The organism is Polaromonas jejuensis NBRC 106434, assembly GCF_001598235.1.
In the GTDB taxonomy this organism is placed as follows: Bacteria; Pseudomonadota; Gammaproteobacteria; order Burkholderiales; family Burkholderiaceae_C; genus Polaromonas; species Polaromonas jejuensis.
In genome coordinates this window covers 111984-277432 of the sequence record NZ_BCYO01000006.1, presented here as the reverse complement: position 1 = coordinate 277432, position 165449 = coordinate 111984, and the positions used below count along the sequence as shown (strand labels likewise).

Genomic DNA, 165449 nt, shown 5'->3' with positions numbered 1-165449 from the left:
GGGCTACGCGCCCAACGACTGGCAGGTCGGCCAGACCGGCAAGATCGTCGCGCCCCAGCTCTACATTGCCTGCGGCATCTCGGGCGCCATCCAGCACCTGGCCGGCATGAAGGATTCCAAGGTCATCGTGGCGATCAACAAGGACCCGGAGGCGCCTATCTTCTCGGTGGCCGACTATGGCCTGGAGGCGGACCTGTTTACCGCCGTGCCGGAACTGGTGGCGGCGCTGTAGTTCGTCGGACACAGGCGTCTGCAGGAGGAAATCCATGGCCCTGCTTCGTCAATGCCAGCAGGAGATCCGAGCCCGGCAAGGCGACCGCGACACATTCCTTGTCGAATACCCTGCCTGGAACATCAACAACGGTGGAGTACGAGCGAGGGCTGATAAGTACATTCCTGCCGTATTGCTTGCGTGCTGATTCAAAAATCCATATCGATAGATCAAAAAATACGATTGGATGTGGATAGCTGCCCTTCGTATGCTTCGTCACCGTTCAACCATAGGAATCGGAGACAAGCATGGCAGTTGAGAAGGCTCGTATCGGGTTCATAGGCCTGGGCATCATGGGCACGGCGATGACCTTGCGCCTGCTCGAACAGGGCTGGCCGGTCACGGTCTGGAACCTGGAGCCTGAGCGGGTGCCGCCCCTTGTCGCGGCAGGCGCCGTGAGCGCGCCTTCACCGGCGGCCGTCGCGGCGGCCAGCGACATCGTGATCCTGTGCGTGTTGCATACCGAAGCGGTGCGCAGCTGCGTCTTTGGGGCGCAGGGCGTTGCCGAGGAGGCGGCGGCCGGCAAGATACTGATCGACCATTCCACCATAGCCCCTGAGGCCACGCGCGCCATGGCGCAGCAACTGCAGGGCGAGACCGGCATGCACTGGGTCGATGCCCCGGTGAGCGGCGGCCCGCTGCAATCGCGTGCCGGCACGCTGACGGTGATGGCCGGCGGCGAGGCGGCGGACATCGCGTCCATCCGTCCCCTGATGGCCGACCTGGCCTCCAACTTCACCCACATCGGCCCGAGCGGCGCGGGCCAGACCGCCAAGATGATCAACCAGCTCATCGTCGGCAGCGGCTATGTGGTGCTGGCCGAGGCCCTGACCCTGGCCGAGGCGGCCGGCATCAACGCGCAGGCGCTGCCGCAGTGCCTGGCCGGCGGCCATGCCGACAGCAGCCTGTTAAAGCAGCTGTATCCGCAGATGCAGGCGCGCGCGTTTGAGCCGCCGCGCAGCTATGCCCGGCAACTGCTGAAGGACCTGAAGGCCGTGAAAGCGTATGCGCACGCGCTCCAGCTCAGCCTGCCCATGCTCGAGGCCGCGACCCGGCGCTACACCGACTATGTCGAGCAGGGCAACGGCATGAAGGACACGGCCTCCATCGTCAACTCGTACCGGTCCTCTCCTGAGTCTGCAGCATGACTTACAAATTCGACTTTAGCGCCGTGCTGGCCCAGTGGCCGCTGTTTCTGCACGGTGCCTGGCTCACGATCCAGCTCGCGGTGATCGCCACGCTGCTGGGTTTCCTGATCGGAACGCTGTGCGCCATCGGCCGCCGCAGCCGCAACACCTGGATCGAGCAGGCCTGCGGCATCTACGTGGAGACCATCCGCAACACGCCCTTGCTGGTGCAGATCTTCATCGTCTACTTCGGGCTGTCCAGCCTGGGGCTCAAGGTGCCGGCCTACGTGGCGGCGATTGCGGCGCTGGTCATCAACATCGGCGCCTACACCACCGAGATCATGCGGGCCGGCATCGACTCCATCCACAAGGGGCAGCTCGAGGCCGCCGAATGCCTGGCGCTGTCGAAGCTTCAGGTCTATTGGCATGTGATCCTGCGTCCCGCCATGGAGCGGGTCTACCCGGCGCTGACCAGCCAGTTCGTGCTGCTGATGCTGGCCTCGTCCATCACCTCGCAGATCTCCGCGGAGGAACTGACGGCGATTGCCAACCGCGTGCAGTCCGACACCTACCGCTCCTTCGAGACCTACATCGTGGTGGCCGTGTTCTACCTGATGCTGTCACTGCTCATGCGTCTGGGCTTCTGGGCCATCGGCCAGGCCGTTTTCACGCGCCGCCGCAGGCTAGGCACCCCCCTGTAAGCGCGGGATGACGCCATGAACAACGAATTCAACCTCCATCATCTTTACTTCCTGGCGCAGGGCGCGGGCTGGACCGTCATGCTGTCGCTGATGGCCTTCGTCGGCGGCGGCCTCGTCGGCTTTGGCGTCGCGCTGGCACGCATTTCGCGCAGCCGGATGCTGCGCTGGCTGGCGCTCGGCTTTGTGCAGCTGGTGCAGGGAACGCCGCTGCTGATCCTGATGTTTCTGTCCTATTTCGGCCTGAGCATCATGGGCCTGAGCCTGCCCGCCATCGTGGCGGCCGGGCTGTCGATGACGATTTATGTCAGTGCTTACATCGGCGAGATCTGGCGCGGCTGCATTGAAGCGGTTCCAAAAACCCAGTGGGAAGCCGCCGAATGCCTGGCGCTGACGCGCCCCCAGCGGCTGTTCATGGTGATCCTGCCGCAGGCGCTGCGCATCGCCACGCCGCCCACGGTGGGCTTCATGGTGCAGATCGTCAAAAACACCTCGCTCGCTTCGGTCGTCGGCTTTGTCGAGCTGGCGCGCGCCGGCCAGGTCATCAACAACTCGCTGTTCGAGCCCTTCCTTGTCTACATGCTGGTCGCCGGCCTGTACTTCCTGCTGTGTTTCCCGCTGTCGTGGTGGGCCAGGAAACTCGAAAACAGATTGCTTGTCGGCCGCAAGCCCGCGCCGGAAACAAAGAAAGGAATCGGCAATGTCCAATATTGTGAATCTTGAAGACGTGCACAAGAGTTTCGGCAGCCTGAGCGTGCTCAAGGGGGTGTCGTTCCAGGTGAAAAAAGGCCAGGTGGTGGCCATTATCGGCCGCAGCGGCTCCGGCAAAAGCACGGCGCTGCGCTGCATCAATCGGCTGGAAGCCATAGACAGCGGACTCATCGAGGTCTGTGGCCGGCGCGTCAGCGACCCGGCCATCGACCTGCGCGGCCTGCGCCGTGATGTCGGCATCGTGTTCCAGAGCTACAACCTGTTTCCGCATCTCACGGTGGAAGAGAACATCACGCTCGCGCCCCGCGCCGCCAAGGGCAAGAGCCGGGCCGAGGCGCTGGAACTCGCCCGCATCGTGCTGCGCCAGGTCGGCCTGGCGGACAAGGCACAGGCCTACCCCGAGCAGCTCTCGGGCGGCCAGCAGCAGCGGGTGGCGATTGCCCGCTCGCTGGCGATGGAGCCGCAGGTCATGCTGTTTGACGAGGTCACCTCGGCGCTGGATCCACAGCTGACGGGCGAAGTGCTCAAGGTCATCGAGGAGCTGGCCGCCGGCGGCATGACCATGGTGCTGGTGACCCACGAAATGGCGTTTGCCCGCAAGGTGGCCGACGTCGTGATCTTCATGCATGAAGGCCGGATCTGGGAAACCGGAGGCGGCGACATGCTGCTGAACCCGCAGACCGCCGAACTGCAGCAATTTGTCGACAACGGCTTGTAACCCCAAAACCCAAAGGAGACATCACCATGAAATTGATCCAGTCCATCGCTCGAAGCGCTTTCGTGGCCGCATTGGCTGTAGCCAGTCTGGCCATCCATGCCGATACGCTTGACAGTATCCGCGCGGCCAAGAAGGTGCGCATCTCGATCGACCTGGCCAATCCGCCGTCGGGCATGACCGACAGCAGCATGCGCCCAACCGGCTCGGACTACGACGTGGCGGCCCTGCTGGCCAAGGACCTGGGCGTCGCGCTGGAAATCGTTCCGACGACCGGGGCCACCCGCATTCCCAACCTGCAGACCAACAAGGCCGACCTGGTGATCTCGACGCTGGCCTTCACGCCGGAGCGGGCCAAGGTGATTGACTATTCGATTCCCTACGCCGGCCAGGTGTCACTAGTGGGCGGCATCAAGGGCGTCAACGCCAAGAGCATGGCCGACCTGGCCGGCAAGTCGATCGCGGTCAACCGCAGCACCACGCAGGACGCCGACCTCACGGCCAACGCCAAGGGCGCGACCATCGTACGCTACGACGACGATGCGGCCGTGATCACCGCCGCGGTGACCGGCCAGGCCGACCTGGTGGCCACCTCGGGCGCGCTGTTCCAGACCATGGTCAACAAGGCGCCGGCACGCCAGCTCGAGCCCAAGTTTGTGCTGCGCACCTTTGACCTGGGCGTGGGCATGCGCAAGGAGGAGCCCAAGCTGATGGCCTGGGTCAATGACTGGGTGCGCACCAACATGAAAAACGGCAAGCTCAACGAGATCTTCAAGAAATACCACGGCGCCGATATTCCCGAGAGCGTCGTCAGTCAGGCCAAATAAGCCGGCACAGCTCAAACCACGCCAAGCCAGCCATGCGCCTGCTCCAGTTCCTGCGCCCCGACGGCCAGCGCGCCGTCGGCCTGGTCGAAGCGCCCGACACGGTGCGGGTGCTGGCCGGCTGCGACAGCAGCTACGCGCTGGTATCGCAGGCACTGGCAGAAAAGACGCCGCTGGCGCGGCTGGCCAAAAAACGGGTTTCTGCCGAGCGGGTTGACTACGACGAGTTGGTCGAGCGCCAGGCCGTGCTGGTGCCGTTCGACCACCCGGACCCGGCCCATATGCTGGTCAGCAGCTCGGGCCTGACGCACCTGGGCAGCGAGCGTACGCGTGACCACCTGCGGCGCGCGCTGCGAGCTGGCGAGACCACGCTCAGCGATTCATTGCGGCTGTTCAAGCTGGGCCTGGAAGGCGGGCGCCCCAATGGCAGCGGCCTGCCGGGCGTCGCCCCCGAATGGCACTTCAAGGGCAGCGGCCATTCGGTGGTCCATCCCTACCAGGATTTTCCGGTCGCGGCCTTCGCCGCAGACGCCAGCGAAGAGCCTGAACTGGCCGGCCTGTACCTGATAGGGCCCGACCGCACGCCGCGCCGCGTGGGTTTTGCCCTTGCCAACGAGCTGTCGGACCATGTCACCGAGCGCAGCAACAGCGGCCTGGTGTCGCATGCCAAGCTGGGCGGCAGCTCCTTTGGCCCCGAGCTGTTGCTGGACGAATTGCCGCCCAGCATCACCGGCCTGTCGCGCATTGTTCGCAAGGGCCGCCTGCGCTGGGAGAAACCCTTCCTGACCGGGGAGGAGAACATGTCGCACTCCATAGCCAACATCGAGTTCCACCATTTCAAGTACGACCAGTTCTTGGTGCCGGGCGACGTGCATGTGCATTATTTCGGCACCGCCACGCTGTCGTTTGCCGAGGGCGTCAAGGTTGACAGTGCCTGCCGCTTCGAAATCTCGGCACCGCCGTTCGGCCGGGCGCTGGTCAATGGCATCAGTCGCGTCAACAACGCTTTTCGCTATGGCAGCGTAAAAGCTGCCTGACCTTCAGGACCAGCCATGACCGAAGCGCTCAGTTTCCCCATCATCGATGCCCACCATCACTTCTGGGACCCCGTCCTGAACTACTACCCGTGGCTGTGCGACAAAGACCGTCCGCCGCACCGCTATGGCGATCACCAGTCGATCGCCCAGCCCTATCTGCCGGCTGACTACCTGAGGGACACGGCGGCGTTCAAGCTGGCCGGCAGTGTCTACATCGAGGCCGACTGGGACCCGCGCGACCCCATCGGCGAGATGCGCTACATCGCGGGCCTGCGCCAGCAAAGCGGTTTGCCCACGGTGGCGGTCGGCAAAGCCTGGCTGGACCAGCCCGATGCGCAGCACACGCTGGAGCAACTGGCCGGCTTCGGCTTTGTGCGCGGCATTCGCCACAAGCCGCGCGCCAACGACGCGCCCGCCGACACGGCAGCGGGCGGCATGGCCGACCCCGCGTGGCGGCGCAACTATGGCTTGCTGGCGCGGCATGGCCTGCATTTCGAGCTGCAAACACCGTTCTGGCATTTGCACGAGGCCGCAGCCCTGGCGCGGGACTTTCCGGACACGCCCCTCATCATCAACCACACCGGCATGCCCTCCGATCGCAGTGCCGAAGGGCTTGCCGCCTGGCGAGAAGCCATGCGGCGGGTGGCGCAATGCCCGAACGTCTTCGTCAAGCTCAGCGGCATCGGGCTCGCCGGGCGGCGCTGGAGCGTGGAGGAAAACCGCCCCGTGGTATGGCAGTGCATAGAGCTGTTCGGCGTCGACCGCTGCATGTTTGGCAGCAACTACCCGGTCGACAGCCTTTGCGCCTCGTTCGAAGATATTTTCAGCGGCTTCGCGCGCATGGTCGTGGATCTGTCGGCTTCCGAGCAGCGCCAGCTGTTTCACGACAACGCGCAGCGCCTGTACCGAATGGACTGTTGATCAGCGTGCGATCTGGCGCTCCAGCATGCTGTCGCGCAGCGCGTGCAGAAAGCCCTTGACCGCGGGCGACAGGTCTTTCTTCTTGCGCGTGATGATGCCCAGGTTGGCCATGGAAATCGGCAGCTCCACCGGCACGATGGCCACCAGGCCATAGTTGGCATAGTGCTGCGCCACGTCCCGCGGCACCACCGAGATCATGTCGCTGGCTTCGAGCAGCGAGGTGGTCGCCAGGATGGACGAGGTTTCGACGATGTCGGGCGGCGCCGCCAGGCTGGCGTGCTGCAGCGCCTGCTTGACCCGCCTGCGCATCGGGCTGCCCAGCGGATGCAGGATCCAGGTCTGCGCGACCAGGTCGGCCAGCGTGACCTCGGCCAAGTCGAACAGCGGATGGTCGGGCCGCGCCACCACGCTCATCGGCTCGCCCTCGAGCTGCTCGATTTCCAGGTCTTCGTCATAGAACTGGTCGGGCAGGCGCCCGAGCACCACGTCCAGATCGCCGCGCAGCAGGGCCGGCATCAAGAGGTCGCTGGTGTCGACCTGCAGCGAAATGCGCACCCGCGGGTTGCCGGCCTTGAAGCGCGCCAGGCCCTGGGTCAGCAGGACAGGCGTGGCGCCCATGACGCTGCCGATGCGCACCAGCCCGGCTGCGCCCGCGGCCAGGGCTGCCATCTCGTCGCCGGCGTAGGCGAAGTCGTGCAGCACACCGCGCGCGTAGCGGATCATCACCTCGCCGTAGACCGTGGGCTCCATGCCGCGCGCATGGCGCTCGAACAGCACCACGCCCAGCCCTTCTTCAAGCTGCTGCAGCAGCGCCGTGGCGGCAGGCTGGGTGGTGTGGATGGCCGCCGCCGCCCGCCGCAGGTTACGGTGTTCATCGAGTGCGTCCAGCAGCATGACCTGCCGGCTCTTGATGCGCAGCCGGCGAAAGAGGTTGGCGGGCGGGGCGGCTGTGTCTACGGCATCGTCCATGAGTGATCCAAAAATGAGAATCGAAATATATCAAATGACGATTGGATTGGTATCGCCAATCCGCATAAGCTTCGCTATCTTTTCACCCCTCTGAAAGACCAAAGTGCCGACCACCATTACCCATCTCTCGGTTCGCGACATCCGTTTCCCCACCTCGCGCTCGCTCGACGGCTCGGACGCCATGAACACGGCGCCCGACTATTCCGCCACCTACGTGGTGCTGCACACCGACGCTCCCTCGGCGCTGGAAGGCCATGGGCTGACCTTCACGATTGGCCGCGGCAATGAAGTCTGCGTGGCGGCCGTCAATTCGCTGGCTTCATTCGTGGTGGGCCGCACGCTGGAGGAGATATCGGGCGACATAGGCGCTTTCTGGCACAGCATCACTGGCGACAGCCAGCTGCGCTGGCTGGGCCCGGACAAGGGCGTGATGCACCTGGCAACGGCCGCCATCGTCAACGCGGTTTGGGACCTGTGGGCCAAGTCCGAAGGCAAGCCGGTCTGGAAGCTGCTGGCCGACATGAGCCCCGAGGAGCTGGTGCGCTGCCTGGACTTTCGTTTCGTCACCGACGCGCTCACGCCCGAGGAGGCGCTGGCCATACTGCGCCGCAACGCCCGCGGCAAGGCCGCGCGCGAGCAGGAAATGCTGGAGCAGGGCTACCCCGGCTACACCACCTCGGCCGGCTGGCTGGGTTATTCCGAGGAAAAGATGCGCCGGCTGGCCCGCGAAGGCGTGGCCGAGGGCTGGACGCACTTCAAGCAAAAGGTCGGCGGCAACATCGAGGAAGACATGCGCCGTGCCGCCATCCTGCGCGAAGAGATTGGCTGGGACCGCAAGCTCATGATGGATGCCAACCAGGTGTGGGAAGTGGACGAGGCCATCGTCAACATGCGCCGCCTGGCCGCCTTCGAGCCCTGGTGGATCGAGGAGCCGACCAACCCCGACGACATCCTGGGGCACGCCACCATTCGCGAGCGCATTGCGCCCATCGGCATGGCCACCGGCGAGCATTGCCACAACCGCGTGATGTTCAAGCAGCTGCTGCAGGCCAAGGCCATCGACTTTTGCCAGGTCGACGCGGCCCGCCTCGGTGGCCTGAACGAAGTGCTGGTGGTGCTGCTGATGGCCGCCAAGTTCGGCGTGCCGGTGTGCCCGCACGCCGGTGGCGTGGGCCTGTGCGAATACGTGCAAAACATCGCGCTGTTTGACTACATCGCGGTGTCTGCCTCGCTGGAAAACCGCGTGCTGGAATACGTGGACCACCTGCACGAGCACTTCCTCGACCCGGTCGTGATTCGCAAGGGCCGCTACATGCCTCCCCAGCGCCCTGGCTACAGCATAGAGATGCACGCGGCAACGCTCAAGGAGTTCGAGTTCCCGAACGGCCCCGCCTGGGCCTGAGTTTCACGCACCTTCGAATCATCACAACTACAAGGAGAGACATCCATGAAGACGTTTGCTACCCGCATCCTGGCTGGACTGCTGTGCGCCCTGGCCCTGCCATCCGCCGTGCTGGCCCAGGCCGCCTATCCCAGCCGGCCGATTGAACTGGTCGTTCCCTACCCGGCCGGCGGCGGCACCGATGTGCTGGGCCGGGCCTTTGCGCAGGCGGCGACCAAGCACCTGCCGCAGAACCTGATCGTCATCAACAAGCCCGGCGCCAGTGGCGCCATAGGCTGGGCCGATGTCATCAACAGCAAGCCTGAAGGCTACAAGGTGGCCCTGCTTGCAACCGACCTGATGACGCAGCCCAATATGGGTCTGACCAAAATCACCTATGAGGACTTCATTCCGATCGCCCGCCTGAACTACGATCCCGCAGCCATCACGGTGCGCGCCGATGCACCCTGGAACACGGTCGAGGAGTTCCTCGCGGCCGCGAAGAAAGGCGACTTCAGCGTGGGTAACGGCGGTAATGGCTCGACCTGGCATCTTGCTGCGGCGGCCGTGGAAGACAAGACCGGCGTGAAGTTCAACCACATCCCGTTCAGCGGGGCCGCACCGGCAGCGCTGGCGTTATTGGGCGGGCACATAGAGGCCATCACGGTCAGCGCGGCGGAGGTCTATGCCTACACCTCGACGGGCAAGCTGAAAACGCTGGCGGTGATGTCCGAGCAGCGCATCAAGGGCTTTGAAAAAGTGCCAACGCTCAAGGAGCGCAACATCGACATTTCCATCGGCACCTGGCGCGGCCTGGCTGTGGCCAGGGGAACGTCGCCTGAAGTCGTCGCCACCCTGCGGGCGGCGACCGCGAAAATTGCCAAGGAACAGGGCCTGCGTGACGCGCTGGACCTCCAGAACATGGGCTATGCCTATGCGGACGGTGACGCCTTTGGCGCCGTCATGGCCAAGGATCACGTCTTCTACAAAAGCCTGATCAGCAAACTCGGCCTGAAGAACCAGTAGGCGTGCGCATGAACAAGCCATCCCTTCTTGTCTGCCGGGCGATCGCGCCCGAGGTGATCGCCCGGCTTGAACAGCACTTCGAGGTGCGGGCCAACCAGGCGGATGAGCCCTGGTCCCCCGCGCAGCTGATTGAAGCGCTGCAAGGCCGGCAGGCGCTTTTCGCCACCGGCAGCGAGCGCATTGACAGCACGCTGCTGCAGGCCTGCCCGGATCTGCGGATCTGCGCCAACATGTCGGTCGGCTTCAACAACTTCGATGTGGAGGCCATGACCGCGCACGGCGTGGTCGGCACCAACGCACCGGGTGTGTTGACTGAAACCACGGCCGATTTCGGCTTCGCCCTGCTGTTGGCCGCTGCGCGGCGGGTGTCGGAAGGCGAGCGCTACCTGCGCGCCGGGCGGTGGAAGCGCTGGCAATACGACACACTGGTCGGCTCCGATGTTCACGGCTCGACCCTGGGCATCCTGGGCATGGGCCGCATCGGCCAGGCCCTGGCCCGCCGCGGCTACTTCGGCTTCGGGATGAAGGTGATTTACCACAACCGTTCGCGGCTTGAGGACAGCGTCGAGCGCGAGACCGGCGCCCGCTATGTCAGCAAGCAAGAGTTGCTGCGCAGCGCCGACCACCTGGTGCTGGTGCTGCCGTATTCCAAGGCCTCGCTCCATGCCATCGGCGCGGCCGAGCTGGCGCTGATGAAACCAACCGCGACGTTGGTCAATATCGCACGCGGCGGCATTGTCGATGACGCAGCACTGGCCCAGGCGCTGCGCGACAGGCGCATCGCCGCGGCAGGCCTGGACGTGTACGAGGGCGAGCCCTCGGTCCATCCTGGCCTGCTCGAGGCGCCTAGGGTCGTGCTGACGCCGCACATCGGCAGCGCGACCGGACCGACGCGCCTTGCCATGGCGAATCTGGCGGCGGACAACCTGATCAATTTTTTCTGCGGCGATGGACCGACAAACCCTGTGAATCCGGAGGTACTCAATGGACTGGCTGCCTGAAGACAACATGACCGGAACGCTGGTAGGCCGCGCCTGGATTGCTGGCGAGGGCGAGGGCCAGCCCGCCGGGCCTAGCGTCGTGGCCCTGCGCGAGGGCGGCGTCTTTGACCTGTCGCAGGCCGTGCCCACCATGAGCGGTCTGCTTGAATCGGCCGACCCGGCCGCGCTGGTGCGGGCCACGCCGGGCCGCTACATCGGCAGCGCCGACAGCCTGTTCCAGAACAGCCGGCAGCCAAACGGCAACGCGGACGGCCCGCGCTTCCTGGCGCCCTGCGACCTGCAGGTCATCAAGGCGGCCGGGGTCACCTTTGCCGCCAGCCTGGTGGAACGCGTGATCGAAGAGCAGGCCAAGGGCGATGCCCGCCAGGCCGAGGCGATACGCGGCCGGGTGCTGGAACTGCTGGGCGGCTCGCTGGCCAGCATCAAGCCCGGCTCGGCCAAGGCGCAGCAGCTCAAGGAACTGCTGGTGCGGCAGGGACTGTGGTCGCAATACCTCGAGGTCGGCATAGGCCCCGACGCCGAAGTGTTTACCAAGGGGCCGGTGCTGTCCGCGGTGGGCACCGGGGCCGAGATCGGCATCCATCCCGGCTCGGCCTGGAACAATCCCGAGCCGGAAGTGGTGCTGGCCGTCAACAGCCGCGGCGAGGTCAAGGGCGCGGCGCTGGGCAACGACGTCAACCTGCGCGACTTCGAGGGGCGCAGCGCCCTGCTGCTGGGCAAGGCCAAGGACAACAATGCCTCCTGCGCCATCGGCCCGTTCATTCGCCTGTTCGACGCCAGCTTTTCGCTCGACGACGTGCGGCGCTGTACCGTGAGCCTCGAAGTGCAGGGCCCGGACGGCTTTGTGATGCGCGGCGAAAGCTCGATGTCGCAGATCAGCCGCGACCCTCTGGACCTGGTGCGCCAGACCCTGGGCGCTCACCACCAGTACCCCGACGGTTTCATGCTGTTCCTGGGCACCATGTTCGCGCCCACGCAGGACCGCGGCGCGGCGGGCAGTGGTTTCACCCACCAGGTGGGCGATGTGGTGACCATTTCCAGCCCCAAGCTCGGCCGCCTGGTCAACACGGTGAACCTGTGCGACCGCATCGCGCCCTGGACCTTTGGGTTGCAGGCCTTTTTCACCAATCTGATGGCGCGCGGCCTGCTGTCCGGCCGCTGAGCAAAGGAATTCATGAAATCACGCAAACCTCGTATTGCCCTGGTGCTGGGCGACCCGGCCGGCATAGGTCCCGAGCTGGTTGCCCGGCTTTTGGCCGACCCTGCCGCCGCGCAGTCGGCCGAGCTGCTGCTGATCGCCGACCGGGCCGAACTGGACCACGGCATGGCGGTGGCCGGTTGCCGCACGCCCTATGTGCTGGCGAAGTCAGTCAAGGAGGCTGACTTTTCCGAGGGCTTGCCGGTGCTGGTGGACTATCGTGGCGATACCGGGGGGCCCTTCGAGCGGGCTGTCGCCAGCGTCAAGGGCGGTCGCTATTGCCTGGACACGCTGTCAATGGCGCTGGAGGCGACCAGGCATGGCCTGACCGACGCCATCCTGTTCGCGCCACTGAACAAACACTCGCTGCACCAGGCCGGCATGCACACCAGCGACGAGCTGCACTGGTTTGTCGAGCAGCTCGGTTTCGACGGGCCGGTCTGCGAGTTCAATGTCCTCGACGGCCTGTGGACTTCGCGCGTGACCTCCCATATCGCGCACCGCGAGGTGGCGGACCAGATCACGCACGAAGGCGTGACGCAGGGCATCGAACTGATCCACCACGAACTGCTGCGCAGCGGTGTCGCCCATCCGCGCATCGCGGTCTGCGGCCTGAACCCGCACAACGGCGATAACGGCTCCTTCGGCCAGGAGGAGCTCGACATCATCGGCCCTGCCGTGGAAGCGGCGCGCTCGCTCGGCCTCCCAGCCGAGGGACCCTTTGCCGCCGACACGATTTTCCTGAAGGTGCAGGGGGAGCAGCGCCAGTACGACGCCGTGGTCACCATGTACCACGACCAGGGCCAGATCGCGATGAAGCTCATGGGCTTTTGGCGCGGCATCACGGTGCAGGGAGGCCTGCCGTTTCCCATTCTCACGCCGGCGCACGGCACGGCGTTTGACATTGCGGGCCAGGGTGTCGCCAATCCGGGCGCGATGCTGCAGGCTTTTCAGTTGACCTGCCGCATGGCGCTCGCACGTCGTGATCAGGAGGTGCGCCATGCCCTCGCCTGAAAAAATTGCCCTGGTCACGGGCGCCGGCACCGGCATCGGCAAGCAGGTGGCCCTGGCACTCATGCAGGGCGGCTTTTCGGTGGTGCTGGCCGGGCGCCGCCGGGAGCCGCTGGAGGCCACGGCACGTGAAGGCGCCGCCACGGGCGTCCGCTCGCTGGTGGTGACGGCCGACGTCAGCGATCCGGTCTCGGTCAAGGCGCTGTTTGCCAGGGCGCTCGAGGCCTTTGGCCGGGTGGACCTACTGGTCAACAACGCGGGCGTTTCGTCGCCGGCGGTGCCGCTCGAAGAACTGAGCTACGAGGACTGGAACAAGGCCATAGCCATCAACCTGAGCGGCGTGTTTCTCTGCACGCAGGAAGCCTTCCGCATCATGAAGGCGCAGACCCCCGGTGGCGGCCGCATCATCAACAATGGCTCGATCGCCGCGACCAGCCCGCGCCCACATGCCGCCGCCTATGCTGCCGCCAAACACGCGGTCACCGGGCTGACCAAGGCCGCCTCGCTCGAAGGTCGCCGCTTCAACATCGCCTGCGGCCAGATTGACGTGGGCAACGCGGCCACCGACAGGACGGAACGCATGAATACCGGCGTATTGCAGGCCGACGGAACGCTGGCCGTGGAGCCGACCATGGACGCCCGGCATGTCGGCAGCGCCGTCGCCTACATGGCCAGCTTGCCGCTCGATGCCAATGTGCCCTTCCTGACGGTGATGGCAACCACCATGCCCTTTATCGGCCGCGGCTAAAACTGTCTGACGAAACACGACCCAAAAAATTACCTCGTCAACGGCCAATGAGTGGCCGGCAACAGCGGCTCGTCCAACCTCAACCCCTCGCACCTGGGCGACCTGACCGGCTACTACACTCAGGGCGACGCCGCGCAGGAGAGGGGGCGGGGTGCAGGCTGTGCACACAGTGCCTCTGCCGCCTGGTCGGTCGCAGGCATGCAGGCCCGCACAGACGCCCTGGACAACGTTTCCTTTCTGTAAACGCTGTCCAGGGCGTCTGTGAGCCGAACGTTTCGCCGGGCGACCCGGTCATATGCCATTTTCCTGAACCAGCGCGAAACGAAAAACGCATCCTCATATTGTTGCTAAGTGGTAAAGCCAGCGGCCCGCATGAGCAGGCGCAACAGCCAGGCGGCCACGCCTAGCGTGGCCACGCTTGCGGCCCAGATCAGCACCAGCCAGCCGGATCGCTTTAGCCAGGTGCTCAGGCCGGGACGCCTTTCTTCCATCAGTGATAGCCCTCGCCGTGTTTGGCCTTGCCGCGAAAGACGTAGTAGGCCCAGATGGTATAGAGCAGGATGAAGGGAATGATGAAGAGGGTGCCGACCAGCGTGAAGCCCTGACTTTGCGGGGGCGCTGCTGCTTCCCAGATCGAGATGCCTGGTGGCACGATGTTGGGCCACACGCTGATGGCCAGGCCGGTGTAGCCCAGGAACACCAGGGCCAGGGTGTAGAGGAAGGGGGCGACATTTGGCGCGCGCCGCAGCGAACGCAGCAGCAAGAACATGCTGAGCGCCACCAGCAGGGGGACCGGCGAGAACCACAGCAGATTGGGAAAGCTGAACCAGCGCTGCGCAATGCGCGGCTGTGACAGCGGCGTCCAGATGCTGATCGCCACGATCGCCGCCAGCAGAAGCCATGACAGTGTGCCGGTGAGGCGAATCATGCGTTGCTGCAGCTCACCCTCAGTCTTCATGATCAGCCAGGTGCTGCCCAGCAGGGTGTAGGCGACCGCCACACCCACACCGCAGAACAGCGCAAAGGGGTGAAGCCAGTCGAGCGGGCCGCCGGCGAAGGCGTTGCCGCTTACCTTGATGCCGTTGATATATGCACCCAGCGCCACACCCTGAAAGAAGGCTGCGGTCAGCGAGCCACCTATAAAGGCCTTGTCCCAGATCGGACGCTCGCGGTCGTTGGCCTTGAAGCGGAACTCGAAGGCCACACCTCGGAAGATAAGGCCAAGCAGCATGAAGATGAGGGGCAGGTAGAGCGCGCTGAGCACCACCGCGTAAGCCAGCGGGAAGGCCGCCAGCAGTCCCGCGCCGCCCAGCACCAGCCAGGTCTCATTGCCGTCCCACACCGGCGCCACGGTGTTCATCATGACATCGCGGTCATGCCGGTCCGGCACGAAAGGGTAGAGCATGCCAATGCCAAGGTCGAAGCCATCCATCATCACATACATCATCACACCGAAGAAGATGATGACGGCCCAGATCAGGGAGAGGTCGACGCCCATGATGATCAGCTCCTGGTATCGGCAAGTGCGGCCGCGTCGTCTTCGACGGCAGACATCGGACGCGCGGGTGTACGGTCGTGGCCCGGTCCGCCCACAGCTTGCGGTTCGCCTTCATGCATCACCGGACCCTTGCGCACCAGCCTGAAGATGTACGCGATGCCGATACCGAAGACGAAGAAATACGAGACAACGAACAAGGCCAGCGACAATGCCAGTTCCGGTGCGCCATGGGGCGAGACGGCATCTGCCGTGCGCATCACGCCGTAGACGATCCACGGCTGGCGGCCGATCTCGGTGGTGTACCACCCGGCCAGCAGTGCAACCAGGCCTGCTGGGCCCATCCACAAGACGGCGTGCAGGAAGAGGCGACCCCGGTGGAGTTTTTCGCCACGCCGTAGCAGCAGGCTCCAGACTCCGAGAAGGATCATCAGCATGCCCAAGCCGACCATGATGCGAAAACTCCAGAAAATGATGGTCGAGTTGGGGCGGTCCTCTGGTGCGAATTCCTTGAGGCCTTTGATCTGCCCGTCCCAGGTATGGGTGAGGATCAAGGAACCCAGGCGCGGGATTTCCAGCGAGAAACGAGTCTCCTCGCGCGCCATGTCGGGCCAGCCGAACAGGATCAGGGGCAGCGCTTCATTGCCACGGTTCTCCCAGTGGCCTTCCAGCGCGGCGATCTTGGCCGGCTGGTGTTTGAGCGTGTTGAGGCCATGCATATCGCCGATCACAGCCTGGATTGGTGCCACCACCAGCAGCAACCACATTGCCATCGACAGCATCTTGCGAATGGCCGGGTTGTCGCGTCCGCGCAGCAGGTGCCAGGCCGCCGAAGCGCCCACAAAAAGCGCGGTGGCCAGGAAGGCTGCCACGCTCATATGGACCAGTCGGTAAGGAAAGGACGGGTTGAAGATGACCTGCAGCCAGTCGACCGGCACGACCCGGCCATTGAGGATTTCATAGCCCTGCGGGGTTTGCATCCAGCTGTTTGAGGCCAGGATCCATGTGGTCGAGATCAGTGTTCCGATGGCGACCATCGCCGTGGCCAGGAAATGCAGGCCGGGGCCGACCCGGTTCCAGCCGAAGAGCATGACACCCAGGAAGCCGGCCTCAAGGAAGAAGGCCGTCAGGACCTCGTAGGTGAGCAGGGGCCCCGTCACTCCGCCGGCAAACAGGGAGAAGGCGCTCCAGTTGGTGCCGAACTGGTAGGCCATGACCAGACCGGAGACCACCCCCATGCCGAAGTTGACGGCGAAGATCTTCGACCAGAAGTGGTAGAGGTCCCGGTACACCGTCTGCTGCGTGCGCAGCCAGCAGCCCTCAAGTACCACCAGATAACTTGCCATGCCAACCGTGATGGCCGGGAAGATGATGTGGAAAGAGATCGTGAAGCCGAACTGGATACGCGCCAGCTCAAGCGTTGTGAGGCTGAACATAGTGTCACGTCCGTGAGGTAGGGGCTATAGAAACTACATCGCGCCTGCCCGTTACCCTTCGGGCTACGTAAACACTGCAAATGTATATTAACTAAGCTGCTTGATGCAAACCAGGCAGGCGCCGTACCGGGACCGACGCGATCAACTCGGTATCAGCAAGATGCTCGCGAAAGCGATCCAGATTTTTTCGGGGTCATAAGGCAACTTGTCCATCATTGCAAGGTTGGTCACCATGGTGCTGTTCTGGCGCAGCAGGGTGTAGCCATCGGCAGGTGACCGCATCGACGGCCACATCGAAGGCGTTGGCGAGATCGTCCTGAACGTTGGCGCGGCCGAATGAGTTGCGGCGTGCCCGTGAAGATCTACAGCGTCTTCACCAGCTTGGCCTGATACCGGGTAGGCCTTTAGCAGGCTGCCTGACGACAAAGCCTGCCCCCAGGCGCCATGAGGCCCCGGAGGCAGTTGACCGCAATCAGGCGCTGGGTGCCGTGCTGCGTATCAGGTGGTCAAACGCGCTCAGCGAGGCCTTGGCGCCTTCACCGGCGGCGATGACGATCTGCTTGTACGGCACTGTGGTGCAGTCACCGGCGGCGAACACGCCCGGCACACTGGTATGGCCCCTGGCATCGACAATGATTTCGCCAAAGCGCGACAGCTCGATCCGGCCCTTGAGCCAGCCGGTATTGGGCAGCAGGCCGATCTGCACAAAGATGCCTTCCAGGTCGACGGTCTTGATCTCGTCGCTGGTGCGGTCCTTGTAGGTGATGCCCGTCACCTTCTTGCCGTCGCCATTCACTTCCGTGGTCTGCGCGTTCAGGAGGATGCTCACGTTGGGCAGGCTTTTGAGCTTGCGCTGCAGTACGGCGTCGGCCTTGAGTTCGCCCGCAAACTCCAGCAGCGTCACATGCGCCACCACGCCGGCCAGGTCGATGGCCGCTTCCACGCCCGAGTTGCCGCCACCGATCACGGCCACGCGCTTGCCCTTGAACAAGGGGCCATCGCAGTGCGGGCAATAGGTCACGCCCTTGGTACGGTACTGCTCTTCACCGGGCACGTTCATGTTGCGCCAGCGCGCGCCGGTGGACAGGATCACGGTCCTGGCCTTCAGGCTGGCGCCCGACTCCATCTGCACCTCGATCAGGCCGCCTTCGGTGGCGGCGGGGATCAGGGCCTTGGCCGTTTGCAGATTCATGATGTCCACGTCGTAGTCGCGCACATGGCGTTCCAGGGCCGACGCAAACTGCGGGCCTTCGGTCTTTTGCACCGAGATGAAGTTCTCTATGTCCACGGTGTCCAGCACCTGGCCGCCAAAGCGCTCGGCTGCCACGCCGGTGCGGATGCCCTTGCGGGCCGAGTACACCGCCGCTGCGGCGCCGGCTGGGCCGCCGCCGACGATCAGCACATCAAAGGCCCCCTTGGCGCTCAGCCTGGCGGCTTCGCGCACGGCGGCTCCGCTGTCGACCTTGCTGACGATTTCGGCCAGCTCCATGCGGCCTTGGCCGAAGCGCTCGCCATTCAGGAAGATGGTGGGCACGCCCATGATTTCGCGTTTTTCCACTTCGTCCTGGAACAAGGCGCCATCGATGGCCGTATGGGTGATGCGCGGGTTGAGCACCGCCATCAGGTTCAGCGCCTGCACCACGTCGGGACAGTTGTGGCAGGACAGCGAATAAAAGGTCTCGAAATGGAAATCGCCGTCAAGGTTTTTCACCTGCTCAAGCAGTTCGGCCGCTTCCTTGGAGGGGTGGCCGCCAACTTGCAGCAGCGCCAGCACCAAAGACGTGAATTCATGGCCCAGCGGCACGCCGGCGAAGCGCACGCCGGTGTTCACGCCGGGGCTGGTGATGAGAAAGGAGGGCTTGCGCTCCTGGTCATCGCGGCGTTCAACGACGCTGATCTTGTCGTTCAAGGCCTTGATTTCCTGGAGCAATTCCTGCAGCTCGCGCGAACCCTTGCTGTCGTCCAGCGAAGCCACCAGCTCTACCGGGCGGGTCAGGCGCTCCAGATAGGCTTTCAATTGGGCTTTGAGGTTGTTGTCAAGCATTGCAGACTCCTTGGTGGATGGGAATTTTTGGGAAAAAAAAGCCCGGGCGCCAGGCACCCGGGCGTCTTCAGCAGTTCAGCTGTGAGTGTTTAGCGGTGCGCCAAATCAGATCTTGCCGACCAGGTCGAGCGAAGGCGACAGGGTGGCTTCGCCTTCCTTCCACTTGGCAGGGCAGACTTCACCGGGGTGCGATGCCACGTACTGGGCCGCCTTCACCTTGCGCAGCAGCTCGGAAGCATCGCGGCCTATGCCGCCCGCGTTGATTTCAACGATCTGGATCTTGCCTTCCGGGTCCACCACGAAGGTGCCGCGGTCGGCCATGCCGTCGGCTTCGATCAGCACGCCGAAGTTGCGGGAAAGCGCCAGCGTCGGGTCGCCGATCATGGGGTACTTGATCTTGCCGATGGTGTCCGAGGTGTCGTGCCAGGCCTTGTGGGTGAAGTGGGTGTCGGTGGACACGCCGTAGATTTCCACGCCCAGCTTCTTGAACTCGGCGTAGTTGTCGGCCAGGTCGCCCAGTTCGGTGGGGCAGACGAAGGTGAAGTCAGCGGGGTAGAAGAAGAATACCGACCACTTGCCCTTGGTGGATTCGTTGCTCACTTCAACGAACTTGCCGTTGTGGAATGCGGTAGCCTTGAACGGCAGAACTTCGGTATTGATCACGGACATTGAGGTTTCCTTTTGGGTTGGATGTTGAACACAGGACTGAAGAATAGGCCAGACAAGGCAATCAATCCAATCAATTGATTTCATTGTGTCAATTGATAATTGCTATTGTACGATTGGCCGCGTCCTTCTGCAAGAGGCAAGAGGAAGAGACGGACCCAACCGGGCCGGGCTGCCCGCGGGTGCGTATTGCTATTAATTTGGTAGCTTCTTGCGCAGTCTGGCCGGGCGCGAGAGGTTTATTTGGCTGTAATTTTTGGAAAAAATCCTGGCTGGCAGACCTTGGACGCGTCGCCATCGCGGGTTCTGACATCGGGGCCGGGGCCGCCTGTATTTCAGCGTAGTCCGCACTCGCCATCGTTTTGGCCTTTGTCGCTGTAGTATTGGCGGCATCAACTTTTCCGTGTCCACGGCCCAGCGACTCAATCCATGAAAAACGCCCTGAACCTTTCCCTGTCTTTGCCCACTGACGCCGCGGATGCGCTGCTGATTGGCCGCGTCTGGCTGGAGGGCAGCGGCCCGGTGCTGGCGCTGGTCCGTGCCGATGCCGTGTTTGACCTGTCCAGCCTGGCGCCAACGGCCAGCCAGTTGCTGGAGTTGCCGGATCCGGCGCTGGCCGTGCGTGCGGCGGCCTCTTCGCTGCCGCGCCTGGCGGATACCGCTGCGGTGCTGGCCAATACGGCGCAGGATGCGCGCGATCCCGCGCTGCCCTGGCTGCTGGCGCCTTGCGACCTGCAGGCCATCAAGGCGGCCGGCGTGACTTTTGTGGCGTCCATGCTGGAGCGCGTGATTGAAGAGCAGGCCCGCGGCGACGCCAGCAAGGCCGAGTCCGTGCGCCGCGCGGTGGTTGGCGTGATCGGCGACAACCTGAGCCGCATCAGGCCGGGCTCGCCCGAGGCCGCCCGGCTCAAGGAGGTGCTGATCGCCCAGGGCGTCTGGTCGCAATACCTCGAGGTGGGCATCGGCCCGGATGCCGAAATTTTCACCAAGAGCCAGCCGCTGAGCGCCGTTGGCACGGGCGCCGAAGTCGGCATCCATCCGCACAGCCACTGGAACAACCCGGAACCCGAAATCGTGCTGGCCGTGAATTCGCGCGGCGAAGTGCAGGGCGCGGCCCTGGGCAACGACGTGAATCTGCGCGATTTCGAAGGGCGCAGCGCGCTGCTGCTGGGCAAGGCCAAGGACAACAACGCTTCCTGTGCGATTGGCCCCTTCATCCGCCTGTTTGACGCGCATTTCACCCTCGACCATGTACGCCGCTGCGACCTGAGCATGACGGTGAGCGGCCCCGAGGGCTTTGAGATGAAGGGCGGCAGTTCGCTCAGCCAGATCAGCCGCGACCCGCTGGACCTGGTGGCGCAGGCGATTGGCGCCAATCACCAGTACCCCGATGGCTTCATGCTGTTTCTGGGCACCATGTTTGCGCCCACGCAAGACCGCCACGGCCCCGGCCAGGGTTTCACGCATGTGGTGGGCGATGTGGTCACCGTCTCGACGCCGCAGCTGGGCAGCCTGGTGAACCGCGTCACCACGTCCGACAAGGCCGCGCCCTGGACCTTCGGCATTTCGGCGCTGATGCAAAGCCTGGCGCGCCGCGGCCTGCTGTAAGCAAAAGGGAGATCGACCATGCATACCTCCGCGCTCGTTCTATTTTCCGGGGGTCAGGACTCCACCACCTGCCTGGCGCTGGCGCTCTCCAAATACGAGCGCGTTGAAACCATCGCCTTTGACTACGGCCAGCGCCACAAGGTGGAGCTGGACGCGCGCCTGAATGTGCTGCGCGAAATCAAAAGCCGCTTCTCCCAATGGGCGCCCAAGCTGGGTGAGGATCACCTGCTGGACCTGGCCGTGCTCGGGCAGGTCAGCGACACCTCGCTGACGCGCGACGTCGCCATCAAGATGGAAGGCTCGGGCCTGCCCAACACCTTTGTGCCGGGGCGCAACCTGCTGTTTTTGACGCTGGCGGCGGCCCTGGCGTACCGGCGCGGCCTGCAGGTGCTGGTCACGGGGGTGTGCGAAACCGATTTTTCGGGCTACCCCGACTGCCGCGACGACACCATCAAGGCCATGCAGCTGGCGCTTTCGCTGGGCATGGACAAACGCTTTCTGATCGAAACGCCGCTGATGTGGATAGACAAGGCCGACACCTGGCGCCTGGCCCATTCGCTGGGCGGCCAGGCCCTGGTGGACCTGATCGTGGAGCACACCCACACCTGCTATCTCGGTGACCGCATCCACCGGAACGACTGGGGCTATGGCTGCGGGCAATGCCCGGCCTGTGAGCTGCGGGCGCGCGGCTACCAGCGTTTTGCCGAAGCGAACTGAGGCCTCGACGTCAGGCGCGCACCAGGCCCTCCACCACGCAGCGGGTCACCAGCGGCGGCTCGGCGCCGATATGAAAGCCGAGCTTGCGCTCGCGCAGCGCCACGTCGCTGGCCGTCACGCGGTCAAAGCGACGCAGGTGCTCGGTCCATGATTCATCGACGATCTGCTCGACAAAGCGCCCGGGCTGGTTGACGTCGCGCAGCAGTTCCCACGCCAGCGCCCCCTGGCGCAGGCGGCTGCGGCGGCTTTCCTGCATGAGGGCGCGGAAAGCATCGGCCCGCGCCGGATCAATCAGGTAGTCGATCGTGACCACCACATGGCCGAGGCCCGGCGGGGCCTCGGCCACGGGCGCCTTGAACTCGCGGGACGGCGTCAGGTCCTCCTCGATGCTGAGGTCGACCACCCAGCGCTGCGCCAGCAGCATGCTGATGCTGCCGCTGAGCGCCGCCACCAGCAAGCCGGTCGCAATGCTGGTGAGCGTGGCCACCTGGCCCCACAGGGCCGCGCCCAGCGCGCTGGCCCCCATGATGGCCATCTGGTACATCGACATGCCGCGTGCGCGCACCCAATCGGGCAGCGACAGCTGGGCCGACACGCTGAGTGAGTTGGCGCACGAAATCCAGGCCATGCCATTGAGCAGCATGGCCGGCACCGCGACGTACACATTGGGCGCAAACGCCATGACGGCGGTGGAGGCCGACTGCAGCAAGGTGGCGCGCAGCACCAGCGTGTCGCCCGCCATCATCTGGCGCAGGCGCGGCAATTGCATGGCGGCGATGATGGCGCCGGCGCCCATGGCGGCCAGCAGCAGCGTGAAGGTGCCGGCATCGCCGCCGTGCAGGCGGCGCGCCACCAGCGGCAACAGGGCCAGCAGCGCCGTGGAATGCAGGAAAAACAGCGAGACGCGCAGCAGCACCGAGCGCAGGCGGCTGGACTGGCGGACAAACTGCAGCCCCACGCGCATGGCGCTGACCAGGCGTTCGCGGCCCAGCGGGCTGGGCGAATGGTCGCGCCGCCAGCGCATGATGACAAAGCCTGAAATCACCGACAGCAGGGCATTGAGCACGAACACATAAGCCGTGCCCGCACTCGCAATCAGCGCGCCGGCCACCAGCGGCCCGACGATGCGCGAGGCATTCATGGCCACGCCATTCAGGGCCAGCGCCGCCGGCAGCTGCGGGCGCGGCACCAGTTCGGGAACGATGGCCGCAAATACCGGCCAGCGCATGGCCAGGCCGACGCCATTGGCGAAGGTCAGCGCCAGCAGCAGGGCCGGCGTCATGACACCGGCGATCACCGCAATGCACAGCAGCGTGGCGACGCCGGCGACCCAGAACTGCGTCATGATGAAATAGCGCCGGCGGTCCAGGATGTCGGCCAGCGCTCCGCTGGGCAGGCCCAGCAGGAATACCGGCAGGGTGGAGGCCGACTGCACCAGCGCCACCCAGATGGGCGTGGTGGTCATGGACGTCATCATCCAGGCCGCCGCCACGTCGTTCATCCACATGCAGATATTGGCGACCAGCCAGGTGCTCCACAGCAGGCGGAACACCGGGTGCTTGATGGGCGCCCAGGCCGAGAGGGATTCGGCCGCGGCGGCCTGGGTCAACACCTCCGGCATTCAGGCGATCTCCTGTACCTGGCGTTCCTGGATGCGGTACAAGGCCGGCGAGCCCTCGGGCATTTTCTCCAGTTCCCAGCGCCTGGTGTGAAAAGCCGCCACGCTGGGGCGGTGGGCAATCGAAACCAGGCTGCCATGCATGGTTTTCACATGCGCCATAAGTTTTTCATACAGCGTTTTCTCGGCCGCCTCGTCCAGCGCGCTGGTGGCTTCGTCGGCAAAAATCCAGGTCGGCTTTTTCAGCAGCACCCGGGCAATGGCCAGGCGTTGCTGCTCGCCGCCCGAGAGCTTCTGGCTCCAGGCGTCCTTGTCGTCGAGCCGGCTGGCCAGCTGCGACAGCTGTGCGTCGGCGAGCGCCCGCTTCAGGGCCTCGTCGCTGTATTGTGCGGCGGGCTGCGGATAGGCCAGCGCGTCGCGCAGGCTGCCATCGGGAAAGTAGGGGCGCTGCGGAATGAACATGGCGTCCGCCGGCAGCCGGGTCCGGCCCTTGGCAAACGGCCAGATGCCCGCCAGGGCACGGAACAGCGTGGACTTGCCGCTGCCCGAGGGGCCCTTGACGAGCACGCTCTCGCCGGGGCCGGCCTGCAGCGACAGGTCGCTCAGCAAGGTGGCGCCCGTCGGCAGCGTCAAGGTCAGGTGGCTGGCGGACAGCGCGTCGGCGCCGGTCACGGAGTGATCGTCGGTTGCTATTAAATTGCTAGCTGCTTGCGCCCGTCCCTGCTGGACTACGCTCGAAATGTGGTCTTCAAAACTGGTCAGGCGGTCGGTCGTGGCGCGCCACGCGGCCAGGCTGCTGTAGTTGTCGACCAGCCAGCTCAGCGAATCCTGCACCCGACCGAAGGCTGACGCTATCTGCATGAGTTCGCCCAGCTGGATCGCCCCGCTGAAAAAGCGCGGCGCCGCCACGATGAAGGGAAACACCACCGCCGCCTGGCCAAAGAAGTTGGTAAACCAGACCAGGTTTTTCTGCTTCTTGATGAGCCGGATGTAGTTGCCCAGCACGGCGGCAAAGCGGGTGTCCAGCTGCACGCGCTCCACGGCTTCGCCCTTGTCGAGGGCAATCGATTCGCTGTACTCGCGCACCCGCACCATGTGGTGGCGAAAGTCGGCCTCGTAGCGCTGTTGCTGGTAGTTGAGCCTGATCTGCGGGCGGCCGATGTAATGGGTGATAAGGCTGCCGACGGCGCAGTAGAGTACGGCCATCCAGACCATGAAGCCCGGAATGCTGTAGCTGCTGCCGCCCAGCGTGAAGGCGAACGCGCCCGAGAGCGACCAGAGGATGCCGACAAAGCTGAGCAGGGTGACCACGGCATTCAAGAGGCCCATGCTCAGCGAAATGCTGTAGCTGGTGAAAAGGTTGATGTCTTCCTGGATCCGCTGGTCCGGGTTGTCCGGGGTGTTGGCGCTGTTTTTTCCGGCACTTGAAAAGCGCGCCAGCTCCAGCTTGTAAAACGCATGGTCGGCCAGCCAGCGCTGCAGGTAGTGCGTGGTCATCCACGCGCGCCAGCGCACTTCCAGCAACTGGGTCAGGTAGAAGCGGTACACCGCGATCAGGATGAAGGCAAAGGCCAGGTAGGTGAAGCGGCCCAGCTGCGTCCAGAACACGGCCGCGTTCTTGTTTTGCAGTGCGTCGTAGAACACCCGGTTCCAGTCGTTGAGCAGCACCAGCATGTAGACCGCGCCCAGGTTCAGCAGGACGATGGCCAACAGCAGGCCGCGCGCCTTCCATTTGTCTTCGGAGCGGAAGTAGGGGGCCGAGAGGGCCCAGACCCGGGCGCCGAAGTGCCTGAAGTCGCTGAATTTGTGGGCAAGGCGGGAGAGCAGATTCATGCGGGGTCTCTTGATGGATTCAATGAAGTCAATGGATTCAGGCCTGCGGATTGGCGACACCGCTGGCCACATGGCCAGAGGGCACATGCTGGGCCGCCGAATGCACATGGCCGGTCTGGTCGTCAAAGAAAAAGTCGGGTTCGAATTCGCGCAGGAACTCGCCCTTGGCCAGGCCGCCCAGGAACATGGCCTCGTCGACCTCGATGTTCCAGTCCATCAGCGTGCGGATGGCGCGCTCATGCGCCGGCGCGCTGCGCGCCGTGACCAGCGCCGTGCGTATGCGCATGTGGGGCGTGCCGGCCTGCTGCAGCCGGTGCAGCGCCTGCAGCAGAGGCATGAAGGGGCCGGGCGGCAGGGGCTTTGCCGCCAGCTTGCGCTCATGCTTTTGAAAGGCGTCCAGTCCGTTGCGCTGGAACACCCGCTCGGCCTGGTCGGAAAACAGCACCGCATCGCCGTCGAAGGCGATGCGAACTTCGTTGGGGTAGGTGCTTTTGGCATGCACCGAGTGCGTGGCCACGGTGGCGGCGGCAAAGCCCGCATCCAGCGCCGCCCTGACGTCATCGGGGTTCGCCGACAGGAACAGGTTGGCCTGCAGGGCGCGCAGATAGTTGTAGGGCGGGCGGCCCTTGGTGAAGACGCCGCGCTCCAGCTTGAGCTTGTTGACGTCGGCGGAACGAAACACCCGCAGCCCGGAGACCGGGTCGTTGCGCGACAGCATGACGACTTCCACGCGTTTGGCATCCGTGTTGAAGGCCAGCAGCTTCTTGACCAGCGAGAAGGCCACGCCCGGTTTGGCCGGCACGTCCAGCCGCTCCAGCTGGAGTTTCATGTAGGCATCGTCATGGGGGCGACCGGGGACAGCGCCGGCTTCAGCGCCGGGGGCCGGTGCGCCCGTCAGGGCGGCTTCAAACACGCGGTTTTCCTCTTCAAAGTCAAACAGGGCGCGCGAGGAGATTGCCACCACGAGCTGACCGTCAAGATTTGCTGCCATGGGAATGCCTTGTTCTGGTCGGAGTACGCCTGGAGTAACTGCGGCCCGGGGTTAGGCGGGTCACAGGTCCCGTGTGTGCCATTGTCCATATTTCGGGGCGTGCGGCGGCCACTGGTCGGCGCGCTCGATGTGACGCAGGCCACTCGTCAGCAGGTCCACCGCCCGGATCACGCCGGCATGGGTGATCCACAGCGTGTCCTGGCCGTGTTCGCCGGGGGCCTGCAGCGCATCAAAGGCGGCGGCCACCCGCGCCATGAAGCGGCTCACGCTCTCGCCGACCGCGCCCACGGGGTAATCGGCAAAGTCGCGGCTCCAGGCCTGCAGCTCGGTTTCGGCGATAGCCTGCCAGGCGCGGCCCTCCCAGTGGCCAAAATCCATTTCCTGCAGCCGTGCATCGGTTTTGTAAATCAAATCGGGTCTGAGCCCTTGCAGGGCCTGCGCCAATTGCTCACATCTTTGTAGCGGGGAGCTGGCGACCCGCAGGCGCGGGGGCAGTTGCGCGGCCAGGCTGCGGGCGCATTGCGCGGTGGCCTCGGCATCGGCCGCCATGTCGAGCCGGCCATAGCAAATGCCGGCGGCGACCAGAGGCTGGGCATGGCGGACCAGCCAGAGCTTCATGCGGAGACGGTGGGGGTCAAGGCGAAACCCGCCCCCTCGGTGGGGCAGCGCAGTACGCGTAGCGTTCTCGAAGAGCGGCGTAGCCACAAGCGTGGGGGCCACATTTTCATAGACTCACCGCCAGCCCCAGGTAAAAGGCGATTTCGCAGACCTGCTGCGTGGCCCCCAGGCAGTCGCCGGTAAAGCCCTGCAGGCGATGCTTGAAAAAGCGCAGCAGCCACAGCAGGGCGAGCCCGGAAAAGCTGCAGCCGACTATTAAATTCGTAGCATCCAGCACAAGACTGGCGAGGGCCAGTGCCATAAAACACCATGTAAACGCGACCAGCAGGCTGGCCGTCGAGATCTGGTCGGCCAGCGGCTTGGATTTGGACGTCGCGGTGTCGCCCACATGCGGCAGCAGGCGAATCATCAGCAGCGGCAGGCCGCGCGAGACGATGTGGCCTGTCCACAGGGCGGTGCACGCATACCAGCCGCTGAAAAGCGTGCCTTCCCAGCCGGCGGGGCTGCCTTCGACCGAGCCCAGGATGGACAGCAGCGCGACCTTGCACAGCAGCGCCAGCATCAGCGCCATGGCGCCAAACGCCCCCACGCGCGAGTCCTTCATGATTTCCAGTGAGCGCGCGCGGTCGTAGCTGCCGCCCAGGCCATCGGCCACATCGGCCAGGCCATCTTCGTGGAAGCCGCCCGTCAGTAGCAGCGTGGCGACGGTGCTAAACACCGCCGACGCCAGCGGCGTGAAGGTGGTGTCGGGCAGCACGCCCTGCAGCAGCGCATAGACCGCCGCCGCCACGGCGCCGACCACCACGCCAATGCCCGGAAAGTGGGCGGCACTGGTGCGCAGCAGCTCGGGGCTGTAGCCCACCCAGTCGGCCAGCCGCCCGGTGATGGGGATGCGGGTGAAGAACTGCACGGCGAGCAGGTATTCGCGGATGAATTGGGCCATCAGTGCCCCCGCCCCGCGAACTTTGTGCGACGCGTGCCCATCGCTATTTCTGGCTCACGCCAGCCGACTCGAAGCTCGCCATTTCGTTGAGGAAATTGGCCGCCGACTGCACCAGCGGCCAGGCCAGCAGCGCGCCCGTGCCTTCGCCCAGCCGCAAATCGAGTTCCAGCAGCGGCTTGGCCTCCAGCCGCGCCAGCAGCTGTCGGTGGCCGGTTTCGGCGGAGCGGTGGCAAAACACCAGGTAGTCGCGCACGGCCGGCACGAGGGCATGGGCCACCAGCGCGGCGGCGCCGGCAATAAAGCCATCGACCAGCACCACGCGGCGCTCGCTTGCGGCCTGCAGCATGGCGCCCGCCATCATGGCGATTTCAAAGCCGCCCAGGGCCGCCAGCACGCCAAGCACATCGAGCGGCTGGCTCATGGGGTGGCGCGCCAGGGCACGCCTGAGCACGTCCTGCTTGTGCAGCAGTTGCGGATCATCCAGCCCGGTGCCGCGTCCCGTCGCGTCCTCGATGCGCGTGCCGGCCAGCCGCGCGAGCAGCAGGGCCGCCGGCGAGGTGTTGGCAATGCCCATTTCGCCCAGGGCCACCACATTGCCCGGCAGGGCCTGCAGGACGTGCATGCCGGCGCTCAGCGCCGCCTTGGCCTGGTCCCGCGACATGGCAGGGCCCTGGCACAGGTTTTTCGTGCCATAGCCGATCTTGCGTGGCAGCAGCTGTGGATGCGCGGGCAGTTCGGCCGCCACGCCGGCATCCACCACCCGCAGCGCAAAGCCGTGCTGGCGGGCAAACACATTGATGGCCGCGCCCCCGGCCAGCATGTTGCCGACCATCTGCACCGTCACGGCCTGCGGATAGGCCGACACGCCTTCCGCGGCAATGCCGTGGTCGGCGGCAAACACCACCATCTGCGGCTCGCGCAGCGTGATGCTCTCCTGGCGCTGTATCAGGCCCAGCTGCAGGGCCAGGTCTTCCAGAGCCCCAAGTGCGCCCAGCGGTTTGGTCTTGTGGTCGATCTTGTGCCGCAGCCTGGCCGCCAGCGCGGCGTTGCTGGTGGCCTCAATCGCGGGCAGGCGAAACGGTGTTTGTTCGTTCATGGGTGATCTGTTGGAGGCAGGCGGGGCAGTAGCAGGAGGCGGTGGCCGCACCGGCCTCGCCTGGCGGGGTGCGGGCGGCCGGCACCGGCATCACCTGCGGCAGCTGCACGCACCAGCATTCGGCGTCACCGGCGCAGGTGTCAGCCCCCACGCTGACGCTGCCCCCCAAGGGGGCTGTGCTTGCTTGGGGCGGCCCTTCGCGGCGCACCATGCCGCAGCGAAAACCGGCGCCGCAGCGCGGGCACACCGAGGTGCTTGGCAGCGCAGGGGCGGTGGACGGTGCGGCAGGGGCGGTCATGAGGGGGTGTTCAGCTTTGCAGAAACAGCCGGTACGCCGGATTGTCGGTTTCTTCGACATGCGGGTAGCCCAGGGTGTCCAGAAAGGCCTTGAAGGCCTTGTTGTCGGCCTTGGGCACCTGCAGGCCCACCAGGGTGCGGCCGTAGTCGGCGCCCTGGTTGCGGTAGTGAAACAGGCTGATGTTCCAGCCCGGGCGCATGCTGGACAGGAACTTCATCAGGGCACCGGGCCGCTCGGGGAAAACAAAGCGCAGCAAACGCTCGTCCTTGGCCAGCGCGCTGTGGCCGCCCACCATGTGGCGGATATGTTCCTTGGCGAGCTCGTCGTGCGTCAGGTCAAGCGCCTTGAAGCCGTGGCGCGAGAAATTCGCCGCAATCTTGCTGCTCTCGCCCTTGGCCGAGGTCGTCAGGCCGACAAACACATGGGCCTGCGCCGCGTCATTGATGCGGTAGTTGAACTCGGTCACGCTGCGCGGACCGCCGGGCAGCTCGCCAATCAGCTCGCAAAAATGCCGGAAGCTGCCGCGCTCTTCGGGAATCGTGACGGCAAACAGGGCTTCGCGCTCCTCGCCCACTTCGGCCCGCTCGGCGACAAAGCGCAGCCGGTCGAAGTTCATGTTGGCACCGCACAAAATCGCGGCGTAGGTCTCGCCCCTGGTCTTGTGCGTGGCCACATACTGCTTGATGGCGGCCACGGCCAGCGCACCGGCGGGCTCGACGATGCTGCGCGTGTCGACAAACACATCCTTGATGGCGGCGCAGACCGCGTCGGTATCGACGCTGATGAATTCATCCACCAGCTCGCGGCTGATGCGGAAGGTTTCCTCGCCCACCAGCTTGACGGCCGTGCCGTCCGAAAACAGGCCCACGTCGTTCAGGGCCACGCGCTTTTTCGCGCCCACCGACTGCATCATGGCGTCGGAGTCGTTCATCTGCACGCCTATGACCTTGATCTCGGGGCGTACCGCCTTGATGTAGTTGGCCACGCCGGAGATCAGCCCGCCGCCGCCTATGGCCACAAACACCGCGTCGAGGCGGCTGGAGCCCAGGGTTTGCAGCTGCATCAGGATTTCCATGGCAATCGTGCCCTGGCCGGCGATCACGTCCGGGTCGTCAAACGGGTGCACAAAGGTCAGGCCGCGTTTTTTTTCCAGCAGCACGGAGTGCGCATAGGCGTCGGAGTAGCTGTCGCCATGCAGGACAACTTCAGCGCCCCAGGCCTTGACGGCATCGATCTTGAGTTGCGGGGTGGTGGTCGGCATGACCACCACGGCGCGGGTACCGAGTTTTTGCGCGCTCATGGCCACGCCCTGGGCGTGGTTGCCGGCCGAGGCGCAGATCACGCCCTTCTTGAGCTGGGCCGCATTCAGGTGCGCCATCTTGTTGTAGGCGCCGCGCAGCTTGAAGCTGAACACCGGCTGCTGGTCTTCGCGTTTGAGCAGTACCGTGTTGTTCAGGCGCTGGCTGAGGTTTTTGGCGCGCTCCAGCGCGGACTCGACGGCCACGTCATAGACCCGCGCCGTGAGAATTTTCTTCAGGTAATCCGCGGGCTTGAGCCCTTGAGGAGCGGCTTTACCGGCCGCTTTCGCGGCGCGGGGGGAGGAGCTGGCAGGCGTTTTGATCTTGGATGGCATGTTTTTTCTCGCAGCCGGACATCATAACGGGCAAGAAAAAAGGCCCAGACCTTGCGGTCTGGGCCTGTAAATCCACCCTTTGAGGAGGTGGAGGAGACAACCAGTGCAAAAATACGAAAATTCGGTATTGATGCGATGATCCCATTATAGCGGAGTCATGTTGCGCTGCACCATATTCCTGTGGCGAAAATTGCACATTTCAGGTTTTATTCATAAATATTTTGCATAAGGAGTGGCATTGATGGAATGCACAGTGAGCTGGACAGGCACAAATGCGGCGACCGGGTCGCGCTCGGGCATGACGTTTCTCGCGGAAACCGGCAGCGGCCACACGCTGGTGATGGACGGCGCACCGGATGCCGAGAAGCCGGAAAACGGCGGCGCCAATCTGGCGCCCCGCCCCATGGAAACCGTGCTGGCCGGCACCGGCGGCTGCACGGCCTACGACGTGGTGCTGATTCTCAAGCGCGGCCGTCACGATGTGCGGGGCTGCTCGGTCAAGCTCAGCTCGGAAAGGGCGCCGGTGGACCCCAAGGTGTTTACCAGGATACACATGCACTTCGTGGTCACGGGGCGTGGCCTGCCGGCCAGTGCGGTGGAACGTGCCATTGCCATGAGCCACGACAAATACTGCTCGGCCACCATCATGCTGGCCAAGACGGCGGACATCACCACCAGCTTTGAATTGCAGGAGGTTTGAGGATTTTTGGATGCCAGCCCTTGCTGGGCCGGCGTCATTAGCTATTGAAACAATAGCTGAATCGGTTTGTTTTGCCGCACCCGGCGGCGGCTTCAAACCATCAAGCCTTCAAAGATAGTGCGCCGTCGTGGTCATGACCCTGGCGGCCGAACGCATGAGCGCCTTGATGGGGGCCGGCAGCTGCAGCGCGCCGGCGTTTTCGGCTTCCCGGGCGTGCGCGGCTTCATCGGTTTTCATTTGCGCCACGATGGCACGTGATTCGTGGTCGCCTTCGGGCAGGCGCTCCAGGTGGCTCGCCAGATGCGCCTCCACCTGGCGTTCCGTTTCGACCACAAAGCCCAGGCTCAGGTGATCCCCCAGGCGGCTGGCGACCAGTCCCAGCCCGAAGGCGCCGGCGTACCACAGCGGGTTGAGCAGGGACGGGCGGGCGCCCAGTTCATCCAGACGGGTTTTGGTCCAGGCCAGGTGGTCGCCTTCCTCGCGGCTGGCTCCCAGAAAGTGCTCGCGCAGGACGGGGTCACGCGTGCCCAGCGCCTGCGCGGCATACAGCGCCTGCGCGCAGACTTCCCCCACGTGGTTGACCCGCATCAGCGCGCCCGACAGGGCCTTGTCCTGCACGCTCAGTTCGGTGCGCTGATCGGCGACGGTCGGACAGGTCCGGCTGGCGCGGGGTGTGGCAAACAGAGTACGCAGTGCGCCATCGGCGGCATTCAGGGCGGTGTCAAGTACAGAATTCATGGAGTGCTCGCTTTGGGGCTTCGCAGGCGGGGGAATTGAGAAATAGTGAAGCTGATCGTAGCGCCAGTGCAGACAAGTGGGAACAAGCAAAAGAAAAGCCCCCAGTCAGGGGGCTTTTGAGTGCAGCTCTTTCGAGCTGCTTTAGAGTTGAAAGCGACGTACGCTGATCAAAACTTGTGGTTGATACCGAAGGCGACATTGGTAGAACCAACGCCTGCGGCAGAAGTAACGCCACCCAGGAAGCCAGCTTCGCCCGGTGCAGCCTGACCCGTTCCCTGGTTGTTGAAACGTGTCAGCACGGCATTCAGGTTGGTGCGCTTGGACAGCGCATAGGTGTAGGTTGCACCGTAGGAGTTGGTGCTCGCATTGTTCGGGCGCTTGTCTTTCAGGCGGTTGTAGGCAACCACCCAGGTATGAACGCCGCTGGTGAGTTTGTAGCCAATGTGTGCCAGGTATGCATCTTGCTGGAAGGCATTGTTGTAAGCGTTCTGGAACGCAGCACCAACTGCCGCAGCACCAGCCGCGCCCAATCTTGCAATGAGGGCTGGACTGCTGCCAACCTGGGTGCCAATGGTGGATAAATTGGTGGGGTTTTCATCCTTGATGGTGGCGTACTGGCCATACAAGGTTCCAGGTCCCACATCAACGGAGCCACCGAACACATTGTTTTCAAGGGATTTTTGACCCAGCTCGTTGTTGCGCTGGTTGCGGCCATAGCCCACCGCGAATCCGTCGCCCTTGTACATCACCATGCCGCCGAAGAAGCGACCCGCAGAACTCCCCTGACCAGCAACCTCGCCGGCGCCATACATCAAGGTGGCGGTGATGCCGCTGGTCTGGATCGCGTATTGGATGGTATTGCTCAGGCGAATGTCGATAGAAGGCGGAAAGCTGGCGACCTGGCCAGCTGCCAGGCTCGACTGGGTTTGGGAGGCGTCAAACGTTGCGCCCACGAGGTAGCCTGGGGTGTACTGCCGGCCGAGGGTCAAGGCGCCAACCGGGGTAACCAGGCCCACAAAAGCCTGGCGGTCAAACAGGCGGTTGCCCGTAGGGCCCACATTCACACCCAGGCTGTCGGCAATTACGGCATTGACCGTTGGAATGACCAAAGGAGCAACCGCCGCCGCCGCGCCCGTCAATCCGAGGCCTGCGGCGCTGGACATCCGGTCAGGCAACTGTGCGCCGGACGGCGGCCTGTTGGAAACAGAACCCGTGTCCAGTTCCAGGCGATTTTCCAGCGTGAAGATGGCCTTGTAGCCGCCGCCGATATCCTCCGTGCCGCGAAGGCCGAAGCGCGAGCCATCCATGATGCCGCTGTCAATGCGGGTGGCCGAGCCATTTTGAAGCCCGGTGATGTGGTTGAGGCCGCCATCAAGAATACCGTAGAGGGTCACGGTGCTCTGCGCCATGGCGCCTGTGGCCGACAAAAGGCCCATCATTGCGGTTGCAACAAGAGTCAGTTTTTTCATGGAGTCTCCAGGAGTTTTAATTAACGGTAAATCTTCGCCGCAGTTTGTATTTCGACGGTGTATTCAGCGCGGTTTCGATGGGAAAGATTAATGGGGATGTCGCAAACCGTAAAGGGTGGCACTACCGGGGGTATCGCGTTTGCGACAGGGGAAAACCCTGTATTCGCCAAGGCTGCGTGAGGCCGAAAAAGACCTGCGCTTGCCGGGTTCCTTTTGTGAGTTCTTCCTCTGCAGACGCCGGTCCTTCTGCTGCAGCGCACAGGCTGCAGCTGGTTCGCCTGCGAGGTGATCAGGCTGGGTTAGGCTTTGATCTCTATTTTCCGGGGGGCGTGGTAATAGAGCGACACGCATGTTCGCCGTGCTCTCGGTCGCGTTACTACCTATCAAGCAATCGCCCGCGAATGCGAATGATCCGGCCAATGCACCAAGGATCAAGGGGCGGATGCTTTTTGCGAACGATTCCGGAGGGCCATGCCACACCAAAGTGGTGTGTAAGTGATGATGCGCACCGTTTTAGTAACCCTTGGCGTCGGTAATGCGTCCATAAAACCGGGCTGCGAAAGTCCTGCTCCTCGGCTTTGGTTGGGCCTGCTTCGATCGATGCGTTGCCTTTTTGCAACGGACTGGCATAAAACTTGCCTGCATCGTCATTGGTTCTTTGCGTTAGGTCTGAGCGCTAGGTCTAATACAGCTCTGGAGGGGCGAAAAAACGCCTTTCAGAAGTGTTCAGGTAACGCGTGTTTCTTGCTTTAACTTTTTTGGAGATTTTTTTATGAAGAAGAATTTGATTGGCTTGGCCGTTCTCGCCGCTTCCGGCGTGGCATCGGCACAGTCCACCGTAACGCTTTACGGTTTGGCTGATGTTTACTTCGGCAGCAACAACACCAAGAAGACTGTGGCTGGCGTTTCAAATTCCTTGCGGCAGACCGTGGTTGACAGCGGCGGCTTCAACACCAGCCGTTTCGGCCTGAAAGGTTCTGAGGACCTCGGTGGCGGTTTGAAAGCCAATTTCGTGCTGGAGTCGGGCTTTAAAATCGACACTGGCGCAGTCACCAACTACACCAACCCTTTCACGGGCGTGGATTCCCCCTCCACATTTAGCCGCAATTCATGGGTCGGTCTCTCCGGTGGTTTTGGTGAAGTCAGGCTCGGCAAAATGTGGACGCCTTTCGACGAAGTCAAAGGCAGCGGTGCCGCAGCGTTTGATGCCAACATTTTTGCGCCGGCAGCCAATGTGTGGCTGAGCAACAGCTACCAAGATCGTCCCGGCAATGCGATCTACTACGCAACGCCCACCTTCAGCGGTTTCAGCGGCGCTGCCATGTACAGCTTTGGCGAAAACAAGACTGCGACACAAAGCGCCGGCAAGATCGCCAGCTTCAACGTCCAGTACGCTGGCGGCCCGGTGGCTGCAGCCTTGTCTTACCAGACTGAAAAGCAGGGCGGTACGTTTGACGCGAACCCTACCACCAAGTTCACGCAACTCAATGGTTCCTATGACTTTGGTGTTGTGAAACTGCTCGGCGCCTACGGTCACGTCAAGGATGGCTCCATTGACCTTTTCGGCACGGGCAGCGTTCGCGTCGACAAGGCAACCGAGTACCAGATTGGTCTGGACGTCCCAGTCGGCAGCGCCTTCATCGTGTCGGGTGGCTATGCCCACTCCAAACTCACCACCCCTGCGGGTGACGTCAAGAGCAATGGTATTGGCCTGGCCGGCAAGTATGTCATGTCCAAGCGTACCTTCCTGTATGCAGGTCTGCAGTTGTCCAAGAACGACGCCGGCGCTGCGGGTGAACTCAAGAAAGACACCTACGCAGTTGGCATTCAGCACAAGTTCTAAATCCAGTCTGGCTTGAAGCCAGATAGAGGATTTGAATCCGAAGCCGCACCGGGGAAGCCTGGTGTGGCTTTTTTACTTACATGGCCGCTTGAGGGGGCGGTTCAAATCTCGCAAGGCATTGGCGTTGTTTATTGTCCACGAATCGCATAATTTTGTGGTTTTGGTGCAACGAAGTAGGCCTTTTTCAGGGCATTTCTTTGCGAATCAGCGCTCAGTCTGGTGCAATAGACCCAACTTCCCGAAAGGGGGTTGGCCCGGGTCTCTGGTGGAGCCACAAAGGTGAGAACCTGAAGTAGCCCCCGTGCCGGAGCCCTATGTTTAACCTTGGAGAAATTTCTAATGAAGAAGTCCCTTATCGCTTTGGCCGTGCTGGCAGCTTCCGGCGCCGCCATGGCCCAGTCTTCCGTGACCGTTTACGGCGTTGCTGACGCTTATGTTGGTTACGATACCGTTAAAAAGATTACCGCAGCTGGCGAAACGAAAGTCAGCCAGGGCGTCATCAACGGCAGCGGCTTGAGCAGCTCGCGTTGGGGCCTGAAAGGCTCTGAAGACCTCGGCGGCGGTTTGGCCGCTGTGTTCACGCTGGAAGGCGGTTTTAGCATCGACACCGGTGCACTTGCCAACAACAACGGCAGTACCGACGCTAACGCTAAAAGCATCTTGTTTGGCCGTGAGGCATCTGTTGGCCTGAAGGGCGCTTTCGGTGAAGCACGCCTGGGTCGTCAGTACACGGCTTACGACACACTGCGTGGTCTGACGAACAACACCTTTGACTCCAACACCTTCGCCACGACCGGCACGGTTTGGGACAAGACCGGCGGCACCAACCTTGTCGACTACAGCAACCGCGTTAACAACGCCATTCGCTACGACTCCCCAGTGTTCTCTGGTTTCAGCGGTTCCGTGGCTTACGGTTTCGGCGAAGACAAAACGGCGACCACCTCTGCTGCCAACAGCGCCAGCTTGAACGTCAAGTACGCCAACGGCCCATTGTTGGTTGGTTACGGCTACCAGCGTGAAAAAGAACAGATCGGTTCCACCCTCTTCTCTGTCACCAAAAGCAATGTTGTAACCCCAGCTGCAATTGCAGACACCCGCAAGTACAACCTGTTCGGCGCTTCTTATGACTTCGGCGTTGCCAAGCTGACCGGTAGCTACAACCAGGCCAAGAACGACGGGTTCAAAAAGAAGGAATACCAATTCGGCGTGAGCGTTCCGTTTGGTGCCGCTACCGTGGCCGCTGGTTACAGCCACGCCAAGAGCGATTCGCAAACTGCTGTTGTAGACAGCAACAAGGGCACCGGCTACAGCCTGCTGGGTACCTATAGCCTGTCCAAGCGCACGACCCTGTACGCTGGTTACATCAACACCAAAGCCGAATCTGCAAACGCTACTGTTACCGACAAGCGCTCGCTGTTCGCGACTGGTCTGCGCCACACCTTCTAATTTTTCAGCTAGCGCAAGCTAGTTGTTGAATGAAGCTGAAAACCCCATCGTGGCAACACGGTGGGGTTTTTTTACGGGCATGAAATCCAGGGCCGTCAGTGCCGGCGGGCTTTCCAGCTTGATTGCCGTGTGCGTTTGTGAAATAGAAATAGCATGATCCTTAGCCAGTTGGCACGATTGATTTGCATTTTGTCGGCGTGCCTGGTCAGCGCTTGCACTGGCGTTATGCCCGAAGAGCCGGCTGAGTCCGCGGCAGAAAAAGATCTCAACTGGGTCGCGGCATCGTTTGCTGTGGGCAGTTCTGCAAGGTGGCAGCACCGTCATTTTCCGGGTAAGAAGTTAACCTCATATCACGTGACCCGGCTGGATGGCCGCCATGTCATCCAGAGTGATTCGCAAAGCTCGGCCAGTATGTTGCGGCAGACCCTGCGTGTGGAACCCGCCGAACTGGGCGCGCTGCGGTTTTCCTGGAAAGTGCCTGAACTGATCAGCGGTGCTGACCTGCGCCAGCGTGACGGTGATGATTCTCCCGTGCGGATCGTGCTGGCGTTTGAAGGCGACCGTTCCAGGTTTTCGGCCAAGAACGCCATGCTGTCGGAACTGGCGCTGGCGTTGACGGGCGAGCCTCTTCCGTATGCGACCTTGATGTATGTATGGGGAAATCATTCTGCGCCCGGCAGCATCATCGTCAACTCGCGCACGGACCGCATCCGCAAGCTGGTCATTGAGTCCGGGCCGCAGCAACTTGACCGCTGGCTCGATTACGAGCGCGATATCCGGGCCGACTATGAACAGGCTTTCGGGGAGATGCCGGGCGCCCTGGTCGGCATTGGCCTCATGACGGACACCGACAACACCCGGCAGCAGACCAGAGCCTGGTATGGCCCCTTGACGCTGCTGGCTGGGCCCGTGGATGCTGCAGCGGGTCCCAGCCCATCTGTTGTATTTGGCAAACCCTGATGTTTACCGTGCCAATCGTTCAGGAATAGTATTCAACACTTGTTGACCCAGGATTGAATTGACATGCGCGCTCCTGCCACCCTTGAAAAAATTCCATCGACCACTTCATCCCTCTTTGCGCCTGATACGGCGAGTGCCGGGCCCGCCGACCGGCCGGGCCAGTTGCGCGCCAGCGGCCGAGCCTTCGCACAGATTGCGCAATTTCATCCCGAGCTGACCGCCTTCCGCCGCGACCTGCATGCGCATCCGGAGCTGGGTTTTGAAGAGGTCTACACTTCCAGCCGCGTCCTGCATGCGCTCAAGCTGTGCGGGGTGGACGAGGTGCACACGGGTATTGGCAAAACCGGCATTGTGGCGGTCATCAAGGGCCAACAGACCGATTCCATGCGCAAGTCCGGCGTGCGGCCCATGGTGGCCTTGCGCGCCGACATGGATGCGCTGCCCATGACCGAGCACAACGAATTTGGCTGGAAATCATCCAAGGCCGGGCTGATGCACGGTTGTGGCCATGACGGCCATACCACCATGCTGGTGGGCGCGGCCCGCTATCTGGCCGAGACACGCGCCTTTGCCGGCGACGCGGTGCTGGTGTTCCAGCCCGCGGAAGAGGGGCGCGGCGGCGCCGATGCCATGCTTAAAGATGGGCTGTTCGAGCGCTTTCCGGTGCAGGCCATTTACGCCATGCACAACTGGCCCGCCATGCGGCCCGGCACCATCGGCATCAATCCCGGCCCCATGATGGCGGCGGCCGACCGCATCACGATTGAGATCACGGGCAGGGGCGGGCATGGCGCCCATGCCTACCTGACGGTAGACCCCATCCTGGTGGCGGCGCACATCATCACGGCGGTGCAGAGCATTGTTTCGCGCAATGTGAAGGCCATGGACAATGCGGTGCTCAGCCTCTGCGCCATCAAGGCGGGCGATCTGGGCGCCATGAGTGTGGTGCCCGGCAACGCCACGCTGGTCGGAACCGTGCGCACCTTCAAGCCCGAGGTGCAGGATTTCGTGGAGCGGCGCCTGAATGAGATTTGTGCCTTGGTGGCGCAGGGCTTTGGTGCCACGGCCAGCGTGAAGTACGAACGCATTTACCCGGCCACCATCAATTCACCGGCGGAGTATGCGCTGGCCGCAAGCGTTGCCGAGCAGCTCGTGGGCACCGAAAACGTGGTGCGCAACCTGGAGCCCAGCATGGGTTCCGAGGATTTTTCCTTCATGCTCAAGGTCAAGCCGGGCGCCTACCTGCGCCTCGGCCAGGGCGAACAGCTGCCGGATGGCAAGGGCGGCGTGATCGGTGGCGTGGGCAGCCGCTTTCTGCACAACAGCTGCTACGACTTCAACGACAGCGTGCTGCCGCTGGGCTCGGCGCTGTTTGCGGGGATTGTGGAGCGCTCGCTGCCTTTGGCCTGAGCCTTTGCTTGCTCATTTGCTATTTATTTGATAGCTGTTTGCGCTTGTGCTGATTGGGCTGCAGGCCTTTTTTTTGTCTAAAAATACGGCTTGGCGGCTTGCGGTGGCGGCCTCAGGCGTAGCGCTTGTTGCGCAAGTTGTTTTTCATTTCCTTGAGCAGGGGTTGCAGCTTGGCGCCAATGCGCAGCGCCACGCAGGTCGCCAGGATGTCGATGATCATCAGGTGCATCAGGCGCGACACCATGGGGCTGTAGCGGTCATAGCCCTCGGGGTGGTTGGCGGCCAGGTGAATGTGGCCGGCCGCAGCCAGCGGTGAGCCGGTGACGGTGATCACGATGGTGGTGGCGCCGTTTTTGCGGGCGATGTCGCAGGCATCCATAAGATCGCGCGTGCGGCCGGAGTTGGAGATCACCACCACGCAGTCGCCCGGCCCCAGCAGCGAGGCGCTCATGACCTGCATGTGGCCGTCGCTGTAGGCAATGCTGGTGATGCCCAGCCTGAAGAATTTGTGCTGGGCATCCTGGGCCACGATGCCGGAGTTGCCGACGCCGAAAAACTCGATGCGTTTGCCGCTGTTGTAGGTGGCCAGCAGTGCCTGCGTGGCCTTTTCGAGGGCGGTGGTGCTGGCGTCGTTGCGGTACTTCAAAAACGCCGCCACGGTGTTGTCAATGACCTTGACGAGCACGTCGCCGGTCTTGTCGTCGGCGTCCACGCTGCGGTGAATGAAGGGCACGCCTTCGCTCACGCTGCCAGCGAGCTTGAGTTTGAAGTCCGACAGGCCGTCATAACCCATGCTGCGGCAAAACCGCACCACGGTGGGCTTGCTGACATGCGAGCGGTTGGCCAGCTCGGTGATCGGCAGGTTGGCAAAGGCGCGCGGGTCGGCCAGCACCAGGCGGCCGACGCGTTGTTCGGCGGGCGCCAGCGAGGGCAGGGAGGCTTTGATCCGGTCAAGCATTGAGAACCTTCATTTAGCTTTCCTCGCTCCAGCAATAGTTGTCCCGGGCAATCATGGCGCTGGAAGCACTCGGCCCCCAGGTGCCCGCTGCGTAGGGGCGAGGTCCGGTTGGCTCGTTATTCCATGTCTCCAGAATCGGCTCGACCCAGCGCCAGGCTTCTTCCTGCTCGTCACTGCGCACGAACAGGTTGAGCCGTCCGTCAATCACATCCAGCAGCAGCCGTTCATAGGCGCCTACGCGCTCGGAGCCAAAGCGCTTGTCAAAATCAAGGTCCAGCTGCACCGGTGCGAGCGTGGGCGTGCTTCTGGGGTGGCGCTGGTCGGCGCCTTGCGCCAGCAAATGCAGCTCCAGGCCGTCCTTGGGCTGCAGGTTGATCACCAGCCGGTTGCCCACGTTCGGGCTGGTCAGCGGCGCCTTGAAAATCGCATGCGGTGCCGGCCGGAAATTCACCTCGATATGCGCGTCGCGGTCGGCCAGGCGCTTGCCGGTGCGTATGTAAAACGGCACGCCGGCCCAGCGCCAATTGGCAATTTCCGTGCGCAGCGCCACAAAGGTTTCGGTGCGGCTGTCCGGGTTGACGCCCTTTTCATCGCGGTAGGCGGGCACGGCCTCGCCGTCGATGGCGCCTCCGGCGTACTGGCCGCGAACCACATGCTGGCTCAGGCTTGCGGGTGTCCAGGCTTTCAGCGAACGCAAGACCTTGAGTTTTTCATCGCGGATGGCATCGGCGTGCGAATTGATGGGCGGCTCCATGCCGATGGCGCACAGCAGCTGCAGCGCATGGTTTTGCACCATGTCGCGCAGCGCACCGGTGTTGTCGTAAAAGGCGCCGCGCTTTTCCACGCCCAGTTCTTCGGCAATGGTGATCTGGATGTTGGCGATGTGCTCGCGCCGCCACAGGGGCTCAAACAGCGCGTTGCCAAAACGCATGGCAAACAGGTTTTGCACCGAGGGTTTGCCGAGGTAATGGTCGATGCGGAAGATTTGCTGCTCAGTCAGCACGCTGCGCACGGTTTTGTTGATGGCGCGGTTGGAGGCCAGGTCATGGCCCAGCGGCTTTTCCAGCACCACCCGGGTTTGCGGGCCGTTCAAGCCGGCCGCGGCGATCTGCTCGCACACCGTGGTGAAGAGGTTGGGGGCGGTGGCCACATACATCACCACCACCTCGGCGGGCCGCTGCTGCAGCTTGGCGGCCAGACGGGCATAGTCGGCCGGGTTGGACAAGTCCATGCGCAGGAAACTGAGCAGCGCCGCAAAGCGCGAAAACTCCTCCTCGCTGGGGCGCTTGGCCAGCTCGACATGGTCAAACCGGGACTTGATGAGCGCCCGGTATTGGTCGTCCGACAAATCGTCGCGCGCCACGCCCACAATGCGACCGCCGGCCGGCAGCGAGCCGTGGCGGAAGGCCTGGAACAGGGCCGGCATGATTTTTCGCCACACCAGATCGCCGGTGCCGCCAAACAGGATCAGGTCAAAACTCATGGCTAGAATTTGTATTGGTAATTAAGTTTCACATTCTATGGGCATAATGGTAACTACGCTCAGGTGACTCCCTGTGAGCCCTGTGTTTTACCGGACGCTTGCCCGGACAAACTTCGCGCTTTGCCGCGCGCTCATGCCATGACACAACTTGACGCTCTGAAACAGTTCACCACCGTGGTGGCCGACACCGGTGACTTCAAACAACTGGCCCAGTTCAAGCCGCAGGACGCGACGACCAACCCGTCGCTCATCCTCAAGGCGGTGCAAAAAGCCGATTACCAGCCCTTGCTGAAAGACACGGTGGCCCGCTTCAAGGGCCGGCCGCTGGACGAAATCATGGACCGGCTGCTGGTGCGTTTTGGCTGCGAGATCCTGTCCATCATCCCGGGCCGCGTCTCCACCGAAGTGGATGCCCGCCTGAGCTTTGACGCCAATGCCAGCTACACGCGCGGCGAGCGCATCGTGGAGCTGTACCAGGCCGAGGGCATTCACATTGACCGGGTGCTGATCAAGGTGGCGGCTACCTGGGAAGGCATTCAGGCCGCCGAAAGGCTGGAGCGGCGCGGCATCCATACCAACCTCACGCTGCTGTTTTCCTTCTGCCAGGCCGTCGCCTGCGGCCAGGCGAAAGTGCAGCTGATTTCGCCCTTTGTCGGCCGCATTTACGACTGGTACAAGAAGTCGGCTGGCGCCGCCTGGGACGAGGCTGCGAACGCCGGCGCCAACGACCCGGGCGTGAAGTCGGTGCGCCAGATTTACAACCACTTCAAGCATTTTGGTATCGCCACCGAGGTCATGGGCGCGAGCTTTCGCAATGTCGGCCAGATCACCGCGCTGGCCGGCTGTGACTTGCTGACCATCAGCCCCGAACTGCTGGCCCAGCTGGCCGCCAGCGAAGCCCCGCTGGCGCGCGCGCTGGACGCCAGCGCCGCGAAAGCGCTGGACCTGCCTGCCGTGAATTTCGACGAGGCCGGTTTCCGCTACGCCCTCAACGAAGACGCGATGGCCACCGAGAAGCTGGCCGAGGGCATACGCGCCTTTGCTGCCGATGCGGTCAAGCTGGAACAGTTGATGGTGGCCGCATGAGCGCCGCCGAACGCAGCGAAGGGCCGCCCCGAGCAAGTTCAGCCCCCTCGGGGGGGAGCGCATCACACGAAGTGGCAAGCGTGGGGGCCTATATGTCCCGGTTGCGTTGTGACCAGACGCCCGCCTGGGGTGCGCTGCAGGCCTGCTTTAACGCGCACGGCCAGGCCTTTGACCTGCGCGAGGCGTTTGCCGCTGACCCGCAGCGCTTTGCCAACTTCAGCCAGCAGGCGCCCTATGTCTTTGCGGATTTGTCGAAAAACCTGATCGACGCCACCAGCCAGGCGCTGCTGCTTGACCTGGCCGGGCAGTGCGGGCTGGCGCAGCACCGCGACGCCATGTTTGCCGGGGAAAGCATCAACAGCACCGAGCGCCGTGCCGTGATGCATTTCCTATTGAGAAATACGGCTCCTACCCAGGAAGAACGGGCGCAAGCAGCTAGCAAAAACATAGCAAATGAAGCGCTGCAGGTGCATGCCACGCTGGACGCCATGCTGGCCTACGCGGAGCAGGTTCGCGCCGATGCGGCGATTACCGACATCGTCAACATCGGCATAGGCGGCTCGGACCTGGGGCCGCAAATGGCGGTGCTGGCGCTTGGCGAATTTGCGACGATGGGCAAGCGTTTTCACTTTGTCTCCAACGTCGACGGCCATGAACTGGCCGGCGTGCTGGCGCAGTGCCGGCCGCACAGCACGCTGTTTCTGGTCGCCTCCAAGACCTTCACCACCACCGAAACCATGACCAACGCCCATTCGGCCAGGCGCTGGTTTGAGGCGCAGGGCGGGCAGGATATCGGCCGGCATTTCGCCGCGCTGACGACCAATGTGGCGGCGGCGAAGGCGTTTGGCATCAGCACCAGCTTCGGTTTCTGGGACTGGGTGGGCGGCCGCTATTCGCTCTGGTCGGCCATCGGTTTGCCGATTGCCATCGCCATTGGCGCCGCGGGTTTTCGTGAATTCCTGGCCGGCGCGCACGCCATGGACGAGCACTTCCGCACGGCGGCGCTGGAGCGCAACCTGCCGGTACGCCTGGGCCTGCTGGACATCTGGTATCGCAACTTCCACGGCTTTGGCAGCCGCAGCATCGCGCCTTACAGCAGTGCCCTGCGCCGCTGGCCGGCGTATTTGCAGCAACTCGAAATGGAAAGCAACGGCAAGCGCGTGGACATGGACGGCCAGGCCTTGCCGTTTGAGACCTCACCGGTGCTGTGGGGCGAGCCCGGCACCAATGGCCAGCACGCCTATTTCCAGATGCTGCACCAGGGAACGTCCGTGGTGCCGGTCGAATTCGTCGCGGTCAAAAAAGCCGGCCATGACCTGCCCGGCCACCATAGCAAATTGCTGGCCAATGCACTGGCCCAGGCACAGGCCCTGATGCTTGGAAAAGTCGATGCGGGCGGCCACAGGCATTTTCCGGGCAACCGGCCCAGCACCTTTTTGCTGCTGGAGCAACTCACTCCCGCCAGCCTGGGGGCGTTGATTGCCCTGCAGGAACACCGCGTGTTTGTCAGTGGCGCGATCTGGGGCATCAACAGCTTTGACCAGTGGGGCGTGGAGCTCGGCAAGGTGCTGGCCAAGGATATCGAGCCACGCCTGGCTAACGGGGATGCATCCGGTCTGGATGCCTCGACGGCCGGCTTGCTGGCGCGTCTTCGCTAGCCGTGGCCTGCGCTGACCTGCTGCCGGCATGGCTGGGCAGGCGGTCGGATGCCGGCTGAAAAGACTGCCACTTGCGGGCGTGAAAAAGGCCGCGATGGGCGGCCTTTTTTGGGGGGAGGTGATCCGATGACGATCAGAACTTGTAGCCCAATTGCAGGGTGAAGCAGTTCGGGTCCAGCCCCACATCGATGGTATGGCCGGTGCTCAGCGTGCCGCGGGTTTTAAGAAAGGTTTTGGTGTAGCTGCCTTCCATGAACCATTTTTCATTGAGGTTGAAAACGCCCCCCACTTGCAGGGCGGGCGCCAGCTTCGATTTAAAAGACACACTCGTCGGCGCGCCGCCAGGGTTGGTGAGCGCGGTTAACAAGGCGGTACCGCGTTCCTTGTAGAACTTCACATAGGACAAGCCGGCGCCCAGGTAGGGGCGAAACCGGGCATTGGCGTCAAAGAAGCGGTATTGGCCGATCAGCGTGATCGGAAGGGCCCTGGTTTCGGCCAGCTTGCCGACACCGGCGAGCACGCCTGCACCGCTGAGGTCGTGCCTGAAACCGAAACCCAGCGGCAGGTGAAGGTTGATGTTGTCGGTGGCCATGTAATTCACGGCGGCGGTCAGCCGGGAGTCGCTGCTCACATCCACTTTGGCATTCGGCACAGTACCCGAAGGCGACGAGAGGCTGTCGCTGTCAACGGACGGCGCAATGTGTGTGATGCCGGCCGATACGGACCAGGTGCCCGCCTGTTGTGCCAAGGCGTGGGCTGCAGAAGCGACCAATGCGGCCGCAACAAGTATTTTTTTTGAAGGTGTCATGGAGTGCTTGTGAGGAGGATGCGCGCCATAACTCTTTGATGTGTTTTTTGCGCGCGACATGGACATGGTGATGGGCGAAACCGATATTATCGCTGGCAGCACTCCTGGCCTTGGGTTGAAGTGCAGCCCAGCTTTGCTGGACGGAGCTTGGACAAGGGTCAAGCGTGACCCATGCAGGATTCAAGCCAGGATTGCCGGGGCCTGGTCGCCGGCCTGCTTTTTCGGGGCCGTGGTGGCGTCGGCAGGACCGGCGCATTATCATGGGGCGGGGGAGTTTGCCCTGCATCAATATGGGGAGGATGAAAGCCATGAATTTTGGCCAAGCCATTTCCGCTTGCCTGAGCAAATATGCGACGTTTTCCGGCCGCGCCTCGCGCCCGGAGTTCTGGTGGTTCTTTTTGTTCCAGGTGCTGGCATCGATAGCCGCTTCCCTGGTTGGCGAGAGGCTGAACGGGCTGGTGAGCCTGGCCTTGCTGCTGCCGGCCCTGGCGGTGGGGACCCGTCGCCTTCACGATATTGGAAAAAGCGGCTGGTGGCAGTTGCTCCTGCTGACGGGCATAGGCTTTTTTGTGTTGCTTTACTGGTGGGCCCAGCCCGAACGGGACGGTGCCCTTGCCTACGAGGCCTAGCGCGTTTCAATCCAGGGCCAGCACAGCTTAATCTTTGCAAAAAAGCCGCATTCGCGGCTTTTTTGCATTTTTGACATACGGCCGAAGCCGCGGTGCTGCCCTGGCCTCAGCTTCCCTTGCCGACAAGCGCCGGTACCGCGCGGTAGCGATCGGGGAACAGCCGCTTGAGATTGTCGATTTTCGGCAGGTCGTTGTAGGCGATGTAGGGGTTGTGGGGGTTCCGCGCCAGGTAGTCCTGGTGGTAGGCCTCAGCCGGGAAGAAGGGTTTTTGCATTTCGGTGGTGGTGACGATGGGCAAGCCAAAGCTGCCGGCCTTGTTGAGCTGGGCGATGTAGGCCTTCGCAATGCGTGCCTGCGTGGCGTTCTGCGCGAAGATCGTCGATCGGTATTGCGGGCCCTGGTCCGGTCCCTGGCGATTCAGCTCGGTCGGGTTGTGTGCCACCGAAAAGTAAATCTGCAGGATGCGCCCATAGCTGATCTGCTTGGGGTCATAGGTGATCCGCACGGCCTCCGCGTGTCCGGTGCGGCCTGATCCCACGGCCTCGTAGCGTGCCGACGCCTCGTCGCCGCCGGCATAGCCCGACACGGCGCTGCTCACGCCCATGACATGCTGAAACACGCCTTGCACGCCCCAGAAGCAGCCACCGGCGAGCACCGCGGTTTCGACAGCCGCAGCGGGCGTTGCCGCCAGATCGTCGGCGGGTGCGGGGATGGCCACGGCGGATTCGGCCGCAAGCGACGGTACGGCCTGCCATAGCGTCGCTGCGGCAACGAAGGCCATGGCCAGAGCGGTCAGCACCGGGCGCCGGCTCAGGCGTGGCGGCGGCGTGAAAGGCTTTAGATAGGTGTTTGACGGTGTGTTCATAGCGGTTTCGCCTTGTTGCTGGCTTCTTCCAGAAGTTGCTGGATGACCTGTTCCGATTTTTCGTACTCGCCTTCGCCAAAGTGATGAAAGCGGATGCGCCCCTGAGCGTCGACGAAATAGTGCGCTGGCCAGTAGTTGTTGCTGAACGCGCGCCAGATGGCGAAGTCGTTGTCGACCACGACCGGAAACTCGACGCCCAGATCGCCCACGGCGCGCTTCACATTGTTGATGTTTTTCTCGTAGGCGAACTCGGGCGCATGCACGCCGACCACAACCAGCCCCTGGTCTTTGTATTTGCGGTGCCATTCGCGCACATGGGGCAGCGCGTTGCGGCAGTTGATGCAGCCGAAGGTCCAGAAGTCCACAAGTACCACCTTTCCGCGCAGCTCCCTGGCGGTGAGCGGCGGCGAGTTCAGCCATTCGACGCCGCCTGCCAGCGGCGGCATGCTGCCTTCGATGGGCAGTGTGTCGAGCCGCGGCAAGGTCGGGCGCGCCTGCACCCTGATGAAATTGCCTCGGTCCAGCGTTTGCGGACGAACGGCAGCGGCGGGTGCCTGTTCCGCCGGTTGCGGCCCCAGTCGCTGGAACAGGGCCTTTTCCAGTGAAGCAGCAGCGCCCGACGAGAATTGCGCCAGCAGTCCGGTGTCCAGCCCCAGTGCCACCGCAGTGGTGCCGGCGAGTACCGCCACCCCCAGTCCCTTGCGGAGCCACTCGCCAATGCCGAGCGAGCGCTTGAGGATGGCAAAGACCCGGCCGCCGGCGAGCAAAACCAGCCCGAGCGAGCTCACGGCACCGGCCGCATAGGCGAGCAGCAGCAGGGAGGTTCGCACGCTGGGCCCTTCGAGTGCGGCCCCGGTGAGGATCAGGCCCAGGACAGGGCCCGCACATGGCGCCCAAAGCAGCCCGGTGGCCATGCCGAGAAAAAAGGCGGACAAGGCAGGGCTCCCGGCCTTGTCCGTGGGTTTTGCTGCGGCGTTGGAAAGACGCGAACCCAGAGCCACCAGCGGCCGGGTGAGTCGTTCGGCCCAACGCGGTGCCATCAGCGCCACGCCCATGACGGCAAGCAGCGCAATGGCGGCCATCCGGCCGTATGTGTTGGCCGTTACGGCCCAGTTGCCCGCGACGGCGCCCAGTGTCCCGACGGCCGCAAAGGTGAGCGCCATGCCCGCCAGCAAGGGCAGGCCGCTTTTGGCGAATGGCTGGTCAACCCGCGCGAAGACGAAAGGCACCACCGGCAGGATGCAGGGAGCGAGGATGGTCAGCGCTCCGCCAAGATACGACAGGATGAAGAAAGTCATGAGGGACCTCCGCCCAGGCGTTGTCGCGGCTTACTTCTTCATTTCGTCCTTTTTCATGTCATCGTCTTTAGCCATCGCATCCTTTTTCTTGCCATCTTTGGACATTGTGCTTTTCGCCATCGAGTCCTTTTTTTTCATTCCGTCTTTAGCCATGGCATCCTTGGCCTTGGAGTCCTTGGCCATCGAGTCCTTAGTCATCTCGTCCTTGCCCATGGCGTCCTTCTTCATTTCGTCCGCGGCGAAGGCCGAGACGGAACCGATGGCCATGAAGGTCGCCAGGAGTGTTGCGGAGAGTTTGTTCATTTCAGTTTCCTTGTCGAGTCGGTTTTAAATGGCACGCTTCGAGATGTACGCGTGCCGCACGTTTCAACAGCGCTGAGCCTTCAGGGCACTCAACTGCCGCCGAACCAGTTGTAGCCCTGGTCTTCCCAATAGCCGCCAGGGTAGGTGTTGGTGACGAAGATCGCCTTGATATGTTTCGGGTTTTTGTAGCCCAGCTTGGTGGGCATGCGCAGCTTCATCGGGAAGCCATATTTCGGCGGCAAGGGCTGGCCGTCGTAGCTCAGCGTCAGCAGCGTCTGCGGGTGAAGCGCGGTCGGCATGTCTATGCTGGTGTAGTAGTCGTCCGCGCACTTGAAGCCTATGTACTTCGCGCTGGTGTCGGCGCCCACGCGCTTCAGGAAATCGGCGAAATGCACACCGCCCCATTTGCCGATGGCGCTCCAGCCTTCGACGCAGATGTGGCGGGTGACCTGATCCTGCTGCGGCATGGCGCGCAGTTCGGCCAGCGTCCAGCTGCGCTTGTCGGCCACCAGGCCAGTTACTTCGAGCCGGTAGCCGGCTTCGTCCACCTCGCGGATTTCATCTTCGCCGTAGTAGGCGTTGAACGGAAAGGGGCGCGTGATCATGGCGTCGGGGTAGGTCGGCGCGAGCCGGTTCGGGTCGAAAATCCAGCCCTGCACCGTGTCGTTGAAGCGCGAGATGCGGGCAAGCGCCGCTTCGACGCTGCTGTTGTCGCTGATGCTGCAGCCGCTCAGCAGCGACAGGCCGCCCAGCGTCAGCGAGCGCTGCAGAAAGGCGCGGCGTGCCGGCTGCGCTATGCGGCGGCCTATCAGCTTGCGGGCTTCGGCGAGGGCGGCATCGCCGTCGACGCCGGTCAGTGGGGGGCGTTGGAGTATCTTCATACGGTTTTCCCTGTGCGGCCGCTCAGCATGGTGAGCAGGGTGCGCGGAACCAGCGCGACCATCACCAGGTGAACGGCCACGAAGGCCACCAGTGCGGTCATCGCAAAAAAGTGAATCCGGCGGGCGACTTCGTAGCCGCCCAGCAGCTCGCGCAGCACACCGAACTGGACCGACTTCCAAAGCACGAGGCCCGACAGCACCAGCAGCACTATGTCGAGCATCACGAAGAGGTAGGCAAAACGCTGAACGTTGTTGTAGCTCCGCGGGTCGGCGTGTGAAAGCCGTCCGCGAAGCGCGGCGAGCGTGTCGCGCACAATGCCGGAGACCGTCAGCGGGAAGAACTTCCGGAACAGCCGGCCGCTGGCCAGATTGAATGACAGATAAATGAGCCCGTTGGCGGCCAGCAGCCACATCGCTGCAAAGTGCCACTGCAGTGCGCCGCCCAGCCAGCCGCCCAGCGTGATGACTTCCGGAATCTCAAAGGGAAAGAAGGGCGACGCGTTATAGATGCGCCAGCCACTGGTCACCATCACCAGCACGGCCAGGGCGTTGAGCCAGTGGGTGATGCGCATCCACAGCGGGTGGATGGGCGCACAGCCTTTGTCGGTGGTTTTGTGCTTCATGGGGCGGATTATTGGACGCACTCCATGGCCGATTCATCACGAAATGTTCAATTAATTGTGATAACTCAAAAAGAGGGATCGCGTGATAATCCCAAGTGATGGACCCTGCCAAACGTGTTCTGATCGTCGAGGATGATCCCCATATTGCAGAGCTGCTGCGCATGCATCTGCACGATGAGGGGCTGACCGTGGTGCATGCCGCTGATGGCCATGCGGGTGTCCGCGAGCTCGAACGCGGCCACTGGGATGCGCTGGTTCTCGACCTGATGCTCCCCGGCGTCGATGGCCTCGAAATCTGCCGTCGCGCCCGCGCGATGACGCGCTACACGCCCATCATCATCATCAGCGCCCGCTCCAGTGAGGTGCACCGCATTCTTGGCCTGGAACTCGGCGCCGACGACTATCTCGCCAAGCCTTTTTCGGTACTTGAGCTGGTGGCGCGCGTGCGTGCGCTGCTGCGGCGCACCGAAGCCATGGCGCGCGATGCGCGTGTGGAGTCCGGCCGACTCGAGCTGGGCAACCTCTGCATAGACCCGCTGGAACGCGAGGTGCAGGTGGACGGGAAACGCATCGAATTGACGCCACGCGAATTCGACCTGCTGTATTTTTTCGCGCGCCATCCCGGGCGTGTTTTTTCGCGGCTGGATTTGCTCAACCAGGTATGGGGCTACCAGCACGATGGCTATGAGCACACGGTCAACACCCATATCAACCGCCTGCGAATCAAAGTGGAGGCCAACGCGGCAGAGCCCCGCCGCATCCTCACGGTCTGGGGGCGCGGCTACAAAATGGTGGTGTCTGCTGCGGAAGAGGCCGGGACATGAAGCCAGGCGGCCTTTCCCTGTCGCAGCGTCTTTCAATGGTGTTTGCGGTCTTGCTGCTGGCTTGTTGCGGCGCAACGGCGTGGCTTCAGATGAGAGCGAATGGGCAGCATGAACAGGAGGTGATGCAGCGCCTCTCCATGGGCTTGGCCGCACACATTGCCGCCAACTCGGCCTTGATGGAGCGTACGGGTCTTAATGAGGCTGCGGTACATGACCTGTTCGACAAGCTGATGGCCGTCAACCCCAGTGTCGAGGTCTATCTGTTGTGGCCGGACGGGCGCATCCAGGCGCAGGCTGCCCCGCCAGGGCATCTGAAGCGCGACCGGGTTGACGTTGCACCGATCCGGCGCCTGCTGGCCGGGGCGCCGCTGCCCGTCTTCGGCGACGACCCGCGCAGCAGTGACTCGCGCAAGGTATTCAGCGCTGCCCCGCTGAAAGTCGATGGGCGTGATGCAGGCTACGTCTACGTGGTCCTGTTCGGTGAGGAGCGCGATACCCTGGCTGCCAACCTCTCTGCCGACAGTGTGCTGCGCTCCACGCTCTGGTCCATGGCGCTGGTCGCCTTGCTGGGCCTGATTGCGGGGCTGGCGGCCTTTCACCTGATCACGCGGCCACTGCGCCGGTTAACAGTGGCGGTACGCCATTTCGAGACGGATGGCCTTGTCGCGCTGGACAGTGCCGCGCCCGCACTGGCGCAGGCCTGCAAGGGCGGCGGAGAAATCGCCGCGCTGGGCCAGGCCTTCGCGCGAATGACGCAACGCATCGCCGAGCAGTGGCGCGAGCTGACGTTGCGGGATCAGCAGCGGCGCGAACTGTTTGCCAACATTTCGCACGACCTGCGTACGCCGCTGACATCCCTGCACGGTTATCTGGAGACCTTGCTGGTGAAAGCCGATACGCTGGATGCTGCCGATCAACGTCGCTACCTTGAAATTGCACTCGACCAAAGCCGCAAGGTTGGGCGCCTGGCCCAGGAGCTGTTCGAGCTGGCCCGTCTCGAATACGGCGTCGTCAAGCCTGAAATGGAGCGCTTTGCGCTTGCCGATCTGGTGCAGGACGTTTTCCAGAAATTCGAGCTGGCCGCAGAGGCGCGGAGCCAGCGGCTGATCCCCGATATGGTGCCAGGCCTGCCCGTCGTCACGGCGGATCTGGGGATGATCGAGAGGGTCTTGACCAATTTGCTGGACAACGCGATTCGCCACACCCCCGAAGGCGGCGAAATCGTGGTGCAGTTGCGGCCGGAAGCCGCGGGCGTGCGTGTCGAGGTCAGTGACACCGGGCCGGGTATTCCGGGTGCGCTGCACCAGGGGCTTTTCATGCGCCCGGTGTTTTCGTCCGCAGGCGGACGTGCCGGCGGACTGGGTCTTGTCATCGTGAAGCGCATCCTGCAGCTGCATGGGAGTGACATCCAATTGCTGCAGCGCGCTGAAAAAGGTGCCGTTTTTTCTTTTCTGCTCATGTAAAAAGGCCCCGCAGCTTGCGCTGCGAGGCCTTTGAGTTGGCTGAGAGCCGGGCGGTGTCAAACCGCCGCCGGACCGCCCTCATGTCGCTGTGTTTCCCCCTCGCGGGGCAAAGCATGCGAAGTGGCAAGTCCGGGGGCTGACATTACATGCCCATGTCGCCCATGCCACCCATGCCGCCCATGCCGCCTGGCATGCCGCCAGCCGGTGCCTCGTCTTTTGGCGACTCGGCCACCATGGCTTCGGTCGTCAGCATCAGCGATGCCACGGAAGCGGCGTTTTGCAGCGCGGTGCGGGTCACTTTCGTGGGGTCCAGAATACCCATTTCGATCATGTCGCCGTAGGTGTCGTTGGCTGCATTGAAGCCGTAGTTGCCCTTGCCGGCCAACACGGCGTTGACCACCACAGAGGCTTCGCCGCCTGCGTTGTACACAATCTCGCGCAGAGGCGCTTCGATGGCGCGCAGCACCAGCTTGATACCGGCTTCCTGGTCGGCGTTGTCACCCTTGATGGTGCCAGCAGCCTGCTTGGCACGCAGCAGCGCCACGCCGCCACCAGCCACAATGCCTTCTTCCACGGCAGCGCGGGTGGCATGCAGGGCGTCTTCAACGCGGGCTTTCTTTTCCTTCATCTCGACTTCGGTGGCAGCGCCAACCTTGATCACGGCAACACCGCCGGCCAGCTTGGCCACGCGCTCTTGCAGTTTTTCGCGGTCGTAGTCGCTGGTCGCTTCTTCGATCTGGACGCGAACCTGCTTGACGCGGGCTTCGATGTCAGCGGCAGCGCCGGCGCCGTCGATGATGATGGTGTTTTCCTTGCCCACTTCGATGCGCTTGGCAGAGCCGAGGTCAGCCAGGGTCACTTTTTCGAGCGACAGGCCAACTTCTTCGGCGATCACCTTGCCGCCGGTCAGGATGGCGATGTCTTCCAGCATGGCCTTGCGGCGATCGCCGAAACCAGGGGCCTTGACTGCGACCACTTTCAGGATGCCGCGCAGGGTGTTGACCACCAGCGTCGCCAGGGCTTCGCCTTCAACTTCTTCGGCAATGATCAGCAGCGGACGGCCGGCCTTGGCAACCTGCTCCAGCGTGGGCAGCAGGTCACGGATGTTGCTGATCTTCTTGTCGTAGAGCAGCACAAAGGGGTTGTCCAGCAGGGCGGACTGCTTTTCAGGGTTGTTGATGAAGTAAGGGGAGAGGTAGCCGCGGTCAAACTGCATGCCCTCGACCACGTCGAGTTCGTTTTGCAGGGACTTGCCGTCTTCCACGGTGATCACGCCTTCCTTGCCGACCTTGTCCATCGCGTCAGCAATGATCTTGCCGATGGATTCGTCGGAGTTGGCGGAAATCGAGCCGACCTGGGCGATTTCCTTGGAGGTCGTGGTGGGCTTGGAAGCCTTTTTCAGCTCTTCGGTCAGGGCCAGCACGGCCTTGTCGATGCCGCGCTTGAGGTCCATCGGGTTCATGCCGGCGGCCACGTATTTCATGCCTTCGCGCACGATGGCCTGTGCCAGCACGGTGGCGGTGGTGGTGCCGTCGCCAGCGTTGTCAGAAGTCTTGGAAGCGACTTCCTTGACCATCTGCGCGCCCATGTTCTGCAGCTTGTCCTTGAGTTCGATTTCCTTGGCGACGGACACACCGTCCTTGGTCACGGTAGGGGCGCCGAAAGAGCGCTCCAGCACCACGTTACGGCCTTTGGGGCCCAGGGTGACCTTGACGGCGTTGGCCAGGATGTTCACACCCTCGACCATGCGTGCGCGGGCTTCGCCGCCGAAAATGACGTCTTTTGCTGCCATGTTTAATTCTCCAGATTCAGTTGATTAGGGATTGAAAGAGCTGAGAACTTATTTCTCGACCACTGCGAAGAGGTCTTCTTCTTTCATGACGAGCAGTTCGTCGCCATCGACCTTGACGGTCTGGCCGCTGTATTTGCCGAACAACACGCGGTCGCCGACTTTCACGCCCACGGGGCTGATGTCGCCCTTGTCATTCTTCTTGCCTGGACCGACTGCCAGCACTTCGCCTTGATCAGGCTTTTCAGCGGCGCTGTCAGGAATGACGATGCCGGAAGCGGTTTTGGTTTCGTTTTCCACGCGTTTGACGATCACGCGGTCGTGCAAAGGACGAAGTTTCATGAGAGCTCCTTGTTTGAGAATCAAAAAATCACCGACTAAAAGTCGGTGAACACTAACTTTATGGCTTGGTAGCGCTTGTTAGCACTCCATGCCATCGAGTGCTAATCATAAGGGGTTTTGTGAAGTTTTCAAGACGGGTTGATGCTTGAATGCCGTGTTGATGCACGATCTGCACAACAAATTGGCCAAATTCTCAAGGAGGCGGATGTGCAGGACTCCGTTTGCCGCGCCTGGCGACGATGCGATTCCTGCAAGGTTGCGCGCGCTGGCGCCCTCAGCGCCGTCTGGATTTTCAGCCGTGCTGCGCCATGGCTTGCGCGCTCGTCAGCGTCTTGGCACCCAGTCCGCGGGCAAAGCTCATAAATGCCTCGCTCTGTTGCTCGAACCCTGCAACAGGACTCATGCAGTCCGTCAAAAGAATGATTCGACCCATCTGCTGCGGCGTGAGTGCCTGAAAGACGTCTTCCATGGTGGCTTTCACGCAATGGCTGGAGGCTTCACCCGCCACATACAGGTAACCGTCAATGGCCTTCAGGCTCGCCAGCAGGGTCTGGTTGGGCAGCGTGAGCGGGTCGTCAGGGCAGGGGACCTCGGCCCGAATCGCGCTGTATTGCTCGGTCATCGGGTTCATGCCCTTGAGTACCTTCGTGACCTGCCGCTGATGGGTCAGCTCCCATTGGTTCAGGGCGGCGGCCACCTGCTGCTCGATGTTGTGTCCCCAGGTCCCGGTCACGCAATGCACGGGCCAGACCATCAGGGTGTACCTTCCTGCGGCCTCAAGTGCCCGGAGGTAGTTGAGCACCTGGGGACGTAACTCTGCACGTCGTGGCAGAAAGCGTCCTGCCTCCACATCGGCCGCCAGAATGGGGGTGAAGGGCGCTATGGCATCTCTTGTGCCGGTCTGCCAGAACGTCGGCCGCTCGATCCCCACGTAGGGATGCGAGTCGAGCGTGACGATGAGGCGCGACAGCCGGGAACCCATGCGGGTCATGAAGTCCGCCAGGCGGCCCATGTCTGCACAGGCCCCCGCGACCGGCAGGCTGGCGCCGGGCTGGTCACAGAAGTCGTTTTGGGGATCGATGACAAGAAGGCCGTGGTTCATGGTGCGGTGAATGACAGGGTGCCAAAAAGAAAAAGCCTGACGTCACCCGGTGGGCGGCGTCAGGCTGTCTATGGATTGGCAGGCATGACGATGCCCGTGCAGCTTGCTTCAGACCAGCTGCCTGCCGGGCCTAGCGCCCGGCCGCTGCGCGCAGCGTCTGCGCTTTGTCGGTGCGCTCCCAGGTGAATTCGGGTTCGTCGCGGCCAAAGTGGCCGTAGGCGGCGGTTTTTTCGTAGATCGGGCGCAGCAGGTCCAGCATCTGGATGATGCCCTTGGGGCGCAGGTCGAAGTGCTGGTTCACCAGCGCGGCGATCTGTTCGTCGGGGATCACGCCCGTGCCTTCGGTGTAGACCGTCACGTTCATCGGGTGCGCCACACCGATGGCGTAAGCCACCTGGATCTGGCACTGCTTGGCCAGGCCGGCCGCGACGATGTTCTTGGCGACGTAGCGGGCTGCGTAGGCGGCGGAACGGTCCACCTTGCTGGGGTCCTTGCCGCTGAATGCGCCGCCGCCGTGCGGGCAGGCGCCGCCATAGGTGTCGACGATGATCTTGCGGCCGGTCAGGCCGCAATCGCCCTGCGGGCCACCAATCACGAAGCGGCCGGTCGGGTTGATCAGGTATTTGGTTTCCTTGAGCCACTCTTTGGGCAGCACCGGCTTGATGATCTCTTCAATGATGGCTTCGGTGAACGAGGCCTTCATCTTGTGCTGGGTTTCGCTCTGGTCGGGGCTGTGCTGGGTGGACAGCACCACGGTGTCTATGCTGTGCGGCTTGCCGTTGACATAGCGCATGGTGACCTGGCTCTTGGCATCCGGGCGCAGGAAGGGCAGGCGGCCGTCCTTGCGCAGCTGGGCCTGGCGCTCGACCAGGCGGTGCGCGTAATAGATGGGCGCGGGCATCAGCTCGGGCGTTTCGTCGCAGGCGTAGCCGAACATCAGGCCCTGGTCGCCGGCGCCGATATTCAGGTGGTCGTCGCTGGCGTGGTCCACGCCCTGGGCGATGTCGTTGCTCTGCTTGTCATAGGCCACGAGCACGGCGCAGCCCTTGTAATCGATGCCGTAGTCGGTGTTGTCGTAGCCGATGCGCTTGATGGTGTCGCGCGCAACCTGGATGTAGTCGACATGCGCGTTGGTGGTGATTTCACCGGCCAGCACGACCAGGCCGGTGTTGGTCAGGGTTTCAGCGGCGACGCGGCTGAGCGGGTCCTGCTTGAAGATGGCATCCAGGATGGCATCGGAAATCTGGTCGGCGACCTTGTCGGGATGGCCTTCAGAGACGGATTCGGATGTAAAGAGAAAATCGTTCGCCATTGCGTACACTCCAGTAAGTTTGTCGGCGCGTTGCCGGCTGGGGTGCTTCGGCGAACGCTTTAGCAGTTTGGTTTAATGTCGCCCTGCAAGTAGTTCAGTAACTCGGCGACAGGGGCAATTATAGTGATTCTTTCAATGGACGCTTGATACCTGCCGTCCCCTAATCCCTCTCCATGCGCTGGTTATTCCGTTTTTTTTCCTGGTGGCCGCTGGCTGCCTTGCACGCCCTGGGCGGCGCGTTGGGCTGGCTGGTCTGGTCGCTGAGTCCGCGCTACCGTGCGCAGTTTCGCGCCCATGTGGCGCAGGCCGGCCTGCCGTTTGTGCTGGCCCGACCGGCAATTGCCGAAGCCGGGCGTTTTGTCGCCGAGCTGCCCAAGCTGTGGATGCGGCCATCTTCGCAGTCATGCCTGGCCAATGTCCAGGTCGAAGGCCGGCTTCATGCCGAGCAGGCCTTTGCGCGGGGCCAGGGGGTGATTTTCTTTGGTCCGCACTGCGGCAGCTTTGAGTTGGGGCCGCAGGCGCTGGCCGAGCTGTACGGACCCATCACCGCCATTTACCGGCCAGCCCGCAAGGCCTGGCTGGCCCGGCTGGAGCGGATCGCCCGCAACCGCGCCCATCTCACGGTGGTGCCCGCCAGCCTCAACGGCATACGCCTGATGAACAAGGCCCTGAAAGCCAACCACGCGGTGGCGATGTTGACGGACCAGGTGCCGCCGGAGGGCCTGGGCATCTGGGCGCCTTTTTTTGGCCGGCCCGCCTACAGCATGACGCTGGCGGCGCGGCTGGCCCTGCAAAATGGTGCGGTCTTGCTGCCCGTGAGCTGTGAACGGCTGTCGAGTGGCCGGGGTTATGTTCTTAAAATCTGGCCGGCGGTGACGGGGCTGGAAAGCGCTGGAAAATCCGACATGCTGCACGCCGTCACCCTGATCAACCAGGCCATTGAGGCCATTGTGCTGAGCCAGCCCGGCCAATATTTGTGGGGCTATGCGCGCTACAAGACACCCCGCAAGGAAGCCCTTTGAAACCTCCCCGTCAGTTGCTCAGCGATCTCATCACCCGCGCCGGCATTGCTTTCATGCGGGGGCTGTCTGTTTTGCCGCTGTCCTGGATCCGCTCGCTTGGCGTGGTGTTCGGCTGGGCCCTGTATGCGCTGGTAGGTTCGCGCCGGCGCGTGGTCCTGACCAATCTTTCCCTGTGCTTTCCGGAACGCTCCGAGGCCGAGCGGCGCAAGCTGGCCCAGCAGACCTTCATCTATTTTGCGCAAGCCTGGCTGGACCGCGCCTGGCTGTGGCATGCGCCCGAGGCGCTGGTGCAGCAGCGCGTGCAGCTGACGGGTGCCGTGCAGGAGCTGGCCGGCAACGAGCCCACGGTGGCCTTCGTGCCGCATTTCATGGGCATGGATGCCGCCTGGGGCGGGGTGGCGCGGCGGGTGCCCCGGGTGTCGACCACCATTTACACGGACCAGTCCAACAAGCTCGTCGATGAATGGATTCTTAGGGGCCGGCAGCGCTATGGCAATATGCGCCTGTTTGGCCGGGTGGACGGCGTGAAGCCCATCGTGGCGGCGGTGCGCGAGGGCCAGCCCCTGTATTTGCTGCCTGACATGGACTTTGGTCCTGACGAGTCCGTGTTCGTGCCGTTTTACGGACTGCCGACGGCGACCGTACCCTCCCTACCCCGCTTTGCCAGGCTGGGCCGGGCCAAGGTCATTGTCGTGCTGTCGCGCATGACCGCCACCGGCTATGTGGTGGAGATACTGCCGCAATGGAAGGATTACCCCAGCGATGACCTGGTGGCCGATACCGCGCTGATGAACGCCCGCCTGCAGGACTACATTGCCACCATGCCGGCGCAGTACTACTGGGTGCACAAGCGCTTCAAGACCCGGCCCGAGGGCGAGGCCGCGCTGTATTGAGCCGGGTGGGGGCCTGGATTTTTAAGCGGCTTTTTAGTGCTCTGGCCCAGGTGGCACGGGCGCAGGCAGCTATCTAATCAATAGCAAATCAGCGCTTCCACCGGGCACTGAGCGCAAAAATTCCTGAAGATAGCGGGCGATTCGTTCGGGTTGCTCGTGCACGATCCAGTGCGTGGCGCCATCCACGCGCCGCAGGCTCATCCGCGGCACAAAGTCGCTCAGCCCGTCCAGCAGGGCCGGTGGCAGGGCGGTGTCGTCGGTGGCCCAGATCACCGGCGTGGGCAGGTGGACTTCAAGCCTTGCCCGTGGCATCGTCACAGTGGCGGCCGCCGGGTCGTTGTACGGTGGCCCGGGCCGGGGTGGGCGCAAGGGAGAGGCCCGGAGTCATTGAGCGGACCCGTCAAGCCTTGAGCCCACACCGCCCGGTATTGCGCCTTGACGGCTTCAGTGAACCACGCGTGCGGACCGTCCGCCGCACCCATGTTCATGAAAAATGCCCAAAGCCGACGGAAGTCGTCCTCGGCCAGCAGCGCTTCGGCATCGGGGCGGACCAGGAAATTCATGCAGGCACTGGCGGCCTGCTGAGCGGGGGACTGTTGCAACTCGCGCAAAAAAGTGCCTGAGTGCGGGGGGGTGATGATGGCCCGCTTTTTCAGGCGGGGCGGCTGCGCCAGGTTCCAGGCGCCCGCGCTGCGGCATGACCGCGTGATGCCGTGCGGCAAGGCCCGCCCACTGGTCTCAATTGCTTTGCTATGTTTTTGATAGCTGTCTACGCGCTTCACTCTTGGAGCTCAAGCCTGTTTTCTTGAGCGTCGGCGGCGTGGCGGTGGCCCCTTGTGCGTGGCGTCCCGGGCTCAGGATTCGGCGACGGGCCCGGTTGGGGCCTCGGCCTTCGGTGGCTTGAGCGCTTTTTCGGGGGGATGCGCCCAGTCCCACAGATGTTGGGCCACTTCTTCGACACCCTTGCGCTTCAGCGAGGAAAACAGCTTGACGTCACCGCCGCCCGCCTGCAGCTTGACGATCTGCAGCGCCTTGGCCGCCTCGGTTTTATTGAGCTTGTCTGATTTGGTCAGCAACACCAGGAACTTGAGCCCTTCCTCCACCCGTGGCCGGATCACGTCGAGCAGGATTTCGTCGAGCTCCGTGAGACCCAGGCGCGGGTCGCACAGCAGCACCACCGCCTTGAGGTTGTCGCGGGTCTGCAGGTAATTGCCCATCACCTGCTGCCAGCGGTACTTGGCTTCCTTGGGGACCGCCGCGTAACCATAGCCCGGCAAGTCGGCCAGCACCGCGTCGGTCACGCCCTGCTTGCCCAGGCTGAACAGGTTGATGCTTTGCGTGCGCCCCGGGGTTTTGGAGGCAAACGCCAGGCGGTGCTGCTGCGTCAGGGTGTTGATGCAGGTGGATTTGCCGGCGTTGGAGCGGCCCACAAAGGCAATTTCGGGCACCTCCACGCGGGGCAGGTGTTTCAATTCGGGCGCCGTGGTCAGGAACTTGGCCGTGTGCAGCCAGCCCATGGCGATTTTTGGGTCGGGCAGGGCGGTGGCGCCTGCGGCTGGCGGGCTGGATGAGGTTGCGGAGGTGGCTGGCGTCATGATCGGGCGGTCCCTGGAGGTCGGTTGCACGCGGGTGGCGTGCGGGGAAGAGGGCGTCGGGGGCGTCGGCCATCGGGGTATCGGTAAGGGCCGGTGGCTGGCTACCGCGGCAAGACCCGAATAATGGGAACTGCCTCCAAGCCATTGTAAAATCAGAAAGTTATAAGTTTTGTGCGCCAACCAATTAAAACCCCGATATGAAGCTGTTCGCTACTTCCCTACTGGCCGCCATGTTGGCCGTGCCCGCCGTGTCGTCATTTGCTGCCGGCGAGGCTGCACCCGCCAAGGTGGCGAAGCCAGATCTGGTCAAGGGCGAAGCCAGCTTCACGGCGGTGTGTGCCAGCTGCCACGGCGCCGATGGCAATTCGGGCACGCCAGCCAACCCCAAGCTGGCCCAGCAACATCCTGAATACCTGGTCAAACAGCTGCAGGAATTCAAATCCGGCAAGCGCAAAAACCCCATCATGCAGGGCTTTGCCTCGGCGCTCTCCGACGAGGACATGAAAAACGTCGCTTACTGGGTCACCTCGAAAAAGGCCAAGCCCGGTTTTGCCAAGGACAAGGAACTGGTCGTCCTCGGTGAGCGCATTTACCGCGGCGGCGTCGCCGATCGCCAGATTGCCGCCTGCGCTGGCTGCCACAGCCCGACCGGTGCCGGCATTCCTTCGCAGTACCCGCGCCTGGGTGGCCAGCATGCTGATTACACCACCACGCAACTCACGGCCTTCCGTGATGGCGGCCGCCAGAACAGCATCCCTATGACCCAGGTCGCCGCCAAGCTCAATGACCGCGAGATCCGCGCGCTGGCCGACTACATTGCCGGCCTGCGTTGAGCGAAAGGCCTGGCCAGAGAGGGCAAACCCTATTTCTTCGCCGAAAATGCCTGCAGATCGTCCGCGGTATTGAACCCAAGCCTCTAAAACCAATCACACAAGGCGGGTCTTTCTGATGAAAGCCCGCCTTTTTCTTTTTTTGTCCACACTTCAGACCGCACCCCGGGTCCCATTTCACGCATGACAGTTTCCACCGAAGGTATGAAAGTCAACCGGGGCTCCCGCGGTCTGCAGGCGTTTGTGGAGCTGCTGTCTTCGATGCGGTTTTCGATTTCGCTGCTGACCGTCATCTGCATCGCGTCGGTCATCGGTACAGTGCTCAAGCAGCAGGAGCCGCTGGGCAATTATGTGAACCAGTTCGGACCGTTCTGGGCGCAGGTGTTCAGCCTGGTACGCCTCAATACGGTGTACAGCGCCTGGTGGTTTTTGCTGATTCTGGCCTTTCTGGTCGTCTCTACCTCCCTGTGCATTGCCCGCAACACACCCAAAATCCTGTCCGACCTGAACCACCTCAAGGAAAACGTTCGCGAGCAAAGCCTCAAGGCCTTCGGCCACCGCGCTGAAAGTGTGCTGGCCGAGTCGCCCGAAGCGGCGGCGCACCGCATCGGCCAAACGCTGGTGCAAAGCGGCTGGAAGGTCAAACTGCAGCAACGGCAGGCGGGCTGGATGGTGGCGGCCAAAAAGGGGTCCGCCAACAAACTGGGCTACATCGCGGCGCACAGCGCGATTGTGCTGGTGTGCGTGGGCGGCCTGCTCGATGGCGACATGATGGTGCGCGCCCAGATGTGGCTGGGCGGCAAGTCCACTTACACCGGCGGCGGACTGATTTCCGATGTGCCCGCGCAATACCGCCTGAGCGATCGCAATCCCACGTTCCGCGCCAATCTGCTGGTCGCCGAAGGCACGCAGTCCAGCACAGCCATCCTGAACCAGCCGGGCGGCGTGCTGCTGCAGGAGTTGCCGTTTTCGATCGAGCTCAAGAAATTCATCGTCGAGTACTACTCGACGGGCATGCCCAAGCTCTTTGCCAGCGACATCATCATCCACGACAAGGAAACCGGCGACAAAGTCCCGGCGCGGGTGGAGGTCAATCACCCGGCAAACTACAAGGGCGTGGAGATTTACCAGTCCAGCTTTGACGATGGCGGCTCCAGCGTCACGCTCAAGTCCGTGCCCATGGCGGCGGCCGCCAGGCCTTTTGAAATCCAGGGCACGATTGGCGGCACCAGCAGCCTGACCAATGGCGCGGAAAAACTCACGCTGGAATACACCGCGCTGCGCGTCATCAACGTGGAAAATTTTGCGTCGTCCGGCGGCACGGGCGGCGGCTCGGGTACGGATGTGCGCAAGGTGGATTTGCACCAGGCGATTGATTCGCGCCTGGGCTCCGCCAACAAGACCACGACGCAAAAAGAGTTGCGCAATGTCGGCCCCAGCGTGAGCTACAAGCTGCGCGATGCTTCCGGCCAGGCCCGCGAATTCAACAACTACATGCTGCCCGTCAAGATGGATGCCGGCATCAACAGCCCGGCCATGTTCCTGATGGGGGTGCGGGAAAATCCCGCCGATGGCTTCCAGTACCTGCGCGTTCCCGCCGACGATGAAAGCAGCATGGACACCTTTCTTCGGGTGCGTGCGGCGCTGGCCAATCCGGCGCAGCGCGAGCTGGCCGTCAAACGCTATGCCCGCCAGGCCATTGGTCCTGATCGCCCGGACCTGGTCCGGCAGCTTGAAGCCTCGACCTCGCGTGCGCTGGCGCTGTTCGCCGGCGAAGGTGACGGCGTCACGCCCGCCGGCAGCGGCAAACCGGTCGCGGGTTTGCAGGCCATTTCCGACTTCATGGAAGCCAACGTGCCGGAGGCCGAGCGCAACCGCGCCGGCGAGGTGCTGATCCGCATCCTCAATGGCGTGCTGTTTGAGCTGACCCAGATGACGCGCGCCCAGGCCGGCCTCAAGCCGCTGGGGCAGGACGAGAAAACCCAGGCCTTCATGTCCCAGATGGTGTTGAGCCTGTCGGATGCTCACCATTACCCGGCGCCCATGGCCTTTGAACTCAAGGACTTCACGCAGGTCCAGGCCAGCGTGTTCCAGGTGACACGCACACCGGGCAAAACCATTGTGTACCTGGGCTGCGGCTTTCTGATCCTGGGCGTATTTGCCATGCTCTATGTGCGCGAGCGCCGCGTCTGGGTCTGGCTGGCGCCGCGCGCTGGCCATACCGATGCCGGCGGTTCGGTGCCAGAATCGGCGGGAAGCAGCCACGCCACCATGGCCTTGTCCGCCAACCGTAAAACCATGGATGGCGACAAGGAGTTTGAGATGTTGAAAACGAAACTGTTGCAAGCGCCCTTATGAACACTTCCACCATCAACACCACGACGGTCAACACCACCACTCTGACGGCAGGGCGCACCACCACGCTCAGCCTGAACCAGGGCTATTTCGCCCGGCGCAACGCGCTGGACTGGGGGTTCGCTGCGCTGGTAGCGGGCGGCTTGCTTTATGCCTTTGCCCGCTACGGCGCATTCATGGATGTGTACGAAAAGGGCATCCTGCTGGCCGCCATTCCGGCGGCGATTGCCATGGGCTGGTTCTGGCGGGCTCTGCGGGTGCTGATGCTGGTTGTCACCGCTTTCGCCTTGCTCGGCATCTGGTCTTACCAGGGCGAGCTGGCGCGCTCCGAGCAGGTGTTCTGGCTCAAGTATTTCCTGTCCAGCCAGTCGGCCATCCTGTGGATGAGCATGCTGTTTTTCATGAGCACGATTTTTTACTGGCTGGGCATGTTCGCCGGGAATAAACCGGTCAGCGGCGCTTCAAGCCATAGCGCGACGCTGGAGTCGCTGGGTTCCAAGATCGCCTGGGCGGCCGTCGGCATGGCACTGATCGGCACACTGGTGCGCTGGTACGAAAGCTACCTGATTGGCGCCGACGTGGGCCATATCCCGGTCAGCAACCTGTACGAGGTGTTCGTGCTGTTTTGCTGGATGACTGCGACGTTCTATCTCTACTTTGAATCGCAGTACAAGACCCGTGCGCTGGGCGCCTTCGTGATGCTGGTGGTCAGTGCCGCCGTCGGCTTTTTGCTCTGGTACACGGTCATTCGTGAGGCGCATGAAATCCAGCCGCTGGTGCCGGCCCTCAAAAGCTGGTGGATGAAGCTGCATGTGCCGGCCAATTTCATTGGCTACGGGACGTTCTCCCTGGCGGCCATGGTGTCCTTCGCCTACCTGATCAAGCAGCAGGCTGGCGAAACCCGCTGGTACAGGCTCACGCCGATCTGGCTGCTGGGCGTGGCGCTGTGCTTTGTGCCCATCGCGTTTCGCCAGCGCGGCATCGCGGAAGCCGGTGGCGGCTACTGGGTCGGTTACGCCACGATTTCGGCGCTGATTGCCGCGGGCATACTGCTGGGTCGCCGGCGCATCGCGGCACGTCTGCCCAGCCTGGAGGTACTGGATGACGTGATGTACAAGGCGATTGCCGTGGGCTTTGCCTTCTTCACGATTGCTACGGTGCTGGGTGCGCTGTGGGCTGCGGAGGCCTGGGGCGGTTACTGGAGCTGGGACCCGAAGGAGACCTGGGCCTTGATCGTCTGGCTCAACTATGCGGCCTGGCTGCACATGCGGCTCATGAAGGGCCTGCGCGGCACCGTCGCTGCCTGGTGGGCGCTGGCGGGACTGGCCGTGACCACCTTTGCCTTTTTGGGCGTCAATATGTTCCTGTCGGGCCTGCACAGTTATGGAACCTTGTAGCGGTGAAGTGAGTCCTTGTGATTGAATCCATGCAAGAAGAGGCTGCGTACCCACACTGACCCGTCACAGGATTCCAAGGATTTCACCATGCTCATCAAGTCCAAGGCCAATGGCTTTGACCACCCGGTTCCCAGCGAAATTACCCCCCAGGGCGTTTACCAGGGCCGCCGTGAACTGATCAAATGGATGGCCGCCGGTGCCGCGGGCGCGGCGCTGGCCGGCTGGGCGGGCCGCCAGGCCTTGGCGCAAACCATGCAAGGCATACAAAGACCGGGCAAGCAGGCGGCACTGGCCGGCGGCAAATCGGCGCTGGCCGGCGCGGTGACCATGGAAAAGATCACCGACTACAAAGACGCGACGAACTACAACAACTACTACGAGTTTGGCACGGACAAGGCCGACCCCGCCAAAAACGCCCACACGCTGGTGACCAAGCCCTGGTCGGTCGCGGTGGAAGGCCTGGTCAAGCAGCCCAAGACCTACACGCTGGAAGACCTGCTCAAACTCAGCCCGCAGGAGGAGCGCATTTACCGCCTGCGCTGCGTCGAGGGCTGGTCCATGGTGATTCCGTGGGTGGGCTACTCGCTGTCTGAACTGATCAGGAAGGTGGAGCCGCTGGGCAGCGCCAAATACGTCGAGTTCGTGACCCTGGCAGACCCGAAAACCATGCCTTATGTCGGCTCGCGCGTGCTGGACTGGCCTTATGTCGAGGCCTTGCGCATGGACGAAGCCATGCATCCGCTGGCCTTGCTGGCCTTTGGCATGTACGGCGAGGTGCTGCCCAACCAGAACGGCGCGCCGGTGCGCATGGTGCTGCCCTGGAAATACGGTTTCAAGAGTGCCAAGAGCATCGTCAAGATACGTTTCACCGACAAGGAGCCCCGCACGGCCTGGAACAAGGCGGCGGCCAATGAATACGGCTTTTACTCCAACGTGAATCCGAATGTGGACCATCCGCGCTGGAGCCAGGAAACCGAGCGGCGCATTGGCGAGGACGGGCTGTTCGCCAAAAAACGCAAAACCCTGATCTTCAACGGCTATGAGGCGCAAGTTGGCCAGCTTTACGCCGGCATGGACCTCAAGAAGAACTTCTGATGCGTAGCTGGATGGTGGGGCGCCAAAAGCTGTTGCTGCACCCGGCAACAAAGCCCGTGTTGTTCATCATTTGCCTGCTGCCTTTTGCCTGGCTTTTTTACCGGGCATTTGCCAACCAGCTGGGCGCCAACCCGGCCGAGGCGCTGATCCGTGCCACCGGCGACTGGACCTTGCGCTTCATCTGCATTGTGCTGGCCATCACACCGCTGCGGGTGATCAGCGGCACGCCCACGCTGGCGCGCTTTCGCCGCATGCTGGGCCTCTTTGCCTATTTTTATGTGCTGCTTCACCTGCTGAGCTACAGCTGGTTTGACAAGGGTTTTGATGTGGCCGATATCGCCAGGGACATCGTCAAGCGGCCTTTCATCCTCGTCGGGTTTTCCGCTTTTGTGCTGCTGACGCCGCTGGCCGCGACCTCCTTCAATGCCGCCATCAAGGCCATGGGCGCCAGGCGCTGGCAGTGGCTGCACAAGCTGCTCTACCTGATTGCCGCTCTGGCGCTGTTGCATTTCTTCTGGATGCGTGCCGCCAAGAACAACTTTGGCGAGGTGATCGTCTATGGCGTCATCATCGCCACGCTGCTGGGATGGCGGGCATGGCACCGCTGGGGACGCAGCCCGCGCATGGCGGTGCCGGGCGCCGCGGCCAACGTTCGCTGATGAAGGCCTGAATGCTCCTGAATAAGGAGCTGCTGCCGCTTGCTGTATAAGCGCTAGCGCCATTTTTCTCTTGAATTTCAGGCATCGGAAACCTGCCGTGCCAGGGGCTGGCAGGCTAGGTTCCCTATCTCAAGCCCATGCCGATACCCTGTGTTCAGGGCAGCAGGGCTTCGCCCCGGAAGGTGTCCGCCGCGGTTTCGCGCGCACGGATCAGGTGGGCCGTCTGGCCATCCACCAGCACCTCGGCGGCGCGGCCGCGGGTGTTGTAGTTGCTGGACATGCTCATGCAATAAGCCCCGGCCGACATGACGGCCAGCTGCTCGCCGGCGGCCACGGCCAGCGCGCGGTCGTGGCCAATCCAGTCACCGCTTTCGCACACCGGACCTACCACCTCATAGGTGGTCGTGACAGCGCCAGCGGCAGCCTGGGTCAGGGGCACGATGGCATGAAAGGCCTGGTACATGGCCGGGCGCGGCAAGTCGTTCATGGCGGCGTCGACGATGCAGAAGTTCTTTTGCTCGCCGGGCTTCAGGTACAGCACCTCGGTCAGGCAGATGCCGGCATTGCCGACCAGCGAGCGGCCCGGCTCGATCATCAGCTTCTTGTCGCCATAGCCGCGCGCGTCCAGTTTGGCCAGCAGTTGCTGCCACAGCACGTCGGCCTCGGGTGGGGTTTCGTTGTTGTAATTGATGCCCAGTCCGCCGCCAAAATCGATGTGCGCCAGGGCAATGCCGGCGGCCTCAATGGCGGCCACCAGATCCAGCACCCGATCCATGGCGTCGAGGTAGGGCGTGGTGTCGGTGATTTGCGAGCCGATATGGCAATCGATGCCGACGACTTCCAGGCCCTTTAGCGAGGCGGCGTGCCGGTAAACCCGCAGGGCGTCCTCATGGGCCACGCCGAACTTGTTGTCCTTGAGGCCGGTGGAGATGTAGGGATGCGTTTTCGGGTCGACATTGGGATTGACGCGTATGCTCACCGGCGCGCGCAGCTGCATGCTGCTCGCTACCTCTGACAGCACATCGAGCTCGGCTTCGCTTTCCACATTGAAACAGCCAATGCCCGCCGTCAGCGCCTGGCGCATTTCGGCGCGGGTTTTGCCTACGCCGGAAAAAATAACTTTCCGGGCCTCGCCGCCAGCGGCCAGTACGCGCTCCAGCTCACCGCCCGACACGATGTCAAAGCCGCAACCGGCCCGGGCAAATACCTGCAGCACGCCCAGGGATGAGTTGGCCTTCATGGCGTAGCAAATCTGTGCATGGCGCCCGGCAAAACCCCGCTGGTAAGCGGCTAGCGCCGACAGCATGGCCGCTTTCGAATAGACAAACAGCGGCGTGCCATGGGCTTGGGCCAATTCGCTGGCGCGCATGTCTTCGGCAAAAAGTTCGTTGCCACGGTACGAAAAATGGGGGTGGCCGGGAAGCGTCATGGGTGTCATGGGTAGAGGTGTTGGAACGGTCTGTTTGGTTCTGGGTATCTTAGTGAGCGTCCCGCCTGCGGGCCATGCCCGATTGAAGGTCGTCACCAGCGGCCACCTGCAGATTCAAGCTTCAGGCGCTGCGATAGCTGGAATTTAGCGGTGGCAAGCGAGCCGGGACCGCCTGCGGGGCACGGAGGTGTTCAGCGCGGGGCTGAAGCCGGGGGCGCCGGCGCGGCCACGGCTGGGGGCGCGGCAGGCGTGGTGGTCGCCAGCGCTGCCGGCACTTTGGGCGGTACGGGCAGGAAAAGGGGCCCTTTTTGGCCGCAACCTGCCAGCGCCGCGGCGCCAACCACAACAGCAACAAGGCCATGCCTCAAGGCGACCGGGCGCAGGCGGCCTAAAATTTGAAGTGAAAAAACCATAACAGGATTGTAATGACGGACCTTGAATACCAGGACCTGGCCGAGAGCGCGCTCAAGGCAATCGAGACGGGCTGCGACCGCATCAATGAGAAGACCGATGCGGACATCGACAACCAGCGGACCGGCGGCATGATCACGCTGACCTTTTCAAACCGCAGCCAGATCGTCATCAACTTGCAAAAACCGCTGCATGAAATCTGGATGGCCGCCAGGGCGGGCGGATTTCACTATAAATTCGATAGCGGGAAGTGGGCTGATACCAAGGGCTCCGGCGAGTTTTTTGCCAATTTGTCGCGCTACGCCAGTGAGCAGGCCGGCCAGCCTCTGGTGTTCAAGCCGCCTGCCTGAGGCGTCAACAAAAAAGGGTCCCCGCAGGGACCCCGTGGCCAGGATGCCGGCATGGGTCAGTTCTTGAACAGGTCCAGTATCCGTTTCTTTTCATCGGGCGGCGGCAGCACCTGAACCGCCCCATCGGACCCTGGCTGGCCAGTCGGATCCTGCGTGCCCACGCTGCTGACTCCGGCGCCCTTGGCGTACTCGTTGTAGTACCACTCGCCATTGATATTCACAACGCCTTCGGGCGGCTGGTATTCGGTGACCGGCACGCCTTTGAGCGCGTATTCCATGAAGTTGATCCAGATGGGCAGGCTCAGGCCGCCGCCGGTCTCGCGATCACCCAGCTTTTTGGGCGTGTCGTAGCCCATCCAGACCGCTGCCGCGAGGGTGGGCTGAAAGCCCACGAACCAGGTGTCAATCGAGTCGTTGGTGGTGCCGGTCTTGCCAAAAAGGTCAGGGCGCTTGAGCATCGCCTGCGCCTTGGCGGCCGTGCCTGAGCGCGCGACTTCCTGCAGCAGGCTGTCCATGATGAAGGCATTGCGGGCATCGATGCCCCTGGCCGACTCGTCCAGCACGGGGGGCTTGGTGTCCAGCAGGACCTTGCCGCGCTGGTCGGTGATTTTGGTGACCAGATAGGGATTGACGCGGTAGCCGCCGTTGGCGAACACCGAATAGGCCGTGGCCATTTGCATGGGCGTGACAGAGCCCGCGCCCAAGGCCATGGTCAGGTAAGCCGGGTGTTTTTCCGCCTCGAAGCCGAAACGGGTGATCCACTCCTGTCCGTACTGGGCGCCTATGGCCTGCAGGATGCGAATCGAAATCATGTTTTTGGATTTTTTCAGGCCGGTGCGCAAGTTCATGGGGCCCTCAAAGTTGCCGTCATAGTTCTTGGGCTCCCAGGGCTGGCCGCCCGTGACACCCGCGTCGAAAAACAGCGGTGCGTCATTGACCACGGTGGCGGGGGTGAAACCTTTTTCCAGCGCCGCCGAGTAGATAAAGGGCTTGAAGCTGGAGCCGGGCTGGCGCCAGGCCTGGGTGACGTGGTTGAACTTGTTCTTGGCGTAATCAAACCCGCCGACCAGTGCGCGAATGGCGCCGTCACGCGGATCCAGCGCCACAAAAGCCCCTTCCACTTCCGGCAACTGGGTAATTTCCCAGGTGTTTTTCGGCGTTTTGGCCACGCGGATCAGGGCGCCGCGGCGGATCTTGATGTTGGGGCCGGCCTTGTCAGTCAGGCCGGACTGTGCGGGCCTGAGGCCTTCGCCGGTAATTTCAAGCGTTTCGCTGTTCTGGCGCATCGCCAGAATCCGCTTGGGATTGGCTTCGAGCACCACGGCGGACATCACGTCGCCGTTGTCCGGATTGTCCGTCAGGGCGTCGTCAATCGCATCTTCCACCTCCTGGGGATTGGCCGGGAGGTCGATGAATTTTTCAGGTCCGCGGTAGATCTGCCTGCGCTCGTAGTCCATGATGCCCTTGCGCAAGGCCTTGTAGGCCACGGTCTGGTCGGTCGCACGCAGCGTGGTATAGACATTCAGGCCGCGGGTATAGGTTTCGTCGCCGTACTGGTTGTAAACCAGCTGGCGCACGGTTTCGGCCACATATTCGGCATGGACACGGCCTGAGTTCGGTCCGGTTCGGACCTGGAGCTCTTCTTCCTTGGCGGCCTTGGCCTGGTCGGCGGTGATGAAGCCGTTTTCCTGCATGCGCTCAATGATGTAGAGCTGCCGGGCGCGCGCGCGGTTGGGATTGATGATGGGGTTGTAGGCCGATGGCGCTTTCGGCAGACCGGCCAGCATGGCGGCTTCGGCGATGGAGATGTCCTTGAGCGGCTTGCCAAAGTACGCTTCCGAGGCGGCCGCGAAGCCGTAGGCGCGGTTGCCCAGAAAAATCTGGTTCATATAGATCTCGAGGATCTGGTCTTTGGTCAGCAAATGCTCGAGCTTGAAGGTCAGCAGGATTTCATAAATCTTGCGGGTGTAGCTTTTCTCGGTGGAGAGGTAGACATTGCGGGCCACCTGCATGGTGATGGTGGAGGCGCCCTGGCTTTTTGCCCGCCCCAGGTTGGCCAGGCCGGCGCGGATCATCCCCAGGTAGTCGACGCCACCGTGCGAGAAGAAGCGGGCGTCCTCAATCGCCAGTACGGCATCTTTCATGACCTGGGGGATATCCTGAATAGGCGTCAGGCTGCGGCGCTCTTCGCCAAACTCGCCGATCACCACGCCATCCGACGAGTAAACGCGCAGCGGCAGCTTGGGTCGATAGTCGGACAGGTCTGAAATATCCGGCAGATTGGGATACGCGACCGACAGGGCCACGGCCACAAACAGCAGGATGCCGACAAGCCCCGCCAGTGCCAGTCCCCCGCCCCATAAAGAGAGCTTGATCAGCCAGCGTTGCCAGGTGGGGCGCTTCGCTGGGCTGGATTTTGAATTGGACGGGGAGGGGGTAGAGGACATGTAGGCAATCGTAAAGTCGCGTCACTATTATAAAAATCCAGGAAACCCGGATGTATCAGGCGTCATTTCAAGGCCCACACTTTTACGTTTAAAGGCAATGCTTTGCTTTGGTTTGCATCTGGACGCACCGCCAGGAGCGTCTGCTTTTGACAACGTTCTGGATGCGCAAAACAGGAAAAATCCTTACTGCACAAAGGGCTTACTGCTACTATTCAAGTGATTTCTTAAGTATGCAGGGCTACATATTAGCCGTCATTTGGGGACCGCCTTGATCTCTTTGGGATCGTTATTCAACCGTCAGCAGCCCGCCTTGCTGGGCCTTGATATCAGTTCGTCCAGCGTCAAGCTGGTGGAGTTGAGCCGTGACAAGGCCGGCAATCTGGTACTGGATCGCTGCGCGATTGAGCCGCTGGAACGTGGCTGGATCACCGATGGCAATGTCGAGAAATTCGACGAAGTGGCCGAAGCCGTGCGCCGTCTGGTCAAAAAGAGCGGGACGCGCACCAAACATGTGGCCATGGCGCTGCCGGCGTCGGCGGTCATTACCAAGAAAATCATACTGCCGGGCGGCATGAGCGAAGCTGAACTGGAAATTCAGGTCGAATCCGAGGCCAACCAATACATCCCCTTCTCGCTTGACGAGGTCAGTCTGGATTTCTGCGTGGTGGGCCCCAGCGCCACGTCCAGCGGTGACGTTGAGGTGCTGATCGCGGCTTCGCGCAAGGAAAAGGTGCAAGACCGGCAGGGGTTGGCCGAAGCGGCAGGGCTCAAACCGGTCGTGGTGGATGTGGAGTCCTACGCATCGCGTCTGGCCACCGCGCGGCTGATTGAAAATCTGCCCAACAAGGGGGCGGACACCATGGTCGCCCTGTTCGAGGTGGGGGCGCTGACCACCAGCATGCAGGTGATCAAGAATGACGAGGTGCTGTACGAGCGTGATCAGGCTTTTGGCGGTGCCCAGCTGACCCAGCTGATTGTCCGTCAGTACGGCTTTTCCTCCGAGGAGGCTGAGAGCAAAAAGCGTAGCGGGGATTTGCCGGAAGACTACGAATCGGGTGTTTTGAAGCCTTTTGTCGAGAGTATGGCGCAAGAAATCGGCCGCGCGCTCCAGTTCTTCTTTACCAGTACGCCGCATAACAAGGTCGACTATGTGATGCTGGCGGGGGGCTCCTCTGCATTGCCAGGCCTGACGGATTCCGTGACGCAGCAGACTTCGTTTGCCTGCCTGCTGGCCAACCCTTTTGAGGGCATGGCGCTCGGCGACGGGGTGCGTGAAAAGAAAATGCGGCGTGAAGCGTCGTCTTACCTGACCTCTTGTGGTCTGGCTTTGCGGAGGTTCCTGCAGTGATTCTGGTCAATCTGCTTCCTCACCGCGAGGCTGCGCGCAAGCGAAGGCGCGAAGTGTTTTTCGCGGCGCTTGGTCTGGCGGCTGTCGTCGGTGTGCTGATTTGTGGTGGTGTGTACTCCTGGTACCTGGCTCAAATTGAGACCCAGCAGGGGAAAAACGATTTCCTTCAGAGGGAAAATGCCCGCCTGGACAGCCAGATCAAGGATATTGCGACCTTGCAGGCTGAAATTGCCGCCTTGCGAGCCCGCCAAAATGCCGTGGAGGATTTGCAGGGCAACCGCAATCTGCCGGTGTACCTGCTCAGCGAGCTGGTCAAGCAATTGCCCGATGGCGTTTACATCAACAGCATGAAGCAGGACAACCAGACCGTCCAGATTACCGGTGTGGCGCAGTCCAATGAGCGGGTTTCAGAGTTGCTGCGCAATTTGGCCAATAACAGCCCCTGGTTGACCAAACCGGAACTGGTTGAGATTACCGCCGCCACGGTCACGCTGAGCCAGCGTGACCAGCGACGGGTATCCAATTTCTCCATGCGTGTGGGGCTGACACGGGCCAATGCGCCCAAAGCCGCCAGTTCTGCCGCATCAAATTCAGCGACGGCCGCTGTGTCCGCGGTAATTGCCAAGCCCGCCTCGGCCGTTCCGGCGTCAGTCAAGCTTTAAAGCGCCTTTGAACGAGACTGATATGGCAAAAATTTCAAGACCCTCCATCGATTTCGCGCAACTCCAAAGCCAGTTAAAGGACCAGTTCACAGGTCTTGATCCGAACGATCCGCCATCCTGGCCAGGTTTGCCACGCTATCTTTTATGCCTCGCTGTCACCGTGCTCGTTGTTGTTGCGCTCTGGTTTTTATGGCTGAGTGCCTCTGACGAGGAGCTGACGGCAGAGCAGGCCAAGGAAGTCCAGCTGAAAGAGGACTACAAGAAGAAGCTTGCGCAGGCGGTCAATCTGGATGCCTTGAAAAAGCAGCGCGAGCAAGTCCAGCAGTATGTGACACAGCTTGAAAAGCAATTGCCCAGCAAGGCTGAAATGGATGCGCTGCTGTCGGACATCAACCAGGCTGGTTTGGGCCGTAGCCTGCAGTTTGAGTTGTTCCGGCCGGGGCAGGTGAGCGTCAAGGATTATTACGCCGAACTGCCGATTACGGTGCGGGTGTCGGGCCGGTATCACGATATCGGCGCTTTTGCCTCGGATATTGCGCATCTCTCCCGCATTGTGACCCTGAACAACCTGACCATCACACCTGTGAAAGACGGCACGCTCGTGATGGATACCACCGCCAAAACCTTTCGCTATCTGGACTCTGAGGAAGTGGCTTTGCAGCGCAAGAATGCCCCCGCCAAGGGGGGTAAAAAATGAGACTAGTCAATTTGGCACGCATGGCTGGCCTGGTGGTGGTTTTGGCCGTCATCGCAGGTTGCGGCTCATCCGAGCAGGAAGAGCTGCAGCAATGGATGACAGAGCAGCGCAATGCCACCAGGCCCAAGATAGATCCTTTGCCCGAGCCCGGCAAGTTTTCCCCGCAAGCCTATAGCCAGGAGGGCTCGATTGAGCCCTTCAGCAACCAGAAGCTGACACAGGCCCTGAAGCGCGACTCCAATCAGGCAACCGCCAATGCGGCCCTGATCGCACCCGAATTGAGCCGGCGCAAAGAGCCTCTTGAGGCATCCCCTCTGGATGCCGTTGTCATGGTGGGCAGCCTGATTAAAGTCGGCCAGCCCGTTGCCCTGGTTCGGGTCGACAACCTGATCTACCAGGTTCGCGTGGGTAATTACCTGGGCCAGAACTATGGCCGCATCACCAAGGTGACCGAAACCAGCCTTGCCTTGCGTGAAATCGTTCAGGATGCCGCGGGCGAATGGATTGAGCGGCCGGCGACATTACAGCTTTTAGAGGGATCAAAATGAACAAGCAGAAATGGGCATTGGAGGTAGAGGTGATACGAGGTGCCCTGCAAGGTTTTCTCCGGTCTGTGCTGGGCTGTCTGTCAGTCAGTGTCGCAATGGCCGTTTTGCCAGTGGCGGCCAATGCGCAAGCTTCCAATGCCATTCAGGCGGTCACCGGTTCCATGCAGGGGGGGGTGGAGGTGATCCGTATCGATCTGGCCGAGCCTCTGGCAACCGTGCCTACCGGCTTCAGCATCCAGTCGCCTGCGCGCATCGCACTTGATTTCCCGGGGGTCAGCAACGCCATGGGCCGCTCGGCCGTCGATCTCAATCTTGGCAATTTGCGTTCTGCCAATGTGGTTCAGGCGGGCGAGAGAACCCGTGTAGTGCTCAACCTCAAGGCGCCAACGGCCTATAAGGCCCAGATACAGGGCAAGTCCCTGCTGATTACGCTGGAGCCAGCCCCCGTTGCCGCGCCTTCCGTGGCGGCAACCCCGGTATTTGCTGAAAGCCGCAACCGCGACACCTTGCCGCTCAAGGATGTTGATTTCCGCCGTGGTACCGATGGTTCGGGTCGTATCGTGGTGGGATTGGCAAATAACGAGGTTGGCGTTGATATTCGCCAGCAGGGCCAGACCCTGGTGGTCGAGTTCCTCAAAACGGCATTGCCCGAAGGTTTGCGTCGTCGCCTGGACGTTACCGACTTTGGCACGCCTGTGCAAACAGTCACCACCTTCCAGGCCGGTGACAAGGTCCGCATGGTGGTAGAGCCCAAAGGCCAATGGGAGCATAGCGCCTACCAAAGTGACAACCAGTTTGTGCTGGAAGTTCGCCAGCAAAAGGTCGATTCGAGCAAATTGACGCAGGGACCTGGTTACAACGGCGAGAAGTTGTCGCTGAACTTCCAGAACATTGAAATCCGCTCGTTATTGCAGGTGATTGCAGATTTCACCAACTTCAATATCGTGACTTCGGACACCGTGACGGGGTCTGTCACCCTGCGCTTGAAAGATGTTCCCTGGGACCAGGCGCTGGATATTATTTTGCAGGCCAAGGGCTTGGGCATGCGCAAGGCCGGCAATGTCTTGTTGATCGCCCCCAAGGATGAACTGGCTGCCAAGGACAAACTGGATCTGGAATCTCGCAATGCTATCCAGAGTCTGGAGGCGGTTCGTACGCAATCCTTCCAGATCAACTATGCCAAGGCTGGTGATATCGCGGCTCAGCTCACCGCCGGTGGCAGTGGTCCCGCCAGTGCGCGCCTTCTCTCGAATCGGGGGAGTGTGATTGCCGAACCCCGTACCAATCAATTGTTCGTGACGGATATTCCCTCCCGGCTGGAGCAGGTGCAAAGCCTGATCGGAAAACTGGACGTGGCCGTTCGTCAAGTGTTGATTGAAGCACGCATCGTGGAGGCCTCGGATTCATTTGGGAAGTCTCTGGGCGTCAGACTCGGCGGCCAGCCCTTCAACCGAAATAACAATACACAGTTTGGGGGTACGTACAGTGCCACCACGGCCGGTACCAACGCTGGGGAGTTTCTTAGCTTGCCGGCGGTCGGGCAGAACGGGTTTCCTGCCGCCACATTTGCCGTTTCCTTGTTCAACGCAGCAAAAACGCGTTTCCTTAATCTCGAGATATCCGCCGCGGAGGCTGATGGCAAAGGAAAAATTGTCTCCAGTCCCCGCATCGTGACGGCCGATCAGGTCAAGGCATTGATTGAGCAGGGAACTGAGCTTCCCTATCAGCAGGCAACGTCCAGCGGCGCGACCTCCATTGCCTTTCGCAAGGCCAATCTGAAGCTGGAGGTCACTCCGCAGATCACGCCAGAAGGCAACATCATCCTGCAGGTGGACGTGAACAAGGACAGCGTGGGCCGCGCCACGGCCAACGGCTTTGCCATCGACACCAAGCACATCCAGACGCAGGTGCTGGTCGAAAATGGCGGGACTGTGGTGATCGGCGGCATCTTCGAGCAGAACGACAGGGAGGACGAGACCAAGGTGCCCTTGCTCGGTGATTTGCCTGCCGTCGGCTATTTGTTCAAGACCAAGACCCGTACGGCCACCAAGTCTGAACTGCTGGTGTTCATTACACCTAAAATGCTGAGCAACGGGGCACCCCTGCGCTAAACCAGGCCGGTTCGGCGGCCGATGGCTGATTGATCTCAGGGCACCTGGCGGGAAGCGTTTGCCGTAGCGGTGCTTCTTCCTGTCAACCTCTCTGACTCTGACCAATAGGCCGGGAAGGATGCCTGCTTTTTTTATGGCATCGGCCAGCATCGTGATCCAAGTGAATGCAAATCTGAAAATAGCCTGTGTGGGTCTGCCGGGCTCCGGAAAATCCACCGTCGGCCGGCAGCTGGCGCGCAGGCTGGGCCTGCGCTTCATCGACTCCGACCAGGTGATAGAGCAACGCATAGGCTGCGCCATTCGCGAATTCTTCGAGCGGGAGGGTGAAGCGTCGTTCCGCGACGTGGAGCAACTCGTCATCGATGAGCTGACCCTGGGAGAGTCTTGCGTACTTTCCAGCGGTGGGGGCACGGTGCTCCGTCCCGCCAACCGCCAGCATCTGCACGAGCGGGCGCATGTGGTTTACCTGCACTCGGCCCCGGAAGAGGTCTTCCGGCGTTTGCGCCATGACCAGAACCGGCCGCTGCTCCAGGTGGCTGATCCGCTGGCCCGACTGCGTGACCTTTACACGGCCCGCGATGCGCTGTACCGGGAAACCGCCCACTTTGTGATTGAAACCGGCCGTCCTTCGGTGGCCACGCTGGTTAACATGATCGCCATGCAACTGGAGCTGGCCGGCGTGGTGTCGGCGCCCTAGGCGCCTCGGTGCCGTCCACCGCCCAGGCCTGAGGAAAAGCCGGGCACATGCGGCAGGCGCGCGAGTGCCTCTACACTTGTTGCCATGCAAGCAAATTCTCACTCCGCAGTGGCGCAGGTATCTATTGATCTGGCCGAGCGCAGCTACCCCATCGTCATTGGCGCCCGGCTGCTGGGCGACCCGCTGACCTACCAACATCTGCCCAGGGCCGCCTGCGCGCTGGTGGTGTCCAACAGCACCGTGGCGCCCCTGTATGCGGCGCAACTCACGCAGGCGCTGCAGGCGCGTTATGACAAGGTGCTGAGCGTGACCTTGCCCGACGGCGAGGCGCACAAGGACTGGCCGACCCTGCAGCTGATTTTTGATGCGCTGCTGGAAAACGGCTGCGATCGCAAAACCGTGCTTTTCGCGCTGGGCGGCGGCGTGGTGGGGGACATGACGGGTTTTGCCGCCGCCAGCTACATGCGGGGCGTGCCCTTTGTGCAAGTCCCCACCACCTTGCTGGCCCAGGTGGACTCCTCGGTGGGTGGCAAGACGGCCATCAATCACCCGCTCGGCAAGAACATGATTGGCGCGTTTTACCAGCCCCTGCAGGTCGTCTGTGACCTGGATGTGCTGAAGACCCTGCCGCCCCGGGAACTGAGCGCAGGCCTGGCCGAGGTCATCAAATACGGGCCGATTGCCGACATGGCATTTCTCGACTGGATCGACGCCAATCTGGACGCGATGCTGGCCAAGGAGCCCGCCGCGCTGGCGCATGCCATTCAGCGCAGCTGCGAGATCAAGGCCTGGGTGGTGGGCCAGGACGAGCGTGAGTCCGGCTTGCGGGCGATCCTGAATTTCGGCCATACCTTCGGCCATGCGATTGAATCCGGCCTGGGTTATGGCCAATGGCTGCACGGCGAGGGCGTGGGCTGCGGCATGGTGATGGCCGCCCATCTGTCGCAGCGCCTGGGCCTGGTGGAGCCGACCTTTGTCGAGCGCCTGACCCGGCTGGTCCGGCGCGCCGGCCTGCCCGTCAAGGGGCCGCAGCTGTCGAGCACCGACAACGCCGGCCGCTACCTGGCGCTGATGCGCATCGACAAGAAGTCCGAGGCCGGAGAGATCCGCTTTGTGGTGATCGACGGTCCCGGCAAGGCCACCGTCCGGTCTGCGCCCGATGCCCTGGTGCGCGAGGTGATCAACGCCTGCTGCGCCTGACAGATGGCAAGTTTTTTCATCAATCTGCAATGAAATTGATAGCTGCTTGCGCCCGTCCGTATTGGGCTGGAAGCCATTTTTTCGCCTAACCCATGACTTTGGCCAGCTACGCCTGCGATCCCGCGCTGTCGCGCGGCCGCCGCTACCCCGAGCCGGCGGCGCCAACGCGCTCCGACTTCCAGCGCGACCGCGACCGGATTGTGCATTCCACTGCGTTTCGCCGCTTGGTGTACAAGACCCAGGTATTTTTGAACCATGAGGGCGACCTGTTCCGCACCCGCCTGACGCATTCGCTGGAGGTGGCGCAACTGGGGCGCTCCATTGCCCGCACCTTGCGGCTCAATGAAGACCTGGTGGAGGCTATTGCCCTGGCGCATGACCTGGGCCACACGCCGTTCGGCCATGCCGGGCAGGATGCCCTGAATGCCTGCCTGAAAGCCCACAAGCCCGAGAGCGCCGGCTTTGAGCACAACCTGCAAAGCCTGCGCGTCGTGGATGCGCTGGAAGAGCGCTATCCGGCCTACAACGGCCTGAACCTGACCTTCGAGACGCGCGAAGGCATCCTGAAGCACTGCTCACGGCGCAATGCCCGCCATATCGAGGCCCGCGAGCCCGGTGGCGTGGCGCGCCGCTTTGTCGAGCAGGCGGCCGCGGGCCCCCATTGGCTGCAGCCCAGCCTGGAGGCGCAACTGACCAATCTGGCCGACGAAATTGCCTACAACGCCCACGATATTGATGACGGGGTCCGCTCCGGCCTGTTGAGCCTGGAGCAGCTGGACGATGTGGCGCTGTTCAGCCGCTACCGCCGGGAAACCTTGCTGACGCATCCGGGGCTGCAGGGCCGGCGCCTGCTGTTTGAGACCATCAGGCGCATGCTCAGCGCGCAGGTCTACGACGTGATTGACGCCACCCGGCTGGCCCTGCAGAAGGCGGCGCCGGCCGATGTCCAGGCCGTGCGCCAGCATGCCGCACTGGTCTGTTTTTCCAGTCAAATGGCCCTGCAGTCCTCATCCCTCAAGCGTTTCCTGCTACAAAATTTATACCGCCACCCGCAAGTGGTGGAAACCACGCAGGCCGCCAAGCAGGTCATACGCGATCTGTTCGAGGCCTATATGGCCGATCCCGCCCAGCTGCCGCAGGCCCATATCGACCGTTTTGACGGCATCGATGTGCCCCACGCCGCCGGCGCCAAGCCCGAGCGCGTGGTGGCCGACTACATCGCCGGCATGACGGACCGCTTCGCCGCCAAAGAGCACGAACGCCTCAAGGGCCGCGCGGCTTTTCCCGCTTGACCGTGGTGGATGGCTGTCTCATGGGCTCCATGTGCTTGAGGTGAGCGATTCGATATCGGACGCCGCGCAAAAAATGCAGGCGGCACGCTGCGTGATTGCGGCGGGCGTGGTGGCGGCACTGCATGTGGGCAAGCTGCCGCCGGCGCTGCCGGTGCTCGAAAAAGTCCTGGGCGTTTCCCTGCTGCAGGCCGGATTTTTGCTGTCACTGGTGCAACTGGCCGGCATGACGCTGGGCCTGCTCACGGGCCTGGCCGTGCAGCGCATTGGCCTCAGGCACAGCATGGTGGCCGGTTTGCTGCTGCTGGGGGGCGCCAGTGCGCTGGGTGGCTTGGCCCATGGCGCGGCCTGGTTGCTGGCCACGCGAGCCCTTGAGGGGCTGGGCTTTTTGTGGGTGGTGCTGCCCGCGCCCGGCCTGGTGCGTCAGCTGGTGCCGCAGGAGCGCCTGGCGGGCATGCTCGGCGTCTGGGGCGCCTACATGCCCTTGGGGGCTTCGGCGGCCTTGCTGCTGGGGCCATGGGTCATGGTTCTGGGGGCCCCCGAATGGGGTTGGCGGGTCTGGTGGTGGCTGTTGTCCGCGCTGGCGGGCCTGCTGGCGGCGCTCCTGCTCTGGCGCGTGCCCGCCGACCGTTCATCGCGGTCGTCGCACACGGGAGCTATGGCATCCGGTGAAAACCCCACACCTAAAAAGCTGCTGGGCCTGACCCTGCGTTCACCTGCCGCCTGGCTCATGGCGCTGACCTTTGCCATGTATTCAGGGCAGTGGCTGGCGGTGGTCGGCTTCCTGCCCTCCATTTACGTGCAGGCCGGGGTTGCCAGCGCCGCGACCGCCTGGCTGACGGCCTTGGCGGCGGGCGTCAATATCCTGGGCAACCTGGCCGGCGGGCGCTTGCTGGGCCGCGGCGTCCAGCCCTTCAGGCTGCTGCTGGCCGGTTTTCTGGCCATGGCGCTGGGGGCCACGCTGGCTTTTGGCGTGCAGGCGCCGCCGTCGCTGCAATATGCCGGGGTGCTGCTGTTCTCTGTCATGGGCGGGCTGATTCCGGCCACCTTGTTCAGCCTGGCGATCAGGCTGGCGCCCAGCAGCGACACGGTGTCCACCACCGTGGGCTGGATACAGCAATGGTCTGCGCTGGGGCAATTCGCCGGTCCGCCGCTGGTGGCCTGGGTGGCCGTGTATGCCGGGGGCTGGCAATGGACGGCCTGGGTGACTTCGGCCTGCTGCGCCATAGGCCTGTTGCTGGCCTGGCAAATTCACGGCCTTCTGGCCGTGCAGGCAGGCCAGCGGCGCTGGCGATGAGGGCGCAGGATTGGCCACCGCGCCAAGGGCGGTAGCGGCCTCTGCATGGCCTTATGAGGTATTGGTATTTCCCGGGCTGGCTTTTCAGGGTTTCAGGCATTACGCTGCATCGCTTGTGCCCAAGTTTTGACATCTTGCCAAGGTGATGGGCGCCAACGGCCCGGCAGGCATTAAACCTGCTTGGCTATCTCATATTTCAAAAGGCCTTGTCATGGGTTTCAAACGGCGGCAATTCATTCTGGGGGCTATGTCGGCGGGCGCTGCGGTGGCGAGTCCGGCGCTCCGGGCGCAAAGCGCCAAAGCGCGCAAGCTGGTGGTGGGCCAGTCCGTGCCGCTCACCGGGACGGCAGACCAGATCGGCCTGGCCTACTTCAACGGCGCGAAAATCTATTTCGATGCCATCAATGCCAAAAATGGTGCGGGCGGCTACAAGATAGAGGTCAAGGCCCTCGACGACGGCTACAACCCGGCCAAGGCCGCCAGCAATGCCCGGCAGCTGCTTGATGAGGGGGTCGATGCGCTGTTCGGCTTTGCCGGCACGGCCAGTTGCGATGCGGCCTTTGCCGTGGCCAAACCGGCGGGCGCCCTGTTTTTTGCCCCTTTTGCGGCTTCCGATGCGCTGCATGATCCTGCCCTCGGCCTGGTGTTTCATGTCCGTCCGGCGCTGGCTGACGAGGCCTACAAGGTGGTGCGCCATTGCGCGACGCTCAACCAGGACCGGATCGCCGTGTTTGCCGAGGACGACGCCATGGGCCGCGCGGGCCTGGCCGCCGTCAACCAGGCGCTGGTCGACCTCAAGCGCCCGCCCATCGTGGGCAGTGCCTTTTCGCCGGTGAACAGCGACAAGGTGGATGCGGCGGTCGCCCAACTGATGAAGGCGCAGCCCCAGGCCATCATCCAGGTCAGTCTGTTCAATTCGTCGGCGGCTTTCATCCGCAAGATGCGCCGGGCCGGTTATGGCGGCCAGTTTCTGAACTTCTCGGTGGTCGGCATAGATCCCTTGTTTACGGCGCTGGGCAAGGAGATTGGCGGGATTGTCATTTCGCAAGTGGTGCCTTCCCCGCGCAGCACCGGCACGCCCATCATCAAGGAATACCTGGACGCGCTGAACCAGACCGACCAGACCCCCAGCTATGAAAGTGTGGAAGGCTATATCGCCGCCCGCACCTTTGCCGAAGGCGTGCGCCGCGCCGCGTCGGGCGGCGGTGGCAAGCCCGATCGCGCCGGCCTGCAAAAGGTGTTTGAGGCCATGACCGATTACGACGTGGGCGGCTTCCGCATCAATCTGCGCCCCAAAAAGTATGAGTCGGTGCGCGTGATTGACCTGGTGACCATCACCCCCGACGGCAAGATAGTCCGCTAGTTTCGCTGGGAGAGCGCCTGCAGAATATTGGGGTCAGATTCCGAATTATCATGAGGGGAACTTCAGGCATGGCATCTCATGGCGCGTCTTCCCCGTCTCACGCTCCCCGGCTACCCCCACCACATCATCCAGCGGGGCAATAACCGGCAGGCCATTTTCTCGTCCGCGGCCGATTACCAGATGCTGCTGGCGCTGCTGGACGAAAACACCCAGAAATTTGGCGTGGCCCTGCATGCCTATGTGCTGATGAGCAACCACTTTCACTTGCTCGCCACGCCCGGCACGGCCGAAGGTCTGCCGCAGATGATGCAAGCCGTCGGTCGCCGCTATGTGCGCTATTTCAACGACAGCCAGGGGCGTTCCGGGACCCTGTGGGAAGGGCGCTACCGTTCGACCCTGATAGAAACGGATCGCTACCTGCTGGCCTGCATGGCCTATATCGACCTCAACCCGGTGCGCGCCGGGCTGGTGGGGGAGGCCAAAGACTACCCCTGGTCCAGTCACGGCCATTACGCCGGCCTGCGCAGCGACAGGATGGTGACGCCGCACCCCTTGTTCTGGACCTTGGGCAACACGCCATTCGCGCGCGAGGCGGCCTACGCCGAATTGGTGCACCAGGGCATCACGCCGGCGCAGCAGCACGCGCTGACCCAGTCGGCCCTCAGCGGCTGGGCCCTGGGTGGGGAAGATTTTGTGGCGGAACTGCAAAAGCGCACGGAGCGCCGCCTTCAAAAAAACCTCCCGGGGCGACCCGCCAGCCAGCCAAAAGAGGACTGAAAAGCAGCATAGTACTTATATTTGCTTGATGTCTTGCTACTATTTTTGATGTGTCCCCAAATAAATGTTGATTGATTTTATCGGTATTTAATTGGAATCTGACCCCAATTAAACTACTTGGCATTATTGTTGCGGTGCACTATGCTCCGCTTTCCTGCGAAAAAATTGTGAACCCTTGCGGAGAAGAGTGGCGCGTGCCTGCGGGTACCTTGACGCCGCTTTTGTCCCCACCTGACGAGGAATTGCCATGACCACGGCTGCTGAAATCAAGCATTTTGAACAACACGGTTTGTATGCCGGTGCCAATGAGCACGACGCGTGCGGTGTGGGCTTTGTCGCCCACATCAAGGGTCACAAGACCCACGCCATCGTTCAACAGGGCCTGAAAATCCTTGAAAACCTGGACCATCGGGGCGCGGTGGGGGCCGACAAGCTGATGGGCGACGGCGCCGGCATTCTGATCCAGCTGCCCGATGCGCTGTACCGCGAAGAAATGGCCAAGCAGGGCGTGGCCTTGCCTCCGCCGGGCGAATATGGCGTGGGCATGGTGTTTTTGCCCAAGGAGCATGCCTCGCGCCTGGCCTGCGAACAGGCGCTGGAGCGCGCCGTCAAGGCCGAAGGCCAGGTGCTGCTGGGCTGGCGCGATGTGCCGGTCAACCGCGACATGCCCATGTCGCCCACAGTGCGCGCCAAGGAACCCATCCTGCGCCAGATTTTCATTGGCCGCGGCAACGACGTGATCGTGCAGGACGCGCTGGAGCGCAAGCTGTATGTGATTCGCAAGACCGCCAGTGCGGCCATCCAGAATTTGAAGCTGACACACAGCAAAGAGTATTACGTGCCCAGCATGTCCAGCCGCACCGTGGTCTACAAGGGCCTGCTGCTGGCCGACCAGGTGGGCACCTACTACCTGGACCTGACCGATGAACGCTGCGTTTCGGCCCTGGGCCTGGTGCACCAGCGCTTTTCGACCAACACCTTTCCCGAGTGGCCGCTGGCCCACCCCTACCGCTATGTGGCGCACAACGGCGAGATCAACACCGTCAAGGGCAACTACAACTGGATGAAGGCGCGCGAAGGCGTGATGTCCTCGCCGGTGCTCGGCGCCGACCTGCAAAAGCTCTACCCGATCAGCTTTGCCAGCCAGTCCGATACCGCCACCTTCGACAACTGCCTCGAGCTGCTGACCATGGCCGGCTACCCGATCAGCCAGGCGGTGATGATGATGATCCCCGAGCCCTGGGAGCAGCACACCACCATGGACGAGCGCCGCAAGGCCTTTTACGAATACCACGCCGCCATGCTCGAGCCCTGGGACGGCCCGGCCTCCATCGTGTTCACCGACGGCCGCCAGATTGGCGCCACGCTGGACCGCAACGGCCTGCGTCCCTCGCGCTACTGCGTCACCGACGATGACCTGGTCATCATGGCCTCGGAGTCGGGCGTGCTGCCGATTCCCGAGCACAAGATCGTGCGCAAGTGGCGTTTGCAGCCCGGCAAGATGTTCCTGATCGACCTGGAACAGGGCCGCATGGTGGACGACGAGGAAATCAAGGCCACGCTGGCGCACAGCAAGCCCTACAAGCAGTGGATTGAAAACCTGCGCATCAAGCTGGACGACGTGGCCCAACTGCCAGCGGGGGCCGCGAACCGGCTTGGCCGGGCGCAAGGCGCCGCCCCCAGCGAGGGGGGAGGCGAACCACACGAAGTGGGGAGCCACGGGGGAGTGTCATTACTAGATCGCCAGCAGGCCTTTGGCTACACCCAGGAAGACATCAAGTTCCTGATGTCGCCCATGGCGACCAACGGCGAGGAGGCCACCGGCTCCATGGGCAACGACAGCCCGCTGGCCGTGCTGTCCAACAAGAACAAGCCGCTGTACAACTACTTCAAGCAGCTGTTCGCGCAGGTGACGAATCCGCCCATCGACCCGATTCGCGAAGCCATCGTGATGTCGCTGGTGTCCTTCATCGGCCCCAAGCCCAACCTGCTGGACATCAACCAGGTCAACCCGCCGATGCGGCTGGAGGTCAGCCAGCCGGTGCTCAACAGCGCCGACATGCAAAAGCTGCGCGACATCGAGGCGCACACCCAGGGCAAGTTCAAGAGCTACACGCTGGACATCACCTACCCGCTGGCCTGGGGCCACGAAGGCGTGGAGGCCAAGCTGGCCTCGCTGTGCGCCGAAGCGGTCGATGCCATCAAGGACGGCAAGAACATCCTGATCGTCAGCGATCGTGCCGTGAGCCCCACGCAGGTGGCCATTCCGGCCCTGCTGGCCCTGTCGGCCATCCACCAGCATCTGGTGAAGGAGGGCTTGCGCACCACGGCCGGTCTGGTCGTTGAAACCGGTTCGGCGCGCGAAGTGCATCACTTTGCCGTGCTCGCAGGTTACGGCGCCGAAGCCGTCCATCCCTATCTCGCCATCGAGACCCTGGCTGAGCTGTTCGGCGGCCTGCCGGGCGATCTGGGCACCGACAAGGCGGTGTACAACTACACCAAGGCCATCGGCAAGGGCCTGTCCAAGATCATGTCCAAGATGGGCGTATCGACCTACATGAGCTATTGCGGTGCCCAGCTGTTCGAGGCCATTGGCCTGAACCGCGACACCGTCGCCAAGTTCTTCACCGGCACCGCCAGCCAGGTCGAAGGCATGGGCGTGTTCGAGATTGCCGAAGAAGCCCTGCGCATGCACAAGGCGGCTTTCAGCGATGATCCGGTGCTGGCCCACATGCTGGATGCCGGCGGCGAATATGCCTGGCGCGTGCGCGGCGAAGACCACATGTGGTCGCCCGACGCGATTGCCAAGCTGCAGCATTCGACGCGTTCCAACAACTGGAACACCTACAAGGAATACGCCCAGCTCATCAACGACCAGAACCGCAACCACATGACCTTGCGCGGCCTGTTCGAGTTCAAGATCGATCCGAGCAAGGCCATTCCGATTGATGAGGTCGAGCCCGCCAAGGAGATCGTCAAGCGCTTTGCGACCGGCGCCATGTCGCTGGGCTCCATCAGCACCGAAGCCCATGCGACGCTGGCCGTCGCCATGAACCGCATAGGCGGCAAGAGCAACACCGGTGAGGGCGGTGAGGACCCGGCGCGTTATCGCCAGGAACTCAAGGGCATCCCGATCAAAAAGGGCGAGACGCTGAAAAGCGTGATTGGCCCGAAACAGGTCGAGGTCGATTTGCCGCTGCAGGACGGTGACTCGCTGCGTTCGAAAATCAAGCAGGTGGCTTCCGGCCGCTTTGGCGTCACCGCCGAATACCTGGTGTCGGCCGACCAGATCCAGATCAAGATGGCCCAGGGTGCCAAGCCCGGCGAGGGCGGCCAGCTGCCCGGCGGCAAGGTCAGCGACTACATCGGCCAGCTGCGTTACTCGGTGCCCGGCGTGGGTCTGATTTCGCCGCCGCCGCACCACGACATTTATTCGATTGAAGACCTGGCCCAGCTGATCCACGACCTGAAAAACGTCAACCCGCGCGCCAGCATCAGTGTCAAGCTGGTCAGCGAAGTCGGGGTCGGCACCATCGCGGCGGGCGTGGCCAAGGCCAAGTCCGACCATGTGGTGATTGCCGGCCATGACGGCGGCACGGGCGCCTCGCCCTGGTCGTCCATCAAGCATGCCGGTTCGCCCTGGGAAATCGGCCTGGCCGAAACCCAGCAGACGCTGGTGCTCAACCGCCTGCGCGGCCGCATCCGTGTGCAGGCCGACGGCCAGATGAAAACCGGCCGCGACGTGGTCATTGGCGCGCTGCTGGGTGCCGACGAATTCGGCTTTGCCACGGCGCCGCTGGTGGTAGAGGGCTGCATCATGATGCGCAAATGCCACCTCAACACCTGCCCGGTCGGCGTCGCCACGCAAGACCCGGTTTTGCGCCAGAAATTCAGCGGCAAGCCCGAGCATGTGGTCAATTATTTCTTCTTTGTGGCCGAAGAGGCGCGCCAGCTCATGGCGCAGCTGGGCGTGCGCAAGTTTGACGACCTGATCGGCCGTGCCGATTTGCTCGACACGCAAAAAGGCATCGCCCACTGGAAGGCCTGCGGCCTGGACTTCAGCCGCCTGTTCTACCAGCCCAATGTGCCGGCCGATGTGCCGCGCCTGCATGTGATGGAGCAGGACCACGCGCTCGAAAAAGCGCTGGACATCCGCCTGATTGAAAAATCCAAAGCGGCGCTGGAAAAGGGCGAGAAGGTTCAGTTCATCGAGGTCGCGCGCAACGTCAACCGCACGGTCGGCGCCATGCTGTCGGGCGAACTGACGCGTCTGCACCCCGAAGGCCTGCCCGACGACACGCTGCGCATCCAGCTCGAAGGCACCGGAGGCCAGTCCTTTGGCGCCTTCCTGGCCAAGGGCATCACCCTGTACCTGATCGGTGACGCGAACGACTACACCGGCAAGGGCCTCTCCGGCGGCCGCATCGTGGTGCGCCCCAGCATCGATTTCCGCGGGGATGCGGCCAAAAACACCATCGTCGGAAACACCGTGCTTTACGGTGCCACCACCGGCGAAGCCTACTTCAGCGGCGTGGCCGGTGAGCGTTTTGCCGTGCGCCTGTCGGGTGCGACGGCGGTGGTCGAAGGCACGGGCGACCATGGCTGCGAATACATGACGGGCGGCACCGTGGCCGTGCTGGGCAAGACCGGCCGCAACTTCGCCGCCGGCATGAGCGGCGGCGTGGCCTATGTGTACGACGAAGATGGCCTGTTTGCCACGCGCTGCAACATGTCCATGGTCTCCATGGACCGTGTGGTCAGCACCGCCGAACAGCACACCCACGACAAGGCCGACTGGCATGCCGGTGAAAGCGACGAGGAACTGCTCAAGCGCCTGCTGCAGGACCACAACCGCTGGACCGGCAGCAAGCGTGCCCGTGAGTTGCTGGACAACTGGAGCGAATCCCGTCTGAAGTTTGTGAAAGTGTTCCCCAATGAGTACAAGCGTGCCCTGATCGAGCGCAAGGAGCGCCAGCTGGAAGCGGCAACCGAGACCACGCGCTCGCAAGTGGCCACCAACCAGGACGCGGTCGCTGCCAAGTAAGGCGGGCGACCGGCATCAACACTTGTACTAACAACGGAATCGACAGGACTTCATCATGGGAAAAATCACCGGCTTCATGGACTACCAGCGCATCGAAGAGGGCTACAAGCCCATTCCGGAGCGCCTGAAAAACTACAAGGAATTCGTCATAGGCCTGGACGATGCGCAGGCCAACAAGCAGGCCGCGCGCTGCATGGACTGCGGCACGCCGTTCTGCAACAACGGCTGCCCGGTCAACAACATCATTCCGGACTTCAACGACATGGTGTTTCGCGCCGACTGGAAAAACGCGATCGATACGCTGCACAGCACCAACAACTTCCCGGAGTTCACCGGCCGCATCTGCCCGGCGCCCTGCGAGGCCGCTTGCGTGCTGAACGTCAACAACGACGCGGTCGGCATCAAGTCGATTGAGCACGCCATCATCGACCGTGCCTGGTCCGAGGGCTGGGTCAAGCCCCAGCTGCCCAGGCACAAGACCGGCAAGAAGGTCGCGGTGGTGGGCTCCGGCCCCGCCGGCATGGCGGCGGCGCAGCAACTGGCGCGCGCCGGCCATGACGTGACCTTGTTCGAGAAAAACGACCGCATAGGCGGCCTGCTGCGCTATGGCATCCCCGACTTCAAGATGGAGAAAATCCATATCGACCGCCGTGTCGAGCAGATGCAGGCCGAGGGCGTGAGCTTTCGCACCGGCGTGATGATCGGCAGCCTGCCCAAGGGCTCCAAGGTCATCAACTGGGCCAAGGAAACCATTAGCCCGGAACAACTGCAGAAAGACTTTGACGCCGTGATCCTGACCGGCGGTGCCGAGCAGTCGCGTGACCTGCCCGTGCCCGGCCGCGACTTGGACGGCGTGCATTTCGCCATGGAGTTTTTGCCGCAGCAAAACAAGGTCAACGCCGGCGACAAGGTCAAGGGCCAGATCCGGGCCGACGGCAAGCATGTCATCGTGATCGGCGGTGGCGACACGGGTTCCGACTGCGTGGGCACCAGCAACCGCCATGGTGCGGCCAGCGTGACCCAGTTTGAGCTGATGCCACAGCCGCCCGAAGAGGAAAACCGCCCCCTGACCTGGCCTTACTGGCCGATCAAGCTGCGCACCTCTTCTTCCCACGAGGAGGGCTGCGAGCGCGAGTTCGCCATTTCGACCAAGGAACTGATGGGCGAAAAAGGCAAGGTCACCGGCCTGAAAACCGTTCGTGTCGAATGGAAAGACGGCAAGATGGTCGAGGTGCCCGGCTCGGAGCAAACCCTCAAGGCCGATCTGGTGCTCCTGGCCATGGGCTTTGTCTCGCCCGTGGCCTCCATTCTGGAAGGCTTTGGCGTGGAAAAAGACAGCCGCGGCAATGCCAAGGCCAGCACTGATTTCACGGGCGGCTATGCCACCAACGTGCCCAAGGTGTTTGCCGCCGGTGATATCCGGCGCGGCCAGAGCCTGGTGGTGTGGGCGATTCGCGAAGGCCGCCAAGCCGCGCGCGCTGTCGACGAGTTTCTGATGGGTTACAGCGACCTGCCACGCTGAGGCCGCGCCCGGCCTTCGCAAATCGCCCCAGGGGGCGGTTAGGGAAACGCAAGCTCACGCTTGCGTAGCGCGAAGGCCGGCAAGCCGCGCGCGGTGGACAAGGTCCTCATGGGTTATAGCGACTTGCCACGCTGAAAGCAGCGCCCGGCCTTCACAAATCGCCCCAGGGGGCGGTTAGGGAAACGCAAGCTCACGCTTGCGTAGCGCGAAGGCCGGCAAGCCGCGCGCGGTGGACGAGTTCCTCATGGGTTACAGCGACTTGCCACGCTGAAAGCAACGCCCGGCCCGCACAAATCGCCCCAAGGGCGGTTGGGGAAACGCAAGCTCACGCTTGCGTAGCGCGAAGGCCGGCAAGCCGCGCGCGGTGGACGAGTTCCTCATGGGTTACAGCGACTTGCCACGCTGAAAGCAACGCCCGGCCTTCACAAATCGCCCGGCAGCTGTCCGCAGAGACAGCGGGTGAGCGGGTGTGCTGGCGTGCACTGTTTTTCGCTATAAAAATAATAGCTGCCTGTGCTTGTTCTTCTTGGCTACAGACACTATTTCCTTGAGAGTTCTGGCCTTTGACACCTGCAAGAGTGTTGTGCAGCAGCTGCGATGCCGCTTGTCCGGCGACCGTGCGGGGAACGAATCCGCCCAAACACCGTATCATTAGGGCATTCCCTCAGCCCTGCCGACCTACTCGTTGGCCTTTCCCACTTTAATGGCCAACATTTCTGCTTCATCGCTGGTTGAATTCAAGGATGTGACCTTTTCCTATCCGAACTCTGCGGGGGACCGCGTGATTCTCAACCGGGTCACGCTGTCGGTGCCCAGGGGCAAGGTCACGGCGCTCATGGGCGCTTCGGGTGGCGGCAAGACCACGGTGCTTCGCCTGATCGGCGGGCAACAAAAAGCCAGCAGTGGTGAAGTGTTGTTTGACGGGAAAAACGTTGGCAAGCTGGCACAGCCCGAGCTCTACGCGGCCCGGCGCCGCATGGGCATGCTGTTCCAGTTTGGAGCGCTGTTCACCGATTTGAGCGTGTTTGACAACGTGGCCTTTCCGCTGCGCGAACACACCTCCCTGAGCGACAGCCTGATCCGTGACATCGTGCTGATGAAGCTCAATGCCGTGGGGCTGCGCGGCGCGCGCGATCTCATGCCCGGCGAGGTTTCCGGCGGCATGGCCAGGCGCGTGGCGCTGGCGCGCGCCATCGTGCTGGACCCCGAACTCATCATGTACGACGAGCCGTTTGCCGGCCTGGACCCGATCTCTCTGGGCACCGCCGCGCAACTGATTCGCCAGCTCAACGACACGCTGGGCATCACCAGCATTGTGGTGTCGCATGATCTGGAGGAAACCTTCCGCATCGCCGACAAGGTCATCATTCTGGCCAACGGCGGCATTGCAGCGCAGGGCACGCCCGATGAGGTGCGCCACTCCAGCGATCCGCTGGTGCACCAGTTTGTCAACGCGCTCAGCGAAGGTCCCGTGAAATTCCATTATCCCGGGCCGGACGTCGCCGCTGATTTTGGCCGTGCTGACCGGGGCGCACGTTCATGAGCCGCTTCAGCCCCGTCCGCCTGCTCTCGAGTCTGGGTTTTGGCCTGCGCTGCCAGCTGGCCGATCTGGGCTATGCCGCCCTGCTGATGCGGCGCCTGCTGGCACTGTCGGGGCCGGCCCTGAAACGTTTCGGCCTGGTGCGCGACCAGATTTTTTTCCTCGGCAATTACTCGCTGGCCATCATCACGGTGTCCGGCCTGTTTGTCGGTTTTGTGCTGGGCCTTCAAGGCTATTACACCTTGCAGCGCTATGGCTCTTCAGAGGCGCTCGGCCTGCTGGTGGCGCTGAGCCTGGTCAGGGAACTGGGGCCGGTGGTGACGGCGCTGCTGTTTGCCGGCCGGGCCGGCACGGCGCTGACGGCCGAGATCGGTTTGATGAAAGCCGGCGAGCAGCTGTCCGCCATGGAAATGATGGCGGTCGATCCGGTGCGGCGAATTCTGGCGCCGCGGTTTTGGGGCGGCATCATCGCCATGCCGCTGCTGGCGGCGGTGTTCAGTGCGGTCGGCATCATCGGCGGCTGGGTGGTCGGCGTGGTGATGATTGGCGTCGACGCGGGTTCTTTCTGGAGCCAGATGCAGTCGGGCGTGGATGTCTGGCGCGATGTCGGCAACGGCATCGTCAAAAGCTTTGTCTTCGGTGTCACGGTGACCTTTGTGGCGCTGCACCAGGGCTTCGAGGCGCAGCCCACGCCGGAGGGCGTGTCGCGGGCGACCACCCGCTCCGTGGTCGTGGCTTCGCTGGCCGTGCTGGGGCTGGACTTTTTGATGACGGCGTGGATGTTCAGTCTTTAAGCTGGCCGCCTGCGTGTTGAATCCAGTCATGCGAAAATCACAACAGTTTGTAAGCGGCTCTTATTGGCCGCAAGGGCAGGCCTGTCGGCCGGCGTGAAGCCGCAAAAGGCGGACTCGTCGGGTCATCGAAAGAAAAAAATGCAACGCTCAAAGAATGATCTGTGGGTCGGTTTGTTTGTGCTGATAGGTGGCGTGGCCATCCTGTTTCTGGCGCTCAAATCGGCCAATCTGTTGACTCTGAATTTCGACACCTCTTACCGGGTCACCGCCAAGTTTGACAATATTGGCGGTCTGAAGCCGCGTGCCGCCGTCAAAAGTGCCGGCGTGGTGGTGGGCCGGGTTGAAAACATCACGTTTGATGACAAGGCCTACCAGGCCAGCGTTAATCTGGCGATGGACAGCCGCTATGCGTTTCCCAAGGACAGCTCGCTCAAGATACTGACCAGCGGCCTGCTGGGCGAGCAGTACATCGGCGTCGAGCCGGGCGGGGACGAGAAAAACCTCGCCGCCGGGGATGTGGTCAAGCAGACCCAGTCCGCCGTCGTGCTTGAAAATCTGATCAGCCAGTTTTTGTACAGCAAGGCGGCGGACAGCAGTTCCGGATCAGGGACCGCACCGTCAAAAGAATCTGCAGCCAAAGAATCCGCAGCAAAAGAATCCGCAGCAAAAAAATGACAACACGAACCACGATGAAACCACCGGTGTGCTGGGCTGCCGCAGCCCTGACATTGGCCCTGCTGCAGGGCTGCGCCACAGGCCCCGGCGCCAATCCGGCCGACCCTCTGGAACCCTTCAACCGGGCCATGTTCAGCTTCAACGAGGGCGTGGACCGCACCGTCCTCAAGCCGGTGGCGACAGCCTACAAGGACGTGACGCCGCAGTTGGTGCGCACAGGCGTCACCAACTTCTTCGGCAATATTTCGGATGTCTGGTCGATGGTCAACAATGTGCTGCAGCTCAAGGGGGAAGCGGCCATGGACAGTCTTTTTCGTGTCACCACCAACACGCTCTGGGGCTTGGGCGGCATTTTTGACGTGGCCAGCGACATGAACATCCCCAGGCACAGCGAAGATTTCGGTCTGACGCTGGGGCACTGGGGCGCGGCTTCTGGCCCTTATGTAGTGCTGCCCCTGCTGGGCCCCTCTTCGGTGCGCGATTCCGTGGGCACACTGGTGGATGCCAAGGGCAGTGTGCTGAATGCGGTTGACAACGTGCCTGTCCGCAATTCCCTGGTGGGCTTGCGTGCGGTGGACTCGCGGGCCAATTTGCTGGGGGCCGGCAATGTGCTGGACGAGGCCGCGCTCGATAAATACAGTTTCGTGCGGGACATCTACCTGCAGCGCCGCAGCAACCGGATCGGCCGCTCGGCCCCGGCGCCCGCCCCGGCCGAGGAGCGCTACGACCTGCCCGAAGCGGGCCCCGAAGGCGGTGCAACGGCTGCGCCTGTACCGCCCGCCAAGTAAGCGCCGCGGGCCAACAATATTTACAAGAGCGTCGCAAAACTTCACCGTCCGCCGCGAAAAAATTCAGCAAAATAACCCTCGAATCAACGGTATTGGCAGGCGGCAGGTGAATTATCCTGTCGCGCCATCCATCACCGCATGTTTCGCTCATTGAAGGAAAAAAACCATGAACCGTAGAACCCTTGGCCGCTTATTGACCGCTTCACTCAGCCTGGCCTTGCTGGCCTCGGCGCCTTTTGTTCGCGCCGCTGACGAAGCACCGGATGCCCTGATCAAGCGGGTCTCCGCAGAGGTGCTGGACAACATCAAGTCTGACAAGGCCGTGAAGGCCGGCGACGTGAGCAAGGTACTGGCGCTGGTCGACAGCCAGGTCATGCCGCATGTGAACTTCACGCGCATGACGGCTTCCGCCGTGGGCCGCAACTGGCGCCAGGCCACGCCCGATCAGAAAAAGCGCCTGCAGGATGAGTTCAAGACGCTGCTGGTCCGCACCTATTCGGGGGCGCTGGCGCAGGTCAGCGACCAGAAGGTCAGTGTCAAGCCCTTGCGCGCGGAGCCGGCCGACACCGAGGTGGTGGTGCGCACCGAGGTCCTGGGCCGTGGTGACCCGGTTCAGCTGGACTACCGCATGGAAAAAACGCCGAGCGGCTGGAAAATCTATGACCTCAACGTGCTGGGCATCTGGCTGGTGGAAACCTACCGCACCCAGTTCGCCCAGGAAATCAGTGCCAATGGCGTGGATGGCCTGATCGCGTCGCTCGCGCAGCGCAACAAGTCCAACGCGTCCGAGAAGAAGTCCTGAGCGGGCCGCTGGTGATGTTGGCGCTCCCTCCGGTTCTGACGCATGCGGCAGCCCCCGGCTTTGTTGATGGGCTGAAACAGCGGGTGCAGGCGCAGCCCGCCGAGGTGGTGGCGGATGCCGGCGCGCTGCAGACGTTTGACTCGTCCGCGCTGGCCGTCCTGCTCGAATGCCGGCGTGAAGCGCTGGCCGCCGGCAAGGCTTTCTCGGTGCAGGGCTTGCCCGCGCGCCTGCGCCAGCTGGCCAATCTCTACGGCGTGGCTGAGCTGATGCCGGCGACGGCCTGAGCCGGCTGCCGGCTTTTCAACGCGGGCATCCTGCGCCCGGCGGGGCCTTACACCGGCCCGGCGAATAAAAAAGGCGCCAGCCCTTAAAATGACGGGCTCATGCCAGCCATTTCATTCCAGTCCGTCTCCAAAACCTACCCCGCCATCCGAAACCAGACCGGTCCCGCCGTCCGGGCGCTGGACGATGTGAGCTTTGACATCCAGCCCGGCGAGTTTTTTGGCTTGCTCGGCCCCAATGGCGCGGGCAAGACCTCCCTCATCAGCATCCTGGCCGGCCTGTCGCGGGCCAGCAGCGGCAGTGTCAAGGTGCACGGCAGCGATGTGTTGACGGATTACGCCAATGCCAGGCGCAAGCTCGGCGTGGTGCCGCAGGAGCTGGTGTTTGACCCCTTTTTCACGGTGCGTGAGGCCCTGCGCATTCAGTCCGGCTATTTCGGCATCAAGCACAACGACGTGTGGATTGACGAGCTGCTGGCCAGTCTCGGGCTGGCCGACAAGGCCCATGCCAATATGCGCCAGCTCTCGGGCGGCATGAAGCGCCGCGTGCTGGTGGCGCAGGCGCTGGTGCACAAACCCCAGGTCATCGTGCTGGACGAGCCCACCGCCGGCGTCGATGTGGAGCTGCGCCAGACCTTGTGGCAGTTCGTTGCCAAACTCAACAAGCAGGGCAGCACCGTGCTGCTGACCACGCACTACCTTGAAGAGGCCGAAGCCCTGTGCAGCCGTATCGCCATGCTCAAGCAGGGCCGGGTGGTGGCGCTGGCGCAGACCTCGGAGTTGCTCAAGGCGGCTTCATCGAATGTGCTGCGCTTCAAAATTGACAGTGAACTGCCCAGTCACCTTGCGGACCAGGCCCGGATTACGGGCCGGATTGTGCAGTTTCCCGCGAACAACGCGCGTGAAGTCGAGCAATACCTGGCCGCCATTCGCGAGGCGGGGCTGGTGGCCGAAGACGTGGAAATCCGCAAGGCCGATCTGGAAGATGTGTTTCTTGATGTGATGGCTGAAAAAGCCGTCGAAGTCCCTGTGGAAATCAACCTGGCTGGAGTCGCCGCATGAACGGCTGGCAAACCCTCTTGTACAAGGAAGTGCTCCGTTTCTGGAAGGTCGCTTTCCAGACCGTTGGCGCTCCGATACTGACCGCCGTGCTGTACATGCTGATTTTCGGCCATGTGCTGCAGGGTAGCGTGCTGGTGTATGGCCAGGTGAGCTACACCGCTTTCCTGGTGCCCGGGCTGGTGATGATGAGCGTGCTGCAAAACGCCTTTGCCAACAGCTCCTCGTCGCTGATCCAGAGCAAGATCATGGGCAGCCTGGTGTTTGTGCTGCTCACGCCGCTGTCGCACTGGCACTGGTTTTTTGCCTACGTGGGCTCTTCCATTGCGCGCGGCCTGCTGGTCGGGGTGGGCGTGTTTGCCGTCACCGTATTTTTTGGCCAGCCCGGCTTTGTGGCGCCGCTGTGGATTGCGGTATTTGCGATTCTGGGCGCGGCCATGCTGGGCGCCCTGGGTGTCATTGCCGGCCTGTGGTCTGAAAAATTCGACCAGATGGCGGCCTTCCAGAATTTTGTCATCATGCCCATGACCTTTTTGAGCGGCGTGTTTTATTCGATTCATTCGCTGCCGCCTTTCTGGCAAAAGGTCAGCCACCTGAACCCGTTTTTCTACATGATTGACGGCTTCCGCTACGGATTTTTTGGCGTCAGCGATGTCTCGCCCTGGCTGAGCCTGGGCATTGTGCTGACGGCCCTGCTTGTCGTCAGTGCGGTGGCCGTCAACATGCTGCGCACCGGCTACAAAATAAGACATTGACCGGAACAACGAAAACATGACCAGCGAAGAACTTCAAGCCATCATTGCGCAAGGCCTGCCCTGCGAACACATCGAGCTGTCCGGCGACGGCCGGCACTGGTATGCCACCATCGTCTCCAGCGTGTTTGAGGGCCAGCGCCTGATCCAGCGCCACCAGCGGGTCTATGCCACGCTGGGTGGCCGCCTGCAGACCGACGAGGTGCATGCGCTGTCCATGAAAACCTACACGCCCGCCGAGTGGGCGGCCAACAACGCGCAATAACATCGCCCCAAAAAACATGGACAAACTACTCATCAAGGGCGGCAATTCGCTGGCCGGCACGGTCGAAATTTCGGGTGCCAAGAATGCCGCGCTGCCCGAGCTGTGCGCGGCGCTGCTGACCGCAGACAGCGTGACGCTGGAGAACGTGCCCGCCCTGCAGGACGTGGCCACCATGCTCAAGCTGATTCGCAACATGGGCGTGCAGGCGGAGCGCAGCCAGGCGCGGCCCAGCACCGTCACCCTCAATGCGGGTGCCTTGAGCTCCCCCGAGGCCCCCTACGAGCTGGTGAAAACCATGCGCGCCTCGGTGCTGGCCCTGGGCCCGCTGTTGGCGCGCTTCGGCGAGGCCACGGTGTCGCTGCCCGGTGGTTGCGCGATTGGTTCGCGGCCGGTGGACCAGCACATCAAGGGCATGCAGGCCATGGGGGCCGAGATTGTGGTTGAGCATGGCTACATGATTGCCAGGTTGCCGGCCGGCCAGAAACGCCTCAAGGGCGCCAGCATCACCACCGACATGGTCACGGTGACCGGCACCGAGAATTTCCTGATGGCCGCCACCCTGGCCGAGGGCGAAACCATTCTCGAAAACGCGGCGCAGGAGCCCGAAATCGGCGATCTGGCCGAAATGCTCATCAAGATGGGGGCCAGGATTGAGGGCCACGGCACGCGCCGCATCCGTATCCAGGGCGTGGAGCGCCTGCACGGCTGCACCCACCAGGTGGTGGCTGACCGGATAGAGGCCGGCACTTTTTTGTGCGCCGTCGCCGCCACCGGTGGCGATGTGGTGCTAAAGGCTGGCCGCGCCGATCACCTCGACGCTGTCATCGACAAGCTGCGTGAGGCCGGTGCCGTCATCACGGCGGGCGACGGCTTTATCCGCATCCAGGCCAGTGGCCGCATGAAGGCCCAGTCCTTCCGCACCACCGAATACCCGGGTTTCCCGACCGACATGCAGGCCCAGTTCATGGCGCTCAATGCCATCGCGCAAGGCGCCAGCGCGGTGACCGAGACGATTTTTGAAAACCGTTTCATGCATGTCAACGAGATGGTGCGCCTGGGGGCCAAGATCCAGATCGAGGGCAAGGTCGCCGTCATGGAAGGGGTTGAAAAGCTCTCCGGCGCCACGGTGATGGCCACCGATCTGCGCGCCTCCGCCAGCCTGGTGATTGCCGGCCTGGTCGCCCAGGGTGAAACCATGGTGGACCGCATTTACCACCTGGACCGCGGCTACGACCAGATGGAAGCCAAGCTGCGCGGCATTGGCGCCGACATAGAAAGAGTGAGGTCGTGAGCCCCCACGCTCCCCACTTCGTGTGGTTCGCTGCCCCCCGAGGGGGCCGCCCGCCTGCAGTCCGGCAAAGCCGGCCCTGCGGCTTGAACTTGGCAAGACGGGGCGTTGCTGTCGCCCATCGGCTTGTCTGCGTCCCTTTTCTTTGAAAGCATCACCGTGATCACGCTCGCACTATCCAAAGGCCGCATCTTCGACGACATCCTGCCGCTGCTGAAAACAGCCGGCATCGAGGTGCTCGACGATCCCGAAAAATCACGCAAGCTGATTCTGGGCACCAACCAGCCCGATGTGCGCGTGGTGCTGGTGCGTGCCACCGACGTGCCCACCTATGTGCAATATGGCGGTGCCGATCTGGGGGTGGTGGGCAAGGACACGCTGCTCGAATCCAGCAGCCAGGGCCTGTACCAGCCGCTGGATTTGCAAATCGCCAAATGCCGCATCAGCGTGGCGGTGCGCGAGGGCTTTGACTACGCGGCAGCCGTCAAGCAGGGCTCGCGTCTCAAGGTGGCCACCAAATACGTGGCGATTGCGCGCGACTTTTTTGCCTCCAAGGGCGTGCACGTCGACCTGATCAAGCTCTACGGCAGCATGGAGCTGGCGCCGCTGACCGGCCTGGCAGACGCCATCGTCGATCTGGTGTCGACCGGCAGCACGCTCAAGGCCAACCATCTGGTCGAAGTCGAGCGCATTATGGACATCAGCTCGCAGCTGGTGGTGAACCAGACGGCACTCAAGCTCAAGCAGGCGCCGATTCGCAAGATCATCGATGCCTTTGCCCTGGCCGTTGAAAACCAGTCCGTCCGCTGAATGCTATGAATATGCTAGCTACTCCCGCCCGCCTGTCAACGGCTGATGATGATTTTGATGCCCAATTCAAGGCGCGTCTGCATTGGTCGGCCGACACCGATGCCGCGATCGAGCAGCGCGTCGCCGACATCCTGGCCGACGTGCAGCAGCGCGGCGATGCGGCGGTGCTGGACTACACAGCGCGGTTTGATGGCCTGGGTGCCGCGGCGATGGCCGAGCTGGAGCTCACGCAGGCCGAGCTCAAAGCCGCTTTCGATGGACTTTCCGCGGTTCAGCGGGACGCCCTGCAGGCCGCCGCCCGGCGCGTGCGCAGCTACCACGAGGCGCAGAAAAAGGCCAGCGGCGAAAGCTGGAGCTACCGCGACGAAGACGGCACCCTGCTGGGCCAGAAGGTCACGCCGCTGGACCGCGTCGGCATTTATGTGCCCGGCGGCAAGGCGGCCTATCCCTCGTCGGTGCTGATGAACGCGATTCCCGCCCATGTGGCCGGCGTCGGCGAAATCATCATGGTGGTGCCGACCCCCAAGGGCGAAAAGAACGCCCTGGTGCTGGCCGCCGCCTATGTGGCCGGCGTGACGCGCGCCTTCACCATCGGCGGCGCGCAGGCCGTGGCGGCACTGGCCTATGGCACGCAGACCGTGCCCAAGGTCGACAAGATCACCGGCCCCGGCAACGCCTATGTGGCCAGCGCCAAGAAGCGCGTGTTTGGCACCGTGGGCATAGATATGATTGCCGGGCCTTCCGAGATTCTGGTGCTGGCCGATGGCACGACACCGGCCGACTGGGTCGCCATGGACCTGTTCAGCCAGGCCGAGCATGACGAGCTGGCGCAAAGCATTTTGCTGTGCCCCGACGCCGCCTACATCGACCAGGTGCAGGCCGCCATCAACCGACTGCTGCCGCAAATGCCGCGCGCCGAGATCATTGCCAAGAGCCTCACGGGCCGCGGCGCCTTGATCCACACGCGCAGCATGGAAGAAGCCTGCGCCATCAGCAACCGCATTGCGCCCGAGCATCTGGAGGTCTCCAGCAACGCGCCGCACCGCTGGGAGCCGCTGCTCAAGCATGCAGGCGCCATCTTTCTGGGGGCCTACACCAGTGAATCGCTGGGCGACTACTGCGCCGGCCCGAATCATGTGCTGCCCACCAGCGGCACGGCGCGTTTTTCCAGCCCGCTGGGGGTGTATGACTTCCAGAAGCGCTCCAGCCTGATCGAGGTCAGCGAGCAGGGCGCCCAGGTACTGGGCAAGATCGCCGCCGAACTGGCGTATGGCGAAGGCCTGCAGGCCCATGCGCGCGCCGCCGAGATGCGCTTGCAGACCGTCCCCGAAATGAGAATGAGCCCATGACCGCGCCTGATTCCACACTGCCCCCTCAACTCAAGAAACTGATTCGCCAGGACATCCAGTCCATGCACGCCTACGCCGTTCAGGACTCGGCCGGCATGGTCAAGCTCGACGCGATGGAAAACCCGCACCGCCTGCCGGCCGCCTTGCAGGCCGAGCTGGGGCAGCGGCTGGGCGCGGTCGCGCTCAACCGCTACCCGGATGGCCGCGTCAACGACTTGCGCCGTGCGCTGGCGGACTATGCGCAAATGCCCGAGGGCTTTGACCTCATGCTGGGCAATGGCTCGGACGAACTGATCTCGCTGCTCGCCATGGCCTGCGATGTGGCCGGTGGTTCCATTCTGGCGCCGCTGCCCGGTTTTGTGATGTACGGCATGAGCGCGCAGCTGCAGGGCCTGAAATTCATCGGTGTGCCGCTGACGCCCGACTTCGAGCTCGACGAAGCCGCCATGCTGGCCGCTATTGCCCAGCACCAGCCTTCCATCATCTACCTGGCCTACCCGAACAATCCCACGGCCAATCTGTGGGACGACGCGGTGATCGAAAAAATCATCAACGCAGCGCCGGGCCTGGTGGTGCTGGACGAGGCCTACCAGCCGTTTTCCAGCAAGAGCTACATCGACCGCATCGCCGGGCATGGTCATGTGCTGCTGATGCGCACCCTGAGCAAGTTCGGCCTGGCCGGCGTGCGCCTCGGCTACATGATGGGCCCGAAAGCCCTGATTGCCGAGATCGACAAGGTGCGCCCGCCCTACAACATCAGCGTGCTCAACTACGAGTGCGCCCTGTTTGCGCTGGAACACCGGGACGTGTTTGCCGCGCAGGCGCAGGAGCTGGTCGCGCAGCGCGCCGTCCTGCTGGATGCGCTGGGGGCCACGAAGGGCGTCAAGACCTGGAAAAGCGATGCCAACATGATCCTGGTGCGGGTGCCGGATGCGGCCAAAACCTTTGAAGGCATGCGGGCGCGCAAGGTGCTGGTCAAAAACGTTTCTAAAATGCATCCATTGCTGGCCAATTGTTTGCGCCTGACGGTTGGCACCGCGGAGGAAAATTCGCAAATGCTGGCGGCGCTTGAAGAATCCCTATGACGACCTCCACCTCTGCTTCCACCACCGCCCCGCGCATCGCGGAAGTCTCGCGCAACACGGCCGAGACCAAAATCACCGTCAGGGTCAACCTGGACGGCACGGGCCAGGCCAAGCTGTCCACCGGCATCGGTTTTTTTGACCACATGCTGGACCAGATTGCCCGCCATGGCCTGATCGACCTCGATATTCACGCCGAGGGTGACCTGCACATTGACGGCCACCACACTGTGGAAGACGTCGGCATCACGCTGGGGCAGGCCGTGGCCAAGGCCGTGGGCGACAAAAAAGGCCTGCGCCGCTATGGCCACGCCTATGTGCCGCTCGACGAAGCGCTGTCCCGCGTGGTGGTTGATTTTTCGGGCCGTCCCGGCCTGCAGATGCACGTGCCCTTCAAGAGCGGCATGATAGGCACCTTTGACAGCCAGCTCGCCTTCGAATTCTTCCAGGGCTTTGTGAACCATGCGTTTGTGACACTGCACATCGATAACCTCAAGGGCGAAAACGCACACCACCAGGCCGAGACCGTGTTCAAGGCTTTTGCCCGCGCCCTGCGCATGGCGCTGGAAATCGATCCGCGCGCCGCCGGCGTGATCCCTTCGACCAAGGGCTCGCTGTAGGCATCATGGCCACGGTCCGGACAAAATCCATCATGTTTTTGGCCTGCAGCCCTTGTATGATGGGCGGAATTTGCTACCGAAATGGTAGCAAATGGCGCGCCCTGGGCTCTTTTCCCTTTTCTTTCCCCTTCTGACCTTCTGAATGTCTAATTTGAAAACGGTGGCGGTGGTCGATTACGGTTCGGGCAATCTGCGCTCGGTCTCGCAGGCCGTCCAGCATGTGGCGCAGGGCAGCGGCTACGAGGTCGTGGTCACCTCGCGCGCGCAGGATGTGCTTAACGCCGAGCGCGTGGTGCTGCCCGGCCAGGGCGCCATGCCCGACTGCATGCGGGCGCTGGCCGAATCCGGCCTGCAGGCGGCGGTGCTGCACGCCGCTGCCAACAAGCCGCTGTTTGGCGTCTGCGTGGGCATGCAGATGCTGCTGGACCAAAGCCATGAAGGCCTGGCCGGTGCGATCACGCCCGGCCTGGGCCTGATTCCCGGCGAGGTCGTCAAGTTTGATCTGGCCGGGAAAATCCAGCCCGACGGCAGCCGCTACAAGGTGCCGCAAATGGGCTGGAACCAGGTTTACCAGTCGCAGGCATCCGGTTCGGCGCACCCGGTGTGGGCCGGCGTGCCCGACGGCGCGTATTTTTACTTCGTCCACAGCTTTTATGCCCGTCCGTCGGATGCGCGCCACATTGCGGGCGAAGCGGACTACGGTGCGCGCTTTACGGCGGCGATTGCACGCGATAATATTTTCGCGACCCAGTTCCACCCCGAGAAAAGTGCCGATCACGGACTGGCCCTGTACCGCAATTTCCTGCACTGGAAACCCTGATTCGAGCACACTGGGCAAATCAGCGCAGCGTCTTTGTCAACCCCGTTACCTGTTCCCTTTTAACCGCAACATGCTACTCATCCCCGCTATTGACCTGAAAGACGGTCACTGCGTTCGCCTGAAACAGGGCGACATGGACCAATCCACCATCTTCAGCGAAGACCCGGCCGCCATGGCGCGCAGCTGGGTCGACAAGGGCGCGCGCCGCCTGCACCTGGTGGACCTGAACGGTGCCTTTGCGGGCAAGCCCAAAAACGAGGCCGCCATCAAGCAGATCCTGGCCGAAGTCGGCAGCGAAATCGATGTGCAGCTGGGCGGCGGCATCCGCGACCTGGACACCATCGAGCGCTACCTCGATGCCGGCCTGCGCTACGTCATCATCGGCACCGCCGCCGTGAAAAACCCCGGCTTTCTGCAGGACGCCTGCACCGCCTTTGGCGGCCACATCATCGTCGGGCTCGATGCCAAGGATGGCAAGGTGGCGACCGACGGCTGGAGCAAGCTGACCGGCCACGAAGTCGTGGACCTGGGCAAGAAATTCCAGGATTACGGCGTCGAGTCCATCATCTATACCGACATCGGCCGCGACGGCATGCTCAGCGGCATCAACATTGAAGCCACCGTCAGGCTGGCGCAGGCGCTGACCATTCCCGTGATTGCCTCGGGCGGCCTGTCCAATATGGCGGATATTGAAGCCCTCTGCGCGGTCGAAGACGAGGGCGTCGAAGGCGTGATTTGCGGCCGCTCGATTTACAGCGGCGACCTGGATTTTGCTCTTGCTCAAGCCAAAGCCGACGAACTCAACGGATAAGACCGGCAAGTCTGTTCCACAGTGGACGGTCGTTTTCACGATTGCTTCCTGTCTGAGTGCGATCCTCGGGTACGTCGCGATTGAATATGGCTTTGCGGCACTGCCGCAATTCTTGTTGGTCTCCGTTGGGGCAATCGTGGTTGTTCCGCTGATAGTGCTATTTTTTGGGTCCTGAACCATGCTCGCCAAACGCATCATCCCCTGCCTCGACGTCACCGGCGGCCGCGTCGTCAAAGGCGTCAACTTCACCCAGCTGCGCGATGCCGGCGACCCGGTGGAAATCGCCGCGCGCTACAACGAGCAGGGCGCCGACGAACTCACCTTTCTGGACATCACTGCCACCAGCGACGGGCGCGACCTGATCCTGCCCATCATCGAAGCCGTGGCCTCGCAGGTGTTCATTCCCCTGACGGTGGGTGGCGGTGTGCGCACGGTGGAAGACGTGCGCCGCCTGCTCAATGCCGGCGCCGACAAAACCAGTTTCAACTCGGCCGCGCTGGCCAACCCGCAGGTGATAGCAGACGCCTCGACCAAATACGGCGCGCAGTGCATCGTGGTGGCCATCGATGCCAAGCGCCGCACTGAAGAAGACGAGAAACGCCTGACGCCCGAGGGCGTACCCGTCGGCCCGGGCTGGGATGTCTACAGCCATGGCGGCCGCAAGAACACTGGCCTGGATGCCGTGGCCTGGGCCAGCGAGATGGCGCGGCGCGGCGCCGGCGAGATTTTGCTGACCAGCATGGACCGCGACGGCACCAAGGCCGGCTTTGACCTGGCGCTGACCCGCGCCGTGAGCGATGCCGTCAGTGTGCCGGTGATTGCCTCGGGCGGCGTCGGCAACCTCGACCACCTGGCCGACGGCGTGCAAAAAGGCGGCGCCGATGCGGTGCTGGCGGCCAGCATCTTTCACTACGGCGAGTACACCGTCGGGCAGGCCAAGCGCCACATGGCCGAACGCGGCATCCCGGTTCGCCTCTGATTCCAGGGTTTTCAAGCCTTTCAGGCCTCCAGCCCCCGCCAGCCGGGCGCAGGAAGCTATTGAATTGATAGTAAATGGCGCCCGTTTCAGGGCTTGCCGGGGCGTCGCACAGCGCCTTGCCACAATCGCGGACAATACCAGATATGAATTGGTTAGACGAAGTCAGCTGGGATGACAAGGGCCTGGTCCCGGTCATTGCCCAGGAAGCCGCCAGCGGCGATGTGCTCATGTTCGCCTGGATGAACCGCGAGGCCTTGCAAAAGACCGCCGAGCTGGGCCAGGCGGTGTATTTCAGCCGCTCGCGCGGGCGTTTGTGGCACAAGGGCGAGGAGTCCGGCCACCTGCAAACCGTGCATGAAATCCGGCTCGACTGCGATAACGACGTGATCCTGCTCAAGGTCACGCAGCTTGGCCACGAGCCCGGCATTGCCTGCCACACTGGCCGCCACAGCTGCTTTTTCAGCCTCTACAAGGACGGCCAGTGGGTCGTCACCGAGCCGGTCTTGAAAGACCCCGGCAGCATCTACAAATAGCCTTCGCACCCACCATGTCCTCCAACGATACCCTCGAGCGCCTGGCGCAAATCATCGAAAGCCGCAAGGCGGCTCACGGCGGCGATCCGGACAAAAGCTATGTGGCGCGCCTTTTGCACAAGGGCCCCGACGCCTTCCTGAAGAAAATCGGCGAGGAAGCCACCGAAGCCGTGATGGCCGCCAAGGACATCGACCATTGCGGCGCCACGCCCGAGTTGAAGGGCAAGCTGGTCGGCGAGTTCGCGGATCTGTGGTTTCACAGCCTGGTGGCCATGGCGCACTACGGCGTGACGCCGGCCGAGGTGATGGCCGAGCTGGAGCGCCGCGAGGGCACCAGCGGCCTGGAAGAAAAGGCCTTGCGCAAGGCGCAGCACCGCGAAGCGGCTGAAAAGTCCTGAGCGGGGGCGCTGATTTCCCTGTGGCCGTTCCTGTCGAAAGGAGTCTGAACCGTGGAAACCGATCTGGCTGAATTCGAGCCCAAAACCGCCAACGACCGCAGCGTCATGCATTTGCTGTACGGCCTGCACACGCTGGCCTGGTTCAGTGGCGGCGTGTTTGCGGTGATCGCGCTCATCATCAACTACCTGCGGCGTGCCGATGAAACCAACGCGCTGTACATCGACCACCACAATTACATGATTGCCACCTTCTGGTGGACGCTGCTGTGGCTGGTCGTGCTGTCGCCTTTGTGGTTGCTGTTTATTTTTCCGGGCGCGATCGCCTACGGCATCGTCTGGCTCTGGTACCTGTACCGCTGCATCCGGGGCTGGATGCGCTTTAGCGACAACCGGCTGACCTGAGCCGGGCCTTCTTCATCATCAATGACCGAATCCGGACGACCGCATGAGCCACCCAGACCCTAGCCACGCAGACCACTGTATTTTTTGCAAAATCGCCGCCGGCACCATTCCCAGCCGCAAGGTGTACGAGGACGACGAACTGCTCGCCTTCCATGACATCCATCCCTGGGCGCCGGTGCATTTCCTGATCATTCCCAAGGTGCATATCCCGTCGATGGCGCAGGTAGGGCCCGAGCATGCGGCAATGCTGGGGCGCATGCTGGTGCTGGCCCCCGAGCTGGCGATGGCGCAGGGCTGCAACCCTTACCCGGAAGGCGGTTTCCGCATCATGACCAATACCGGTACCGAGGGCGGCCAGGAGGTGCGACACCTGCATTTCCATGTCATTGGTGGCCCGCGGCCCTGGTTGAAAGGCTAGTGACGCTTCGCGGGACGGCTCGGGGAACCCTGGGGGCCGGCAAAGACACTAACTACCCGCAGGGTCAATGGGTGTAATCGGCGGCCTCGGCTGCGGGGCCCTTAGAATCAATACAGTTGCGTGCAAACCGGCAAAACCTGCCATTACAGATTAGGAGCAAAACATGGGTGGACTTTCCATTTGGCACTGGTTGATCGTGCTGTTGATCGTGGTGATGGTGTTCGGCACCAAAAAACTCAAGAACATCGGCAGCGACCTCGGCGGTGCGGTCAAGGGCTTCAAGGACGGCATGAAGGAAGGCGGCCAGGCGGCTGCCGACGAGGCGGCCGCCCCTGCTGGCCAGGTCACCAATGCCCAGAAGGCAGACAAGACCACCATTGACGTCGAAGCCAAGCAAAAGTCTTGAAGCAATGCTGCCCCCACGCTTGTGGCTACGCCGCTCTTCGAGAACGCTTCGCGTGCCTTCGGCGGTACGCTGCCCCTTTCACTGGAAGAAGGGGCTAATTTCCCTTGGGGCGGCCCGGCGGGAAATTGCATGCCTGCGCTTGTCGCACGGCTCTGTGGCCTGATGTTCCATGATTGATCTCGGCATTTCCAAAATGGCGCTGATAGGCGCCGTGGCGCTGATCGTCATCGGCCCGGAAAAGCTGCCGCGCGTGGCCCGTACCGTGGGCACCTTGCTGGGCAAGGCGCAGCGCTATGTCAATGACGTCAAGCAGGAAGTCAACCGCTCCATGGAGCTCGACGAGCTCAAGAAAATGAAAGAGACCGTCGAAAGCGCCGCGCGCGACGTCGAAAGCTCGATCCAGACCAGCGCCAGCGATTTTGAAAAATCATGGGCTGAAACCACAGGCACGGCGTCCAGCGGCGAGTTGCCCGGTTTTGAAGTCTTTCCCGAATACAAACATCCGAAAAAGAAGTGGCGGCTTAAAACAGGCGCAACGCCGCAGTGGTACAAGGCCCGTTCGGGCGTGCGTACCAGGGCCCAGTCGGGCGCTGCCCGCGTGGCGCGCTTTCGCCCCAAACCGGGCCACAATGCCTGACGGTTCCTCCTGACTCTCCTGTTGCGCGCACGCCGGCGCACTTCACCCAGCGCAAACTTCTTTCATGAGCGACTCCAACACCGACAAGCCCGACGAACTCGCGGGCACCGAACAGCCCTTTGTGCAGCACCTGATGGAGCTGCGGGACCGGATGATCAAGGCGGTGATTGCCATCGGTATCGCGGCGGCCATCCTGGCGCTGTATCCCGGCCCGGGCGCGCTCTACGACCTGCTGGCCGCGCCGCTGGTCGCCGCACTGCCCAAGGGCGCCACGCTGATTGCCACCAACGTCGTCTCGCCGTTTGTCGTGCCCATCAAGATTCTCTTCATGGCGGCCTTCATGATTGCGCTGCCGGTGGTGCTCTACCAGGTCTGGGCCTTTGTGGCGCCGGGCCTGTATTCGCACGAGAAAAGACTGGTCATGCCGCTGGTGATTTCCAGCACCTTGCTGTTTTTTCTGGGCGTGGTGTTTTGCTACTACTTCGTGTTTGGCCAGGTCTTCAAGTTCATCCAGAGCTTTGCGCCCAAGTCCATCACCGCCGCGCCGGACATCGAGGAATACCTCAATTTCGTGCTCGGCATGTTTCTGGCTTTCGGCCTGGCCTTCGAGGTGCCGATTGCAGTGATTTTGCTGGTGCGCATGGGCGTGCTCAGCATCGCCCAGCTGCGCCAGTACCGCGGCTACTTCTGGGTGGTTGCCGCGATTGGCACCGCACTGGTCACGCCGCCCGACGCGGGCTCCATGCTCATGCTGTTGGCCGTGGTGGGCGGGCTTTATGAAATCGGCATTCTCGCGGCGCAGGTGTTCGTCAAGCACACCAAGGCGCCCGACGCCGACAGCGACACCGAAGCCGCCAAGCCTTGAAGGGCCGGGGCCTCCGGCTTCGTTGATCCTGGCCGGTTTGCGGCCATAACGCCTGAAACAAGCCTTAAATCGGCCTCCAGCCCAATTGAGGCGGGCGCATCCAGCTATTAAATTGCTAGCAATTCATGCCGGGTCGCGGGGATGGCTTCAGCGCTGCACCTTGGGCCGCTGGCGTTTGCCGGGCGTCACGGCAATCTCGCTCTGGCTGTCGCCGCGGTGCACCGTCAGGGGGGCGGGCGTGCCGGGCTTGAGGGCGGCCACCGCGCTCAGCAGCTGGCTCACATTGCCGACGGGTTTGCCCTTGACGGCCGTGATCACATCACCGGGCTGTATGCCGGCCTGTGCGGCCGGGCCGTTTTGCAGCACGCCGGTGATGATCACGCCGCCCGTCTTGGCGGCGCCGGGCTTGAGGTTGAAAGTCTCGGCCAACTCGGGATTCAGGTCTTGCGGCTCTACGCCTATCCAGCCGCGCGTTACCTGGCCGTCCTTCACGATGCTTTCCAGCACCTGCTTGGCCGTGGACACGGGAATGGCAAAACCTATGCCCATGGAGCCGCCAGAGCGCGAGTAAATCGCGGTGTTGATGCCCATCAGGTGGCCGTTCACATCGACCAGCGCGCCGCCCGAATTGCCGGGATTGATGGCGGCATCGGTCTGGATGAAGTTCTCGAAGGTGTTGATGCCCAGCTGGTTGCGCCCCAGCGCGCTGACGATGCCGCCGGTCACGGTCTGGCCCACGCCGAAGGGGTTGCCGATGGCCAGCACCGGGTCGCCCACCTGCAGCGCGTCGGAGTCGCCCAGCACGATGGCGGGCAGCTTGTCCAGGTCGATTTTCAGGATCGCCAGGTCGGTGTCGGGGTCGGTGCCTATGACCTGGGCCTTGGCCTTGCGCGTGTCGTTGAGGATGACCTCAATCTCGTCGGCGCCCTCGACCACATGGTTGTTGGTCAGGATGTAGCCGCTGGGGCTGATGATGACGCCGCTGCCGAGGCCGCCCTGCGGCTCGTCGGCGCCCTGGTCGCCGAAGAAAAACTTGAACCATGGGTCGTCGGCGTGCGGGTTTTTGGCGGCGGCCTTGCTGGTGTTGATGCTGACCACGGCGGCCGAGGCAACTTTGGCTGCCGAGCTGAAACTGCCGACTGCGCCGGTGCTGCGCTGCAGGCTGCTGGCCGGGGCCTCGATCACGGACACGCCACCCAGCGAACTGCCCCTGTCCAGCCACTGCGGCTTGAGCGTGGCCACCACAAAATAGGCCGCCAGCAAAACGGTGACGGTCTGGGAAAACAGGAGCCAGGTACGCTTCATGGGTAAAAGGGGTCAACAGGGAAGGTCAAAGGGCAGGGTGTTGCGGCTGGGCCGGTGGCGCGCGCTGCATCAGCCGTATTGTCCCCCAAGCAGGAAGCCGCGTGGTGGTGGAAACGGCCGGACAGGCGCGGTAGGGTGCGACCTGCGGGGTTTTGGGCAGCTTCAAAACGAATCTAGGGGGAAACCCTTAAAATCATGCCTGGCTGTGCAAGCCGAGCTGTTCCTCGCGGCCGTCACCATTTCCGACTTCCGCCCGCCCAGCGCCAGGATCCCGGCGCGCCTGAACGGCCTCTGGCGGCAGGCAGTACCCCCGCTGGCCCCTACCCGCACGGCTCCCTTCAAATCCCGCAAACTGCATCGGGAAGCTTGAACCCCATTGCCGGGGGCGCCACGGCTGCGCCTTCTCGTTTCCTGACCCGCCACGACTTGTCCTACGCCATTTTTGGTGGTCTCACCCCCATCATCATCACGACCTGGCTGCAAAAGGATGTGATGGCCCCGGCCCACTATGTGGGCGGGCTGGCGATCCTGGGCTTTGTGCTGGGCCTGCTGCCGCTGGCCAGCGGCGACTACGTGGCGCGCAAGGGCAAGTAAAACCGGCCTGACCGGCTGCGCCCGGGCCTGAGACAATCAGCGCATGAACACCCCTAGACAGGCCCACCGACAAGATGTGCTGCAGGCCTTTGATGCGCTGCTGCAGCCCGCGCGCTTCAAGGACTACGGCCCCAACGGCCTGCAGGTCGAGGGGCGGGCGCAGATTCGCAAGATCGTCTCCGGCGTCACGGCCAGCCGCGCGCTGATCGAGGCGGCGATTGAGGCGCAGGCTGACGCGATTTTTGTGCACCACGGCCTGTTCTGGCGCGGCCAGGACGGCTGCGTCACCGGCTGGATGAAGCAGCGTCTGGCGCTGCTGCTGGGCCACGACATCAACCTCTATGCCTACCATTTGCCGCTGGATGCGCACCCGCAGCTGGGCAACAACGCACAACTGGGACTGCAGCTGGGCCTGACGGCGACGGCGCGTTTCGGCGAGCAGGACTTGGGCTTTCTCGGCGGCAAAACCGATGGCGGCAGCTTCAATACGGCCGAAGCACTCGCTGAAACCATAAAAAATGCATTAAAAAGGCCCGTGGTCACCGTGGGGAGCGCGCAGTCGGCTATTAAAAAGATAGCGTGGTGCACAGGTGGCGCGCAAGGTTATTTCGAAGCGGCGATCGCCGCCGGGGCCGATGCCTTCATCACCGGCGAAATTTCCGAACCGCAAGCCCATTACGCCCGCGAGATGGGTGTGCCCTTTTTTGCCTGTGGTCACCATGCGTCCGAGCGTTACGGCGCGCCGGCGGTGGCGGCGCATGTGGCCGCACAATTGGGCCTGACGCACCAGTTCATCGACATTGACAACCCGGCATGAGCGCCGCGCCGGACCGCTCCAAGCAAGCTCGCACCGCAGTGCGGAGCACGAAGGCATTGAAATGAACCGCGCCGGGCCGCCCCAAGCAAGCTCGCACCGCAGTGCGAAGCACGAAGGTACTCCAATGAACAAATCCTTGCTCATCACCATGGGCGATCCGGCCGGCATAGGCCCTGAAATCATCGCCAGGGCTTTCCGTGATTCACCGGCAGAACTGCAGGGCTGTGTGGTGGTCGGCGATGTCGCGACCATGCGGCGCGCCGCTGCGCTGATGGCCGCACCGCTGGCCCTGGCGGTCGCGCAGCTTGAGTCCTTGTCCGATGGGTTTTCGGCGCCTCCGCGCTGCATCCCGGTGCTACAAAAATGTGAGCTGACTGCACTTGTTTCTTTTGGGCTGGTGAGCGCTTTGGCCGGAAAAGCGGCCGCCGACTGCATTGTCTGGGCGGCCCGCAGCGTGCTCGCGGGCGAGGCGGCCGGCATGGTGACGGCGCCGATTCACAAGGAGGCGCTGGCCGCGGCTGGCGGCTGGGTGGCGGCTTTTCCGGGCCATACCGAAATGCTGCAGGCCGAGGCCGCCGCCTTCCTGGGCAAATCCGTGCAAGACGTTCCGGTGCGCATGATGCTGGCCAATGACGAACTCAAGACCGTGCTGGTGAGCATCCACATGTCGCTGCGCCGCGCCATCGAGGCCGTGACCTTTGACAACGTGCTGCAAACCCTGCGCATCACGCACCGCGCCGTCGGTGCCAGCTTGGGCCGGCCGCCGCGCATCGCCGTGGCCGGTCTGAACCCGCATGCGGGCGAGGGCGGGCTGTTTGGCGACGAAGAGCAAACCATCATCGCCCCGGCCATCGCGGCCGCCCGGGCCGAGGGCCTGGATGCGCGCGGCCCGTTTGCCCCCGACACGGTCTTCATGCGGGCGCGCCACGCGGCGGACAAGCCCGGCGAATTTGATGTGGTGGTGGCGATGTACCACGACCAGGGGCTGATTCCGGTCAAGTACCTGGGCGTGGCGCAGGGCGTCAACGTGACGCTGGGCCTGCCGCTGGTGCGCACCAGCCCTGACCACGGCACGGCGTTCGACATTGCCGGCACCGGGCGCGCCGACGCATCGAGCCTGCTCGCCGCCATCCGCATGGCGCGCCAGCTCGCTGTACCGCTCAAAAATCAATAAAAAAGGTGCCAGTCCAGTCAGGACGGGCACCATTAGCTATTTAATAGATAGCATTGAAGGTGTGCGTCGGGCTCGACGCGCGCGAAGAAGGATTACTTTTTGAGGCTGTCGCGGATCTCGCGCAGCAACACGATGTCTTCCGCCGGCGCGGCCGGGGCGGCCGGGGCGGCGGGTGGGGCTTCCTTCTTGAGGCGGTTCATCTGCTTGACCATCATGAAGATGATGAACGCCAGGATGACGAAGTTCAGCGCCACCGTGATGAAGTTGCCGTAGGCGAACACGGCGCCGGCCTTTTTGGCCTCGGCCAGCGGCAAGCCGGCGGCCTGTCCGGCCAGCGCAACGTAATAGCTGGAGAAATCGAGCCCGCCAAAAATCTTGCTGACCAGCGGCATGATCAGGTCGCCGACGACCGAGTCGACGATCTTGCCGAAGGCGCCGCCTATGATCACACCGACGGCCAAGTCCATCACATTGCCCTTGACGGCAAACTCCCTGAATTCCTGCATCATTCCCATGAAGCGCTCCTGTTGTTGCTGTTGTGACATAGCCGATCGCATTTAGCGATCGTCGAACGCGATTATGGCCGCAGGACGGGCCGGGTGAAACAGCGCGAGCACCTGGCGGAAACAAAATATGAGCGCCCCAGGCAGGCGCGGGAGGGCAGAGGGGCTTGCCGGGCTGCGCGCCTTGAAAAACGCTTGCCTGCTCCGCTACAATCGCGGGTTGACCCCACTATGCCTTTTTCAAGCCAGTTCTTGAAGGACTCTCATGACCCAAGCAAGCCAAGCAAGCGTGATCGGTGTGCCGCACGGCGCCTCCGTCGATAAAGATAAAAGAAACTGGATCGTGGCCACATGCGCCGTGGGCGGCGCGGGCGTTGCTGCTGTTGCCGTGCCCTTTGTCAGCACTTTTCAGCCCTCCGAAAAGGCCAAGGCTGCCGGTGCCGCGGTTGAAGTCGATATCTCGAGCATCAAGCCTGGCGAAAAAATGACGGTCGAGTGGCGCGGCAAGCCGGTGTGGATCGTTCGCCGCACCCCCGAGCAACTCGCTTCCCTGCCCAAGGTCGACGCCCTGCTGGCCGACCCCAAGTCCGAGCGCAAGCCGGACGAGCTGACCCCCGCCTACGCCCGCAATGAAAACCGTTCCATCAAGCCCGAAACGCTGGTGGTGGTGGGCATCTGCTCGCACCTGGGCTGCTCGCCTTCCGACAAGTTCCAGCCTGGCGCCCAGCCTTCGCTGCCGGATGATTGGGCCGGCGGTTTCCTGTGCCCCTGCCACGGCTCCACCTTCGACATGGCCGGCCGCGTCTACAAGAACAAGCCCGCACCCGACAATCTGGAAGTGCCACCGCATACCTACCTGTCAGACACGCGGCTGCTGATTGGTGAAGACAAAAAGGCCTGAAGGCGCTTAGTCCCCTGAGCGCCTTCACAAGACCTTGCAGCCAGCGCCCTGATACCCACTGCCGACATTTCCGCATCGTATCGGGCGCTCGCTAAAGAACCCCACCGAACCAGGATCAGTTATGGCTGAATTCAAAGAAATTTCCCCCGATGCCCCGCTCGCTGCCAAGGCGATGAACTGGGTCGACAACCGTTTTCCCGCCACCAAGCTCTACCAAGAGCACATGAGCGAGTACTACGCGCCCAAGAACTTCAACTTCTGGTACATCTTTGGCTCGCTGGCCATGCTGGTGCTGGTGATCCAGATCGTCACCGGCATTTTCCTGACCATGAACTACAAGCCCGATGCCGCGCTGGCCTTCGGTTCGGTCGAGTACATCATGCGCGACGTGCCCTGGGGCTGGCTGATCCGCTACATGCACTCGACGGGCGCCTCGGCCTTCTTTGTGGTGGTCTATCTGCACATGTTCCGCGGCCTGCTCTATGGCAGCTACCGCAAGCCGCGCGAGCTGGTCTGGATCTTCGGCTGTGCGATCTTCCTGTGCCTGATGGCCGAGGCCTTCATGGGCTACCTGCTGCCCTGGGGCCAGATGAGCTACTGGGGCGCCCAGGTGATCGTGAACCTGTTTGCCGCCATTCCTTTCATCGGTCCCGACCTGGCGCTGCTGATTCGCGGCGACTACGTGGTCGGCGACGCCACGCTGAACCGCTTCTTTGCGTTCCACGTGATTGCCGTGCCGCTGGTGCTGCTGGGCCTGGTCGTGGCGCACATCATCGCCTTGCACGAAGTGGGCTCGAACAACCCCGACGGCGTTGAAATCAAGGGACCCAAGGCACCGCGCGATGCCAACGGCCATCCCCTGGACGGCATTCCCTTCCACCCCTACTACACGGTGCACGACATTTTCGGCGTCAGCGTGTTTCTGATGATCTTCTCGGCGATCATCTTCTTTGCGCCCGAGTTTGGCGGCTACTTCCTCGAGTACAACAACTTCATCCCGGCCGACCCGCTGAAAACACCGGCGCATATTGCCCCGGTCTGGTACTTCACACCCTTTTATTCCATGCTGCGTGCCATCACCAGCGAGATGATGTATGCGCTGATCGCCTGCGTGCTGGGCGGTGCGTTGCTGGGTGTGATCAAGGCCAAGGTGGCGGGCCTGTTCAAGGCCATCATCGTCGGCGCTGCCGTGGTGGTGGTGGCCGCCATGCTGGTGACCGATGCCAAGTTCTGGGGCGTGCTCGTGATGGGTGGCGCTGTTGTCATCCTGTTTTTCCTGCCCTGGCTGGACAAGAGCGAAGTCAAATCGATCCGCTACCGTCCGAACTGGAACAAGTACCTGTACATCATCTTCGTGATCAACTTCCTGATCCTCGGCTATCTGGGCGTGCAGCCACCCTCGCCGCTCGGTGAGCGCGTGTCGCAGGTGGGGACGCTGTTCTACTTCGGCTTCTTCCTGCTGATGCCCTGGTGGAGCCGCTTGGGCACCTTCAAGCCTGTTCCTGATCGCGTGATTTTTTCCGCCCACTGAGCTGGAGAACGATAACAATGAAAAAACTGATCCTCGCCCTGATTACAGCGGTTGGCCTGGTGGCCGGTGCGCAGGCTTCGGAAGGCGGCCTGGTCTGGGACAAGGCGCCCAACAAGACCAACGATCTGGCTTCCCTGCAAAATGGCGCCAAGCTGTTTGTCAATTACTGCCTGAACTGCCATTCGGCCGCCTTCATGCGTTTCAACCGCCTGAAAGACATCGGCCTGACCGACCAGCAGATCAAGGACAACCTGCTGTTCACCACCGAAAAAGTGGGAGACACCATGAAGGCCGCGATCGACCCGAAGCAGGCCAAGGACTGGTTTGGCGGCAACCCGCCCGACCTGAGCGTGATCGCGCGCTCGCGTTCCGGCCATGGCACGGGGGCTGATTACCTCTACACCTACCTGCGTACCTACTACCGTGACGACACCAAGGCCACGGGCTGGAACAACCTGGCTTTCCCGAGCGTGGCCATGCCGCATGTGCTGTGGGAACTGCAGGGCGAGCGCAAGCCGGTTTACGCCGAGCAGGAAGAACACGGCCACAAGGTTGAAATCTTCAAGGGGTGGCAGCAAGTAAGCCCTGGCACCATGACGCCGCTGCAGTACGATCAGGCCATGGGTGACCTGGTGAGCTACCTGCAGTGGATGGGCGAGCCGTCCCAGAACTCCCGCGTTCGCGTCGGTGTCTGGGTGCTGCTGTTCCTGCTCGGCCTGACCTTTGCCACCTGGCGCCTGAATGCTGCATTCTGGAAAGACGTCAAGTAATTTTTTCGCCGGGGCAAGGCCCTGGCACCTTCTGGAGTGGATGCCTTCAATGTATCCACTCCTTTGCATTTAGGAGTTCCGAACCATGATGGTCCTTTATTCAGGCACAACCTGCCCTTTTTCGCACCGCTGCCGTTTTGTGCTGTTTGAAAAAGGCATGGATTTCGAGATCCGCGACGTCGACCTGTACAACAAGCCCGAAGACATCAATGTGATGAACCCGTACGGCCAGGTGCCTATCCTGGTCGAGCGCGACCTGATCCTGTACGAGTCCAACATCATCAACGAGTACATCGACGAGCGTTTCCCGCATCCGCAACTCATGCCCGGCGACCCGGTCGACCGTGCACGCGTTCGCCTGTTCCTGCTGAACTTTGAGAAAGAACTCTTTGTTCATGTCAGCACGCTGGAATCGCGCGCTTCCAAGGGCAACGAGAAGGCGCTGGAAAAAGCCCGCTCCCACATCCGTGACCGCCTGACGCAGTTGGCACCGATTTTTCTGAAGAACAAGTTCATGCTGGGCGACAACTTCTCCATGCTCGACGTGGCGATCGCCCCCTTGCTCTGGCGCCTGGACTATTACGACATCGACCTGTCGAAGAACGCGGCCCCGCTGCTCAAGTACGCCGAGCGCATCTTTTCGCGCCCCGCCTACATTGAAGCGCTGACGCCCTCCGAAAAGGTCATGCGCAAGTAATTGCCGCATCATGTCACTTGTTTGAATTCATGAACGCGCTGGATCCCACGTCAACGCGCCCGTACCTGATACGGGCACTGTACGAATGGTGCACCGACAACGGCTTCACGCCCTACGTGGCCGTGTCGGTGGATAACACCGTGCAGGTGCCGCGCGAGTACGTGAAGAACAACGAGATCGTCCTCAATATCAGTTTTGACGCGACCAGTTCGCTGAAGCTGGGCAACGAGTTCATCGAGTTCAAGGCGCGTTTTGCCGGCAGTGCCCGCGAGATCATCGTGCCGATCAGCCATGTGATTGCCATCTACGCCCGTGAAAACGGCCAGGGCATGGCGTTTCCCATGGGGATGCCTGCAACGGGGGCGGCATCCGGCGCTGCCGCCGGGACCGATGCTGGACTGGATACGCCGGCCCTCCCTGCGCCTGCGCCATCATCCGGCTCCACGGACGGGCCGGAAGGCAAGATCATGCAACTGGTGCCCGAGAGCATCCCCGGCGCTGGCGAGGAGGGCTCCGATGCTCCGGAGCCTCCCGAGCCGCAGCCGCCCCGCACGCGGCCGTCCCTCAAGCGAGTGAAGTAAAATAAGATTTGTGCCGCTTTAGCTCAGTTGGTAGAGCAACCGCCTTGTAAGCGGTAGGTCGTCAGTTCGATTCCGACAAGCGGCACCACCCCTCAGAATTTCATCGAAATTCTTCTCTCGCCCTCGCAGAATGGGCGCAGTCTGCTACAAATTTGGTAGTGACAAAGAAACAAACCAACGAAAAAATAGGCGCGCCTTCGCTCGCGGCCGACGACTACCTTTTTGCCATCAATATCTTCAGGCGAATTGAGGTAACCTTCCAACCTTTGCCGAGAAGGCGGGTCTGGATGAGCGGAATCAGTTGCCGGATTTTTGCCGCGGCTGCATTGCCGCTGACCAGCAGGCACCAGCTCTCGCCTTCTATCGGTCCGGCCTTGACGGCGGCGCGCAGGGCTTGCGGGAGCAAGGGTTCGATGGCCTTGAGCCGGTCATTGGACTCCCGGACCAGCTCGGTCAATCGAGCCAGCGACGGAGAGTTCTCCGCCGCCTGATGGACGCTGAGGGCCTGAGGAAGGCGCCGGGTTGTATTCAAGGTGGGTCAGGCCTGGCCGGTTGAGCGCAAGCTATTAAAGAGGTGGACAAGTGCATTTGATTATCACGGATGCGTGGCTGGCGAAAAGCCGGGCCATCTATTTAAGCGGCACAAAGCTGGTTCTGGCTGGTTTCGTGGCTGCCTTGGCACTGATGCTGGTGGCCGCGGGCCTTTACCACTGGGTGTTTCTCAAGGGCGCCCGCGAAGGCTGGCCGGTGATTGGGGCACTGGTGAAGCTGGTGGTCAAGGACGAATTTGACCAACGCGACCGCTTTCTGCGCGAGAACCTCGACATGATGGCCAGGCGGGTCGGCGAAATGCAGGCCAAGATGATGCAGCTCGAAGCGCTCGGTGAGCGGGTGTCGGGCCTGGCCGGCGTCAACCCCAACGACATCAAGGCCACGGCCGGCCGCGGCGGCGCGCTGGTGGCGGGCCCTTCGCTCACCATGGAAGAGCTGCAGGCCACCCTGGCCGACCTGGACAAGCTGACCGATCAGCGGGTTGATTTGATGACGGTGATGGAGTCGCGCCTCTTTGACCAGAAGATCAGGAAAATGATGGTGCCGACCCAGGAGCCGGTGGCCGGCGGCAATCTCGGCTCGCCCTTTGGCTGGCGCATTGACCCGATGAACGGGCGGTCGGCACTGCACACCGGGCTGGATTTTCCGTCGGAGCCAGGCACTGGCATCCTGGCAGCTGCCGGCGGCGTGGTCGTGACGCAGGAATACCACCCGGCCTACGGCAACATGGTGGAAGTGGATCACGGCAATGAACTGATCACGCGTTATGCGCATGCGTCGCGCGTGCTGGTCAAGAAGGGCGATCTGGTCAAACGCGGCCAGAAAATTGCCGAGGTCGGTACGACCGGCCGCTCCACCGGCCCGCATCTGCACTTCGAGGTATTGGTGCAGGGCGTGTTTCAGGACCCCCAGAAATTCCTGACGGCCGGGCAGAAGCTGCCCAAACCAAGCCTGGTCGCAGCGGCCCCGCCGCCGCGTCCCGCGCCAGCCTTGCAGCAAGTACGCGCCAACTAGGATCGAGTCTCGTCTTCACCAGGCCATGGCCCCGAAACCGCGGGCCATGGCGGCCATGATTCTGTGCCTATTTGGCCGACGGCTGTTTCAATGCCTCAGTTGTTTTGACGCGAACAGGTCCAGGCCGTCGGTCGGCGTTAAAATCCAAAGTTTGCGCACAGTTGAACTCACTGATAGCGCCTATACCTAGGTTCCGTACTCAATAAGGGATTTCGGCCGTATTGCCAGCTCAAGGGAGCGGCCAAGGCGGCCCCGCATTTATGGCTTCCAACATCCTGACCAAAATTTTCGGCAGCCGCAACGACAGGCTGCTCAAAATCTACCGTAAAACCGTAGACCAAATCAATGCGCTGGAAACCCAGTACGAGAAGCTTGACGACGACCAGTTGCGCGCCAAGACCCTGGAGTTCAAGGGGCGCGTTGCCGCCGGCGAGGAACTGGATGCGATTCTTCCTGAAGCCTTTGCGGTGGTGCGGGAGGGCAGCAAACGCGTCATGAAGATGCGCCACTTCGATGTGCAACTGCTGGGCGGCATGGCGCTGCACAACGGCAAGATTTCCGAAATGCGCACCGGTGAAGGCAAGACCCTGACCGCGACGCTGCCGGTTTACCTCAATGCATTGACCGGCAAGGGCGTGCATGTGGTGACGGTCAATGATTACCTGGCCAATCGCGATGCCCGCTGGATGGGCAAGCTCTACAACTACCTGGGCCTGACGGTGGGCATCAATTTGCCCAATATGTCGCGCGAGGAAAAACAGGCGGCCTACAACGCCGACATCACCTACGGTACCAACAACGAGTACGGTTTCGACTACCTGCGCGACAACATGGTGTACGAGATAGCCGATCGCGTTCAGCGTGGCCTCAATTACGCCATCGTCGACGAGGTGGACTCGATCCTGATTGACGAGGCGCGCACGCCGCTGATCATCAGCGGCCAGGCCGAAGACCACACCGAGATGTACCTGACGATGAACAAGGTGGTGCCCTTGTTGACGCGCCAGGAAGGCGAGGCCGATCCCCGCACCGGCGAGGGTGTCACCAAGCCTGGCGACTACACCATCGACGAGAAAACCCAGCAGGTGTTCCTGACGGAACAGGGCCACGAGAATGCCGAACGCATCCTGTTCAATCTTGGAATGATTGCGGAAGGGGCCACGCTTTACGATCCGGCCAACATCTCCCTGATGCATCACCTGTACGCGGCGCTGCGTGCCAATCTGCTGTACCACCGTGACCAGCACTATGTGGTGCAGCAGGGCGAGAACGGTGGCGAGGTCGTGATTGTCGATGAGTTCACCGGCCGCCTGATGTCGGGCCGCCGCTGGAGTGATGGCCTGCACCAGGCCGTGGAAGCCAAGGAAGGCGTGCAGATCCAGGCTGAAAACCAGACCCTGGCATCCATCACCTTCCAGAATTATTTCCGCCTCTACTGCAAGCTGGCCGGCATGACCGGCACGGCGGACACCGAAGCCTACGAGTTCCAGGAGATCTACGGGCTGGAAACCACGGTGATTCCGCCCAACAAGGTCAGCCGGCGCGACGACCAGCTGGACCGCGTCTACAAAACCACGCGTGAAAAGTACGAAGCCGCCATCAAGGACATCCGCGAGTGCCACGAGCGTGGCCAGCCGGTGCTGGTCGGGACCACCTCGATCGAGAACTCCGAAATCATCGACCAGCTGCTGCTCAAGGAAAATCTGCCGCACCAGGTGCTCAATGCCAAGCAGCATGCCCGCGAGGCCGACATCGTGGCCCAGGCCGGGCGCCCCAAGATGATCACCATTGCCACCAACATGGCCGGTCGCGGAACCGACATCGTGCTGGGCGGCAACGTTGAAAAACTGATTGAGGCGGTTGAGGCGGACGAGTCGCTGGATGCCGCTGTGAAAGAAGCTGAAATTGCCCGCTTGCGTACCCAGTGGCAGCAGGAGCATGAGCAGGTCACGGGGCTGGGCGGTTTGCGCATCATCGCGACCGAGCGCCACGAGTCACGCCGCATCGACAACCAGCTGCGCGGCCGTTCGGGCCGCCAGGGTGACCCCGGGTCATCGCGTTTTTACCTGAGCCTGGACGATCCCCTGATGCGCATCTTTGCGGGCGACCGCGTCAAGTCCATCATGGAGCGGCTGAAGATGCCCGATGGCGAGGCCATCGAAGCCGGCATCGTGACACGCAGCATCGAATCGGCGCAGCGCAAGGTGGAGGCACGCAACTTCGACATTCGCAAGCAGCTGCTTGAATACGACGATGTGGCCAATGACCAGCGCAAGGTGATTTACCAGCAGCGCAACGACATCATGGATGCCGGCAGCCTGCAGGAGCAGATCAAATCCCTGCGCGAAGGTTGTTTCACCGATCTGACGCGCCAGTATGTCCCCGTTGAAAGCGTCGAAGAGCAATGGGATGTCGCGGGCCTTGAAAAAGTGCTGCGTGAGGAGTGGCAGATCGAATTGCCTTTGGCCAAGGAGCTCGAGGCGGCCGCGGCCATCACCGACGAAGACATGCTGGAGAAAGTCATTGCGGCTGCCGATGCGACATTTGCCGACAAGGTCGAAAAAATCGGCCAGGAAAACTTCACCCAGTTTGAGCGCATCGTGCTGCTGCAAACCATTGACAGCCAATGGCGTGAACACCTGAGCGCACTGGACTATTTGCGCCAGGGCATTCATTTGCGCGGCTATGCGCAAAAGCAGCCCAAGCAGGAGTACAAGCGCGAAGCCTTCGAGCTGTTTGGCCAGTTGCTCGACAGCGTGAAAAACGAAGTCACCAAAGTGCTGATGACGGTCAAGATCCAGTCGGGCGAGCAGCTGGATCAGGCCGCCGAAGCCATGGAAGACCGGGCGGAAAATATCGCCAACGTGACCTACACCGCACCGACCGAAACCGGCGGGGTCGAGACCACGGTGGATGAGGAGTCGCAAAGGCGGGCTCGCTCGGTGCCGGGTTCCGCTCGGCCGCGCGTGGGCCGCAACGACCCTTGCCCCTGCGGCTCGGGTAAAAAGTACAAGCTTTGCCACGGCCGGCTGAGCTGAGTTTCTTTTCACCTGACCATTTGTTGACGTCACCCCCTGGTTTTCTGGAGTCAAGAACATGCCTGTCAATCTGGTCGCCACGCCTGCCGCGGACCTTTACCCTGTGCCCGGCGTGCGCTGGGGCATTGCCGAAGCCGGCATACGCAAGGCGAATCGCAAAGACCTCGCCGTGCTGCTGCTGGATGAGGGGGCCTCGGTAGGCGCTGTTTTCACCCAGAACCGGTTTTGTGCCGCGCCCGTGCAAATCTGCCGTGAGCATCTGGCGAAGAACGCCGGCCAGAGCCTGGGCATTCGGGCCATGCTGATCAACACCGGTAACGCCAATGCCGGCACCGGCGAGGATGGATTGAACCGCGCACAGGCCAGCTGCATTGCGCTGGCGCGCGAGCTCAATCTTTCGCCCGAGCAAATCCTGCCTTTTTCAACGGGTGTGATCATGGAGCCCCTGCCCAATGAGCGCATCGCCGCAGGACTTCCGGCTGCGCTGGCAGATGCCAGGGCCGACAACTGGGCCAACGCCGCCGAAGCCATCATGACCACGGACACCGTGGCCAAGGCATTTTCCACCCGCATCACCTTGGGCGGTGCCACGGTCACCATCACCGGCATCAGCAAGGGCGCCGGCATGATCCGGCCCAATATGGCGACCATGCTGGGCTTCATGGCGACCGATGCCTGCGTGTCGCAGCCGCTCATGGCGCAGCTGGCCAGGGAGTTGGCCGAGGGCTCTTTCAACCGTGTCACCGTCGACGGCGACACCTCCACCAACGACTCTTTTGTGGTCGTGGCCACCCACCAGGCCAAACACCCGCCCGTGACGTCGCTGGACAGCCCGGACGGTCAGGCCCTGCGTGCCGCCATGCTGGGTATCGCGCAAAAACTGGCGCAGGCCATCGTGCGCGATGGCGAAGGCGCCACCAAGTTCATGACCATTCGGGTCGAAGGCGGGAAGACGGGCGAGGAGTGCCGCCAGGTGGCTTATGCGATCGCCCATTCGCCGCTGGTCAAGACGGCTTTTTTTGCCAGCGACCCGAATCTGGGCCGCATCCTGGCCGCGGTCGGCTACGCCGGCATAGCCGACCTGGACCAGACGAAAATTGATTTATATCTGGATGATGTGCTGGTGGCCAAAAACGGTGGCCGGCATGTCGACTACATCGAGGCCGATGGCCAGCGTGTGATGAAGCAAAGCGAGATCACGGTGCGCGTGTTACTGGGCCGGGGTCAGACCAGCGACACGGTCTGGACCTGCGACCTCTCCTACGACTACGTCAAGATCAACGCCGACTACCGCAGCTAAGCCATGAACGAGCAATTTGAACGCCTGATGGCACGGGCAGAGTCGCTGATCACGCGCATTGAATCCGTCTTGCCGCAACCCCTGTCGGCACCCGACTGGACGGCGTCCGTCGCCTACCGTTATCGCAAACGCAGCTCGGGCCACGGCGCGCTGGAGCCCGTCAAGCACATTGGCAGCATGCGCCTGACCGATCTGAAAGAGATCAACGACCAGAAGGAAAAAATCCGGCGCAACACCGAGCAGTTTGTGAATGGCAAGCCCGCCAACAATGTGCTGCTGACGGGCGCGCGTGGCACCGGAAAATCGTCGCTGATCAAGGCCTGCCTGAATGAATACGCGCCCCGGGGCCTGCGGCTGATTGAGGTGGACAAGGTCGATCTGACCGACCTGCCGGATATCGTGGATGTGGTCTCTGGCCTGCCGGAGAAATTCGTTATTTTTTGCGATGACCTCAGCTTCGAGGAAGGCGAGCCCGGCTACAAGGCGCTCAAGTCCATTCTGGATGGCTCGGTCGCCGCGGCTACGCCGAACGTGCTGATTTACGCCACCAGCAACCGGCGCCATCTGTTGCCCGAGTACATGACCGAGAACCTGACCTATACCCACTCCGAGGATGGCGAAGTTCACCCGGGTGAGGTGGTCGAGGAAAAGATTTCGCTGTCCGAGCGCTTTGGCCTGTGGGTGAGCTTTTACCCCTTCAGCCAGGACGAGTACCTGAGCATCGTGGCGCAGTGGCTGTCGTCCTTTGGCATCGATGCGCAGGCCATAGCGGCGGCGCGGCCGGCATCGCTGGTGTGGGCGCTGGAGCGCGGTTCGCGCAGCGGCCGTGTGGCTTATCAGTTTGCGCGTGACTACGCGGGCCAGAATTCGGAGCTCCAGGGCCTATGAGCGCTCCGGTTCTGGTGGCCCATGCCGACCGGCCTCGCGAGGGCGGGACGGACCGCGAAGTTGTGGATGTGGCGGTCGGCGTGCTGGTGCGGCCAGGGGGCGATTTTCTGCTGACCTCACGACCTCATGGCAAGGTCTATGAAGGCTACTGGGAATTCCCTGGCGGCAAGCTGGAGCGGGGCGAGAGCGTCGAGGAGGCGCTGCGCCGCGAGCTGCTGGAAGAAATCGGCATCACCATAGGCGCCGTTCATCCCTGGAAAGTGGAGATGGTGGATTACCCGCATGCGCTGGTGCGGCTCAACTTCTGCAAGGTCTTTGAATGGACGGGTGAGTTGCAGATGCACGAAGGTCAGTCCTTTGCCTGGCAAAGCCTGCCGGTCCAGGTGCAGCCGATTTTGCCCGGCACGATCCCGGTACTCACGTGGTTTGCGCGGGAGCGCGCGTTTTCAGGCGCTACCTTTTCGCCAGCTTCACTGCCGACGCGTCTGCCATAACCGTTTTTACGGCGGAGGCGCCGGCTCCCCATGCATGGCCGCCTCGTCAAGATGGCATCGCCCACGCCTGGCATTTTCGCGTGCGTTGGCTGTAAAGCCGGCCTGGCCGGGCGGCATGGCGCGCAGCTACACTCAAGGTTCGGCTGGCACTGCACAGGCAATTCCTCATGACCCTGTACCAAAGTCTTTTCATCATTGGCCTCCTGATTGTGGCCAGCGCCTTTTTTTCCGTTTCCGAGATTTCACTCGCGGCCTCACGCCGACTTCGCTTGCGCCAGATGGCCGATGATGGTGACGCGCGCGCTGAACGCGTGCTGCGCGTCCAGGAGCAGCCGGGCGACTATTTCACGGTGGTGCAAATCGGGCAGAATGCTGTCGCCATTCTGGGCGGCGTCGTCGGCGAAGGCGTTCTAAGCCCGAACTTCAGCGCTTTTTTTGGCCTGTGGCTGGGCGAGGCCGCTGCCCAGACGGCCGGGTTTCTCAGCTCGTTCCTGATCGTCACTTCGCTGTTCATCCTGTTTTCCGATCTGTTTCCCAAACGCCTGGGCATGGCCACGCCCGAACGCCTGGCCATGCACGTGTCGCAGCCCATGGCCATCTGCATGACCATGCTGCGCCCCTTGGTATGGTTTTACAGCCGCTGCGCAGACGCCCTGTTCCGCCTCTTCGGCCTGTCCTCGCTGCGGGATGACCGCATTACCTCCGACGACATCCTCGCCATGATGGAGGCCGGCGCCATCGCCGGTGTGCTGGCCGCGCGCGAGCAGCAGGTGATCACGAATGTGTTTGAACTTGACACGCGCACCGTGGGCAGTGCCATGTCGCCGCGAGATCGCATTGCGTTCTTCCTGCGCGACGAACCGGACTCCGTGATCCGGCTGCGCATTGCGGCCGAGCCGTTTTCAACCTACCCGGTGTGCGAGGGCGATATCGACCATGTCGTTGGCTACGTCGATGCCAAAGATCTGTTCCAGCGCGTGCTCAACAATCAACCCATTTCACTGGCCGACGACAGCCTGGTTCGCAAGGTGCTGATCGTGCCCGACCGGTTGACGCTGTCCGAAGTGCTGGAGCAGTTTCGTCAGGTGCATGAAGACTTCGCGGTCATCGTCAACGAATACAGTTTGGTGGTCGGCGTGGTCACGCTCAATGATGTGATGAGCACCGTGATGGGCGATTTGGTATCCCCGTTCGATGAGGAGCAGATTGTGCGGCGCGACGAGAACTCCTGGTTGATTGATGGCGTGACGCCCATCGAGCTGGTGTTGCGCGCGCTCGCGCTAGACCACCTGCCTCACGCCGAAGAATACGAGACGCTGGCCGGTTTTCTGATGGTGATGCTGCGCCGCGTGCCCCGGCGCACCGACAGCGTGATCTGGGGCGGCTACAAGTTTGAGGTGCTCGACGTTGACAGCTACCGTATTGACCAGGTCATGGTGTCGCGCATTTCCGAGAGCGCTGCTGCCGCCGCCGTGACAGCTGCCTGAATACCGCCGGTGGCAGCCAGCGCCTGTGAGACTGTCTGATCTGGCTGGAAGGGCCTGGTCAGGCTTGGTCGAACCGGATAGACGGCCGGATCAACAAGTCTGTTCAGCCCGCAGCGCGGCCATCAAACAGCCAGTTGCGCTGCGCCGCAAACACCGCTTCCGGGTAGGGCGCTCGGCCGCGACTGCCGTTGTAGCGCCCCAGGCCCATGAACAGGTCGCCGCGTTCCCGGTCCAGGTAGTGGCGAAGGATCACGCAGCCGAAGCGCAAATTGGTCTGCATGTGAAACAGCTTGCCGGCATCGCCATCGCCAATCAGGCGTGTCCAGAAGGGCATGACCTGCATGTAGCCACGAGCGCCCACGCTGCTCACGGCGAACTTGCGGAAATTGCTTTCGACCTGGATCAGGCCCAGCACCAGCGTGGTGTCGAGGCCGGCACGCTTGCTTTCGTACCAGACGGTTTGCAGAAATTCCTTGCGGATTTGCCACTCCGGTTTCTTCTTCCTGAGGCGCTCGCTCATGGCGCCCAGCCAGCGCAGGTAGGCCAGCCGGCTTTCGGTGTCCTTGAACTCGGGGAGCGGCGGCGCCTGGTTGGCCACGGCCGAGCTCAGTGCCGTGCGCACGGCATCCATCAGCGGCTCTTCGACCTGTGCGCCGGCGCTGGCTTGCTCTGAAAATAATAGCGGAATGCACCCGGCAGATAGGGACTGCAGGCACTTTCTTCTTGAAATTTTCGCCGCAGTCGCTGGCGCCAGGAGGCCGGGCGCCGGCTGTGTCATGAGGCAGTCGGGCGGCGTCATGCCAGCTTAGAGTGCCAGTTTACCCTTGAGGAAATCGAACACGCCGGCAGCGTCGACCTTGCTGGACTCCGAATCACGGCGATGCTGGTATTCGATATGGCCCTCTTTCAAGCCGCGGTCGCCAATGGTGATGCGGTGCGGCACACCGATCAGCTCCCAGTCCGCAAACATGGCGCCGGGACGCTCGCCGCGGTCATCCAGGATCACGTCCACGCCAGCCGCGAGCAACTGCTCGTAGAGCCTATCGGCGGCGGCCTTGACCTCCGGGAAGCGATCGGGCGTGATGGGGCACAGCACCACCGTAAATGGCGCAATGGCGTCGGGCCAGATGATGCCGCGCTCGTCATGGTTTTGCTCAATCGCGGCGGCTGGCAGGCGCGTGATGCCAATGCCGTAGCAGCCCATCTCCATGAATTGCGGCTTGCCGTTTTCGCCCAGGAAGGTGGCATTCATGGCCTGGCTGTATTTGGTGCCGAGGTAGAACACATGGCCGACCTCGATGCCGCGTTCAATCGCCAGTGCACCCTTGCCGTCGGGGGAAGGGTCGCCCGCCACCACGTTGCGAAGGTCGGCCACCAGTTCGGGCTCGGGCAGGTCGCGTCCCCAGTTGACACCGGTGGTGTGAAAGTCCTCTTCGTTGGCGCCGCAGACCCAGTCGGCCATTGCGGCTACCTCGCGGTCTACCACCAGCTTGACCGGCTTTTTCAGGTCCAGCGGCCCCAGGTAGCCGGGTTGGCAGCCAAAGTGGTCTTCAATTTCAGGCAGGGTCGCAAAGCGGAACGCCGCCAGGCCGGGCACCTTGCCGACCTTGACTTCATTCATGTCATGGTCGCCGCGCAGCAGCAGCAGCCAGACCTGGGTTTTGACCACTTCACCGGCCTCGTTGGTCTGGTCGGTGGCCAGCACCAGCGACTTGACGGTGGTTTGCAGCGGGATGCCCAGCAGCTCGGCCACATCGGCGCAGGTGGCCTTGCCCGGGGTTGCGGTTTTGGCCATGGCTTGCGACGCGGCAGGGCGGGGGCCGGCGGGCGCCAGGGCTTCGGCCTTTTCCATGTTGGCGGCGTAGTCGCTGCCGGGGCAATAGACGATGGCGTCCTCGCCGGTGGCGGCGATCACCTGGAACTCCTCGCTCAAATCGCCGCCGATGGCGCCGCTGTCCGCGGCCACGGCGCGGTAGGTCAGGCCAAAGCGGTCAAAAATCCGGCGGTAGGCCTGCGCCATGACTTGGTAGCTGGCCTTGGCGCCGGCCTGGTCGCGGTCAAAGCTGTAGGCGTCCTTCATGGTGAACTCGCGCCCGCGCATCAGGCCGAAGCGCGGCCGGCGTTCGTCGCGGAACTTGGTCTGGATCTGGTACAGGTTTTTGGGCAGCTGCTTGTAGCTCTTGATGTCCTGGCGCATCACGTCGGTGATGACTTCCTCGCTGGTCGGCTGGACCACGAAATCGCGGCCATGGCGGTCCTTGATGCGCAGCAGTTCGGCGCCCATTTTTTCAAAGCGGCCGGTTTCCTGCCAGTACTCGGCTGGCTGGATCACCGGCATGGTCATTTCTATCGCGCCGGCGCGGTTCATTTCCTCGCGGACAATCGCCTCGACCTTGCGGATCACGCGCAGGCCCATGGGCATGTAGCTGTAAATGCCGGCGCCCAGTTTCTTGATCATGCCGGCTCGCATCATGAGCTGGTGGCTGACGACTTCTGCGTCGGCAGGCGCTTCCTTGAGGGTGGAAATGAAGAACTGGGAGGCTTTCATGGGCTATTTTTCTGCGTTTGGGGACTGGAGTCGTGCTGTGCGCTTGGCTCAGGGGCCTTCGCTGTGCATAATGGACTCAGTTTAAAAAATTTGAGGTTTGATTATGCTTGACCGGGACGGCTTTAGGCCCAACGTCGGCATCATCTTGCTCAACCAGAGAAGTCAGGTATTTTGGGGCAAACGTATCCGTACCCACTCGTGGCAGTTTCCGCAGGGTGGCATTGATCGGGGCGAAAATCCCGAGCAGGCCATGTTCCGCGAGCTGCATGAGGAAGTGGGGCTGATGCCGCAACATGTGCAGGTGATTGCCCGTACCCGGGACTGGTTGCGCTATGAGGTGCCTGACCGGTTTATCCGCCGCGATGCGCGTGGACATTACAAAGGCCAGAAACAGATCTGGTTCCTGCTGCAACTGGTCGGTCACGACTGGGATTTGAACCTGCGCGCAACAGACCACCCCGAGTTTGACGCCTGGCGCTGGAACGACTATTGGGTGCCGCTCGATGTGGTCGTGGAATTCAAGCGCGGCGTCTATGAGCTGGCCCTGACGGAGCTGGCGCGCTTTGTGCCTCGGTTTGACACCCGCCCCGACCATCGCAACCGCTATTTGCGCAGCGGCCTGCACCAGCGCGATCAGGCGGTCTGCCAGCTCGGCGAAGCCGGCCCCCGGCCGGCGAATGCGCCGGCGCGCCCCTACATGCCCAGAATGGGCGCGTCCTTTGAGCTGCCCCCTGGCGCCACCTTTGAACCTGATCCGCAAACCGGCCTGGATGCGGATCCCCGGATGACCAAAACATGAATTTCAAACCGGCTTTTGCCGTTTCCCTGGCGCTTTTGCTCGGTGTGAGCAGCTCGGTCTGGGCCCAGCCTGCGGGGGATGACCCCGAGTGGACGGAGGCTGAAGTCCCTCCGCCACCGGCCTTCGATGTCGGCAAGCTGATTTTGCTGGACGCGTCGCCCAATTCGTCGCTGACCTTTGGCGTCGATCCGGCAAGCATTCACATTTCCAGCCGCGACGGTATCGTGCGCTATGTGATGGTGGCCAGCAGTGCGAGTGGCGCCAGAAATGTGATGTACGAAGGCATACGCTGCGCGACAGGGGAGTTCAAGACCTATGCCCGTTATTCACCGGAGGGCCACTGGAATGCGGTGAGCAATCCCGAGTGGCGCTCCATGTATGGCAACATGCCGTCCAAACATGCCTTGCGCTTTGCCAAGGCGGGTGCGTGTGACAATGCCGCGCCGGCGACGTCGGTCCAGAGCCTGGTCAAGCGACTGAAAAGCCCGAATTCGGGAACGGCGTATTAAGGAGGCTGGCGCTCCCGCGGCGTGACGGCCTAGCGGCTGAGGACCAGGTTGGTCCGGTGCACCATTTCGGGCTCGCCGGTGTAGCCCAGCAATTTTTCGAATTCCGACGAGGCTTTGCGGCAGATCAGCCGGGCTTCGGCACTCGAATAATTGGCCAGGCCGCGTGCAATTTCCACGCCGCCGGTGTCCAGGACGGCAATCACGTCGCCGCGCGAAAAATCGCCCTCCACCCTCGTCATGCCAATGGGCAGCAGGCTCTTGCCTTCGCCCTGCAGCTTGCTCACAGCGCCTGCATCCACGGTGACCGAGCCGCGCATTTGCAGGTGATCGGCCATCCATTGCTTGCGGGCCTGCATCTTTTGGGTTTGCGCCACCAGCAGCGTGCCGATAGGCTCACCCTGGGTCAGGCGGATCAGCGCCTGGGATTCGCGGCCCCAGGCAATGACCGTGGAGGCGCCTGAGCCCGCGGCGCGTTTTGCGGCCAGGATCTTGGTGATCATGCCGCCCTTGCCGATGCTCGAACCCGCGCCGCCGGCCATGGTTTCCAGGGCCGCATCGCCGGCTTTGGCTTCGTGCACAAACTGGGCCGCCGGGTCCTTGCGCGGATCGGCGGTGTACAGGCCCTTCTGGTCGGTCAGGATGACCAGGGCGTCGGCTTCGACCAGATTGGCCACCAGCGCGCCCAGGGTGTCGTTGTCGCCGAACTTGATCTCGTCGTTGACCACGGTGTCGTTCTCGTTGATGACCGGCACCACGCCGAGTTGCAGCAAGGTCAGCAGGGTAGAGCGGGCATTGAGGTAGCGCTCGCGGTCGGCCAGGTCGGCGTGCGTGAGCAGCACCTGCGCGCTGCCAATGCCGTTTTCGCGTAATTTGGTTTCGTAGACCTGCGCCAGTCCCATCTGGCCCACGGCGGCGGCGGCCTGCAACTCATGGATGGCTTTGGGGCGGGCGGTCCAGCCAAGGCGTTTCATGCCCTCGGCGATGGCGCCGCTGCTGACCATGATCACCTCGCGTCCGTCCTTGACGAGGGCGGCCAGCTGCTCGCACCATTGGCCGATGGCGGCGGCATCCAGCCCGCGGCCTTCGTTGGTCACCAGGCTGGAGCCCACCTTGACCACAATGCGCTTGGCGTTGCGCAGAACAGGGGAGCCGGTCATTTCTTGCATTTTCTGTACTTTTTAGGCTCTAGCCCAATGAATACGTGCGCAGGTAGCTATTTTTTATATAGCAAACACCGTTGCGCGGTTTACCGGGGGAATTAACCGGAAACTGGCGGTTCAGGTGGCAGCTCGGCAAATCGCGGATCGATTTCTTCCACGGGCTGCTCGCTTTTTTGCACCACCTGGACATGCTGGTAAATCGCCTTGACCAGATGTTCGCAGCCTTCCCGGGTGAGTGCCGAGATTTCGAACACCGGGCCCTTGAACTTGAAGCGCTTGACGAAATCCTTGACGACGGCAGCGCGCTTGTCAGCATCCACCATGTCGAGTTTGTTGAGCACCAGCCAGCGGGGCTTTTGGTACAGCGCCTCGTCGTACTTTTTGAGCTCGCCCACAATGGCCTTGGCCTGGGCGACCGGGTCCACGCCCTCGTCAAAGGGGGCCAGGTCCACGATGTGCAGCAGCAGGCGGGTGCGCTGCAGGTGCCGCAAAAAGAGGTGCCCCAGGCCCGCGCCTTCGGAGGCGCCTTCGATCAGGCCGGGCAGGTCGGCGATCACAAAGCTTTGTTCGGGACCGACGCGCACCACCCCCAGGTTGGGGTGCAGGGTGGTGAACGGGTAGTCGGCAATGCGCGGCCGGGCGTTGGAAACCGCCGAAATGAAGGTGGATTTGCCGGCGTTGGGCATGCCCAGCAGGCCCACGTCGGCCAGCACTTTCAGCTCCAGCTTGATGCTCTTGCGCTCGCCGGGCCAGCCCGGAGTCTTGCTGCGCGGCGCGCGGTTGGTGGAGCTCTTGAAGCGCAAATTGCCAAAACCACCGTCGCCGCCCTTGGCAATCAGAACCTGTTCACCGGGCACCAGCAGTTCATAGAGAACTTCGCCGGTCTCGGCGTCGGTCAGGATGGTTCCGACGGGCATTTTGAGGATGATGTCATCGCCCTTGGCGCCAAACATGTCGGAGCCCATGCCGTGCTCGCCGTTGCGCGCTTCATGGCGACGCGAAAACCGGAAATCCACCAGGGTGTTCAGGTTGACGTCTGCCACCGCATAAACATGGCCGCCACGCCCGCCATCACCGCCGTTCGGCCCGCCGAATTCCTTGTATTTTTCGTGACGGAATGAGACGCAGCCACTCCCGCCATCGCCAGCGGCAATGTCAATATAAGCTTCGTCAACAAATTTCATGATGGGATGGGGGTAAGGGTAGAGCGGTGTAGTCGCGGCGCCCGAAGATAGTTTACAAACAAAAAAGCCCCGACGGGTCGGGGCTTCGATGCCATCGAAGTGATCAGCTTACGCCGGCGTCACGTCGACGGTGTGCTTGTTCAGCGCACCCTTGAAGGAAAACGACACTGCGCCGTCAACCAGTGCAAACAAGGTGTGGTCTTTGCCGATGCCGACATTGACGCCTGGGTGGAACTTGGTGCCGCGCTGGCGAACAATGATGCTGCCTGCGTTGATGACTTCGCCGCCAAATTTCTTGACGCCCAGCATTTTGGGCTGTGAATCACGCCCGTTTCGCGTAGAGCCGCCGCCTTTTTTCTGTGCCATTTTTCGTTACTCCTGGTACTTAACTGCTTAACCGGCTTTAACCAGCAATAGCGCCGATTTGCAGTTCAGTGAAGTTCTGCCGGTGACCCTGGCGTTTCTGATAGTGCTTGCGACGGCGCATTTTGAAAATGCGCACTTTGTCGTGCCTGCCGTGAGCCACGACAGTGACTGTGACAGTTGCGCCGGACACCAAGGGCGTACCAACCTTGATCGAGCTGCCTTCTCCGACAGCCAATACCTGGTCAATAACGATCTCTTGGCCTACGTCCGCAGCAATCTGTTCTACTTTAATTTTTTCTCCAGCAGCAACCTTGTATTGTTTGCCACCGGTTTTTATGACCGCGTACATGTGAGACCTCGTTTGTGAGTTCTGCGGACGGATTTCCACAGAGCCCAATATTCTAGCACGATGGGCTGAAAATGACCAGCCGGGCGGTTTTGCGCGGTATCCGGAGGGTAGCCGGCCGGGGAAAGGGTGGGCTTTTTCTATAATCTGTCGAAACACAACATCTGGACCGTCTTTGTCTGCCAATTCTTCAAATACCGCTGCCGCCCTTGCCCTGATTGCTGACGACATGCGCGAGGTGGATGCGGTGATCGATCGTCGCCTGAAAACCGAAGTGTCACTCGTCAGCCAGGTAGCGCAGTACATCATTGCGGCCGGCGGCAAGCGCCTGCGGCCCTCTCTGCTATTGCTGATGTGCGGGGCCCTGGGCTACCGGGGCGATCAGCGTCACAACCTGGCTGCCGTGGTGGAGTTCATCCACACCGCGACCTTGCTGCATGACGATGTGGTCGATGAGTCCACGCTGCGCCGCGGCCGTCCTACCGCCAACGAGGCTTTTGGCAATCCGGCGAGCGTGCTGGTGGGAGATTTCCTGCATTCCCGGGCCTTTCAGATGATGGTGGACGCCGGTGACATGCGCGTTATGCAAACGCTGGCGGAGGCCACCAATGTGATTGCTGAAGGGGAGGTCCAGCAGCTCATGAACACGCACGACGCCTCGCTCGACGAAGCCGGTTACCTGCGTGTGATCCGCTCCAAAACCGCCAAACTGTTTGAGGCCAGCGCCCGTTTGGCGGCTTTGCTGGCGCAGTCTTCGCCTGCCGTGGAGCAAAGTTGCGCCGACTATGGCCAGGCGCTGGGCACCGCATTTCAGGTCATTGATGATGTGCTGGACTACGACGGCGATGTTGCGGAAATGGGGAAAAACCTGGGCGATGACCTGCGTGAAGGCAAGGTGACGCTGCCCCTCATCATCGCGATGCAGCGAGGCACCGAGCTTGAACGCACCACCATACGCCAGGCCATCGAGACGGGCGGGACGGACCAGATGATGCAAATCATTGCCATCGTGCAACAGACCGGCGCCTTGCAGGCCACCCGGGCTGCCGCTGCCGCGGAAGCGCAACGCGCATTGAATGCCTTGCAGGCATTGCCGCAAAACCCTTACAGTAATGCCTTGGAGCAATTGGCTTCCCAATTATTGGCGAGGCGCTCCTGACGAGTGGGTCAAGGCGGGGTGTAGCTTAGCCTGGTAGAGCGCTACGTTCGGGACGTAGAGGCCGGAGGTTCGAATCCTCTCACCCCGACCAACTCTTCTTATAGTCAGCTTTTGTGTGCGTTTCTTCGCATAGTTCCAACGCCAGGGGGCAGCCAGGGGTGGTTTCGATTTACACCTACATGTCTATAGGCGATGATAGTCATTTGAGCTAAATCCGGAGAACCATGGCCGCTGTCGATACCGCTATCAACCAACCGTCCGCCATGGCTCTGCCTGGTTTGGGCCGGGCATTGGTGGTGGCCGGAAAGTTGGGCCAAAAGGCTGCTGAAGACATTTTCCGCAAGGCGCAAAGCGGCCGCACCAGCTTCATCGCGGAACTGACGGGCTCCGGCGCCGTGTCTGCGTTTGACCTGGCCCATACCATGTCCACCGCCTTCGCTGCGCCCTTGCTGGACCTTGCCGCTATCGATGTTCAGCGTTTGCCCAAGGGGCTGCTCGATAACAAGATTTGCGCCACCTACCGCATTGTTGTTCTGAGCAAGCGAAACAACCGCCTGATTGTTGCGACGGCCGATCCTTCCGATCAGGAGGCCGCGGAAAAGATCAAGTTTTCCACCCAGATGGGCGTGGACTGGGTCATCGCCGAGTATGACAAGCTGTCCAAACTGGTAGAGGCTTCCACCACCTCCGCGGCCGAGGCCATGGAAAGCATCATTGGTGATGATTTCGAATTTGATGAAGCCTCGGCAGACGCGGCGGCCGCCGAAGAAAATGATGCTGGCGTTTCCGAAGTTGACGATGCACCAGTCGTCAAATTCCTGCAGAAAATGCTGCTGGATGCCTTCAGCATGCGGGCGTCCGATTTGCACTTTGAACCCTTCGAGCATACCTACCGCGTCCGTTTTCGTGTCGACGGTGAGCTGCGTGAAATTGCGTCCCCGCCGGTGGCCATCAAGGAAAAACTGGCGGCGCGTATCAAGGTGATTTCCAAGCTGGACATTTCGGAGAAGCGGGTGCCGCAAGACGGCAAGATGAAGCTCAAGGTGGGTCCGGATCGCGTCATCGATTTCCGGGTCAGCACCTTGCCGACCATGTATGGCGAAAAAATCGTGATCCGTATTCTGGATCCGAGCAGCGCCAAACTGGGCATTGATGCCCTGGGCTATGAGCCGGTTGAAAAAGAGCGCTTGCTCGCTGCCATTCAGCGACCTTATGGCATGGTCCTGGTCACCGGTCCCACTGGCTCCGGCAAAACCGTGTCGCTTTACACCTGCCTCAATATCCTGAACAAACCGGGCGTCAACATTGCGACGGCGGAAGATCCGGCCGAAATTACTTTGCCCGGCGTCAACCAGGTCAGCATGAATGAAAAAGCGGGCATGACGTTTTCCGTCGCGCTCAAGGCCTTCCTGCGGCAGGACCCCGACATCATCATGGTTGGCGAGATTCGCGACATCGAAACAGCCGATATCGCCATCAAGGCCGCCCAAACCGGCCATATGGTGATGTCGACCTTGCACACCAATGATGCGCCCACCACGCTGACGCGTATGCGCAATATGGGCATCGCACCCTTCAATATCGCTTCCAGCGTGATTTTGATCACCGCCCAGCGCCTGGCACGGCGCCTTTGTCTCAACTGCAAGACCCCGGCAGATATTCCCCGCGAAACCTTGCTGGAAGCTGGCTTCCAAGAAGAGGAGGTCGACGGATCCTGGACGCCGTACCGTCCCGTGGGTTGCTCCATGTGCACCAACGGCTACAAGGGGCGCGTGGGCATTTACCAGGTCATGCCCATTTCCGAAGAGATTCAAAGAATCGTCCTGCGCGATGGCAGTGCGCTGGAGATCGCGGCCCAGGCAGAAGCTGAAGGGGTGAGAAGCTTGCGTCAGTCCGGTTTGCACAAAGTTAAACTGGGCATGACCTCGCTGGAAGAGGTTTTGGGATGCACCAATGTATAAACCGACACGCTTAAAAGTCCGGATATTGGGACATGACTGTGACAGGGGCATGGTCTGAAGACCATCCATAAAACGAGAAGACATCATGGCAATTGCAGCATCCAAGGGCGTCAAGGAATTTGTTTTCGAGTGGGAGGGCAAGGACCGCGGGGGGAAACAGGTTCGCGGCGAGATTCGGGCTTCCGGCGAGAATCAGGTCAAGGCATCCCTGCGCCGGCAGGGCGTGTTGCCGGTCAAGATCAAGAAGCGCAGCATGCGCTCCGGCAAGTCCATCAAACCCAGGGACATTGCCATTTTCACCCGCCAGTTGGCCACCATGATGAAGGCCGGCGTGCCCCTGCTGCAGTCGTTTGACATCGTAGGCCGCGGCAATCCCAATGCCAGCGTGACCAAGCTGCTCAACGACGTGCGCACAGACGTGGAGACGGGGACTTCTTTAAGCGCCGCTTTTCGCAAATACCCGCTGTATTTCAATGCGCTGTATTGCAACCTGGTCGAGGCGGGCGAGGCCGCCGGTATTCTGGAATCCCTGCTGGACCGCCTGGCGGTTTACATGGAAAAGACCGAGGCCATCAAGTCGAAAATCAAGTCCGCCCTGATGTACCCCATCTCCGTGGTCGTCGTGGCCTTTGTGGTGGTTGCGGTGATCATGATTTTTGTGATTCCCGCCTTCAAAAGCGTGTTTTCCTCCTTTGGCGCCGATCTGCCCGCACCCACGCTGTTTGTGATCGCGGTCAGCGAATTCTTTGTAGCCTACTGGTGGCTGATTTTTGGCGGTATCGGCGGGGGCTTGTACTTTTTCATGCAGGCCTGGAAACGCAACGAGAAAATGCAGAAATTCATGGACAGGCTCTTGCTCAAGGTGCCTGTGTTTGGCCCCCTGATTGAGAAATCCTGCATTGCCCGCTGGACCCGCACACTTTCCACCATGTTTGCGGCCGGTGTGCCGCTGGTGGAGGCGCTGGACTCCGTGGGCGGCGCATCGGGTAACTCCCTGTACGCAGACGCTACCCAAAAAATCCAGCAGGAAGTTTCGACGGGTACCAGCCTGACGACGGCCATGGGCAACGCCAATCTGTTTCCCAGCATGGTGCTGCAGATGTGCGCGATTGGGGAGGAATCCGGCTCGGTGGACCATATGCTGGGCAAGGCCGCCGATTTTTATGAAGCGGAAGTCGATGAAATGGTGGCGGGCCTGTCCAGCCTGATGGAGCCCATCATCATCGTGTTTCTGGGCACGCTGATTGGCGGTATTGTGGTTTCCATGTACCTGCCCATCTTCAAGTTGGGTCAAGTCGTCTGATGGCGGCCGGTTTGGCGCCAGAGCTCGATGCACTGCTGGCCGGCGTTCTGGGCTTGCTGATCGGGAGCTTCCTCAATGTCGTGATTTACCGCTTGCCCAAGATGATGGAGCGGCAGTGGGCGCAGGAATGCGCCGAGCTGGCTGAAAATCCACCGGAGCCGGCCGAGAAGTTCAACCTGCTGGTGCCGCGCTCGCGTTGCTCCAGCTGCGGCCATGTCATACGCTGGTACGAGAACATTCCCGTCCTCAGCTACCTGTTCCTGAGGGGAAAATGCTCGGTTTGCGGCACGCCTTATGGCGTGCGCTATCCCATCGTGGAAGCGGTGACGGGCGTGCTGTTCTTCTTTTGTGTGTGGCGTTGGGGCTGGTCGCCGATGGCGCTGGCGTGGTGCGGGTTCTCGGCGGCGCTGTTGGCACTGGCTGTGATTGACTGGGACACCACCTTGTTGCCCGATGACATTACCTTGCCGCTGCTGTGGGCCGGCTTGGTCGTGGCGGCATTGCAGTGGAACCCTGCGGTCAACTTGCACACGGCCCTGTGGGGGGCTGTTGCGGGTTACCTTTCCCTGTGGGGGGTGTACTGGGCTTTCAAATTGGTGACGGGCAAGGAAGGTATGGGTTACGGCGATTTCAAGCTGTTTGCGGCCTTGGGCGCCTGGTTTGGCTGGTCGGCGCTGATTCCGATGATTCTGATGGCGTCCGTGATCGGCGCCGTCATCGGCATTGTGCTGAAGTTTTCCAGCGGATTGCGCGAGGGCGGCTATGTTCCCTTCGGACCCTTCCTGGCCGGGGCAGGGTTCACGGCCCTGATTTTTGGCCCCCGGTCCATTCTGCAATTCGTGGGCTTGTAAGGCCATGCGCCGGGCCGTTCAACGCATTGGCCTGACCGGCGGCATAGGCAGCGGCAAAAGCACGGTGGCCCGCCTGCTGGTCGCCAGCGGCGCAACCCTGGTGGATGCCGATGCCATCGCCCGGCAGGTCACGGCACCGGGCGGGGCTGCCATCAAAGAACTGGCAAGGCAGTTTGGGGATGATGTCATCACGGCAGACGGTGCCATGGACCGCGACCGGATGCGGCAGCTGGCCTTCAGCGATCCGGCCATCAGACGGCAACTGGAATCCATCATCCATCCGCTGGTGAGCCAGGAAACCCTGAGGCAATCCGGGGTGGCGGAGAAAGCCGGCAGCGCCTGCATTGTCTTTGACGTCCCTTTGCTGGTGGAGTCGGGACGCTGGCGGCAGCAGGTCGACCGCGTGCTGGTGGTGGATTGCAGCGAAGCCACCCAGATAGCCCGGGTCATGGCACGCAATGGCTGGACGCGTGAGGCGGTGGAGAAAGTCATGGCCGGACAGGCCAGCCGTGCGCAGCGGCTGGCCGCCGCCGATATATGTGTTTATAACGATGGTTTGGCCCTGGAGGAGCTCGAGCGCATGGTTCATCGATTGGCCGTCAGCTTCGGGCTATGATGCGCAAACAAACATCCCCCATGAAGTTGACGAAAATAGCGCTGTGATTCTTTACGAGTATCCCTTCAACGAACGCATACGCACCTATTTGCGACTGGAGCACCTGTTCCGCCGACTGGGCGAACTGGTGGAGCGGGAGAGTCCGACGGATCATCATTACGCCATCACGACCATTTTCGAGATCATGGACGTGGGAGCGCGGGCGGATCTGAAGACCGACGTGCTCAAGGACCTGGAGAAGCAAAAGCATGTCCTCAATGGCTACCGCGGCAACCCGGCGATTTCCGAAGCCGTGCTTGACGACGTCACCGGGCAGCTCGAGGGGTGCTTTGCGGCGCTGAACAATTTGCCCGGCAAGGCCGGGCAGTCATTGACTGAAAACGACTGGCTCATGAGCATACGCAGCCGTGTCGGCATTCCGGGCGGCACCTGCGAGTTTGACCTGCCGGCCTACTATGCCTGGCAGCACCTGCGTACTGGTGCGCGCCAGCAGGACCTGCAGCGCTGGGTGGCGCCGCTGGTGCCGCTGGCGGAATCCATTCGCGTGCTGTTAAAGCTTTTGCGCGATTCCGGTGCGCCGCAAAAAGTGGTGGCGCCCGCCGGGCAATACCAGCAGACCTTGCCTCAGGGGCGTACCTTTCATTTGCTGCGTTTGCGCATTGATCCTGCGCTGGGGCTGATACCGGAAATCAGCGGCAACCGCCTGATGGTTTCGGTTCGCCTGATGCTCCACCAAAGCGATGACCGGCTGCACGCCAGCAGCGATGATTCGATTTTCGAGCTGACGCTGTGTTCCTGAGTTGAGCGCCTGATTTTCTGAAGCTTTTTGAAACCATGTCTGCTGAGAATAAAGATCCCTCGCCCGTCAAGATGGTGGTGTGCCCCGGTTGCGGCGGTCCAAGCGTCTACGCGCCCAGCAACCTATTCCGGCCCTTTTGCAGCGAGCGCTGCAAAAACATCGATTTCGGCGCCTGGGCCAGCGAAGGCTTCCGCCTTCCGGCAGACACCCCGCCCGACGATGAGCTGCTGGGCGGTTCCAAATTGCAATAAATTTCGGCAAGCAGCGGTATGAATCGCTGCTCAGCAACAGGGGGGAGAGGACTGTGACCAAAAACTTCTTGATCCGGCCGGCACTGGCTTTCATGGTGGCGGCCGTGGCCCTGGTGGGCAGCATCCCGGCCCATTCGACCGAAGCCACGGACCAGCCGGCAAAAACAGTGACCAAGAAAAAGGCGGCCAAGACCAAAGCGGCAGGCCAAGGGGGCAAGGTCAAGTTCATGCCCGGTTCCGGGGAAACCGCCAAGGAGCGCAGCGCACGCCTGAAGCGTGAGTGCAAGGGCCGGGTGAATGCCGGCGCCTGCGAAGGCTACGCGAACTGAGCGTAGCCGGCTAAAGCCAACGCCCTCAGTGGGCGTTGCCGTCTCAGGCGGCGGGCGTGCCCAGCACCTGCTGGAGTTCGCCGTTCTGATACATCTCCATCATGATGTCGGAGCCGCCAATGAATTCGCCCTTCACATACAGCTGGGGAATGGTCGGCCAGTTGCTGTATTCCTTGATGCCATTGCGGATTTCAGGGTCCTCCAGCACGTTGACTGTCGTGGGCTTGTTCACGCCGCAGGCCTTGAGCACCTGGATGGCGCGGCCTGAAAAGCCGCACATCGGAAACTGGGCCGTGCCCTTCATAAACAGGACAACGTCGCTGGATTTGACGATCTCGTCAATGCGTTGCTGGGTATCGCTCATGGTGAAATCCTTCTAAATGGGCGCCGCGTCGCCAAGAAACTGGCGCTTCGCCCGGGCCGCGTTCAATTGACTGCTACATGGAATCTGAAAAATCAGAATTCAAGCACTTGATTATCCCGCCGTTTGATGGCCGCTGCCGGGCAAGGGGTTGTCGGGGGCCTGGTCGCTTTGACCGGCCTTAGCCCGGCCACTGCCCGCCTGAGCAGCGTTCGATCCCGGCCAGATCCTGGCGGCTTTGAACCTGCGCGAATCCGTGTTGGGTCAGCAGCTCGCGTACGGCGACCGCCTGGTCGTAGCCGTGCTCCAGCAGCAGCCAGCCGCCGGGGTGCAGGTGTCCGGGCGCCTGAGCCACGATTTGCCGGATGTCATCCAGCCCGTCGCTGCCCGCTGCCAGGGCTTCCAGCGGCTCGTGCGCCAGCGCGGCCAGATGGGGATCGGCGCTGGCGATATAGGGCGGATTGCTGACAATGACATGAAAGTTTCCGCTAACTTCCCGTAGCCAGCGGCTTTGAACGAAGTGCAGGTCCAGCCCCAGCCGCTGGGCGTTGGCGCGGGCCACGGCCAGCGCGTCCGGGCTGGCATCCACGGCGACGACCCTGGCGGGGGCCGCACCCGATGCGGTGCTGTGGGCGATGGCCAGCGCAATGGCGCCGCTGCCGGTGCCCAGGTCAATCACCTGCGGCGCCGGCGGCAGGCCGGGCGTTTGCAACAGGTCCAGTGCCCATTGCACCAGTGTTTCGGTGTCCGGGCGCGGCACCAATACCCGGGCATCCACCTGCAGCTCCAGTCCAAAAAACTCCTTGTTGCCAACGATGTAGGCCAGCGGCTCGCCGCCGGCCCGGCGCAGGCACAGCGCCCGGAACCGCTGGGCGATATCTTCCGTCAGCGCATCGGTATCGTGGGCCAGCAGCCAGGCGCGGGCATGGCCGGGTCGGCCCAACGCGTGCAGCAGCAGCAACTGGGCGTCCAGCCGCTCCAGCCCCAGGGTCTGGGCGGCGGCCAGGGCTTGCGCGCAGGTGGGTTGGTTCATCCGGTGATTTCTGGTTTGCTATAGAAAGAGTAGCTGTTTGCGCTTGTCCTGATTGGGCTGGAGGCTTGTTTTACTTATGAAAGAGTCAGCCGCCGTTGCTTGCCGTCTCCAGCTCCGCCAGCTGTTCGGCGCCGCGCGCCACCTGCAGGGCGGTAATCACATCGTCCAGATCGCCTTCCATGATGCTCAGCAGCTTGTACAGCGTCAGGTTGATGCGGTGGTCGGTCAGCCGGCCCTGCGGGAAGTTGTAGGTGCGTATGCGGTCACTGCGGTCGCCGCTGCCGACCAGGCCTTTGCGCATGGCGGCGTCCTTGGCGGCGCGCTCCGAGCGGTCTTTTTCATGGATGCGGGCGGTGAGCACCTTGAGCGCCTGGGCCTTGTTGCCGTGCTGGCTGCGGCCCTCCTGGCATTCGGCCACGATGCCGGTCGGCAGGTGGGTGATGCGCACGGCCGAGTCGGTCTTGTTGATGTGCTGGCCGCCGGCGCCGCTGGCGCGGTAGGTGTCTATGCGCAGGTCGGCCGGGTTGATCTGGATGGCCACGGCTTCGTCGGGCTCAGGCAGCACGGCCACGGTGCAGGCGCTGGTGTGGATGCGGCCCTGGGTTTCGGTGGCCGGCACGCGTTGCACCCGGTGGCCGCCGGACTCAAAACGCAGCTTGCCGTACACCCCCACGCCCATGGCGTCGGTGGCGCCGTCTATGCGCAGCACCACCTCCTTGTAGCCGCCCAGCTCGCTCTGCGACTCGCTGACGATCTCGGTCTGCCAGCGCTTGCGCTCGGCAAAGCGGGTGTACATGCGGAACAGGTCACCGGCGAACAGGGCCGATTCGTCACCGCCGGTGCCGGCGCGGATTTCAATAAAGGCGGCCCGCTTGTCGTCCGGGTCCTTGGGGATCAGCATCAGCTGCAGGGCTTCATCCAGTTGCGCAATATCGGCCTTGGCGGCGGTGATTTCTTCCTCGGCCATGGCCGCCATGTCCGGGTCGTCCCTGGCTTCTGCCAGCATGCCCTCGGCGCTGGCCAGGTCGGCCTCGCGGCTGGTGAGCCGGTGATATTGCTCGGCCACCACGCTGGCTTCGGCGTGTTCCCGGGTCAGCGCGCGAAAACGCTCCAGGTCGCTGACCACGTCGCTGGCGGACAGCAGGGCGTCCAGCTCATGCAGGCGAAGCAGCTGGCGGTCCAGGGTTTGGCGAAGAAAGGGTTTCATGGGACAGCGGTGCCAAAAGGCAAAAAATCGGGAGAAGGCGTCGGCGAATTCACCAACAAGGAGGGCGCAGTCAGCGACTGCCGCTACGGCGAAGGCCGGCGCTAACGCTCTTTGTTGTCGGGGTCGGATTTGGGCGGCTGACCGCGCAAGAACAGCCGGGAGACCGTCTGGGCCGTGGCTTCACGGCTGTTGGCGTCGCCGGCATGCAGCTCGGCCAGTGTGCCGTGCAGCATTTTCTGGGTCAGGCCACGGGTCAGCGCCTCCAGCACGGCATCGATGGGCTCGCCCTTGGCCAGCAGCTTTTTGGCGCGCGCAATTTCCGCGGCGCGCCAGGTGTCGGCTTGGGCATTGATCTGCTGGATCAGCGGCACGGTGCCGCGCTGGTCCAGCCAATGCATGAAGTTTTGCACGCCGGCATCAATGATGACCTCGGCCTGCGCCACGGCCGCTTGCCGGCTGTCCTTGCCGATTTTCACCACATGCGCCAGGTCGTCCACGGTGTAGAGGTAAATATCGGGCAGTGCCTTGACCTCGGGCTCGATGTCGCGCGGCACGGCCAGGTCCACCATGAACATGGGGCGGTGCTTGCGCAGCTTCAACGCGCGTTCTACGGCGCCCAGGCCAATGATGGGCAGGGTGCTGGCGGTGCAACTGATCACCGCGTCGAATTCGTGCAGGCGGCCGGGCAGGTCGGCCAGGCGCATGACTTCGGCGCCGAAGCGGCCAGCCAGCTTTTCGCCGCGCTCCAGGGTGCGGTTGGCAATCGCCATGGCTTTCGGGTTCTTCGCGGCAAAGTGGGTGGCGGCCAGGTCGATCATTTCGCCGGCGCCGACAAACAGCACCCGGATGTCGCCCAGGTCTTCAAACAGCTGGCCGGCCAGGCGCACGGCCGCCGCCGCCATGCTGATGCTGTGCACGCCAATTTCGGTGCTGCTGCGCACTTCCTTGGCCACGGCGAAGGAGCGCTGGAACAGCTGGTGCAGCGTGCTGCCCATGGCCCCGGCATCCTCGGCGGCACGCACCGCCTCTTTCATCTGGCCCAGGATCTGCGGCTCGCCCAGCACCATGGAGTCGAGGCCGCTGGCGACGCGAAAGGCGTGGCGCGCGGCCTGGTCGTCCTGCAGGGTGTAGGCATGCGAGCGCAACAGGGCCGGTGAGACGCCGCCGCTCTGCGCCAGCCAGTTGAGCGTGTGGTCCAGATCGTTGAAGTCGCCGGCGCAATAAATCTCGGTGCGGTTGCAGGTGGACAGCAGCGTTGCCTCGGGCTGACGTGCCAGGGAGGCGCGCAGGCCGCGCAAGGTGGGCTCAATCTGGTCCACGGCATAGGCAAAGCGACCGCGCAAATCGAGCGGTGCCGTGTGATGGTTTAGCCCCAGGGTCCAGACTGACATTCGTGGATTATAAAATTGATGCGGACAAGGGGTCTTGGCCTGGATCAATTACCCTTGAGGGCTTTCACCCGCCGTTTGCGGGGGGATTCCCCCTCCACAAGTCCGGATCGCCGCCATGACCGCTTATCTGCTGACCAACCACCTGCTCAACTTCATGGCGCCAGCCGCCGTGCTGGCATTGCTGCTGGTGCTGCTGTCACGTCTCATTTTCGGGATTTTCAGGTCAAAAAGAGCTGCAGGCCAGCCATGGTGGACGCAGGTAGCTATTGTTTTTATAGTAAATGTGGCCATCCTCACAGCCGGGCTGCTGTTCTTCGGCCATGATGGAAAAATGCTGACCTATGCGGGGCTGGTGCTGGGCGCAGCCCTTTGCCAGTGGGTGCTGCTGCGCGGCTGGAAGGCCTGAGCCAGAAGCTCACAAACCCGGGCTGAACAGGTCGACCCGGTCGGTGATGATGCCGTCGGTGCCGAGTTCGATCAGGTGCCGGGCCACCCATTCATCGTTGACGGTATAGCTCAAGGTGCGATAGCCGGCGCGCTGGGCCTGTGCCACCGTGGTGCGGTCCCACAGCGCGTAATTGCAGACGATAGCCACGCATTCGAGCCGGTGAGCGGTCTCCAGCCAGCCCTTATGCAGGGCGTCGAGCAACAGGCCGCGCGGCATTTGCGGCTGGGTTTCATGGGCGCCTTCCAGCGCTTCAACGCTAAAGGAGGTCAGCAACGGCGGCACTCCGGCGTCTTTCCAGAGCCTGGCCGCATGCGCGGCTACCACCTCCCCGGTGTGGCGTTCAACACCCGGCGTGGGCTTGATCTCGATATTGAGGAAATAGCCGTTGTGCAGGCAGTAGCGTGCAATGCTCTCGAAACTCGACAGCGGCTCGCCGGCATGGGCGCGCGAGTGCCAGCTACCGGCGTCGAGTTGCGACAGCTGGCTCCAGGGCAATGCGCCGCCCGTGCCCTTGCCCGTCGTCGTGCGTTCCAGCGTGGCGTCATGCAACAGAAACGGCACGCCGTCGGCACTCAGTTTTACATCGCACTCAAACATGCGGTAGCCGTGGCTGGCGCCCAGTTTGAAAGCGGCCAGGGTGTTTTCGGGTGCCAGCTTGCCGGCGCCGCGGTGGGCGATCCAGCGCGGATAGGGCCAGGGGGCTGTGGACTGCATGATGGTCTTCCTGTGAAATTACAGGCGCATTCCGCTTTCGGCGTCAAACCAGTGCAGGCGGTCGGCGCGCGGCGTGACGTGAATGGTGGCGCCTATGGCTGGTGCGGATGACAGGCTCTCGTCGGTGCGGACAATCACGGATTCGTCGCCCATGCGGCAATACAGCAGGCGTTCGGCCCCCAGCATTTCAATGGTTTCGACCTGCAGCGCCCAGCCGGCGGCAGCGACTTGCAGATGCTCGGGTCGAATGCCCAGAAGGGTTCCCGGCTTGCCGCCGAAGTCGGCGTTGGGCGCCCGCCTGAGCAGGTTCATGGGCGGCGAACCCATGAAGCTGGCGACAAAGGTAGTGGCGGGCCGGTTGTAGACCTCTTCCGGCGTGCCAAACTGCTCCATGCGTCCGGCGTTCATCACCATCATGCGCTGGGCCAGCGTCATGGCCTCGACCTGGTCGTGTGTGACGAACAGGGAGGTGATGCCGAGTTCGCGGTGCAGCTTCTGGATTTCCAGGCGCGTCTGCACGCGCAGTTTGGCGTCGAGGTTGGACAGCGGCTCGTCAAACAGGAAAACCTGCGGCTGGCGCACGATGGCGCGGCCCATGGCCACGCGCTGGCGCTGCCCGCCCGAGAGGGCGCGCGGCTTGCGGTCCAGCAGATGGCCGAGCTCGAGGATTTTCGCGGCCTTGTCGACGCGGGTCTTGATCTCCTCCCTGGGCACCTTGGCGATCTTCAGGCCGTAAGCCATGTTGTCGAACACGCTCATATGCGGGTAGAGCGCATAGTTCTGGAACACCATGGCGATGTCGCGCCTGGCGGGTTCCAGATCGTTGACGACCCGGTCACCAATGGCGATATCGCCTTCGCTGACTTCTTCGAGGCCGGCCACCATGCGCAGCAGGGTGGATTTGCCGCAGCCCGAGGGGCCGACGATGACGATGAATTCGCCGTCGGCGACCTCGGCATTGACGCCGTGGATGACCTGGTTTGCTTTCGGTCCGGTGCCGTAGCGTTTGATGATGTTTCTGAGGGAAATTGCAGCCATGGTCGGTTCTCTTCGCTCTCTGTCTACTTTTCGGTGTCCACGAGACCCTTGACGAACCACTTTTGCATCAGCAGCACGACCAGTGCGGGCGGGATCATCGCGAGCATCGCGGTGGCCATCACCAGGTTCCAGTTGTTGGCCGACTCGCCGCCCGAGATCATGTGTTTGATGCCGATCACGACCGGGTACATGTTTTCGTTGGTCGTCACCAGCAGCGGCCAGAGGTACTGGTTCCAGCCATAGATGAACTGGATCACGAACAGCGCGGCGATGCTGGTGGCCGAGAGCGGCACCAGGATGTCCTTGAAGAAGCGCATCGGCCCGGCACCGTCCATACGCGCGGCCTCGGCCAGCTCTTCCGGCACGGTCAAAAAGAACTGACGGAACAGGAAGGTCGCCGTCGCCGAAGCGATCAGCGGCACCGTCAGGCCCGCGAAGGTATTGATCAGCCCTAGGCTGGCAACCACCTGGTAGGTCGGCCCGATGCGCACCTCCACCGGCAGCATCAGGGTGACGAAGATCGCCCAGAAGCACAGCATGCGAAACGGAAAGCGGAAGTAGACGATCGCGAACGCCGAGAGCAGCGAGATCGCGATCTTGCCGATCGTGATGACCAGTGCGCTCACCAGGCTCACGAACATCATGCGGCCCACTGCCGCGTTCGAACCCTGCGAATTGCCTGTCCCCAGCAGCGCTGCCTTGTAGTTCTCGATCAGGTGCGAGCCGGGCAGCATTGGCATCGGCGCCTGCACGACTTCTGCGGTAGTGTGGGTGGATGCCACAAAGGTGATATAGACCGGGAACGCGACCACAATTACGCCGAGGATCAGGATCACATGCGCGAGAATGCCCAGCGTCGGACGGCGCTCAACCATGGGGTGTCTCCATCAGTAATTCACCTTCTTTTCGACATACTTGAACTGCACCACGGTCAGCACGATGAGGATCAGCATCAACACCACCGACTGCGCGGCCGAGGCGCCGAGGTCGAGCGCCTTGAAGTCGTAGACCAGCTTGTAAACCAGGATCGAGGTGTCCGTGCCTGGGCCGCCCTGGGTCGCGGCGTCGACGATCGCGAAGGTTTCGAGGAATGCGTAGACCACGTTGATCACGAGCAGGAAGAACGTGGTCGGCGACAGCAGCGGGAGCTGGATCGTCCAGAACCGGCGCCACGGGTGCGCACCGTCGATCGCGGCGGCCTCGATCAGCGATTTCGGAATGCTCGCCAGGCCCGCCAGAAAGAACAGGAAGTTGTACGAGATCTGCTTCCAGACGGCCGCCATCACGATCAGGACCATCGCGTGCGTGCTGTTGAGCAGGCTGTTCCAGGAGATGCCCAGCGCATGCAGCCAGTACGACGCGATGCCGATGCTGGGGGAGAACATGAACAACCACAGCACGCCGGCGACCGCCGGGGCCACCGCATAAGGCCAGATCAGCAGCGTCTTGTAGAGCGTGGCGCCGCGGACCACGCGGTCCGCGAAAACAGCCAGCAGCAGCGACAGAACGATGCCCAGCCCGGCCACGAGCACCGAGAAGACCGCGGTGGTCTCGAACGATGCCAGGTATTTCGGGTCGTTCCAGAGGGCCCGGAAGTTGTCGAGTCCGACCCATTCCACCGAACTGCCGAACGCATCGGTCTGCTGCAAAGACTGCAGCAGCGCCTGCGCGGCGGGCCAGAAGAAGAACACCCCGATGACCACGCCTTGCGGCGCGAGCAGCAGCCAGGGGAGCCAGCGGGAACGGAAGACGACTCTCTTTTCGACGGCCACGTACGTTGCTCGGGCTCGGTTACTTGTTGGCTTGCTGGAACTTGGCCAGCAGTTCATTGCCGCGCTTGACGGCCGAATCGAGGCCTTCCTTCGCGGTCTTCTTGCCGGCCCAGACCTGCTCGAGTTCTTCGTCCTCGATGGCGCGAATCTGCGGGTAATTGCCCAGACGCAAGCCGCGCGACTTGTCGGTGGTCTTGCGGATCATCTGGTTCACCGCGACGTCGGTGCCCGGGTTCTTGGCATAGAAGCCCGACTTCTCGGTCAGTTCGAACGCCGCTTTCGTCGTCGGCAGGTAGCCGGTGCGCTGGTGGCTGGCGGCCTGCACCTCGGGCTTAGAGAGGTAGGCGAAGAACGCGGCCACGCCCTTGTTCTCGGCTGCCGGCTTGCCGCTCATCGCCCACAGGCTGGCGCCGCCGATGATGGTGTTCTGCGGCGCGCCCGGCACGTCGGGGTAGTAGGGCAGCGGCGAGAACCCGAACGCGAACTTGGCGACCTTGTTCACCTGGCCATAGGTGCTCGACGAGCCCATCGACATGGCGCACTCGCCGGAAATGAAGGCCGCGTCGGGCACATTGCCGCGGCCCTTGTAGACGAACAGCCCTTGTTTGGCCATGTTGGCGAGGTTCTGGATGTGGCGCACCTGCAGCGGGCCGTTGAACACCAACCGCGCGTCGGTGCCACCGAAGCCGTTGTTCTTTGTCGCGAACTCGACGTTGTGCCAGGCCGAGAAACTCTCGAGCTGGGTCCAGCCCTGCCACGAAATGGTCAGCGGGCAGGTGCTGCCGCTGGCTTTCAGCTTCGCGGCGGCCAGGGTCACTTCGGGCCAGGTCGAAGGCGGCTTGTTCGGGTCGAGACCAGCGGCCTTGAACGCGTCCTTGTTGTAGAAGAAGACGGTGGTCGAGCTGTTGAACGGCAGGCTCAGCATCTGCCCGTTCGAGGCGGTGTAGTAGCCGCCAACTGCGGGCACGTAGGCGGCAGTGTCGAATTTCTGCCCGGCGTCTTGCATGATCTTCCAGACCGGGACGATGGCGCCCTTGCTGGCCATCATGGTTGCCGTGCCGACCTCGAAGACCTGCAGGATGTTGGGCGCGTTGCCGGCACGATAGGCGGCGATCGCGGCCGGCATCGACTCGTCATACGTGCCCTTGAACGTGGGCACGACCTTGTATTCTTTCTGGCTCTCGTTGAAGCCCTTGGCCAGGTCGTTGACCCATTCGCCGAGCGGGCCGCCCATGGCGTGCCACCACTGGATCTCGGTCTGGGCCTGGCTGGCCAGCGGCGCGGCCAGGGCGCATACGGCCAAGGCGAGCGTGGATAAACGTTTTTTCATTGAATTTCCTGGTTGGTGCGCGAGAGCAAACGAAGCAGTCTAAAAATAATTTGTGACAGACTGATTAAAACGATTTGGCGTTTCCTGAACAAGCAGGGTTTCCATGGGGGCATTCTGGCGCCGTGTCGGCAAATGCTGCGCTGCGATAATATGGAGCGCGCGTGCTGGACGTGGGTCCGAAGCCGCTTAATTTTCACGATGAACGCCCCTACTACCCTCCAAGAACTGAATGCTTTTGCCGACGACGCGAAGCACGATGAAGCACGCATCCGCGAGATTCCCTACAACTACACTTCCTTTTCCGATCGTGAAGTGGTTATCCGCCTCCTGGGGGCGCGGGCCTGGGATCTGCTGAACCATCTTCGCGACGAACGGCGCACCGGCCGTTCCGCACGCATGCTGTACGAGGTGCTGGGTGATGTATGGGTGGTGCAGCGCAACCCGTATTTGCAGGACGACCTGCTGGAGAACCCCAAGCGCCGCAAGCTGCTGGTGGAGGCCTTGCAGCACCGTCTCACGGAGGTTGAAAAGCGCCGCACGCCGGAGGCGGACCGTCAGCGCGATGCCATTGTGGGCGAACTGCTGGACGCGGCGCGCGATGCCGTCAGCCGCTTTTCTGCGTCGTTTGAGGAAATCGCGGGCTTGCGCCGGCAGACCGAGCGCAAACTGCGCAAGCTGACACTCAAGGACAACATCAAGTTCGACGGGCTGTCGCGCGTCTCGCATGTGACCGACGCGACCGACTGGCGCGTGGAATATCCCTTTGTGGTGCTGACCCCGGATACCGAGGCCGAGATGGCCGGCCTGGTCAAGGCCTGTATCGAGCTGGGCCTGACGATTGTCCCGCGCGGCGGCGGCACCGGCTATACCGGTGGCGCGATTCCGCTGAGCTGGAAGTCGGCTGTCATCAACACCGAAAAGCTCGAAGCCATGACCGAAGTGGAAATGGTGTCGCTGCCCGGCTTGTCCGACAAGGTCGCCACCGTGTGGACCGAAGCCGGCGTGGTCACGCAGCGCGTGGCCGATGCCGCCGAGCGCGGCGGTTTTGTGTTCGCGGTGGACCCGACGTCGGCTGAGGCGTCCTGCATAGGCGGCAATATCGCCATGAATGCCGGCGGCAAAAAGGCCGTGCTATGGGGCACGGCTTTGGACAATCTGGCGTCCTGGCGCATGGTAACGCCCGAGGCGCAGTGGCTGGAAGTCACGCGCGTTGGTCACAACCTGGGCAAGATTCATGACGCCGAGATGGCGAGTTTCGAGCTCCAGTACTTTGAAGCCGATGGCAAGACGCCGGTGCGTACCGAGCGCCTGGACATTCCCGGCAAAACCTTCCGCAAGGAAGGCCTGGGCAAGGACGTGACCGACAAGTTCCTGAGCGGCTTGCCCGGCATCCAGAAAGAAGGCTGCGACGGCCTGATCACCAGCGCGCGCTGGATCGTGCACCGCATGCCCGCGCACACCCGCACGGTTTGCCTGGAGTTTTTCGGCAACGCCAAGGACGCCGTGCCCAGCATTGTCGAGATCAAGGATTTCATGTTTGCGGAACACAAGCGCGGCGGCGCCATTCTGGCGGGCCTGGAACACCTGGACGACCGCTATCTGAAGGCGGTCGGTTATGCGACCAAGTCGAAAAAGCATGGTGGCCTGCCAAAAATGGTGCTGTTTGGCGACATTGCCGGCGACGATGCCGATGTGGTGGCGCGAGCGACCTCGGAAGTCGTGCGCATTGCCAACTCGCGTCACGGCGAAGGTTTTATCGCCATCAGCCCGGACGCGCGCAAGAAATTCTGGCTGGACCGCAAGCGCACGGCGGCCATTTCCAAACACACCAACGCCTTCAAGATCAACGAAGACGTGGTGATCCCCTTGCCGCGCATGGCCGAGTACACCGACGGGATTGAGCAGATCAATGTCGAATTGAGCCTGCGCAACAAGCTCAGGCTGTGTGACGAGCTGGAGGCCTTTTTCCTCAAGGGCAATCTGCCTTTGGGCAAATCCGACGATGCCAATGAAATCCCTTCGGCGGAGCTGCTGGAAGACCGGGTCGGCCAGGCGCTCGCAGTGATTGCGCAAGTGCGCGGCCTCTGGGCCGGCTGGCTGCAGGGGATGGCGGAATTTTTCCCGCAGCTGCAGGACCATTCGCTGCGGGCCAGCTGGAAAACCCAGATCCGTGCCCCGCTTCAGGCCATCTTCAGCGGCGGCGAATTCCTGCCGATTCTTGAGGCGTGCAACGCCATCCACAAGCGCGTGCTCAAGGGCCGCGTGTGGGCCGCCCTGCACATGCATGCGGGCGACGGCAATGTGCACACCAACCTGCCCGTCAACAGCGATGACTACGAGATGCTGCAAACCGCGCATGAGGCCGTGGCGCGCATCATGGTGCTGGCGCGCTCGCTTGACGGCGTGATTTCCGGTGAGCACGGCATCGGCATTACCAAGCTCGAATTCCTGACCGATGAGGAACTGCGCCCCTTCACCGAGTACAAGCAGAAAGTCGATCCCGAGGGGCGCTTCAACAAGGGCAAGTTGCTCCGAAATACGGAGCTGAATACACAGGAAGAGCAAGGACTGCAGGCCGATTTGACCAATGCCTACACGCCCAGCTTCGGCTTGATGGGCCACGAGTCGCTGATCATGCAGCAAAGCGACATCGGCGCCATTGCCGACAGCGTGAAGGACTGCCTGCGCTGCGGCAAATGCAAGCCGGTGTGCGCCACGCACGTGCCGCGCGCCAACCTGCTGTACAGCCCGCGCAACAAGATTCTGGCGACCTCGCTGCTGGTCGAGGCCTTCCTGTATGAGGAGCAAACCCGGCGCGGCATCAGCATCAAGCACTGGGAAGAGTTTGAGGATGTGGCCGACCATTGCACGGTCTGCCACAAGTGCCTGACACCCTGCCCGGTGGACATCGACTTTGGCGAAGTGTCGATGAACATGCGCAACCTGCTGCGCAAGATGGGGCAGAAATCCTTCCGCCCCGGCAACGCGGCGGCGATGATGTTCCTCAATGCGACCAGTCCGCAAACCATCAAGTTCATGCGCAGCGCCATGGTCGATGTCGGCTTCAAGGCCCAGCGCGCCGCCAACGATGTGTTGCGTGCCCTGACCAAAAAGCAGACGGCCAAGCCGCCCGCCACGGTGGGCAAGGCACCGGTCAAGGAGCAGGTGATTCACTTCATCAACAAGAAGATGCCCGGTGGCCTGCCCAAAAAGACCGCGCGGGCCCTGCTCGACATTGAAGACAAGGATTACGTCCCCATCATTCGCAACCCGAAAAGCACCACGGCGGAAACCGAGGCGGTGTTTTACTTCCCCGGTTGCGGCTCCGAGCGCCTGTTCAGCCAGGTCGGCCTGGCGACGCAGGCCATGCTGTGGCATGCCGGCGTGCAGACCGTGCTGCCGCCGGGCTATCTGTGCTGCGGTTATCCGCAGCGCGGCAGCGGGCAGTTCGACAAGGCCGAGAAAATCATCACCGACAACCGGGTGCTGTTCCACCGCGTGGCCAATACGCTGAACTACCTGGACATCAAGACCGTGGTCGTCAGTTGCGGCACCTGCTACGACCAGCTGCAGGGCTATGAGTTCGAGAAGATTTTCCCGGGCTGCCGCATCATCGACATCCACGAGTACCTGCTGGAAAAAGGCATCACGCTGCAGACCGATCAACCTGGTAAGGGCTACCTGTACCACGACCCCTGCCACAGCCCGATGAAGCTGCAGGAACCCATGAAGACCGTCAAGGCGCTGCTTGGTGACAACGTGCTGAAAAACGAGCGCTGCTGCGGCGAATCGGGCACGCTGGGCGTCACCCGTCCCGATATTTCGACGCAGATCCGTTTCCGCAAGGAAGAGGAGCTGCAAAAGGGTGAAGCCGCGCTGCGGGATTCGGGCGCCGTGGGCGAGAAGGACAACATCAAGATACTCACCAGCTGCCCCAGCTGCCTGCAAGGCCTGTCACGCTATGGCAACGACCTGCAAAATGGTCTGCTCGAAGCCGATTACATCGTGGTCGAAATGGCCAACCAGATTCTGGGCAAGGAATGGCTGCCGGCCTATGTGGAAGCGGCCAACCACGGCGGGATTGAGCGGGTTCTGGTGTAAGCCCGAGGCATTCGTTGCACATCATGAACGTCAAGGCCTGTCCCCTGTGCGAGAGCGATGGCGGCCTGCTGGTCTTTCGCAACGAGCAGTTGCGGGTCATCCAGGCCAGCGAAGCGGGCTTTCCGGCCTTTTACCGGGTGATCTGGAACCGGCACGTGGCCGAGTTTTCGGATCTCTCGCCGGCCGAGCGCGCCACCTGCATGAACGCCGTCGCGGCGGTGGAGCAGGTATTGCGCAGCGAGCTTCAAGCCCACAAGATCAACCTGGCCGCCCTGGGCAATGTCGTGCCCCATCTGCATTGGCACGTGATTGCCCGCTTCGACTGGGACAGCCACTTCCCGGCGCCGGTCTGGGCGGCGCCGCAGCGCCCGTCGGACGCCGAAAAATTGGCGGCTGTTGCCTCGCGCTGCGAGGATGTCAACCGGCGGATTGCCGAAGAAATTGCGCCCTGAGGCCCCAGCTTGTTTATTTTCAGAAAGTAAGGCATCCCCATGGCAGGTCTTCAAGCCGGCGCACCGACGCCCACCGCGCTGACGGTTCACAGCCAGTCCCGCATTCTCGAAATAGCCTTTTCAGACGGCGCCGAATTCAGGATTCCGTTTGAGCTGATGCGTATTTACTCGCCGTCCGCCGAAGTGCAGGGCCATGGCCCCGGACAGGAAATTTTGCAGACCGGCAAGCGTGAGGTGGATGTGCTCGAGCTGGAGCCGATCGGCAATTACGCCGTCAAGCCGGTGTTTTCCGATGGCCATGAAAGCGGCATCTTTTCCTGGGATTACCTCTACTACCTGGGCGCGGAGCAGAGCCGCCTGTGGGATGAGTACCAGCGCCGGCTGCAGGCCGCCGGCGTGGAGCGCGATGCGCCCATGGTAGCGGCGGGCGGCCACGCCTGCGGCAAGCATTGATTGAACGGCGGCGGTTCGCCCCCATATGCCTTTTTGACTGGCGTGCCCATGGGCGCGCCTCTGTTGTTTTTCCCGCATAAAACCCGGCAATGCCCCATGTCATCACAGGGTTGTCGCCATCAATCCGGGCTTTGCCCTCTAGCATTCACTTTATGAGCAGTACGCATTTCGGTTTTGAATCGGTTGACGAGCAGGACAAGGCTCGCCGCGTGCGCGGTGTGTTTGACTCCGTGGCGCCCAAATACGATGTGATGAACGACCTGATGTCTATGGGCCTGCACCGTGCCTGGAAGGCCTACACCGTGCTGGTGGCCAACGTCAAAGAGGGCTATCAGGTGCTGGACATCGCTGGCGGCACGGGTGACCTGGCCCTGGCTTTTGCGCCCAAGGTCGGCGCCAGCGGGCGGGTGGTGCACACCGACATCAACGAAGCCATGCTCAGGGAAGGCCGCAACCGCTTGCTGGACGCGGGCGTGAGCCTGCCGACGCTGGTGTGCGATGCCGAGCACCTGCCGTTTCCGGAGGCCAGCTTTGACCTCGTCACGGTGGCCTTCGGCTTGCGCAACATGACGCACAAGGAGGTGGCCCTGCGTGAAATGAACCGCGTGCTCAAGCCCGGTGGCAAGCTGCTGGTGCTGGAGTTTTCCAAGGTGGCCAAGCCGCTGGAAAAGATTTACGACTGGTATTCGTTCAAGGTGCTGCCCAAACTGGGCAAGCTGGTTGCCAACGATGACTCAAGCTACCAATACCTGGCCGAGTCGATTCGCATGCACCCCGGCCAGGACGAATTGAAAGCCCTGATGCGTAATAGTGGTTTTGGCCATGTGGACTATCACAACATGACGGGCGGCGTAGTGGCATTGCATGTTGGAATCAAGTGTTGAAGTCAATAAAGCTCAAGGAGATGAAATGAAATTCTGGTCGACCATTTTTACCGCTGTACTCGCCGCGACCCTGGTGATGGCCGGCCCGTCTGCCGAGGCCGCTCGCCTGGGCGGTGGCAAGTCTTTCGGCAAGCAGTCGTCCAATGTGACCCAGCGCCAAGCCGCGCCGGGCGGTGCCAACTCCGTGGGCAACAACGCGGCCAATTCCGCGGCCAAACCCGCCGCGCCGGCAGCCGCGCCGGCCGTGCAGGCGCCCAGGAAACCCTGGGGCGCCATGCTTGGTGGCCTGGCCGCCGGTCTGGGCCTGGCCTGGCTGGCCTCTTCGCTCGGTCTGGGCGGGGCTTTCGGGCAGATCATCATGTTTGCCCTGCTGGCGCTGGTGGTCATGGTGGTGATTGGTTTCGTCATGCGCAAGCTCAAGGGCGGCGCGGCCGAGGCTTCGGGCGCGCATGCGCAGGCGCCTTTCGCGTTTCAGGGCGCGGGCAATGCGGCCGACGCCACCACGCCCCGCAACTACAGTCCCGCCAATGTGGGCAACGATGCCTCGGCACGCCCCTGGGAGCGCACCAGCACGGCCTTTGACGGCGCCAGCGCCGCGCCTGCCGCCGGCTCCATGATTGGCTCCGGACTGCTGGGTTCGCAGTCCTGGGGGGTGCCGGCCGGTTTTGACGCCGAAGGCTTCCTCAAGGCCAGCAAGGCCAATTTCGTCACCCTGCAAGATGCCTGGGACCGTTCCGATATCCAGAGCCTGCGGGCGATGATGACGGACGACATGCTGGCCCAGATCAAGACGCAACTGGCCGACCGTGAAACCCATACCGGCGGTGTTGCCAACAAAACCGACGTCGTGATGCTCGATGCACAGCTGCTGGGCATTGAAGAGCTGAGCGATGTGTACATGGCCAGCGTGGAGTTCTCCGGCATGATCCGCGAGGACGTTTCTGCAGGCGCCAGCCCCTTCCGCGAAGTCTGGAACATGACCAAGCCCCGTAACGGCGGCAGTGGCTGGCTGGTCGCCGGCGTCCAGGCGCTGCAGTGATTTGACCCTGGCGAAGCAATGCACCAAGTGACGGGCCGGTGAGCGGCAGCTAAGGGGGCAAGTCAGGGCCCTGGGGCCAAAAGCTTTTTTATCCTGCAAAATCGGGGGCGTATGACTAACACGCCCCCTTTTTCATTTTTGCAGTCCCTCGCCAGCCGCTTTCAGCCTCCCGCCTGGGTGGTCGAGGAAGGGCAGCAGCGGCTGGTGCTGTTTCTCAATCACGTCCTGATGCAGGAGAAACAGGCCCAAGACCGGCTTTTACGTCAGAAAGGCCGTGTAGTCCATGCCCAGTGGGGGGTATTTGCTATTGATTTGGTAGTGACTCCGGCCGGTCTTGTGGACCGCACCATGCCTGCCGAAAAACCGGATCTTCTGCTGTCGGTGGCTACCGAGCCGCCCCTCATCGTGGTGCAGTCGGTCCTGGCCGGCAAGCCGCCTCCGGTGACCATCGAGGGTGACGTGCAATTGGCGGCCGATCTGGGTTGGCTGGCCGAAAATCTGCGCTGGGATGCCGAAGAAGATCTGTCCCGCCTGATTGGTGATGCCCCGGCCCATGCTCTGGCCGATATGGGGCGAAGGCTGCTGTCGGGCCTGAAGCAGTTTCTGGCGCAAGGGCCCTTGTCCTCCGCCGCGCCGGTGTCTTCATCCGTGGTCGCCAGCCCTGCGCCGGATTCGGCAAAGGCCGCTGCATGATGCGGGTTTTCAGGGGGGTTTCCATCGTCTGGACGGTGCTGCGGTTTGGGCTCGATGAGCTGGTGCTGTCCAGCTTTGAGAGGCCCTGGATCCGCCTGCTGACCCGCATGGTGTCGATCGGGCGCAATCTGAAGGCGCCGCGCGGCGAACGCCTGCGCCAGGCGCTGGAAAAATTGGGGCCGATTTTTGTCAAGTTCGGACAGGTGATGTCCACCCGCCGCGATTTGCTGCCGCCGGATATCGCCGACGAGCTGGCGCGTCTTCAGGACCGGGTGCCGCCTTTTGAGTCCGCCGTGGCGGTGGCCATCATTGAAAAGGCCTATGGCCGGCCGCTGGAGCAGATATTTTCCACCTTTGAACAAACGCCCGTGGCCAGCGCCTCGATTGCCCAGGTTCACTTTGCCGTCCTGCATGATGGCCGTGAAGTGGCCGTCAAGGTGCTGCGGCCCAACATGCTGCCGGCCATTGAGAAAGACCTGGCGCTGATGCGCATGATGGCCGGCTGGGTGGAAAGCGCGTCGGCCGATGGCAAGCGCCTCAAGCCGCGTGAGGTGGTGGCGGAGTTTGACAAATACCTGCACGACGAGCTGGATTTGCTGCGTGAGGCCGCCAATGCCGCGCAATTGCGCCGCAACATGCAGGATCTGCAACTCGTCATGATTCCGGAGATGTTCTGGGACTACTGCATGCCCGATGTCATGGTGATGGAGCGCATGAAGGGCGTTCCGATCAGCCAGACCCAGCGCCTGCGCGATGCCGGCGCGGACATGAAGACGCTGGCGCGTGACGGCGTCACCATATTCTTCACCCAGGTGTTTCGGGATGGCTTTTTCCATGCCGACATGCACCCGGGCAATATCCAGGTCAGCCTGGCGCCGGAAACATTCGGGCGGCATATCCTGCTCGATTTCGGCATTGTGGGCACGCTGACCGAGGTGGACAAAGAGTATCTGGCGCAAAATTTCAGTGCTTTTTTCCAGCGCGACTACAAACGCGTGGCCGAGTTGCACATCGAATCGGGCTGGGTGCCTGCCCACACCCGGGTGGATGAGCTGGAGGCCGCCATACGCGCCTGCTGCGAGCCTTACTTTGACCGGCCGCTCAAGGAAATTTCACTCGGCATGGTGTTGATGCGGCTGTTTCAGACCTCGCGCCGTTTCCAGGTGGAAATCCAGCCGCAACTGGTGCTGCTGCAAAAAACCCTGCTCAATATTGAAGGCCTGGGGCGCGAATTGGATCCCGAGCTGGACCTCTGGAGCACCGCCAAGCCCTTTCTTGAGAAGTGGATGCTGGAGCAGGTGGGCCCGGAAAAGCTGCTGGCCCAGCTCAAGGCCGAAGCGCCGGCTTATGCCAAGCTGCTGCCTGCCCTGCCGCGCTTGCTGCATCAATACCTGAAAGCGCCATCGGGGATCAACCGCCGCGAACTGGACGTGTTGCTGGCCGAGCAAAAACGCACCAACAAGTTGCTGCAAAGCCTGATTTATGGCGGTTTGGGCTTTGTGCTGGGTCTGATCGCAATGCAGTTCGTCCTGCGGGTCCGCGTTTTCTGAAGCCAGCGCTTGCCTATGGCCACTCTGCGGGGATGGCGGGGGGGCTTGAAGCGGGTGGGCAACGCCTATAATTGAAGGTTTTGCATCGGAAGCCTTTTTCAGGCGCCATTTCCCGGACAGAACCTCTAGCACTATGCCAATCTACGCCTATAAATGCGAGTCCTGCGGGCATGCCAAGGACGTTTTGCAAAAAATGTCGGACGCCCCGTTGACGGAATGCCCGCAATGCGGAACAGCCAGCTTTACAAAACAGGTCACGGCTGCCGGTTTCCAGCTCAAGGGCTCGGGCTGGTATGTCACGGATTTCCGCGGCGGTGACGGCGGTGGTACCGCCAAGGCTGCGGTGACGCCCGGCACGGACAGCAAAGCGGCTGATATCAGTGTTGCCGCACCAGGCAGCGCACCGGCGGCGTCCAGCCCCGCGCCTGCGCCGGTCAGCAGTGGCGCTGGCGCCGCCTCATCCGCCAAAGCCGAGTGATGAGTTCCGTCCGCCGATGGCTTCTGGCCGGGCTCCTGGTGCTGGTGCCCCTGGCCATCACCCTGGCGGTGCTCAACTGGATTGTGGGAACGCTGGACCAGACGCTGTTGATTCTTCCCGCAGCCTGGCACCCCGACAAATTGTTGGGTTTTCACATTCCCGGCTTTGGCGTGCTGCTGATGCTGGCGATCGTCCTGCTCATGGGCGCCATTGCCAGCAACTTCTTTGGGAGAAAGCTGGTTCACTGGGGCAATTCCCTGCTGCACCGCATTCCCATCGTGCGATCCATCTATTCCAGCGTGAAGCAGGTGTCGGATACGGTGTTCTCCGAAAACGGCAACGCCTTTCGCAAGGCCTTGCTGGTGCAGTGGCCGCGCGAAGGCGTCTGGACGATTGGTTTCCTCACGGGTCTGCCCGGCGGTGATGTCGCGAATCATTTGCACGGCGAGTATCTGAGCGTTTACGTGCCGACGACGCCCAACCCCACGGGCGGCTATTTCGTGATGCTCAAAAAGTCAGAGTGCATCGAGTTGAGGATGAGTGTCGACGAGGCCCTCACCTATGTCATTTCCATGGGCGTTGTGGTTCCCGCAAAGCCTGCAACTTCACCGCTGAATCCCCCGTTGTAAACGGCGAAAAATTGCGCAATAGGCGCCGAAAGTTCGAGTATTTATATGGCTATCGCTGATACACAAGTCGCTCCAATGCGCTCCAACTATTGCGGTCTGGTGACCGAAAGCCTCATGGGCCAAACCGTCAGCCTGTGCGGCTGGGTGAACCGCCGGCGCGACCACGGCGGCGTGATTTTCATTGACCTGCGCGATCGCGAAGGTTACGTGCAGGTGGTGTGCGACCCGGACCGTGCCGACATGTTCAAGGCCGCCGAGGGCGTGCGCAACGAGTTCTGCGTGAGGGTCTTGGGTGTGGTGCGCGCCCGCCCTGAGGGCACGGTCAACGACCACCTGAAAAGCGGCAAGGTCGAGGTGCTGTGCCATGAGCTGATCGTGCTCAACCCCAGCGTCACGCCGCCGTTCCAGCTGGATGACGACAACCTCTCGGAGACGACGCGCCTGACGCACCGCGTGCTGGACCTGCGCCGCCCCTATATGCAGAACAACCTGATGCTGCGTTACCGCGTGGCCATGGAAACGCGCAAGTTCCTCGATGCCAACGGCTTCATCGACATTGAAACGCCGATGCTGACCAAGAGCACGCCCGAAGGCGCCCGCGATTACCTGGTGCCCAGCCGCGTCAACGAAGGCCAGTTCTTCGCGCTGCCGCAAAGCCCGCAGCTGTTCAAGCAGCTGCTGATGGTGGCCGGCTATGACCGCTACTACCAGATCACCAAGTGCTTCCGCGACGAAGACTTGCGCGCCGACCGCCAGCCCGAATTCACGCAGATCGATATCGAGACCTCCTTCCTGGGCGAGCAGGAGATCCGCGACATGTTCCAGGGCATGATCAGCAACATCTTCAAGACCGTGCTGAACACCGACCTGGGCGAGTTTCCGGTCATGGCCTATGCCGATGCGATGCATCGCTTTGGTTCCGACAAGCCCGACCTGCGCGTGAACCTGGAGTTCACCGAGCTGACCGACGTCATGGCGGATGTGGACTTCAAAGTGTTCAGCGCGCCGGCCACCACCCTCGGCGGCCGCGTGGTGGGCTTGCGCGTGCCAGGCGGCTCGGAAATGAGCCGCGGCGAAATTGACGGCTATACCGAGTTCGTCAAGATCTACGGCGCCAAGGGCCTGGCCTGGATCAAGGTCAACGATGTGAGCAAGGGCCGCGAAGGCCTGCAGAGCCCCATCGTCAAGAACATTCACGATGCCGCAATTGCCGAAATCCTGAAGCGCACCGGGGCGCAGAACGGTGACCTGATTTTCTTCGGCGCCGACAAGGGCAAGATCGTGAACGACAGCATAGGCGCGCTGCGCCTGAAGGTCGGTCACAGCGAGTTCGGCAAAAAGACCGGGCTCTTCACCAAGGGCTGGAAGCCATTGTGGGTGGTCGACTTCCCGATGTTCGAGTTTGACGAGGACGGCCAGCGCTGGAGCGCCGTGCACCATCCGTTCACCGCGCCCAAGGATGGGCACGAAGACTGGATGGACACCGACCCGGGCCGCTGCATCTCCAAGGCCTACGACATGGTGCTCAACGGCTGGGAACTTGGTGGCGGCTCGGTCCGTATCCACCGTGCCGATGTCCAGAACAAGGTCTTCAATGCACTGAAGATTGGCCCCGAGGAAGCGCAGCAGAAGTTCGGCTTCCTGCTCGACGCCCTGCAGTACGGCGCACCGCCGCACGGCGGCCTGGCCTTTGGCCTGGACCGCATCGTGACCATGATGACTGGCGCCGAGTCGATCCGCGATGTGATCGCCTTCCCCAAAACCCAACGCGCGCAGGATTTGCTGACCCATGCGCCCAGCCCGGTGGACGAAAAGCAGTTGCGCGAATTGCACATCCGCCTGCGCAATCCGCTGCCGGTCTGAACGGCCCGCGCTGTCACGGCGTGTCATCTGCAGCCCCTTTGCGGGGCTGTTTTTATTGGGGCCGGGCCATCCGGCAATCTGGCATGCTGGGTGCTCTTTACTGGCCCGTTTACTCAGGGGGTATGCCTTGAACGCCTTCAAAATTCCCGAGTCGGTTCTGGTCGTTATCTACACGCCGCGGCTTGATGTGCTGCTGATAGAGCGTGCCGGGCAGCCTGGTTTCTGGCAGAGCGTGACGGGTTCCAAAGACAGCCTGGACGAACCCGTCCTGCAAACCGCTGTTCGCGAGGTGATGGAGGAAACCGGCATTGCGGCCACACCGGCCCAGCTGCGCGATTGGGCCCTCACGAACATCTACGAGATCTACCCGGTCTGGCGCCATCGCTATGCGCCGGGTGTGACGCGCAACACCGAGCATGTGTTTGGCCTGTGCCTGCCCGACACCTGCGAGGTCACCCTCAACCCGCGCGAGCACACGGCCTGGCAGTGGCTGCCGCATGACGCGGCCGCCGATCTCTGTTTTTCCCCTTCCAATGCGGAGGCGATTTTGCTGCTGCCCCGGTTCATGGCTTGAGGTGCGTGGTGACCGGCTCCAGCCTTGCGGCCTCAGTGCCATATTGAAACAGCGCGTCAGCCTTTCGGGGGCGTCGGATTGGCAAATGGCGAGCGCTGGGTTTAAATGGACTCACCATCACCCGTCTACCACGCGAGCACCTACTTCCAATGCCCCCACTCCAGAAGTCCGAAGCACTGCAATTGCTCCAGGGCGGACAGGCTTTTTTTCCCGCGCTGATCACCGCCTTTGACGCCGCGACAAGTTGGATACAGCTGGAAACCTATATCTTTGATTTTTACGGGGCCGGCGAGGAGGTGGCCGAGGCCCTGGTGCGGGCGGCGCGGCGCGGGGTGGCGGTGCAGGTGCTGGTGGACGCGATTGGCACCGACCCCTTGCCCGCGGCGTGGCAGAAAAAATTTGCCGATGCGGGTGTCGAGTGGTTCAGCTATTCGCCGCTGACGGGTTTGCTTGGATGGCTGGTGCCGGAGCGCTGGCGCAGGTTGCACCGCAAGCTGTGCGTGGTTGACCAGCGCACGGTGTTTTGCGGCGGCATCAATGTGCTGGATGATTTCTACGACCCCAACCACGGAGAGCTGCAAGCCCCGCGTTTTGATTTTGCCGTGGCCGTGACCGGCGGGCCGGTGGCTGCCGATGCGGCCGAGGCCGTGGCCCTGCTCTGGTGGCGCGTTCAGGCGGGCTACAGCGCACGCAAGCGGCATTTGAGCGACGCGTGGGACAAGTTCAAGGCCGCAGGCTACGGCGGACGCACCGACACCCGGCTGCTCGCCAATCCGGCGGTGAGCGCGGCCGCCTCATTCTCGGGCGCAGCCGTCCCCAGGGCGGCGCTGGTACTGCGTGACAACCTGCGCAACCGCAGCAGCATAGAGCGCGCTTACCGCAAGGCGATTGGTCAGGCCCGCCAGGAAGTCATCATTGCCAACGCTTATTTCCTGCCCGGCGGCAAACTGCGCCGCGCCCTGATCCGGGCGGCCAGGCGCGGTGTGCGTGTGACCTTGCTGCTGCAGGGCCGCTACGAATACTTCATGCAATACCACGCGGCACGGCCGGTGTACGGCGCCCTGCTGGCGGCGGGGGTGGAAATCCATGAATACGCCGCGAGCTTTCTGCATGCCAAGGTGGCGGTGGTGGACGGGCATTGGGCGACGGTGGGTTCGTCCAACCTCGATCCGCTGAGTTTGCTGCTGGCCCGTGAAGCCAATGTGGTGGTTGAAGACAAGGCGTTTGCCCAAGACCTCAGAGGCCGCCTGCTGGAGGCCATGGCCAGCCAGGGGCAGCGCATGGATCCTGCCGCCTACGGCCAGCGCCCCCTGGGCCAGCGCCTGCAGGGTTGGGCGGCTTACGCTCTGGTCCGGCTGGCGCTGCTGGTCGCCGGTCAGCGTTATTGAGGGGATTTCGCGAAACAGGGAAGACCTTTCCCTGGCAAGGGTAAGCGCGCGGAAAGCTATAAAATTAATAGCTGCTGGCGCCCGCCGGTTAAGGGCCAAGTGCCAAAAACCTTCTAAAACCCGGGCGAAGACCAATTTGGATCAGGCTGGTAATATCTGGGCATGCTTATGAAATCCACCACGCCACAGCAGGACGCCAGCGACGAGGGCACGCCAGTTTCCGTCAAGATTCGCGAGCGCCTGGCCCTGGCCCGCAAACGCTTCAATGCCAACGACAACATCGCCGAGTTCATCGAGCCGGGCGAGCTGGAAAAGCTGCTGGATGAGGTCGAGGTCAAGATGCAGGGCGTTCTTGAAAGCATGGTGATAGACACCCGCAGCGATCACAACACCCGCAACACGGCGCGCCGCGTCGCCAAGATGTATCTGAACGAAGTGTTCAAGGGCCGCTACAGGGAGTCGCCCGCGGTCACCGAGTTTCCCAACGCCGAACACCTCAACGAGCTGATGATTGTCGGCCCGATCACGGTGCGCAGCGCCTGCAGCCATCACCTGGTGCCGGTGATCGGCAAGATCTGGATCGGCGTCATGCCCAACGAGCACACCAATGTGATCGGCCTGTCCAAATATGCGCGCCTGGCCGAATGGGTGATGGGCCGCCCGCAAATCCAGGAGGAGGCGGTGGTGCAGCTGGCCGACCTGATCATGGAGAAAACCCAGCCCGATGGCCTGGCCATCGTGATGGAGGCCAGCCATTACTGCATGGCCTGGCGCGGCGTCAAGGACATGGACAGCAAGATGATCAATTCGGTGATGCGCGGCGTGTTCCTGAAAGACTCAACACTGCGCCGCGAGTTTCTCGCGCTCATTCCACGGAAAGGTTGATGCCATGTTGGTACGTTTGCTTTATGCCAGTCGCGCCGTGGACAGCAGCCCGGGCGCCATCGAGGCGATCCTGGCCCAGTCCCGCCAGTACAACCCGACCTGCGGCATCACCGGCATTCTTTGCTACGGTGGCGGCATTTTCCTGCAGGCGATTGAAGGCGGTCGCATGGCGGTCAGCGATCTCTACGGCCATATCCAGCGCGACTCGCGCCACAAGGACGTGGCGCTGCTTCATTACGAGGAAATTTTGGAGCGCCGCTTTGGTGGCTGGACCATGGGGCAGGTCAACCTGCTCAAGCTGAACCACTCCATTCTTTTGAAGTATTCCGAGAAGCCCGAGCTCGACCCTTATGCGGTGTCAGGCAAGGTGTCTCTGGCGCTGCTGGAGGAGTTGATGGCCACTGCCGCCATCATCGGCCGCGCCTGAAAATGCCGGGTAAAGCTACTACGCAGGCGGCATGCGTGGTTGGGCGGTGCTCGCCATCCTCATGCACGGCAGTGCATTCCGGTTGCTGTGCTCCGTCTGCCTAGCCTGACGCCTGCTCGCTGCGCTTTCCCAGGCATTTATATGTCTTTCAACGCGCTTGCCCTGGTCCTCCTGGCCGGGCCGATTCACCCCTGCTGGGCGCCGCCTGCATCGGGGTTGACGTCATGGCGCTGGCATGGGGCTGAGGTGGGCGTTTGATGACCGCTGCGCTTCTGATCGGTTGCGACTTTTCCAGCAGTCCCAGCCGCCGCAAACCCATTGTGATGGCCGAAGGTTCGGCCGCCAAGGGGCGTGTGCTGCTCGCAGGCCTTGAGCGCATGGAGTCGCTGCAGGGCTTTGAGCAGTGCCTGCGCCGCGAGCGCCACTGGGTGGGCGCCTTCGACTTTCCCTTTGGCCTGCCGCGCGAACTGGTCGAGCATCTTGGCTGGCCTGCACGCTGGCCCGAGCTGATCCGGCATTACGCGGCCCTGAGCCGCCCCGCTGTCCGCGACACCTTTGCGGCCTTTTGCGACGCTCGCCCGCCGGGGCAGAAATTCGCCCATCGCGCCACGGACAAACCGGCGGGCGCCAGCCCCTCCATGAAATGGATCAACCCGCCGGTGGCCTACATGCTGCACGCCGGTGTGCCGCGCCTGCTGGCCGCTGGCGTGCACCTTCCCGGCCTTCACGACGGCGATAGCCATCGCGTGGCGCTGGAAGGCTACCCCGGCCTGCTGGCGCGCGAGGTGCTGGGCAGCCGTTCCTACAAGAGCGACGACAGGGCGAAGCAGACGCCGGAACGCCTGATCGCGCGCAAGGACCTGATCACCGCGCTGG

At 62.4% G+C, this 165449-nt stretch carries 163 protein-coding genes, 2 tRNA genes and 1 pseudogene (1 of these 166 only partly in view); 113 read left to right on the top strand and 53 right to left on the bottom strand.

The annotated features are described in order from the left end of the window. The 8 genes from PJE01S_RS10300 to PJE01S_RS10265 form a co-directional block, all read left to right on the top strand. The coding region (locus PJE01S_RS10300; RefSeq protein ID WP_218017511.1) for an electron transfer flavoprotein subunit alpha/FixB family protein at nt 1–232 on the top strand (232 nt) is incomplete at its 5' end. Between the two features lie 287 nt (nt 233–519). Then, the gene (locus tag PJE01S_RS10295) at nt 520–1419 is read left to right on the top strand and encodes an NAD(P)-dependent oxidoreductase (RefSeq protein WP_068833408.1); all 900 of its coding nucleotides are present in this window, start codon (nt 520–522) and stop codon (nt 1417–1419) included. Continuing rightward, the gene (locus PJE01S_RS10290) at nt 1416–2099 is read left to right on the top strand and encodes an amino acid ABC transporter permease (RefSeq protein ID WP_068833406.1); all 684 of its coding nucleotides are present in this window, start codon (nt 1416–1418) and stop codon (nt 2097–2099) included. Before PJE01S_RS10295 ends, PJE01S_RS10290 begins: the two co-directional genes overlap by 4 nt. A 15-nt stretch (nt 2100–2114) precedes the next feature. Further along, a complete protein-coding gene (locus tag PJE01S_RS10285; protein ID WP_068833404.1) occupies nt 2115–2819 on the top strand; it encodes an amino acid ABC transporter permease in 705 nt (234 codons plus the stop codon). Continuing rightward, nucleotides 2797–3525 (top strand): amino acid ABC transporter ATP-binding protein, encoded by a 729-nt coding sequence (locus PJE01S_RS10280; RefSeq protein ID WP_068833402.1) that lies wholly within the window; start codon nt 2797–2799, stop codon nt 3523–3525. The genes PJE01S_RS10285 and PJE01S_RS10280 overlap by 23 nt, the downstream gene beginning before the upstream one ends. A gap of 26 nt (nt 3526–3551) precedes the next feature. Beyond that, a complete protein-coding gene (locus PJE01S_RS10275) occupies nt 3552–4349 on the top strand; it encodes a transporter substrate-binding domain-containing protein (protein WP_068833400.1) in 798 nt (265 codons plus the stop codon). Between the two features lie 32 nt (nt 4350–4381). Next, nucleotides 4382–5383, top strand: coding sequence for an AraD1 family protein (gene araD1, locus PJE01S_RS10270; RefSeq protein ID WP_068833398.1), 1002 nt, complete (start codon nt 4382–4384; stop codon nt 5381–5383). A 15-nt stretch (nt 5384–5398) separates the two neighbouring features. Continuing rightward, nucleotides 5399–6304 carry an amidohydrolase family protein gene (locus PJE01S_RS10265; protein WP_068833396.1) on the top strand — a complete coding sequence of 302 codons (906 nt, stop codon included), beginning with the start codon at nt 5399–5401 and terminating at the stop codon, nt 6302–6304. Here PJE01S_RS10265 and PJE01S_RS10260 read toward each other — a convergent pair whose 3' ends face one another. Then, a complete protein-coding gene (locus PJE01S_RS10260) occupies nt 6305–7273 on the bottom strand; it encodes a LysR family transcriptional regulator (RefSeq protein ID WP_068833394.1) in 969 nt (322 codons plus the stop codon). A gap of 103 nt (nt 7274–7376) precedes the next feature. Between PJE01S_RS10260 and PJE01S_RS10255 the strand changes: the two genes are divergently transcribed. Genes PJE01S_RS10255 through PJE01S_RS10230 form a run of 6 tightly spaced genes read left to right on the top strand, consistent with a single transcriptional unit; the run spans nt 7377 to nt 13638 of the window. After that, on the top strand, nt 7377–8675 hold the full coding sequence (locus tag PJE01S_RS10255) for an L-fuconate dehydratase (RefSeq protein WP_068833392.1): 1299 nt from the start codon (nt 7377–7379) through the stop codon (nt 8673–8675). A 45-nt stretch (nt 8676–8720) separates the two neighbouring features. Then, nucleotides 8721–9680, top strand: a complete 960-nt coding sequence (locus PJE01S_RS10250) for a tripartite tricarboxylate transporter substrate binding protein (RefSeq protein WP_068833390.1) — start codon at nt 8721–8723, stop codon at nt 9678–9680. A gap of 8 nt (nt 9681–9688) precedes the next feature. Further along, nucleotides 9689–10681: a 2-hydroxyacid dehydrogenase gene (locus PJE01S_RS10245; protein WP_068833388.1), complete on the top strand. Its 993-nt coding sequence runs from the start codon at nt 9689–9691 to the stop codon at nt 10679–10681. Further along, nucleotides 10665–11843, top strand: a complete 1179-nt coding sequence (locus PJE01S_RS10240) for a fumarylacetoacetate hydrolase family protein (RefSeq protein ID WP_068833386.1) — start codon at nt 10665–10667, stop codon at nt 11841–11843. The genes PJE01S_RS10245 and PJE01S_RS10240 overlap by 17 nt, the downstream gene beginning before the upstream one ends. A 12-nt stretch (nt 11844–11855) precedes the next feature. After that, a complete protein-coding gene (locus tag PJE01S_RS10235) occupies nt 11856–12893 on the top strand; it encodes a 4-hydroxythreonine-4-phosphate dehydrogenase PdxA (protein ID WP_068833384.1) in 1038 nt (345 codons plus the stop codon). Continuing rightward, complete coding sequence (locus PJE01S_RS10230) at nt 12880–13638, top strand: SDR family oxidoreductase (RefSeq protein WP_068833382.1); 759 nt, start codon at nt 12880–12882, stop codon at nt 13636–13638. Before PJE01S_RS10235 ends, PJE01S_RS10230 begins: the two co-directional genes overlap by 14 nt. Before the next feature lie 347 nt (nt 13639–13985). On the opposite strand, the gene PJE01S_RS24440 is transcribed toward PJE01S_RS10230, so the two are convergent. The 6 genes from PJE01S_RS24440 to ahpC all read right to left on the bottom strand — a co-directional run bounded on the left by PJE01S_RS24440 (nt 13986) and on the right by ahpC (nt 19282). Beyond that, a complete protein-coding gene (locus PJE01S_RS24440; protein ID WP_084389452.1) occupies nt 13986–14129 on the bottom strand; it encodes a DUF2474 domain-containing protein in 144 nt (47 codons plus the stop codon). Beyond that, entirely contained in the window at nt 14129–15136 is a 1008-nt protein-coding gene (gene cydB, locus PJE01S_RS10220; protein ID WP_068833378.1) for a cytochrome d ubiquinol oxidase subunit II, read from the bottom strand. Before cydB ends, PJE01S_RS24440 begins: the two co-directional genes overlap by 1 nt. A 5-nt stretch (nt 15137–15141) precedes the next feature. Continuing rightward, the gene (locus PJE01S_RS10215) at nt 15142–16569 is read right to left on the bottom strand and encodes a cytochrome ubiquinol oxidase subunit I (RefSeq protein ID WP_068833376.1); all 1428 of its coding nucleotides are present in this window, start codon (nt 16567–16569) and stop codon (nt 15142–15144) included. Nucleotides 16570–16710: 141 nt separating this feature from the next. Beyond that, the gene (locus tag PJE01S_RS25110; RefSeq protein ID WP_157090282.1) at nt 16711–16851 is read right to left on the bottom strand and encodes a hypothetical protein; all 141 of its coding nucleotides are present in this window, start codon (nt 16849–16851) and stop codon (nt 16711–16713) included. 190 nt (nt 16852–17041) lie between these two features. After that, a complete protein-coding gene (gene ahpF / locus PJE01S_RS10210) occupies nt 17042–18613 on the bottom strand; it encodes an alkyl hydroperoxide reductase subunit F (protein WP_068833374.1) in 1572 nt (523 codons plus the stop codon). A gap of 105 nt (nt 18614–18718) precedes the next feature. After that, nucleotides 18719–19282, bottom strand: a complete 564-nt coding sequence (gene ahpC, locus PJE01S_RS10205; protein WP_068833372.1) for an alkyl hydroperoxide reductase subunit C — start codon at nt 19280–19282, stop codon at nt 18719–18721. 426 nt (nt 19283–19708) lie between these two features. Between ahpC and PJE01S_RS10200 the strand changes: the two genes are divergently transcribed. Continuing rightward, nucleotides 19709–20887 (top strand): fumarylacetoacetate hydrolase family protein, encoded by a 1179-nt coding sequence (locus PJE01S_RS10200; protein WP_068833370.1) that lies wholly within the window; start codon nt 19709–19711, stop codon nt 20885–20887. 18 nt (nt 20888–20905) lie between these two features. Beyond that, nucleotides 20906–21604 carry a 7-cyano-7-deazaguanine synthase QueC gene (gene queC / locus PJE01S_RS10195; protein WP_068833368.1) on the top strand — a complete coding sequence of 233 codons (699 nt, stop codon included), beginning with the start codon at nt 20906–20908 and terminating at the stop codon, nt 21602–21604. A gap of 10 nt (nt 21605–21614) precedes the next feature. On the opposite strand, the gene PJE01S_RS10190 is transcribed toward queC, so the two are convergent. The 8 genes from PJE01S_RS10190 to ilvA form a co-directional block, all read right to left on the bottom strand. Continuing rightward, nucleotides 21615–23225: an MFS transporter gene (locus PJE01S_RS10190; protein ID WP_068833366.1), complete on the bottom strand. Its 1611-nt coding sequence runs from the start codon at nt 23223–23225 to the stop codon at nt 21615–21617. Next, nucleotides 23226–25055 carry an ABC transporter ATP-binding protein/permease gene (locus PJE01S_RS10185; RefSeq protein ID WP_068833364.1) on the bottom strand — a complete coding sequence of 610 codons (1830 nt, stop codon included), beginning with the start codon at nt 25053–25055 and terminating at the stop codon, nt 23226–23228. Between the two features lie 37 nt (nt 25056–25092). After that, the gene (locus tag PJE01S_RS10180) at nt 25093–26046 is read right to left on the bottom strand and encodes a 5'-nucleotidase (RefSeq protein ID WP_068833362.1); all 954 of its coding nucleotides are present in this window, start codon (nt 26044–26046) and stop codon (nt 25093–25095) included. Between the two features lie 60 nt (nt 26047–26106). Then, entirely contained in the window at nt 26107–26664 is a 558-nt protein-coding gene (locus PJE01S_RS10175) for a histidine phosphatase family protein (RefSeq protein ID WP_068833361.1), read from the bottom strand. Between the two features lie 106 nt (nt 26665–26770). Then, entirely contained in the window at nt 26771–27607 is an 837-nt protein-coding gene (locus PJE01S_RS10170; protein ID WP_068833359.1) for an adenosylcobinamide-GDP ribazoletransferase, read from the bottom strand. Nucleotides 27608–27650: 43 nt separating this feature from the next. Continuing rightward, nucleotides 27651–28703 (bottom strand): nicotinate-nucleotide--dimethylbenzimidazole phosphoribosyltransferase, encoded by a 1053-nt coding sequence (gene cobT, locus PJE01S_RS10165; RefSeq protein ID WP_068833357.1) that lies wholly within the window; start codon nt 28701–28703, stop codon nt 27651–27653. Further along, nucleotides 28666–29001 carry a cysteine-rich CWC family protein gene (locus tag PJE01S_RS10160; protein WP_068833355.1) on the bottom strand — a complete coding sequence of 112 codons (336 nt, stop codon included), beginning with the start codon at nt 28999–29001 and terminating at the stop codon, nt 28666–28668. The genes cobT and PJE01S_RS10160 overlap by 38 nt, the downstream gene beginning before the upstream one ends. A gap of 10 nt (nt 29002–29011) precedes the next feature. Next, nucleotides 29012–30634 carry a threonine ammonia-lyase, biosynthetic gene (gene ilvA / locus PJE01S_RS10155; RefSeq protein ID WP_157090281.1) on the bottom strand — a complete coding sequence of 541 codons (1623 nt, stop codon included), beginning with the start codon at nt 30632–30634 and terminating at the stop codon, nt 29012–29014. 241 nt (nt 30635–30875) lie between these two features. On the opposite strand from ilvA, the gene PJE01S_RS10150 reads away from it, so the two are divergent. Continuing rightward, nucleotides 30876–31334, top strand: coding sequence for an OsmC family protein (locus PJE01S_RS10150; RefSeq protein WP_068833353.1), 459 nt, complete (start codon nt 30876–30878; stop codon nt 31332–31334). A 108-nt stretch (nt 31335–31442) separates the two neighbouring features. On the opposite strand, the gene coq7 is transcribed toward PJE01S_RS10150, so the two are convergent. Next, a complete protein-coding gene (coq7, locus tag PJE01S_RS10145; protein WP_068833351.1) occupies nt 31443–32072 on the bottom strand; it encodes a 2-polyprenyl-3-methyl-6-methoxy-1,4-benzoquinone monooxygenase in 630 nt (209 codons plus the stop codon). 167 nt (nt 32073–32239) lie between these two features. After that, a complete protein-coding gene (locus PJE01S_RS10140; RefSeq protein WP_068833349.1) occupies nt 32240–33541 on the bottom strand; it encodes a porin in 1302 nt (433 codons plus the stop codon). Between the two features lie 772 nt (nt 33542–34313). Between PJE01S_RS10140 and PJE01S_RS10135 the strand changes: the two genes are divergently transcribed. The 4 genes from PJE01S_RS10135 (at nt 34314) to PJE01S_RS10120 (ending at nt 39200) form a co-directional block, all read left to right on the top strand. Then, nucleotides 34314–35384, top strand: coding sequence for a porin (locus PJE01S_RS10135; RefSeq protein WP_068833347.1), 1071 nt, complete (start codon nt 34314–34316; stop codon nt 35382–35384). A 339-nt stretch (nt 35385–35723) separates the two neighbouring features. Continuing rightward, nucleotides 35724–36830, top strand: a complete 1107-nt coding sequence (locus PJE01S_RS10130; protein WP_084389451.1) for a porin — start codon at nt 35724–35726, stop codon at nt 36828–36830. A 225-nt stretch (nt 36831–37055) separates the two neighbouring features. Beyond that, nucleotides 37056–37790, top strand: coding sequence for a DUF3047 domain-containing protein (locus PJE01S_RS10125; protein ID WP_281178587.1), 735 nt, complete (start codon nt 37056–37058; stop codon nt 37788–37790). Nucleotides 37791–37853: 63 nt separating this feature from the next. Beyond that, nucleotides 37854–39200: a M20 aminoacylase family protein gene (locus PJE01S_RS10120; RefSeq protein WP_084389449.1), complete on the top strand. Its 1347-nt coding sequence runs from the start codon at nt 37854–37856 to the stop codon at nt 39198–39200. A gap of 112 nt (nt 39201–39312) precedes the next feature. Here the strand turns inward: PJE01S_RS10120 and PJE01S_RS10115 are convergent, their stop codons facing one another. Both PJE01S_RS10115 and zwf read right to left on the bottom strand, forming a co-directional pair. After that, nucleotides 39313–40158: a MurR/RpiR family transcriptional regulator gene (locus PJE01S_RS10115; protein WP_068833343.1), complete on the bottom strand. Its 846-nt coding sequence runs from the start codon at nt 40156–40158 to the stop codon at nt 39313–39315. Nucleotides 40159–40171: 13 nt separating this feature from the next. Continuing rightward, entirely contained in the window at nt 40172–41641 is a 1470-nt protein-coding gene (gene zwf, locus PJE01S_RS10110; RefSeq protein WP_068833341.1) for a glucose-6-phosphate dehydrogenase, read from the bottom strand. A gap of 138 nt (nt 41642–41779) precedes the next feature. Between zwf and tal the strand changes: the two genes are divergently transcribed. Beyond that, nucleotides 41780–42727, top strand: a complete 948-nt coding sequence (gene tal / locus PJE01S_RS10105; RefSeq protein ID WP_068833340.1) for a transaldolase — start codon at nt 41780–41782, stop codon at nt 42725–42727. A 92-nt stretch (nt 42728–42819) separates the two neighbouring features. Then, nucleotides 42820–44385: a glucose-6-phosphate isomerase gene (gene pgi / locus PJE01S_RS10100; protein WP_068833338.1), complete on the top strand. Its 1566-nt coding sequence runs from the start codon at nt 42820–42822 to the stop codon at nt 44383–44385. 133 nt (nt 44386–44518) lie between these two features. Here the strand turns inward: pgi and PJE01S_RS10095 are convergent, their stop codons facing one another. Then, nucleotides 44519–45193, bottom strand: a complete 675-nt coding sequence (locus tag PJE01S_RS10095) for an OmpW/AlkL family protein (RefSeq protein WP_245660713.1) — start codon at nt 45191–45193, stop codon at nt 44519–44521. A 308-nt stretch (nt 45194–45501) separates the two neighbouring features. Between PJE01S_RS10095 and PJE01S_RS10090 the strand changes: the two genes are divergently transcribed. Beyond that, entirely contained in the window at nt 45502–45822 is a 321-nt protein-coding gene (locus PJE01S_RS10090) for a DUF805 domain-containing protein (protein ID WP_068833444.1), read from the top strand. A gap of 106 nt (nt 45823–45928) precedes the next feature. On the opposite strand, the gene msrA is transcribed toward PJE01S_RS10090, so the two are convergent. The 5 genes and pseudogenes from msrA to PJE01S_RS10065 form a co-directional block, all read right to left on the bottom strand. Then, nucleotides 45929–46687 (bottom strand): peptide-methionine (S)-S-oxide reductase MsrA, encoded by a 759-nt coding sequence (gene msrA / locus PJE01S_RS10085; RefSeq protein ID WP_068833334.1) that lies wholly within the window; start codon nt 46685–46687, stop codon nt 45929–45931. A 14-nt stretch (nt 46688–46701) separates the two neighbouring features. After that, a pseudogene (locus PJE01S_RS10080) lies at nt 46702–47985 on the bottom strand (cytochrome c biogenesis protein DipZ); the annotation flags it as partial. A 30-nt stretch (nt 47986–48015) separates the two neighbouring features. Next, complete coding sequence (locus tag PJE01S_RS10075; protein ID WP_068833330.1) at nt 48016–48288, bottom strand: pentapeptide MXKDX repeat protein; 273 nt, start codon at nt 48286–48288, stop codon at nt 48016–48018. Between the two features lie 89 nt (nt 48289–48377). After that, nucleotides 48378–49169 carry a molybdopterin-binding protein gene (locus PJE01S_RS10070; protein ID WP_068833328.1) on the bottom strand — a complete coding sequence of 264 codons (792 nt, stop codon included), beginning with the start codon at nt 49167–49169 and terminating at the stop codon, nt 48378–48380. Further along, nucleotides 49166–49792, bottom strand: a complete 627-nt coding sequence (locus PJE01S_RS10065; RefSeq protein ID WP_068833326.1) for a cytochrome b/b6 domain-containing protein — start codon at nt 49790–49792, stop codon at nt 49166–49168. The genes PJE01S_RS10070 and PJE01S_RS10065 overlap by 4 nt, the downstream gene beginning before the upstream one ends. Before the next feature lie 98 nt (nt 49793–49890). Here PJE01S_RS10065 and PJE01S_RS10060 point away from each other — a divergent pair, with 98 nt between their 5' ends. Both PJE01S_RS10060 and PJE01S_RS10055 read left to right on the top strand, forming a co-directional pair. Then, the gene (locus PJE01S_RS10060; RefSeq protein ID WP_068833324.1) at nt 49891–50616 is read left to right on the top strand and encodes a response regulator transcription factor; all 726 of its coding nucleotides are present in this window, start codon (nt 49891–49893) and stop codon (nt 50614–50616) included. Next, on the top strand, nt 50613–52079 hold the full coding sequence (locus PJE01S_RS10055) for a sensor histidine kinase (protein ID WP_068833322.1): 1467 nt from the start codon (nt 50613–50615) through the stop codon (nt 52077–52079). Before PJE01S_RS10060 ends, PJE01S_RS10055 begins: the two co-directional genes overlap by 4 nt. Nucleotides 52080–52221: 142 nt before the next feature. Here the strand turns inward: PJE01S_RS10055 and groL are convergent, their stop codons facing one another. The 4 genes from groL to metK all read right to left on the bottom strand — a co-directional run bounded on the left by groL (nt 52222) and on the right by metK (nt 56624). Further along, nucleotides 52222–53871 (bottom strand): chaperonin GroEL, encoded by a 1650-nt coding sequence (groL, locus tag PJE01S_RS10050; protein ID WP_068833320.1) that lies wholly within the window; start codon nt 53869–53871, stop codon nt 52222–52224. 48 nt (nt 53872–53919) lie between these two features. Continuing rightward, nucleotides 53920–54210 carry a co-chaperone GroES gene (locus tag PJE01S_RS10045; RefSeq protein ID WP_068833317.1) on the bottom strand — a complete coding sequence of 97 codons (291 nt, stop codon included), beginning with the start codon at nt 54208–54210 and terminating at the stop codon, nt 53920–53922. Nucleotides 54211–54502: 292 nt separating this feature from the next. Further along, the gene (locus PJE01S_RS10040) at nt 54503–55312 is read right to left on the bottom strand and encodes a cysteine hydrolase family protein (RefSeq protein WP_068833315.1); all 810 of its coding nucleotides are present in this window, start codon (nt 55310–55312) and stop codon (nt 54503–54505) included. Nucleotides 55313–55442: 130 nt separating this feature from the next. Then, nucleotides 55443–56624: a methionine adenosyltransferase gene (metK, locus tag PJE01S_RS10035; RefSeq protein WP_068833314.1), complete on the bottom strand. Its 1182-nt coding sequence runs from the start codon at nt 56622–56624 to the stop codon at nt 55443–55445. A gap of 173 nt (nt 56625–56797) precedes the next feature. Between metK and PJE01S_RS10030 the strand changes: the two genes are divergently transcribed. Together PJE01S_RS10030 and PJE01S_RS10025 are read left to right on the top strand one after the other, a co-directional pair. Next, nucleotides 56798–57646 carry a lysophospholipid acyltransferase family protein gene (locus PJE01S_RS10030; protein ID WP_068833312.1) on the top strand — a complete coding sequence of 283 codons (849 nt, stop codon included), beginning with the start codon at nt 56798–56800 and terminating at the stop codon, nt 57644–57646. Beyond that, on the top strand, nt 57643–58539 hold the full coding sequence (locus tag PJE01S_RS10025; RefSeq protein ID WP_084389447.1) for a lysophospholipid acyltransferase family protein: 897 nt from the start codon (nt 57643–57645) through the stop codon (nt 58537–58539). The genes PJE01S_RS10030 and PJE01S_RS10025 overlap by 4 nt, the downstream gene beginning before the upstream one ends. A gap of 69 nt (nt 58540–58608) precedes the next feature. Here PJE01S_RS10025 and PJE01S_RS25890 read toward each other — a convergent pair whose 3' ends face one another. The 3 genes from PJE01S_RS25890 to yihA form a co-directional block, all read right to left on the bottom strand. Beyond that, on the bottom strand, nt 58609–58851 hold the full coding sequence (locus PJE01S_RS25890) for a hypothetical protein (RefSeq protein ID WP_245660712.1): 243 nt from the start codon (nt 58849–58851) through the stop codon (nt 58609–58611). Between the two features lie 2 nt (nt 58852–58853). After that, nucleotides 58854–59102, bottom strand: a complete 249-nt coding sequence (locus PJE01S_RS25885; RefSeq protein WP_245660710.1) for a hypothetical protein — start codon at nt 59100–59102, stop codon at nt 58854–58856. A 291-nt stretch (nt 59103–59393) separates the two neighbouring features. Further along, a complete protein-coding gene (yihA, locus tag PJE01S_RS10015; RefSeq protein WP_084389446.1) occupies nt 59394–60134 on the bottom strand; it encodes a ribosome biogenesis GTP-binding protein YihA/YsxC in 741 nt (246 codons plus the stop codon). Between the two features lie 197 nt (nt 60135–60331). On the opposite strand from yihA, the gene PJE01S_RS10010 reads away from it, so the two are divergent. The 5 genes from PJE01S_RS10010 (at nt 60332) to msrQ (ending at nt 66470) form a co-directional block, all read left to right on the top strand. Beyond that, nucleotides 60332–60967 (top strand): c-type cytochrome, encoded by a 636-nt coding sequence (locus PJE01S_RS10010; RefSeq protein ID WP_068833310.1) that lies wholly within the window; start codon nt 60332–60334, stop codon nt 60965–60967. A 180-nt stretch (nt 60968–61147) separates the two neighbouring features. Further along, nucleotides 61148–63322 (top strand): cytochrome c biogenesis protein ResB, encoded by a 2175-nt coding sequence (locus PJE01S_RS10005; protein WP_068833308.1) that lies wholly within the window; start codon nt 61148–61150, stop codon nt 63320–63322. Then, nucleotides 63319–64716 carry a c-type cytochrome biogenesis protein CcsB gene (gene ccsB, locus PJE01S_RS10000; protein ID WP_068833306.1) on the top strand — a complete coding sequence of 466 codons (1398 nt, stop codon included), beginning with the start codon at nt 63319–63321 and terminating at the stop codon, nt 64714–64716. The genes PJE01S_RS10005 and ccsB overlap by 4 nt, the downstream gene beginning before the upstream one ends. 87 nt (nt 64717–64803) lie before the next feature. Next, entirely contained in the window at nt 64804–65811 is a 1008-nt protein-coding gene (gene msrP, locus PJE01S_RS09995) for a protein-methionine-sulfoxide reductase catalytic subunit MsrP (protein ID WP_068833304.1), read from the top strand. Continuing rightward, a complete protein-coding gene (gene msrQ / locus PJE01S_RS09990) occupies nt 65811–66470 on the top strand; it encodes a protein-methionine-sulfoxide reductase heme-binding subunit MsrQ (protein ID WP_068833302.1) in 660 nt (219 codons plus the stop codon). Before msrP ends, msrQ begins: the two co-directional genes overlap by 1 nt. Nucleotides 66471–66624: 154 nt before the next feature. Here the strand turns inward: msrQ and lysA are convergent, their stop codons facing one another. Then, entirely contained in the window at nt 66625–67908 is a 1284-nt protein-coding gene (gene lysA / locus PJE01S_RS09985) for a diaminopimelate decarboxylase (RefSeq protein ID WP_068833300.1), read from the bottom strand. A 182-nt stretch (nt 67909–68090) separates the two neighbouring features. Next, nucleotides 68091–68312, bottom strand: a complete 222-nt coding sequence (gene lptM, locus PJE01S_RS26285; RefSeq protein WP_084389445.1) for an LPS translocon maturation chaperone LptM — start codon at nt 68310–68312, stop codon at nt 68091–68093. A gap of 12 nt (nt 68313–68324) precedes the next feature. Here lptM and cyaY point away from each other — a divergent pair, with 12 nt between their 5' ends. Then, a complete protein-coding gene (cyaY, locus tag PJE01S_RS09980; RefSeq protein ID WP_068833298.1) occupies nt 68325–68660 on the top strand; it encodes an iron donor protein CyaY in 336 nt (111 codons plus the stop codon). A gap of 56 nt (nt 68661–68716) precedes the next feature. Here cyaY and PJE01S_RS09975 read toward each other — a convergent pair whose 3' ends face one another. Continuing rightward, complete coding sequence (locus PJE01S_RS09975; RefSeq protein WP_068833296.1) at nt 68717–71107, bottom strand: penicillin-binding protein 1A; 2391 nt, start codon at nt 71105–71107, stop codon at nt 68717–68719. 268 nt (nt 71108–71375) lie between these two features. Between PJE01S_RS09975 and PJE01S_RS09970 the strand changes: the two genes are divergently transcribed. The 37 genes from PJE01S_RS09970 to tatC all read left to right on the top strand — a co-directional run bounded on the left by PJE01S_RS09970 (nt 71376) and on the right by tatC (nt 108036). After that, nucleotides 71376–72455, top strand: coding sequence for a pilus assembly protein PilM (locus PJE01S_RS09970; protein ID WP_068833294.1), 1080 nt, complete (start codon nt 71376–71378; stop codon nt 72453–72455). After that, entirely contained in the window at nt 72452–73117 is a 666-nt protein-coding gene (locus PJE01S_RS09965; RefSeq protein ID WP_068833292.1) for a PilN domain-containing protein, read from the top strand. The genes PJE01S_RS09970 and PJE01S_RS09965 overlap by 4 nt, the downstream gene beginning before the upstream one ends. Before the next feature lie 22 nt (nt 73118–73139). Further along, nucleotides 73140–73814: a type IV pilus inner membrane component PilO gene (locus tag PJE01S_RS09960; protein ID WP_068833291.1), complete on the top strand. Its 675-nt coding sequence runs from the start codon at nt 73140–73142 to the stop codon at nt 73812–73814. Further along, nucleotides 73811–74362: a pilus assembly protein PilP gene (locus PJE01S_RS09955; RefSeq protein ID WP_068833289.1), complete on the top strand. Its 552-nt coding sequence runs from the start codon at nt 73811–73813 to the stop codon at nt 74360–74362. The genes PJE01S_RS09960 and PJE01S_RS09955 overlap by 4 nt, the downstream gene beginning before the upstream one ends. Continuing rightward, the gene (locus PJE01S_RS09950; protein WP_068833287.1) at nt 74359–76473 is read left to right on the top strand and encodes a type IV pilus secretin PilQ; all 2115 of its coding nucleotides are present in this window, start codon (nt 74359–74361) and stop codon (nt 76471–76473) included. Before PJE01S_RS09955 ends, PJE01S_RS09950 begins: the two co-directional genes overlap by 4 nt. A 172-nt stretch (nt 76474–76645) precedes the next feature. Then, nucleotides 76646–77170: a shikimate kinase gene (locus PJE01S_RS25880; protein WP_068833438.1), complete on the top strand. Its 525-nt coding sequence runs from the start codon at nt 76646–76648 to the stop codon at nt 77168–77170. 84 nt (nt 77171–77254) lie between these two features. Continuing rightward, nucleotides 77255–78370: a 3-dehydroquinate synthase gene (gene aroB, locus PJE01S_RS25875; RefSeq protein WP_068833285.1), complete on the top strand. Its 1116-nt coding sequence runs from the start codon at nt 77255–77257 to the stop codon at nt 78368–78370. A gap of 92 nt (nt 78371–78462) precedes the next feature. After that, nucleotides 78463–79662: a deoxyguanosinetriphosphate triphosphohydrolase gene (locus tag PJE01S_RS09935; protein ID WP_068833283.1), complete on the top strand. Its 1200-nt coding sequence runs from the start codon at nt 78463–78465 to the stop codon at nt 79660–79662. A gap of 73 nt (nt 79663–79735) precedes the next feature. Further along, nucleotides 79736–80956: an MFS transporter gene (locus tag PJE01S_RS09930; protein WP_068833281.1), complete on the top strand. Its 1221-nt coding sequence runs from the start codon at nt 79736–79738 to the stop codon at nt 80954–80956. Between the two features lie 211 nt (nt 80957–81167). After that, nucleotides 81168–82319 carry an ABC transporter substrate-binding protein gene (locus PJE01S_RS09925; RefSeq protein WP_068833280.1) on the top strand — a complete coding sequence of 384 codons (1152 nt, stop codon included), beginning with the start codon at nt 81168–81170 and terminating at the stop codon, nt 82317–82319. Between the two features lie 78 nt (nt 82320–82397). Continuing rightward, nucleotides 82398–83096: a transposase gene (locus tag PJE01S_RS09920; RefSeq protein WP_068833279.1), complete on the top strand. Its 699-nt coding sequence runs from the start codon at nt 82398–82400 to the stop codon at nt 83094–83096. Between the two features lie 247 nt (nt 83097–83343). Continuing rightward, nucleotides 83344–88140: a glutamate synthase-related protein gene (locus tag PJE01S_RS09915; protein ID WP_068833277.1), complete on the top strand. Its 4797-nt coding sequence runs from the start codon at nt 83344–83346 to the stop codon at nt 88138–88140. 55 nt (nt 88141–88195) lie between these two features. After that, nucleotides 88196–89662 carry a glutamate synthase subunit beta gene (locus PJE01S_RS09910; protein ID WP_068833275.1) on the top strand — a complete coding sequence of 489 codons (1467 nt, stop codon included), beginning with the start codon at nt 88196–88198 and terminating at the stop codon, nt 89660–89662. A 703-nt stretch (nt 89663–90365) separates the two neighbouring features. Beyond that, on the top strand, nt 90366–91205 hold the full coding sequence (locus PJE01S_RS09905) for an ABC transporter ATP-binding protein (RefSeq protein WP_068833274.1): 840 nt from the start codon (nt 90366–90368) through the stop codon (nt 91203–91205). Then, nucleotides 91202–91996: a lipid asymmetry maintenance ABC transporter permease subunit MlaE gene (gene mlaE, locus PJE01S_RS09900; RefSeq protein ID WP_068833272.1), complete on the top strand. Its 795-nt coding sequence runs from the start codon at nt 91202–91204 to the stop codon at nt 91994–91996. The genes PJE01S_RS09905 and mlaE overlap by 4 nt, the downstream gene beginning before the upstream one ends. Nucleotides 91997–92134: 138 nt before the next feature. After that, nucleotides 92135–92671, top strand: coding sequence for an outer membrane lipid asymmetry maintenance protein MlaD (gene mlaD / locus PJE01S_RS09895; RefSeq protein WP_068833270.1), 537 nt, complete (start codon nt 92135–92137; stop codon nt 92669–92671). Then, entirely contained in the window at nt 92668–93459 is a 792-nt protein-coding gene (locus PJE01S_RS09890) for an MlaA family lipoprotein (RefSeq protein WP_068833269.1), read from the top strand. Before mlaD ends, PJE01S_RS09890 begins: the two co-directional genes overlap by 4 nt. A 166-nt stretch (nt 93460–93625) precedes the next feature. Beyond that, entirely contained in the window at nt 93626–94261 is a 636-nt protein-coding gene (locus PJE01S_RS09885; RefSeq protein WP_068833267.1) for an MlaC/ttg2D family ABC transporter substrate-binding protein, read from the top strand. Nucleotides 94262–94275: 14 nt separating this feature from the next. Continuing rightward, nucleotides 94276–94545 carry an STAS domain-containing protein gene (locus PJE01S_RS09880; RefSeq protein WP_068833266.1) on the top strand — a complete coding sequence of 90 codons (270 nt, stop codon included), beginning with the start codon at nt 94276–94278 and terminating at the stop codon, nt 94543–94545. A gap of 99 nt (nt 94546–94644) precedes the next feature. Beyond that, entirely contained in the window at nt 94645–95604 is a 960-nt protein-coding gene (locus PJE01S_RS09875) for an ABC transporter ATP-binding protein (protein WP_068833264.1), read from the top strand. Continuing rightward, on the top strand, nt 95601–96356 hold the full coding sequence (locus PJE01S_RS09870; protein WP_068833262.1) for an ABC transporter permease: 756 nt from the start codon (nt 95601–95603) through the stop codon (nt 96354–96356). The genes PJE01S_RS09875 and PJE01S_RS09870 overlap by 4 nt, the downstream gene beginning before the upstream one ends. 16 nt (nt 96357–96372) lie before the next feature. After that, nucleotides 96373–96618: a BolA family protein gene (locus tag PJE01S_RS09865; RefSeq protein ID WP_068833261.1), complete on the top strand. Its 246-nt coding sequence runs from the start codon at nt 96373–96375 to the stop codon at nt 96616–96618. Between the two features lie 16 nt (nt 96619–96634). Continuing rightward, the gene (gene murA, locus PJE01S_RS09860; RefSeq protein ID WP_068833259.1) at nt 96635–97909 is read left to right on the top strand and encodes a UDP-N-acetylglucosamine 1-carboxyvinyltransferase; all 1275 of its coding nucleotides are present in this window, start codon (nt 96635–96637) and stop codon (nt 97907–97909) included. 156 nt (nt 97910–98065) lie between these two features. Then, complete coding sequence (hisG, locus tag PJE01S_RS09855; protein ID WP_068833437.1) at nt 98066–98716, top strand: ATP phosphoribosyltransferase; 651 nt, start codon at nt 98066–98068, stop codon at nt 98714–98716. A 5-nt stretch (nt 98717–98721) separates the two neighbouring features. Continuing rightward, the gene (gene hisD / locus PJE01S_RS09850) at nt 98722–100065 is read left to right on the top strand and encodes a histidinol dehydrogenase (RefSeq protein WP_068833257.1); all 1344 of its coding nucleotides are present in this window, start codon (nt 98722–98724) and stop codon (nt 100063–100065) included. Then, nucleotides 100062–101150 (top strand): histidinol-phosphate transaminase, encoded by a 1089-nt coding sequence (gene hisC / locus PJE01S_RS09845; protein ID WP_068833255.1) that lies wholly within the window; start codon nt 100062–100064, stop codon nt 101148–101150. The genes hisD and hisC overlap by 4 nt, the downstream gene beginning before the upstream one ends. Then, nucleotides 101147–101767 carry an imidazoleglycerol-phosphate dehydratase HisB gene (hisB, locus tag PJE01S_RS09840; RefSeq protein WP_068833253.1) on the top strand — a complete coding sequence of 207 codons (621 nt, stop codon included), beginning with the start codon at nt 101147–101149 and terminating at the stop codon, nt 101765–101767. Before hisC ends, hisB begins: the two co-directional genes overlap by 4 nt. Before the next feature lie 142 nt (nt 101768–101909). Beyond that, nucleotides 101910–102587 carry an imidazole glycerol phosphate synthase subunit HisH gene (gene hisH, locus PJE01S_RS09835; RefSeq protein WP_068833251.1) on the top strand — a complete coding sequence of 226 codons (678 nt, stop codon included), beginning with the start codon at nt 101910–101912 and terminating at the stop codon, nt 102585–102587. A 70-nt stretch (nt 102588–102657) separates the two neighbouring features. Further along, complete coding sequence (gene hisA / locus PJE01S_RS09830) at nt 102658–103398, top strand: 1-(5-phosphoribosyl)-5-[(5-phosphoribosylamino)methylideneamino]imidazole-4-carboxamide isomerase (protein WP_068833249.1); 741 nt, start codon at nt 102658–102660, stop codon at nt 103396–103398. A gap of 178 nt (nt 103399–103576) precedes the next feature. Beyond that, nucleotides 103577–104377, top strand: coding sequence for an imidazole glycerol phosphate synthase subunit HisF (hisF, locus tag PJE01S_RS09825; RefSeq protein WP_068833247.1), 801 nt, complete (start codon nt 103577–103579; stop codon nt 104375–104377). Between the two features lie 143 nt (nt 104378–104520). After that, complete coding sequence (gene hisI, locus PJE01S_RS09820; protein WP_068833245.1) at nt 104521–104910, top strand: phosphoribosyl-AMP cyclohydrolase; 390 nt, start codon at nt 104521–104523, stop codon at nt 104908–104910. A gap of 14 nt (nt 104911–104924) precedes the next feature. Beyond that, nucleotides 104925–105308, top strand: coding sequence for a phosphoribosyl-ATP diphosphatase (locus tag PJE01S_RS09815; protein ID WP_068833243.1), 384 nt, complete (start codon nt 104925–104927; stop codon nt 105306–105308). Nucleotides 105309–105359: 51 nt separating this feature from the next. Further along, complete coding sequence (locus PJE01S_RS09810) at nt 105360–105710, top strand: DUF4870 family protein (RefSeq protein WP_068833241.1); 351 nt, start codon at nt 105360–105362, stop codon at nt 105708–105710. Nucleotides 105711–105753: 43 nt separating this feature from the next. Continuing rightward, nucleotides 105754–106128, top strand: a complete 375-nt coding sequence (locus tag PJE01S_RS09805; RefSeq protein ID WP_068833240.1) for a histidine triad nucleotide-binding protein — start codon at nt 105754–105756, stop codon at nt 106126–106128. 163 nt (nt 106129–106291) lie between these two features. Further along, nucleotides 106292–106534, top strand: a complete 243-nt coding sequence (gene tatA, locus PJE01S_RS09800) for a Sec-independent protein translocase subunit TatA (RefSeq protein WP_068833238.1) — start codon at nt 106292–106294, stop codon at nt 106532–106534. Between the two features lie 169 nt (nt 106535–106703). Further along, on the top strand, nt 106704–107171 hold the full coding sequence (tatB, locus tag PJE01S_RS09795) for a Sec-independent protein translocase protein TatB (protein ID WP_068833236.1): 468 nt from the start codon (nt 106704–106706) through the stop codon (nt 107169–107171). 64 nt (nt 107172–107235) lie between these two features. Beyond that, nucleotides 107236–108036 carry a twin-arginine translocase subunit TatC gene (gene tatC, locus PJE01S_RS09790; RefSeq protein ID WP_068833234.1) on the top strand — a complete coding sequence of 267 codons (801 nt, stop codon included), beginning with the start codon at nt 107236–107238 and terminating at the stop codon, nt 108034–108036. A 147-nt stretch (nt 108037–108183) separates the two neighbouring features. Here tatC and PJE01S_RS09785 read toward each other — a convergent pair whose 3' ends face one another. After that, nucleotides 108184–109341, bottom strand: a complete 1158-nt coding sequence (locus PJE01S_RS09785; protein ID WP_068833232.1) for a S1C family serine protease — start codon at nt 109339–109341, stop codon at nt 108184–108186. A gap of 366 nt (nt 109342–109707) precedes the next feature. Here PJE01S_RS09785 and PJE01S_RS09780 point away from each other — a divergent pair, with 366 nt between their 5' ends. The 3 genes from PJE01S_RS09780 to pdxA all read left to right on the top strand — a co-directional run bounded on the left by PJE01S_RS09780 (nt 109708) and on the right by pdxA (nt 111926). Further along, nucleotides 109708–109935 carry a hypothetical protein gene (locus PJE01S_RS09780; RefSeq protein WP_068833230.1) on the top strand — a complete coding sequence of 76 codons (228 nt, stop codon included), beginning with the start codon at nt 109708–109710 and terminating at the stop codon, nt 109933–109935. A 43-nt stretch (nt 109936–109978) separates the two neighbouring features. After that, complete coding sequence (locus tag PJE01S_RS09775; protein ID WP_068833228.1) at nt 109979–110752, top strand: Nif3-like dinuclear metal center hexameric protein; 774 nt, start codon at nt 109979–109981, stop codon at nt 110750–110752. A 124-nt stretch (nt 110753–110876) separates the two neighbouring features. Further along, nucleotides 110877–111926 carry a 4-hydroxythreonine-4-phosphate dehydrogenase PdxA gene (gene pdxA, locus PJE01S_RS09770; protein WP_068833226.1) on the top strand — a complete coding sequence of 350 codons (1050 nt, stop codon included), beginning with the start codon at nt 110877–110879 and terminating at the stop codon, nt 111924–111926. 92 nt (nt 111927–112018) lie between these two features. Here the strand turns inward: pdxA and mscL are convergent, their stop codons facing one another. Next, nucleotides 112019–112441, bottom strand: coding sequence for a large conductance mechanosensitive channel protein MscL (gene mscL / locus PJE01S_RS09765; RefSeq protein WP_068833225.1), 423 nt, complete (start codon nt 112439–112441; stop codon nt 112019–112021). Between the two features lie 253 nt (nt 112442–112694). Here mscL and petA point away from each other — a divergent pair, with 253 nt between their 5' ends. The 6 genes from petA (at nt 112695) to PJE01S_RS09735 (ending at nt 116997) form a co-directional block, all read left to right on the top strand. Beyond that, on the top strand, nt 112695–113330 hold the full coding sequence (petA, locus tag PJE01S_RS09760) for a ubiquinol-cytochrome c reductase iron-sulfur subunit (protein ID WP_068833223.1): 636 nt from the start codon (nt 112695–112697) through the stop codon (nt 113328–113330). A gap of 121 nt (nt 113331–113451) precedes the next feature. After that, nucleotides 113452–114861 (top strand): cytochrome b, encoded by a 1410-nt coding sequence (locus tag PJE01S_RS09755; protein WP_068833221.1) that lies wholly within the window; start codon nt 113452–113454, stop codon nt 114859–114861. Nucleotides 114862–114878: 17 nt separating this feature from the next. Continuing rightward, complete coding sequence (locus PJE01S_RS09750; RefSeq protein ID WP_068833219.1) at nt 114879–115631, top strand: cytochrome c1; 753 nt, start codon at nt 114879–114881, stop codon at nt 115629–115631. A gap of 85 nt (nt 115632–115716) precedes the next feature. Beyond that, a complete protein-coding gene (locus PJE01S_RS09745) occupies nt 115717–116328 on the top strand; it encodes a glutathione S-transferase N-terminal domain-containing protein (protein ID WP_007868077.1) in 612 nt (203 codons plus the stop codon). Nucleotides 116329–116357: 29 nt separating this feature from the next. Further along, nucleotides 116358–116909 carry a ClpXP protease specificity-enhancing factor gene (locus PJE01S_RS09740; RefSeq protein WP_068833436.1) on the top strand — a complete coding sequence of 184 codons (552 nt, stop codon included), beginning with the start codon at nt 116358–116360 and terminating at the stop codon, nt 116907–116909. Between the two features lie 12 nt (nt 116910–116921). After that, nucleotides 116922–116997: transfer RNA gene (locus PJE01S_RS09735), tRNA-Thr, on the top strand. A 126-nt stretch (nt 116998–117123) separates the two neighbouring features. Here PJE01S_RS09735 and PJE01S_RS09730 read toward each other — a convergent pair. Next, nucleotides 117124–117441 carry a hypothetical protein gene (locus PJE01S_RS09730; protein WP_068833218.1) on the bottom strand — a complete coding sequence of 106 codons (318 nt, stop codon included), beginning with the start codon at nt 117439–117441 and terminating at the stop codon, nt 117124–117126. A 50-nt stretch (nt 117442–117491) separates the two neighbouring features. On the opposite strand from PJE01S_RS09730, the gene PJE01S_RS09725 reads away from it, so the two are divergent. The 6 genes from PJE01S_RS09725 (at nt 117492) to paeA (ending at nt 125682) form a co-directional block, all read left to right on the top strand. Next, the gene (locus PJE01S_RS09725) at nt 117492–118475 is read left to right on the top strand and encodes a M23 family metallopeptidase (protein WP_068833216.1); all 984 of its coding nucleotides are present in this window, start codon (nt 117492–117494) and stop codon (nt 118473–118475) included. 260 nt (nt 118476–118735) lie between these two features. Beyond that, nucleotides 118736–121513, top strand: coding sequence for a preprotein translocase subunit SecA (gene secA / locus PJE01S_RS09720; RefSeq protein ID WP_068833215.1), 2778 nt, complete (start codon nt 118736–118738; stop codon nt 121511–121513). A gap of 58 nt (nt 121514–121571) precedes the next feature. Next, nucleotides 121572–122813, top strand: a complete 1242-nt coding sequence (gene argJ / locus PJE01S_RS09715; protein WP_068833213.1) for a bifunctional glutamate N-acetyltransferase/amino-acid acetyltransferase ArgJ — start codon at nt 121572–121574, stop codon at nt 122811–122813. 3 nt (nt 122814–122816) lie between these two features. Continuing rightward, the gene (locus PJE01S_RS09710; RefSeq protein ID WP_068833212.1) at nt 122817–123701 is read left to right on the top strand and encodes an ATP-binding protein; all 885 of its coding nucleotides are present in this window, start codon (nt 122817–122819) and stop codon (nt 123699–123701) included. Continuing rightward, a complete protein-coding gene (locus PJE01S_RS09705; protein WP_068833210.1) occupies nt 123698–124195 on the top strand; it encodes an NUDIX domain-containing protein in 498 nt (165 codons plus the stop codon). Before PJE01S_RS09710 ends, PJE01S_RS09705 begins: the two co-directional genes overlap by 4 nt. 167 nt (nt 124196–124362) lie before the next feature. After that, nucleotides 124363–125682 (top strand): polyamine export protein PaeA, encoded by a 1320-nt coding sequence (gene paeA / locus PJE01S_RS09700; RefSeq protein WP_068833209.1) that lies wholly within the window; start codon nt 124363–124365, stop codon nt 125680–125682. Between the two features lie 103 nt (nt 125683–125785). On the opposite strand, the gene PJE01S_RS09695 is transcribed toward paeA, so the two are convergent. Together PJE01S_RS09695 and PJE01S_RS09690 are read right to left on the bottom strand one after the other, a co-directional pair. After that, nucleotides 125786–126460 (bottom strand): lytic transglycosylase domain-containing protein, encoded by a 675-nt coding sequence (locus tag PJE01S_RS09695; protein ID WP_068833434.1) that lies wholly within the window; start codon nt 126458–126460, stop codon nt 125786–125788. A 27-nt stretch (nt 126461–126487) separates the two neighbouring features. Next, the gene (locus tag PJE01S_RS09690) at nt 126488–128230 is read right to left on the bottom strand and encodes a proline--tRNA ligase (protein ID WP_068833208.1); all 1743 of its coding nucleotides are present in this window, start codon (nt 128228–128230) and stop codon (nt 126488–126490) included. A gap of 103 nt (nt 128231–128333) precedes the next feature. On the opposite strand from PJE01S_RS09690, the gene PJE01S_RS09685 reads away from it, so the two are divergent. Both PJE01S_RS09685 and PJE01S_RS09680 read left to right on the top strand, forming a co-directional pair. Beyond that, nucleotides 128334–129029: an RNA pyrophosphohydrolase gene (locus PJE01S_RS09685; protein WP_068833206.1), complete on the top strand. Its 696-nt coding sequence runs from the start codon at nt 128334–128336 to the stop codon at nt 129027–129029. Next, entirely contained in the window at nt 129026–129538 is a 513-nt protein-coding gene (locus PJE01S_RS09680) for a CNP1-like family protein (RefSeq protein ID WP_068833204.1), read from the top strand. The genes PJE01S_RS09685 and PJE01S_RS09680 overlap by 4 nt, the downstream gene beginning before the upstream one ends. Nucleotides 129539–129567: 29 nt before the next feature. Here PJE01S_RS09680 and proB read toward each other — a convergent pair whose 3' ends face one another. The 4 genes from proB to rplU form a co-directional block, all read right to left on the bottom strand. Beyond that, the gene (gene proB / locus PJE01S_RS09675; RefSeq protein WP_068833202.1) at nt 129568–130704 is read right to left on the bottom strand and encodes a glutamate 5-kinase; all 1137 of its coding nucleotides are present in this window, start codon (nt 130702–130704) and stop codon (nt 129568–129570) included. 92 nt (nt 130705–130796) lie between these two features. Beyond that, nucleotides 130797–131882 (bottom strand): Obg family GTPase CgtA, encoded by a 1086-nt coding sequence (cgtA, locus tag PJE01S_RS09670; protein WP_068833200.1) that lies wholly within the window; start codon nt 131880–131882, stop codon nt 130797–130799. Between the two features lie 108 nt (nt 131883–131990). Continuing rightward, nucleotides 131991–132248 carry a 50S ribosomal protein L27 gene (gene rpmA, locus PJE01S_RS09665; RefSeq protein WP_068833198.1) on the bottom strand — a complete coding sequence of 86 codons (258 nt, stop codon included), beginning with the start codon at nt 132246–132248 and terminating at the stop codon, nt 131991–131993. A 37-nt stretch (nt 132249–132285) separates the two neighbouring features. Beyond that, nucleotides 132286–132597 (bottom strand): 50S ribosomal protein L21, encoded by a 312-nt coding sequence (rplU, locus tag PJE01S_RS09660; protein WP_068833196.1) that lies wholly within the window; start codon nt 132595–132597, stop codon nt 132286–132288. 172 nt (nt 132598–132769) lie between these two features. Here rplU and PJE01S_RS09655 point away from each other — a divergent pair, with 172 nt between their 5' ends. From PJE01S_RS09655 to PJE01S_RS09615, 9 genes are all read left to right on the top strand, one after another. Beyond that, nucleotides 132770–133753, top strand: a complete 984-nt coding sequence (locus PJE01S_RS09655; RefSeq protein ID WP_068833194.1) for a polyprenyl synthetase family protein — start codon at nt 132770–132772, stop codon at nt 133751–133753. 14 nt (nt 133754–133767) lie between these two features. Continuing rightward, a tRNA-Pro gene (locus tag PJE01S_RS09650) sits at nt 133768–133844 on the top strand. 133 nt (nt 133845–133977) lie between these two features. Next, nucleotides 133978–135714, top strand: coding sequence for a type IV-A pilus assembly ATPase PilB (gene pilB, locus PJE01S_RS09645; protein WP_068833193.1), 1737 nt, complete (start codon nt 133978–133980; stop codon nt 135712–135714). Between the two features lie 85 nt (nt 135715–135799). Beyond that, nucleotides 135800–137017 carry a type II secretion system F family protein gene (locus PJE01S_RS09640; protein ID WP_068833191.1) on the top strand — a complete coding sequence of 406 codons (1218 nt, stop codon included), beginning with the start codon at nt 135800–135802 and terminating at the stop codon, nt 137015–137017. Then, nucleotides 137017–137868, top strand: coding sequence for a prepilin peptidase (locus tag PJE01S_RS09635; RefSeq protein ID WP_068833190.1), 852 nt, complete (start codon nt 137017–137019; stop codon nt 137866–137868). Before PJE01S_RS09640 ends, PJE01S_RS09635 begins: the two co-directional genes overlap by 1 nt. A gap of 4 nt (nt 137869–137872) precedes the next feature. Then, on the top strand, nt 137873–138484 hold the full coding sequence (gene coaE, locus PJE01S_RS09630; RefSeq protein WP_068833188.1) for a dephospho-CoA kinase: 612 nt from the start codon (nt 137873–137875) through the stop codon (nt 138482–138484). Between the two features lie 43 nt (nt 138485–138527). Next, the gene (zapD, locus tag PJE01S_RS09625; RefSeq protein WP_068833186.1) at nt 138528–139283 is read left to right on the top strand and encodes a cell division protein ZapD; all 756 of its coding nucleotides are present in this window, start codon (nt 138528–138530) and stop codon (nt 139281–139283) included. Between the two features lie 35 nt (nt 139284–139318). Further along, entirely contained in the window at nt 139319–139534 is a 216-nt protein-coding gene (locus PJE01S_RS09620; RefSeq protein WP_068833184.1) for a DNA gyrase inhibitor YacG, read from the top strand. Nucleotides 139535–139587: 53 nt separating this feature from the next. Further along, complete coding sequence (locus PJE01S_RS09615) at nt 139588–139863, top strand: hypothetical protein (RefSeq protein WP_068833182.1); 276 nt, start codon at nt 139588–139590, stop codon at nt 139861–139863. Nucleotides 139864–139906: 43 nt separating this feature from the next. Here the strand turns inward: PJE01S_RS09615 and grxD are convergent, their stop codons facing one another. The 4 genes from grxD to hemA all read right to left on the bottom strand — a co-directional run bounded on the left by grxD (nt 139907) and on the right by hemA (nt 143855). After that, a complete protein-coding gene (gene grxD / locus PJE01S_RS09610) occupies nt 139907–140227 on the bottom strand; it encodes a Grx4 family monothiol glutaredoxin (protein WP_068833180.1) in 321 nt (106 codons plus the stop codon). A gap of 178 nt (nt 140228–140405) precedes the next feature. Next, nucleotides 140406–141257: a peptide chain release factor N(5)-glutamine methyltransferase gene (gene prmC / locus PJE01S_RS09605; protein ID WP_068833178.1), complete on the bottom strand. Its 852-nt coding sequence runs from the start codon at nt 141255–141257 to the stop codon at nt 140406–140408. Between the two features lie 85 nt (nt 141258–141342). Beyond that, complete coding sequence (gene prfA / locus PJE01S_RS09600; protein WP_068833176.1) at nt 141343–142464, bottom strand: peptide chain release factor 1; 1122 nt, start codon at nt 142462–142464, stop codon at nt 141343–141345. Between the two features lie 101 nt (nt 142465–142565). Continuing rightward, nucleotides 142566–143855: a glutamyl-tRNA reductase gene (gene hemA / locus PJE01S_RS09595; protein WP_068833175.1), complete on the bottom strand. Its 1290-nt coding sequence runs from the start codon at nt 143853–143855 to the stop codon at nt 142566–142568. A gap of 115 nt (nt 143856–143970) precedes the next feature. Between hemA and PJE01S_RS09590 the strand changes: the two genes are divergently transcribed. Continuing rightward, nucleotides 143971–144261 (top strand): hypothetical protein, encoded by a 291-nt coding sequence (locus PJE01S_RS09590; protein WP_068833174.1) that lies wholly within the window; start codon nt 143971–143973, stop codon nt 144259–144261. Nucleotides 144262–144270: 9 nt separating this feature from the next. Here the strand turns inward: PJE01S_RS09590 and ugpQ are convergent, their stop codons facing one another. From ugpQ to ugpB, 5 genes are read right to left on the bottom strand one after another with little or no spacing between them, the layout of a single operon-like run. Continuing rightward, on the bottom strand, nt 144271–145017 hold the full coding sequence (gene ugpQ / locus PJE01S_RS09585) for a glycerophosphodiester phosphodiesterase (protein ID WP_068833172.1): 747 nt from the start codon (nt 145015–145017) through the stop codon (nt 144271–144273). An 18-nt stretch (nt 145018–145035) separates the two neighbouring features. Continuing rightward, nucleotides 145036–146055: a sn-glycerol-3-phosphate import ATP-binding protein UgpC gene (locus PJE01S_RS09580; RefSeq protein ID WP_068833171.1), complete on the bottom strand. Its 1020-nt coding sequence runs from the start codon at nt 146053–146055 to the stop codon at nt 145036–145038. 23 nt (nt 146056–146078) lie between these two features. After that, on the bottom strand, nt 146079–146930 hold the full coding sequence (gene ugpE, locus PJE01S_RS09575) for a sn-glycerol-3-phosphate ABC transporter permease UgpE (RefSeq protein ID WP_068833169.1): 852 nt from the start codon (nt 146928–146930) through the stop codon (nt 146079–146081). Nucleotides 146931–146942: 12 nt separating this feature from the next. Continuing rightward, a complete protein-coding gene (gene ugpA / locus PJE01S_RS09570; RefSeq protein WP_068833167.1) occupies nt 146943–147827 on the bottom strand; it encodes a sn-glycerol-3-phosphate ABC transporter permease UgpA in 885 nt (294 codons plus the stop codon). A gap of 19 nt (nt 147828–147846) precedes the next feature. Beyond that, nucleotides 147847–149157 carry a sn-glycerol-3-phosphate ABC transporter substrate-binding protein UgpB gene (gene ugpB, locus PJE01S_RS09565; protein WP_068833165.1) on the bottom strand — a complete coding sequence of 437 codons (1311 nt, stop codon included), beginning with the start codon at nt 149155–149157 and terminating at the stop codon, nt 147847–147849. Nucleotides 149158–149355: 198 nt separating this feature from the next. On the opposite strand from ugpB, the gene PJE01S_RS09560 reads away from it, so the two are divergent. The 15 genes from PJE01S_RS09560 to PJE01S_RS09490 form a co-directional block, all read left to right on the top strand. Beyond that, complete coding sequence (locus PJE01S_RS09560; RefSeq protein ID WP_068833164.1) at nt 149356–153258, top strand: DUF3683 domain-containing protein; 3903 nt, start codon at nt 149356–149358, stop codon at nt 153256–153258. A 23-nt stretch (nt 153259–153281) separates the two neighbouring features. Further along, nucleotides 153282–153710, top strand: a complete 429-nt coding sequence (locus PJE01S_RS09555) for an HIT family protein (RefSeq protein ID WP_068833433.1) — start codon at nt 153282–153284, stop codon at nt 153708–153710. A gap of 39 nt (nt 153711–153749) precedes the next feature. Continuing rightward, nucleotides 153750–154163, top strand: a complete 414-nt coding sequence (locus PJE01S_RS09550) for a gamma-butyrobetaine hydroxylase family protein (protein ID WP_068833162.1) — start codon at nt 153750–153752, stop codon at nt 154161–154163. 152 nt (nt 154164–154315) lie between these two features. After that, nucleotides 154316–155047 (top strand): bifunctional demethylmenaquinone methyltransferase/2-methoxy-6-polyprenyl-1,4-benzoquinol methylase UbiE, encoded by a 732-nt coding sequence (gene ubiE / locus PJE01S_RS09545; protein WP_068833159.1) that lies wholly within the window; start codon nt 154316–154318, stop codon nt 155045–155047. A gap of 25 nt (nt 155048–155072) precedes the next feature. Continuing rightward, on the top strand, nt 155073–156086 hold the full coding sequence (locus tag PJE01S_RS09540) for a Tim44 domain-containing protein (protein ID WP_068833157.1): 1014 nt from the start codon (nt 155073–155075) through the stop codon (nt 156084–156086). Between the two features lie 111 nt (nt 156087–156197). Then, the gene (locus tag PJE01S_RS09535) at nt 156198–156779 is read left to right on the top strand and encodes a hypothetical protein (protein ID WP_068833155.1); all 582 of its coding nucleotides are present in this window, start codon (nt 156198–156200) and stop codon (nt 156777–156779) included. Continuing rightward, entirely contained in the window at nt 156776–158329 is a 1554-nt protein-coding gene (gene ubiB / locus PJE01S_RS09530; RefSeq protein ID WP_068833154.1) for a ubiquinone biosynthesis regulatory protein kinase UbiB, read from the top strand. Before PJE01S_RS09535 ends, ubiB begins: the two co-directional genes overlap by 4 nt. 133 nt (nt 158330–158462) lie before the next feature. Beyond that, nucleotides 158463–158807, top strand: coding sequence for an FmdB family zinc ribbon protein (locus PJE01S_RS09525; RefSeq protein WP_068833152.1), 345 nt, complete (start codon nt 158463–158465; stop codon nt 158805–158807). Beyond that, nucleotides 158807–159436: a DUF502 domain-containing protein gene (locus tag PJE01S_RS09520; protein WP_068833150.1), complete on the top strand. Its 630-nt coding sequence runs from the start codon at nt 158807–158809 to the stop codon at nt 159434–159436. Before PJE01S_RS09525 ends, PJE01S_RS09520 begins: the two co-directional genes overlap by 1 nt. Before the next feature lie 75 nt (nt 159437–159511). Further along, nucleotides 159512–161299, top strand: coding sequence for an aspartate--tRNA ligase (gene aspS, locus PJE01S_RS09515; RefSeq protein ID WP_377372010.1), 1788 nt, complete (start codon nt 159512–159514; stop codon nt 161297–161299). A gap of 127 nt (nt 161300–161426) precedes the next feature. After that, on the top strand, nt 161427–161873 hold the full coding sequence (gene nudB / locus PJE01S_RS09510; RefSeq protein WP_068833146.1) for a dihydroneopterin triphosphate diphosphatase: 447 nt from the start codon (nt 161427–161429) through the stop codon (nt 161871–161873). Nucleotides 161874–162022: 149 nt separating this feature from the next. Continuing rightward, nucleotides 162023–163261, top strand: coding sequence for a cardiolipin synthase ClsB (clsB, locus tag PJE01S_RS09505; protein WP_068833144.1), 1239 nt, complete (start codon nt 162023–162025; stop codon nt 163259–163261). 162 nt (nt 163262–163423) lie between these two features. Beyond that, nucleotides 163424–164146 carry a GTP cyclohydrolase I gene (folE, locus tag PJE01S_RS09500; protein WP_068833142.1) on the top strand — a complete coding sequence of 241 codons (723 nt, stop codon included), beginning with the start codon at nt 163424–163426 and terminating at the stop codon, nt 164144–164146. 4 nt (nt 164147–164150) lie between these two features. Continuing rightward, nucleotides 164151–164573: a BLUF domain-containing protein gene (locus tag PJE01S_RS09495; RefSeq protein ID WP_068833140.1), complete on the top strand. Its 423-nt coding sequence runs from the start codon at nt 164151–164153 to the stop codon at nt 164571–164573. Between the two features lie 257 nt (nt 164574–164830). Beyond that, nucleotides 164831–165449, top strand: the 5' portion of a protein-coding gene (locus PJE01S_RS09490; protein WP_068833138.1) for a DUF429 domain-containing protein. The gene runs 200 nt beyond the window's last position; the window shows 619 of its 819 coding nt (coding positions 1–619); the start codon lies at nt 164831–164833; its stop codon lies beyond the right edge, outside the window.

Bases quoted from the DNA above. Each gene is read 5' to 3' on its own strand.
- folE (WP_068833142.1), top strand. From the start codon at position 163,424: ATGCTTATGAAATCCACCACGCCACAGCAGGACGCCAGCGACGAGGGC.
- PJE01S_RS09930 (WP_068833281.1), top strand. From the start codon at position 79,736: ATGCAGGCGGCACGCTGCGTGATTGCGGCGGGCGTGGTGGCGGCACTG.
- proB (WP_068833202.1), bottom strand. From the start codon at position 130,704: ATGCAAGAAATGACCGGCTCCCCTGTTCTGCGCAACGCCAAGCGCATT.
- msrQ (WP_068833302.1), top strand. From the start codon at position 65,811: ATGCGTAGCTGGATGGTGGGGCGCCAAAAGCTGTTGCTGCACCCGGCA.
- grxD (WP_068833180.1), bottom strand. From the start codon at position 140,227: ATGAGCGATACCCAGCAACGCATTGACGAGATCGTCAAATCCAGCGAC.
- pilB (WP_068833193.1), top strand. From the start codon at position 133,978: ATGGCCGCTGTCGATACCGCTATCAACCAACCGTCCGCCATGGCTCTG.
- PJE01S_RS09935 (WP_068833283.1), top strand. From the start codon at position 78,463: ATGACTTTGGCCAGCTACGCCTGCGATCCCGCGCTGTCGCGCGGCCGC.
- PJE01S_RS10115 (WP_068833343.1), bottom strand. From the start codon at position 40,158: ATGCTTGACCGGATCAAAGCCTCCCTGCCCTCGCTGGCGCCCGCCGAA.
- msrP (WP_068833304.1), top strand. From the start codon at position 64,804: ATGCTCATCAAGTCCAAGGCCAATGGCTTTGACCACCCGGTTCCCAGC.
- PJE01S_RS09925 (WP_068833280.1), top strand. From the start codon at position 81,168: ATGGGTTTCAAACGGCGGCAATTCATTCTGGGGGCTATGTCGGCGGGC.
- PJE01S_RS10170 (WP_068833359.1), bottom strand. From the start codon at position 27,607: ATGGCCCAATTCATCCGCGAATACCTGCTCGCCGTGCAGTTCTTCACC.
- ubiE (WP_068833159.1), top strand. From the start codon at position 154,316: ATGAGCAGTACGCATTTCGGTTTTGAATCGGTTGACGAGCAGGACAAG.
- PJE01S_RS09885 (WP_068833267.1), top strand. From the start codon at position 93,626: ATGAACCGTAGAACCCTTGGCCGCTTATTGACCGCTTCACTCAGCCTG.
- PJE01S_RS09535 (WP_068833155.1), top strand. From the start codon at position 156,198: ATGACTAACACGCCCCCTTTTTCATTTTTGCAGTCCCTCGCCAGCCGC.
- rplU (WP_068833196.1), bottom strand. From the start codon at position 132,597: ATGTACGCGGTCATAAAAACCGGTGGCAAACAATACAAGGTTGCTGCT.
- PJE01S_RS09975 (WP_068833296.1), bottom strand. From the start codon at position 71,107: ATGTCCTCTACCCCCTCCCCGTCCAATTCAAAATCCAGCCCAGCGAAG.
- mlaD (WP_068833270.1), top strand. From the start codon at position 92,135: ATGCAACGCTCAAAGAATGATCTGTGGGTCGGTTTGTTTGTGCTGATA.
- hisA (WP_068833249.1), top strand. From the start codon at position 102,658: ATGCTACTCATCCCCGCTATTGACCTGAAAGACGGTCACTGCGTTCGC.
- PJE01S_RS10055 (WP_068833322.1), top strand. From the start codon at position 50,613: ATGAAGCCAGGCGGCCTTTCCCTGTCGCAGCGTCTTTCAATGGTGTTT.
- PJE01S_RS09520 (WP_068833150.1), top strand. From the start codon at position 158,807: ATGAGTTCCGTCCGCCGATGGCTTCTGGCCGGGCTCCTGGTGCTGGTG.
- PJE01S_RS10285 (WP_068833404.1), top strand. From the start codon at position 2,115: ATGAACAACGAATTCAACCTCCATCATCTTTACTTCCTGGCGCAGGGC.
- cgtA (WP_068833200.1), bottom strand. From the start codon at position 131,882: ATGAAATTTGTTGACGAAGCTTATATTGACATTGCCGCTGGCGATGGC.
- PJE01S_RS09755 (WP_068833221.1), top strand. From the start codon at position 113,452: ATGGCTGAATTCAAAGAAATTTCCCCCGATGCCCCGCTCGCTGCCAAG.
- PJE01S_RS10175 (WP_068833361.1), bottom strand. From the start codon at position 26,664: ATGAAGCTCTGGCTGGTCCGCCATGCCCAGCCTCTGGTCGCCGCCGGC.
- ugpB (WP_068833165.1), bottom strand. From the start codon at position 149,157: ATGAAAAAACGTTTATCCACGCTCGCCTTGGCCGTATGCGCCCTGGCC.
- PJE01S_RS10245 (WP_068833388.1), top strand. From the start codon at position 9,689: ATGAACAAGCCATCCCTTCTTGTCTGCCGGGCGATCGCGCCCGAGGTG.
- lysA (WP_068833300.1), bottom strand. From the start codon at position 67,908: ATGACACCCATGACGCTTCCCGGCCACCCCCATTTTTCGTACCGTGGC.
- PJE01S_RS10010 (WP_068833310.1), top strand. From the start codon at position 60,332: ATGAAGCTGTTCGCTACTTCCCTACTGGCCGCCATGTTGGCCGTGCCC.
- PJE01S_RS09705 (WP_068833210.1), top strand. From the start codon at position 123,698: ATGAGCGCTCCGGTTCTGGTGGCCCATGCCGACCGGCCTCGCGAGGGC.
- PJE01S_RS09685 (WP_068833206.1), top strand. From the start codon at position 128,334: ATGCTTGACCGGGACGGCTTTAGGCCCAACGTCGGCATCATCTTGCTC.
- PJE01S_RS09875 (WP_068833264.1), top strand. From the start codon at position 94,645: ATGCCAGCCATTTCATTCCAGTCCGTCTCCAAAACCTACCCCGCCATC.
- cydB (WP_068833378.1), bottom strand. From the start codon at position 15,136: ATGGGCGTCGACCTCTCCCTGATCTGGGCCGTCATCATCTTCTTCGGT.
- hisB (WP_068833253.1), top strand. From the start codon at position 101,147: ATGACGACCTCCACCTCTGCTTCCACCACCGCCCCGCGCATCGCGGAA.
- cobT (WP_068833357.1), bottom strand. From the start codon at position 28,703: ATGAACGAACAAACACCGTTTCGCCTGCCCGCGATTGAGGCCACCAGC.
- PJE01S_RS10295 (WP_068833408.1), top strand. From the start codon at position 520: ATGGCAGTTGAGAAGGCTCGTATCGGGTTCATAGGCCTGGGCATCATG.
- PJE01S_RS10090 (WP_068833444.1), top strand. From the start codon at position 45,502: ATGAATTTTGGCCAAGCCATTTCCGCTTGCCTGAGCAAATATGCGACG.
- PJE01S_RS10135 (WP_068833347.1), top strand. From the start codon at position 34,314: ATGAAGAAGAATTTGATTGGCTTGGCCGTTCTCGCCGCTTCCGGCGTG.
- PJE01S_RS10185 (WP_068833364.1), bottom strand. From the start codon at position 25,055: ATGAATCTGCTCTCCCGCCTTGCCCACAAATTCAGCGACTTCAGGCAC.
- PJE01S_RS10260 (WP_068833394.1), bottom strand. From the start codon at position 7,273: ATGGACGATGCCGTAGACACAGCCGCCCCGCCCGCCAACCTCTTTCGC.
- PJE01S_RS10250 (WP_068833390.1), top strand. From the start codon at position 8,721: ATGAAGACGTTTGCTACCCGCATCCTGGCTGGACTGCTGTGCGCCCTG.
- PJE01S_RS10235 (WP_068833384.1), top strand. From the start codon at position 11,856: ATGAAATCACGCAAACCTCGTATTGCCCTGGTGCTGGGCGACCCGGCC.
- groL (WP_068833320.1), bottom strand. From the start codon at position 53,871: ATGGCAGCAAAAGACGTCATTTTCGGCGGCGAAGCCCGCGCACGCATG.
- PJE01S_RS10045 (WP_068833317.1), bottom strand. From the start codon at position 54,210: ATGAAACTTCGTCCTTTGCACGACCGCGTGATCGTCAAACGCGTGGAA.
- PJE01S_RS09870 (WP_068833262.1), top strand. From the start codon at position 95,601: ATGAACGGCTGGCAAACCCTCTTGTACAAGGAAGTGCTCCGTTTCTGG.
- PJE01S_RS09740 (WP_068833436.1), top strand. From the start codon at position 116,358: ATGAACGCGCTGGATCCCACGTCAACGCGCCCGTACCTGATACGGGCA.
- murA (WP_068833259.1), top strand. From the start codon at position 96,635: ATGGACAAACTACTCATCAAGGGCGGCAATTCGCTGGCCGGCACGGTC.
- PJE01S_RS10030 (WP_068833312.1), top strand. From the start codon at position 56,798: ATGCGCTGGTTATTCCGTTTTTTTTCCTGGTGGCCGCTGGCTGCCTTG.
- coaE (WP_068833188.1), top strand. From the start codon at position 137,873: ATGCGCCGGGCCGTTCAACGCATTGGCCTGACCGGCGGCATAGGCAGC.
- ugpQ (WP_068833172.1), bottom strand. From the start codon at position 145,017: ATGCAGTCCACAGCCCCCTGGCCCTATCCGCGCTGGATCGCCCACCGC.
- PJE01S_RS09495 (WP_068833140.1), top strand. From the start codon at position 164,151: ATGTTGGTACGTTTGCTTTATGCCAGTCGCGCCGTGGACAGCAGCCCG.
- argJ (WP_068833213.1), top strand. From the start codon at position 121,572: ATGCCTGTCAATCTGGTCGCCACGCCTGCCGCGGACCTTTACCCTGTG.
- PJE01S_RS09815 (WP_068833243.1), top strand. From the start codon at position 104,925: ATGTCCTCCAACGATACCCTCGAGCGCCTGGCGCAAATCATCGAAAGC.
- PJE01S_RS09745 (WP_007868077.1), top strand. From the start codon at position 115,717: ATGATGGTCCTTTATTCAGGCACAACCTGCCCTTTTTCGCACCGCTGC.
- PJE01S_RS09880 (WP_068833266.1), top strand. From the start codon at position 94,276: ATGTTGGCGCTCCCTCCGGTTCTGACGCATGCGGCAGCCCCCGGCTTT.
- PJE01S_RS09750 (WP_068833219.1), top strand. From the start codon at position 114,879: ATGAAAAAACTGATCCTCGCCCTGATTACAGCGGTTGGCCTGGTGGCC.
- secA (WP_068833215.1), top strand. From the start codon at position 118,736: ATGGCTTCCAACATCCTGACCAAAATTTTCGGCAGCCGCAACGACAGG.
- PJE01S_RS10240 (WP_068833386.1), top strand. From the start codon at position 10,665: ATGGACTGGCTGCCTGAAGACAACATGACCGGAACGCTGGTAGGCCGC.
- PJE01S_RS09635 (WP_068833190.1), top strand. From the start codon at position 137,017: ATGGCGGCCGGTTTGGCGCCAGAGCTCGATGCACTGCTGGCCGGCGTT.
- PJE01S_RS10265 (WP_068833396.1), top strand. From the start codon at position 5,399: ATGACCGAAGCGCTCAGTTTCCCCATCATCGATGCCCACCATCACTTC.
- PJE01S_RS09890 (WP_068833269.1), top strand. From the start codon at position 92,668: ATGACAACACGAACCACGATGAAACCACCGGTGTGCTGGGCTGCCGCA.
- PJE01S_RS10040 (WP_068833315.1), bottom strand. From the start codon at position 55,312: ATGAACCACGGCCTTCTTGTCATCGATCCCCAAAACGACTTCTGTGAC.
- tatA (WP_068833238.1), top strand. From the start codon at position 106,292: ATGGGTGGACTTTCCATTTGGCACTGGTTGATCGTGCTGTTGATCGTG.
- PJE01S_RS10140 (WP_068833349.1), bottom strand. From the start codon at position 33,541: ATGAAAAAACTGACTCTTGTTGCAACCGCAATGATGGGCCTTTTGTCG.
- PJE01S_RS09910 (WP_068833275.1), top strand. From the start codon at position 88,196: ATGGGAAAAATCACCGGCTTCATGGACTACCAGCGCATCGAAGAGGGC.
- PJE01S_RS10065 (WP_068833326.1), bottom strand. From the start codon at position 49,792: ATGAAGCACAAAACCACCGACAAAGGCTGTGCGCCCATCCACCCGCTG.
- PJE01S_RS09590 (WP_068833174.1), top strand. From the start codon at position 143,971: ATGACCGCTTATCTGCTGACCAACCACCTGCTCAACTTCATGGCGCCA.
- PJE01S_RS10005 (WP_068833308.1), top strand. From the start codon at position 61,148: ATGACAGTTTCCACCGAAGGTATGAAAGTCAACCGGGGCTCCCGCGGT.
- hisD (WP_068833257.1), top strand. From the start codon at position 98,722: ATGAATATGCTAGCTACTCCCGCCCGCCTGTCAACGGCTGATGATGAT.
- PJE01S_RS09550 (WP_068833162.1), top strand. From the start codon at position 153,750: ATGGCAGGTCTTCAAGCCGGCGCACCGACGCCCACCGCGCTGACGGTT.
- PJE01S_RS25890 (WP_245660712.1), bottom strand. From the start codon at position 58,851: ATGCCACGGGCAAGGCTTGAAGTCCACCTGCCCACGCCGGTGATCTGG.
- PJE01S_RS10160 (WP_068833355.1), bottom strand. From the start codon at position 29,001: ATGACCGCCCCTGCCGCACCGTCCACCGCCCCTGCGCTGCCAAGCACC.
- aroB (WP_068833285.1), top strand. From the start codon at position 77,255: ATGCAAGCAAATTCTCACTCCGCAGTGGCGCAGGTATCTATTGATCTG.
- cyaY (WP_068833298.1), top strand. From the start codon at position 68,325: ATGACGGACCTTGAATACCAGGACCTGGCCGAGAGCGCGCTCAAGGCA.
- PJE01S_RS09710 (WP_068833212.1), top strand. From the start codon at position 122,817: ATGAACGAGCAATTTGAACGCCTGATGGCACGGGCAGAGTCGCTGATC.
- tatC (WP_068833234.1), top strand. From the start codon at position 107,236: ATGAGCGACTCCAACACCGACAAGCCCGACGAACTCGCGGGCACCGAA.
- PJE01S_RS09695 (WP_068833434.1), bottom strand. From the start codon at position 126,460: ATGACACAGCCGGCGCCCGGCCTCCTGGCGCCAGCGACTGCGGCGAAA.
- hisF (WP_068833247.1), top strand. From the start codon at position 103,577: ATGCTCGCCAAACGCATCATCCCCTGCCTCGACGTCACCGGCGGCCGC.
- tal (WP_068833340.1), top strand. From the start codon at position 41,780: ATGACACAACTTGACGCTCTGAAACAGTTCACCACCGTGGTGGCCGAC.
- ahpF (WP_068833374.1), bottom strand. From the start codon at position 18,613: ATGCTTGACAACAACCTCAAAGCCCAATTGAAAGCCTATCTGGAGCGC.
- PJE01S_RS10290 (WP_068833406.1), top strand. From the start codon at position 1,416: ATGACTTACAAATTCGACTTTAGCGCCGTGCTGGCCCAGTGGCCGCTG.
- aspS (WP_377372010.1), top strand. From the start codon at position 159,512: ATGCGCTCCAACTATTGCGGTCTGGTGACCGAAAGCCTCATGGGCCAA.
- petA (WP_068833223.1), top strand. From the start codon at position 112,695: ATGACCCAAGCAAGCCAAGCAAGCGTGATCGGTGTGCCGCACGGCGCC.
- prmC (WP_068833178.1), bottom strand. From the start codon at position 141,257: ATGAACCAACCCACCTGCGCGCAAGCCCTGGCCGCCGCCCAGACCCTG.
- PJE01S_RS09580 (WP_068833171.1), bottom strand. From the start codon at position 146,055: ATGGCTGCAATTTCCCTCAGAAACATCATCAAACGCTACGGCACCGGA.
- mscL (WP_068833225.1), bottom strand. From the start codon at position 112,441: ATGGGAATGATGCAGGAATTCAGGGAGTTTGCCGTCAAGGGCAATGTG.
- tatB (WP_068833236.1), top strand. From the start codon at position 106,704: ATGATTGATCTCGGCATTTCCAAAATGGCGCTGATAGGCGCCGTGGCG.
- queC (WP_068833368.1), top strand. From the start codon at position 20,906: ATGCATACCTCCGCGCTCGTTCTATTTTCCGGGGGTCAGGACTCCACC.
- PJE01S_RS25110 (WP_157090282.1), bottom strand. From the start codon at position 16,851: ATGCGGTCACCTGCCGATGGCTACACCCTGCTGCGCCAGAACAGCACC.
- ubiB (WP_068833154.1), top strand. From the start codon at position 156,776: ATGATGCGGGTTTTCAGGGGGGTTTCCATCGTCTGGACGGTGCTGCGG.
- PJE01S_RS24440 (WP_084389452.1), bottom strand. From the start codon at position 14,129: ATGGAAGAAAGGCGTCCCGGCCTGAGCACCTGGCTAAAGCGATCCGGC.
- PJE01S_RS09950 (WP_068833287.1), top strand. From the start codon at position 74,359: ATGAACAAGCAGAAATGGGCATTGGAGGTAGAGGTGATACGAGGTGCC.
- ahpC (WP_068833372.1), bottom strand. From the start codon at position 19,282: ATGTCCGTGATCAATACCGAAGTTCTGCCGTTCAAGGCTACCGCATTC.
- PJE01S_RS09680 (WP_068833204.1), top strand. From the start codon at position 129,026: ATGAATTTCAAACCGGCTTTTGCCGTTTCCCTGGCGCTTTTGCTCGGT.
- PJE01S_RS25885 (WP_245660710.1), bottom strand. From the start codon at position 59,102: ATGAATTTCCTGGTCCGCCCCGATGCCGAAGCGCTGCTGGCCGAGGAC.
- ilvA (WP_157090281.1), bottom strand. From the start codon at position 30,634: ATGCCATCCAAGATCAAAACGCCTGCCAGCTCCTCCCCCCGCGCCGCG.
- lptM (WP_084389445.1), bottom strand. From the start codon at position 68,312: ATGGTTTTTTCACTTCAAATTTTAGGCCGCCTGCGCCCGGTCGCCTTG.
- araD1 (WP_068833398.1), top strand. From the start codon at position 4,382: ATGCGCCTGCTCCAGTTCCTGCGCCCCGACGGCCAGCGCGCCGTCGGC.
- ugpE (WP_068833169.1), bottom strand. From the start codon at position 146,930: ATGGTTGAGCGCCGTCCGACGCTGGGCATTCTCGCGCATGTGATCCTG.
- PJE01S_RS10215 (WP_068833376.1), bottom strand. From the start codon at position 16,569: ATGTTCAGCCTCACAACGCTTGAGCTGGCGCGTATCCAGTTCGGCTTC.
- PJE01S_RS10230 (WP_068833382.1), top strand. From the start codon at position 12,880: ATGCCCTCGCCTGAAAAAATTGCCCTGGTCACGGGCGCCGGCACCGGC.
- PJE01S_RS09775 (WP_068833228.1), top strand. From the start codon at position 109,979: ATGAACACCCCTAGACAGGCCCACCGACAAGATGTGCTGCAGGCCTTT.
- hisC (WP_068833255.1), top strand. From the start codon at position 100,062: ATGACCGCGCCTGATTCCACACTGCCCCCTCAACTCAAGAAACTGATT.
- PJE01S_RS09905 (WP_068833274.1), top strand. From the start codon at position 90,366: ATGGCCAACATTTCTGCTTCATCGCTGGTTGAATTCAAGGATGTGACC.
- PJE01S_RS10150 (WP_068833353.1), top strand. From the start codon at position 30,876: ATGGAATGCACAGTGAGCTGGACAGGCACAAATGCGGCGACCGGGTCG.
- pdxA (WP_068833226.1), top strand. From the start codon at position 110,877: ATGAACAAATCCTTGCTCATCACCATGGGCGATCCGGCCGGCATAGGC.
- PJE01S_RS10275 (WP_068833400.1), top strand. From the start codon at position 3,552: ATGAAATTGATCCAGTCCATCGCTCGAAGCGCTTTCGTGGCCGCATTG.
- yihA (WP_084389446.1), bottom strand. From the start codon at position 60,134: ATGACGCCAGCCACCTCCGCAACCTCATCCAGCCCGCCAGCCGCAGGC.
- PJE01S_RS09920 (WP_068833279.1), top strand. From the start codon at position 82,398: ATGGCGCGTCTTCCCCGTCTCACGCTCCCCGGCTACCCCCACCACATC.
- hisI (WP_068833245.1), top strand. From the start codon at position 104,521: ATGAATTGGTTAGACGAAGTCAGCTGGGATGACAAGGGCCTGGTCCCG.
- PJE01S_RS09955 (WP_068833289.1), top strand. From the start codon at position 73,811: ATGAGACTAGTCAATTTGGCACGCATGGCTGGCCTGGTGGTGGTTTTG.
- prfA (WP_068833176.1), bottom strand. From the start codon at position 142,464: ATGAAACCCTTTCTTCGCCAAACCCTGGACCGCCAGCTGCTTCGCCTG.
- PJE01S_RS10190 (WP_068833366.1), bottom strand. From the start codon at position 23,225: ATGCCGGAGGTGTTGACCCAGGCCGCCGCGGCCGAATCCCTCTCGGCC.
- clsB (WP_068833144.1), top strand. From the start codon at position 162,023: ATGCCCCCACTCCAGAAGTCCGAAGCACTGCAATTGCTCCAGGGCGGA.
- metK (WP_068833314.1), bottom strand. From the start codon at position 56,624: ATGGCGAACGATTTTCTCTTTACATCCGAATCCGTCTCTGAAGGCCAT.
- msrA (WP_068833334.1), bottom strand. From the start codon at position 46,687: ATGAACACACCGTCAAACACCTATCTAAAGCCTTTCACGCCGCCGCCA.
- PJE01S_RS10125 (WP_281178587.1), top strand. From the start codon at position 37,056: ATGCCCGAAGAGCCGGCTGAGTCCGCGGCAGAAAAAGATCTCAACTGG.
- ccsB (WP_068833306.1), top strand. From the start codon at position 63,319: ATGAACACTTCCACCATCAACACCACGACGGTCAACACCACCACTCTG.
- PJE01S_RS09865 (WP_068833261.1), top strand. From the start codon at position 96,373: ATGACCAGCGAAGAACTTCAAGCCATCATTGCGCAAGGCCTGCCCTGC.
- PJE01S_RS10130 (WP_084389451.1), top strand. From the start codon at position 35,724: ATGAAGAAGTCCCTTATCGCTTTGGCCGTGCTGGCAGCTTCCGGCGCC.
- PJE01S_RS09690 (WP_068833208.1), bottom strand. From the start codon at position 128,230: ATGAAAGCCTCCCAGTTCTTCATTTCCACCCTCAAGGAAGCGCCTGCC.
- PJE01S_RS09640 (WP_068833191.1), top strand. From the start codon at position 135,800: ATGGCAATTGCAGCATCCAAGGGCGTCAAGGAATTTGTTTTCGAGTGG.
- hemA (WP_068833175.1), bottom strand. From the start codon at position 143,855: ATGTCAGTCTGGACCCTGGGGCTAAACCATCACACGGCACCGCTCGAT.
- pgi (WP_068833338.1), top strand. From the start codon at position 42,820: ATGTCCCGGTTGCGTTGTGACCAGACGCCCGCCTGGGGTGCGCTGCAG.
- PJE01S_RS09560 (WP_068833164.1), top strand. From the start codon at position 149,356: ATGAACGCCCCTACTACCCTCCAAGAACTGAATGCTTTTGCCGACGAC.
- PJE01S_RS10075 (WP_068833330.1), bottom strand. From the start codon at position 48,288: ATGAACAAACTCTCCGCAACACTCCTGGCGACCTTCATGGCCATCGGT.
- paeA (WP_068833209.1), top strand. From the start codon at position 124,363: ATGACCCTGTACCAAAGTCTTTTCATCATTGGCCTCCTGATTGTGGCC.
- PJE01S_RS10280 (WP_068833402.1), top strand. From the start codon at position 2,797: ATGTCCAATATTGTGAATCTTGAAGACGTGCACAAGAGTTTCGGCAGC.
- rpmA (WP_068833198.1), bottom strand. From the start codon at position 132,248: ATGGCACAGAAAAAAGGCGGCGGCTCTACGCGAAACGGGCGTGATTCA.
- PJE01S_RS10120 (WP_084389449.1), top strand. From the start codon at position 37,854: ATGCGCGCTCCTGCCACCCTTGAAAAAATTCCATCGACCACTTCATCC.
- PJE01S_RS09540 (WP_068833157.1), top strand. From the start codon at position 155,073: ATGAAATTCTGGTCGACCATTTTTACCGCTGTACTCGCCGCGACCCTG.
- mlaE (WP_068833272.1), top strand. From the start codon at position 91,202: ATGAGCCGCTTCAGCCCCGTCCGCCTGCTCTCGAGTCTGGGTTTTGGC.
- PJE01S_RS09805 (WP_068833240.1), top strand. From the start codon at position 105,754: ATGAGCCACCCAGACCCTAGCCACGCAGACCACTGTATTTTTTGCAAA.
- PJE01S_RS10070 (WP_068833328.1), bottom strand. From the start codon at position 49,169: ATGAAGATACTCCAACGCCCCCCACTGACCGGCGTCGACGGCGATGCC.
- PJE01S_RS10095 (WP_245660713.1), bottom strand. From the start codon at position 45,193: ATGACACCTTCAAAAAAAATACTTGTTGCGGCCGCATTGGTCGCTTCT.
- PJE01S_RS09915 (WP_068833277.1), top strand. From the start codon at position 83,344: ATGACCACGGCTGCTGAAATCAAGCATTTTGAACAACACGGTTTGTAT.
- coq7 (WP_068833351.1), bottom strand. From the start codon at position 32,072: ATGAATTCTGTACTTGACACCGCCCTGAATGCCGCCGATGGCGCACTG.
- PJE01S_RS09525 (WP_068833152.1), top strand. From the start codon at position 158,463: ATGCCAATCTACGCCTATAAATGCGAGTCCTGCGGGCATGCCAAGGAC.
- hisH (WP_068833251.1), top strand. From the start codon at position 101,910: ATGTCTAATTTGAAAACGGTGGCGGTGGTCGATTACGGTTCGGGCAAT.
- PJE01S_RS10200 (WP_068833370.1), top strand. From the start codon at position 19,709: ATGAAAAACGCCCTGAACCTTTCCCTGTCTTTGCCCACTGACGCCGCG.
- PJE01S_RS09620 (WP_068833184.1), top strand. From the start codon at position 139,319: ATGTCTGCTGAGAATAAAGATCCCTCGCCCGTCAAGATGGTGGTGTGC.
- PJE01S_RS09960 (WP_068833291.1), top strand. From the start codon at position 73,140: ATGGCAAAAATTTCAAGACCCTCCATCGATTTCGCGCAACTCCAAAGC.
- PJE01S_RS09555 (WP_068833433.1), top strand. From the start codon at position 153,282: ATGAACGTCAAGGCCTGTCCCCTGTGCGAGAGCGATGGCGGCCTGCTG.
- PJE01S_RS09785 (WP_068833232.1), bottom strand. From the start codon at position 109,341: ATGAAGCGTACCTGGCTCCTGTTTTCCCAGACCGTCACCGTTTTGCTG.
- zwf (WP_068833341.1), bottom strand. From the start codon at position 41,641: ATGAGTTTTGACCTGATCCTGTTTGGCGGCACCGGCGATCTGGTGTGG.
- PJE01S_RS10180 (WP_068833362.1), bottom strand. From the start codon at position 26,046: ATGGCAGCAAATCTTGACGGTCAGCTCGTGGTGGCAATCTCCTCGCGC.
- PJE01S_RS10060 (WP_068833324.1), top strand. From the start codon at position 49,891: ATGGACCCTGCCAAACGTGTTCTGATCGTCGAGGATGATCCCCATATT.